This window comes from Bradyrhizobium sp. SZCCHNR1098, assembly GCF_032489375.1.
In the GTDB taxonomy this organism is placed as follows: domain Bacteria; phylum Pseudomonadota; class Alphaproteobacteria; order Rhizobiales; family Xanthobacteraceae; genus Bradyrhizobium.
Genome location: NZ_JAUEXY010000002.1, coordinates 626,390 through 857,075, shown reverse-complemented (window position 1 = coordinate 857,075; position 230,686 = coordinate 626,390). Strand labels below are relative to the sequence as shown.

Below are 230,686 nucleotides of genomic sequence, written 5' to 3'. Positions count from 1 at the left end.
CGTGCCTGGCGGCGTGCGCCATCAAGGCCGGGATGTCGAGACCACGGGGATCATGGAGGGCGCCGGTGTGATCGCTGACCGCAATCACCTTCATGCCCATCTGGTGGAAACCGAGCGCGGCATAGGAGCCGACATTGCCAAAGCCCTGCACGACCGCGGTGGACTTGGTCGGGTCGATGCCCAGCTCATCCATCACCCGCCTCGACACATGGGCGACGCCGCGGCCGGTCGCCTCGCGGCGACCCAAGGTGCCGCCGGAGAACACCGGCTTGCCGGTCACGATCTCCATCACCGTCTGCCCCTGGTACATGGAATACGTGTCCATGAACCACGCCATCACCTGCTCGTTGGTGCCCATGTCGGGCGCCATCACGTCGGTATGCGGGCCGACGAACGGGATCATCTCCTGCATGTAGCGGCGGGACAGCGATTCGAGCTCGCGCCGGGACAGCTTGGACAGATCGACGTTGACGCCACCCTTGGCGCCGCCATAAGGCAACCCGACGAGGGCGCACTTCCAGCTCATCCAGATCGCCAGCGCCGCCACCTCGCCGATGTCGACGGTGGGAGCAAAGCGCGTGCCGCCCTTGGTCGGTCCCATGGTCAGGAGGTGCTGGACCCGGTAGCCTTCATAGACCGCGATCGTGCCGTCATCCTTGTGGATCGGACACGAGACGGTGATCGCCCGCTTCGGCAAGAGAAGCCGGTCCCGCTCGTCGGCTGGGATGCCAAGATGGTCGGCGATCACGTTGAACTGATTGGTGGCCATCTCGAAGACCGGACCCGCATAGACAGTCATATTCCACTCCCGAATCTGCGTTTCTGCAGGCCGGCAACCATAGCGCGACCCGAGCGCCGGCGGCAGGGGGCCACCGGTAGCAGACGGCCGATCTCAACCACCATGGTGACGATTTGACGAAGAATTTCAGCGTTGATCCGCTTTGACCGCTTGCTAATCTGCGGCGCCGGGGCCGCGATCACCCCTTAGTGAGACAGAAATGGCAATGCAGGCCCTCTTCATCGGACAGACCTACATCGACGTGACGTTCATCACCGACCACATGCCGACGGGGGACGAGAAGCACGTGGCATCCGACTATGCCGTCTCGTTCGGCGGCAATGCGGTGACTGCGGCATTTTGCTGCGCCAAGCTCGGCATCGTGCCCGACCTGATCGCCACCGTCGCGAATGACTGGCTCGGGCGGATGTTCCAGGACATGACCGCGAAATACGGCATCTCCGTCCATCCCCGGAAGGTCAATGCCTCCTCGCTGTCCTTCATCATGCCGAAGGACGGCAAGCGCGCGATCGTGCGTTGCCGCGACGATGCGCATATCCACCCGTTCCCGCTGCTCAATCTCGGCAATTGCCGGGCGCTGCATGTCGACGGCCACCAGCCCGACGCCGCGTTGCATTATGCCAAGCTGTGCCGCGAGGCCGGCGTCCTGACCTCGCTCGACGGCGGCGGCCTGCGCGCCAACACCCATGAGCTCCTGGAATATATCGACGTCGCGATCGTGGCCGAGCGGCTGTGCGAGCAGATGGATCTCACGCCGGAGAAGATGCTCGACTACCTGAAGAGCCGCGGCTGCCGCATTGGCGGCGTCACCCAGGGCGAGAAGGGCCTGCTCTGGTATGACGAGGTCGGCGCCGTGCATACGCTGCCGGCCTATCCGATCCCGCGCGAGCGCGTGATCGACACCAACGGCGCCGGCGACGTCTTCCACGGCGCCTATGTGTATTCGTACCTCGCCAATCCGGCGAAGGGCTGGAAGGAGCATTTCGAGTTCGCGCGCGCGGCCTCGACGTTCAAGATCCAGAAGCTCGGCAACGAGGCCGGCCTGCCGACCCTCGCCGACATCGAGCTGGTCAGGCAGGAATTCGAGGCGCGCGTCTAGCGGCTGTGGGGAGCAAGCGGATGGGGCGGGTCGTCGTCGCCGGCAGCATCAACATGGATGTGGTGGCGACGGCCGAGCGCCATCCGCGCATCGGCGAGACCGTCGCCGGCCGGTCGGTGATGTACTTTCCGGGCGGCAAGGGAGCGAACCAGACCGTCGCCGCGGCCAAGCTCGGCGTGCCGACGGCGCTGATCGGCCGGCTCGGCCGCGACGCCTTCGGCGAGCAGTTGCGCGCATTTCTCACGGCTCAGGGCATCGATCTCACCGCCGTGAAGGACAGCGCGGGCGCGTCGACCGGAACGGCGATCATCACGCTCGCACAAGCCGACAACACGATCGTGGTGATCCCGGGCGCCAATGCCGAGGTCAGCGCCGACGATGTGGCCCAGGTAAGTCTGGCACCGGACGATGTGGCCATCAGCCAATTCGAAATTCCGCAGGCGACCATTACCGCGTTCTTCCAGCGTGCCAAAACGGCCGGCGCCACCACGATCCTCAACCCCGCCCCGGCGAGCGCATTCGACAGCACGCTGTTCGCACTGGTCGATGTGCTCGTGCTGAACGAAACCGAGCTCAGTTTCCTGGCCGGGATCGAACTCGGCGACGCGCCGACGCCGCAGCAGGTGAATGAGGCGGTTCGCGCGCTCGAGCCTCGCGACGATCAGACGGTCTGCGTCACGCTCGGCGCGCGCGGTGCGGTCGCGGTTTCTGGCGCCGAGGCCCGGCTGGTCGAAGGCCGCGCGGTCAAGGCCGTCGACACCACCGGCGCCGGCGACTGCTTCGTCGGCGCGCTCGCCGCGCGGCTGTCGCAGGGCGCGGCGATCGCGGATGCGATCGGCTATGCCAACATCGCCGCATCGATCTCGGTGCAGCGGATGGGTGCCGGCCCTTCGATGCCGACCGCAGAGGAGGTGCGCGCGCTGCTCTAAGCGAGAGCGCTCTTCAGGTCGAAGCTGGGATCGGCGGCTTTGGCTGCATCCAAGGTGCCGCCCGCAGCCAGCAACTTGCGGCCGAACATATGGTCGCCGGCACGGTTGACGGACTCGATGCCGACCAGCCGGCCCTCTTTGTAACAGAACGCGGAGAACGCCTTTTGCGCCGGATCCCCGCGCAGCACGACCTGATCATAGCCGGTGGTGAGCCCCGCGATCTGGAGCTTGTCATTGCCCTGGTCGCTCCAGAACCACGGCTGTCCGTCATAGGGCTTGACGTCGCCCGTCAGCCGCGCCGCGACGCAGCGGGCGTGATCGGTGGCGTTCTGCACCGACTCCAGCCGCAGCGTCCCGCCGAAGCGCTGGCTGACGAACAGGGCGCAGTCGCCGATGGCCGAGATGTGCGGATCGCTGGTGAGCAGATATTCGTCGACGACGATGCCGGAGGCGACCTGCAATCCTGCCTCAGCGGCGAGCTCGACATTCGGCAGCACGCCGACGCCGACCCCGACGAGGTCAGCGGGGATGTGCCGACCATCGCTGAGGCTGACGCCGGTGACGTTGTTGCCGTCGGCCTCGATGCTGGTGGCCTGCACGCCGAGATGGATGCGCACGCCGGCATCGGCATGCTGTTTCTGGAAGTAGTCGGAGATTTCCGCCGTCACCGCCCGCGCCATCACCCGCGCGCCGAGCTCGAGCACGTCGACCTCGAGCCCTTTGATGCGTGCGGTGGCCGCGAATTCGAGGCCGATGAAGCCGGCGCCGATCACGACGACCCGCTTGGCATCGCCCAGCAAGGTCCTGAGCGCTTCGCTGTCGTCGAGGATGCGCAAGTAACGGACCGCCGGGAGGCTGGCATTGGGAATGTCGAGCAGGCGGTTGCGCGCACCGGTCGCGAACACGAGGTGCCCATAGTCGAGCGTCCTGCCGGAGGCGAGCAACACCTTGCGCTGATCGCGCTGAACAGAGACGGCACGATCATAGACGAGATCGATGGTCTGGTCCGCGTAGAACTTCTGCGGCCGAAACATCAAGGTTTCGGGACCGCCGGTGCCCTTCAGATACGCCTTCGACAGCGGCGGGCGCTGATACGGCAGATGCGGCTCGTCGTTGATCAGGTGAATGGGATCGGCAAAGCCTGCCTGACGCAGCGAGGTCGCGAGCTGGAAACCCGCATGCCCCGCACCCACGATCACAACCGGTCCCTTCGTCACTGCGTCCTGCCCCATTCTGTCCATATCCCGTGTTTGCACGCCATGTCTGCTGCGGGTTTACCTCCCGTCATGCCAGCCGAGCCGGGTTGTCGCAGACTTCCCCGGCATTGTCACCGGCCTGCTGTGCGCTTTAAATGCGGCAACAACCATGCAAGGGAGGATTGAATGTCGGACGCAGCCGCGGACCCCGCTCGCCTGAGCATTGACGGCCCGATCGCGACCATCACGCTGGACCGACCGGCAGCGTTCAACGCCATCAACCTCGCCATCGCGCAGCGCCTGGAACAGCTCGCGGCGCAGGTCGAGGCGGACCCGACCATCCGGGTGCTCGTCCTCAAGGGCGAAGGCCGCGCCTTCTGCGCCGGCGGCGACCTGCAGACGATCGGCGCTGCCGCCGAGGCCGACACCATCACGCCTGTCGTGAGCGAGCTGCTGCACCACTACCACGCCTTCATCGCGAGCCTGCGGCGCATGCACAAGATCGTGCTCGCCAGCGTTCACGGCTCCGCCGCCGGTGCTGGGATGTCGCTGGCCTTCGCGGCCGATCTCTGCATTGCGGCCGAGGATGCGCGCTTCACGCCGGCCTATGCCAAGCTCGGCGTCTCGCCCGACGGCGGCGGCACGGTCGGTGTCATTACGACCGTCGGTGTGCGGCGCGCGCTGCAGATATTCCTGGCCGAGGACAGCTTCACGGCGGCGCAGGCATACGAATGGGGACTGGTCGCGAAAATCGTCCCGGCCTCCGAGCTCGTCGCAGCTACCGACGCGCTGGCTGCGCGGCTGGCGCAGAACATGCCAGCTGGGCTCGCGGCGACCAAGGCGCTGATCCATCGCGCACCGACCAGCGCGGTCGAGGATCAGCTCGCCGCCGAGCGCGACGCAATCATCAACTGCATGCACACGGATGAATTCCGCGCCGCCGTGAAGCGGTTCACCAGCAAAGGAAAGTAGGACTGCGCTCACCCCTTCCCTTTCCGGCGCATGAAGTCGAAATCGCAGCCGTCGTCGGCCTGCAGGATCGTCTCATGAAAGAGGTGCGCATAGCCGCGCTCCGCCCATTCCGGCGTCGGGGCTTGCTTCAGCGCAGCTCGGCGCCGGTCCAGCTCGGCGTCGTCGACCAGCAGGTCAATGCTGCGCTTGGCGACGTCGAGCCGGATCATGTCGTCGGTCCGCACCAGCGCCAGCGGCCCGCCGACGGCGGACTCCGGCGTGATGTGAAGGACGATGGTGCCAAAGGCGGTGCCGCTCATGCGCGCATCGGAGATCCGCACCATGTCCTTGGTGCCGCCGCGCGCGAGCTTCTTCGGGATCGGCAGATAGCCGGCCTCGGGCATGCCCGGGGCGCCTTTGGGCCCGGCGTTGCGCAGCACCAGGACGTCGTCCGCCGAGACGTCGAGAGCGGGATCATCGACCCGCAAGGTCATATCCTCGATCGACTCGAACACGACGGCGCGCCCGGTGTGCTGCAGCAGCTTGGGGCTCGCGGCCGAATGCTTGATGACGGCTCCGCGCGGCGCCAGGTTGCCGCGCAGCACCGCGAGCCCGCCCTCCGGCTTGATCGCGTCGTCGCGCGAGCGGATCACGTCCTGCCCCGGCACGTCCTCGGCGGCAGCCACGATGTCGCGCAGCGGTTGGCCGGTGATCGAGCGGCAATCGAGATCGATGAGATCACCGAGCTGCTTCATCAGCTTCGGCACGCCGCCGGCGTGGTGGAAATGCTCCATGTAGTGATCGCCGGATGGCTTGAGATCGACCAGCACCGGCACCTCGCGGCCGATGCGGTCGAATGCATCGAGATCGATTGTGTGCGGGGTCCGGCCAGCGATCGCGGTGAGATGCACCAGGCCATTGGTCGAGCCGCCGATTGCCTGCAGCACCACCTGCGCATTCTTGAAAGCGGACGGCGTCAGCAGCTCGCTCGGTTTCGGCCCCTTGGCCTTGGCCATCTCGGCCGCGACGCGTCCGCTGGCTTCGGCCGAACGGAAGCGCTCGGCATGCGGCGCGGGAATCGTTGCGCTCATCGGCAGCGACAATCCGAGGGCCTCGGTGATGCAGGCCATCGTCGAGGCCGTTCCCATCACCATGCAGGTGCCGACCGACGGCGCCAGCCGGCCGTTGACCGCCTCGATCTCGCTGCCGTCCATCTCGCCGGCGCGATACTTCGCCCACAGCCTGCGGCAATCGGTGCAGGCGCCGAGCACCTCGCCCTTGTGATGACCGACCACCATCGGACCAACGGGGATGACCACCGTCGGCAGGTCGGCCGATACCGCCGCCATGATCTGCGCCGGCAAGGTCTTGTCGCAGCCGCCGATGACGACAACCGCATCCATCGGCTGGGCACGGATCATCTCCTCGGTTTCCATCGCCATCAGGTTGCGCAGATACATCGAGGTCGGATGCGCGAAGCTCTCGGCGATCGAGATCGTCGGAAACACGAACGGCATCGCGCCGGACAGCATGACCCCGCGCTTCACCGCTTCTAGGATCTGCGGCACGTTGCCATGGCAGGGGTTGTAGTCGCTGTAGGTGTTGGTGATGCCGACGATGGGCCGGTCGAGCGCGTCGTCCGAATAGCCGGCGGCCTTGATGAAGGCCTTGCGCAGGAACAGCGAGAAGCCGGCATCGCCGTAGGCAGTCAGTCCCTTGCGCAGGCCATCGGTCATGGTCTTCTCTTCTTTCATTCTCAACGTCATTCCGGGGCGCGCGAAGCGCGAACCAGGAATCCAGAAGTTGTCTTGCGCTCTCACATCGAGATTCCGGGTTCGCGTCCTGCGGACGCGCCCCGGAATGACGACGCCAATTACCCCCAGTCGATGATCCGGCTGGTGTCGCCATCGAACTCGGTGGTGCAGAAAGCGCCGCCCTGGAAGTAGTCGCCGATCGGATCGGCGGGCAGCTTGGCTTGCTCCGCAAAAGCATGCTCGCGGAAATCCTCGGCGCGGCCGGTCGGGCGATAGCCGAGATCGTAGGCGCGCTGATTGTCCCACCAGGCGCGCTCGTTCAACGAGGCGCCATAGAGCACATCGAAATGAATGTCCGGATGCTCGAGGCCGATGCGGCAGAGCTGGACCAGATCCTCCGGCTTCAGCCAGATCGACAGCCGGCGCCGGTCGAGCGGCTTGTCGCCGAAATTGCCGATGCGGATGCACGTCACCTTCAGCCCGTGCTTGTCGGCATAGAGCGAGCCGAGCGCTTCGCCGAACACCTTGCTGACGCCGTAGCGGCCGTCGGGACGCGGTTGCACGTCGTTGTCGATCTTGCGATGGCGCGGATAGAAACCAACCGCGTGGTTTGACGACGCGAACACCACGCGCTTGACGCCCTTGCGGCGAGCCGCCTCGAACAGGTTGTAGCCGCCGATGATGTTGGCCTGCAGGATGTCATTCCATGGACCTTCGACCGAATAGCCGCCGAAATGGATGATGCCGTCGATGCCATCGCACAGTGCTTCGACCTGGGAGAGGTCGGCAAGATCGGCCGCCTTGAACGTCTCCTGGCTGGAGAGATCGGCAGGCGGTCGGAGATCGCTGAGCAGAAGGTCCGGATAGATCGGCGGCAGCAGCTTCCGCAAGGAAGTGCCGATTCCACCGCTCGCTCCGGTCATCAAGATACGTGGCATTTCATCCCTCGTGTTCGGCCCGCAGGTTTGCGGTCATTGCTTGCGGATGATAGCAGAGATCGTAACGGTGCAATAACAGGACCGGCCAGATGTCCGACGGAAACGCTCACGCCCAGGGCTTTCGCCCTGCCACCTTCTATCCCGATCCGGCGATCCAGGCGCTCGATCCGCGCTTCGAGAAATACTGGCTCAAATTGTCGGCCGTCGAGCGGCTGGCGACGGGCCTGCGCTGGGCCGAAGGGCCGGTGTGGTTCGGCGACGGCCGCTATCTCTTGTGCAGCGACATTCCCAACCAGCGCATCCTCAAATGGGAGGAGGAGACCGGGGCTGTCTCGGTGTTCCGCAAGCCCTCCAACTTCGCCAACGGCAACACCCGCGACCGGCAGGGCCGGCTGGTCACCTGCGAGCATGGCGGCCGCCGCGTCACCCGCACCGAATATGACGGCTCGATCACGGTGCTGATCGACAGCTTCGACGGCAAGCGGTTGAATTCGCCGAACGACGTCGTGGTCAAATCCGACGGCTCGATCTGGTTCACCGATCCGACCTTCGGACTGCTCGGCAATTACGAGGGCTACAAGGCCGAGCCCGAGATCGACGCCAACGTGTACCGGATCGACGGCACCACCGGCCGGGCGACCATCGTCGCCGAGGGCGTGCTGGGGCCGAACGGGCTGTGCTTCTCGCCCGACGAGAGCATCCTCTACGTCGTCGAATCCCGCGGCGCGCCGACCCGCAAGATCCTCGCCTACGACGTCTCCGGCGACGGTACCAAGCTTACCAACAAGCGCATCCACATCGATGCCGGCGCGGGCACGCCGGACGGCATGCGCTGCGACGTCGACGGCAATCTCTGGTGCGGCTGGGGCATGGGCACGCCCGAGCTCGACGGCGTCATGGTGTTCGCGCCCGACGGCGCGCCGATTGGCCGCATCGCTCTGCCCGAGCGCTGCGCCAATCTCTGCTTCGGCGGGCTGAAGCGCAACCGGCTGTTCATGGCCGCCAGCCAGTCGATCTACGCGCTCTACGTGAATACGCAAGGCGCGCTGGGGGGATGATCCCCACCAGCTCTGTTGTTGGCGTGAATGGTGGGCACGCTGCGCTTTGCCCACCCTACACATCCTCACGCGATCAGGCTGCGTTGTAGCCCGCGACCGCCTTGACCTCGAGATACTCCTCGAGACCGAACCGGCCCCATTCGCGGCCATTGCCGGACTGCTTGAAGCCGCCAAACGGCGCGGTGCGGTCGTTCGGGACACCTTGAAGGTTGACGTTGCCGGCGCGAATCTTGCGGCCGACCTCGCGGGCCTTCTCGATCGTCGGGGCCGTGACGTATCCGGCAAGACCATAGGGCGTGTCGTTGGCGATACGCACCGCCTCGTTCTCGTCCTTGGCCCCGATGATCACCAGCACCGGCCCGAAGATCTCCTCGCGCGAGATCGTCATCTCGGGCTTGACGTCGGCGAAGATCGTCGGCCGCACGTAGAAGCCCTTGTTGACGCCCTCCGGCAGGCCGGGACCGCCGGCGACGAGCGTGGCGCCCTCCTCGATGCCCTTGTTGATGAGGGCCTGGATCTTGTCCCACTGGCCGCGATTGACGACCGGGCCGATCGTGGTGCCTTCGCCACGCGGATCGCCGGCCTTGGTCTTGTCGGCAACGCCCTTCGCGATCGCAGCCACTTCCTTCATCCGCGCGGCGGGCACGATCATGCGCGACGGCGCGTTGCAGGACTGGCCGGAATTGTTGAACATGTGCATGACGCCGCCCGTCACCGCCTTGACCAGATCGGCCCCCTCCAGGATCACGTTCGGCGACTTGCCGCCAAGCTCCTGGCTGACGCGCTTCACGGTCGGCGCGGCGCGCTTGGCGACGTCGATGCCGGCGCGGGTCGAGCCGGTGAACGAGATCATGTCGATGTCCGGATGCTCGCTCATGGCGGCACCGACCTCCGGCCCGAGGCCGTTGATCAGGTTGAACACGCCCTTCGGCACGCCGGCCTCGTGCAGGATCTCGGCGAAGATCAGCGCCGAGGTCGGGGTGAACTCCGACGGCTTCAGGATCATGGTGCAACCCGCGGCCAGCGCCGGGGCGACCTTGCAGGCGATCTGGTTGAGCGGCCAGTTCCAGGGCGTGATCATGCCGACAACGCCGACCGGCTCGCGCACCACCACGGACGCCGGCAGCGTCTCCTCGAACTCATATTTCTTCAGCACATCGAGCGTCGACATCAGATGGCCGAGACCGGCGCCCGCCTGCAGCTTCTCCGCCATCGGCAGCGGCGCGCCCATCTCGTCGGAGATGGCAGCACCGATTTCCTTCATGCGGCCCTTGTAGACGGCGATGATCTTCTCGAACAGCGCGACGCGCTCCTCGCGCGAGGTCTGCGAGAACGTCTCGAAGGCGCGCTTGGCGGCGGCGACGGCCTTGTCGACATCGGCTTTCGAGCCCAGCGCAACCTCGTACATCGCCTCTTCAGTCGCCGGATTCACGACCGGCGTGGACTTCTTGACGACCGGATCGACCCAGGCGCCGTCGATGTAGAATTGCAGGCGATTGACCATCGGAAAACCTCTTCACGTGGAAGCATCTGGAGGGGGCGGCAGCACGCGGCCGGCATCCTGGCACGCGCGATCCGCGGGATGAACCCGCCACATGCGGGGACCGGGGTTGCGTCCCGCGGATATAGGAGCAAGGCCGCGACCGGCGCAAGCCGACGGACCTGCGTTTCGTCGCCGCTCCATTTTGCATCGCAGCAAATGCGATTGCGGCGATCATTCCGGATGGCAGAATTCCCAGTCCTGCAGATTCATTTTCAACATGTGAACTGCTTCACATCGTGGCCCGGTCGTGCCGATTACTCTCTCCTTCATAGACAGCCCAGCATCTCGAAAGGACGCTGGAAAACATTTCACAACGAATGACTTCGCCAGTTTTTATTGCGTAGCTTTTCAGCACCTAGCCCTTTTGCTCCAAGTTGCGACGCCGTCTCCTTCATCCAGGTGGGGGAGACGGCGCAGCTGTTTACAGCTCCCTCTTCCCCCCGCCCTCACACCGCCATCTTGCGATGCCGCACCGGAGCGCCGGTGAGGCTCTCGGCCGCATCGATGATCGCGTTGGCATCCATGCCGTTGTGGCGATAGAGATCGTCGATCGTGCCGGTCTGGCCGAACTTTTCGACGCCGAGCGCCTCGACACGATGGCCGCGCACCGAGCCGAGCCAGCCGAGCGTCGCCGGGTGGCCGTCGATCACGGTGACGATGCCGCAGTCGCGCGGCAGCGGCGCCAGCAACTGCTCGATATGGCTGAGATGCTGCACGCCGCGGCGATGCCGGCGCAGGCTGCGCGCCGCCGTCCATCCCGCATGCAGCCGGTCCGCCGAGGTGATCGCGAGCAGGCCGACGTCGCGCCGGGATTCGCCGATCAGGCCGGTCGCCTCGATCGCCTCTGGAGCAAGGGCGCCGGTATAGGCGACGATCACCTCCGCATTCGGCCCCGGCTTGCGCAGCCAATAGGCGCCGGCGGCGATGTCGGATTCCAGCTCCGGCGTCATGATCCGCTGCGGCTGATCGATGGTGCGCGTCGATAGCCGCAGATAGAGCGAGCCGCCCTCGCCTGCCTCGCGCTGCATGTGGGCAAAGCCCCATTTCATGATCGCGGCGAGCTCATCGACGAAGGCCGGCTCGAACGACGACAGCCCGTCCTGCGCCATGCCGATCAGCGGCGTTGCGATCGACTGATGCGCGCCGCCTTCCGGTGCCAGCGTCACGCCCGACGGCGTTGCCGCCACCATGAAGCGGGCATCCTGATAGCAGGCGTAGTTCAGCGCATCGAGGCCGCGCTCGATGAAGGGATCGTACAAGGTCACCACGGGCAGCAGCCGGGCGCCATTGATGGCGTGCGACAGGCCGAGCGCGGAGGCCATGATGAACAGGTTCATCTCGGCGATGCCGAGCTCGATGTGCTGGCCCTTCGGCGATGCCGCCCAGTTGAAGGTCGACGGGATCTTCTCGCTACGGAACAGGTCGGCCTTCTCGGCGCGCGCGAACAGGCCGCGGCGGTTGACCCAGGCGCCGAGATTGGTCGACACGGTGACGTCGGGCGACGACGTCACGATGCGCGAGGCCATCGCGGTGTCGCTGCGCGCGAGATCGTTGAGGATCAGGCCAAAGCCCTGCTGCGTCGACATCTGCGCCGCGGCGGTAAAGGTCAGCCGCTCCGGCACGTCGAACACGGCATCGTCAAGCCGGCGGCCGTCGCGATTGAACGGCACGGCGGCGAGAAACGCCTCCAGCTTTGCCGGGTCCTGCTTCAGGCCTTCGAACTTGTCCCACTCATGGCCGGGGCGGATGTTCTGCTGGGCGCGCCATTTCTCCATCTGCGCGACGGTCATCAGGCCGGCGTGATTGTCCTTGTGGCCCTGGAACGGCAGGCCAACACCCTTGATCGTGTAGGCGATGAAGCAGACCGGGCGGTCGTGATCGATGGACTCGAACGCCTCCAGCATGCTCGCCATGTCGTGGCCGCCGAGATTGGACATCAGCGCCAGCAGCTCGTCGTCGCTGCGCTTGTCGAGCAGCCGCGTGACGTCGCCCTGATCGCCGATGTCGTCCTGGATGTGCTTGCGGAAGGCGGCGCCGCCCTGGAAGCACAGCGCCGCATAGAGCGCGTTCGGGCAGTTGTCGATCCAGCGCCGCAAGGCCTCGCCGCCGGGCTCGGCGAACGCCTCGCGCATCAGCTTGCCGTATTTCACGATCACCACGTCCCAGCCGAAATTGCGGAACATGGTCTCGAACTTCTCCCACAGGCCTTCGCGCACGACGGCGTCCAGGCTCTGGCGGTTGTAGTCCACGATCCACCAGGTGTTGCGCAGGCCGTGCTTCCAGCCCTCCGCCAGCGCCTCGAAGATGTTGCCCTCGTCCATCTCGGCATCGCCGACCAGCGCGATCATGCGGCCTTCGCGGCGGTCCTTCATCCAGCCATGCGCCTTGACGTAGTCCTGCACCAGCGACGAGAACAGCGTCTGAGCGACGCCGAGGCCGACCGAGCCGGTCGAGAAATCGACGTCGTCGATGTCCTTGGTGCGCGAGGGATAGGACTGCGCGCCCTTGAAGCCGCGGAAATTCTCCAGCTTCTCGCGGGTCTGCCGGCCGAACAGATACTGGATGGCGTGAAACACCGGGCTGGCATGCGGCTTCACCGCGACGCGGTCCTCCGGGCGCAGCACCGAGAAGTACAGCGCCGACATGATGGTCGCGAGCGAGGCCGAGGAGGCCTGGTGGCCGCCGACCTTGAGGCCGTCAATATTCGGCCGGATGTGGTTGGCGTGATGAATGGTCCAGGACGACAGCCACAGCGCCTTGCGGGCCAGCGCGTTCAGCATGTCGAGACGGTCTGACGGTGCGGATGGCGTGGCCATGGCGCGGCTCCCGGGGGATTGTTTGGATTCTGCAAGCCTAATCCTGTCGACGAGACCATAATTCTCAAATTTTCGCGCATCATGGGCCATTATTGGGATATTTTTCCATCCGATCACCACTTCTAGGGATGCCATCCCAATGCCCGACCTCGACGCCATCGACCGCAAGATCCTCGCCCATCTCCAGGCCGACGGCCGCATCACCATGCAGGAGCTCGCCGACAAGGTCGGACTGTCGGTGTCGCCCTGCCACCGCCGCGTCAAGCTGCTGGAGGAGCGCGGCGTCATCACCCGCTACATCGCCACCGTCGACCAGAAGGCGCTGGGGCTGCACGTCTCCGTTTTCATCTCCATCAAGCTGGCGCGGCAGAAGGAGGAGGATCTGAAGCGGTTCGAGAAGGCGATCTCGGCCTGGCCCGAGGTGCTGGAGTGCTATCTGATGACGGGGAATCGCGACTACCTGCTGCGCGTGGTCGCGGCTGATCTCTCCTCCTATGAAGCGTTCCTGAAAACCAAGCTGACTCGTCTCGACGGCATCGCCTCGATCGAAAGTAGCTTTGCGCTGAGCCAGGTGAAGTATTCGATCGCGCTGCCGGTGTGAGGCCAGCTGCCTCAGCAATCTCAGCTGTCGTCCCGGCGAACGCCGGGACCCATACTCCGCGGCAGTTATTGTGAAGAAAGACTGGGTCGACATCGTGCGCAACAACATCTCCCTGGGGTTATGGGTCCCGGCGTTCGCCGGGACGACACTGGAATCCTGGGCGAGAGCGCTCGTCCCCCAACGCCGGCGATCTATCGCCACATGCGTTCGCAGTCCCGCGGCGGGTTGCGCCCGAGCTATGCTGATCGCTTCACCCTCCTCGACAACAGAGGGCGCAGGGAAGGCCGGGCGCTGGCCGCGCCCGTGGCCCGCCTGCGAAAAAAAAATGCAGGCGGCAGGTACCACAGGTCTGGCCGAACACGCCCGGCCCTCCCTGCGCGATGGTTTTGACGGCTGCTTCGCGTTCTCCCCGGTGCGCCGGCTTTTGGCCACCGTGCGCGACGATGCGCTTTGCGCGCTCCGCCGCGGGACACCAGCATCGGGGTGCCAGGACCGCGCGACTTGACCGTGCGTGCATCGCTGTTCGTCCGCGCGAATGATCACGCTGCAACGACACACGCCCATCGCATTCCGCTGCCGACGTCCATGACGACCGCGATACGTCCCCTCCGACGCAACGGAACGGGCGGGACTCTAATGCTGATTTTACGAAATAGACAAGCGATTTATTTTTCCGCACAGGGCTGGACAGGATTTCTCGCGCACGCCCCGATTTGCCCGACGGGCAGCTTTCGCATGCCGCATCCCACGCACACGCGCCTTCATTGCGCCTGCGATCTGTCACGGTGAAGGCCGTCATTGATCCAGATCAAACGCACTCGAAAACAAACCTCGATCCAGATCAAATGCTTGATGCTCCTCGATTTGATCCAGATCAAACGGCCGCAGGCCCACCGCAGCATGGCCCAGACACGTCCATATTGGCCGTCAAAAAGCGCCACATCTCGTCGGCAGATTCCGCGGCACAGCATGCGCTGATGACGCGAACTAACAGGCCTGGCGGACGAGCACGTCTGGCCCGGCCTCGTCACACCAGCGCGCCGTGCCAAGTAACCAGCGTCCTGGAAAGCAATGCGAAACAACAGCGCTCAACGTTCGTCCCAATACGACTACGCTTCGCACCGTCGAGAGGCCCGGCCACTCACCCACGTAGCCGTGCAGGTGGCTCCCGCCAGGTATCAGCCGGCCGCGCAGCCCGGCAGCCGCAGCACCGGCCGGGCCGAGCGGCGATTCTGGCTGACCATGCAGACCGTCATGCTGGTCGTTGGCGTGCTGCTGGTGAACCTGCTGCTGTTCTTCCCTGCGCTCGGCATCGCCCTGATGTGGAATCTGCTGATTCCGGTCGCGCCGGCGCTGGTGACGATCTCGCCCGGCCTGTGGCGCAACATCTGTCCGATGGCGACCTTTCATCTCTTGCCGAACAAGATGGGCATCTCGCAGAACATCCGGATGCCGGAATGGGGCGCGGCGACCTTAGCGGTGATCAGCGTAACCTCGCTGTTCATCGTCGTGCCGATGCGGCGCATCGGACTCAATGTTGACGGGCCGTTGACGGCGCTCATGCTGCTGTCGGCTGCGGTCATGGCGTTCGCGATGGGCTCGGTGTTCGAGATGCGCTCGGGCTGGTGCACCTCGCTGTGCCCGATCCACCCCGTCGAGCGTCTGTACGGCACCAACCCCGCTCTCACCTTCAAGAACGCCCGCTGCAATATCTGCGAGGCCTGCAGCAATCCGTGCCCGGACTCGACGCCGGAGCTGACGCCGACCGCGGGCGTGCCGACGAAGGTGCAGCAGTTCCTCGGCAACTTCCTGATCGGCAGCTTTCCCGGCTTCGTCTGGGGCTGGTTCCAGGTGCCGGATTATCCGCCGCAGCAGGTCGGGAGTGCCGAGATCATCACTGCCTATGTCTGGCCGTTCGGCGCGGCCGTCATCAGCTACATCGTGTTCAGGATCGGCGAGCACATGCTGCGCTACAAGCCGGCCACCCGCACCCGGATGCACCGCATCTTCGCCGCGACGGCGGTCAGCACCTACTATTGGTATCGCCTGCCCGGTCCGGCGTCGCTGCTGCCGGACTGGTTTCCGCTGGTCTCGCACCTCGTCACGACGCCGTTCTTCTTCTGGTTCCTGGTGCTGCGCTCGCCGAAGGTGAGCTGGCTGAAGCGGCCGGTGATGGCGTCGAACTACTGGTCGAGCCGGTTCGAGAGCACGGCCAACAAGAACCTCATCCGCGTCTCACCCGACAGGGCGTGATCCCGCGGCGTCCTTCAGCCCACATTGTCACAGCGTATTCGATCGAGGAGTGAACCATGTCGAACTTCAGGACCGTCACCGTCAAGGGCCGCCAGTTCCGCGTCCGCGCGGGTGACGTGCTGCTCGATGGCGCGCTGGCCAACGGCGTCGAGATTCCGTTCGACTGCCGCGCCGGCACCTGCGGCACCTGCATGGTTCATGTCTCCAAGGGGCAGACGGTGTGCGGCGAGACGCATACGCAGGGCATGATCTATGCGTGCCAGGCGCGCGTCGTCTCCGACCTCGACGTCGAGATGGAGGACGTGCCCGAGATCGACACCTCCAAGGCGCGCCTGGTCGGCCTGCGCGAGGTCGCGCCCGACATCATGGAGCTGATGATCGCCCCGGAGAAGAGCATCAGCTATCTGCCGGGGCAGTACTTCAAGTTCACCTTCAACGGCTATCCGGCGCGCGCCTACAGCCCCACCGCCTCGTTCGACGGCCGCATCGGCGGCCGCGTCATCCATCTCAACATCAAGCGCGTGCGTGGCGGCCGCGTCACGACCGCGCTCGGCAGCGGCATCCGTCCCGGCCATCGGCTGCGCATCCAGGGGCCGTATGGGCATGCGTTCCTGCGCCCGGGCGGCACCGGCCGTCTCGTCCTCGCCGGCAGCGGCACCGGCTTCGCGCCGATCTGGGCGATCGCCGCGATGGCGCTGCGCGAGTCCCGCAACCGGCCGATGGTGATCATCGCCGGCGCCAAGAAGCTGCCGCAGCTCTACATGACGCCGATCCTGGCGCAATTGGCGAGGCTGCCGAACGTCACGATCATCCCGACGGTCGAGGAAGGTCCGGTCAATCATCCCTCGATCCGCACCGGGCGCATCGAGCCGCACATGCCAACGCTCACGGCCTCCGACGTCGTCTATGCCTGCGGCTCGCCGCGCATGGTCAGCGCGCTCGCCGGCATGGTCGAGAAGGCCGGCGCGACCTTCTATGCCGATCCGTTCGACCCGGCTCCGCCGGAAGCGCCGTCCGGCCTGATCGGACGCATCAAGACGCTGGTGGCGCGGCGGCCGCCGGAGCCCGAGCCGAGCCGCGACAGCGGCAAGGGCCGCGAGGCTTCGCTCGATCCGTTCGAGCGGGCGCTGTCGCTGGTGCCGAAGGATCCGATCGAGGATGATCTCGGCCTGCGCCGCCCCGAGCCGCGCCGCAGCGCGGCGGCCGAGCGCGACCATGCATTGTCGGTGGTGCGAGAGCGTGCCGCGCTGGGCGATCCCACGCAGTTGCAGGAGCGCGCCCGGCGCGCCGCCGGGCAGATGGCGTCGGGGCACGTGTGAGGGGCCACATCAGCGTCTCCGCAATACCGCGACCGATTATGAAGATAGGAGTGTAGTGCGCGCCTCTCACCACGTCGTCATGGCCGGGCTTGTCCCGGGCATGACGGAGTAACTAAATAGCAGGCATTCGCGCCGCGATTACTACATTTCGCCAAATGCAACCGTCACGCCGCAAGCGGGGAGAGAGGTGAAACCTCAAATCAGCTTGCGCCGTGCCAAACTCCGCATCAAGGCGCCGACGCCGAAAGTCCAAGGCTCGCATTCGTCGCTGTTGCGCATGCGGTTGACGAGGCGGCCGAGCTGCGGCGCTGAAATGGTGACGATGTCGTCGCGCTTGTGCGTAAAACCCTGGCCCGGCGCGTCGCGGTCCTTGACGGGCGCGAACATCGTGCCGAGGAACAGCGCGAAGCCGTCGGGATATTGATGCACGGCGCCGATGGTCTGGGCGACGAGATCGGTCGGATCGCGGCTGATCTTGCTGATGGAGGAATGACCGTCGAGCACGAAGCCGTCGCTGCCGGTGACGTTGAGCGCCACGTCCATCTGCCTCACGTGATCCAGCGTGAAGGTCTTGTCGAACAGCCGCAGCAACGGGCCGATGGCACAGGAGGCGTTGTTGTCCTTGGCCTTCGACAACAGCAGCGCCGAGCGGCCCTCGAAGTCGCGCAGGTTGACGTCATTGCCGAGCATCGCGCCGACGATGCGGCCGCGGCTCGACACCGCCAGCACGACCTCCGGCTCCGGGTTGTTCCAGGTCGATTTCGGATGCAGCCCGGCATCCATGCCGGTGCCGACAGATGACAAGGTCGGCGCCTTGGTGAAGACCTCGGCATCGGGGCCGATGCCGACCTCGAGATACTGGCTCCAGGCATTCTGCTCGATCAGCACCTGCTTCAGGTGCATCGCCTGGTCGGACCCAGGCTTCAGCTTGGAGAAGTCGTCGCCGACCAGACGCACCACTTCTGTGCGGATCGCCTCGGCGGAGGCCGGATTGCCGCGCGCGCGCTCCTCGATGACGCGCTCCAGCATCGAGATCGCGAAAGTGACGCCGGCGGCCTTCAGCACCTGCAAATCGACCGGCGCCAGCAGCCACGGCTTGGCGGGATCGCGGCGGTCCGGCGGGGTGTTGGCGAGGATGTCGGCGAGAGCACCGACGCGCTCGCCTTTCATCGCGCGCAGGGCCGCCGCCGGATCGTCGTGCTCGCAGAGGGCGCTGACGGTGGGGAAAGCCGAGGTGACGTCGAACACGCCGTCGTCGCGCACGGCGACCACCGCCGGTCCATCCGCATCGGGGCGCCAGACCCGGCCGACCAGCGTCCCGCTGGTGCCGTCGTCTGGCAGGACGGTCTCGGGCATCAGGTTGATCATGGCGTCGTGCTCCCTGTTGTTCTTGTTGCTCAGCGCACCCCTAGCATCGGTGCACGCCGGCTCCAAGCCACACGACGTCGCGCGATCACCAGCTGTAGCGCACCACGCCCTTGCCGGCATAGGAGCGGCTGATGGTCGAGAACTCGCCCTCGAAGGTCGCAGCCGCCGACCAGCCGTTGCGCCAGGCCATTTCGGCCGAGGCCGTGGTCAGCGCAAGGTCGCGCGACTGCGCAGCGCCGTTGATGACGAAACTCGTGCCCGGGAGCAGCTGGAAGCCGGCGGTCATGGTGCGATCCGGGTTGAAATTGTGCGCCCAGGCGGCGCGGCTGCGCAGCGACAGCACGCCGTCGGCGAGCGCAAACGACCGATTGACGCGCGCGCCGAGCTCGGTGCGCGCATCGGTGACAGTCTTGCCGGCATAGGTCAGCGCGAAGGTGCCGGCGCCGGAGAGCACCTGCTCGGCATAGGACGGTAGCACGTAAGCCGTCGCCTGGCCGCCGAGATAGGGCGTGATCCCGCCCCACGGCGTGGCATAGCGGCGGCCGGCCTCGAGGCGGGCCGAATAGGCCGACGCATTGAAGCGGGCGCGGAGCTGGTCGACGCCGGCGACGGTCACGGTGCGGTCGGTGGTCACGTCGTGCCAGCCATAGGCGAGCGCGGCGGAGAGATAGTCCGGACCATGGCGATAGCGGGTGAAGGCGCCGGCCTGGAACAGGTCGGAGCGGCCGCTGCCGCCGCCATTGACGCCGAAGCTGGTGCCACCGCCAGACAGCGCGAAGCCGGCGAGCCAGCTCGGCGACACGATGTAATCGGCGCCAGTGGCCAAGCCGACCTCGCGGATCGTGGCGTTGTTCGATCCGAGCGCGGCGTTGCCATCGGTGAACGAGCCGCCGCCGAACGGCGCGGCCCAGGTGCTCCAGCGCTCATCGAAGCGCTGGGCCGGTGTGGCCTTCACCGGCATGCGCGCGAAGGCATCGCGCGGCGCGGCGCCCCGCCCTGCGTCGGCGAACGCCGCAGCCGGACTAGATGCGTTCGCGCTGCGACCGGCGACGAAAGGATCGGTCATCAGGCCAAGAAAGATCTTCATCGAGTCGAACATCGCCTGCTGCGGAACGGTGGCGATCTCGCCGGAGACCTGCGTCAGGCCGGCCGGGGTCAGCGCGCCGAAGGCGAGCGGAATGCCGCCGGTGCGGTTGAAATAGCCGGTCGTGGTGTCCGTGACGTTCTGCTGGTTCGTGTTGTTGGTGCCGGTCGAGCCAAGCGTCAGGTTCAGATAGACGTTGTTGGCGTCGTAGCTCAGACGAGAAGTGAAATTGGCCGGCAGGTTGGTGTTGACCAGCGCATTGAAGGTGCCACTGACGCCGCCGGTCGCATTGACGATCGTGTACTGCTTGTTGACGTAGCTGCCGGGCGCGAAACTCGCCTGCACGGTGGCGCCGCCGAGCGTCGCCGTTCCCGTCACGTTGACCCGGTCGGCATTGGCCGGGGATACCTCGACCATGTAGCTCGCAGCCGTCGTGAACACGAGGTTGCCCTGCACGGTGAGCAGCCCGATCGAATTGCCCGGCGCGAGTGCGCCGCCGTTGATGAGCGTGCTGCCGACGATGCCGTTGCCGCCGAGCGCGCCGCCGGAATTCACCACGACATTGCTGCTGGCGATCGAGCCGTTCACGGCGAGGATGCCGCCGTCGATCGTGGTCGTGCCGGTGTAGGTATTGACGCCGGACAATGTCAGCTTGCCGCTGCCGACCTTGGTCAGCGAGCCTGGGCCGATGGTGCCGCACCCGCAAGGATCGGTGTCGCCGATCACGCCGGAGACCTCGGTGGAGAGATTGTTGCCGCCGACCACCAGCGTGTTGAAGGCGCCGATGTAGTAGTTGCCGGAGCCCGCCAGCGAGCCGGCGGTGATGCGGCCGTCGCCATTGACACCCGTGCTACCGGAGAAATCGACCACGCCGGTGCCATTGGTGACGAACTGGGCGGTGCCGCCGGTCGTATTGTCGAGGAAGCGCGTGCGGCCACCATCATTGGTGATGATCGTGGCGGAGCCGGCGCTGGCGTGATCGAAGAACAGCGTCGAGCCGCCGTCATTGGTGGTGACGGTCGCGTTCGCCGCGGTGGAATGGGCGTTGAACTGGACCTGGCCGTTCATGTTGTTGGTGATGGTGGCATTGCCGGCCGACGGGGTGTCGCTGCCGAAGCCGATCCCGAACATCACGTAGGAATTGCCGCCATTGGTGATGACCGCATTGGCGGCCGTGGCGGCATTGACAAACGCCAGCATGCTGAACGTGTCGTTCGTGATCGTCGCGTTGCCGGCGCTGGTATTGGCGTTGAACAGCGTGCGGCCCTGATGGTTGGTGATCACGGCGTTGCCGGCCGTGGCCGTGTCCGTGCCGCCGGCGACACCGAACGCGGTCGTGGCGATCGACTGGTTCACGATCGTCATCGTGCCGGCGGAGCTCGCACCGAGGAAGTTGGTGATGCCGCCATCATTGGTGAGCGAGACGATGCCGGACGTGTCGGCCCTGACGATGTTGAAGATGCCGAAATTCGACACGTCGCCGACGATCCGGGCGGTGTGGGTGGCATCGCCGAGCTGCAGGGTCGCGACGCTGCCGATGAAGGTGCCGCCGGAGTAGGAATTGGTGCCGAGCAGGATGGTGGTGCTGTTGCCGAGCAATTCGGCGCGCACGCCGGCAACGGTCTCGCCGAGGTTGTTGCCGATGGTGATGGTCTGGCCGGAATTGGCGTTGTTGATGAAGCCCCAGCCGGAGCCGGCGACGCCGAAATTCACGTCGGCGCCGCCGATCGAATAGGACTGGGCGTTGCTGAGGAAGATCCAGGAATCCGGATTGATCGGCGCCGTGACCGTGATGGTCGATGCGCCGGTGGCCCCGAACAACGCCTCCTGGCCGCCCGATGCGGGCGGCGCGCCGGCCGGCGGGGTCTCCCAGTTGGTCGAGAGATTGTAGTCGGAGGTCGTCGTCGTGGCGCCGGGACCGCCCCAGGTGTAGTCGGTTTGCGCCTGCGCGGCCGTCGCCAGCCCGAGCCCGACCACGAGCACCAATCCGCCAACCCGCCAGCGGACAGCCCGGTCAGCCGTGTTGTCGCCCGACATCCCCACTCCGACGCTCCCAAGCCCTGCTCTGCACGTTCTCGTGCAGTCCAAGACCTAGCAGCTCAGACTTGGTGGTCGGGACGCGATGCGAATGCGTTTTTCCAATAATTTCAGATCATTACGCGTTTCGCACCGGTTGTGGCGATCGCGCAACGCATCCGCCCAAAAATTCACACCCCCGTATTCGCCAGGGATGCGCGAGCGAGGGCTCACGGATTCGGCGAGCTCTCGCCGGCGACCTGCAGCAGTTGCGAGCGGCGGACGCGCTCGCGATGGGCGGTGTAGAGGCCGCTGGAGACGATGAAGGCGGCGCCGACGATGGTCCAGACGTCCGGCACCTCGCCGAACACCAGGAAGCCGAGGATGCTGACCCACAAGAGCTGGGTGTAGGAGAACGGCGCCAGCACCGAGGCGTCGGCATAGCGGAACGCCAGCACGACGATCCACTGCCCCATGGTCGAGGCGACGCCGACCAGCACGCCGAAGCCGATGTCCTGCCAGGACGGCGTGGTCCAGACGAACGGCACGATTGCCGTGAGCACGCAGAGGCCGGCGATCGAGGAATAGGTCATGATCGTGATGGCGTGCTCACGCCCGCTCATCATCCGCGTCATGATCAGCGTGCAGGCCCAGGCGAAGGCCGAGACGATCGGGAACAGCGCGGCAAGATGGAACGCGCCGGTCCCGGGGCGGAGGATGATCAGCACGCCAAACAACCCGACCGCGGTCGCGATCCAGCGGCGCAGGCCGACCTTCTCGCTGAGGAACACGATCGACAACGCGGTGACGAACAGCGGCGCGACGAAGCCGGTCGCGGAAGCCTCGGCAATCGGCAGATAGCGTAAACCGGTGATGAACATCAGCGACGAGCCGAGCAGCGCAACGCCGCGCAGCAGCTGGAACTTGAGCCGCTCGGTGCGCATCGCGAACAGCGGCGAGCCCGGGATCATCGCCGGCACCATGATCGCCGCGAACACCACGAAGCGGATCCAGGTGATCTCGATCGAGGGCAGCGTCTTCGAGAGATATTTCGCTGTGACGTCCGAGGTGCCGAGGAACACGGTCGACAGCAGGATCAGCGCGATGCCGCGGAACGGCCGGTCGGCCCGCGCGGGCGCACGCTTGCGCGTGGCCTGCGGCTTCTCCTGCGCGGAGGTCGGCACGTCGTCGAGGCGCGCGGCTGCGGCCGCACTCGGTGGCGGGGTCACGGTCGAACTCGGGAGTTTTGGAACGGGGACGATTCGGTGAGTGGCGACAAAACGCCAATCGCGACGCCGCGACAACCCATCGAAGCGGGCAGCACTTATGCGTTGCCACGCGCCGGAGTAGCAAACATCCGTAATTTTCCGTGATGCTGCATTACAGCATGGGCAGCCCGCGCGGCTTCGGCCCGCGCGGAAAGGCGCGATCGATCGCAGCGATCTCGGCTGCGGTGAGCTCGATGTCGCCGGCCGCGGCATTCTGCTCGGCATGCTCGGGCCGCGACGCCTTGGGGATCGCGAGCAGCGAAGACGCCCGTGTCAGGAAGGCGAGCGCGATCTGGCGCGGCGTTGCGCCATGCTGCTCCGAGATACGCTGCAGCACCTCGCCACTGGCGCTGCGGCGGTCCGGAAAGTCGTCATGGCCGAACGGCGAATAGGCGACGACGGCGACGCCATGCTGGCCGCACCACGGGATCACCGCGTGCTCGATGGCGCGCTCCTGCAGATAATAGAGCACCTGGTTGCAGGCGATTTGGCCTTCGTCGGCGACATCGAGCAACTCGTCGAGATCGTCGACGTCGAAATTGCTGACGCCCCAGGACGCGATCTTGCCGGCGGCCTTGAGCTCCTCGAACGCCGCCACCGTTTCCGCGAGCGGATAGGAGCCCGGCCAGTGCAAGAGATAGCAGTCGAGCCGGTCGGTCTTCAGCCGCTTCAGCGAGCGCTCGCAGGCGGTGATGGTGCCCTTGCGCGAGGCGTTGTTCGGCAGCACCTTCGAGACCAGGAACACGTCGTCACGCCGGCCGGCGATGGCCTCGGCGATGACCAGCTCGGCATCGCCATACATCTCCGCGGTATCGATGTGGCTCATGCCGAGATCGAGGCCGCGCCGCAACGTGGCGATGGCGCGGCTGCGATCGGCGTGGTCGAGATACCAGGTGCCCTGCCCGATGACGGAGACGCTGGCTCCGCCGGTTCCGAATGTCTTGTGCTTCATGCGCGGGAGCATAGTGGATGAGGCGCACGACGTCGATTGGGTGCCTCCCTGCTCAAGGCATCTGACGCGCCTCCACACCCACGTCATTCCGGTTCGACGCGTCAGCGTCGAACCCGGAATCCCGAGCTCGTCTTGCGCTGTTTCATTTCCACCATGTCGAGATTCCGGGTTCGAGGCCGTTGGCCTCGCCCCGGAATGACAGTGTTCTCGGCTAGCTCGCCGCCGCGATGGGCGGGGCGTCCGTGGCCGTCTGCGCGATCAGCCGCTTCATCTCCGGAATGCACGAGCCGCAATTGGTGCCGGCCTTGAGCTGCGCACCGATGGCGGCGGGCGTGCGCGCACCTGCCGTGATCGCATCGCAGATGGTGTCGCGGCCGACGCCGAAGCAGGCGCAGACGATCGGGCCGCCGCCGACGCCGTCGGGCGCGCGGCCGGACAGCAGCACGCGGCGCTGGTCGTCGTCGAGGCGATCGGCGGCGAACATCGTCTTCACGACGTTCCAGTCGCCGGCATCATGGCCGGGGCCGACGAAGAGACAGGTTTCGATGCGATCGCCGGCGAACGACGCGGCGCGATAGACGCCGCCGCCGACATCCATGTAGTCCGTGACGTCGTCGGTGGCGCGCGCCTTGAACCAGGCCGGCCAGCGCGACAGATCGCCGTTATCGGCGAACAGATAGCCCAAGCCGCCCTGCACCGTCGCGCGTGCCCACCACAGGTTGGACGGCAGCGTGAGCTCGTTGCGCGACAGGATGAAGCCGCGGAATACGTACTCATAAGAACTGATCGCAGCCGGGGTCGCCTTGGCCTCGGGCTGGCCGGAGAACGGATCGGTGTGGGAGGCGACCAGCGCGCCGACGCGGCCATGCGAGGCGTTGGTGGCGTTCCAATGGATCGGCGCGAACAGCATGCCGCGCTGCTGGCGCTCGCTGACCACGACCTTGAGGATGCACTGGCCGTGCTCGGTCGTCACCTTGGCGAAGCCGTCATGCATCAGGCCGTATTTCAGCGCGTCGTCCGGATGCACCTCGACGAACGGCTCCGGCAGATGCGCTGATAGCCGCGGGCTCAAGCCGGTGCGCGTCATCGTGTGCCACTGGTCGCGGATGCGCCCGGTGTTCAGGCGCAGCGGGCGGGCGGCGGTGGTCTCACCGCGCAGCGCCGGCACTTCCGGCGCGACGAAGCGCGCTTTGCTGTCGTTGGTGAAGAAGGCACCGTCGGCGAAAAAGCGCGGCTCGGGCGGCTTGCCCGCGCGCGCCGGCCATTGCACCGGCGCCATCGTGTCGTATTCGTCGTCGGTGAGCGAGGCCAGCGCGCCGATGTCGAAATCGCGCGTGCCGTCGTTCTCGAACCCCGACAGCGCGGCGTGCTCGCGGAATATATCCGCGGCAGAGTTGTAGTTGAAGGCGGAGGCGAAACCAAGCCGTTTGCCGACCTCGCTCAGGATCCACCAGTCCGGCATGGCCTCGCCGGCCGGCGCCAGGAAGGCGCGCTGGCGTGAGATGCGCCGCTCAGAGTTGGTGACGGTGCCCGACTTCTCGCCCCAGGCCTGCGCCGGCAGCAGCACGTGGACGCCGGCATCGACGGTGTCGTTGGAGCGGACGTTCTCGGACACGACGAACAGCTCGAGCTTCTTGAGCGCGGCGCGGACCAGATCGGCGTCCGGCAGCGACACCGCGGGGTTGGTGCCGATCACCCACAACGCCTTGATCTCGCCGCGCGCGATCGCCTCGAACATCTGCACCGCTTTGAGACCCTCATGGGTGGCGATGTCCTTGGCCTTCCAGAAGCGGCGGACGCGGTCGATGTCGGGCGGCGTGAAGCCCATGTGGGCGGCGAGCTGGTTGGCGAGCCCGCCGACCTCGCGGCCGCCCATCGCATTGGGCTGGCCGGTCAGCGAGAACGGCCCCATGCCTGGCTTGCCGATGCGCGCCGTCGCAAGATGGCAGTTGAGGATCGCGTTGACCTTGTCGGTGCCCTGCGCCGACTGGTTGACGCCCTGCGAATACAGGGTGACGACCTCGGGAGTCTCGCGGAACAGCTTGAAGAAGGCGGCGACGTCGACCTCGGACAGGCCGGTGGCGAGCGCGGTCGCCGCGGCGCTGCCGGCGAGGCTGCGGGCGCGAGCCAGGGTCTCGTCGAAGCCGCTGGTGTGAGCGTTGATGTAGTCGTGATCGAGCGCACCGCTGTCGGCGAGATGCACCAGCAGGCCGGAGAACAGCGCCGCATCAGTGCCAGGCTTCAATCCCAGGAAAAGATCGGCTTCGCTCGACGTGTCGGTGCGACGTGGATCGATGACCACGAACCTGGCGCCGCGCGTCTGCTTGTTGGCCAGCATGCGCTGATACAGCACCGGATGGCACCAGGCGGCATTGCTGCCCACGAAGACCAGCAGATCGGCCTGATCGAGATCCTCATAGGTGCCGGGCACGGTGTCGGCGCCGAAGGCGCGGCGGTGGCCGGCGACCGACGAGGCCATGCACAGCCGCGAGTTGGTGTCGACATTGGCCGAGCCGAGAAAGCCTTTCATCAGCTTGTTGGCGACGTAATAGTCCTCGGTCAGCATCTGGCCGGAGAGATAGAACGCCACCGCATCCTCGCCGTCGCGGGCGACGATGTGCTTCAGGCGGGTCGCGACGTGATCGAGTGCATCGCTCCACGCCACCCGCTGCATGCCGCCCTTGCAGCGGATCATCGGGTACAGCAGCCGGCTCTCGAGCCCGAGCGTCTCGCCGAGCGCCGAACCCTTGGAGCAAAGCCGGCCGAGATTGGCGGGATGCATCGGATCGCCGGAGATGGCAGCGCCGCCGCGGCCGTCGGGCGTGGCGAGCACGCCACAACCGACACCACAGTAAGGACACGCAGTGCGCACCGTCAGCAGCTTCGGATCGACCGTCGTCATCGTCGTGCGTGGCCCCTTCTCACGCTGCCTGCGGCCGCGCGCCCGCGCGCCCGAACATCATCGCCGTCCGGATCGCTGCGACCGGCTCGCGGCTCCGGATCAGCTCGCGATACCACAACGCGTCCTGAGTCTCACCGATCAGCACGGCGCCGGTGAGGCGCCCCTCCGTGATGACGAGCTTCTTGTAGATGCCGCGTTTGGCATCGTTGAGCACGATCGCCTCGCTGCCCTCGGCGCCGATGAAGTCGCCCGCCGAGAACACGGATACGCCGGACACTTTCAAGTTGGTCGACACGACGCTGCCGCCATAGGCCGCCTGGCGGCCGGCCAGATGCCGCGCCAGCACCCGGGCCTGCTCGTAGGCAGGCTCGACCAGGCCATAACAGGTGCCGCGATGCTCGGCGCATTCGCCGAGCGCGAAGATGCCGGGGGCCGACGTCTGCATGGCGTCATCGACGACGATGCCGCGGTTGACGGCGAGCCCCGCCTCTTTCGCCAGCGCAACGTTCGGCCGGATTCCGGCCGCGAAGATCACGGCGTCGGTGGCGAGGCGCCGTCCATCGGCCAGCTCGACTCCTTCGACCCGCCCGTCCCCATGGATGGCCGCGGTGCTGGCATTGAGCAGAACCTCGATCCCCTTGCGCGCCACCAGCGCCTTCAGCAACGCGGCCGCCGGCGCATCGAGCTGCCGCTCCATCAGCCGGTCCATCAGATGCAACAGCGTCACCCTGGCGCCGGCACGCGCCAGGCCATAGGCCGCTTCCAGCCCGAGCAGGCCGCCGCCGACGACCACCACGCGCCCCTTCTTCGCCGCGAGCGCCAACAGCACGTCGGTATCGCGGCTGTCACGGAACGTGTGCACGCCCGGCAGATCGGCGCCGGGCACGGGAAGCCGCAGCGGCAGCGAGCCTGTGGCCAGGACCAGGCGCGAGAACGCCACGTTCTCATCGTTCTCGATCTGGAGCTCGCGGCGGCCGACATCGATGGCGGTCACGCGCGCACCGTATTTCAGCGTCACGCCGCGCTCGCGCCACCAGGTGGCTGGCTTGAGCTCGATCTCGTGGGACGCAGCCTCGCCGGCCAGCACCGACGACAGCAGCACGCGGTTGTAGGCCAGACGCGGCTCCTCGCCGATGACGGCGATCGCGTAGCGGCCGAGCGCGGTCTGCGACAGCTCCTCGGCCAGCTTTGCAGCGGCCATGCCATTGCCGACGATGACGAGCGGTTCACTCAAGACGTCTACTCCGCCGCCTGCGCCTTGCCGTAGGCTGCCGCGATCATGAAGCCGGACAGCGTGCCATAGGCCGCGGTCCAGGCCTCGGCGACCTCGGGCGTCCAGGCCTCGCCCAGTCCCTTCTCCAGGGTCCACAGCAGCGCCGAGCCGACCACCGGATAGTGCTCGGGCTTGGCACCATAATCGACGTGGCGCTTGGCCAGCGCGCTTGCTGCCGGCAGGATCGCAGGCAAGTTCGCCAATCCATTCACGACGACCGCCAGCGTCGCCATCAGCTTCTTGCGCTGCTCGGTGAGATCGTCTGGAAACATCGGCCGCACCTGCGGCGCGACCTCGAACAAGCGATCGTAGAAGATGCCCGCGGCCTGATCGGAGATCGGCGCGACCTTGGCAAAGCTGTCCTGAACCAATTCGATCTGAGACGGCGTCATGGGAAATCCTTCGATGATGGAGACGAGAACCCGTTAGTCGCCCGAGGCGGAGGGCGGTTCGATCCGTCCTCCGCGTTCGAATCGTCACGCCGCCTCGACGTAGCGATGGCGCTCATAGAGGAATTCCAGCACGCGCTGGCGGCACTTCACGTAGGTGGCGTTGGTCGCGAGCTCGAGCCGCTTGCGCGGACGCGGCAGCGCGACCTCGAGCACCTCGCCGATCCGTGCGCTCGGACCGTTGGTCATCATCACGATACGGTCGGACAGCAACACGGCCTCGTCGACATCGTGCGTGATCATCAGGATGGTGTTGCCGAGCTTCTGGTGCAGCGCCATCACGGAATCCTGCAGATGCGCCCGCGTCAGCGCGTCGAGCGCGCCGAACGGCTCGTCGAGCAGCAGGACCTTCGGCTCCATGGCGAGCGCGCGGGCAATGCCGACGCGCTGCTTCATGCCGCCGGAGATCTCGTTCGGACGCTTGTCCTTGGCATGGGCCATCTGCACGAGATTCAGATTGTGCATGGTCCAGGCATCGCGCTCGGCCCGGGTCTTGGTCTTGGCGAACACCTTGTCGACGCCGAGCCGCACGTTCTCATAGACCGTGAGCCAGGGCAGCAGGCTGTGGTTCTGGAACACCACCGCGCGGTCGGGTCCCGGCGAATTGACCTCGCGCTCCTCCAGCAGCACGCCGCCGGTGGTGGCGGTGGTGAGACCCGCCACGATGTTGAGCATCGTCGACTTGCCGCAGCCGGAGTGGCCGATGATCGAGACGTACTCGCCCTTCTCGATCGCGAGGTTGATGTCCTTCAGCACCTCGGTGGTCGCGGCGCCGCGGGTGAAGGTCTTGTCGACATGGTCGAGCTTCAGATAGGCCATGATCCGTTACCTCTCAGTTCGTCGCGGTGCCGCGGGTGACGATCTTGCCGACGACGGCGATCAGCCGGTCGAGCACGAAGCCGATGATGCCGACATAGAACAGCGCCAGGATGATCTCGCTGATATGCGAGGAATTCCACGCATCCCAGATGAAGAAGCCGATGCCGACGCCGCCGATCAGCATCTCGGCCGCGACGATCGCGAGCCACGACAGGCCGATGCCGATGCGCAGGCCGGTGAAGATGTAGGGCGCGGCCGCCGGGATCATGATCTTGGCGAAGAACTCCAGCGGATTGAGCTGCACCACCGCGGCGACGTTGCGGTAGTCCTGCGGAATGTTGCGGATGCCGACCGCGGTGTTGATGATGATCGGCCACACCGAGGTGATGAAGATCACGAAGATCGCCGACGGCTGGCCGTCGCGAAACGCCGCCAGCGACAGCGGCAGCCAGGCCAGCGGCGGGATCGTGCGCAGCACCTGGAAGATCGGATCGAGGCCGCGCATGGCCCACACCGACTGGCCGATCAGCGTGCCGACACCGACGCCGACGACGACGGCAATCGCGTAGCCGAAGGCGACGCGCCGGAGGCTGGCTTCGAGATGCCAGAACAAGCCCTTGTCGATGCCGCCATGATCGAAGAACGGATCGAAGATCAGCTCCCGGGTGTCGCTGAAGACCCGGGAGGGCGGCGGCAGCGCCGAGCCGGCCCGGCGGCAGACCAGCTCCCAAATCAGCAGGAACAGTGCCAGCACGATCAGCGGCGGCACCACGCGCACCGCGGCCTCACGTGCCATCTTTACATAGCGCTCGGCCTTCGGCGGCTGTTTGGGCGTCATCGTTACGATGGACGCCGAGGTGGACGCCGCCGCGGTCGGCACGACCTGGGGAGCACTATCGTTGCTCAACGCTGGCATGGACATCGGAAACCTTTCTCCGTGCAATGAGAGGGGCCGCGCGCTTTCCGCGCGCGGCGAGAGTCCTGATCAGGCGTCGACGCGCTTGATCGACAGCGACTTCAGGTAGGCGGCGGGATCTTCCGGATCGAACACCTTGCCGTCGAAGAAGGTCTCCTTGCCGCGCGACTTGGAGGTCGGAATTTCGGCGGCGGCGACGTTCATCTCCTTGGCGGCCTCGCGCCAGATGTCCTCGCGGTTGACCTTGGCGATCAGCGACTTGGCGTCGAAGCCGGCCTCATACTTGCCCCACCGGATGTCCTCGGTGATGAACCAGAGATCGTGGCTCTGGAATGGATAGGATGCGAAGTCGCTCCAGTACTTCATGATGTGCGGCGAGTTCTCGACCACCTTGCCGGTGCCGTAGTCGAACTTGCCGGCCGAGCGCCCGGCGACGTCCTCGACCGGGCAGTTGATCCACTGCCGCTTGGCCATGATGGTCGCGAGCTCCTGCTTGTTCTCCATCTTGTCGGCCCACTGCTGGGCTTCCATCACCGCCATCGTCAACGCCTTCGCGGCCTTCGGATATTTGTCGACAAAGGCGGCGCGCATCGCGAAGGATTTTTCGGGATGCTTGTTCCAGATCTCGCCCGTCGTGACGGCGGTGTAGCCGATGCCCTGGTTGACGAGCTGCGCATTCCACGGCTCGCCGACGCAGAAGCAGTCCATGGTGCCGACCTTCATGTTGGCCACCATCTGCGGCGGCGGCACCACGATGGTCTCGATGTCCTTGTCGGGATCGATGCCGCCGGCGGCGAGCCAATAGCGGATCCAGAGATCGTGGGTGCCGCCCGGGAAGGTCATCGCTGCCTTCACGGACTTGCCGGAGGCCTTCTTCTTCTCCAGCGCGGCCTTGAACGGCGCGGTATCGAGACCGAGCTTCAGGTCGGCGTACTCCTTGCCGACCGAGATGCACTGCGCATCGAGATTGAGGCGCGCCAGGATGTACATCGGCGTCGGCTGGTTGTTCTGCGTCACCTTGCCCGAGGAGATGAGGTAGGGCATCGGGGTCAGGATGTGCGCGCCGTCGATGCCGTTGCCCTCGGAGCCGAGCACGAGATTGTCGCGCGTCGTGCCCCATGAGGCCTGCTTCTGCACATCGACGTCAGGCATGCCGTATTTCGCAAAGAGGCCCTTGTCCTTGGCGACGAACAGCGGGCCGGCATCGCTGAGCGCGATGAAGCCGAGCTTGGCGCTGGTGACTTCCGGCCCCGCCCCTTGGGCGAAAGCTCCGCCCGGCAAGTTCAGCTTCGCGGCTGCAAGCAGCGCAGCCGTCCCTGCGCCGGCCTTGAGAAGCTGACGACGGCTGAGGCCGTTGCGGCGAGCAGGATTGGCAGTCTTCGTCATGAGTGCTGTCGTCCTTTGGCTGAAGAGCGCTCGATGGTGAATGGCCGTCCGTTGCGGGTCGCTGCACCACGCACAAAGGCGTGTTCCGAGGAGGCCTCGGAAGGGGCAGCGTCACGATTCGGATGAGGGTTGCGCGGACGGCATCGATGGCGTCGGACACGCTCTTTCAAGCTTCGTGCCAACACGCCGATTTGGATTTGTCAGGCAAATTCAACCCTTTAGTGTTGCACAACAATCCATCAGAGGCAGCGGGCCGCATCCAAAATTTGCGATTCGCACACTTTGTGTGCGGCGCACACAAAATAAGCATGGAGAGATTGTTCCGTGAGCATCAGGGCACCAAAAGAGCCCTTTTGGGCAGCCGCAGCAGAGAAACTCCAGCGCAGTCGCTTGAAATCACTGACTTTCTCGGTGGCGTCAAATTTGGCACACGCATTGCTTCTGGTTCTGCAAGTCAACGATGACTGCGGTTCGCCGGACTGTCGACGCCTATGGCGCTGATCTCCGGGACGGATGCGCGCACGCGACCGAGGTCTCCTCGGCGCGGTCGTCGTGACGCCCTTCCCGCATTCGACATCCGATCCGCCTGCCCGTGGCGATGTCCCTCGAGAGCCAGAACCTCTCGCAAGGCAGCGCGCAATCGACTCCCGAGAGCAAGCAAAGGACGTTTGAATGTCGTATCTCGCGCCTTCAGAATTCGTCACCAAGATGGTGGACGCAGGCGAGTCCAAGATCTTCATGTCGACCCGCGACACCGTCATCCGCGCCTACATGGCGGGCGCGATCCTGGCGCTCGCGGCCTGGTTTGCCGTCACCATCAACGTGAACACCGGCCAGCCGCTCATCGGCGCCCTGTTGTTTCCGGTCGGCTTCTGCATGCTCTATTTGCTGGGCTTCGATCTGCTGACCGGCGTGTTCGTGCTGTCGCCGCTGGCATTGATCGACAAACGTCCGGGTGTGACGATCGCAGGCGTGCTGCGCAACTGGGGACTTGTCTTCATCGGCAATTTCGCCGGAGCACTGACCGTAGCCTTCATGATGGCATTCGTGACCACGTTCGGCTTCACGCAGGAGCCGGACAAGGTCGGCGCTGTGATCGGCAATATCGGTGAAGGCCGGACGCTCGGCTACGCGGCGCATGGCGCGGCTGGAATGGCGACGCTGTTCATCCGCGGCATGCTGTGCAACTGGATGGTCTCCACCGGCGTGGTCGGCGCGATGATATCGACGACGGTCCCGGGCAAGGTGCTGGCGATGTGGATGCCGATCCTGGTCTTCTTCTACATGGTGTTCGAGCATTCGGTGGTGAACATGTTCCTGTTCCCGTCGGGGCTGATGCTCCATGCGAAGTTCTCGATCATGGACTATCTGATCTGGAACGAGATCCCGACCGTGCTCGGCAATCTCGTCGGCGGCCTCTCGTTCACCGGCCTGACGCTCTATGCCACCCACATCAGGACGCAGCCGAAGCGTGATGCCAAGATCGCAGCTCGCGCCGCGGCCTGATTCCGTTTCCCTCGGAGAGCCCGGCCCCGGTAAGGTCGGGCTCCCTTCATTTCGCCCGACAGCCCAAATGCCATTGCGGATCACAATCGGAGCGCATTCCGACAAAGGGCAGAAGCCGGGCAACCAGGACTTCCACGGCGCTCTGATTCCCGATGAGCCGGCGCTCAGCCTGAAGGGCATCGCGATCGCGATCGCGGACGGGATCAGCAGCAGCGAGGTCAGCCACATTGCGAGCGAGTCGGCGGTCAAGAGCTTCCTGACCGACTATTACTGCACGCCGGATGCCTGGTCGGTGAAGACCTCGGTGCGACGCGTGATCGCCGCGGCCAACTCCTGGCTCTACGCCCAGACCAGAGCCAGCCAATACGCCTATGATCGCGACAAAGGTTATGTCTGCACGCTCAGCGCGATCGTGATCAAGGCGGCCACGGCGCATCTCTTCCATATCGGCGATTGTCGCATCTATCGCCCCGCAGGCCATTCGCTCGAGCAACTCACCGACGATCATCGCGTCATCATCTCGTCGCAGCAGAGCTATCTGGGGCGTGCGCTCGGGGTCAATCCCGAGGTCGAAATCGACTATCAGGCCATTCGGATCGAGCGCGGCGACATCTTCGTGCTCGCGACGGACGGCGTTCACGAGCACGTGGGCAAGCGTTTTGTCGCCAACGTGTTGAAGGAGAATTCCCACGACCTCGATCAGGCGGCCCGCATCATCGTCGCTGAGGCACTGGCGCAGGGCAGTGCGGACAATCTCACGATCCAGATCGTGCGGATCGACGAACTCGGCGCCGGCGATGCCGCCGAGATCCCGGTCCAGGCCGAGCAGCTGCCGCCGGCGCCGCTGCTGGACGCGCGGACGATCTTCGAGGGCTACCGGATCGTGCGCGAGATCCATGCCAGCAGCCGCAGCCACATCTATCTGGCCATCGACGTCGAGACGGAGCTCGCCGTCGCCCTCAAGGTGCCTTCGATCGACCTGCGCGGCGACGGCGCCTATCTCAAACGGTTCCTGATGGAAGACTGGATCGCGCGGCGGATCGATAACCCGCATGTGCTGAAGGCCTTCCCATCGACGCGGCGCCGCGATCATCTCTACGTCGTCACCGAATTCGTCGAAGGCCAGACCTTGGCGCAATGGATGATCGACCATCCCAAAGCCGATCTCGATGCCGTCAGAGACATCATCGAGCAGATCGCCAAGGGGCTGCAGGCGCTGCATCGAAAGGAAATGCTGCACCAGGATCTGCGGCCGCAGAACATCATGATCGACCGGACCCGAACGGTGAAGATCATCGATTTCGGATCGGTGCGCGTCAGCGGCGTGGTCGAGGCCGACCCGGCTGCCGACCACGACAGCATCCTCGGCACCCAACAGTATACGGCGCCGGAATATTTTCTCGGCGAGGGCGGCTCCGAATGGTCCGATCAGTTCTCACTCGGAGTCATCGCTTACCAGATGCTGACGGGGCGATTGCCCTACGGCGCGCAGATGGCGCGCGCAAGAACCCGGGCACAGTTTCGCAAGGTCCGCTATCTGCCGGCCTCCGGCGATGACCAGGCCGTCCCCCTCTGGATCGACGGCGCACTTCGACGCGCCGTCCATCCCGTCGCCGCCAAACGTTACGAGAGCCTCTCCGAATTCGTCTTCGACCTTCGGCACCCCAATCCCGCCTATATCGGCGGCAACCGGACGCCCCTGATCGAGCGCAATCCGCTGCTGTTCTGGAAGGCAGCGACTGCGCTGCTCGCGATGGCAGTGATCATCCTGCTCGCGGCTCGCCACGGCGGCTGGTAGGCGGGCCTGCCGGCCGCCACAGCTCAGGCGGGTTCAGGCGCGATCGCGCCGAGCGGCCTCGGCGCCGCGCCGGCTCCCGGCTTCATGCGGAAATCGTAGGTCATGAAGTGCCATGGCCCGACGGCCAGCTTGCCGTCCGGCATCACCGCGTCGCTGCGCCGCTCCACCTGGGCGACGAGATCGTCCTTGACGCCAAAGACGACATCGCTGTCGAGATATTCGTCACCGCCGACGAAGACGTGGGTGATCAGCGGCTCGTAGCCCTTGGCGTCCACTAGGAAATGGACATGAGCCGGCCGCATCGGGTGGCGTTTGGTGCTCAGGATCATCTGTCCGACCGGACCGTCGGTCGGGATCGGATAGCTGCAGGGCAGGATGGTGCGGAAGAAAAAGCGACCGTCCGCGTCGGTGATGAAGCGCGCCCGCGACGACGGACCATCGCTCGCGTAGGACGGCCGCTGCGAATCGTAGAAGCCCTCGTCGTCGGCATGCCAGACATCGACCGCGGCGCCTGCCAGCGGGGCACCCGACAGATCGGTGACCCGTCCCTGGACGAACATCTTCTCGCCCTTGAGATCCGCCGAGATGTCGGTGCCGTGGGGCGTCACCTTGTGCTCGCCGACGTAGAACGGGCCGAGCACGGTCGTCTCCGTCGCCCCTGCCCGGTCGCGATGATTGATGGCGTCGACCAGCATCGACACGCCGAGCACGTCGGACAGCAGGATGAACTCCTGCCGGCTCGCGGTGCAGGTCTGTCCGGTGCGGGTGAGAAAGTCGATGGCGGCGGCCCACTCGTCGAAAGTGAGCTCCGTCCGGCGCACGTAATCGTGCAGCGATTTCACCAATTCCTGCAGCAGGAATTTCGCGCGCGGATCGGGTGTCCCTTCGAAGCTCGCGACGACGGCCTCCGTGAGCTCGGCCTCGTTGAATTGTGTCATTGCCAATTCCTCCCGGCGCAAAGGGTACACGACGCATCCCTGGCCTGCCATTGGACGCGGCGCGTTTTTCGGCTATCACCCGGAACAAACGGCATGTGCGGCCGATCCTCGCCCAGGCCGCCAGAAACCGATCATAGCGGAGACGCCCGATGCTCGCCCCGACACCCGCCTCGCCCGAAACCGTCGGCATGTCGAAAGCCGCGCTCGATCGCATCGATGCCCATCTGCGGCAGCGCTATATCGAGGCCGGCCGCTTTCCCGGGACGCAGTTGATGGTCTATCGCCGCGGCAAGATCGTGCATGCGAGCTCGCTCGGCTATGCCGACGTCGAGCGCAAGGTCCCGGTCAGGGACGACACGATCTACCGCATCTATTCGATGACCAAGCCGATCACCTCGGTCGCCTTCATGATGCTGGTCGAGGAAGGCAAGGTCGCGCTCGACGAGCCGGTCGCGAAATACATTCCGGAGTGGAAAAATCTGGGCGTGTTCGTCGCCGGCACCGCGCCGGCCTTTGTCAGCCGGCCGCCGGCGCGGCCGATGCTGATCGTCGACCTCTTGCGCCACACCTCCGGCCTCACCTACGGCTTCCAGCAGCGCTCGAACGTCGATGCCGCGTATCGCGACGCCAAGATCGGCGCGGTCGAAAAGGCAGGAACGTTGCAGTCGATGATCGACGACCTGTCGCTCATTCCGCTGGAGTTCTCGCCGGGGGAAGCCTGGAACTACTCGGTCTCCACCGACGTGGTCGGCTATCTCGTCGGCAAGATAGCCGACAAGCCGTTCGAGCAAGTGCTGAAAGAGCGCATCTTCGATCCGCTCGGCATGAGCGACACCGACTTCCACGTCCCCGCCGCGAAGGCGCACCGGCTGGCGGCGTGCTACTCGGCCGATGCCGGCGGCGCCTTGTCGTTCCACGCGGCCGATCGCAAGGGCGGCCTGACCTTGCAGGACGATCCCGCCACCAGCTCTTTCTTGAGCCCGCCCGACTTCATCTCAGGCGGCGGCGGTCTGTGCTCGACCACGGCGGACTATCTGACGTTCTGCCGCGCGCTGGTCAATGGCGGCGAGCTCGGCGGGGTCAGGCTGCTCGGCCCGAAGACGCTGAAGCTGATGACGTCGAACCATCTGCCGGGCGGCGTCGACCTGCCGGCGCTGTCGCGCTCGATGTTCTCGGAAGCAGCCTATAACGGCGTCGGCTTCGGTCTCGGCTTCTCGGTGACGATCGACCCGGCCAAGACGCTGATCCCCGGCAGCGCCGGCGAATATGCCTGGGGTGGTGCGGCCTCCACCGCGTTCTGGATCGATCCGGCCGAGGAGCTGATCACGATCTTCATGACCCAGGTGCTGCCGTCGAACGCCTACCCGATCCGCCGCGAGCTGCGCACGATGGTGTACGCGGCAATCACAGAGAGCAACGTCTAGAAGAGCGCTGTGGCGGTAAAGCCGCTCAGGGAACCGGCGATCGCCGCGCGTTGCGCTTGGCGTGCATGCCGCCGCGCTCTCCTATGCTGACAGTCATGTGAACGGTTGCAACCGCCGAGCCCTTGCGGAGGCCGCCGCTCCAGCCTGAAATGCGCTCGCTGCACAAATTCGCCTCCGCCCGACGCACCTCCGCCTGCGTCAGTCCCAACGGCGATCAGCAGCGCCAGCTCAAACGGGGCATCCGTGCCAAAACTCTCCCTGCCGATCCGGCTTGCTCTTCTGGTCGCAGGGACCACGCTGCCGCTCATCCTGTTCGCAGGCGGGATCGTCTTGCACAACTACATGCAGGACCGCAGCGACGCCCGTCAGCGCGTGCTGGAGACGGTGCGCAGCATCCGGCTGACGCTCGATGCGGAAATGCAGCGCATGACTGGCGGCGTCCAGGTGCTGGCGCTGACCGATGCCCTGACCACCGGCGATTTCGAACGCTTCCGCCCGATCGCGATGGGCTTCCTCGAGCAGTACGGCAAGAACGGCACGATCGTGGTCGCCGACCGCAACGGACGCCAGCTGTTCTCGTCGGCGACGACGGATACGGCTCACCTGCCGACGCGCAACAACCGCGAGATCACCCGCCGCGTGTTCGAGACCCGGCAGCCGCAATATTCCGACCTTTTCTACGGTGTCGTGAAGAAGAGCCTGATCGTCACCGTCGAGGTGCCCGTCTTTCGCGACGGCGAAGTCGTCTATGACATCTCGTTCAGCCCGCCGATCGAGATGTTCCAGACCATCCTGGAAAAGCAGCGGCCGAACCCGGACTGGACCTTGTCGCTGCTCGACCGCAAGGCGACCGTATTCGCACGCGTGCCAAATCCGGCGGACACGATAGGCAAGCAGGCCTCGCCCTCGGTGTTTGATCGCATGCGCAGCGAGCAGGAGGCGACGCTGTCGAGCGTATCGCTCGAGGGCGTGCCGCTGCTGTCGAGCTTCACCCATTCCACCCTCACCGGATGGACCATCGGAGCCGGTATCGCCGAGGATTCGCTTGTGGCGCCGCTGTGGCGCAACCTCGCCGTCACCAGCCTGCTCGGCGGCATCATGCTGGCAATCGGTCTGGCCTTCGCGGTGCGGATGGCGACGACGATCGCGCGCGCCGAGATGCTGCACGACCTGCTGATCGAGGAGCTCAATCACCGGGTCAAGAACACGCTGGCGATCCTGCAGGCGATCGCGGTGCAGACCTTCCGCAGCGCCAGCCGCCATGAGCGTGAGAAGTTCGAGGGCCGGCTCGGCGCGCTCGCCGAGGCGCATAATCTGCTCAGCAAGGAGAAATGGCAGGGTTCTGAGCTACAGGACGTGATCGAGCGCGTGCTCAAGCCCTACCGCCTCAACACGCCCGAGCGCATCAGGATCTCCGGCCCGAAGGTGGCGCTGTCGCCGCGGCTCGCCGTGGTGCTGTCGATGATCGTGCACGAGATCGCAACCAACGCCGCCAAGTATGGTGCGCTCTCCAACGACACCGGCACGGTCGATCTGTCCTGGGAGCTGGCGAGCGCGGCCGACGCGGCGAAGAAGCTGCCGGCACGGCTGCGGCTGGTGTGGCAGGAAACCGGCGGCCCGGTGGTCTCGGCGCCGATCCAGCGCGGCTTCGGCTCCCGCCTGATCGTGCGCAGCGCGCGCGATCAGCTCGGCGGCGAGGCCACGGTCGACTTCCTGCCGCCGGGCGTGGTCTACACCATCACCTGCAAGCTCGACGATTAAACCGCGTCAGCCGAACCTCTGCAGCGCCGGGAACGTCTCGAGCAGCCAGATGCTGAAGGTCGAGACCGCGCCGGTGAGAAAGCCGATGCCGGTGGCGATCATCAGCACGCCCATCGCGCGCTCGATGTTCACGAGATGGCCACGCATGCGGATGAACAGCGCCGAGAACTGTTCGATCATGAACGCCGCGACCAGGAACGGAATGCCGAGGCCGGCGGAATAGACGGCAAGAAGCCCGGCCCCCTTGGCGACTGTCGTCTCCGCGGCTGCGATCGAGAGGATCGCCGCCAGGATCGGCCCGATGCACGGCGTCCAGCCGAAGGCGAAGGCGAGCCCCATGACGTAGGCGCCCCACAGGCCGACCGGCTTGGGGATCGGCAGCCGCCCTTCGCGCATCAGGAACGCTATCCGGGTCAGGCCGAGGAAGTGCAGGCCCATCACGATGATGACGATGCCGGCGAGAATGGACAACTGCTCCGACCAGGCCCGGATAAGGCCGCCGATCAGCGAAGCGCTCGCCCCCAGCATCACGAACACGGTCGAGAAGCCCAGCACGAACAGTGCAGCCGAGATCATCACGGCGCGGCGCGACGCGGCCGGAGGCTCCTCGCTCTCGATGTGCTCGATCGTGGCGCCGGTGAGATAGACCAGATAAGGCGGAACCAGCGGTAGCACGCAGGGCGAAAGAAAACTGACCAGGCCAGCAATGAACGCGGCCGGAATCGATACGTTCTGGATCATGCGAGTCCCGCGATACGCCCCTCCAGGCGCAAGCCGGGGCACGACGCTTCTTGCCGCCGATGCCGGGAATACGCAACAGACGTGCCGAAGTTACGGCGGTCACCGGTGATCACCGCCTGCGGGCTTTCGCGAGGACAGAGCCCGACATCCCCGGATCGGGGGCCTCATTGGCGAAGTCCCCCGCCCCGATGGGAGCGTCCGCCTCGTTCCAACCGGCTCGTCTGCGAGCCGGTGCGCGCTCACTGTGGGATCACGACATATCACAAATGCGCTAAATGCACCTTTGTGCACACATCGAACTGTGCTATTTCACCACTCGAAGCAACGGTGGCCGGCGCTGACCCGGCTGCAGCTTCGCATCGCGCAGCTTGTCGGGATTGTCAGCTTGAACCATCTCATCGCAAAGCGATTTCAGATCGTCTTCGCTCAGACGGTTCAGCTTCATACGCAGGTCGAGGATGGCAACCGAGACCAAATGTGCCGATTCGCGATTGCCCGTTGCCGCGAGCATGGCGCGGCACTGCTCCAGGGATGCAAGCACTGCAAGCATTTGTTCGTCTGAATTGGCCACAGGCGTCGTTTCCGTTCTAGCGTGCGACGAGATCGAGCCGAGCAACTCCCGACTCGCGGATGGCTTCCAAATACGTCATGTCGTTGCTCCCCTGCGCTTTGCCCATGCGGCTCAGTCCTGGCATGACGCAGGGTGAAGACACGCCACCGCTTCCCGGCATTCGATGAGTCAGCGCCACGATCCGTTCATCAAGATAGCATGACAACGGACCATCTTCGAATACCATTTCATTGCGGTCCAGGCAAAAACCGTCGATCTTAGATTCGACTCGCGCTAAGCGTGTCCTTGTCCTACATGATGTGTCAGACCGCGCGTCTGCTGGCGGTAAGACCATGCTGCAGAGAACTGAAGGTAGCAGACTCATCGACCCTCGATCGCTCAACCAAATCATGGCACGAATGTGTCTTGCCCGTAATTTATCGGAATCACTCTAGCAGGCGGAGAGAGCTTGTATGCGCGTTGCGGCGGAACGGGGCGTTCCTCAGAAGGAACGCCAGGACCTAGCCGAGACCCCTGCGACGCTGGCGCCAGGGGAGCACGGCGACTCGTCTGCTGCGGCAGGATCGAGCATCGAACTGAGCCGAGAGAGTGGCGGCGCCAGGGGCGCAGCGGCGAGCAAGCCGACAAGAACTGTGACGGGCCGGGCCGCCCCGGCCAAGTCAACCGTGAGCAAATCGGCGCTGGCAAGTCTCACCGACTGGGATGCAGCGCGGATCTTCCTTGAGGTTGTCAGGGCCGGCAGCTTTCGCTCCGCGGCTGAGCGGCTGACGCTCTCGATCAATGCCGTACGGCGGCGCATCGATGATTTCGAGCGGCAGATCGGCGCGACGCTGTTCACGCGCGATGTCCACGGCGCTCGGCTGACCGACGAAGGCGCGCTGGTGGTCTCCGCCGTCGAGCACATGGAGGCCGCGTCATTCGAGCTGCTGCGCGCGGGCGATGGTCTCGCCGGCGCTGCGTCGGGCGAGGTCCGGGTCGCGGTGACCGAGGGGCTCGGCACGTTCTGGCTGGCGCCCCGGCTGGTCGAATTTCAGCAGAGCTTCCCCAACGTCATGGTCGACCTCTATTGCGCGATGCGCTCGGCCGATGTGTCGCGTCACGAGGCCGATGTCGCCATCCACCTCACCCGGCCGGCGGCGCTCGACGTCAAGCTGGTCCGGCTCGGCCGCATGCACCTGATGTGCTTTGCGAGCGAGAAATATCTGGAGATATTTGGCATCCCAAAGACGATTGACGATCTCGTCAAACATCGCTTGGTTCTGCAGGTGGCGGACGAAGCCGCCGCCAACGCCGCCTTCGCCACCATCTTTCCCGGTTTTGAGCAGCGGGACCTGATCGCGATGACCACCAATGTCTCGAGCGCCAATTACTGGGCGGTGGCGCACGGCGCCGGTATTGGAGTCTTCCCAACCTACGCGAGTGCCCTGGGCGGGAAGATCATACCGCTTGAGGTTGATCTCAAGTGGTCCTACGACATCTGGCTGTCTTACCATGCCACCACTGGACGCATCCCTAGGGTGCGTCACATGATCGACTGGCTGGTGGAGGCCTTTAACCCTGGCAAATACCCGTGGTTTAAGGACGAATTCATCCATCCACAGCAACTTAAAACAGTATATATGGGTGAACCCCTGACCCATCTTTTCGGGGGCTTTCCGATGGAAGGACGGTAAAATCAGTATGAACAAATCAGCGGCAAAGAAAATGAAGCAGCGCAGTGCGGGCAAGCCCGACATCGAGCTCGGCAAGCGGATTCGCCTGCGGCGTGTAGAGCAGAAGATCTCGCAGGCTGAGCTCGGCGAGAAGCTCGGCGTGAGCTTCCAGCAGGTCCAGAAGTACGAGAAGGGCGTCAACCGGGTCGGCGCTGCGCGTCTGCAGCAGATCGCCACCGCGCTCGACGTGCCCGTGACGTTCTTCTACGACGGCGACAGCAAGGCCCGTGAGGTCGAGAGCCTCCTGTTCCTGGACAGCGCCTTCAGCCTGCGGTTGCTGCGCGCCTACAGCAAGATCAAGGACCAGACGGTACAACGTCAGCTGGTATCCTTGATGGAATCGATCGCAGCGAACGAAGAATAGGCAAGGCTGTCTGATCCGTCAGACAGGTCTGCCCGTGATGGTTATGGGCCATCTTCGCTCGAGGGCGCAACTTGGGGGCGCCAGGCGATCTGCCAGCTCGGGCGAGTTCACTGCCTCGGCTCAAGGCCGAGCGATCGGCGTGGCCGACACACCGGCCCTTCTCGTCCGCCCAGCGATCGCTGCGCGGTCTGAGGCTTCGTCGCCTTTATTTTTTCGTGCTCCCCTGCCGTCATAGGAAGTGGCGGCATGCCGGCGTTTCGGTCCCGTCCGGCCGACGCTGATCGTGAAGGGCTCGCGTTCTCTCCTGGACGATCCGTGCACAGGTCGAGAGCATCGGCCCGGACGTCCCTTGCCTGCCCATCATGTCCTGAACTCACATTGACGCCGTCACCGGCGCGGTGAACGATGCCGGCCGCCTGCCCTCCTGCCGACGGACCCTTCATGCCGACCATCTCCGAGCTCCCCACCACCTTCGCTGGGGACAAGATCCTCATGACCAGAGCGGGCGATGGCGTCGGCATCATCACCTTCAACAACCCGGACAAACGCAATGCGATGTCGCTGGAGATGTGGGAGGGGCTCGGCCAGGCGCTGGTGGCGCTGCGCGACGACGAGGCGATCCGGATCGTGGTGCTGACCGGCGCCGGCGACAAGGCCTTCGTGTCCGGCGCCGACATCAGCCAGTTCGAGCAGAGCCGCCACAATGCCGCAGCCTCCGAGGCCTATGCCGAGCGAAGCGCCGCCCAGCGGGCGCTGCTCGCCGGCTACCCGAAGCCGACGATCGCCTGCATCCGCGGCTTCTGCCTCGGCGGCGGCCTGCAGATCGCGATGCTGACCGACATGCGCTTCGCCGCCGCGGACAGCCAGTTCGGCATCCCCGCCGCCAGGCTCGGCATCGCCTACGGTTACGACGGTCTCCGCAATCTGGTGTCCCTGGTCGGCCCGTCGCAGGCGCGGCTGCTGCTCTATACGGGCCAGCGGATCGATGCCGCGGAGGCGCTGCGGATCGGCCTCGTCGATCGGATGATGAGCATCGACGAGCTGCTGCCGGCCACGCTGGAGATCGCCCGCACCATTGCCGGCAATGCGCCGCTGGCGGTTAAGGCCGCCAAGATCACCATCGCCGAAGTGCTGAAGGACGAAAGCCGCCGCGACACAGCCGCGATCAAGCGGATTGGCGATGCCTGCATGGATTCGGAGGATTTCCGCGAGGGCCGCCGCGCCTTCATGGAGAAGCGCAAGCCGGCCTTCAAGGGACGCTAATTAAATCATGATGCGTTTCCAAGAAAACGCATCATGATCCTGTCTCTCATTGTTTGAGCATGATCGTTTCGGAAAACCGGTTCCCACTTTTCCGGATCATGCTCTAAAGCGCCTCCAGCACCGCCTTCGTGACGTCGATCGTGCCGGCATCGCCACCGAATTCGAACGGCTTGAGGCCGGATGCATAGACCTGGTCGACGGCCTGCTCGATCCGCTGGGCCGCCTCGGCTGCGCCCTCGATGCCATGGGTGTCCGCCAGCCAGTCCAGCATCATCGCGGCCGACAGGATCATCGCGGTCGGGTTGGCCTTGCCCTGCCCCATGATGTCGGGCGCGGTGCCGTGGCAGGGCTGGAACACCGCATGGCGGTCGCCGATGTCGGCCGAGGGCGCCATGCCCATGCCGCCGACGAGGCCGGCGGCGAGATCGGAGAGGATGTCGCCGAACATGTTCTCGGTGACCAGGACGTCGAAATCCCAGGGGCGCTTCACCAGCATCAACGCGCACGCATCGACGTAGAGATGATCTGCCTTCACATCCGGATGAAGCTGAGCGACCTCGTCGAAAATCTTGCGGAAGTAGGCGAAGGCCTTGAAGACGTTGGCCTTGTCGACGCAGGCTAATGTCCCCGAGCGGCCGCGATCCTTGCGGCGGGCGGCGAGCTTGAAGGAGAAGTTGAAGAGCCGCTCGGACGTCCTGCGGGTGATGACGAGCGTCTCGCGCGCCTCCTCATGTGTCACCACACCTTTGCCCATCGAGGCGAACAGGCCCTCGGTCGACTCGCGGATGACGACGAAGTCGATGCCGTGCTCGGCGGCGCCGACGATCGGGCTCGGCACGCCCGGAATCAGCCGCGCCGGCCGCACGCCGGCATAGAGATCGAAATGGAAGCGCAGCTCGATCTGCGGCGCGATCTCGGTGTTGTCGGGATAGCGCACCGACGGCAGACCGCAGGCGCCAAGCAGGATCGCGTCGGCCTGCTCGCACAGCCGGACCGTGGATTCGGCGATCGAGACCCCGGTCGCAAGATAATTGGTGGCGCCGGCCTGGGCCTCGGTGAAACGGAACGACAGGCCGGCCCTCGCCTCGACCTTGCGCAGCACCTCGAGCGCTGGCGCCATGACCTCCGGCCCGATGCCGTCGCCGGGAAGGACTGCGATGTGGAGTGCGTTGGTGGAGGGCATGTTTTCTTCACAATACGAGTGAGTTAGCTCGGTCATTGCGAGCGAAGCGACGCAATCCAGGGCTCAGGTTGAGACTCTGGATTGCTTCGTCGCTTCGCTCCTCGCAATGACGGAAGTGGCTGGGAGTTACGGCGTCAGCACGGCGCGGCCGACGAGTTGGCCCTTCTGCAGCTCGCGCAGGGCATCGTTGGCCTTGGCGAGCGGCATCGGCGTCACCGGGATCGGCGCGATGTTCTTGGTCCGGACCAGCTCGAGCAGCTCCTTCGTCTCGCGGAGATTGCCGACATAGCTGCCCTGGATGGTGACCGCCTTGATCGGAATGAGCGGCAGCGCCCACGGCGCACCGCCGCCAAACAGGCCGACGATGACCAGCTTGCCGCCCTTTGTCAGGCAGTCGAAGCCGAGCTGCGCGGTGGCGGCATTGCCGACCAGGTCGATGACGGCCCGGATCGGCTCGCCTGCAGCCTTGTTCAATTGCTCGAGCGCGTCTGGCGCCTTGCCGTCGACCGCCGCCAGCGCGCCGGCCGCCAACGCGGCCTCGCGCTTGCGCGCGTCGATATCGACCACGATCGCGCCCTTGCCGCCCATGGCCTTCAACAGCGACAGCGCCATCAGCCCGAGCCCGCCGGCGCCGAAGATCACGATCGGCGTGTCGAAATCCTTCTCGACCTTCTTGAGCGCGCTGTAGGTCGTCACGCCCGAGCAGGCGTAGGGCGCGGTCGTCACCGGATCGAGCCCCTTGAGATCGATCAGGTGGCGCGGATGCGGCACGGTCATGTGGTCGGCATAGCCGCCGTCGCAATAGACGCCGAGCGAGGCCGGCTTCAGGCACATGTTCTCGTCGCCCGCCAGGCACGTGGCGCATTTGCCGCAGCCGATCCAGGGATAGACCAGCACGACGTCGCCGACCTTCAGCCCGCCCTTCTCGGCTTCGGTGACCTCGGGCCCGAACGCCACGATCTCACCGGCGCTCTCATGGCCCATGGTCCGCGGCAGCGACACGCCGCGATCCTTGAGGGACAGCGGCTTACGGCCGTGGCCGAGATCATAGCCGCCTTCCCAGATGTGCAGATCGCTATGGCAGACGCCGGCCGCCTTCACCTTGATCAGCACCTGTTTGCCGAAGGGCTGCGGTGTCGGCTCGTCGACCTCGGTCAGCGGTGCATTGAAATCGGTGACCTTGAAGCTCTTCATGCTTTCACTCCCGTAGTCCGATGCGGGCGGGACCGGACGGCGCATCGACAGGACGAGCGGCGAGGCTGCGCGCGGCAACGTCGCCTTGGACCTCCTCCCGGCATGAGCGCGTCCGGCTGGTCCGGACTGTTCTTGCGATATCGCGACATTGGCTGGAAACGCGAGGAGCGGCAAGGCTGCGCGCAGCATGTGCGGTCATGGCAGCCCTGCAGCGTTCTGGCTCACGAGCTCAAGGTTTTGCAGCGTCGCTTACGCCAGCCCCCCGCAGGATTTCCACGGTGTGCTCTCCGAGGCTTGCAGCCCGCGGGCCCGCCGCAACCTTTGCCTCCGACATCCGGAACGGCAGGTTGACGACCTTGAAGGTCCCGGCGGCATCCTCCACATCGGCCAGCGCGCCGCGATGCGCGATCTGCGGATCAGCCAGCGCATCGGCCACGCTGCGGTAGGCCGAGCTGGGTACGCCGCCCGCGTTCAATGCCTCCAGGCATTGGGCGACGTTGAGCCGGCGCGACCAGGCCTCGACGCCATCCATCAGCGCGCCCCAGTTTGCCCGCCGGTCGGAATATTTTGCGAATCTGGGATCATCGATCCAGTCCGGATGTCCGATCACCGTCATCAGGTTCTGGAACGTCTTCTCGCTGGCGATGGCAATCATCACGAAGCCGTCGCGACACTCCGCCGGGCCGAAGGTCGGCCGCGACGGCTGCGCGACGGGAAATTGCGACCATTGGATCTCGTTCAAGGTCAGGCTCAGCATCGATTCCAGCATCGAGCAGTCGATGTGCTGGCCGCGGCCGGTGCGCTCGCGCTGATACAGGGCGGAGGCGATGGCGCCGAAGGCATAGGTCCCCGTCACCACGTCGGCGTGATAGATGCCGCAATAATCGGGTCGGCTGCGCCCCGGCTGGTAGGCAAGATGCGCCATGTCGTAGCCCGAGGCCGCGTGGATCACCGGCGCATAGGCCGGGAGCTCCGCCGAGGGGCCGGTCTGGCCGTAGCCGGAGATCGAGCAGTAGATCAGCCGCGGGTTCAATTTGCGCAAGGTCGCATCGTCGAGCCCGAGCCGCTGCATCACGCCGGGGCGGAAATTCTCGACCAGGATGTCGGCACCTGTGACGAGCCGACGCACCGCGTCGCCGCCGTCGCGCGATTTCAAATCGAACACGACACTCTTCTTGCCGACGTTGAGCTGGCCGAAGGCGGTGGAGCAGCCGCCGCGCATCGGAGGCCGGATGCGCATCGTTTCACCTTCGGCTGACTCGATCTTGATCACCTCCGCACCCATGTCTGCAAGCATGCGTGCACAATGCGGGCCGGCGATCGTGGTCGAAAAATCCAGGACACGCAGCCCCGCGAAGCATCCTGTCAAACGGCTCTCATCGTTTCCAACTAGACTCACGAGCGCAGCTCCCTGGTGGAGTTCTCTTTTCCGCACGCCGAAGCCGGCATGATCCACTTCCTCTTCGCCGATTCACGAAGCGTAAGCCATCGGATGCGGTGCGCGGGGAGTCTAGTTCGAACCATTCGATGTCGAAAGCGTTTGGCCTTCCGCCGCGGTGGGGCGACGCTTTTCTTCACGACTGAATTTGGACCTTTTCTTGCATAGGACGAACATGGGGCTTGATCGAGGACATCTCTTGCGGGTTCTGTTCGTTACGACCGAAATGGACGATTTCGTCCGGGTGGGCGGACTGGCTGCCGTTTCGGCGGCACTTCCCCGGGCACTACGCTCACACACCGACGTCAGGATCATGCTGCCCGGCTACCGGGACGTGATCGAGCAACTCACTCACATCGAGATCGTCGGCCAATGCGCTCCTCTGGCAGAGATGCCAGCCTGCGCGCTGGGACGGTCTTCGACCCGCGACGGCCTGCCGGTCTACGTCCTGCTCTGCGACGAGCTCTATGACCGTCCGGGCAATCCTTACGGCGACGAGAACGGGCAGGACTGGGCGGACAACGACATCCGCTTCGGCCGTCTCGCCGCCGCCGCCGCCGAGCTGGCGGCGGGCACGCTGGATGAGAACTGGGCAGCCGATCTGGTGCACGCCAACGATTGGCAGGCCGCATTGGTGCCGGCCTATCTGGCATGGCGCGGGGTCGAGGTTCCCTCGATCCTGACCATCCACAACCTCGCCTATCAGGGCCTGTTCCCGCGCGAGTCGCTGCGCCGGATCGGCGCCCCCGAATCCTCGTTCCACATCGACGGTCTGGAGTTCTACGACAAGCTGTCCTTTCTCAAGGGCGGCCTGGTCTATGCGTCGCATCTCACCACGGTCAGCTCGACCTATGCGCAGGAGATCACGACGCCCGAGCTCGGCTGCGGGCTGGAGGGCCTGCTCCGGCAGCGCTCCAATGCCCATGAGCTGACCGGCATTCTCAACGGCATCGACGAGAGCTGGGATCCCCGATACTGCCAGCAGCTGGCGCAGCCCTTCGCCGCCGGCGACTGGAAGGGCAAGAAGGCCAACGCCGACTACGTCCGCAAGCAGTTCGGCCTCGCCGTGTCGCGCGGTCCGATGTTCGGCATCGTCGCGCGCCTCGTCCATCAGAAGGGCATCGACCTGGTGCTGGAAGCCGCCGACGAGATCGTCGGCGCCGGCGGCCAGATCGTGGTCACCGGCACCGGCGAGCCCGCCATCGAGCGCGCGCTGATGGAGGCTCACCGCCGCCGGCCGGACGCGATCGGGGTCGCCATTGGCTTCAACGATGCGCAGGCGCGGCGCATCTTCGCCGGCAGCGACTTCACCCTGATGCCGTCGCGCTTCGAGCCCTGCGGCCTGAGCCAGATGTATGCCCAGCGCTTCGGCTCGCTGCCGATCGGCCACCAGACCGGCGGCCTCGCCGAGACCATCACCGATGGCGAGACCGGATTCCTGTTCGAGAAGCCGTCGGCGGAATCCTTCCTCGGCGGGGTGAAGCGCGCGTTTTCGGCGTTCACCAGCACCGAACGGCTGAACGAGATGCGGCTGTCGGCGATGGCACGCTCGTTCAGCTGGAACCTGTCGGCCGCCTGCTACAACGCGCTGTACCGGAAGATGCTGGCGTCGTAGCCCGCTCCCGTAGCCCGGATGAGCGAAGCGACATCCGGGTTCATCTCATCCTGTCGAACAGGCCCCGGATATCGCTTCGCTCATCCGGGCTACGGTCAAACAACAAAAGCCCGGACGTCGTCCGGGCTTTTGTTGTGCGCTTGAAAGGCGGGCTTCTTACGCTGCGCGGACCGCTTCCAGGAAGCTGCCGACCTCGCGCTTGAGCCGGTTGGAATCTCCGGCGAGCGACTTGGCCGATGACAGCACCTCGGCGGAGGCCGAGCCGGTCTGCGAGGCGCCGCGCTGCACGTCCGTGATGTTGGACGAGACCTGCTGGGTGCCGTGGGCGGCCTGCTGCACGTTGCGGGAGATTTCCTGCGTCGCAGCCCCCTGCTCTTCGACCGCCGCCGCAATGGCCGCGCCGATCTCGGCAAGCCGCTCGATCGTCGAGCTGATCGCCTGGATCGAATTCACCGATTCCTGCGTCGCGGCCTGCACGCCTGAGATCTGCTGCGAGATCTCCTCGGTCGCCTTCGCGGTCTGCTCGGCCAGCGCCTTGACCTCGGTCGCGACCACCGCGAAACCGCGCCCGGCGTCGCCGGCGCGCGCCGCCTCGATGGTGGCGTTGAGTGCGAGCAGATTGGTCTGTCCGGCAATGCTGTTGATGAGCTCGACGACGTCGCCGATGCGGGCTGCGGCCTGCGACAATTCTGCGACGCGCCCATTGGTCTGGCGCACCTGCTGCACGGCGTCGCCGGCCATGCGCGCCGACGCCTGGACCTGACGGCTGATCTCGGTCACCGACGAGGAGAGCTCCTCGGTGGCGGAGGCGACCGACTGAACGTTGGCGGAAGCTTCCTCCGACGCAGCCGCCACCACAGTGCTGAGCTCCTGCGAGCGGTTGGCGGTGTTTGTCAGCATATCCGCCGACGTTTCGAGGCCCGAGGCCGCCGACGACACGGTGTTGACGATGTCGGCGATCGTCGACTCGAAGTTGCGCGTCAGCGCATCCAGCCGCCGGGCCCGATCGATCTGCGCCTGCGCGTCGCGCTGCGCGGCCTCGTCCGAGGCCTTTTTGGCGATCAGCGCGTCCTTGAAGATCTTCAGGGCGCGCGCCATCGCACCGATCTCGTCCTTGCGGGACTCGTTCGGAATGTCGGCGCTCAGCTCGCCATTGGCGAGCCGCAGGGTCACGCCGGTCAGTCCGACCAGCGGGCCGACGACGCCACGGACGATGCCGATGACCACGGCGACCGACACGATTGCCACCAGCAGCAGAACGCCGAGCGCGATGAACAGCCGCAGCCGCGCCGCGCCGATGGCCTGATCGATGGCCTGATGCGCGGACTTGAGCGCAGCATCGCGCAGCACGATGACGTTGTTCAGCATCGGCGTCGTCCAGCGGCCCCACTCCTCCGCCGTGACCGGCGACGGCTGTCCGTCGCGCCCCGCCGTGACGACCTGACGGTAGCGCTGTTCGCCCGCGCCCATCAGGGTCGTGCGAACGTGCTCGAGCGCTGCGGACACTTCCGGCGTATTGCGAACGCTGCGCGCCGCAAGCTCGATCTGCTGCCACAGCAACGTCACCTGGCCGCTCTGCTCGGTCACCTCGGCAAGACGCGCCGGGGTCCAGCTGGTGTTCTGGATGAAGAAGCGCAACACGGCGGAGCGCGCGCCGTTGATCGTGCGCATCGATTGCGCCAATTGCGCAAGCTGGGCCGACGGCAACAGGTTCTCGATCTCGCCGCCGGCCCGCGACAGCTCGATCGCGGACTCGTCGATGGCGGCATTCAGAGACTCGGCCGCGCGACCGAGGCCATCCGTGGTCGTCGCCTGGATGTTCGCCGGACGCTGCGCGGCCGGAAGCGGTGCCGCGCTGCGCGCCGCGGAACGGACGCCGCGCAATGTCGTCGCTGCGGCATCGAGATTGGTGGTCGGCAGTCCCGCTACTTGCGCGGCGGTCTTGGCCTGGACCAGCGACTCGTCCGTCGTGGCGATGGCCTTGTCGAGCTTGGCGACATCATCCGCCGAGGCGGACCCGGCCGCCGCGAGCAGATTCCACTGGCCGCGCTCGAGCGGGATCTGCGCATTGACCTTCAGTGCCAGCTCGAAGGCGTCCAGAACCCGTGCCGCCTGCTCGCGCTTGCGCAAGTCGCCCCACCCGCTCCATGCGAGCGCAAAGGCGAAGGCCATCGCGAAGAAGCCGGTCAGCAGATTGCCGGCGAGAATTTTCCATTTGAGGCTGACCGCACCGGTCTCCGGCTCAACCGTCTCATTCTGCAGCACCGCGCGTTCGGACATTGGCCAATCCCAATCAAATACCGCTGCCCGGCCGGTCACGCTCGCATCGGCCGATACGCGCTTGCGCAGCGGCCCTCCGGCGACGTCTTCGCACGGTCGGCAAACAAGGATCGCGGCGACGCCGCCGCGCCATAATGATTAAGAACGAATGGCGACTAATCCCTTAAACTGAGTTGATCCGAGCGGTATCGGAATGCCGAGATGCCGCACTAATCGGATCGACTCAGCGCATCGCCCCTCTACTCCGCAGCCGCTGCGAGCGTCACCGACGAATCGTGCAACACCTCGCCGGAGAGCGGATCGTGCTCGCCCGACCAGGGCATGCGCTGCAGGATGTTGCACGGGCGGATCGTGGCTCTCGTCCTCATGAATGCCGTCGCCCGTCATCGGGCGTTCGCATTGCACGCGTGGCCTGCGCTGCTTGAGAAATGCCGTTGTCCAATCGCGATGATAGCGCCTGCCTATCGATAGCGACGCTGATCTTCGTTCAGCAGGGCGAGACCATCGCCAGCAACTGCGCCGAGCAGGCATCGCCGCCGCGCTCGCGGTCGCGGGATGTCTGGCGCGTTGGTTGACGCTACCGGGCGTTCAGGACCGGCTCGGCGCGGGCTCGGATTGAGCCGGCGGGGCCTGCTCATCGTCGTCGGCGATCGCGCGCCAAGCCGCCCCTTCGAGATCGTCGTACTGGCCGCTCTTCAGCGACCAGAGAAAGCCGACCAGACCGGCAAGGCCGAGCGCCAAAGCGAGCGGAACGAGAATGATCATCACTTCCATGACACGGCCTCCCCAGCCACCTTGCGGGCACGCAGCGCATTCAGCATGACGATGATCGATGAGCCGGACATCGCGGCTGCCGCGATCAGCGGGGTGACGACGCCGCTGATCGCAAGCGGCACCGCCAGGACGTTATAGCCGACCGCGAGCCACAGATTCTGCCGCATCAGATGCAGCGCCTTGCGTGCGTAGTCGATCGCGGCCAGCACCGGCGCCAGGGGACGACCGAGAAAGACGAGATCGGCGGTGGCCTGGCTGAGATGCGCGGCCGAAATCGGCGACATCGAAACGTGCGCGGCGGCGAGCGACGGCGCATCGTTCATGCCGTCGCCGACCATCATGACCTTGACCCCGGCCCGCTTCAGCTCCTCGATGCGCGCGATCTTGTCGGCCGGCGTCACGCCGGCGCGCCACTCGTTGATGCCGAGCGCCATGGCGGCGGCGGCCACCGCCGCCTCGCGATCGCCCGAGAGGATCTCGACCTTGATGCCGCGCCGCTGCAGGCCGGCGACGATCTTGGCGGCGTCAGGGCGCAGGCCCTGGCGCACCGAGAACAGGTACTTGCTATCGCCGCGGCTGAAGGCAACCACCGAAGCCTCGGGATCGACGCTGCTGGTCTGCGCAACCAGCGCCTCCGCGCCGCAGAAAGCCGGACGCCCCAGCCTGATTTCGACGCCGTCGACGACGGCGCGGACACCCTGCCCCGGCTCCTCGACCGCGCCCATCAGCGGCGAACGCGCATTGGCAGCCTGGGCCACCGCCGCCGCCACCGGATGATGGCTCGACAGCGCGAGCTGGCCGGCCAGTGCGAACACGTGTGCAGGAATGTCGGCGGCGTTGACGACCTCGAGCTCCGGCAGCGTCAAGGTGCCGGTCTTGTCGAAGATGACGTGATCGGCCTCGGCGAGGCGCTCGATCGCATCGCCCGCATTGAGCAGCACGCCGGACTTGAACATCGCGCCCGACGCCACGGTCTGCACCGTCGGAATCGCGAGCCCAAGGGCGCAGGGACAGGTGATGATCAGCACGGCGATGCCGGTGACGATGGCGTCGTGCCAGCTCGCCCCCATCAGCACCCAGCCGAGCACGGTGAGCGCTGCGGTCGCATGCACCACCGGCGCATACAGCCGCGAGGCGCGGTCGGCCAGCCGCATATAGCGCGAGCGGGCCTGCAGCGCGTTGTCGAGCAGGCGCGTGATCTCGGCGAGCAAGGTGCCCTCGGCGGCGGCCGAGACCCGGACGCGCAGCGTGCCGGAAATGTTGAGCGAACCCGCATAGACCGCGGTGCCCTGCTCGGCCGGCACGTAGAGCGTCTCGCCGGTGATCAGGCTCTGGTCGATCTCGGAGCGGCCCTCGACGACCACGCCGTCGACCGCGCAGCGCTCGCCGGGACGCAGCAGCACCAGATCGCCGGCGCGAACGGCGGCGACCGGCACCTCCGAAATCTCGTCGGGGCCGATGAACTTGGTCGCGGTCTCCGCCTTCAGCGCGGCCAGATTGCCGGCGACGGCGCGGGTCTTCCGCCGCATGTTCTGGTCGAGATAGCGGCCGACCAGCAGGAAGGTCAGCAGCATGATCGCGGCGTCGAAATAGGCGTGCTCGGCGTGATGAAACGTCTCGACGATCGACATGCCCAAGGCCAGGATCACGCCGATGCAGATCGGCACGTCCATGTTGACGTTACCGGTCTTCAAGGCACGCCAGGCGGAGCGGAAGAACGGCTGGCCGGCATAGGCCGCAGCCGGCAGCGCGATCACGGCCGACAACCAGTGGAAGAAGTCGCGCTGCTCGGGCAGCATGTCGCTGACATTGCCGGACCAGACCGGGATCGACAGCATCATCACGTTCATGGTCGCGAACGCCGCGACGCCGAGGCAGCGCAGCAGGAAGCGCGACTCCTCGGCCTCGGTGGCTTCCGCACTCGCCTTCTCGAACGGATAGGCCTTGTAGCCGAGCTCGGCGAGCCGATCGATGAACTTGGCCGGATCGAGCGTGCCCTGCTTCCATTCCAGCGCGACGCGGCGGTCGGTGAGATTGACGCGCGCCAGCGTCACGTCGGGCAGCGCGGAGAGGCCGCGCTCGATCTTGGCCATGCAGCCGGCGCAGCTGACGCCTTCGACCGCGAGGTCGATATGCTTCAGCCCTGCCCCGAGATCCTTGACGTAGTGAGAGAAGTCACGCGTCGCATGCATGATCGAAATCCCTTCAGTTCAGCAGCACGCGGTTCTTCGACATGAACAGGCGTCGGCCGCTGGAATCGCCTTCGAGCACGAGGTCCCACTGGCCCGGCGCGATCGCCTCCGCCGTGCCGCGATAGATGCCGATGCCGACCTCGGCGAGCGCGACCTCCTGATCCGCGCGCTTGTCGGCGGGACGCTCGAGCCGGCCCTGGAAGGTCAGGCCCGAGACGGGATTGCCGCTCGCGTCGCGCGCGTTGACCTGCAGAATGGCGGCGCCTCCGGCGCCACGCTCGATATGCGCCTCGACCTGCCAGCGCCGCGCCTCCTGGGCGCGCGCCGCCGCGATCTCCTTTTCGTAGCCGAGGCTCGCGCTGTAGGCGCTGTCGACCTCGGTGCCCGGCAAGGTCGAGATCGCCATCTTCATCATGTAGACGTTGACGCCGATCACGGTCCCGAAGAAGGCAAGGAGCATCGCGAGCACCATGCCTCCGGTCAGCTGGAAAGAAGGATTGGAACGGCTGGCCATTGACAGGCTCCTAGCTTACGGGCTGACGAAATTGTCGGTGGCGGAGGCGACGATGCCAAGACCGATATCCGTCACGTGGAACTTCACCGGGATGGACTTCGCAGGATTGCTCTCCTCGGGCGCGGTCACCAGGAGGCGCAGCTCCTCGGTCTGGTCGCGGCCGACCACGATCATCGGTCGGTCCGGCGTGACGGAGTCGGCTCCGACGACGTGAACGGTCGAATTGACGGGACCCTCGATGTCGATGGCGATGACGCGATCGAAGCCGTGCTTATTGAGGACGCGCACCGTATAGGCATTGCGGATCGAGCCGTCGGATAGCTTGATCGCAATCGGATTGCGATCGTGCAGCACGTTGACCTCGAGCAGCGACCGGGTCGCGAGCTTGTAGGCCATGGCACCGCCGACCGCGGCGATGATCGCGGCATAGACGATGGTCCGCGGGCGCACGAGCTTGTAGATCGGCGGCTTGCCTTCCTGCCGGCGATGGATGTTGATGTCGTTGTCATAGCCGATCAGCCGCGTCGGGCGGCCGATCTTGGTCATGACGGTATCGCAGGCGTCGATACAGAGGCCGCACTGGATGCAGTCCATCTGGGCGCCGTCGCGGATGTCGATGCCGGTCGGGCACACCGCCACGCATTGCTTGCAATCGATGCAGTCGCCGGCCGGCTGGCCGAGCGCGCGCAATTCGGCGGCCTTCTTGACCGACATGCGGCTCTCGCCTCGGTCGTAGCGGTAGGTGACGTTGAGCGCCCATTCATCGGTCAGTGCCGCCTGGATGCGCGGCCACGGGCACATATACACGCAGACCTGCTCGCGCATGAAGCCGGCGAGCGTATAGGTCGTCGCGGTCAGGATCGCGATCCAGACATAGGCGAGCATCGGCCCCTGGAAGGTGATGAGATCCTTCACGAGCGTCGGCGCATCGCTGAAATACAGCACCCAGGCGCCGCCGGTCCACCACGCGATCATCAGCCAGATCGAATGCTTGAGCACGAGCTCCGAGATCCGCTCCAGTTTCATCGGGTCGTTGGAGGCATCCTTCTTCATGCGCTCCCGGCGGTCGCCCTCGATCAGGCGCTCCACCGCGTAGAACAGGTCGGTCCACACTGTCTGTGGGCACAGATAGCCGCACCAGATGCGGCCGCCGATCGCGTTCATCAGGAACAGGCCGATGGCGGCGATGATCAGGAGGCCGGTGAAGTAGTACACCTCCTGCGGCCATAGCTCGATGAAGAAGAAATAGAAGCGGTGGTTCGGGAAGTCGATCAGCACCGCCTGGTCGGGCGCGCCGAAGCCGCGATTCCAGCGCACGAACGGCAGGAAATAATAGACACCGAGACAGAAGCCCATCAGGCCCCATTTGATCCGGCGGAAGGTTCCTGAGACGCTCTGTGGATAGACCTTCTTGTGCGCGGCATAGAGCGGACCGTAATCGTCCACCGGCTGCAGGTCCTGAGGCTTCAGGTCGTCCGGTCTTACCGTCTGGTTCATGGCTGGCGGGTCATGGCTGGGGGATCTTCTCGCAGTTGCGGCCGAAGGTATTCCCACCTCCGGCCGCGCAGTTGATCCAGCTCAATTGAAGGAAAGGTTCCGTTGGATTTCCGTTACTTTCCTCCGCCCAGCGAGTGGACGTAGACGGCCATCGCCTTGATCGTGGTCGGGTCGAGACGGCCCTCCCAGGCCGGCATGACACCGGCGCGACCGTTGGTGATGGTCTCGATTAGGGTCACCTCGTCGGAACCGTAGAGCCAGATCTTGTCGGTCAGGTTCGGCGCCCCGAGGTCCGGATTGCCCTTGGCGTTGTCGCCATGGCAGGCCGCGCAGTTTTCGGCGAAGACCTTGGCGCCGGCCTTGGCGTCATAACCCGGCCGGGTCGGCAGGCCCGCCAGCTCCCGAACGTAGTTGGCGACCGTGACGATCTCCGCCGGCTTCAGGACACCGTCCTTGCCGAAGGCGAGCATCTGGCCCTCACGCGTCTTCGGGTGACCCGAGCGCACGCCGTACAGCAGGGTCTGCTGGATCTGCTCCAGCGAGCCGCCCCACAGCCAGTCGTCGTCGTTCAGGTTCGGGAAGCCCTTGGCGCCGGCCGCGCCGGTCCCGTGGCAGGCGGCGCAATTGTCGCCGAACACGGTCTTGCCCTTGGCACGCGCCAGGGCCAGCATCGCCGGATCCTTCTCGATGTCGGCGAGCGAGGCGGTCGCGAGCGCCGCCATCTTGGCGCCGCGGATCTTCTCGAGATTGGCAAGCTCGACCGCCACGTCCGCACGGGACGAGTAGCCGAACAGGCCCTGAGTGTTGCTGGAGATGGTCGGCCAGGCCGGATACACGATCCAGTAGCCGATCGCCCAGACGATGGTGATGTAGAAGGTGATCACCCACCACCGCGGCAGCGGGGTGTTGAGCTCCTTGATGCCGTCCCAGGCGTGGCCGGTGGTGGGGGTGCCGGAGACACTGTCGACTTCGGTATGGTCAGCCATGATGAATTAATCCTCCCGCAACGGCATGCTCGCCGCCTCGTCGAAAGCGGCCTTGTTGCGAGGCCAGAGGGCATAGGTCACGATCGCGATGAAGATCGCGACGAAGATCGGGGTCCACAGCGTCGTCACGAGTGACGACGCGATGTTTTCGACTGCAATGATGGGCTTCATGATGTTCGCCTCTGATCTCAGCGCAGATTGGCTTTTTCGTTGTAGATCTTGAAGTCGACCAAGGTGCCGAGCATTTGCAGGTACGCAACCAGCGCATCCATCTCGGTCGGAGCACCCGCCTTGCCGTCGAAGTTGCGCACCACCGCCTTCGGATAGCGTTTGGTGAGCGCCTCGGCACCGGCACCGTCCGGATCGACCTGCGCCTTGAGGTCGGTGGCGGCGTTGGCGATCTGGTCGTCGGTGTAGGGCACACCCACCGCCCGCAGCGTCTTCAGGTGATCGGCGACGTTGTCGGCGTTCAGCTCGGTCTCCTTCAGGAAGGGATAGCCGGGCATGATCGATTGCGGGACGATGGCGCGCGGGTTGGTCAGGTGGGTGACATGCCAGTCGTCGGAGTACTTGTTGCCAACGCGGGCGAGGTCAGGACCCGTACGCTTGGAGCCCCACTGGAACGGATGGTCGTACATGCTCTCCGCGGCGAGCGAGAAGTGGCCGTAGCGTTCCACTTCGTCGCGCAGCGGACGAACCATCTGCGAATGGCAGAGATAGCAGCCCTCGCGGACGTAGATGTTGCGGCCGGCCAGCTCGAGCGGCGTATAGGGACGCACGCCGTCGACCGCCTCGATCGTGCTCTTCAGGTAGAAGAGCGGAGTGATCTCGACGAGGCCGCCGATCGCGATCACCAGCAGGATGCCGATGACCAGGATGATCGAGTTTTTCTCGAAGACTTGGTGTCGTTGCCAGAAAGACATGGTTGATACCTCACTCCGCCGGCTGAAGGGCGACGGGCGACTGAACTTCTTCCTCACCGACACGGACCGTCATCCAGAGATTGTAGGCCATGATGAGTGAGCCGATCAGGAACAGCGCGCCACCGGCGGCACGGATGATGTAGAAGGGGTGCATCGCCTCGACGGTCTCGATGAACGAGTATTCGAGGAAGCCGAGCGCCGTGTAGGACCGCCACATCAGACCCTGCAGGATGCCCGAGACCCACATCGCGGAGATGTAGAGCACGATGCCCAGCGTGGCCGTCCAGAAGTGCCAGTTCACGAGCTTGAGGCTATAGAGACCCTTGCGGTTCCAGATCCACGGCACCAGGCAGTACAGCGCGCCGAAGGAGACGAAGCCGACCCAGCCGAGCGCACCGGAGTGCACGTGACCGATGGTCCAGTCGGTGTAATGGCTGAGCGAGTTGACCACCTTGATCGACATCATCGGACCTTCGAAGGTCGACATGCCGTAGAAGGCGACCGAGACGACCAGCATGCGCAGCACGGGGTCCGTCCGCAGCTTGTCCCACGCTCCCGACAGGGTCATCAGGCCGTTGATCATGCCGCCCCAGGAGGGCATCCACAGCATGATCGAGAAGGTCATGCCCAGGGTCTGCGTCCAGTCCGGCAGCGCCGTATAATGCAGATGGTGCGGGCCGGCCCAGATGTAGAGGAAGATCAGCGCCCAGAAGTGGATGATCGACAGCCGGTAGGAATAGACCGGCCGTTCCGCCCGCTTCGGGATGAAGTAGTACATGATGGCGAGGAAGCCGGCGGTCAGGAAGAAGCCGACCGCGTTGTGGCCATACCACCACTGGAACATCGCATCCTGCACGCCACCCCAGGCGATGTAGGACTTGGAGCCGAACAGCGACACCGGAAGCGCCGGGTTGTTGCCGAGGTGCAGAACCGCGATCGTGACGATGAAGGCAAGATAGAACCAGTTCGCCACGAAGATGTGCGGCTCCTTGCGCTTGATGATCGTCGTCAGGAAGACCAGCAGGTAGACCACCCAGACGATCGTCAGCCAAAGATCCGAGTACCATTCGGGCTCGGCGTACTCCTTGCCCTCGGTGACACCGAGCAGATAGCCTGTGCCCGCGATCAGGATGAAGAAGTTGTAGCCGATCACCACGAACCAGGGCGCAAGATCGCCGGCGAGGCGCACGCGGCAGGTCCGCTGCACGACGTAGAATGACGTCGCCAGCAGCACGTTGCCGCCGAAGGCGAAGATCACCGCCGAGGTATGCAGCGGCCGCAGGCGGCCGAAGCTGGTCCACGGCAGGTCGAAGTTCAGCGCGGGCCAGGCCAGTTGCGAGGCGATGATGAGGCCGACCGTGAAGCCGGCGATGCCCCAGAACATCGACATGAACGAGGCGAACTTGATCGGACCGAGATTGTAGTTCGGCCGACCATTGATCTCCTGTGGAGGCAGCTCGCCGCGCTCGAAGTAGCGGTTGAGGATGAAGAAGACGGACGCCGCGCTGGCGGCAGCCGCGAGCGAGGCGTGGAACGCGAAGGCCGTATCCAGTGCCTTCGCCGCAGCGAAGACGCACAGGAAGGCGGTGACGGCAAAAGTGAGCGACAAGCCACTTTCGCCGATGGTCATGGATTTTGTGGATGAGGACGCGCTCATGCGGAATCTCGCTGAAAGAACACGAGCCCAGCAACCACAATCGTTCACACGTGGAATTGATCGAAATCAACTTTGCGACCGGTTCGCCGGTAAACAGGCGGAGTGTTGCACGACGACGCGGTTTCGGTCGCAGACACGGCGACGGCCGGCATGCAGCGATGCATGCCGGCCGTCATTAGACGTTCGTAGCAGGCTTCGGACTCAGCGCGCCGCGCTCAATCCTTGGCGGCAGCCGCCAGCGCTCGCACGATGTCCTCGCGGGCGACGATCCCGACCACGCGGTTGTCGGCATCGGTCACGGGAAGGCTGCGGATGCGATGCTCGACCATCAGCTGCAGCACGCGCGTCAGCTTCGTATCCGGCCTGACGTAGATGAACTCGGACGTCATCACGTCGGCGACCGTCCGGTTCATCAGGTCGCTGTAGCGCGGCAGCATCTGATTCGGCGTGAAGGCAAAGCATTTCAGCACGTCGAACTTGGTGACGATGCCGATCACCTCGTCGTTCTCGACGACGGGGTAGGTGTTGAAATCGTCGCGGTCGAACATCTCGCCGAGCTCGCGGATCGTCGTCTCCCGGCTCACGGTCGTGACGTTGCGCGTCATGTAGTTGCCGGCGGTTTCCTCGAGAAATCTGTACAAGGCGGCAATCCTGTTCTCGGATGGAGCGGGTCGAATTTCAGTGCGACAGCAGAACGCAACGCTCACTGCGCGTCATCAGATGCTCGGTAACCCCGCCGAGCACGAGCTCGCGGAACCGGGAATGGCCATAGGCGCCGGCCACCACGAGGCCTGCCGAAAGATCGGCGGCGACGGCGTCGAGCGTGGCCACAACGTTCCGTCCCTGCCCCGGCTCCGCGACGCGCGCCGATGCGACGATCTTGTGACGGCCGAGCCATGCGACCACGTCCGCAAGACGCGCTGCGCAGGCGTCATATTCCGAGGTGTTCTCCAGGATCTCGACGACCACGACGCCGCTCGCCTTGGCGAGCAGCGGCAGGGCATCGGTCAGGGCCCGGCGCGCCTCCGATGTCTCCTTCCAGGCCACCAGCACGGTCCCAAGATCGAGCGAACTGGCGTTGTCCGGCACCACGAGCAGCGGGCGCCCGGCCTGCATGACGAGATCCTTGGGATTGGCGACCGCGAACGCATCGGACATCCCGGGCGGCACGCTGCCGGTGACGAGAATGTCGGCGGCACGGGCCTGCGCCAGCACATGGCGCGCGGGAAAATCTACAGCGCCGCGCCAGCTCAACGACGCAGCCCGGTCACCAACGGCGGTGCGGAACTGCTGTTCGAGCTCGGCCAGTCGATTCCGCAGCGCGGCCTCGCCCTGCTCGATCAGATCCTGCGCCTGCTCGCCGGTCGTGAAGTAGAGCGGCGGCGCGAATTCCGCAGCCGCCACGCCGATGACACCTGCGTCAAAGCGCGCCGCAAGGTCGGCCGCGACCTGAAGGCGGGCCTCATTCGGCTGACTGAGCGCAAGGCTCACCATCACAGTCGCGAACGTCATCCCGTCTCTCCAAACATTGCTTCCATGCAGCTCTTAGAGGTGAAATCACCTGCCGTGATGAGATAGATCAAGGTGCGGCGGTGAAGCACGGGCGGCAGGACACCGTTGGAACCCGGCCCAGGATCGGAGAAAGCCTTGAATTGTCGAACCAAAGTTTAAGTCGGGCCGGGTTGCAGGGGCGCAATCTGGTATAGGATACCGCGGTGGTCGGCCTCCCGGCTGCGGCGATAACGGCGAATCGAACAACGGCGAATCGATCAAAGGCTTCGAATTGCGCGGCTTCACCCAACCCTTCCCGGATGCATCCGCCAGACCCGACGACGCTCGGACGCTGGGCTTCGGCGCGTGGGATCTCGATCTGGCCTCGGGCGAGTTCTACTGGTCGGTGACGACGCGGAAGCTGTTCGGCGTGGCGGCCGACGAGCCGGTGACCTACGGCTCCTTCCTGGCGCTGCTGGCGCCCGAGGATCGCGCGCCGGTTGAGGCGGCGATCGAGGATTCGCGCCGTCAGAGCACCGGGTTCGACATGTCGTTCAAGATGTCCGGCAGCGGCCACTGGATTCGCGTGCTTGCCGGCGTGGTCCCCGACGAGGCCGGCACACCGCACCGTCTGCGCGGCATCGCCCTCGACATCGACCAGGAGAAGCGGCTGGAGGAGACGCTGCGGCTGCGCGAGCAGCATTTCCGCTCGATCCTGGACACCGTGCCGGACGCGATGATCGTGATCGACGGCAGCGGTACGATCCAGTTCTTCAGCTCCGCGGCGGAGCGCATGTTCGGCCTCACCGAGGTGGAGGCAGTCGGCCTCGACGTCAGTGAATTGATGCCCGAGCCGGACCGCTCCCGCCATGCCGGCTACCTCACCCGCTACCACGCCAGCCGCGAGCGCCGTATCATCGGCATCGGCCGTATCGTGACCGGCCGCCGCCGCGACGGCACGACATTCCCGATGCATCTGTCGATCGGCGAGATGCAGTCCGGCGGCAAGCCCTATTTCACCGGCTTCGCCCATGATCTCACCGAGCATCAGCAGACCCAGGCGCGGCTGCGCGAATTGCAGTCGGAGCTGGTCCACGTGTCGCGCCTCAGCGCCATGGGCGAGATGGCCTCGGCGCTGGCGCATGAGCTGAACCAGCCGCTCGCCGCGATCAGCAATTACATGAAAGGCTCGCGCCGGCTGCTGGCCGGCAGCGGCGATCCGAACACGCCCAAGATCGAGAGCGCGATGGACCGCGCCGCCGAGCAGGCGATTCGCGCCGGCCAGATCATCCGCCGTCTGCGCGACTTCGTCTCGCGCGGCGAATCGGAGAAGCGGGTCGAGAGCCTGTCGAAGCTGATCGAGGAAGCCGGCGCGCTCGGCCTTTCCGGAGCCCGCGAGCAGAACGTCCAGTTGCGCTTCCAGCTCAATCCGGAGGCCGACCTCGTGCTGGCCGACCGGGTCCAGATCCAGCAGGTCCTGGTCAATCTGTTCCGCAATGCGCTCGAGGCAATGTCTCATTCCGCCCGCCGCGAGCTCAGTGCGACAAATCGCAGACTCGGCGACGACTTGATCGAGGTCTCGGTCTCCGATACCGGAACGGGATTCCACGACGACGTCATGCCCAACCTCTTCAAGACCTTCTTCACCACCAAGGACACTGGAATGGGAGTCGGCCTCTCGATCAGCCGGTCCATCATCGAGGCCCACGGGGGGCGCATGTGGGCCGAGAACAACGAGGCGGGCGGAGCGACGTTCCGCTTCACCCTGCCGGCGGCCTCGACCAGGGTTGAGCACGATGGCTGAACGGGCCAAGGTCTATGTGATCGACGACGACGAGGCGATGCGGGATTCGCTCAACTTCCTGCTCGATTCATCAGGCTTCGACGTCACGCTGTTCGAGAACGCGGAGGTCTTCCTCGGCCGACTGCCGACGCTCCCTTTCGGCTGCGTCGTCTCGGACGTGCGGATGCCCGGCATCGACGGCATCGAGCTGCTCAAGCAAATGAAGGCCGCCGGCAGCAGCTTTCCGATCCTGGTGATGACCGGCCATGGCGACGTGCCGCTCGCGGTCGAGGCGATGAAGCTCGGCGCGGTCGATTTTCTGGAGAAGCCGTTCGAGGACGAGCGATTGGTTGCCATGATCGAAACGGCCATCCAGCAGGCAGAGCCGGCCGCGAAGAACGAATCGGTCACGCAGGATGTCCTGGCACGCGTCGCCAGCCTGAGCCCCCGGGAGCGACAGGTGATGGATGGACTGATGGCCGGGCTCTCCAACAAGCTGATCGCGCGCGAGTACGACATCAGTCCGCGCACCATCGAGGTCTACAGGGCCAACGTGATGACCAAGATGGGAGCGAACAGCCTCTCCGAGCTGGTGCGCCTGGCGATGCGCGCAGGCGCGCTGAAGGATTGAGCTAGATCAAGATACCTTGACAGAATCGAGTGTTATGTTGTGCCTCGGTTCAACATCACATTCTCGCGGCACGTGCGATGTCGGCTCACACAAAACTTACGGTCTACGTAGCCGACGACGATGCTGACGTCCTCGGCTCGTTGCGCTTCCTGCTGGAGGCTGACGGCTTCGACGTGCGCACGTTTCGCAGCGGCACCGCGCTGCTCAAGGCCTCCGACCACGCGCCCGTCGACTGCTTCGTGGTCGACTACAAGATGCCGGAGATCAACGGGGTCGAGCTCGCCGAACGGTTGCGTAAGCAGGGCGCCACCGCTCCGGTGGTGCTGATCACCGGCCATTACGATGACAGGCTTGCGGCGCGCGCGGCGGCCGTCGGGATCCAGGATTTCCTGCTCAAGCCGCTGCTCGACGACAATCTGGTGAAGCGGATCCGCAAAGCGATCGCCAACGACCATTCGGGTACCGCACAGCGCGTCTCCTGACCCGGCCGGCCTACGTATATCTACGTAAGGGGCCCCCCTTAAGATATCGCGCGAAATGTCCTTAACGGGAGCCGCCGTGTACCACATCGCCATCCGCCGCAAGGAGATGGTCATGCTCAATCAGTCGATTATCAATTCGGTCGTCAGCACCAACGTTCCCCACACCGTCCCCTCTCCTGCGGCCAATCCCTTTGCCGAGATCACCGGCCACACCGGGCTGATCGCCAGCGAGTTCTCGTACAAGAAGGACGAGGAGATCTATGGCGAGGATGAGCCGGCCGAGTACGTCTACCAGGTGATCTCCGGCGCGGTTCGCAGCTACAAGCTGCTCTCCGACGGCCGCCGCCAGATCGGCGCCTTCCATCTTCCAGGGGACGTTTTCGGCCTCGAATTCGGCTCCATGCACCGTCTCGCCGCCGAAGCCATCATCGACACCACCGTGCGCCTGGTGAAACGCCGCAGCCTCGAACAGGCCGCAGGCGTCGACGTCACGGTCGCCCGCAAGCTCTGGACCATGACGGCCGGCGATCTTCGCCATGCCGAGGACCACATGCTGCTGCTGGGCCGCAAGACCGCGATGGAGCGCGTCGCCACCTTCCTGCTCGAGATGGACCGCCGCCTCGCCGTCGCTGGCATGATGGCGCTGCCGATGTGCCGCCGCGATATCGGCGACTATCTCGGCCTGACCCTGGAGACCGTATCGCGCGCGCTGTCGCAGTTGCACAGCCAGGGCGTTCTCGGCTTCTCCGGTGCCCGCCAGATCGTGCTGCGCAACCGCCAGCGCCTGCGCAGCATGGACGCCTGAGGCGTTCTGCCCGTTCACGCCCTGCGCCGGCGGTGCCCGGTCTCGGGCATCAGCAGCGCGATCAGAAGAAGACCTGTCAGCGCCGCGCCCGACAGACCCATGAAGGCGGTGGCGCTGCCGTAGCGGTCGCTGGCGAAGCCGGCGACGACGGTGGACAGCGATCCGCCGATCCCCGACGCTGTCCCGACAATTCCCTGCGCCAGATTGAAATGCCCGCTGCCGAAGGCGACGTCGGCCACCGTCAGTGGAATCATGACGGCGAAGACGGCCGCGGTGACGCCGTCGAAGATCTGCACCGCCACCAGCATGTAGGGATCGTGCACGACCGCGAACAGCGCGCCGCGCATCGCGAGCGCGGCAAACCCCAACATCAGCAGCGGCCTACGGCCCCATTGCTGCGCCACCGCGCCGACCGAGGGCGAGGTCAGCGCCACGATCGCCTGCGGCACCACGATGCAGAACGCGATCAGCATCGGCGCCCATTCGCTCGATTTCGTCGTCACCACGCCGGCCATCAGCGGCAGCATCGCCGCATTGGCGAGTTGCAGCAGGAACACGCCGAGCGCAAAGACGAGCAGCGCGCGCTGACGCAGCAGGCCGAGCAGATTCGACAGCCGCGCGACCTCCTTGTCCTCGTGATCGGCCCGGCCGTGCGCCCGCGCGACATCGATCTCGCGCTCGCGGATTCGCGACAACGCGATCAGCGTCGGAAAGGCGAGAATGAAGGTGACCAAGAACACGGCGCGGCTGGACAGCAGATAGCCGCAGGTGCCCATCACGGCCGCGGCCACGCCATTGCCGAGCGACGCGAACCGCGCATTGCGGCCGAGCCGCTCCGCCATGCCGCGCGGACCGACCAGGCCGAGGCTGATCGCCGCGATCGCAGGTCCCAGCACGCAGCTCGCCGCCGCATGCAACGTTGCGGCAGCCGCGACCACGGGAAAGATCGGCCAAGCCGCATAGGCCAGCGCGCAGCCGCCGATGGCCGCGATGGCAAGGCCGGCGATGCGGCGCTCGGATCTGGCCGCATCGATGATCGCGCCGCCCGGCATCTGCCCGATCAGCCCGACGATGCCGCCGATCGACAGCACCAGACCGATCTGCGCCTGCGTCCATTTCTGCGTCGTCAGATAGACCGCGATGAAGGGACCGAAGCCGGTCTGCACGTCGGCCAGGAAGAAGATGAACCAGTCCAGCCCGCGCAGGCTCTGCCGCGACGGCGCTGGTCTTGAAGTCTGGCCATGATCCTCCCCGGCATCCGGACGCACGCCCGCCTCTGCCGCGCCGTCAGGCTCGGGCTCCCGGTCAGGCGATCTCGACGGCCGTGCAATCGGCATGGCTCTCACATCTCAACTCATCTCAACTCATGAGGCTGACGGGACAGAACATCCCCACCGTGTTCCGCTGCACGCGCAGGCCGGACCGGCAATCTCACGCTTCAACTCAATGATCGAAATCCCAGGGTGACAGCTTGCCGGACGCGCCGAGCACGACGACGGGCTTGTCCTCCTTGTATTCGGGCGCGGCCTTCACCTGCTCCTTGGTGAGGTCGAGCGTGACCTGGTCGCTCTTCTCGGCGATGTGCTTGAAATCGAGCGCGGTCCAGTCGACCACGATCTTGCGGCTGCCGACGCCGAGGAAGCCGCCGAAATCGATCACCGCGGCGCGCACCGTGCCGGTGAGATCGACGATGACGTCGACGATGTGGCCCATGTCCTCGCCGGTCGAGCTGCGCACGTCGCGACCGAGCACGCCATGCGCATCGCGCGCGCCGAGGATCGTGACCGAAGGGGGTGGTGCCGGCTCTTTCGCGGGCGCCGCCGCATCCTTGGCGGGCGGTGTCGGCGACGGCTGCTGCGCATGCCCATGAGTCGCATGCAGACCGATCAGCAGCGGCAGCATGAGGAGGCAGCTGCGAGCAGCTCGGCGGAGGGCGTGTTTCAGCGTCATCATTGCGCCAGCACCAGCGAGACCTGGATCTGACCGCGCCGCCGCAGCACCTCCATGGAGATGTCCTCGCCATGGCGGCGAATCCGCAGGTCGATCGTCGAGTTGCCGAGCCTGAGATCGCGCAGCACCACCCAGTCCAGGAACGCCGGCAGCCGCGGATTGCGCAGGCGGATCTCGCCGCGCGCGGCGTCGAACTCGAGCCCGAGCGCCGCTTCAAGCAAGGTGAATGGGGTTGCGCTGGCCCAGGCCTGCGGCGCGCAGGCCACCGGATAGAGCGTCGGGCCGCGATGCTTCTCGCGCCGGAAGCCGCAGAACAGCTCCGGCAGCCGGCGCAGATCCATGTAGGACGCTGCTTCGAACAGGCCGCCGAACACCTGCTCGACGGCATGCTTCAGGCCATAACGCGACAGGCCGAGCGCAATCAGCGCATTGTCGTGCGGCCAGATCGATCCGTCGTGATAGGACATCGGATTGTAGCGCGGCTCGCCGCAGGCGACGGTGCGGATGCCCCAGCCCGAGAAGAAATGCGGCCGCAGCAGTTCGGCGGCAAGCTTGCGGGCGCGATCCTCGCGCACCATGCCGCTGAACAGCAGCTGCCCGGCGTTGGACGTCCGGACGCGGCAGGGCTGCTTGTGGCCGTCGAGCGCGAGCGCATAGGTGTTCAGATCCTCGCACCAGAAGGCGTCCTCGAACCGTTCCGCGAGATCAGCGGCCTCGGCCTGGAGCCGGTCCGCCATCTCGGCCTTGCCGAGCCGACGGGCGCAACGCGCCGCCAGCTGCTTGCCGGCAAAGACATAGCCCTGCACCTCCGCAAGCGCGATGTAACCTTCCGCGAGACGTCCATCGGCATGGAACACCGCGTCGTAGGAGTCCTTCCAGCCCTGGTTGGCGAGACCCTGCTCGGAGGCGCGTTGATATTCCACGAAGCCATCGCGATCGGGATCGCCGGGGCCGTCGATCCAGCGCAACGCCAGCTCGATCGCCGGCCATAGCTCCCTCAGGGTGTCGATGTCGCCGGTGCGCTCGATATAGAGGCCGGCGAGCAGCACGAACAGCGGCGTGGAATCGACGCTGCCATAATAGCAGCCGAACGGCACCTCACGCAGCGCCGCCATCTCGCCGCCGCGCATCTCGTGCAGGATCTTGCCGGGCTCGGCATCGGACAGCGGATCGGTCGTGCGCGCCTGATGCACGGCGAGCCGGCGCAGGACGCCGCGGGCAATGCGCGGATCGACCCACAGCATCTGCAGCGCGGTGATCAGCCCGTCGCGACCGAATGTCGTCGAATACCAGGGAATGCCGGCATAGGGATAACGCCCCTCCGGCGTATCCGTCATCAGGATGTTCAGATCGGCCGCTGCCTGGCACAGCACCTCGTTGAGGATGTCGTTGGAGGTCTCGATGCTGGCGGCGCCAACGGTGCATCGGCGCATCTCTCGGCGATGGGCGAGCAGGCTGCGGAAGAAGCGCCGGGGCCGCTCGCCGGCCTTGGCGTTGCACATCACGGCCACGAACAGCGAGGCCGATTCCTGCGGGGCAAGATCGAAATGATAGGTTGCGGCATTGACGGTGAGATGCGTCGGACGCGGATCGAAGCTCACGTCGGTGGTGCGCAGGACGTTGTCCAGGCCGCGATAGCGCAGGACGACCTCGGACGGGTCCACCAGGCGGCTCGCGCTGATGCCGCGCCGCGGCCGCACGGTGCCTCGCACCTCGAAAAGGTCGGCAAAATCATTGTCGAATGTCAGCTTGAGATCGAAGCTGGCCTGGCGATCGCCATGGTTCTGCAGCCCGATGCGCTGATAGGCCGTGCCATGCCACAGAAAGATCGTGCGCACGATGTGCAGCATATCCTTCGGCAGCACCAGGCGGCCCTGGCTGTAGATGTCGGGATTGGTGAGATCGACGGTCAGCGCGGAGTTGTCGTCGCGCAGGCTCGAGCCGAGCAGCAGGGGCTGAACGTCGTCCAGCGTCAATTCGAGCCGCGCGAGATAGCGCGTATCAGCGTTGAAGAGACCGTCCGGTCCGCCGGCCGAGGCGCCGATGTCGCCGTGGCCGTCGAGGACGATAAACGTATCGTCGTGCTTGAGCGAGCGCCGCGGCCGGGACGCCGGCCCCGTCATGGGAATATAGAACGGCTGCTCCGCGGGCTCGTCCGTCTGGGTGATCGACGACAGTGTGCTTGCGACTTCGGCGGACATGTTGGCCTCATGCGATGTTGAAGTGCCCAGACAACCGAGAGTGCACGTTCTCGACGCGACCCGACGCTACGATCAAGCGGCGAACTTGGCGAGCCGGTTCATCTCCTGGGTCACGAGATCCCGATACGGGCCCTCGTCCTGCATCAGCCGGTCGGGCGCGCCGTCCTCGATGATCCTGCCCGATTTCAGCACCACCACGCGGTCAAAATTCCGCAAGGTCGCGAGCCGATGCGCGATCGCGATGACGGTGCGGCCGCGCATCAGCCGACTCAACGCCTCGCGGATGGCCTCCTCGGACTCGCTGTCGAGCGCAGCCGTGGCCTCGTCGAGCAGCAGGATCGGCGCGTCCTTGAGGAACGCCCGCGCGATCGCGATGCGCTGGCGCTGCCCGCCCGACAGCTTGACGCCGCGATCCCCGACCATCGTCTGCAGTCCTTCCGGCAGTGTCTCGACGAAGTCGCAGCGCGCCGCGATCGCCGCCCGTAACACCTCGTCGTCGGTCGCACTCGGACGTCCGTAGCGAATGTTCTCCAGAATGGAGCGATGGAACAGCGAGATGTCCTGCGGAACCACCGAGATCGCCTCACGCAGGCTCTGCTGGGTGACCTTGGCGATGTCCTGACCATCGATCCTGATGTGCCCGGCTTGCGGATCATAGAACCGTTGCAGCAGCGTGAACAGGCTCGACTTGCCGCCGCCGGACTGTCCGACCAGGCCCACGCGCTGGCCCGGCTGCAGGCGCAGCGTGAAATTGTCGAACAGCTTGTCGCCGCCTGGATAGTGGAAGGTGATGTTGTCGAAGGCGATGGCCGCACCGCTCTTGACCAGCGGCTCGGCCTCGGGGTGATCGCGCAGCTCGTGCGGCTGCAGCAGGGTCGCGATCGCCTCGCTCATGCGCGCGACGTGCTGGGTGACGTCGACCAGCGCCACCGCCAGATCGCGCGTCGCGTTGAGAATGCAGAGGCCGAGCGTGCAGACCAGCACGACGTCGCCCGTCGTCGCCCCGCCCCGCTGCCACAGCGAGATCGCCCACGCCATCAGCGCGACCGTCAGCACGATCGTGACCGTCGCGTGCAGAATGCGCAGCTTCTCGAGGTAGCGAAGACTGCGCCCGCGCGCCTCGAGCTCCCGGTCGACGGTCGCATCGAATCGGTCGTGCTCGTGGCGCAGGCCGCAGAACGCGCGCACCAGCGGCATGTTCGAGATCACGTCGACCATCTCGCCGTCGACCATGGCCGCCTTGTCGGCGAAATCGTCATGCAGCGGCTTGCCGGCGGCCGCCAGACGGAACATCGCCGCCACCATCATCGCCGCGATCAGCAGCAGGCCGATGGCCATCGGGCCGCTCACGGTTCCGATCAGACAGATCGCCGCGACGGTGGCGAGGCATGGCGGCAAGACGTTCCAGACGAACATGTTCTCGACGGTGAACACGGCGTTCGACGTCGCCGTGATGCGGCTCGACAACATGCCGGGCAAACGGTCGCCGAAATAGCTCGGCGAATGCCCGGTGAGATGACGGAAGATGTCGCGCCGGAGATCTCCGGTGACACGGACGAAGGTGAAGCTCGCGATCCAGCTGGCGACGCGCCACAGAATGTTGTCGGTCGCGATCAGCGCCATCAGCAGCACGAACGCGGCCCAGACGTTGCCGCCCCCCGCAGGCCCGGCGGAGAGGCTGTCGACGAGGGATTTCACGCCATATTGCGTGCCTACCGAACAGGCAACCGCACCGATGACGGCCATCAGGATCACGAGATGGGCGGTGGGACGCTTGCGCAGATAGCGCATCACGAAGGGAAAGGGTCGGTGCGCGTAGCCTGAAAGCTGATCCATGGTCTTCCCCTTGATGAGCGAGGTCGTGGCGACACCTGATGGGGCCAGATGAACGATGAACCATTTCTCCGGTTCCGTGCGCCTTCGCAGCGCAACCCTGCCCTCCGGTGATGCCGCGGCGGGCAGCGTTGGAGAGCGGGGATGGCATCAATGAGACGGCGCGGAACACGTTGTGTCGAAGAAAGAGTGATCGCGTGAATGGAACTTCGCACATGCGACAACGTTCCCGCTGTGGCAGTGCCGGCGCCATTGGGGATTCATCCATGATCGGTCACGAACAGGAGACGACGAGATGCGCATTGCGCAAATAGCTCCATTGACGGAGGCCGTGCCTCCGAAGCTCTACGGCGGCACTGAGCGGGTCGTTCATTGGTTGACCGAAGAGCTCGTTGCCCTCGGACACGACGTCACCCTGTTCGCCAGCGGCGATTCTCAGACCTCGGCGAAGCTCTCTCCGACATGGCCGAGAGCTCTGCGCCTCGACGGATCGGTGAGGGATCCGAACGCGCTGCACATGGTGATGCTCGAAAACGTCCGGCAGCAATGCGACGACGAACAGTTCGACATTCTGCACTTCCACCTCGACTACTACCCGTTCTCCCTGTTCCACCGGCAACCCACACCTTTCCTGACCACCTTGCACGGCAGGCTCGATCTTCCGGAGCACCAGCCGGTGTTTTCGGTCTTCAAGGATGTTCCCGTCGTCTCGATCTCGGACTCACAGCGCCGGCCGGTGCCGAATGCGAACTGGGTGCGCACCGTGCTGCATGGACTGCCCGCAACGCTCCTGATGCCCAAGCCGGTGACGCCGAGCTATCTCGCCGTGCTCGGACGCATCGCCCCGGAAAAGGGTGTCGACCGTGCCATCAAGATCGCCATACGCTGCGGGATTCCGCTGAAGATCGCGGCCAAGGTCGATCGCGCTGACCAAGATTATTACGAACAGACGATCCGTCCCTTGATCCACGACAATCCGCTCGTCGAGTTCATTGGCGAGATCGGCGATCGTGAGAAGCCGGAGTTCCTGTCTGGCGCGCTCGGACTGCTGTTGCCGATCGATTGGCCGGAGCCGTTCGGCCTCGTGATGATCGAATCGATGGCCTGCGGCACGCCCGTGATCGCCTACAACCGCGGCTCGGTTCCAGAAGTGATCGACGACGGCGTGACCGGCTTCATCGTCGAGGACGAGCTCAGCGCGGTCGCGGCCGTCAATCGCCTGCCCGACCTGAGCCGCGCCCGCGTGCGCGAGCAGTTCGAGCGCCGCTTCACCGCGCGCCGCATGGCGCTCGATTATCTCGCCGCGTATCGCAGCCTGATCGACATCGCGAAGCCGCGCATCCGGCTGGTCAGCAGCGCCGAATAGCACGAGGAGGCCGGGCAAGTCGGCAGCCCGGCCTCCGCCTCAACTCAGGTCACGGCGCCTCGCTTCGGCTCGACGATCTCGAACATGCGCGGGAACTCATCCATCAGCGACATCAGCTCGGCCAGCCGCATCGGATTGCCCGCGAAGCTGATCTTTCCGGCGGCGACCGCTTCCGGAAAGCTCGTGGCCTTGGCAATGACCGCATCAAGCGTCGAACGCGCCAGCGTGAACCCCGCATCGGCGGTCGACGCCTGCACGCCGACCGCATAGGTCAGCGCACAATTCTGCAAGGTGAGCACGAAGCGCTCGCCGGTGTCGGTGAACGTCCAGTTCAGCACGATGTGCTTGCCCTCCGCCTTGGGCCCGTTCAGCCTGACCCCGAGCACGTCCCATAGCTGCTCGGTGCGCAGCGCCGCCAGCGTCTCGCGCGGCAGGCCGGGCCGGGCCGGAACCTCCGGCATACCCTGGCGCAGCTCCTGCGCGCCGAACAGATAGGCATTGCGCCAGGTCGCACTCTCGGCGGCATAGCCGAGCTGCTCCAGCGTGTCGGCCAGCAGCGCGCGCGCCTCGGCATTGTCCGGCTCGGCGAAGACGAGATGACCCACGGCCTGCGCGACGAAGCGGAATTCGCCGTTGGCAAAGTCCGCGCTCGCCCGCGCCAGCAGCGCCTCGGCCCCGCCCATATAGGAGACGTATTTCCGGCCGGCCTCGACCGGCGGCAGCGGATCGAGATTGACCGGATTGGCATCATACCAGCCGAGATATTTCTGGTAGATCGCCTTCACGTTGTGGCGGATGTGGCCGTAATAGCCGCGCGCATGCCATGCCCCTTCGAGGCTCCGGGGCAGCCTGATCTGCTCGGCGATCTCGCTTGCGGTCAGGCCATGATTCATCAGCCGCACCGTCTGGTCGTGGGCAAACTTGTAGAGGTCGCGCTGCTCGCGGATCATGCCGTCGACACGGCTCGCGCCCCATATCGGCCAATGATGCTGGCCGCACATCACCTCCGCCTTGCCGCCCCACAGTTGCAGCGCCTCGCCGAGATATTTCGACCACGCCAGCGCGTCGCGCACGTCGGCGCCGCGAAACGGCAGCAGGTTGTGGAAGTTGTGCGTGCAGTTCTCCGCGAGGTTCAGGAGCCCGTAGCGCGGCACGAAGAAATGCATCTCCGCCGGCGCCTCGCTGTTCGGCGCCATCTGGAATTCGAAGGTGAGACCGTCGATGGTCCTGGTGTCACCGGTCGCCATGATCAGGTCGGTCGGCCGCAACAGCGCAACGGCCCCCGCCGCCATGGTCTTGCCGAGCCCACAATCGACATGGCCCTTCGGACCCTTCGCGAGCAGCGGCCCGAACTGATATTGCGCCCGCCGCAGCATCGCGGGACCGGCGATGATGTTCTCGGAGACCGCATGCTCGATGAACAGGTTCGGCGCGATCAGCGGCACGCGGCCGCTGGCCAGGGCATCATCGTCGACCACGCCGCGCGCGCCGCCCCAATGATCGGTGTGGGTATGCGTGAACATCACCGCCGTGACCGGCCTGACGCCGCGGTGCTGGTAGTACAGCTCCAATGCAGCCTGCGCGCCCTCGATCGAGGTCAGCGTGTCGACCACGATCACGCCGCTGTCCCCCTCGATCAGCGTCATGTTGGCGATGTCGAGCCCACGCACCTGGTACACGCCGGGCACGACCTCGAACAGGCCGTGATGCATGTTGAGCTTCGCCTGCCGCCACAGACTGGGATTGACGGTCGGCGGCGCCTGCTCCGCATCAAGGAAGCCGTAGGGCGCGAGGCTCCAGACGGTGCGCCCCTGCGCCGTCGCCACCTTGGCCTGATCGATCGTGCCGAGAAAGCCGCGGGCGGCATCATCGAAATCGGCGGTGTCGCCGAACGGCAGCGCCTCCAGCAGAGCCTGCTGCGCCGCGCTCACGGCTGCGCTGGCCTCCTTGCACTCCTTGGTGCCATCTCCGCTGACCGGCGCGTTCATGACCGCTTCCTCCGCAACGACGTTGGCACGATGCTAGTGCGCGGGATCGCGGAGCGCAAATCTCGGTCCGCAGAACAGCCCCTCAGAGCACGTGATCGACGGCCTCGTCGATGGCGGCATAGACCGTCTCGACGTCCCCGGCGGTGACGCAGTAAGGCGGCATGACGTAGATCGTGTGGCCAAGCGGACGCAGCAGGACGTCGCGGTCGCGAAAGAAGGCTTGCAGCTTGGGGCCGACCTCGGCGAGGTAGCCAGGCTCGTCGGCGTGGAGATCGAGCGCGGTGATGGTGCCGCAGCGCCGCAGGTCGGCAAATCGCTCGTCGTAACGCAAGCGGTCGAGGCAACGCTCCTGCGCGGCCGCGACGGCGGCGATCCGGGCGCGCGTCTGCGGCTGCCGCAACAGCTCGAGATTGGCGCTCGCCGCCGCGCAGGCGATCGGATTGGCGGTGTAGGAGCTGGAGTGAAAGAACGTGCAGGCGCGGTCGGTCGAATAGTGCGCCTCGAAGATGGCGGGACTGCACAGCGTAACCGCAAGCGGCATCGCGCCTCCAGTCAGTCCTTTAGCGTAGCAGGCGATATCGGGGGCAATGTCCGCCTGCTCGCAGGCGAACAACGTGCCGGTGCGGCCCCAGCCGGTCATCACCTCGTCGGCGATGAACAGCACGCCGAACGCCTTGCAGATCCGGTGCATCTCGCGCAGCACCGCGGCCGGATACATCAGCATGCCGCCGGCGCCGAGCACCAAGGGCTCGACGATGAAGGCGGCCGGCCGGTCCTTCTCGCAAAATGTAGCGAGCGCATCCAGAGTCGCCTGTTCCCTGCCTTGCGCTGGAAACGGGACGACGGCGACGTCGAACAGCAGCGGCTCATAGGCCGCATTGAACACGCCGCGCGCGCCGACCGACATCGCGCCGATGGTGTCGCCGTGATAGGAATGCTGCATTACCACGATGCGCGTGCGCGACTCGCCGATGTTCCTGAAATAGCCGAGCGCCATCTTCAGCGCGACCTCGACGCTGGTGGCGCCGCTGTCGGAGAAGAACACGTGCGTGAGGCTCGGCGGCACCAGCGCGAGCAGCCCGGCGGCAACCTGCTCGGCCGGCTCATGGGTATGACCGGCGAAGATGACCTGATCCAGCCGCTCGGCCTGATCCTGGATCGCGCGCACGATATGCGGATGGCAATGGCCGTGCGTGACCACCCACCAGGACGCGATCGCATCGATGATCCGCCTGCCGTCGGCGGTGAAGAGATAGGCGCCCTCGCCGCGCGCGACCGGTGTCATCTCGGGCTGGAGGGCGTGCTGCGTGAAGGGATGCCAGATCGGCGAGGCTGCGTTGCGCGTCATCCTTCGAAATCCGTGCGCTGGAATTGAGTACCGAACACGTGCTGCAGTGATCGCGCCGTCAGCGGCGTGACCCAGGGCAAACGGCCGAGGCGCCTCACCTCGCCGAACCGGCAGATCGTATCTTCGTTGTCGTCGTGGCCGTCGCCGATGAAGGCGATGCCGAGCACGTCGATGCCGCGACTGCGCAGCGCCGCCAGCGACAGCAGCGAGTGATTGATCGTGCCGAGACTGGTGCGCGCGCAGAGCACGACCGGGAGCTGCCAGCGCGCGAAGACATCGAGATAGAGCGTTCCGGAATCGAGCGGCACCATGACCCCGCCGGCCCCCTCGATCACGACAGGCCGGCCGACGGCCTGCGGAGGACGGAGGCGGAGCGGATCGATACTGATGCCTGCGAGGCGCGCCGCGCGATGCGGCGAGGCCGGCTCGGCCAGCCGATAGGCTTCAGGCAACACGCGGTCGTCGGCGAGTTCGGCGAGCCGCTGGACACGGCGGGCATCCGTCTCCTCGGCAAGGCCGGCCTGGACCGGCTTCCAATAGCAGGCACCGAGCAGCGCCGTGAGGCCGGCGGCGAACACCGTCTTGCCGATCCCGGTGTCGGTCCCGGTGACCACGATGCGCAGCGTCATGGCCGCAGCCCTCCGATCTCGTCGGCGAGCGCATCGAGCAGCGCCGCGATGGCCGCCTCGTCGATATTCAAGGTCAGCGACAGCCTGAGCCGCGCCGTGCCCGGCGGCACCGTCGGCGGGCGGATGCCGCGGACGTCGAAGCCCCGCGCCTGCAGCGCGGCAGCCAGGTTCATCGCGCGCGCATTGTCGCCGACGATGCAGGGAATGATCTGCGACGGCGACCAGCTTTCACCGAAGCGCGCGGCGATCGCGCCATGGGCGAAGGCGACGAGCTGCGCCAGCCTCCGCTGCCGCTCCGGCTCTTCGCGCAGGATCGCAAGCGCTTCCGCCACCGCCACCGCCATCAGCGGCGACGGCGCCGTGCTGAAGACGAAGGGGCGGCAGCGATTGATCAGCGTGTCGCACAGCACGCGGCTTGCGGTGACCAGCGCGCCGGCGGCGCCCAACGCCTTGCCGCAGGTGTGAACGGTCACGATGCTCTCGCGTCCCTCGTAGGCTGCGGCAAGACCGCGGCCCTGCGCGCCAAGGACCCCGGTCGCATGGGCCTCGTCGATCAGCAGAAAGGCATCGTGGCGCTCGGCGATCGCGATCAAATCCGCCAGCGGCGCGAGATCGCCATCCATGCTGTAGAGGCTTTCGACGACGATCCAGGGCCGGCCCACCCCGCCGCCCCTGCGCCAGATCAGGATCGCGTCCTCGGCCGACTGGGCGTTGTTGTGGCTGAACTGGCACGTCTCGGCACGGCCGGCGCGCGCGCCTTCATGGGTGCTGGCATGAACCAGCGCATCGAGCACCAGCAGGTCGTCGCGCTGCGGCAGCGTGGTGAGCACGGCGAAGTTCGCCATGTAGCCGGAGCCGAAGAACAGCGCACTCTCGGCACCGAAGAAGCGCGCCGCTTCCGCCTCGAGCCATTCGTGCTCCTCGCAATTGCCTCGCAGCAGGCGCGAGCCGCCGGCACCGACCGGCGTGCCGGCCTCCATGGCCGCGGCGACCGCGCGCTTCATCCGCGGAGCCTGTGCGAGACCGAGATAGTCGTTGGAGGAGAAATCGAGACCGGCCCGTGGACTGAGGCGCCGCAACCGGTCATCGGCCGCGAGTCTCTGCAGACCGTCGGAATAGATCGCCAATCTGTCGGACGGCATAGACATGGCTCCGCTCTGTTTCGGTCAGCCGCAGGCGTGGACCGGCACGACAAGGCAGTTCCGTGGGCGCGGTCGCCCCGAGATCGCGATCAGGCTCGAATCAGGCCGGGGACGGCGCGTCCGCGCTCTCTCTGGCGGCGGCCGGCACGGCCGGGCGCGCCGACAGTGACGAGGTCATGCCGAGCCGCGCGAGCAGATCGGCGTCGCGCTGGGCTTGCGGATTGGCCGTGGTCAGCAGCACGTCGCCGATGAAGATGGAATTGGCGCCGGCGAGCAGGCACAGGCTCTGCAGCTCGTCGCTCATATATTGGCGGCCCGCGGACAGCCGCACCACGCTGGCCGGCATCAGGATCCGCGCGACCGCGATCAATCGCACGAGCGCAATCGGATCGGGGCGCGCGGCCGTATCGTTGACCGGCACGCCCTTGACCTCGTTCCACATGTTGATCGGCACGCTGTCGGGATGCTCAGCGAGATTGGCCAGCAGCACCAGCATGCCGAGCCGATCATCGACCTCCTCGCCCATGCCGATGATGCCGCCGCAGCACACCTTGATGCCGGCCTGGCGCACATGCGCGAGCGTGTCGATGCGGTCCTGCAGCGTGCGCGTGGTGATGATGCGGTCGTAGAACTCGGGCGAGGTGTCGACATTGTGATTGTAGAAGTCGAGCCCGGCCGCTTTGAGCCGCTCCGCCTGCGGCGGGGTCAGCATGCCCAGCGTGACGCAGGTCTCCATGCCGAGACCCTTCACTGCGCTGACCATGTCGCAGACCTGATCGAGGTCACGGTCCTTCGGACTGCGCCAGGCGGCGGCCATGCAGAAGCGCTCGGCCCCGGCGACCTTCGCGCGCCGCGCGGTGGCGACCACCTCGTCGCGATCCAGCAGCTTCGTCGCCTTGAGCCCGGTGTCGTAGTGCGCGCTCTGCGAGCAGTAGCCGCAATCCTCCGGGCAGCCGCCGGTCTTGATGCTGAGCAGGCTCGCCGTCTCGACGCGGGTGGGATCGAACTGCCGGCGATGCGCCGACTGCGCCAGGAACATCAGGTCCGGAAATGGCAGGCGGTAGAGCGCCTCGGCCTCGTCTCTGGTCCAGTCATGACGGATGGCATTGCCAACCGCCATTCGATCAGGGCCCGCGCTGCTTCGATCCACCATGCTCGCTCCACGCCAAATTATAGATTATCATAGATATTATCTATGATTTCTCTGTATTTGAGCACCGTATCGGACGAGAGCTTCCGCTGCATTGGTTTTTTCGATAGATAATCTATGACTATGCCGGACGAAAATCTCACCACCGCTCAGCGGATCGCCGAAGCCATCACCGATCGCATCGTCAGCGGTGCGCTGCCGCCCGACGCGCCGTTGCGGCAAGACCACGTCGCGCGCGAGTTCAACTCCAGCCACGTGCCGGTGCGCGAGGCATTCCGGCAGCTCGAGGCGCTCTATCTGGTGGTCGCGGCACCGCGACGCGGCGTGCGGGTGGCGCCGCTGGATGCGAAGTCGACCAGGGAGATCGTCGAGATGCGCACAGCGCTCGAGGTGATCGCGCTGCGCAATGCCGCGCCGCGCTATACGCCGACGCATCTCGCCGCGATCGAGCTCGCGCTGATCGAAGCCGACAATGCCGAGACCATTCAGGAGTTCGAGACAGCGAACCGCGCCTTCCACCGTGCGCTGGTCGCGCCCTGCGCGATGCCGCGGCTGCTGGCGAGCCTCGACGGACTACGCCTCGCGAATTCGCGGCTGGTGCTGGCGATGGCGCGCAATGCCGGCTGGCGTCCGCGCACCAACCAGGATCACCGCCTGATCCTGCAGGCCCTGCGCGCCCGCCAGATCGGCCACGCCTGCGAGCTGTTGACGCGGCACAACCAGACGATCGAGCGGTTGGCACGGCCGGGCGTGTAGCCGGCTTCAACCCGTTCCTTGCGACCGGGCGCATACCGCCATGCGCCCGCGACGGCTGGGGCGCCCGCCTGTTCAAGTGTACATGCTGATCCGGATGCGCCCCGCGAGCCGAAGGTCCCCAAAGGTCTCCATGTCCAACCGCCACCACGCTTCGAAGCTCGCCGGCGACGGCACTGCCGACGGCCTGCCGCCCGGCAAGCGGCCCTGGGCGATCGCCGCGATCTTCACGGCACTGTCGATGGCCTCGCTCGACGTCGCCATCGCCAACATCGCGCTGCCGTCGATCTCCGCCGATCTCCACGTCTCGCCGGCGGAGGTGGTCTGGGTCGTCAACATCTATCAGATCGCGCTGGTGGCGACGCTATTGCCGCTTGGCGCGCTCGGCGAGATCGTCGGCCATCAGCGCATCTATCTCGGCGGCCTCCTGCTGTTCACGCTCGCCTCGGTCGGCTGCGCGCTGGCGTGGTCGCTGCCGACGCTGGTGGTTGCCCGCGCGCTGCAGGGCCTTGGCGCCAGCGGCATCATGAGCGTCAACACCGCGCTGGTGCGCTACGTCTATCCTGGAAAAATGCTCGGCCGCGGCCTCGGCCACAATGCGCTCGTGGTCGGGATCTCCTTCACCTTCGGCCCGACCATCGCCTCCGCCATTCTCTCGCTCGGCTCGTGGCCGTGGCTGTTCGCGATCAACCTGCCGTTCGGTCTGATTGCGATCGCGATCGGCATGAAGATGCTGCCGCGCACGCCGCGCGCTGACCACGGCTTCGATTTTCTCGGCGCGGCGCTGGCTGCGCTCTGCCTCGGCCTGTTCATCATCGGCATCGGCAGCGCCGCGCATGGCGCGACGCCGGCCATGGTGGTGGCCGAGCTGGTCGCAGCGCTCGTGCTCGGCGTCATCCTGGCCCGCCGCCAGGCCGATCATCCCGCGCCGATGCTGCCGATCGACCTGTTCCGCCGCGGGGTGTTCGCGCTGTCGGCGGCGACAGCCGTCTGCTCCTTCTCGGTCCAGGGCCTCGGCTTCGTGTCGCTGCCGTTCTACTTCGAGGACATTCTCCAACGCTCGCAGGTCGAGACCGGGTTCTTCATGACGCCCTGGCCGCTCGCCGTGACGATCATGGCGCCGATCGCCGGCCGGCTGTCGGACCGCTTTCCCGCCGGCCTGCTCGGCGGCATCGGCCTGGTGATGCTCGGATCCGGCATGGCGCTGCTGGCCATGCTGCCGGAGAACCCGAGCATCGCGAACATCGTCTGGCGCATGCTGATCTGCGGCATCGGGTTCGGCTTCTTCCAGGCGCCGAACATGAAGGCCATCATGTCGAGCGCCCCGCCCCATCGCAGCGGCGGCGCCAGCGGCATCGTCGCCACGGCCCGGTTGACCGGCCAGACCACCGGCGCGGCGCTGGCCGCCCTGTGCTTCAGCCTTGCGGGGCGCGAAGGTGCCACCCTTGCCTTGGCCCTCGGCGCAGGTTTCGCCGCGCTGGGTAGCTTGATGAGCTTCCTGCGGCTTGCCGTAGCTCCGCCGCGCGGCCCATGAGCCGAAGCAACTACAACCCCGGCTCATCACAAATCTTCCCGCGCGGCAAACGCATATTCTTGATTTGAAGGATGCAAACGTTCGCGCCACATTGCCGCCCTCTGTTCAACTGGCGAGTTGAACGAAAGGGATCTGCGATGGCAAACCTCACGATCAACGGACAATCCTATGCTCTGGACGTCGAGCCCGACACGCCGCTGCTGTGGGCGATCCGCGAGAACGCCGGACTGACCGGCACCAAATATGGCTGCGGCATCGCACAATGCGGCGCCTGCACCGTGCATCTCGACGGCACCGCCGTGCGTTCCTGCGGCGTCACCGTCTCCGAGGCCCAGGGCAAGCAGATCACGACCATCGAGGGGCTCGCCAGCGACGGCGGCCTGCACAAGGTGCAACAGGCGTGGCTGGAGAACGACGTTCCCCAATGCGGCTACTGCCAGAGCGGCATGATCATGGCCGTCGCCGCGCTGTTGAAGGACAATCCGAAGCCGAGCGACCAGGACATCAACGACGCCATCACCAACATCTGCCGCTGTGGAACCTTCGCGCAGGTGCGCGAGGCGATCCACGCCGCTGCCAACGCCTGAGGAGGACGGCATGAACCAGCATGTGACGCCGCGCCTCAGCCGCCGGTCCTTCGTCATCGGCACCGCCGCGCTCGGCGGTGGCCTCGCGCTCGGCCTCGACCTCCCGTTCGGCGGCCCGCAAATCGTGCGCGCCGCGGATGGCTCGCCCGAGGTCAATGCCTGGGTCGTGATCCGGCCCGACGACACCGTGGTGATCCGCATCGCCCGCTCGGAGATGGGCCAGGGCTCGCTCACCGGTCTCGCCCAGCTCGTCGCGGAAGAACTTGCCTGCGACTGGAGCAAGGTGACGACCGAATATCCGACGCCCGGCCAGAACGTCGCCCGCAAGCGCGTGTGGGGCGATTTCTCCACCGGCGGCAGCCGCGGCATCCGCTCTTCGCAGGACTACGTCCGCAAGGGCGGCGCCGCCGCGCGCATGATGCTGATCCAGGCGGCCGCCGACGAATGGAAGGTGCCGGTGGCCGAATGCACCGCCGCCAACAGCGTCATCACCCACAAAGCGTCGGGCCGCACGACGACCTACGGCAAGGTGGCGGAAGCCGCCGCGAAGCTGACGCCGCCCACCGACGTCAAGCTGAAGGATCCGAAGGACTGGACCCTGATCGGCAAGGGCGTGAGACGGCTCGACACCGCCGACAAGGTCACCGGCGCGATGATCTACGGCGCCGATATGAAGCTGCCGAACATGCTCAACGCCGCGATCAAGGACTGTCCGGTCACCGGCGGCAAGCTGAAGAGCTATGACGAGGCCAAGATCGCCGGCATGAAGGGCGTCAAGAAGGTGGTGGCGATCGACGGCACCGCGGTGGCCGTGGTCGCCGACACCTGGTGGCACGCGAAGACGGCGCTCGATGCGCTGCCGATTGTCTGGGACGAAGGCGAGAACGCCAAGGTCTCTTCGGCGTCGATCGCCAAATGGCTCGCGGAAGGATTGGACTCCGGGCCGGCCTTCGTCGGCAACGAGAACGGCGATGCCAAGGCCGCGCTGGCGAGCGCGGTGAAGAAGGTCGAGGCGGTCTACGACTATCCCTACCAGAACCACGCCACGATGGAGCCGATGAACGCGACCGCGCTCTACACGGCCGATCGCTGCGAGGTGTGGTGCGGCACGCAGAACGGCGAGGCGGCGTTCGCCGCGGTGCTCGAAGCCTCAGGGCTTCCGGCGGACAAGTGCGAGGTGCACAAGTTGATTCTCGGCGGCGGCTTCGGCCGGCGCGGCCAGACCGACTATGTCCGCCAAGCCGTGAAGATCGCCAAGGAGATGCCGGGCACGCCGGTCAAGCTACTGTGGTCGCGCGAGGAGGACATGACGCATGGCCGCTATCACCCGATCACGCAGTGCAAGCTGACCGGCGGCTTCGACGCCGACAACAATCTGACGGCGCTGCACATGCGCATCTCCGGCCAGTCGATCCTGTTCAGCCTGCGGCCCGACGCACTCGTCAACGGCAAGGACCCCGCGACCTTCCAGGGGCTCGCGCCATCGGGCGAAGCCACGATCGGCTACTCCGTGCCGAACCTCCTGATCGAACACGCGATGCGCAACCCGCACATCAATCCGGGCTTCTGGCGCGGCGTCAACGTGAACCAGAACGCGATCTATCTCGAATGCTTCATGGATGAGCTCGCCAATGCGGCCGGCCAGGATCCGCTGGAATTCCGCCGCAAGCTGATGGCCGATCATCCCAAGCACCTCGCGGTGCTGAACGCCGTGGCCGAGAAGATCGGCTGGGACACGCCGGCGCCGGACGGCGTTCATCGCGGGCTGGCGCAGCTCCATGGCTATGGCAGCTATGTCGCGGGCGCCGCCGAGATCTCCGTGATCGACGGCACCAAGATCAAGATCCACCGCATCGTCGCCTCGACCGATCCCGGCTACGTGGTCAATCCGGCGCAGGTGGAGCGGCAGATCGCGGGCTCGTTCGTCTACGGCCTCTCGGCGCTGTTCTACGGCGGCTGCACGGTCAAGGACGGGCGCATCGAGCAGACCAACTTCGACAGCTACAACTCGATGCGGATCAGCGAGATGCCGAAGGTGGAAGCGATCATGATCCCGAGCGGCGGCTTCTGGGGCGGCGTCGGCGAGCCGACCATCGGCGTCGCCGCGCCCGCGGTGCTGAATGCGTATTTCGCTGCCACCGGCAAGCGCATCCGCTCGGTGCCGCTGCGCGCCCAGAACATCACCTTCGCATGACCCGCGTGGCGGCAGCCGTTGGGAACAATGGCCGCCGCCGTGCTATTGCAAGATGATGACGATGTCCCGGCAGCGCACGCGCAGAGAGGTCGGCGGCCTGATCGCGGCAAGCGTTGCCGTGATCGCCGCCCCTGCCGTGCTGCGCGCACAAGCGATGGCGCGCGTCATCGTGATCGGCGGCGGCTTCGGCGGCGCCAGTTGCGCCCGCGCGCTGCGCCAGGCGGATGCAAAGCTCGACGTCACCCTGGTTGAAGCCAACAAGACCTTCACGGCGTGTCCGCTCAGCAACGAGGTCATCGCCGGCCTGCGCGATATCAGTGCCCAGCAGTTCGGCTATGACAAGATCGCAGCCGAAGGCGTGCGCGTCGTGCTGCAGGCGGCCACCGCGATTGATGCGCCCGGGCACAAGGTCACGCTCGCCGACGGCACCACGTTGGCCTATGACCGCCTCGTGCTGGCGCCCGGCATCGATCTCGATTTCACGGCCCTGCAGGGCTACGACGAAGCTGCATCAGAAGCGATGCCGCACGCCTACAAGGCCGGCGAGCAGACGCTGCTGCTGCGGAAGCAGATCGAGGCGATGCCGGATGGCGGCACCGTCGCCATCGCGGTGCCGGCCAATCCGTCGCGCTGCCCGCCGGCGCCTTACGAGCGCGCCAGCCTGATCGCGCATTACCTGAAAACGCACAAACCGAAGTCGAAGGTGCTGATCCTCGATGCCAAGGACAGCTTCTCGCAGCAGAAGCTGTTCGAGCAGGCGTGGCAGCAGCTCTATGCCGGAATGATCGAGCGTATCCCGCTATCGCAGGGCGGCCGCGTCACCGGCGTCGACGTTGCCACGCGCACCGTCGTCACCGAGTTCGGCAACTACAATCCCGATGTGACCAACATCATCCCGCCGCAGAAGGCCGGCCGCATTGCCTCGCTCGCCGGCGCGGCCGACCGCACCGGCTGGTGTCCGATCGATGCCGCGACCTTCGCCTCAAAGCTCGTCCCGGATGTCCACGTCATCGGCGACGCCTGTCTCGGCGGCGGCATCCCGAAATCGGCCGGCGCCGCGCAGGCGCAGGGCAAGGCGTGTGCGGCCGTGATCGTGCGCGATCTGACGGGACGGCCGTCGGAGCCGCCGCCGCTGACCGGCATCTGTTACAGCATCGTCGCGCCGGACTACGCGTTCTCGCTCGCAGGCGTCTACCAACCCAAGGGAGACATCTTCGCCGAGGTCGAGGGCGGGCGGACTAGCCCGGTCGACGCCCCGCGCGAGACGCGCGCGCGTGAGGCCGACGCGGCGACGGCCTGGTTCAAGGCGCTGACCCATGATGCCTTCGGCTAGCTTTGTCATCGCCGCGATCGTCGCCGCCCTGCCCGCCGCTGTCGCGGCGCAGACACTCGCGCCCACTACGATCACCGGCGACGGCATCGCCTCTTCCCTCACCGGACGGCCCGGCGACGCCGCCCGCGGCCGCGCGCTGGTGGTCGCGCGCAGCTCGACCTGCCTCCTCTGTCACTCCGGCCCGTTTGCGGAGGTACGCTTCCAGGGCGATCTCGCGCCCAGCCTTGCCGGCGCCGGCAGCCGTTCCACGCCCGCGCAGCTCCGCCTGCGGCTGGTCGATGCCTCCAGGCTCAATCCGGAAACGATCATGCCGTCCTACTACCGCGTGGATGGGCTGACGCGCGTCGGTTCCGCCTGGCGCGACAAACCGATCCTGTCGGCGGAGCAGATCGAAGACATCGTCGCCTATCTCGCGACCTTGCGCGAGTGAGCCCATATGATTGGCATGTTCGAATCGTCCCACATCTCGCGCCGCCACCTGCTGCAACTGGCGGGAACGCTGACCGCCGCCGGCGCGCTGCCGCTGATCACGGTCCGGCCTGCGCAGGCGACGCCGGCGATGCTCGCGTCGGCGATCCGCAATCTCGTCGGCGAGGCCAATGTGACGGTCGGCAAGGTCCGGCTCGACATCCCGCCGCTGGTCGAGAACGGCAACACCGTGCCGATGACCGTCAGCGTCGATCATCCGATGACGCCTAACAGCTACGTCAAGAGCATCCACGTCTTCAACGAGAAGAATCCGCAGCCCAACGTCGCCAACTTTCACCTGACAGCGAGCGCCGGCCGCGCCCAGGTGACGACCCGCATCCGGCTCGCCGATACCCAGAAGGTCGTGGCGATCGCAAGACTGTCCGACGGCTCGTTCTGGTCGGCGAGCGTCGATGTCATCGTGACGCTCGCCGCCTGCACCGAGGAGATGCCGTGATGCCTGCCGCCCTCGTCAACGTTCCCGCCAAGGCCAAGCGCGGCGCCGTCATCGAGATCAAGACGCTGATGAGCCACGTCATGGAGCCGGGCTATCGCCATACGGCCGCAGGCGAAGCCATCCCGCGCGACATCATCACCAGCTTCACCTGCCGCTTCAACGGCACCGAGATCTTTCGGGCCGATCTGTTTCCCGCCATCGCCGCCAATCCGTTCCTGTCGTTCTTCACCACCGCGCGCGAGAGCGGCCGCTTCGAGTTCGAATGGATCGGCGACAACGGCTTCGTTGCCAGCGCCTCGGCGGCGATCACGGTCGAATGATGCGGAGCGCGCTTCTCGCGGTCACAGCTTTGCTGGGCGCAGCGTTGCCCGTCGTCGCGGGTGAGATTGCGGAATCCGCGCGCCGCTCCGGCTATGACTTCATGTCGTCCGACACCAGGGCGATGCAGGACGACGACACCGCCAATCCCGCGATGCTGTCGGTGCTCGATGGTGAGACGCTGTGGACGACGAAAGCGGGCACGGCGAACAAATCCTGCAACGATTGCCATGGCGAGGTCGACGTCAGCATGAAGGGCGTCGCCGCGCGCTATCCGGCCTTCAATGCCGCCAGCGCCGCTCCGGTCGATCTCGGCCAGCGCGTCAATCTCTGCCGCAGGCAGCATCAGGAAGCTGAGCCGTTCGCCCCTGAGAGCCGCGAGCTGCTGGCTCTGACTGCGCTGATCGCCCGGCAATCGCGCGGCATGCCGATCACCGCCGGCGACGATCCGCGGCTGGAGCCGTCAGTTGCGCGCGGGCGCGAGCTGTTCATGCAGCGGCAGGGCCAGCTCAACCTCGCCTGCTCCAATTGTCACGATGACAATTGGAGCAAGCATCTTGCCGGCTCCGCGATCACGCAGGGACAGCCGACGGGCTATCCGATCTACCGGCTGGAATGGCAAGGCATGGGCTCGCTGCAGCGCCGCCTCCGCGGCTGCATGACCGGCATCCGCGCGCAAGCCTTCGACTTCGACGCGCCCGACATGATCGCGCTCGAGCTCTACCTGATGTCGCGCGCGCGTGGCATGCCGATGGACGCGCCGGCGGTGCGGCCATGAGTGCGTCGAACCAAACCACGACGCGACCAACCAAGATCGGATTGATGGGGCAACGGAGCCGCGATGCCCCCGCCTCTCCTTCACCGATCCGCATGCGCAGGGACGCATCGGACCGATCCGGATGCGTCGCTGTTCGCCCTGCCGGCGTTCCACCGTCATTCCGGGGCGATCGGCAACGCGAAGGCGCAAAGCGGCTGCGCGTTGACGATCGATCCCGGAATGACGGTGGTCGTGACGTCATCGGACTACTCCGCGGGCGCCGCCTGCATCTCCGCATGCGGAACGTAGCTCTCGGACATGCCGAGCCGGCCCAGCGCGAACAATCCGCCGGCGACCACGACATAGGCCAGCGCCACCGCGGGCGTCACGCCGAGGCCGCCGCCGATGCCGACCGCTTCACCGTGCATGAAGCCGAAATAGGTCATGACGGCACCGGCGAGCGCGAACGCCGCCGCCTTGGTGAAGTCGCGCTCGATCACGAACACGCCGATCGCGCCGAGCACGAGCCCGGCGAGAATCGAGCCGCCGCCCATCACCTCCAGCCCATGATACAGCACGCCCTGCTGCGGCAGCGCGGCGATCGCAGCGGTCTTGACCGCATCGACCTTGTCGGCGGCGAGGCCGCCCACGGTCTGCGCCGCCGTCACCGTCGAGGCCAGCATGGTGTCGATCTGCAGCTTGGCCCAGGCGGCGAGATGCGGCGTGAAGGCGAGCACGATCGCGGGCGCATGCTTGACCGGCGTGGTCTGGAACGCCTGCGCACCGATCAGCATGCCGATGTAGAGCAGGATCGGCGAGATCGCGACCACCGGCACGAGTGCCAGCAGCACCGAGATGATGCCGAGCCAGGACAGCACGATCACCATCAGCCCGGTCGCCGCGGAGTAGCCGATGCGGCCGCCCATCGCCTTCCAGCCGGGATGGCCGATATAGACCGCGTTGATGAAAGGATTGCCCATCATGCAGCCGATCAGGCTGACGATGCCGTCGGCGGTCAGCACCCGCGTGGTCGGATATTCGTCGCCCGCGGCTTCCGCGCTCTCGACGTTGTCCATGGCCTCGACGAGGTCGTAGATACCGAACGGGATCGCGGTGACCAGGATAACGCCGAGATATTCGAAGCCTGAGAACACCGTGCCGAACGCCGGCAGCGGCACCGAGAAGCCGAAGCTCGCAAAGGCGTCACTGAGGCCCTTGACGCTGAGGCCGCCGAGACCGAGGCCGAACAGGTTCGAGCCCCAGGCGATGATCATGCCGACCGCGATGGCGACGAGCCCGGCCGGCAATCCCTTCGGATATTTCACGCCGCCGAACCAGCTCACCAGAATGATGGCGAAGCACACCAGGCCGATCTGCGGCGTCATGTACATCTCGAGCGCCGGGCGCATCGAGATGAAGGTGACGGAGACGCCGGCGAGCGTGCCGAGCAGCGCGGCGCGCGGCGTGATCTTGCGGATGTAGGGCGCGACGAAGCCGCCGATCATCAGGATGAAGCTCTGAAAGAACACCCAGACCAGGCCGGCCGACCAGCCCTTCAGCGGATCGCCGGTCTTCAAGGTGATCGGCAGCATGATCACGAAGGTGACGATGAACATGTGCGGCACGCTGACCCCCGAGGGCAGCGCGCAGACGTCGCTGCGTCCGGTCTTCTGCGCGAGGCGATAAGCGAGGAAGGCGTAGTACAAGGTCGACAGGCACATCATCAGGCCGAGCGCCGGCAGGATGCGGCCGAACACCAGGCTGTCGGGCATCTTCAGCACGAAGCGCAACAGCCCGGTGAGGACGAGCATGTTGACAAGGATGTTGGTGCCGAAACCGAAGAACGCGTTCCAGTCTCCGGGTGTCCACAGCACCGGCTTGAAATCCGCTTTGACCGCGCTTGCCGTCCCGCTTCCGCTCATCGCCTTGCTCCCCTGTTGCTGTTAGCGCCTACATCGTCGAACTCATCCGTCTCAACTCGTCTCTCGGCTCATCTCTCAGTTCATCGCCTTCAGGACCGCGGCCGAGTCCGCGACCCAGCCGAAGATGCCACCCTGGGCCTTGATCATCCTCAGGCCCATCTCATGGAATTCCGGGAAGTAGGACGCACAGCCGTCGGAGACGACGACGCAGCGATAGCCGCGGTCATTGGCCTCGCGCACGGTGGTGTTGACGCAGACCTCGGTGGTGACGCCGCACACCAGGAGGTTGGCGATGCCGTGCTGCTTCAGCACATCGCCGAGTTCGGTGGCGTAGAACGCGCCCTTGCCCGGCTTGTCGATCACCACCTCACCATCAACAGGATAGAGCGCGGGAATGATGTCGTGCCCCGGCTCGCCGCGGATCAGGATGCGCCCCATCGGGCCGGGATCACCGATGCGAAGGGATGGCGCGCCGCGCTCGACCTTGGCCGGCGGCGCATCGGACAGATCCGGCTTGTGGCCCTCGCGGGTGTGAATGACGAGCATGCCCATCTTGCGCGCCGCCCCCAGGACGTTCGCGATCGGCGTCACGGCGCGCGCGAGCTGCGAGACGTCGTTGCCCAGCGTCTCGCCAAAACCGCCCGGCTCCATGAAGTCGCGCTGCATGTCGATGATGAGCAGCGCCGTCTGGTCCCAGTCGAGCGCGATCGGCTCGGGCTCGGCGGCGATGCTCACTCCACCCGATGCAATTGAGTCCGCCATGGCGACCATTGCCTCCCCGCGAGAATGGCTCGCAAGTAACGAAGCAAGCGCTGTGCCATTGTGTACAATCGGCTCGCGCTTGCCGCGGATTTGGAAGAGACAACCGTTTCAATGGCTTGAGAAAAGGACCTGAAGCTGCTCGATTGCCGGGCAGCCGCCCTCGCCGACGCCTCAGCTTATTTCTTGGGCGGCCGCTGCACGCGGCGCATGGTCCCGATGGTCAGCCCGTCGCGAAGGTGGGGCAACCACCTAGGTCGTAAACGTATAGAGCGTTCCAACGTTCGACTGGAACACTTTCCCCGGCATTTCGCGCCGGACCATGTCGTAGAACGGCTCGCCCGTACAATGGGCCGGCATGAGGTAATCAGGGTTGATGTCCTTCAACTCCGCGATGACCTGCTTGAAGTAGGCATCGTCGAGCGGCGGCACGAGGTGGAAGCCACCAATCACCGCGTGAACCTTGTCAACTCCCGATGCGCGCTGGGCCTGCCTGATGGTGTTGATGACGCCACGATGGCTGCACGAGGTCAGAATCACCAGACCTTTTCCCTTCAGCAGGAAATTGGTCCCGATCTCGTGCTCGAAGTCGTCCACGACGAACTCGCCCGCGTTTTTCGCCGGCGAGACCTTGTCCGGGAAGCAGCCGAATCCATTGGCGATGCCGACCTTCTCGCGACTGGGACTGAGCGGCTTTTCAAAGCTGCTTTGCGCGATCTTGCCCGTCGTGAACGCATGATCGGCAACGACGGCCGGCCCGTCCGCCATCATCAGGATGAGGTTCGACTCCTTGATGGCCTGGCGATCGAGCGCCCCGAACTGACCACCATTCCCGACGGTCCGCGTGCAGAAACAGTCCTCACCGCCGACAAAGAAGGGCAGATCCTTCTTGAGCTTGCCCTTTGTCGCGGAGAGAAACCCCACCATGCCGCCGAAGTGATCGTAATGGCCATGGCTGAGGACGAGCGCGTCGAACTCCTCGGGCTGGATCTTCAGGATCTCCATGTTGGTCAGCAGCGTGACCGGATTGTATCCGAAATCGACGAGGATATTGCGGACCTCATTGTCACGCTGGGATTCAGCGTGCATCGAGAGGCCCCATTCCCCGACCAGGGTGGCGCGGGGCGGCGCATCCGGTGTTTCATTGCCCTGCATGCGCGCGATCGAGAGGTCACCGAGCTTTTGCGATATCCCGAAGCGACGGACAATGATGTCGCTGACCATGCGAACCTTCAAGCGATCGACCTGCGGCACGGCTCCGCCGAGTGCCTGAGCCCTTGCGCTCCGCCCGCTCCCGACCAGCGTGCCCACCATCGCGGACACAAAGCCCGCGCCGCCGGCGCAAAGCAGGTGGCGTCTCGACAACGACGGCGATCGAGTCATCAACCACACGGACCAAACAACATGGCGGCCTCCTCTCGGCACGACTTTCGGGTCGGGAGCTTAATCCTCTGGTCCCGGCAGCATTGACATCGGACAATGCGAGGGGCCCTGGAGGGCGATGGAGCAGCGCTTGTCGGGTTCCGTCTGGCCCAAGGCGCCGCCCGGCCCCGAACGCGATGTCCGTTCTTCAGGCCAGAGCCGATCTACCGCGGTCCAACGCCAAGCAGCGGCTTGCGCCCCAATGCGGACTACCGAGATTGAGCACGCCAAGGGCGGTTGGGGACGCCCCCCGGCGCTCATTGAGCAATGTCTGCAGGATTTGGGCACTGAAAATGGTTCTGCCTCGCGCACCGCATACCTTATAAATGATGCGTGGGAAGGCGAGGCTCGAATGACTGACTTGGAAAGCTTCATCGTCAACCAGAACCTGGTTCACTACAAAGCGCTCCTGCGAGAGGAGACGGATCCGCATAAGAGCCGCATATTGCTCCGGCTGATCGAGAATGAAATGGGGAAACTACCCGCCTCCGCGAAGCGCATCGAGATACCTAAGTCGAGATAGCCAAGATGTCCGGCTTTCAATGACCTAATTATACTTTCGTCTCCTCGGTGTGACCGCCCCTGGATCGTTCACCAGTGACACCGAACGAATTGGGCCGTCGAATGTCACATTCGACGGCCCAATTTTCGAACGCGAGGCGCCGAGCAAAGCTCAACAGCCGATTTTCGTTTGTAAGTAGTGTGAGTTGTCTGTCTGTGGGGGAACTGATGGCGCTGACGCAGAGCGAGTGGTCGCAAACGTATCCTCGCGCCGCATTGCGGGGTGTTCTGGCGGACGCTGCAAGAACGATACCCGAAGCAAAGCGGACACCTTCCTTGATGGCATGCCTCGCCGAGAAGATCTTGGCCTCGGCGGCTGACGGCCAAGAGAAGCCGGTCGATCTATGTCGCCGCGCCATCGAGAAGGTGCAGGAATCTTGTCCTGACTGCCGCGCATGCCATGGCTTGCAAGCAGCCCACAACAGCGGTCGCTCGCACGAAAAACTGTAGATTTCCGGTCGCAGCCTGTTACGTGGAGTGACAGACATATGGGCGCATCCGAGCCACCTTGGCTTAACTGCTTCAGGCATTCATCTAAATCCCCCGCAGAGAATTGGTGCGCCTTTGAGTCGCCGGTGTGTGTCGGGTGTACGAATGCCGTGTCGTCTCACCCTTCAGTGGGCGCTCACAAAGATCCTATGAAGTCCGAGGAGATCGAAGGCTGGTTTCGCGGTCTCAAGTCGTGCAAGGTTTCTGATGGCATGAGAGATTAAGGTCACCCCGCCGATGTCGGCACGTGCCCTTTCCCGACTTGTCGACCGAGGTCCAAATGCGTCTGCTTGCCTGACCTGACCGGGCCTCATTGTTGATGGATTGACCCGGGCGGCGCGGTCCGGGGGCGGCCCATCGCCTTCCAGCTTAGAGAGTGCGCATCCGACGCACATGATTGCCCTGTTGATCTCGGTCAATGGGCGGGCTCGTATTGAGATCAAGGTCGCGCAACTTCGCAGTAGGACACTCCATGATCAAGCGATTAGTTACAATGGTGACGTGTTCTGTGCTCAGTTTGATCGGAGATGGTCCAACTGGAAAGCTGGTCCTCGTCGGCGGCGTCCACAGGACGCCCGGGGGTCTCGCCCTAACCCAAATGCAGGAAGGAACCGCAACGATCGAGATGAAGGACGGAAGGGCAGTTGGCTTAGCCGGGTCCGGCAAGGCCCTCATCAAGTTCACGTCGGGCGCGTTGGCAGTCCTGTCCGGCAAGACCCCCAAGTTCGTAACGAAGTCAATTGGCTTCAACCGCTTCGACATCCTGTGGTCGGAGTAGCTCCGCCTATCGGTCGCTTGCGCCCCCCGGGTCGGGGAGAGTTGCCGCCCTTGTTCCAGCGCAGGCCATGATCCGGTCCATGCAACCCAAGCTCTAGGTCTTCGGTTGCTCGTTCCTTCGAACGACGAAATGGAGAAAGGCATGAACAGCCAGCCAGCGTTCAATCGCGGATCGTCCACCGAAATCGCCGGGCAGATCGACGCCGTTGCCTGGGCCGTGTTCTTCATATGGGTCGGCATCGCCATGCTGGTGCCGGTGCCCTGGGAATGGTTTCTCATGGGTGTTGGCATCCTCATCCTCGCGGCGGAGTATGCCCGCTGGCAGATGGACATCAGGATCGAAGGCTTCTGGGTCGCTTGCGGGGTCGTGTGCTTCGCAGGGGGGCTTTGGGCGCTTCTCAACTTGCCTTGGCCACTGGCTCCGATCCTGATCATTGGTCTCGGAGTGTGGTTGCTTGCTAAGATCATCGTGGATGCTAACCGTTGACCAGCCGCCCTCTGGCCATCCTGTGTAGCAAGCCGTCTTGGGCCCAGCGGTGCATCGGTCCGGAATTTGGGCTCCAGCCGACGTTCCGGACAGCGTCCCGCAAGGTCCATGGCCACCTTGAACTTCGGGTAGAAACATGCTGCGTATTTCCAGAAATCGCGGTTGTCTGCGCGCATCCCGCCTCACTGCGGAGGAGCGTTGCGCGCGATCGTCACGACACGCGAGGCGGGGAGCGATGGCCGCGAGAGATCGCAGTGTGTCTTCGGATGCGCGGACGAACGATCGCTTGCGGACGTGAAGTCGCAGCGTCCTGACACCCCGATGCTGGTGTCCCGCGCAATGCGCAAGCGTTGTCGCGAATGGTGGCCAACAAGCCCGGCGCACCAGGGAGACTGCGTATAAGCGTGAAGACCATCGCGCAGGGAATGCCGGCTACGGCAGCACCTGTGGTACCTGCCGCCTGCATTTTTTCAGCAGGCGGGCCATGGGTGAGGCCTTCACCCGGCATTCCCTGCGCCCTCTGCATTATCAGGAGGGACCGAACTGATCGCAGAACTCGGGCGCGACGCGCCGCGGGAACGAGACCTTATACCAATCGCTGTTTGAAGCGTATATCCGACCACCCACCGCTGTCGTCCCGGGCAAGCCGTGACGCGCGACAGCGCGGCGCGGCGCCAGACCCGGGACCCATACGCCGCGGCGGACGTGTGGCGCGAGGTGCTCACGACGCACCTGCCTCAAACTGCTCCCTGGGGTTATGTGTCCCGGCGTTCGCCGGGGCGACAGCTGTGGTCGTGGCTGCAGCTCAGCATCTCACGAATGCAATGCTAAGACGCCTGCCTTGCCGCCGGCTTGCGCTCCACCGGGTGGATGTCGATGCCGCGCAGCCGTCCCAGCCGCAGCACGTCCATCGCGATGGTACGGCCGATGCGGTCGCGGTCGAGCACGCGGATCAGGTCGTCGACGCCGTTGATCTCGACCCCGTCGAGCCTGATCACGACGTCGCCAGGCAGCAGGCCGGCGCGAGCCGCGGGCCCGTCCGGCTCGATCTGCATCAACAGCGCGCCCATCTTGTTCTCGACACCGGCGAGCAACGCATGTCGCCGCGGCACCGGCGCGGTCTGCCCGGACACGCCGATATAGGCGCGGCGGACATAGCCGTGGCGGATGATCTCCGACAGCACGAACTGCGCGGTGTTGCTCGCGACCGCAAAGCAGATGCCCTGCGCACCCTGGATGATGGCGGTGTTGATGCCGATCACCTCGGCGGCCGACGACACCAGTGCGCCGCCGGAATTGCCGGGGTTGAGCGCCGCATCGGTCTGGATGACATCCTCGATCATGCGGCCCGACACCGAGCGGATCGAGCGCCCCAGCGCCGAGACGACGCCGGCGGTGACCGTCGATTCGAACCCGAGCGGGTTGCCGATCGCGACCACGAGCTGGCCGCGGCGCAGGCTCTTGGAATTGCCGAGCGCGGCGTAGCGCAGGTCGCGCGCGTGGTTGGCGCGCAGCAGCGCCAGATCGGTGTCGGGATCGACGCCGAGCACCTGCGCGTCGGTGACGACGCCCTCGACGTCGCGCAGCCGGATGCTCTTGGAGGAGCCGACCACATGGCTGTTGGTCAGCACGAGGCCGTCGGGCGAGATCACGATGCCCGAGCCGAGCCCGCCGCGGGAGCCGGCGGTCGCCCCAGCCTTGGGGCCGGTTTCGACACGCACGACCGCAGGACCGACACGCTCGGTGACATCGATGACGGCATTGGAATAGGCGTCGAGCAGCGCGCGGTCGTCGGCCGGCGCAGCAGCAGACGCGCGCGACGGCGACAGCGCATCGCCGGCGAGATCGGAGGTAAAGTCCAACATGGCAAGATTTCCTTCGCCCGGTCAGATGGGTAGCAGCCGCCCCCCGCGCAAGGTGGCGGTCCGGCGGCGCCGTTCCGCGCCGCCCTTGGCGAGACTCACGCGCGCTGTGATAGGACTACGGCCGAGTATTTGATGAATGTGATTGCGGGAGGAAGCATGCGGCTGCGAGACCGGCTGTTGTCGTTGTGTGGGGCCATGGTGCTGGGAGCCGGCATGACCGGCGCGTCGCTGGCCGCAAGCGCCACGGTGCGCAGCGGCGACACGATCCAGCTCGGCGACACGGTGTTCCGGCTCGACGGCATCGATGCGCCGGAGGTCGACCAGCTCTGCATCGACGATCACGCCGATTCCTGGAGCTGTGGCGTCGAGGCACGCGAGCAGCTCGGCAAGCTGATCGGCGGCCGCGCGGTGCGCTGCGACGATCTCGGTCCGGACAAGCCGCTCAAGACCCGCAGGATCGGCCTCTGCACCGTCGACGGCGACAGGGTCAGCCTCAACCAGCAAATGGCGCGCGCAGGTTTCGCCGTCGGCGCCGACCCGGCCGCGAAGGCGCGGGTCAAGGACGATGTCGCCGCGGCCAAGGAGGCGCTGCGCGGACTCTGGAAGGGCTGCTTCGTCGCGCCGGCCGAGTTCCGCACCGACAAGAAGGACGGCGCCCTGCTCGGCGCCGCCTGCCGCACCGACCGTGACCGCGAGATCCGTGCCGTGCTGTTCCCGGACGCGCCGAGCGCGCCGCCGGGCTGCAGCATCAAGGGCAAGTTCGCGGTGCGCGCCCGCGTCACCGGCAACATCGGCATCTATCACCTGCAGGGCTGCCCGAGCTATCCGGCGACCACTGAGCCCGATCGCTGGTTCTGCTCCGAGGACGACGCCCGCGCCGCCGGCTTCCGCCGCGCCTTCAACTGCCGCGCGCCGAAGAAGTGAGTCACAGGTGGTGGTGCGGCGCTCAGCGGCTCACGCGCCAGATCGTGCCATTGCCGTCCTCGGAAATGAGAAGGCTGCCGTCGCGCGCCACGGTGACGCCGACCGGCCGGCCCCAGACCTCGCGGTCATTGAGGACGAAGCCGGTGACGAAATCCTCGTATTCGCCGGTGGGCACGCCGTCCTTGAGCCTGACCCGGATCACCTTGTAGCCGGTGCGCTTGGACCGGTTCCACGAGCCGTGCTCGGCCGCGAAGGCGTCGCCGCGATACTCCGGCGGGAACAGATTTCCGTCGTAGAACGTCAGACCGAGCGAGGCCGAATGCGGCTGCAGCAGCACGTCGGGCATGGTGATCTTGCCCTTGAGGTCCGGGCGCTCGCCGGCATGGCGCGGGTCAGGGTTGTCGCCGATGTAGTACCAGGGCCAGCCATAGAAGCCGCCCTCCTTCACCCGCGTGACGTAGTCCGGCACCAGATCGTCGCCGAGCCCGTCGCGTTCGTTGGTCGAGCACCACGGCGTTCCGGTCGTGGGCTGGATGGCGAGGCCGACGCAGTTGCGGATGCCGGTGGCGAACAGGCTGCGGTTGTTGCCGTCGGGATCGAACGCCAGCACGCCGGCACGGTCGGCCTCCCCGCCCCAGGCCGCGCCGAGCGGATGCGCCTTGATCCAGGCACTGATTCCGCCGGCAGGCTCTCCCAGCGCTTCGCCGACATTGCCGACGGAGCCGACCGACACCAGCATGCGCTTGTCGTCCCTGGTGAAGACAACATCGCGGGTCGAATGGCCGTAGCCGGCCGGCAGATCGGGCACGACGACCTGCAGCGGCCCATGCGCCTTCATGTCGCCGGCACGATAGGGAAAGCGCATGACGCGCTCGGTGCTCGCGACATAGACCCATTGCGGATCGGCACTCGGATAGAACGCAATGCCGAAGGGATGGCCGAGCCGGCCGGCGAAGATCTCGCTCGACGCGACCTTGCTGCCGTCCTCGCTCGGGCGCAGCACGCGGACGCGTCCTGCCCGGGTCTCGGCGACGAAGATGTCACCATTCGGCGCGGTGCGGATGATGCGCGGCCCGCTCAGCCCCTCGGCGAACAGCGCGATCTTGAAACCGTCGATGACCTTCGGCACGGCGGAGGCCGGTCGTTGCACCACTCGGGAGACGTTGGCTGCGGACGCTGTCGCACCCGGTTTGGGCAGGTCTTCGGGACGGATCAGCCTGATCGTGCCCGGTGCATCGCCCTGCCAGCTGCCGAACGCGTCCTTGCCTTTGAGCACCGCGGGCTGTGCTGTCGCCGCAGCCGTCACCAGCGCGCTCAAGGCGGCCACGATAGCCGTGCTCATCCGTCTCGTCATGCAGTCCTCACGCGTCTCGATCGGCCGTCAGCCTGCCCTGGTGCCGGCCCAGGGATCACGCGTCGCGGCGATGGGACGCGTTCACGACAGCGCCCCGAGCACGCCGCGCGTCGCCTGGTCGATCTCCTCGACATAGCGGCGGCGCGCGAAGGACTCGGTCAGGAAGCCGATCACCTTGCGGCTGTTCTCCGACTCCAGCACGGCCAGCACCTCGGCGCCGGAATCGTCGAAGATCTTCATCGCCGTCTTGACGTTCATTTCGGGCAACAGCGCGACATCGAAATATTTCGCGAGCTCGACCACCTGGATCTCGTCGGCAATGGAATCCAATTCGCCCGAGAACAAATCGGGCAAGGAGACCAGCCCGCAATAATCGTCGCTGTTGTTCACCACCACCACGGCCTGGCGCGTGCCCAGCGCGAACTCGCGCCGGCAGGCCGCGATGCTCGTCGTGGTCGGCACCTTCCCGACGTCGGAGCGCATCAGCCGCTCGACCGTGAGGTTGCGCAGCCAGCCGACATCGTTGGCGCTGCGGATGGTCTCGCCGCGCAGATGCAGGCGCCAGGTCGAGAACGAGTGGCCGAACAGGACGCGGACGCACACCGAGGTCACGATGCAGGCGGCCAGCACAACGGCGGTGACGTCGACGCTGCGGGTCATTTCCAGCACCAGGAACGACATCGTCAGCGGTCCGCCGACGATGGCGACACCGAGCGTCGCCATGCCGGTAAGCATCGCCACCAGCGGGTCGATCGCGAGCCCGAGGCCGGCCAGCGCGAGCAGGCCCGCAAACAGCTTGCCGAGCAGACTGCCGACGAACAGCGAGGCGAAGAACAGACCGCCGCGGAAGCCCGAGGCCAGCGAGATCAGGCAGGCGGCGAGCTTGAGCACGATGATGGTGGCGATCATGCCGACCGCCATCTCGCGATGCAGGTCGAGCAGCATTGCGCCGTGGCCTGCCGCCAGCACCTGCGGCGTCACGATCGCCATGGCGCCGACACAGACCCCGCCGATCACCGGGCGCAGCCACACCGGAATGCGGACGAACAGCCGCTCGACCGTCGGCGAGGCACGCATCACCACGATGCCGATGCCGGCGACGAGGAGCGCCAGCACGAACAGCGCGATGTATTGCTCGAAGCCGACCGCGCCGACCTTGGCGACCTCCAGCGAATACGGCGCGCCGGCGAGATATTGCGAGGTCAGCGCACCCGCCAGCGAGGCCGCCAGGATCGGCGCCGCGCTGCCGACGGAGTAGACGCCGACGATCAGCTCACAGGCATAGAACGCCCCCGTGATCGGCGCGCCGAAGGCGGCCGCAATGGCGGCGGCCGCACCGCAGCCGAGAATGAGGCGCATATCGTTGCGGCGGAGCGTGAGATACTGCCCGAGCAGCGAGGCGACGCCGGCCCCGATCTGGGTGTAGCCGGCCTCGAGCCCGACCGATGCGCCGGAGCCGTTGGAGACCAGGGTCTGGCCGCTCACCACGATGCTGTCACGCATCGACAGCCGTCCGCCGCGCAGCGCATTGGCCTCGACGGGGTCGACCGCGGCCGCGATCTTCCAGCGCCGCCGCAGCCATTCCATGATGCCAAGCGCAAGGCCGCCGCAGGCGGGCGCGATCAGGGCGACCACCGGGTTGACCCAGGTATGAGCGCTGAGCCGGACATCGATCGGGATGCCGTAAATGACCACATGCGCGACTTGCGCGATCAGGCTCATCACCGTCACGATCGCACCCGTCGCAACGCCGATCACCAGGGCCAGCGGTATCAGGTAGAACTCATTGCTGCGCAGCAGTGCCCGCAGCCGCGTGACCACCCGGTTCGAAGCCTTGCGATCGATGATATGCGACAGCGTCGACAGCACGGAGAGCCGTTTCTTCTAAGATGAGGCCTCGCCGTGGCAATAACCCGTCGCAACTAGCGGAACAAGCGCGAATTCCTTTCCGGTCGAAACGTGGTTGACTGGTCCGGAAAGTGGAACCGCCGCGGCTCGCGCGATCCTGCGCCTCAACTGCGCCACCGCCAAAATCACAAATTGCCGGAGTAAAGACGACGGCGCCCGCCGCGGGAATCTCCGCAACGGGCGCGCACCTCAAATCGAGGAGATGTACCGTTCAGACCCGCTCGATGATGATCGCGGGTGCCATGCCACCGGCCGCGCACATGGTGACCAGGCCGCGCTTGAGATCGCGCCGCTCGAGCTCGTCGAGCAGCGTCCCGATCAGGATGGAACCGGTGGCGCCGATCGGATGTCCCAGCGCGATCGAGCCGCCGTTCACATTGACCTTGGCGCGGTCGAGCTCGAGGTCGCGGATGTACTTCTCGGCGACGACGGCGAACGCCTCGTTGATCTCGAACAGGTCGATGTCATCAAGCTTGAGCCCGGCCTTGGCCAGCACCTTGCGCGTCGCCGGCACCGGGGCGTTCAGCATCAGGGTCGGGTCATCGCCCATATTGGCCATCGCCACGACGCGTGCCCGCGGCTTCAGGCCATGGGCCTTGGCATAGGACGGCGACGCCAGCAGGATCGCCGCCGCACCGTCGACCACGCCGGAGGAATTGCCGGCGTGATGCACGAATTCGATCTCGAGGCCGGGATAGCGCTGCAGGATCAGGTTGCGATACGTCGTGCCCTTCTCGTCCAGCGCGTAGTCGGCGATCGCCGGAAACGCCGGCTTCAGCCCGGCCAGCGCCTCGGCGGTGGTCTGCGGCCGGGGGTATTCCTCGTGGTCGAGCGCGAGGCTGCCGTCCTCGCGATGCACCGGCACCAGGCTCTTCCTGAAATGTCCGGCCGCGATCGCAGCCGCCGCGCGCTTCTGGCTCTCCAGCCCGAGCGCGTCGACGTCGGCGCGGGTGATGCCTTCCATGGTGGCAATGGCGTCGGCACAGACGCCCTGGTGCGACTGCGGATGCAGCGCGCGCAGATGCAGATTGCCGGCGTCCATCATCAGCGGCCCCTCGCCGCGCCGGCCGTCCATCGACATCATCTCGCAGCCGCCGGCGACGACGAGGTCCTCCTGCCCGGCCATGATCGAGCTTGCTGCGATGTTGACGCTGGTGATGCCGGAGCCGCAGAAGCGATCGAGCGTGACGCCCGAGGCGCGGATGTCGTAGCCGGCGTCGAGCGCCGACATGCGGCCGAGATCGCCACTCTGCGGACCGCGCTGCGACGAGCAGCCCCAGATGACGTCCTCGACGTCGCAGGTATTGATGCCGGTACGGTCGGCCAGCGCACGCAGCACCGTGGCGCCGAGATGCTGCGGGTGCAGCCCGGCGAGCGCGCCCTTGCCGGCCTTGCCAATACCGCGCGGCGTTCTGCAGGCATCGATGATGAGCGCGTCGACCATGGTGTTTCCTTTGCCCGATATTGTTGTGAGCTGACAGCCGCGCAGCGTCTCGGCGCCCGCACGCCTCTCTTTGCTGTCGCATAGCATTGCGCATGCGGTCTTCACAACGGCGCTTGAAGCTGCCGGCGCATGACCAAAACGCACGCCACGGCGTTGACGCAACTCACCTTTCCGTCGCACGAACAATTCCGCAGATCGGCGCGCTCGGGCTGCCTTCTCGCAGACTGGTTGAAGAGCAGCCCATCTCGCCCAGTCGCGCTGCAACGCAGCTCGAACGGAGGGTCTCAGCAACGTTGGCAGTTGGACTGCAGAGCATTGTCCAAACAAGCGAACTGACCGTTCACCCAATGCTTCTTGTCATGCTCCAGAGGCTGCAACATCCTCGAACCCAGGAACTGACTGGGATCACGGCGGTCGGCTGCCCCGCTGCAATGCGGACGCCACACGGCTCCGGATCGGGAGCACGCCATGATCACGACGCCACGTTGTGAGGTCGCCTGATCTCTCCATCGTGGCGTGACGATAGCAAACACGAACGATGCCGGAGCCTGGCAGGCAACGCCTGCCCGCGACCACGGCCATTCCGAGGAGGACGCTCTGATGATGAGACGAGATCTGCTGGCCACCATGGCCGGACTGGGAGCGGCGACGGTGCTCGGCGCCGTCCCTGCGCAAGTTGCTGCCCAAGAGGGCAAGATCCCCAGCATTCCCGGTCCCGATCCGGCCACCCGGACGCCGAGCTTCAAGGCGCCGCCAGGCAGCGTCGATACCCACACGCACATCTTCGGGCCGGCCTCGACCTATCCGTTCTCGCCCACCCGCCCCTACACGCCGCCCGACGCATCGCTGGAGATGTTCCGGGCGCTCCATGCCAAGATCGGTGTCGAACGCGCCGTCATCGTCAACGCCACCGTCCATGGCACGGACAATCGCGTCGTCACGGACGCCATCGCGCAGAGCAACGGCAACTACAAAGGCGTCGCCAACATCAACGCGGCGATGTCCGACGCCGACCTCACGGCGCTCGGCAAGGCCGGCATCTGCGCCTGCCGGTTCGCCTTCCTCCGCCGCCTCGGCGGCGTCGGCGACATGAACGTCTTCCGCACCCTGGTGGACCGCGTCGCGGCGATCGGCTGGCACGTCGACATTTATCTCGAGGCCGGGACGATCCAGGAATTCGTGCCGATCCTGAAGGCGCTGCCGGTCACCTATGTGATCGACCACATGGGCACGATCAGCGCCGCCAAGGGCATCGATGACGCCGAGTTCAAGGCGCTGCTCGACCTGCAGGCCAGCGACGGCAAGTGCTGGATCAAGATCACCGGTCCCGAGCGCGCCTCGGCCTCCGGACCACCGTTCCACGACGCCGTGCCGTTCGCCCGGAAACTGATCGAGAATGCGCCCGATCGCGTCATCTGGGGCACGGACTGGCCGCATCCGAACGTCAAGATCATGCCCAATGATGGTGATCTGGTCGATCTGATCCCGCTCTACGCCCCGGATCCGGCCATGCAGCGAAAGCTGCTTGTCAGCAATCCCGAACGGCTGTTCAAGTTCGAGCCCAAGAGCTGAGTCACCGCCAGCTGCAACTTCGAGCCCTTCAGCGACAGGACCGATCATGACTGCCACGACCCTCACCGCCGACAGCAAGGCAGGCGCCCGCCGCGGCTGGTGGAAGGAGCTTTGGGTCCAGGTCATGATCGCGATGGCAGCGGGCATCCTGCTCGGTGCCGTCAAGCCGGATCTCGGCGCCCAGATGCAGCCGCTCGGCGATGCCTTCATCAAGGCGATCCGGATGCTGATCGCGCCGATCATCTTCTGCACGGTGGTCAACGGCATCGCCCACATGGCCGACATGGCCAAGGTCGGCCGCGTCGCGATCAAGGCGCTGATCTATTTCGAGGCGATCACGACGCTGGCGCTGATCATCGGCTTGACCGCGGTGAACCTGTTTCAGCCCGGCGTCGGCATGAACATCGACCCGGCGACCATCAACTCCGCGACCATCGAGCCCTATGTCAAGCAGACCGCTGCGGTCGGCTTCGTGCCGTTCCTGCTCAACATCATCCCGCAGACCTTCGTTGGCGCCTTTGCCGAGGGCAATATCCTGCAGGTGCTGTTCATCTCGGTCATGTGCGGCTTTGCGCTGATCTGGCTCGGCGACCGCGCCAAGCCTGTGACCGACGTGATCGATGTCGCCGGCCAGATGATCTTCGGTGTCGTTCGGATCGTGATGTGGGCGGCCCCGCTCGGCGCATTCGGCGCCATCGCCTTCACCGTCGGCAAGTTCGGCCTGGGCTCGCTGGCCAAGCTCGGCCTGCTGCTCGGCAGCTTCTATCTCACCTGTCTGATCTTCATCGCCGCCGTGCTCGGCCCCATTGCCGCCCTCACCGGCTTCAGCCTGTGGAAGCTGATCCGCTACATCAGAGACGAGGTGCTGGTCTGCATCGCGACCACGTCGTCGGAGACCGTGCTGCCGCGCATGCTGGTGAAGCTCGAAGCGGCCGGTTGCGAGCGCAGCATCGTCGGCCTCGTCATCCCCACCGGCTATTCGTTCAATCTCGACGGCACCTGCCTCTATCTTGCGACCGCAGCGGTGTTCCTGGCGCAGGCGACCAACACTCATCTCGACATCAGCCACCAGATCGGGCTGCTGCTGATTTTGCTGGTGACATCGAAGGGCGCAGCCGGTATCGCCGGCGCCGCCTTCGTCGTGCTGGCCGCAACGCTCGCCGCAACTGGGACGATTCCGGTCGCCAGTGTCGCGCTCGTGCTCGGCGTTCATCGCTTGATGTCGCAGGGGCTGACGCCGACGAATTTGATCGGCAACGCCGTGGCCACCATCGTCATTGCCCGCTGGGAAAATGCGCTCGACAAGACGCGTCTCCAGCAGGTGCTCGATGGCGAAGCCGGCAGCGAACTGACCGAATCAGTCTGATATCAGCGAGGCGACCGATGGACTGCGCAGCTACCATCCTGAGGCAGGCCGTCATTGTCGCTTTCGTCGCGTGCGCGACGCTCGCTCCGGTTCGAAGCTATTCCGCTGATGTCGACGTGGCACGCACTCTCGCGCCGACCGGACATCTGCGCGCGGGACTCTATCCGGGCACGCCGACATCGATCCTGCCCGACGGGACCGAGAATCCCCGCGGCGTCGGCTACACCATCGGCAAGGAAATGGCGCGCCAGCTCCATGTCGACTACGAGCCGGTCGTGTTCGCCAAGAACGCCGAGGTGCTCGAGGCCGTCAAGACCGGCGCGGTCGACGTCGCCTTCACCAATGCTTCGCCGGCGCGCGCAAAGGAGATGGATTTCGGTCCTGTCTATCTCGAGATCGAGCTTGGGTATCTCGTGCCCGACGGCTCCCCGCTTTCCGACGCCGGCGATGTCGACGCGAGCGGCCGCAAGATCGGCGTCACGACCGGCAGCACGTCGGATGCGACGCTCGGGCGCGAGCTGAAGAACGCGACGCTGGTCCGGGCGCCGACCTTGAAGGATGCGGTCGCCATGCTGACGAGCCGCCAGATCGATGCCTTCGCCACCAACAAGGCGACGCTGTTCGAGATCGCCGAGCAGGTGCCAGGATCGCGCGTGCTCGACGGGCGCTGGGGCGAGGAGCGCCACGCCATCGCGATCCCCAGGGGCCGCGACGCCGGGCTCGACTTCCTGCGCAGCTTCACGGCCGAGATCCAGTCGTCTGGCCTCGTCAGCGCCGCTGCTGAGCGCGCCGGACTGAAGGGCATTGTGTCGCCAGGGAAATCGCCCTGACGCGTCGGCGCGCAGTGCCGCCGGGGATCGCGGTGTTCTCCGCATCGGACAGCGACAGACTGCGGATCAGTGCGACACCGACGTGAGAAGCGAAGCGCATCGCCAAGGGCCTCTCACAATGACGCGCTGAAGTCCGAGATGAGCGCGTCATCCTGAGATACCGCCGCTATCTCGTTTCAGCCGGTCACCGAGAAACGTCAGTCGTGAATTGACATCATTTGCATAGACACCGATTTGCTTTCGCCGCATTGACGCCGATCAAACGGCGCATGACCTAAAATTAATAGTTATCTCCTTTCGTATGAGTGGTGCGCTCGGCTAATGAAAGCGCAACGGCGGCGGACTGATCTCGCAGCGTCGTCCAGCAAGAAACGATCTGAAACTACGGAGTGAGCGCCTGCGGACAACAGTCACGCCGCGTCGTTCGTGTGTGTGACGATCACTCGACGATCACTTGGCGAATACTTGGAGACGATCATGAACAAGCAGCTTCTGCTCAAACTTCACCGCTGGATCAGCCTCGTCTTCGCGCTGCCGCTGCTTGTCATCATCGTGACCGGACTGATCCTCTCCTTCGAGCCGATGGCGCAGGTCGCTGCCGTCAAGCCGCAGAGCGTCGATCCGGCGCGCGTGATCGCGCTGATCAAGCAGCATGATCCCGACGGCAAGGCACGCGGCCTGTCGATCGATGCGTCCACACAGCACCTCACCTTGCAGGGTACGCCGGGCGCCGAGGTCGACATCACGACCGGCGCCGCGGTCGAGAAGCCCGCGATGGCGAGCGTCTTCCTGTGGGCGCGCAGGACCCACGAGCATCTGATCGGCATCCCTGGCCTCACCCTGATCTCGACCATCGCAATGGTCACCATCATGATCATCGGCATCCTGATGGGACTGCCGCGACTGCGCAACACGCTGTCCGGCTGGCACAAGGGCGCGGCCTGGTTCACGCTGCCTCTGATTCTGCTCAGCCCGCTCACCGGACTCTGTCTCGAGCTCGGCCTGACCTTCGCAGGCAGCGCTCCGCCCACCGCAGCCAAGCGCATCTCGCTGACCGAGGCCGTCAGCATCGTCTCCAGGGACCACGACCTTTCGGCGGTCAACTCGATCGGCAATCGCGGCGGGCGGATGATGGCGAGGATCATCGAGGACGATGAGCTCAGGGCCTATGCCGTGACGTCCGACGGGCTCTCCGCGTTGCCGCGCAACTGGCCGCGCCTGCTGCACGAAGGCAACTGGTCGCTGATCGGCAGCGCGGCCAACGTGCTGATCTCGATCGCGCTGTTCGCACTGCTGATCACAGGCGTGCTGATCTGGGCGCAGCGCCGGCTGCGGCGCCCGAATCGCGCGCGCACCGTGCCGGCAAAGCCGGTGGTCGCATCCTCGATGGCCGTCCTGACGAGCGGCGACCGTCCCACGGAGCCGGCTCGACGCCGCGAGCCGGCCTCCAACTCCGTCTCGCGCGCTGCTTCGCCAAAGGCCGACCCGCGCCGCGCGAGCTCGGCGGCAGACCTTTTCGATCATTGTGACAAGAACGACGTCGCTGCCCGACCGCTGCGGAAATGGAAGCGGCGCGTTGTCTACTCTCACCTCAAAAATTTGATGCGCCCGTCCGGTGCAAGCGAGCACCGGCGCCGCGCAGGACGAAGCTGTGCGCATCACCGCCCTGTCATCAACGTGACTTGACTACGTCTGTGCTGCCCCGCATGGTCCGGATAGAAAACGAAACGGTTTAGTTTTATGTCCGATCATGTCCGAATGTTTCCCGCGCGTTTGAGGGGGGTCCCGACAGGCCGCGCGATGTCCGTCCCGCTCGGCCTTTTTGGCTGCAGCGTGCTGCTCGCATCCTGCGCCGTCGGCCCGGACTTCATGTCCCCCGAGGCGCCGGTCGCGACCGGTTACGTCGCCGAGCGACGCCTCGCCGCGACCGCCAGCGCCTCGACGCCGGGCGGCAATGTGCAGAGCTTCGCACCCGGAGGCGATCTGCCCGGCACCTGGTGGGCGCTGTTTCATTCCCGGCAGATCAACGCCTTCGTCGAGGAAGCGATTCGCAACCACCCGGACATCGAAGCCGCGCAATTGGCGCTGCGTGCTGCGCGCGAGAACGCGCTGTCGCAACAGGGCGCGCTGTTTCCGCAGCTGAGCGCGAGCGGATCCGCCGAACGCACCCAGGGCTCCACCACACAGAACGGGCAATGGCCCGGCCAGACCTCGCTCTACACGCTCTATGGCACGTCGGTAAGCGTCAGCTACGCGCTCGATCTGTGGGGCGGCACGCGACGCCAGGTCGAGGCGCTGCAGGCGCAGGCCGACTACCAGGCGTTCAAGCTGGAGGCGACGCATCTCGCGCTGACCGCCAATGTCGTCACCGCCGCGATCAGCGACGCCTCACTGCGCGATCAGATCGCAGCGACCGAGGAGATCATCAAGGCCGAGACCGACCAGCTTGGCCGGATCCAACACCAGTTTGATGTCGGCGCCATCTCCAAATCCGACGTGCTGGCGCAGGAGGCGACGCTGGCGCAGGCCAAGGCGACCTTGGCGCCGCTGCAGAAGCAACTCGCGCAGCAACGCAATCAACTGATGGCCTATCTCGGCCGGCTGCCGAGCCAGGACCGCGGCGAGCATGTGACCCTCGCGGAGCTGCGGCTGCCGCGCAAGCTGCCGGTGTCACTGCCCTCCTCGCTCGTCCGGCAGCGTCCGGACGTCCGGCAGGCCGAGGCTACGTTGCACCAGGCCACAGCGACGGTCGGCGTTGGCGTCGCCAATCTGCTGCCGCAGGTGACGCTGTCGGGCAGCTACGGCGCAAGCGGACCGGGCCGGCTGTTCTCGCCGACGACCATCGTGTGGGATGCGGCCTCGAGCGTCAGCCAGAAGCTGATCGACGGCGGCACGCTGTATCACACCAAGGAGGCTGACGTCGCCACCTTCGAGCAGGACTTGTCGCTCTACAAGAGCACGGTCATCACCGCGTTCCAGAACGTTGCGGATTCGCTGCGCGCCATCCAGTACGACGCCGAGGCGCTGAAGGCCCAGGCCGCCGCCGAGAAAGCCACGGCCGACAGTCTCGCCATGGCGGTCGAGCAGTTCAAGAGCGGCGCGGTGCCCTACGCCAACGTCATCAACGCGCAGCAATCCTATCTGAACGCCCGCGTCTCCCGCATCAAGTCGCAGGCCACGCGCTTCAGCGACACCGCGGCGCTGTTCCAGGCGCTCGGCGGCGGCTGGTGGAATCGCCAGGACGAGACCCCGGCGGCGCTGCCCCGCGCCAATCCCGGCTACTTCGCCGGTCCCAATCGTACGACCCAGGAAGCAATGTAATGAAGAAACGCATGACGATCATGCTGGCCGCCATGGCGGTGCTGTTCGGCGGCCTCTACGGCTTTCAGACATTCAAGGGCATCATGATCGCCAAGGCGATCGGCGCCATGGCCAACCCGCCGCAGACGATCTCGACGGTCGTTGCGGCGACCGCACCATGGCGCTCCAACCTCACCGCGGTCGGCTCGCTGCGCGCCGTCAACGGCGCCGATCTGGCGCTGCAGGCCGCAGGCATCGTGCAGGGCATCCAGTTCAATTCGGGCGACACCGTCGAAGCCGGCCAGCAATTGCTGCAGCTGGTCGCGACCGACGACGTCGCCAAGCTGCAGTCGCTGCAGGCGACTGCCGAGAACTATGCCATCGTCGTCAAGCGCGACGAGGAGCAGATCAAGTTCAACGCGGTCAGCCAGGCCACGCTCGACAGCGACCGCGCCAATCTGAAGAACGCGCAGGCTCTCGTGACGCAGCAGAAGGCGATCGTCGAGCAGAAGACCCTGAAGGCGCCCTTCGCCGGCCGGCTCGGCATCCGCGCCGTCGATCTCGGGCAGTATCTCGGCGCCGGCACCACCATTGTCACCCTGCAGAGCCTCGATCCCATCTTCGTCGACTTCTATCTGCCGCAGCAGTCGCTCGCCGACATCCGGATCGGCCAGGACGTCGCCATCACGGTGGATGCCTTCCCATCCGAGCGCTTCACCGGCCAGATCTCGGCGATCAACGCCAAGGTCGATTCCACCAGCCGCAACGTCCAGGTCCGCGCCACCCTGCACAACGAGGCCGCCCGGCTGTTGCCTGGCATGTTCGCCAAGGTCGAGATCGCGACCGGCAGCCCGGAGCAGCTCGTCACGCTGCCGCTGACGGCAATCGTCAGCAACCCCTACGGCGATCTCGTCTACGTCGTCGACGATCTCAAGGACGGCCAGGGCAAGGCGCGGCAGATGTTCGTCAAGAGCAAGCCGGCCAAGGGCGACCGGATCGCGATCACCGACGGCGTCAAGCCGGGCGAGGCGGTCGTGATCGCGGGACAGATCAAGCTGCGCAACGGCAGCCCGGTGAGAGTCGACAACTCACACGTACCGGTCGCGGAAGCCGCGCCGGATGTCGTCGACCAATAGTCCGGCCAGCCCGCGCTCATCAGAGTCATCACCATGCGTTTCACAGACATCTTCATCCGCCGGCCGGTGCTGGCGCTCGTGGTCAGCGCCCTCATCCTGGTGCTCGGCCTGCGCTCGATGACGACGCTTGCCATCCTGCAATATCCGCGCACGCAGAACGCCATCGTCACGGTGAGCACGGCCTATGCCGGCGCCGATAGCGACATCATCGCCGGCTTCATCACGACGCCGCTGGAGAACGCGATCGCCCAGGCCAACGGCATCGACTACATGACGTCGACCAGCGTCACCGGCAGCAGCACCATCACCGTGAACCTGCGGCTCAACTACGATTCCGGCAAGGCGATGACCGAGATCAACGCCAAGGTGAACTCGGTGCTCAACCAGCTACCGACCGGCACGCAGCAGCCGACCCTGACCTTGAAGGTCGGCCAGACCATCGATTCGATGTATATCGGCTTCGCCAGCGACGTGCTGGCGCCGAACCAGATCACCGACTACCTCACCCGCGTGGTGCAGCCGAAGCTGCAGGCGGTCTCCGGCGTGCAGACCGCCGAATTGCTCGGCGCCAAGAAATTCGCCCTGCGCGCCTGGCTCGACCCCGACAAGCTCGCGGCTTATGGCCTGACCGCGACCGACGTGTCGACGGCACTGTCGGGCAACGACTACATCTCCGGGCTCGGCACCACCAAGGGCCGCCTCGTGCAGGTCGACCTCGCCGCCGCGACAAATCTGCATTCGCTGGAGCAATACCGCAATCTCGTCGTCAAGCAGGTCAATGGCGCCATCATCCGCCTGCGCGATGTCGCCAATGTCACGCTCGGCAATGACGACTACGACAGCGCGACGCGCTTCAACGGCAAGACCGCGGTCTACATCGGCATCCAGGTGGCGCCAACGGCGAACCTGCTCGACGTCATCAACGGCGTGAAGGCCGTTTATCCGGAGCTGCAGCGACAGCTGCCGAACGGCATCACCAGCGAGATCCTGTACGACTCCACCGATTTCGTGAACTCGTCCATCGACGAGGTGATCCATACGCTGGTGGAGGCGATCGGGATCGTGATTGTCGTCGTCTTCATGTTCCTGGGATCGTGGCGCTCGGTGCTGATCCCGGTGATCGCCATCCCGCTGTCACTGATCGGCACCTTCGGCCTGATGCTGCTGATGGGCTTCTCCATCAACCTGCTGACCTTGCTGGCCCTGGTGCTGGCGATCGGCCTCGTCGTCGACGACGCCATCATCGTGGTGGAGAGCGTGCACCGCCTGATCGACGAGGGCGTACCGCCGGTCGAAGCCGCGATCCAGTCGGCGCGGGCGCTGGCGAGCCCGATCATCGCGATGACCGTGGTCCTGATCGCGGTCTACGTGCCCGTCGGCTTCCAGGGCGGCCTGACCGGGGCCCTGTTCACAGAGTTCGCCGTCACGCTCGCCGGCGCCGTCACCGTCTCGGCGGTGATCGCGCTGACGCTGTCGCCGATGAACTGCGCCTGGCTGCTGCGCCGGACCGAGCGCGACGCCACCACGTTCGAGGCGCGTTTGGTGAGGACGATCGACCATGTGCTGGAACGGCTCGCCCACTTCTATCGCCGCTGGCTCGAAAGCGTGTTCGCGACCAAGCCGGTGGTGGTGGTGTTCGCGCTGCTGCTGCTCGCGATGATTCCCTGGCTCTATGTCAGTTCCACCAGCGAGCTTGCGCCGGACGAGGACCAGGGCATCGTGCTGTCGCTGACGAATTCGGCGCCCTCGGCCACGCTCGAGCAGCGCCAGTTCTACGGCCAGCAGCTGTATGGCTTGATCGCCCAGCGCCCGGAGACGCGCACCGTGTTCCAGATCGACACCTCGACACAGGTGATCGGCGGCTGGGTTCTCAAGCCCTGGGATCAGCGCAAGGCGACGACCAAGACCCTGCAGCCGGAATTCCAGCAGCTCCTGAACGGCATCGCCGGCGCCCGCTCGGTGGCGTTCCAGCCCTCGCCGCTGCCGGGCAGCAACGGCCTGCCGGTCCAGTTCGTGATCGGCACCACCGGCGCGTTCGGCGAGCTCAACGACGTGTCGCGCGATTTCATGGCCAAGGCGCTGGCGAGCGGCCGATTCATCTTCCTCGACAGCGATCTGAAGATCGACAAGCCGCAGACCACCGTGGTGTTCGATCGCGACAAGGCCGCCGATCTCGGCCTCAAGATGAGCGATCTCGGCGGCGCGCTCGCGACCATGCTGGGTGGCAATTATCTCGACTATTTCAGCCTGGAGGGCCGCTCCTACAAGGTGATCCCGCAGGTCCGGCAGAACGACCGCCTCACCGACAGTCAGTTGCTCGACTATTCGATCCGCACCAGCGGCAATGCCATGGTGCCGCTGTCGACCGTGGCCCGGCTCGAGCGCAAGACGATCCCTGAGTCGCTCAATCACTTCCAGCAGATCAATGCGGCAACCATCTCCGGCGTGGCGATGCCGGGTATCGCGATGGGCGACGCGCTCGCCACCTTGAAGGAGATCGCGAAGTCGCTGCCATCGGGTTACTCGATCGACTATGGCGGCGCGTCGCGACAGCTCGAGCAGGAATCCGGCGGCTTCGTCACCACCTTCGTGTTCGCGCTGATCATCATCTTCCTGGCGCTCGCCGCCTTGTTCAACAGCTTCGTCGATCCGATCATCATCCTGGTGTCGGTGCCGATGTCGCTGGCGGGCGCGCTGATCTTCATCAGCCTCGGCATCGGCGGCGCCAGCATCAACATCTACACCCAGGTCGGCTTAGTCACCCTGATGGGCCTCGTCAGCAAGCACGGCATCCTGATGGTGGAGGTCGCGAACGAGCTGCGCGAACAAGGTAAGGATCGCACCGAGGCGATCATCGCGGCGGCCACCGTCCGCCTGCGTCCGATCCTGATGACCACGGCGGCGATGGTGCTCGGCGTGATCCCGCTGATCACCGCGAGCGGCGCCGGCGCGGTGTCGCGCTTCAACATGGGGCTGGTGATCGCCACCGGGCTCGCCATCGGCACCCTGTTCACGCTGTTCGTGGTCCCCGTCGCCTATGCGCTGATCGCTCATCGCGGCACGACGACCGAACCGGCGGCAACGGCTCACACGGCGGAAGCGACAACGTAAGACGCGCGGTAAAAATACTTTTTAACTCATGCACTTAAATCAAAGGTCGAGGCAACCGAAGCGATCGATGTTGACAAACGTAAGATGATAACGATATATCGTTTATACGAAACGGAGATCATATCGTATGAGACATCATCATTGGAAATTCGGGCGTCGTGGCTGGGACGATGATCGCGAGGAGCGCGGCTGGGGCCATCGCGGCGGGCATGGCTTCGGCGAGGCCTGCGAGGACGTCCGCCTCGGCGGCCGCGGTCCCGGCTTCGGCCCGCGAGGACCCGGCCTGTTCGAGCGCGGCCGCCGCGGCGGCCGCGAGGAGTTCGGACGGGGCGGCGGCGGTCGCTTCTTCGGCCCCGGCGACCTGCGCAGCCTGCTGCTGTGGCTGATCGGCGAGAAGCCGCGCCATGGCTACGAGCTGATCAAGGCGGTCGAGCAGCTGGTCGGCGGCTCCTACTCGCCGAGCCCCGGCTCGGTCTATCCCATCCTCAACCTGCTCGAGGACATGGGCCAGATCGAAGCCACATCGGCCGAGGGCGGCAAGAAGCTGTTCGCGATCACCGACGCCGGACGCCAGGCGCTGAAGGACGACGAGGCGGCGATCGAGGGCCTGCTGAGCCGGTTGCGCATCATGGCCCGCACCATGGGCGGCATGCGCCCGCCGGAGCAGGTGCTGCAGACGGTGCAGACCCTGAAGATGGCGCTCAAGATGCACCGCCCCGGCTGGAGCGACGAGGAGGCCAAGCGCGTCAGCGGCATCCTGACCCGCGCCATCGCCGAGATCCAGGGCGACGACGACAACGCGGCGAGCTGACATCAACATCCGCCACGGGCGGAGGCGTAGCGGCCGGCATTGAGACCGTGCTCGCCGCCGCACAGAAGCTGACAGTCACGTTCCTCGATAGCATCCGCGGTATGGGTCCCGGCGTTCGCCGGGACGACACCGGTGATGTGGCGCGGTCGTACCAAACACACTGCTGTCGTCCCGGCCTTGAGCCGGGACCCATACCGCGTGATGGTCGTTGGCGGAATAGCTCTCGGTCATCACCTTCCGCACCAAAAATCCCGCTGGAGCCGCTACACCGGCTCCAGCACCATCAGCCCGGTCGCCGTGTTGGAGATCGGGATGTGATAGTTGGAATGCTCCTTGCGGACCTTCTCCGGCAGGGTGCCGCGCGCGACCATCCAGTTCAGCAATTCGACACCCTGGGTGCCCGACAGCTCGACCAGCTCGGTGGTCGAATACTTCGTCGCCCAGGCGGGATCGTCGACCATGCTGGCCATGAACTTCTCGTCGAAATCCTTGTTGATGAAGCCGGCGCGCTCGCCGTCGAGCTGATGCGACAGGCCGCCGGTGCCCATGACGACGACGCGTTCGTCCTTCGGCCAGGATTGAATCGCCCGCGCCAGCGCCTGGCCGAGCCTGTAGCAGCGCGCGGCCGACGGCAGCGGCGCCTGCACCGTGTTGACGACCACGGGCACCACCCGCACCGGCCATTTCTGATCGGGCCAGCACAGCGCCATCGGCAGCGTGAAGGCGTGATCGACCACCATCTCCTGGCAGGTGGTGAGGTCGAAATCCTCCTTCACCAGATGCTCGATCAAATGCCAGGACAATTCGCTGTCACCCTTGAACGGCGCGGTCTGCGGAATGCCCCAGCCTTCGTCGGCATTGCTATAGCTGTCGGCCGCGCCGACGGCGAAGGTCGGCATCTTGTCGAGAAAGAAGTTGAGGCCGTGGTCGTTATAGACGAGCACGACCACATCGGGTTTGGCCTTGGCGAGCCATTCGCGCACATGCGGGAAACCGTCGAAGAACGGCTTCCAATACGGGTCCTGCTGCAACCCCTTGGCAATCGCGCCGCCGATGGCCGGAACGTGGGACGTGGTGATGCAACCTACGATCTTCGCCATGATCACCCCCTTGCCGCCAGAAGCTTGGCCTTGAACTGCTCTTTCGTCAGCCCGGTCTGCTGCGCGCCGATGTCCTGCATGTCCAGACCGAAGATGCCGGCGAACTTGGCGAGGTAATAGGCATTGCCGCCGGCCTCGATCAGCTCGAGCACATTGCGATTCCTGATCGCCGCGCGCTGCTGCGCGTTGAGGCCATATTTGGCACAATAGCCGTCCTCGTCGGCGACGAACGCCTTGCGGTTGGCGGCATCGTTGAACGAGTAGCACATCTTGTTGAGCGCGTAGCCTTTGCGGGCCTGCTCGCCGTCGAAGATGGTGGTGCCGGGCACGGGCTGCCGGGCTGACGTGGTGGACATCTGAGCCTCCCCTGGTCGTGTTTCGAACGGCCGCGCTTGATCTGGATCAAACGCGGCGCCGTTCGTGCCCGCCAGTATCGCCGACAGACACCGTCAATAAAGGCCGCGCGACCGATCCGATCCATGAGCCAATTCGATCATTTGGACCTCGACGGCCATCTGCTGCAGCTCCTGCTCGCCGTCATCGAGGAGGGCTCGGTCACCCGCGCTGCGCAGCGGCTCGGCGTCACGCAGTCGGCCGTCAGCCATTTGCTCGACAAGCTGCGCGCGATCACCGGAGATCCGCTGTTCGTGAAGTCCGGCCGCGGCATCGTGCCGACCGCGCATGCGCAGCTCCTGGCGCTGCGCGCCCGCGCGCTGCTCGACGATCTCCGGAGCTTCTCGCACACCGCTGCGTTCGAGCCGGCGAAAATCTCCGCGCAAGTGACGATCGCGGCCAATGATCTGCAGCGCGACCTGCTGCTGCCGTCCCTGCTCCGCTACGCCCGCGCGCAGGCGCCGGGCCTCAGCCTGCGCGTCATCCCCTCCGGCGCACCGACGCCGGAGATGCTGCGCGAAGAGCACTGTCAGCTCATCATCACGCCGCGCCCGCCCGAGGGCAGCGACATCCTGCAGAAGCGGCTGTTCGAGGACAGCTATCGCGTGTTCTACGATGCGGGCCAACGCGAGCCGCCGCAGAGCCTCGAGGACTATCTCGCCAGCGACCACGTCACGGTGCTGTACGAGCCGCGGCGCCGGCTCGACATCGACGAGGTCATGGCCGAGCGCGGCATCGTCCGGCGGTTCGCGGCGCAGGTGCCGGGCTTCGGCGGCATCGGCCCGTTCCTGCGCGGCAGCCGCATGATCGCGACGCTGCCGAGCCTCCTGCGCGCCTACATGCTGCGCGGCCTGGCGGTGGCGCCGGTGCCGGTCCCCTGCCCGGCGATGCCGATGTACATGGTCTGGCACCTGCGACACCACGAGGATCCGATGCACCGCTGGCTGCGCCAGCAGCTCGAGATCGTGGTCGCGCCGAGCTTGGCCGCGGCCGCCGAGCACATGCCGGTGATGGCGTGACTCATCCCGAGGGGTGAGCGGCCCTCACGCCGGCGCGTGGCACACCGCCTCGATGTTGTTGCCGTCGGCGTCGCGCACGAACGCGCCGTAATAGTTCTCGTGATAATGCGGCCGCAGTCCAGGCGCGCCGTTGTCCCGTCCGCCTGCCGCGATGGCCGCCTGATAGAACGCATCGACTGTGGCGCGATCCTTGGCGTGGAATGCGACATGCGTCGAGGTCGCGGCCGTCCCGCCGGTGCCGATCCAGAAATCCGGACGACCGTCGCCGAAGCCGGCGTGATCACCGTGGCCGCCAGTCTGCTCGTTGGTGATCTCCATCATCAGGACGTAGCCCAACGGCGCCAGGGCCGCCGCATAGAAAGCCCTGGCGCGGACAAAGTCGGAGACAGGGAAACCGACGTGATCGAGCATGACGATCCTTTCCATGGTGATCGGCGAATGCTAGCGCCGTGGGCCTACGGGCGCAACATCATGCACGCGGCGCGCGATCACATCGCGAGGATGCGCCGCGCCGTCTGTTGCCCGCTGGCCAGCGCCGCCTCGACCGTTCCCATGTCGCGTCCGCGATACAGTGCTTCGCCGGAGATCAGGACACGACCGTCATCCCAGCGCGAAAGCGTATCCTGCGCCTCGCGGGATCCTAGCGTCGCATAGGAATAGGCCCCGCGCGCGAACGGATCCTTCGCCCAATCCGTGACATGCGACGCGAGGAGCTGCTGCCTCAGCGAGTCCACCGGCTGCGAGAAAATACTCGCAAGCGCCGAGAGACCCGACTCAATCAAGGCGACATCGTCGAGCGCGACGAAAGCGCCGGCCGGCGGCCCGGCGAGCCAGCCGGTCAGCACCGCATCATCGTTCGGATGCTGCGTCCACCACACCGGCACGTCGGCATCGGACAGCACGAACAGCATGTCGGAAAGATTCTCGGTCCGAGCCTCTCGCCACCAGCGGCGCTCGAAGCGCAGCAGCAGCTTGATGACGTTGCCGAAGCCGATGGCTTCGGCTGCGGCCAGTTGCGAGCGCATCGCCGGCGGCAGCGCGATGGTCCGCAGCAGCGGCAGCGGCACGGTCAGGATGACGAGATCGCCGCGCTGCGCACGGCCGTCAGCCAAGCGCACGACGACACCATCATCGGAGCTCTCCACCGCGCGGACCACCGCCTCGAACTGCATCGCCACGCCATGCGCCCGGCACTCCGCCAAGAGATGATCGAGCAGCGCCGCGTAGCCGCCGACGATGCGTGCCTGAGCACCGCGGTCGCCGCCCATCCACTCGTCGCGCAGCGCGAACACGCTGGCACGACCAGGATCGGCGGCATCATAGCCCTGCACCATCCCGAGCACCGACTTGCGCAGGGCGGCAAACTCCGCGCCGCCGAAATGACGCTCGAGCAGCGCCGTGACGGTCATATCCTGATCGAGCTGCCGCGCCACGCGGTGCAGTTGGCGCATCTGCCGATCGGCAGGATCCTCGCGCGAGAACGCGCCGTCCATCACGTACCAGCGCGCGCCATCGACCGGCGTCGAGGTGAGCCCCGCCTCGGCCATCAGCGCGTGGGTGACCGGCGCCTCGCCATGGATGAATTCCGCGCCGGCATCCGCGCGATATCCAAACCTGCTCGCGGGCAGCGGATGGATGCGCCCCCCGCAGCGGTCGCGCGCTTCCAGCAGCGTCACTTGCTTGCCGGCGCGGGCCAGCTCACGCGCCGCCATCAGGCCCGCGGCACCGCCCCCGACGACGATGACGTGCATTCGCCGCTCAGCCATGACTTGCCTGGGCCGGCAAGGGCGAGCCGTTGGTGATCTTGTAGCGCAGCCACAGCGCACCGCCCTCCAGCGCCGTGCTGCTTTCGAGCGTCATCGCCGTGATCGGCGCGCGCTCGCCGGACTCGGCTTCGGTCGAATCGAACACGCTGGGTGCCCCCTTGGCGCCGTCCACGGCCGGACATAGAACGAGGTTGAACTCGTCGACCAGACCCGCGCGCAGAAACGCGCCGTTGGCGCCGCCGCCGCCCTCGAGCAGCAGGCGCTTCACGCCGAGCTCCTGCGCGACGATCTCCAGCACGCGTGAGAGATCGAGTTTCGACTGGCCGGCGAAGACGTAGGAGACACCCTCGCCGCGCAGTCCCGCGAGATGCGCATCCGACACCGCCTCGGTCAGCACGACGACGATCGGATCGCCGCCGATGTCGGCGCGGCCCCAGCAGATCTTGCCATGGGGATCGAGCACGATGCCGTAGGCCTTGGCGCCGCGTCGTGCGATCCAATGGGTGCGCGGGATTCGCTCGGTGGTCTCGGCCGGATAGGCCGAGCCCTTGGCGAATTCTTGGCCGGTGACGCGGCCGATCAGCCAGGCATCGCCCCCGAGCTGGTCATGCACCTGCTCGAACAGATCGCCTGATCCCTTCGGACGCCAGCGGCTCGGCAATGTCCGGCCGTCGACGCTCGACGCCATCAGGCAGATGACTTCCGGTTTCATGTATCCTCCTTGTCGCCGCTGAACGGGGTCACCGAATATCGCCTCGGCGGCGTTGTCAACGAAACGGCGTGCGTTTCGTTCGATCGCGGCCGCAACGCTCGCCTGCGCCGTCGCTGTAACCGCACGAGTTCCTGCGCCAGTTTTGGGATTGAAACGGAGCCGATCATGGACGCTGCGCCGCGCAGACGAGACGCCATCGGTTTGCGCAGGGCACGGCGCGGTGCCCTGCAGGCTGGCCGACAGCATCGCCAACCAGGGCGGCCACGCCGCGCCGTGGCGCACCGTGTGGATTCGCGCCGCCTTCCTGGCCTCGCTGAGCGGGGCAGTCGCGCTCGACCTCAAGCGGCTGTTCTTCCTGCTCATCATCATCCCCGTGATCGTGCTGTTCCTCATCGTGTTCGGCGTGATCGGCGGCTGTGTCGTTCGCAGGACGTGCTCGCCGCTGGCCGAAGGCTTGGGTCTCGGCCTGATCCTGGCGTGGTCGCTCGGGGTGTCATTTCCGATGTTCCCGCCGGGCTAGCGCGCGTTTCCGACGTGTGCGAACGAACGTGCTGTACTACGATCATGAACGCGGACATGAAGCACGCGCTTCGGGCGCGCCGTCGCCCCTTTCCGACCCGACATGCGTCGCCTACGATCCGATGGAGCCAGCATGGCAAAACACCGCATCTACACGACGAGCTTCGCGAGCGTGTACCGATTGTACGTCGCGAAGGCCGAGAAGAAGGGACGCACCAAGGCAGAGGTCGATCAGGTGATCTGCTGGCTGACGGGCTATGGCCAAAACGAGCTTGAGTCCCGGTTGGAACGTCAGACGGACTTCGAGACCTTCTTCGCGCAGGCGCCTGCGATGAATCCCGCGCGGACCTTGATCAAGGGCGTGATCTGCGGCGTCCGCGTGGAGGATGTCGAGGAACCGACGATGCGGGAGATCCGCTACCTGGACAAGCTGGTCGATGAGCTGGCGCGGGGAAAGGCAATGGACAAGATCCTGCGCAAGGCATGATCGCAACCCGCGACGCGATCTTCCTCAGTCCTGCTCCTGCCCTGGCGCCTGCCGCAGCATGAAATGGCCGAAGGCGGTGGCGATCGGCTTCGTCGCATCGTCCTGCCAGGCGCGGGCCTCGAAGGCGACGACGCGGCGGCCCTGCTTGACGATCGACGCTGATGCGATGGTGTCGAGCGCACGGCCCGACCTCAGATAGTTGATGGTGAGGCCGACCGGCTTCGGCGGCGCCGTGGCGCCGAGCTCGCGCATCACGGTGACGATCGCCGCGGTTTCGAGAAACGCACCGGTCATGCCGCCATGGATCGCAGGCAGCACGGGATTGCCGATGATCCGGTGCGAGAACGGCATCACCAGCGTGTCGTTCTCGGCGAAGCGGATGCCGAGGCAGCGCGCGAACGGACTGGTGGGAAACGGCCCCATCGGATCGTCCGGGGCGTCGAGCGGCGGTGGCGCGCCGTCGAAGGCCGCCCGGTCGGTCAGCATGTTGGTGCGGTTGGCGCCAATCATGAAGCAGGCGGTCGCGGTGGCGACCGGTGCGGTCTCCTCCTCCTGATAGGCGGTGGCGCGCACGAACGCGATCGAGCGGGTGACGCGGAAGCATACCGCATGGGCCTTGATGTCGAGACCGGGGGTCGCCGGCTTCTGATAGTCGATGCGCAGATCGAGCGTGGCGATCGCCCGGCTGCCGTCGAGCGCGAGTTGCACCGCCATGCCACAGCTCTCGTCGAGCATCGCGGTGACGACGCCGCCATGGATGACGCCGGTCTCGCTGTCGCCGACGAACACCGGACGATAGGGCAAGGTCGACCAGGCCTCGCCGGGCGCGAACCGGTCCATCCTGAGCCCGCTGATATGGCCATAGACCGAGCGGCGCTGCCTGATGGCCTCGGCGAGCTCGTCGAATGCCGGCGGTGTGGCGATGGGCGGAATGTTGGACATGCGCGATTTAGATCACGATCCCGAGGACGCACGAAGCCTTTTCCGACGGATCCGAATTGTGTGCCGGCGATCCAGGCCGGATCATCGCCGTCCCTGCATCCGCACGATTGAGCGCAGCCGATCGTGCTCACGACTCAAGGCTGCGAGCCTGCATTCCCGCAAAACTACGTGGATGAAATGTTCCGCCGGCGCGGCGCGCTTAGAACATTGGCAACCTTAATATGATCATAATTGCCGCCATCAAATCCCGGAGACCTGTCGATGCGCAGACCCACCAAGACGCCGGACGCCCCGCCGAGCAGCGGCACGGCCTCTCTACGAATTGTCCTGAGCCTGGCGCTCGCAGCCAGCGCCGGTGCGATGTGGTGGAGCAGCGGCGGCGCCAACAGCTTCTCCTTCGGGACCGGAGCGCCTTCGCTCGAGACCCGCGTCGCCGCCCTGACATCGGAGCTGACGCAGCTCAAGGCCGAGACCGCCCAGTTGCGCGACCGCCAGAGCGACACCTCCGGCGAGCTTCTGCAATTGCGCGCCAGCCTCACCACGGCCGAAACGGGCCTGGCCGCCTTGCGCACCACCGCCGACGAGAACGAGGCGCGCCGCCGCGATACGGCCGACAAGATCGAGTCCGATCTCGCGCTGCTGAAGCGCCAGACGATCCGCCTCCGCGGCGCCCAGGAAGATGCGGCGACCGAGCTGAGCGGGCTGCGCACCGCGGCCGCGAACAGCGACGTCACCATCGAGCAGCTCCGGACCTCCACCGGCGAGATGCGTCAGCAGTTGGCGCGCATCGAGACCGCTCGCGAGGCGACCAGCTCGATCTCTCGCAGGCCTCACCGTGTCAGGCGCGTGGCGCGCGCGACCGAGGCACAGCACGAGCCGCAGCCTTTCCTGATGCAGTGGCCCGGCGTCATCCCCGCGGGCCGCAACTGAGTTGAAGTGCCATCCGGCCTGACCCGCGAATCGCGGTCAGGCATCAGGCCGGCTGGTCACCACCAGCCCGGCTGCACCGGCCGGTAATAGGTCGGAGGCGGCCCACGACGGCGCGGCGCCGCGACGGGCTGGCCATCCCAGCCGCGCTGGAAGAAGCTGCCGAAGCCATCGTCATATTCGTCGCCGCTGGCAACGTCGACATTGGTCGTCGGCCGGCGCGTGATGAAGCCGCCCTGCGGCTGGTTGCTCAGCACTGCGACGAACTCGGTCCGATAATTGGTCTCGCTCGACAGCGGCTCGTCCGAGACGATGATCGAGGAGCGCGGCACGGCCGTCGGCGCGATCCGGGCGAGCACGTCCTTCGGAATGGTGATGCGGTCGAGCGCGTCCTTGGCGGTGTCGCCGTCGTCGATGGTCACCGCCGTCCAGCGCAGCCCCGCGCCGTTCTGTGCCACTGCGGTGAACACATGCGTCCCAATCGGCCGGTCGGGATCACGGATGGTCACCGGCGCCTCGATCGAGGTGTCGAACACCTCGCCGCCGCCATCGGGGGCCGGCTTGTGCGTGTTGCGCCTGACATAGAGCATCTGCGTGGAACGGCTGATATAGACCGAGACCGGCTCGGTCGCGAGCCTGGCGTCCGTCGCAGCCTTGCTCGTATCGGCCTTCCTGGCCGCAGCCGCCTTGGCGGCATCCTTGGTCGAGGTCGCCGCAGCGAGCTTCGCGGTCGCGTCCGACTTGGCGGCCTCGAGCTGCGCCGCCGCGTCGGTCGCCTTGGCGGCGACCTTCTGATTCGCATCCTCGGCCAGCGTCCTCGCCTGATCGGTCTTGGCGGCGGCCAGCTTCCTGCCGGCGAATTTGAGCTCGGCCTCGGCGCGCGCCTTGGCCTGCTCCAGCTTGCGCAAGGACGCCTTCAGAGCCTTGGCCTCGCGCTCGGCCGCGGTAGCCGCCGCCTTGGCCTCGTCGGCGAGCCTGGCGGCGTCCTCGGCTTCGCGGCCGAGCGTCGCGGCGCGCGAGGGCACCGCGGCGAGCGCCTCTGCGGTCGGCACGAACAAGGCGGGATGGGAGAACTCGACCGGCGCCGGGTCACCGGGCGCGATGATCACCCGCATGCCGATCCAGGTCCGGTCGAACAGCTTCTCGGCAAAGCCATAGGGCATGCGGACGCAGCCATGCGAGGCGGCATAGCCGGGCAGCGGCCCGCCATGCAGCGCCACCCCGTTCCAGGTGATGCGCTGCATGTTCGGCATCCAGGCGTCGTCATAGAGCGTCGAGCGGTGGTCCTTGTCCTTTTCCAGCACGGCGAACACGCCGGCCGGCGTCTCGCGGCCCGAGACGCCGGTCGACACCGGCGCCCGCCAGATCCAGCCGTCGGCGTCGTAGAACGTCACCTTCTGGGCCTTGATCGATACGATCGCCATGATCGGATCGCCATGCGCGCGCGGCGCCGTCGCTTCGGTCGCCGGCGCGGGGCGCGCCTGCCGCGCGCTGGCCGCGGAGCTGGGCATCGCCAGTGCCGCCAAGGCCGCAAGGGTCATCAAGACCGGTCCGCGACGCCGCATCGCTGCAAGGTTCTGAGCCGCCGTGGATCGTGTCACCATGCCTTGTCCCGATTCGTCATTGCTGTTCCGCCCGCGCCGGCGCGATCGGCGCAGGACGATCTATACGCTCGATCAAGTCTTGGGGTGAAGTGAGGCGAAGAAGCGTCCCCGAGTCACGAGGCCCTCGCCGCAATTGCGTCAGGCTCAGGCAACAAATTAGACTCAAAGCACGCCGGTCTGCCTCTCATCGCTGGAACCCAACGACCCTCATCCAATCACCCGCCGGTTGCCCATCGCTTAACACCGAGCAGGCCGACGGGGTCCGTCGCAGAGGTCCCCTAGCAATTCGCCGACCACAAGGCGCTCGCGTTCCTGAAGCCCGATGCACGAGCGCCGAGCGTCACGGGAGATCGACCTCAAACCTGCTTCTCGAAGAACAGATCCGGATACGGATCGTCGTTGAAGCGGTCGATCTCGGTCCAGCCGGTGCGGCGATAGAGCTGGACGGCCTCGGTCAGCGCGCTGTTGCTGTCGAGGCGGAGCGTCGTGATCGAGAGCTTTCGCGCGGCGTCCTCGGCCGCATCCATCAGCCGCCGGCCGAGGCCAAGCCCGCGCGCCGCGGGCGCGACCCACAGCCGCTTGATCTCGGCGACATCGCCGCCGCTGCCCTTCAGCCCGACGCAGCCGAGCGGCAGGCCGTCGGACAGCGCGACGAAGAAGGCCCCGCGCGGGGCCGCCATGTCGGAGGCATCGGGATCGCGCGACAGCGAAACGTCGAATCCGCGTTCGAACCGTCTCGACAGCTCGGCGTAGTACTCGCCGAGGCAATAGCGCGATTGCTCGCCGCGCGGATCAGCCTCGTCGATGGCGATGCGGCTGCGTCCGAGCGCGGCCGCGACCAGGTCCATCGCCGCCAAGAGCGCCTCGGGCTGGGCGTGACGCGCCAGCATCGATTCGGCCTGGGCGTTGGAGAGCGTCTCATAGGCCTCGAATTCGCGCCGGCCGGCGGCCGTGAGCCTGGCGATGCGGCGGCGTGCGTCGTCGGGATGCGGCCTGGTCGTCACCAGCCCCTCCTCCTCCAGGCTGCGCAGCAGCCGGCTCATCAGCCCGGAATCGAGCGCGAGATAGTCGCGCAGATCGGCGACGTCGCTGCGGCCATGGCCGATCGCATTGAGCACGCGGGCCGCCCCGAGCGGCCGCCGGCGCCCGAGAAACGAGGTGTCGAGCGCGCCAACCTCCGAGGTGACGGCGCGGTTGAAGCGGCGGACGCGAGAGATGGGGTCGAGCATGATGTCTGACTTTAGTCAGATATATCCCCCTGTCAATCGTCCGGGCCCGTGTTGCCCGCACTGTCATCGTCCGCCACCGGGTCTCGCCTTCGGCGAGCCCAATGACAGGCTCCGGCGGATGATCCAGCACGCAGCGGCGTCTCGATTGCCCACGACCGTCTCTGGAATACTGGATCGTCCGCCGTCGCGGACGATGACAGTGTTGTGGAGACGATCAGCAGCGTCTTCGTGGAGCGAGACAACGCAAACGCAGGCCGTCTTTGGTGCCCGCTCCACACGACAAAAGCATCCCAAACAAAAAGGGCGGCCCAGCCGCCGGCCGAAGCCGGTTGCCGGACCGCCAGGTTTTCCCCGGGAGGAACTCAGTTCAGAAGCTTGGCGACGTTGTCCTTGGTGACGAGGTCGAGGCCGGTGTAGATCACGTCCGGCACCTTCTCGCCCTTCTTGATCGCGAGCAGCGTGTCCATCGCCTTCTCGCCCATCTCGAACGGGCGCTGGCCGGTCAGCGCGTTGGAATAGCCGTCACGCAGCAATTCGAGCTGCATCTTGAGCGTGTCGGCGACAACCAGCGTCAGCTTGCCGGCGTCGATGTCCTTGCGGTTCTTGTTGACGAAGGCCTTGTAGCCCTCGGGCGCGAACATCGGCCAGCCGCCGATCGGCACGATGGCGCCGAGATCCGGCGTCGCGGTGCGCAGATCGGCCATCTGCTGCACGGCGAGCGCGGGATCGTCGTTGCAGAAGGTCGGCGAGCCCGCCACCTCCGTCCACTTCGAGCCCTTCAGCGCCTCACGCACGCCATCGACGCGCTCGGCGAGGTTCTTGGCGCCGGGGCCGCCGGAGACGACGGCATATTTGCCGCCGTCGGGTCGGAGCTGCAGCAACTGCTTGCCGAGCGCCAGCCCGAAATCCTTGTTGTTGGTGCCGATATAAGCGATGCGCTTGGAGCCCGGCGCATCGGCATCGAAGGTGATCACCGGAATGCCGGCGGCGGTCGCCGCCTCGATCGACTTCGTCATCGCGGCGACGTCGGCCACCGAGATCGCCAGGCCGTCGACCTTCTGCGTGACGAAGTCCTGGATGATCTGCGCCTGGGTGGCCGGCTCGTGCTCGACCGGACCCTTGTAGATGCACTCGACGTTGCCGAGCTCCTTGGCGCGCTTCAGGCAGCCGTCGCGCGCGACGTCGAAGAACGGATTGTTCATCGCCTTCGGCACGATGGCGAAGCGGTATTTGGTCTCGGCCTGCGCCGGGGCCAGCATGATCGCGAGCGATGCGACCGCATAGAGCAGCTTCTTCATGGGTTTCCCTCCTCCATGTCTATCCCTGATGATTGTCTGCTCCGGGTGAGGATAGACGCGCTTGTCATCCCGGCCAGTATTCGTCACAGCAGGCGTGCGCGGATACGATCCACCAGCACGGCGGCGATGATGATCACGCCGACCAGAGTCTGCTGCCAGTAGGAGTTGACCTGCGCCAGCACCAGCCCGTTCCTGATCACCTCGAGCAGCACGCAGCCGACGATGGCACCGAGCGGGCCGCCGAGACCGCCGGCGAGGTTGGCGCCGCCGATCACGGCCGCCGCGATCACGTTGAGCTCGTAGGACGTCGCCATGTTGGCGGGCGCGGAGCCGAGCCAGCCGGAGATGATGATGCCCTGCAGGCCGGCGGCGAGCGCGCCGATCACATAGACCTCGATCTTCACGCGGGGCACCGAGACGCCGGTCAGCTCCGCCGCCTTCTCGTTGCCACCGATCGCGAACACGTGGCGGCCGAACGCGGTGTGGTGCAGCACCAGCGCCATCACCAGCGCCAACGCAATCAGATAGATGAAGGGCGCCGGCACGCCGTAGACATCGCCCTGCGTCAACGCATAGAAATAATCGGCGTCGGGGCCGCCGGGGAAGCTGCCCTTGCCGTTCGAGATCACGTAGCTGAGACCGCGCACGATCGACAGCATGCCGAGCGTGGTCACGAACGGCGACAGCCCGAGCAAGGCGATGCAGACGCCGTTGATCAGGCCGACGACGAGCGAGACCGCAAGGCCTGCCAGCACCGAGACGATCAGGATCAGGCCGGGCACGTTGGCGACCACGGTCTTGCCGTCCGCGGCGACATGCACGAACAGCGATGACAGCGGCATCCCCGGTGTCGACAGCGTCGTCATCACCATCGAGGTGATCATCGCCGCGAAGCACATCATCGAGCCGACCGACAGGTCGATGCCGCCGGTGATGATCACGAAGGTGATGCCGAGCGTCGCAATGGCGATGAAGGAGAAGTTCTTGGCGACGTTCTGCAGATTGCCCTCGGTCAGGAAATAGGGACTGGCGAAGCTCATCACGATGATGAGGGCGATGAGCGCCAGCGTGACATAAGCGGTCTGCGAGGCGAACACGCCACGGTGCCACCATCTGATGGCGCCGACATTGGTGAAGGTGACTTCGGTGCCGGCGGAGCGGGTCTCGGATGGAACGGACATCACGCCGCCTCCTTGGCGCCGGTGATCAGCGCAGTCACTTCCTCGGGGCTGGTCTCGCCGACCGGCTTGTCGGCCTTCTTCTCGCCGCGACGCATCACCACGACGCGATCGCACACCGCGAAGATGTCGGGCATACGGTGCGAGATCAGGATGACGGCGATGCCCTGCTCCTTCAGCCGATGGATCAGGCTCAGCACCTGCTCGACCTGGCGCACCGAGATCGCCGCGGTCGGCTCGTCCATCATCACGAGCTTGGCATTGGACAGCCGCGTGCGCGCGATCGCCACCGCCTGGCGCTGGCCGCCCGACATGTCCTTGACCAGATCATGCGGGCGTGTCTCCGAGCGCAGCTCGCGGAACAGCTCGAGCGCGCGCGCCTCCATGCCCTTGTGGTCGAGCAGCACCAGCGGGCCGAAATTGCGCTTCAGCTCGCGACCGAGAAACACGTTGGCGGCGGCGGTGAGATTGTTGGCGAGCGCCAGGTCCTGGTAGACGACCTCGATGCCGACGCTGCGCGAATCCATCGGACGATGGAAATGCACCTCGCGGCCGCCGAAACGGATGGTGCCCTGGCTCGGCGGAAAATTGCCGGCGATGATGCGCACCAGGGTGGACTTGCCGGCGCCGTTGTCGCCCATCAGGCCGACGACCTCGCCGGCGTCGATCGAAAGATCGACGCCGTGCAGCGCGCGGATCGCGCCGAACTGCTTGCCGAGGCCCTTCAGCTCCAAGACTGGCTCCAAGACTGGCTGCGCGGCGGTGCTCATCACGGCTCGCTCAGCCTCATTCGTCATCGTGCGCAGGCTGCTGTCATCAGACATAGCGATTTACCACGCTTTCGAGATATTCCTGCCGGCCGGAGCGCGGCTGCGGATCGAGGCCGGTGTTGACGGCGCGGTCGGCGAGTTCGGCGAGCGAGCGGCGGCCAGCGAGGATCGCCTGTCCCTCCTCGCCGTCCCAGCCGGCGTAGCGCTGCGCGAGCGGCGCCGTCAGGGCACCGTCCTCGAGCATCTGATCGGCGGCGATCAGTGCACGCGCGCAAGCGTCCATCGAGCCGACATGGGCGTGCAGCAGATCATCCGGATCAATCGACTGCCGGCGGATCTTGGCATCGAAGTTCAGCCCGCCCGTGGTGAAGCCGCCGCCCTTGAGCATGTCGTGGAACACCAGCGCCAGCTCCGGCACGTTCATCGCGAACTGGTCGGTGTCCCAGCCGAGCAGATCGTCGCCGCGGTTGATGTCAAGCGAGCCGAACACGCCGAGCGCCTGCGCCAGCGCGATCTCGTGCTGGAACGAGTGGCCGGCGAGGATGGCGTGGTTCTGCTCGATGTTGAGCTTGACGTCGTCGAGCAGATCGTAGCGCCGCAGGAAGCCGTAGCAGGTGGCGACGTCAAAGTCGTACTGATGCTTGGTCGGCTCCTTCGGCTTCGGCTCGATCAGCAGCGGCCCCTTGAAGCCGATCTTGTGCTTGTGCTCGACCACCAGCGAGACGAACCGGCCGAACTGGTCGAGCTCGCGCTTCATGTCGGTGTTGAGCAGCGTCTCGTAGCCCTCGCGGCCGCCCCACAGCACGTAGTTGGCGCCGCCGAGACGATGCGTCACCTCGAGTGCGGCACGCACCTGTCCCGCCGCGTAGGTGAACACGTCCGGGTCCGGATTGGTCGCGGCGCCCGCCATGTAGCGGCGATGTGAGAACAGGTTGGCGGTGCCCCACAGCAGCCGCACCTTGGCAGACGCCATCTTCTGCTCGAACAGGTCGGCGATGGCGTTGAGATTGGCGACCGACTCCTTCAGCGTCGCGCCTTCCGGCGCGGCGTCGACGTCGTGGAAGGTGAAGAACGGCACGTCGAGCAGCCGGAACAATTCGAACGCGACGTCGGCCTTGGCGCGCGCCATTGCCAGCGCATCATCGCCATGCTGCCAAGGCCGCAGGAAGGTCTCGCCGCCGAACGGATCGCTGCCCGGCCAGCAGAACGAATGCCAGTAGCAGACCGCAAAGCGCAGATGATCCTCCATCCGCTTGCCCCTGATCAGGCGGTCCTTGTCGTACCAGCGGAACGACAGCGGGCTGCGCGACTCGGGCCCGCCATAGCTGACGGTTGCGCCGGTCTGGAAGAAGGGAGCCTGGACGTTCACGAGGGTTTACTCCTTGAGAGCGGGATAGAGCTTGCGCCATTGCGCGTAGGCGGCGTCGTATGCCGCGCGCTGCGTGGCGCGGGGTTCGAAACTCTGCAGCCGCTGTGGCCTGCGGCAGACATCGGCCGGTGCTTCGCCGGTCGCGGCGAGACGGCCGAGCCGCGCGGCGCCGATGGCGGCGCCGACCTCGCCCTCCTCGACCCGGTGTACGGTGACGCCGAGCACGTCGGCCATGATCTGCGCCCACAACAAGGAGCGCGAGCCGCCGCCGACCAGATCGAGCTCTCTGATCGGCTGCGCGCTACGCGCGAGCGCGGCGAACATGTCGCGTGAGGCAAAGGCCACGCCCTCAAGCACTGCCTGCACGAGATCGTCGCGGCCGGCGGCGCTGCGCAGGCCGACGAAGGCGCCGGCGGCATGGGCATCGTTGTGCGGGGTGCGCTCGCCGTCGAGGTAAGGCAGGAACTGCACCGGGCTCGGACGTTCGACGCTGATACCGAGCGGCGCCAGCAGCGCGGCTTCCGGCGTCTCGAGAATGCGCGCCAGCCACGCCAGCGAGGCCGCGGCCGACAGCATCACGCCCATCTGATGCCACAGCCCGCCGAGCGCATGGCAGAACGCATGCACGGCCGCTTCCGGCGCCGGCGCGAAGCGGTCGGTCACCCGGAACAGCACGCCTGATGTGCCGAGCGACAGGAAGGCATCGCGAGGCCGGATGGCGCCGAGTCCGATTGCGCTCGCCGCGTTGTCGCCGGCGCCCCCTGCGATCACGACATCGGCGCCCATGCCCCAGCGCCGCGCCAGCTCGGGCGACAACACGGCACTGCGCTCATTGCCCTCGACCAGGCGCGGCATGTGATCGAGACTGAGCCCGGTCGCCGCCAGCAGTTTCTCCGACCAGCGCCGCGCTCCGACGTCGAGCCACAGGGTGCCGGCCGCATCCGACATGTCCTCGACCATCTCGCCGGACAGCCGATAGCGCACATAGGCCTTCGGCAGCAGCACCGTCGCGACCTCTGCAAAGATCTTCGGCTCGTGCTTCGCCACCCAGACGAGCTTCGGCGCGGTGAAGCCGGGCATCGCGAGATTGCCGGCGATCGTGTGCAATTCGGGGCAGCGGCGTTCGAGCTCGGCGCATTCGGCTTGCGAGCGGCCGTCATTCCACAGGATCGCGGGACGCAGCGACCGGCCGTCGCGACCAAGCAAGGTCGCGCCGTGCATCTGGCCGGACAAGCCGATGCCGCGCACCGCTGACGTCTCACGCGGACGCTCACGCGCGAGATCATCCACCGCGCCGATGACGGCCTCGACCCAATGATCCGGATTCTGCTCGGACCACAGCGGCTGCGGATGCGACAGCGACAGCGGACGCGAGGCGTTCGCGATCAGCGCGCCCGTCTCGTCCTCCAGCACGGCCTTCACGCCGGATGTGCCGACATCCAGTCCGAGAAACACGACTCCACTCCTCCCACACGGACCGCCAGGCGCCTCGGCGATCTGCGTCGCCTCGAAACCAGCGCCTCGGTCGTTTCTCATTCCGTGTTCGGGCCGACCGCATCACCGCGGCCATCCGCTCACGGCAGATTGTCCCGCATCACGATGTCGATGCGGATCGTCTCCTGTTCGCTCAGGATCGGCTCGCCGCGCGCCAGCGCCAGGAGCACGCGCACGGCAGAGCGCGCCTCGTGTCCCGGGTTCTGCGAAATCGCCGCATCCATCACGCCGTTCAACAGCAGCTTGCGCGTCAGCGCCGTCACATCATGGCCGACGAACACGATGTCATCGACCCTCCCCGACTCGGTCAGCGCCTTGGCGACGCCGGCCGTGCCAGCGCCGACATTGTAGAGCCCGACGATGTCGCGATACTCGGTCAGCAGCTCGCGCATGAGGTGCTCCGAGCGATCGTCCACATCATGCCCCTCAGCAACCGGCAAAACCTCAAGTTGCCGAAACTCCGCCGCCAGAACCTGGCCGAAGCCGAAGATGCGCTCGGCATGATCGCGCAGGCCTTGCGAGCCGGCCATGATCGCGACCCGCCCCGCCCTGCCGCCGGCGAAGCGTCCGACCAGCGCACCCGCGGTGCGGCCAGCGGCGATGTTGTCGATGCCGACATAATGATGCCGCCGCGACGACGGCACGTCGGAGACCAGAGTCACGACCTTGGCGCCGGACTCGACGAGATCATTGATCGCGGCGCGCACGCTCGGATGGTCGAGCGCCACCACCGCCGCACCGTCTACGCGACCGACCAGATCTTCGAGCTTGCCGGCCAGCACAGCCGGATCGAACACGTCCGTCGTGACGACATCGACCGAGAGCCGGCGCGCGGCCATCCAGCTCGCCAGCTCGCCGAGATGCGCCTGAATCTGCTGCATGAAGGGATTGGCACCGGACGGCATCACGAAGGCAAAACGCCGCGAGCGGGCACGGGCGAGTTCGGAGGCCGCCGCATGCGGCTGGAACGCACTGCGCGCCATCGCATCCTTGACGCGTCGCACCGTGTCCGGGCGCACGCCCGGCCGGTTGTGCAGCACGCGGTCGACGGTGGCGAGGCTCACGCCCGCCTGCCGCGCAATATCCCGCAATGTCAGCGGCGCGTTCATGATCCTCCCCTTTGGGTTGAGGACCATAGCGCGGTTTTTGAGGTGCGCAACTCATTTTTCAGGGCGCGCGGGGAGGCCGACAGACTTTAGCAGTTGGCGCGCTAATCCAACAGCGCGCCCCGATCATCTGTCCGCCGATCTCGAGCTGAGCGAAGTTGCACCAGCGAAACACGGCGTCATCCTCCAAGCGGCCCGCGGAGCGGTGACGGGGCTGACGGTCGCGTGTTCGATCAACATGCTGCATCCTGCTCATGGGGCTCGCGGGCAGCCGACGTTCCTGCGCGCATTGAACGCGATCTGCCCGGCCTCCTTCGAAAATTTTCTGCTTTTCAGAAAGTTTCTCTTTCGCCTTATCGGAAGATGTGCTTATCTCCGGCCATCCCGCCTCAACGAGAGGGGCGTTGCGCGCGATCGTCACGACACGCGAGGCGGGGATGCGGTGGCCGCGAGAGTTCGAGAGCAGGCTCGCGAGAGCATGCGGACGAGCGATCTCTTGCGGACGTGAAGTCGCAGCGTCCTGACACCCCGATGCTGGTGTTACGTTCGCGACGGCGCTCGAGGCGCCGCGCGGATCATGGTGGCCAGAAAGCCCGGCGCACCAGGGAGACTGCGTATAAGCGTGAGACTGCCGCGCAGGGAATGCCGGAGTGTTCGGCTGCACCTGTGGTACCTGCCGCCTGCACTTTCTTACGCAGGCGGGCCATGGGTGAGGCCGTCACCCGGCATTCCCTGCGCCCTCTCGATTATGGGAGGGGCGAGTTGATCGCAGACCTCGGGCATCATGTGCCGCGAGACCGCGTTGCCACGTCCTGCCTGCGCTGTTTGAGACGTGAATCCGATCTATCCCAACCGTCGTCCCGGGCAAGCCGTGAGGCGCGAAGCGCGTCACGGCGCCGACCCGGGACCCATACCCCGCGGCAGTCATGATGGGCACAAAGCCAATCGCCAGCCTGCCTCAAACCGCTCCCTGGGGTACGGGTCCCGGCGTTCGCCGGGACGACAGCGAGGCGACTGATGCTTGGTGCCATCAAGCAGCGCAGGCGAAACGCGTCGCGTTGACCTCGCTCAGAACGGCAGTCCGACATAGTTCTCCGCCAGCGACCGCTGCGCGGCCTCCGACGAGAACAGATAAGCGAGCTCGGTGTCCTGCAGTCTGTCGTCGTAGGACAACCGGTCGGGGAAACGATGCAAGAGCGTCGTCATCCACCAGGAGAAGCGCTGCGCCTTCCAGATCCGCGCCAGCGCCCGCTGCGAATAGCCGTCGATGCCACGGTCGTCGCCCTTTTTGTAGTGATCGAGCAGCGCATGATAGAGATAGTAGATGTCGGACGCAGCCGAGTTCAGCCCGCGCGCGCCGGTCGGCGGCACGATGTGGGCGGCGTCGCCGGCGAGGAACAGCCGGCCGTAGCGCATCGGCTCGGCGACGAAGCTGCGCAGCGGCGCGATGCTCTTCTCGATCGAGGGCCCCGTGATCAGCTTGGCCGCGATCTCCGCCGGCAGCCGGCGCTTCAGCTCCTCCCAGAACGCATCGTCGCTCCAGTCCTCGACCTTGTCGGTGAGCGGCACCTGGACATAGTAGCGGCTCAGCACCTGCGAGCGCAGCGAGCACAGCGCGAAGCCCCGCTCGTGCTTGGCATAGATCAATTCCGGCGACACGGGCTTGGTGCGCGACAGCACGCCGAGCCAGCCGAACGGATACACCCGCTCGTATTCCGTCAGCTTGTCGTGCGGGATCGATTTGCGGCTGACGCCGTGGAAGCCGTCGGCGCCGATGATGTAGTCGCAGTCGATGCGGACGACCTCTTCGTCCTGACGGTAGGTGACGTAAGGCTTGTCGGAGGCGATGTCGTGCGGCGTCACGTCGGTCGCGTTGTGCACGACCTTGCCGCCGAGCTTGTCGCGGGCCTCGTAGAGATCGCGCGTCAGCTCGGTCTGGCCGTAGACCATCACCGAGTTGCCGCCGGAATATTTGTGCAGGTCGACGCGGTCGAGCTTGCCGTCATGGGCGATGTAGAAGCCGTGATGAATCTCGCCCTCGCGGTCCATGCGCTCGCCGCACTGCGCCTCGCGCATCAGCTCGGCAAAGCCGTGCTCGAGCACGCCAGCGCGGATGCGCGACAGCACGTAGTCGCGGCTGGATTTCTCCAGGATGATCGTATCGATGCCCTGCAGGTGCAGGAGCTGCGACAGCATCAGGCCCGACGGGCCTCCGCCGATGATGCAGACTTGGACTTTCATGGGCGCGTTCTCCCGGATTCGCAGACGCAGGCTTGTTGGGTATGCTTTTCAATCGCTGATTTTAGCAAGGAATGTGCTGGGATCACTTGGATGGACGCGGCATTCTCTTGCACTTTTCCGACACCATGCCGCGATGCAAAACGAATGCGAAGGTGGTATCGGGCGGCGCCGATCACCCTTACGGCGGCGCCGCGCCGTCCCCCACCCCCATCGCACGGCGATAGTCGCGCGGGCTCGCCCCGGTGTGCCGCTTGAAGAAGCGGCAGAAATAGGCCGGGTCCTTGAAACCGAGCTCGAACGCCAGCTTCGACACCGGCGCTGCAATATAGGTGAGCCGCCGGCACGCCTCGCGCGCCAGCCGCGCATGCACGATGTCGAGCGCGGACTGGCCGGTCTCAGCCCGCGTCAACCGATTGAGCCGCTCCGGCGTCATGCCGAGCTCGTCGGCGTAGCGCGCCACCGACCAGTGATCGCGGTGATGCGCCTCGACCAGCACGATGAAGCGGGTGAACAGCGCCGCATGCCCGCTGCCGCGCCGCGCGCCTTGCGACTGCCGCGCGCTCTGCTGCGCCAGCCGCCACACGATCGAGCGACCGAGCCAATGCGGCACCGGTGAGGCCGCGGAATCGGCCGCGGCGAACTCGTCGGCGAGGTCGACGAACAGCGCGGCGATGCGCCGCGTCGCGACCGCCTGCGCATCGAGATGCAGGATCTGCGCGGTTGCGAACAGGTCGCGCAGCGCCTCGCCGGTCGCCGGCACATCGCCCTCCACCACCGCCCGCGGATTGAACGTCAGCACATAGCCGTCGGTGTCGCGCGAGAAGCGGAAGGCATGGACCACGCCGGGCGGAATGATCACGGCGACCGGGCCGGTACAGCGCTCGCGGCTTTCGTCCAAGGCGATCTCGGCTGGACCGGCAGCGACCCAGAGGATCTGGTGCAGGCCCTGGTGCGTATGCGCCTCGATCTCCCAGCGATAGAGCTTGCTGCGCACCTGGATCGGCTCGACATGCAGCATGTCCGGCTGCGCGGCCGACGCTTCGCCGTACAGCGCGAACGCGGGGATCGACGGCTTGGTGCGAAAGCGGGGCATGAGCGAGAGCTAACCCTGAATGTCGGAAAAGTACAAGTCTTGGCCGGCTTTCGTGTCTCACGCCGCGGCCACGGCTCGGCTAGATCAGTGAAAAGAACAACAACGACCACACTCAATGGAGAGGAGGCCCAACATGTTCGCGTTCGACCCGTATTCGCCTGCGGTCGATGCCGACCCGTTCCCGTTCTACAAGACGCTGCGCGACGAGCACCCCTGCTTCTGGAGCCCGCAGGCCCAGGTGTGGATCCTGTCGCGCTATGCCGATGTGGCGGCGGCCGGAACGAACTGGCAGACCTATTCGTCGGCCAAGGGCAACCTGATGACCGAGCTGCCGAACCGTGCCGGCGCGACGCTCGGCACCACCGACCCGCCGCGCCACGACCGGCTGCGCGGCCTCGTCCAGCATGCCTTCATGAAGCGCAATCTGGAGAGCCTGTCAGGCCCGATCCGCGACATCGCGCGCGACTGCGCCGAGGCGCTGCGCGGCCAGGACCGGTTCGACTTCATCGAGGCGTTCTCCTCGAAATTCACCGTGCGCGTGCTGTTCGCCGCGCTCGGCCTGCCGCTCGGCGACGAGCAGACTGTGCGCGACAAGGCGGTGCTGATGGTGCAGAGCGATCCGGTGAGCCGCGCCAAGGGACCGCAGCACATCGCAGCCTACAACTGGATGCAGGACTATGCGGCCGGCATCATCGCGGAGCGCCGCGCGCGGCCGCAGAACGACCTGATCTCGCATTTCAGCATGGCCGAGATCGACGGCGACAAGCTCGACGAGCGCGAGGTGCTGCTGACGACGACAACGCTGATCATGGCCGGCATCGAGTCGCTCGGTGGTTTCATGACGATGCTGGCTTACAATCTCGCCGATCACGCGGAGGCGCGCCGGGCCGTCGTCGCCAATCCCGACCTGATGGCGGACGCCGTGGAAGAGTCGCTGCGCTTCAACACCTCGGCTCAACGCTTCCGTCGCTGCCTGCAGAAGGACGTCACCTTGCACGGCCAGACCATGCGCGAGGGCGATTTCGTCTGCCTCGCCTACGGCTCCGCCAATCGCGACGAGCGGCAGTTTCCCAATCCGGATGTCTACAACATCGCGCGGAAACCGCGCGGCCATCTCGGTTTCGGCGGCGGCGTGCACGCCTGTCTGGGCTCGGCGATCGCGCGCATGGCGATCAGGATCGCGTTCGACGAGCTGCACAAGGTCGTGCCGGACTATCGCCGCACCCAGGAGCAATTGCCCTGGATGCCGTCCTCGACCTTCCGCAGCCCGATGTATCTCGAGCTGACGGTGCATTAGTCAGTCGCAAGGACGGGATGGCAGGCTCGAGCTCGCGCCTCGCTGACGGTACGCCCCCTCGCCCCGCTTACGCCGGACGAGGGGCACCAACGGGTCTACAAGAGCTCAAACCAGCGCGCCGAGATCCGCTGCGCTGAAGCCCTTCAGGCCCGCCTTGTCGCCGGCCTTGATCTTGGCGACCCATTCGGCATCGCTGATCAGCGCGCGGCCGACCGCAATGAGGTCGAACTCCTCCTTGGCCATGCGCTCCAGCAGCGCGTCGAGATCGGCCGTCGTTGACGGCTTGCCGGCAAACGCCGAGAAGAATTCATCCGACAGGCCGACCGAGCCGACGCTGATGGTCGCAGCCCCCGTGATCTTCTTGGCCCAGCCGGCAAAGTTCAGGCCCTTCTCGCCGTCCACGTCCGGGAATTCCGGCTCCCAGAAACGGCGCTGCGAACAGTGCAGGATGTCGACGCCGGCCGCGACCAGCGGCTGCAGCCAGTCGGCCATCAGCGCCGGCGTCTCGGCGAGGCGCGCCGCATAGTCCTGCTGCTTCCATTGGCTAACGCGCAGGATGATCGGGAAATCGGGACCCACCGCCTTGCGGATCGCGGCGACGACCTCGCCAGCGAAGCGCGAGCGCTCCTTGATGGTGGCGCCACCATAGCGGTCCTCGCGCTGGTTGGTGCCGGACCAGAAGAACTCATCGATCAGATAGCCGTGCGCACCGTGGATCTCGACGGTGTCGAAGCCGACCCGCTTGGCATCGGCCGCGGCTTGCGCGAATGCGGCGACGGTGTCGGCAATGTCGTTCTCGCTCATCACGTTGCCGCGCGGCTTGCCCGGCGCAACCAGCCCGGACGGGCTCTCGACCGGCGCATCGGGCTCCCAGCGGCTCATGCCCCTGGTCGAGCCGGTGTGCCAGATCTGTGGCGCGATGCGGCCGCCGGCGGCGTGCACGGCCGTGGCGATGCTCTGCCAGCCGGCCAGCGCGGCATCGCCGTGGAAGAAGGGAATATTGGGCTCGTTGCGCGAGGCCGGGCGGTTGACGACCGTGCCCTCGGTGAGGATCAGCCCCACGCCACCTTCGGCGCGGCGGCGGTAATAAGCGGCGTTGGCCTCGCCGGGAATGCCGTTCGGCGCCGCATTGCGGGTCATCGGCGCCATGACGATGCGGTTCTTCAGCTCCAGCGTCTTCAGGCGGAAGGGACGAAACAGCACGCTGGTATCGAGATCGGACATTCAGGGGGCTCCATTGCGTTCGGAACCGCTCCAGTATACTTCGTAAACCTGAAGTCAATCAGGCACCCAAAGTCGCTCAGGTATATCCGAGGAAACCGCTGTCGTGACCGCCACGTCGACATCAGAGACCGCCCCGCTCCGCTGCAAGCCGCAGCACTTCTCGTCGGAATGCCCGAGCCGGGTGCTGATCGACCAGATCGCCGACAAATGGTCGATGATGGTGCTGGCGGTGCTCGACTCCGGACCGCTGCGCTTCAACGCGATCAAGAAGCAGCTCGAGGGCGTCACCCAGAAGGCGCTGACGCAGTGCCTGCGCCGGCTGGAGCGCAACGGCCTCGTCGCCCGCGAGGTGATCGCGGACTCGCCGGTCGCGGTCCAATACGAGATCACGCCGCTCGGCCGTACCCTGCAGCCACCGTTCCGCGCGCTCTACGCCTGGACCATCGCCAAGATGCCGGAGGTCGAGCAGGCGCGTCAGGCGTTCGACGGGCGCCGGGGCCGCTGATCCCAGGCGGCCACGGGCCGCTATTGAAATGCGACTTCGGCGAAGCTGCGCAGCTTGCGCGAATGCAGCCGCTCCGACTCCTGGTGTTTCACGAGCTCCAGCGCCTTCAGCCCGATCTGGAGATGCTGGCCGACGCGCTGCCGATAGAAGTCGCCCGCCATGCCGGCGAGCTTGATCTCGCCATGCAGCGGCTTGTCGGACACGCAGAGCAACGTGCCGTAAGGCACGCGGAAGCGATAGCCATTGGCCGCGATCGTTGCCGACTCCATGTCGAGCGCGATGGCGCGCGATTGCGACAGCCGCCGGATCACCGCCGGACCGCTGATCTCCCAGTTGCGATTGTCGACGCTGGCGACGGTGCCGGTGCGCATCAGCCGCTTCAGCTCGAAACCGGAAAAGCCGGTGACCGCCTCGACGGCCTCTTCCAGTGCGACCTGCACCTCCGCAAGCGCCGGGATCGGCACCCAGGGTGGCAGCTCCTGGTCCAGCACATGATCCTCTCGGACATAGCCGTGCGCCAGCACATAGTCGCCGAGCCGCTGCGTGTTGCGAAGACCCGCACAATGGCCGACCATCAGCCACGCATGCGGCCGCAGCACCGCGATGTGGTCGGTGACGTTGCGTGCGTTCGAGGGCCCGGTGCCGATGTTGATCAGCGTAATGCCCTGGTGCCCGGGCTCGACCAGGTGAAAGGCCGGCATCTGCGGCGTGCGCGACGGCGCCGCGCCCGTGGTGCCGCCGCCGAGCCGCGCATTGCGCGTGATGACGTTGCCCGGCTCGACGAACGCCTCGGCGGCGCCCTGCCCCGCCGCGAGCTGCTGACGGCCCCAATCCGCGAAGGCATCGACGTAAAACTGGTAGTTCGTGAAGATCACGAAGTTCTGGAAGTGGTCGGGATCGGTCCCGGTGTAGTGATAGAGACGGCGCAGCGAGTAGTCGACGCGCGCGGCGCGAAACAGCGACAGCGGCTCCGGCATGCCCGGCGTCAGCTCGAGCGTGCCGTCGGCGATGGCGTCGTCCATGGTCGACAGATCCGGCACGTCGAACACGTCGCGCAAAGAGCGCGTCACCAGCGGGCTCTCGTGATGCGGCAGCGCCGTCTCGATGTTGATGTCGCGCCGATAGGCGAAATGGACCGGGATCGGCTCAGCCGACTCGCCGATCTCGACCGGTACGCCGTGGTTTTCGATCAGCAGGCGGATCTGCTGGGTCAGGTACGAGCGGAACAGGTCCGGCCGCGTGACGCTGGTCTCGTGCACGCCAGGACCCGCAACGAAGCCGTAGGCGAGACGCGAGTCGAGCCGGGCGTGACTTGCGGTGGTCAGCCGCACGAAGGGATAGGTGGCGCGGATCCGTGTCGCCGGCACGACGCCATTGGCATAGGCCTCGAAATGGCCGCGCAGGAAAGCGGTATTGCGCTCGTAGATCTCCTCGAGCCGGGCCACCGCAGCGGCCGCGTCGGTGAAGGTTTCTGTTGCCACGGGTGGCGGAGATTGGACAGTCAATGGCGATCCTTTGGGTCCGGCGGACGGTCGTCGAGGCAGACTTGCGCAATCATAGAAATCACCCCTGGCTTTGCCCAGGGGGCGGGTCACGCGATGACGCCCATGAACTGGACATTGAGCCACGATGCGCTGCATTGCGACAAGGATTTGTGGTCGAATGTTTCAATTGCCTGTGCGCGTCATTGCTCATAAGACGGTTTCACATTGGCCGAGACAGGCCGAGGTCTGAAGGGTGGGAGATCATAGCGCAACCATGTTGCACGCGAATGGATTCGGATTGGCCGGCGTCATCGGCATGCCCGTTACTCACTCCCGCTCCCCCACGATCCACAATTTCTGGCTCAACGCGCACGGCCTGCGCGGCGCCTATGTGCCGCTCGCGGTTCAGCCGGAGCGGCTGAAGGATGCGCTCGCAGGACTGGTGGCACTCGGCTTTCGCGGCTGCAACGTCACCATGCCGCACAAGCAGACGGCGATGCCGCTGCTCGATCGGGTGAACGAAACCGCACGCCGCATCGGCGCCGTCAACACCATTGTCGTCGAATCCGACGGCACGCTGAGCGGCTTCAACAATGACGGCAACGGCTTTGTCCAGAGCCTGCGCGACGCCAGGCCGGACTGGCGCGCCGACGAAGGCCCTATTCTTCTGCTCGGCGCCGGCGGTGCAGCGCGCGCGGTCGTTGTGGCGCTGCTTGAGAATGGCGCCCGCGACATCCGCATCAGCAACCGCACCGCCGAGAAGGCGCAGGCCATTGCGGCCGAGTTCGGGTCGGCGATCAGCACGGTGGCGTGGGACGACCGCTCGGCGGCGGTGGCCGACGTCGCGGTGCTGATCAACAGCACCGATCGCGGCATGATCGGTAAGCCGGCGCTGGAGATCGATCTGGGGCGGCTCTCAGCCAAGACGCTCGTGGCAGACCTGATCTACACGCCGCTGGAGACGCCCTTCCTCGCGGACGCGCGCGGGCGCGGCTGCACGACGGTGAACGGGCTCGGCCTGCTGCTCAACCAGGCCCGCCTCGCCTTCCAGGCCTGGTTCGGGGTGCTGCCCGACGTCACGCCCGAACTGATCAAGGCAATTCAGGCGACGTTCTGAACGTCGGTCAGAGAGGGCTCGACCATGGCACTTCCGGCAGGCCCCAGGATCGATTGCCACATCCACGCCATCGATCCCGCGCGCTTCCCCTACGCGCCGGATACGCCTTACCGTCCAACCGGTCAGGAGATCGCCACCGCTGCGCATCTGATCCGCGTACTCGATGTCTTCGACGTGCGCCATGCGCTGATCGTCGCGACGAATTCGGGTTATGGCTCGGACAGCCGCATCCTGCTCGATACGCTCGGACTCGGAAACGGGCGGTTCAAGGGCGTCGCTGTCGTCGAGAAGGACGTCGAGATCAAGGAGCTGCAGCGGCTCAAGGCCGCCGGCGTCGTCGGCATCGCCTTCAACGTGCCGTTTCATGGCACCGACTATTACCGTGACGCCGCGCCGCTGCTGGACAAGCTGACCGACCTCGATCTGTTTCTGCAGGTCCAGGTCGAGCAGGATCAACTGCTCGACTTGCTGCCGCTCATTGAAAGGTCAAAAGTCCGTCTCGTGTTCGATCACTGCGGCCGGCCTGCCGTCGAACACGGGCTGAAGCGCGCCGCCTTCCAGGCGCTGCTCGCACTCGGCCGCGAGCGTGATGCCTATGTGAAGCTATCCGGCTACTACAAGTTCGCGCGGCAGCCCTATCCCTACGCCGATACGTGGCCGTTCATCGCCGCGCTCGTCGATGCCTTCACGCTCGATCGTTGCGTCTGGGGCTCGGACTGGCCTTTCTTGCGTGCGCCCGAACGGCTCGACTACGGGCCGCTGCTGGCCGGCATCACCGAGATCTTTCCAGATCCCAACGACCAGCATCGGCTGCTATGGCGAACGCCATCGCGGCTGCTGGGCTTTGCAGAGATACCGATGAGTTCGTCACCATAAGCAAAAAACAAGGGGGAGGATATCGTGAGACATCTGGGACGACTGAGCGGCGTTGCGCTGGCCGCTTCGCTGTGGGGCTTCCATGCGCATGCCGAGAACACTGTCTACATTCCGGACGTCGTCGAGCTGTCGGGCCCAGGCGCGGTGTCGGGGACGAACTGGCGCGATGGCGTCGCGCTTGCGGTCGACGAAATCAATGCCGCTGGCGGCATTCTCGGCCGCAAGATCACGACCGAGCATCTCGACACCCAGAGCAATCCCGGCGTCTCCCGCGCCCAGGTTCAGAAGGTGCTCGACCGCGAGCCTTACGTCGTGCTCGGCCCGATCTACTCCGGCTCGGTCAAGGTCAACATGGCGCTGACGCAGCAGGCGGAGGTACCGCAGATCGTCGGCGCCGAGGCCGCCGACATCACCACGCAAGGCAATCCCTGGATCTTCCGCACCGCCTTCGGCCAACAGTTCAGCATGCCGAAGATCGCCAATTATCTGCACGACCAGTCGAAGGTGAAATCGGTCGCGGTGGTCTGGGTGAATAACGATTTCGGCAAAGGCGGCCGCGACAGCTTTGTCAAGGAGATGAAGACCCGCGGCATCGACGTCGTGTCCGACATTTCGACCGAGCAGGGCCAGGTCGATTTCGGCTCGGACGTGATCAAGCTGAAGAACGTCAAGGCCGACGCGATCTTCGTCTACACCAACGAGGAAGAAAGCGCGCGTTTCCTGATCGAGGCCAAACGTCAGGGATTGTCGGTGCCGCTGTTCGGAGAGACGACGCTGCTCAGTCAGAAGGTCGTGGAGCTCGCAGGCCCCGCCGCCAACGGCGTGCGCGGCCATGTCGGCCTGAGCGCGGATGCGCCGGTCCCAGCCATCCAGGCCTTTGCGAAGAAGTTCAACGAGCGCTACCGCTACTGGCCCGACCATAACGGCATCAAGGGCTATACCGCGGTCTATCTCGTCAAATACGTCACCGAGATGATCGGCAAGTTCGACGGCCACGCCTTCGGCGCCACCATGAAGGGATTGACGCTGACGCCGGACAAGGCACCGGGCATGCTGATGGAGGCAAGCTGGGACCAGAACGGCGACATCGACCGTGAGAGCTTCCTGGCCGAGATCGTCGACGGCAAGCAGAAGATTGTCGCGACGCTGCCGAAGCTGAAGCCGTCCAAGGCGCCATAAGCGGCCGCGGGGCCGCGCCTGGGAAGTCCCCTCCCCGCGCCTACCACGCGAGGAGGGATAGTGTCAGCCCTTGGCGAGCTGCTCGTCGAGATCGTGCAGCACCTGGTAGCAGGGCAGCACCTGGGCCACGGAGGCGTTGGGCTCGCGGCCCTCGCGGATCGCGGCGAAGAACTCGCGGTCCTGCAGCTCGATGCCGTTCATGGAGACATCGACCTTGGAGACGTCGATCTTCTCTTCCTTGCCGTTCACCAGATCGTCGTAGCGGGCGATGTAGGTGCCGGTGTCGCCGATGTAGCGGAAGAAAGTTCCGAGCGGGCCGTCATTATTGAACGACAGCGACAAGGTGCAGATCGCGCCATTGGCGGCCTTGAGCTGGATCGACATGTCCATGGCAATGCCGAGGTTGGGATGAATCGGTCCCTGCACAGCATTGGCCTTCACGATCGGCGAGCCCGCCTGATAGGCGAACAGGTCGACCGTGTGCGCGGCGTGGTGCCACAAGAGGTGATCGGTCCAGCTGCGCGGCTGGCCCAGCGCGTTCATGTTGGTGCGGCGGAAGAAGTAGGTCTGCACATCCATCTGCTGGATGTGGAATTCGCCGGCCTTGATCTTCTTGTGCACGAACTGGTGGCTGGGATTGAAGCGGCGGGTGTGGCCGCACATCGCGACCAGCCCAGTCTCCTTCTGCAGCTCGACGACCTGCTGCGCATCCTTGAGCGAGTCGGCGAGCGGGATCTCGACCTGAACATGCTTGCCGGCCTTGAGGCAGTCGATCGCCTGCGCCGCATGCATCTGGGTCGGCGTGCAGAGAATGACGGCGTCAACCTCCGGCAGCTTCAGGCTGTCGGCGAGTTCGGTCGAGACGTGCTTGATGCCGTATTTGTCGGCGACTTCCTTGGTCTGGTCGAAGCGGCGCCCGACCAGCGACACCACCTCGACACCGTCGATGTTCTTGATGCCGTCGAGATGCTTGATGCCGAAGGCGCCGGCGCCGGCGAGCGCGACCTTGATGGTCTTAGAACCGTCTTTGGCCATATCAGTTGTTCTCCAGGATCAGATGGCCGACGGCGGTGTTGCTGGCCGGCACATGGTAGAAGCGGTGACGCACGGTCGGCGCGTTGCCCTTCTTGGCTTCGTTGACGTCGCTCATGGCGCCGCGCGCGATCAGCCACATCACGAGCTCGATACCCTCGCTGCCGGCCTCGCGCACGTATTCGATGTGCGGCACCTTCGACAGCCCTTCCGGATCGTTGATCAGCCGGTCCAGAAAGGCGTTGTCCCACTCGCGGTTGATCAAGCCGGCGCGCGGCCCTTGCAACTGGTGGCTCATGCCGCCGGTGCCCCAGATCTGCACGTTGAGCGGCTCGTCATAGCTCTCGATCGCCTTGCGGATCGCCTTGCCCAGCATGAAGCAGCGGCGGCCCGACGGCACCGGATACTGCACGACGTTGACCGCGAACGGGATCACCGGGCACGGCCAGGCATCCACCTGGCCGAAGATCAGGCTCAGCGGCACGGTGAGGCCGTGGTCGACGTCCATCTTGTTGACGATGGTGAGGTCGAAATCGTCCTGGATCACCGACTGCGCGATGTGCGCAGCGAGCCGGGGATGGCCGATCACCTTCGGCACGGGACGCGGACCCCAGCCCTCGTCGGCCGGCTGATATTCGGCCGCAGTGCCGATCGCGAAGGTCGGGATCATCTCCAGGCTGAAGGCGGTGGCGTGGTCGTTGAAGACCAGGAACACGACGTCGGGCTTCTGCTCCTTCTCCCACTGCTTGGCGAAGTCGTAGCCGGCGAACACCGGCTTCCAATAGTCCTCGCCGGTCTTGCCAAGGTCGAGCGCGGCGCCGATTGCCGGCACGTGCGAGGTGAAGACGCTTGCGGAGATATGGGCCATTTACTTCTTCTCCCCGGTGTAGCGGTTGCCCTCGACCGAGCGGCCGCCCTTGATCATCATGTCGCGATATTGATCTTCGGTCATGCCGGTCATGCTGCCGGCCATCTGCTGAAAGCTCTTGCCGTCGGTCGCGCCGATCTTGGCGAGGAAGTAGATGTTGCCGCCGAGCGAAATGCAGCGGTTGAGGTCGCGGTCGAGCACGGCCTGCTTCTGCTCCTCGGTCATCGGCCATTCGTCGAGATAGGCGCGCTCATTGGCCTTGAAGCGGGCGCGGTTCTCCGCCTTCATCAGCGACATGCAGAACTGGTTGAGGTGATAACCCATCCGCGACATGTCCGCGTCGAAGATGGTCGTGCCGGGAACGTCGGTATAGGGTTTGTCGAGCGACATCGCTTCTCTCCTTCAGGATTCGTCCGGCCAGTAAAGCCGCATCGGATTGTCGACCAGGAGCTTGTGCTGCAGCTCCGGCGTGACAGCGATATGCGGAATGAAATCGACCAGGAGGCCGTCGTCGGGCATGTGGTCCTTCAGGTTCGGATGCGGCCAGTCGGTGCCCCACAGCACGCGATCCGGGAAGGTCTCGACGATGCGCCTGGCGAACGGCACCACGTCGCGATAAGCGTTCTGCTCGCCGTTCAGCGCCGGCGGTCCCTTGACCGAGAGACGCTCCGGGCAGCTCACCTTGGACCAGACGTTGCCGTGCTCGCGCATGAACTTCACGAACAGCTCGAACTCGGGACCATCGACCGGCTTGGTCACATCGGGACGACCCATGTGGTCGACGACGACGGTGGTCGGCAGCGAGGTGAAGAAGTCCCACAGCTCCGGCAGGTCGACGGCTTCGAAGTAGATCACGACGTGCCAGCCGAGCTTGTTGATGCGGTTGGCGATCTCGATGAGCTCATCCTTGGGCGTGAAGTCGACCAGGCGCTTGACGAAGTTGAAGCGGACGCCGCGCACGCCGGCGTCGTGCATCGCCTGCAGCTCGGCGTCGCTGACGCTGCGCTTCACCGTGGCGACGCCGCGGGCCTTGCCGTTGGAATGCACGAGCGCATCGACCATGGCGCGGTTGTCGGCGCCGTGGCAGGTCGCCTGCACCACGACGTTGCGCGCGAAGCCGAGATGGTCGCGCAGCGCATAGAGCTGCTGCTTGGAGGCGTCGCAGGGCGTATATTTGCGCTCGGGCGCATAGGGGAATTCGGCCCCGGGGCCGAACACGTGGCAATGCGCATCGACGCTGCCGGCCGGCACCTTGAAGCGCGGCTTCGACGGACCGTCGTACCAGTCGAGCCATCCCGGGGTCTTCTGGAACTCCATGAGGTTCCCTACTCCTTGGACTTGATCTTGTTGAGAATGCGATCGGCCTCGGTCCGCCAGTCCGGGCTGCGCGCGAAGTCCTTGGCTCCGCGGGTGCCGAACAGGCCGCCATCGGCGAGATCGGCGACCCAGGCCTGGCGCTCGGCCGTGCCTTCCGCTGACCACGGCGTCAGGCCGATGTCGCGCACGGTCTCGGCGACCTCCCTTACCTCCTCGGCGCGGCGGCGGCCATGCTCGATCACGCGCTGAAAGAAATAGGCGCCCTGCTTCTCCCAGTCGATGCCGGGGAACGTCTCCTGCAGCGAAGCCAGCACCGCATCCTCGACGCCATAGGCGCGCGCGGTGGTGAAGCTCTCGATCACCATCGCCTCGAGACCCTTGATCATGATGCTGCGGCACATCTTGGTCGCCGAGGCCACGCCGAGCTTGTCGCTGGCGAACTTCGCGGCGAAGCCGAGATCGTTGAGCAGCGGCGCCAGTTCGCGCGCGCCGGAGCCGCCGAGCAGCAGCGGCACCTTGATGCGATAGGGCGGCACCGACGTCATGACCGCGCCTTCGACATAGCGTCCACCGGCGCCGTCGATCAGCGCGGCGGCGCGCTGCTTGGCGCCGGGCGAGGCCGAGTTGAAGTCGAGGAACCAGGCGCCTGGCTTGATCGTGGCAGCACAGGCCTGCGCCACCGCCACGTCTTGGCTCGCGGTGACCGCGGAGACGATGAAGTCGGCCTGCGCTGCCAATTCGGCATGCGAGGCTGCGAGCGTCACGCCGATTTCAGCGGCGTGGCTGCGCATCGCGTCGCCCCTAGCGTCAGCCAACTTCACGTCGAAGGCGCAGACGCGCACGCCGTCCTTGCGCAGATCCTCGGCGAGGATCTTGCCGACCTCGCCGTAGCCGATCAGCCCGACATGCCATCGGTTAGAAGGACTTGGGTTGGACGCCACGGTCATTGCTGCTCAATCGATATATTTGAGCCCGGCCTTCGCCAGCGGCTCGCGCATCTTGTACATGTCGAGTCCGAGCACGCCGGACGCCAGCTTCTCGCGCTTGTCGGCCTCGTTGGCCTCGCGCGCGGCGGCGGCGTCCGCGGCCTGATGCGCGACTGCGGCCGGCACGACGACGATGCCGTCGACGTCGGCGACGATCACGTCGCCCGGATTGACCGCCGCACCGGCGCAGACGATCGGGATGTTCACCGAGCCGAGCGTAGCCTTGACCGTTCCCCGTGCGGAAATCGCGCGCGAGAACACCGGAAACTGCATCTCGGTGAGATCAGCGACGTCGCGGACGCCGCCGTCGATCACGAGGCCCTGGGCGCCGCGGGCGCGAAAACTGGTGGCCAGGAGATCGCCGAAGAAGCCGTCGGTGTTCTCGACCGTGCAGGCGGCGACGACAACGTCGCCGGGCTGGATTTGCTCGGCGGCGACATGCAGCATCCAGTTGTCGCCGGGCTGCAGCAGCACGGTCACGGCCGTGCCGCACATCTTCGCGGTCGGATAGATCGGACGCATATAGCACTGCATCAGGCCGACCCGGCCCATCGCCTCGTGGATGGTGGCGACGCCGAATTTCGACAGCTTCTCCACCGCGGCCTTGTCGGCGCGGGTGATGCTCTTCTTGACGATGCCGAGATTGTTCATGGGGGTGCTCATCTCGCTGGTCCTAAATCACTTGCCTTGGGCCTTCAACGCGGCGTCGAGCCGCGGGAACACGCGCCGGGCGTTGCCTTCGTAGATCTGGTGGCGCTGCTCGGGCGTCAGCTTGGCGGCCTCGATGTAGCGCTTGGTGTCGTCGTAATAGAAGCCGGTCTCCGGATCGATGCCGCGGACGGCGCCGATCATCTCCGACGCGAACAGGATGTTGTCGATCGGAATCACGCCGGTCAGCAGGTCGATGCCCGGCTGATGATAGACGCAGGTGTCGAAGAAGATGTTGTTGAGGAGATGATCCTTCAACAGCGGCTTCTTCAGCTCCTGGGCGAGGCCGCGGAACCGGCCCCAGTGATACGGCACCGCGCCGCCGCCATGCGGGATCAGGAACTTCAAGGTCGGGAAATCCTTGAACAGGTCAGACGTGAGACACTGCATGAACGCCGTGGTGTCGGCGTTGAGGTAGTGCGCGCCCGTGGTGTGGAAGCAGGCGTTGCAGCTGGTCGAGACGTGGATCATCGCGGGGATGTCGAGCTCGACCATCTTCTCGTAGATCGGATACCAGTGCCGATCCGACAGCGGCGGCGAGGTCCAGTGGCCCCCGGACGGGTCCGGGTTCAAATTGATGCCGACGAAGCCGTACTCCTTGATGCATTTCTCGAGCTCGGGAATGCAGGTCTTCGGATCGACGCCCGGCGACTGCGGCAGCATGGCGACGCCGATGAAATGGTCCGGGAACAGCTTGCTGACGCGATAGCACAGCTCGTTGCAGATCGCGGCCCAGGTCGAGGACACCTGGAAGTCGCCGATGTGGTGGGCCATGAAGCTCGCGCGCGGCGAGAACACGGTGAGATCGCTGCCGCGCTCCTTCATCTTCTTGAGCTGGTTGCTCTCGATGCTCTCGCGCAGCTCGTCATCGCTGATCGAGAGCTCGGAGGCCTTCGGCATCACCGAGGGATCCTTGATGCCCGCGATTTGCCGGTTGCGCCACTCTTCGAGCGCCTTCGGGGCCGTCGTGTAATGGCCGTGCACGTCGATGATCACGTCAGTCTCTCCCTCAAGCTTCTCTGTCTTCCGGGGCGCCGCTCAATGCGCAATCACAGGGCTGCCGACACCCTTGCCGCTGGCGCGGCCGCCGGGTCCCACGGCCTGCTTTACCACAAGGGCGAGCGCCGCGATCAAGCCGGGAACTGCGATCACGGTGAAAATCTCGCTGAAGGTCAGGTGGCGCGCGGTCAGCTCGGCGACCAGGAAGGAGCCGGCAATACCGCCGAAGCGGCCGATGCCCATCATCCAGGCCACGCCGGTGGCCCGACCCTGGGTCGGATAGAACGCGGCGGCCAGCGCCGGCAGCGACGACTGGGCCGTGTTCATGACGACGCCGGCGACGAACACGATCACCACCAGCAAGCCGATGTTACCGACCGCCTGGCCGATCAGGAAGATCGTCACCGCGGTCAGGGCGTAGCCGACCGCGACGATGCGGTTGGCGTTGAAGCGGTCCATCAGCAGGCCAAAGAACACCGCGCCGACGCCGCCGAGCGGGAACAGCGCCGAGATCAGGGTCGCGGTCTGCGGGTTGAGCCCGACATCCTTGAACAGGACCGGCATCCAGTTGATCAGCGAGTAGAAGATCACGAGCCCCATGAAATAGGTGACCCACAGCATCACCGAGCCGACGCGCAGCACCGGCGACAGCACCATGCCGATGCCGGTGGCGTTGACGCGCCGGGTGGTCTCGGCATGCTCCGGCTCGAGCATCACGAACTGGGCGACGTCCGATGCCTTGGCCGAGATCTTGCGCATGACCTTGCGCACGCGCTCGACGGAGGCGCCGCGCGACAGCAAATAGTGCACGGACTCCGGCAGGATCGCGATCAGCAGCACGGTCAGCACCAGCGGCGTCACGCCGCCGAGCACCAGCACGCTGCGCCAGCCCCATTGCGGGATCATCCAGGCGGCCAGGAAGCCGCCGCAGGCCGCGCCCAGCGGGAAGCCGCAGAACATCAAATTGGTCATGGTGGCGCGCAGCCGGCCCGGACAATACTCGCTGAGCAGGGTCACGGCGTTCGGCATGGCGGCGCCGAGGCCGATGCCGGTGACGCAGCGGAGCACGGTGAGCTCGGTCAGGTTGGTCGCGAAGGCCGAGGCGAGACAGGCAACGCCGAAGATCAGCACCGAGCCGACCAGCACCAGCTTGCGGCCGAGACGGTCAGCCACGGGACCGGCGAACAGCGCGCCGGCGGCAAGCCCGAACAGCGCAGCGCTCAGCACCGGGCCGAGCGCCGATTTTTCGATGCCCCATTCCTTCAAGAGCGACGGCGCGATGAACCCTATCGCCGCGGTGTCGAAGCCGTCGAGCAGCACGATGACGAAGCCGAGCGCGAAGATCAGCCATTGGAAGGCGGAGAACTTGTGATCGTCGAGAAAGGCCTGGACGTCGACGCGGCCGGTCGTTTGCATCGTTTCTGCTTTCCTTGGGGGGCTGTTCTTGCTCGTTCGCCGAGGTCCGCAAGGAGCGCGCGTCCGTGCGCGATCAGCCCTGCGCCTGCGGCGGCTTGACGAGATATGTGACCGGGCGCGACAGGGCGCGCCAGCGCCGGGCTGCGTCTATCAGCTATTCCAAAACGGCATAAGATATCAGGTGAGCCATGCTGATTTTAGAACGGGTCTCAACGGGTCTGGGCTGCGGACTGCGCATCACGTAGACGCCCCGGGCTCCACCCGCCCCTGGGAGGGTCGGCTCACTTGAGCGCAGCGCAAGTGAGCCGGGGTGGGGTGATCTCTCCAGATGCTCCGGCGCCCGTGGCTTCACCCCACCCCCGCTCACCCGCTTCGCAGGCGACCGACCCTCCCCCTCCAGGGGAGGGTGGCACCCGCCGAGCCGAAACGGATTGCTGCAGTCAGCGCGGCAGTTTCCTGATCAGGGCCGTCGCCAGCTTCATCGTGTGCTGGGCCAGCGGGGTCGGCCGCTTGTGCGCTGATGTCACCAGGCACAGCACGCTGGTCGGCGCCGGCTCGGTCAGCGGACGGATCGCGAGCTCGCTCGCGCGCCCGGACGCGGCGACGCCGCTCGGGGTCAGCACGGCGTGGCCGTAGCCGGCGCAGACGAGGTCGATGATCGAGGGCACGCTCGACACTTCCCAGGCGATGTCGAGCTTGATCCCGGCGAGCGCGGCTTGCGTCTCCAGCAGACGCCGCATCGCATGCACCCGCTCCGGCATGATCAGCTGATAGCGCGACAGCTCGGCCATCGGCAGCGGCGCGGTGACGCGGCGCTTGCCCTTCGGCGCGTGGCTCACCAGCGCCAAGGGCTCCTGCAGCACCGGCGTAATTTCGATGCCGGCCTGGGCCTCGGGATTGTAGACCATGCCGACATCGATACGCCCCGTGGTCACCCACTCCACCACATGCGTCGACAGGCCTTCGACCACGGCGAGCCGCGCCGCCGGAAACTCCTTGCGGAAGCGGTCGATCAGCGGCAGCGTCAATTGCCGCGCGATGCTCGGCGGCAGGCCGATGGTGACGCGGCCGACCGGCGCGTCGCGGCTGGCGCCGAGATCCTCGCGCGCATGCGCCACCAATTGCAGCACGCCGACGCTATGGTCGAGCAGCCGCTTGCCGGCTTCCGTCAGCGCCACGCCGCGGCCATTGCGCGCGAACAGCTGCTGCTTCAGCTCGGATTCCAGCGCCCGCACCTGCCGCGACAGCGCCGGCTGCGCCACGTCGAGCACGCTTGCCGCCTTGCTGAACGAGCCGAGCTCGGCGACCTGCACGAAATATTCGAGCTGCTTGAGGTTCATGGCTGGAGGCCTCGAACATCATGCCTCAGTATGCACAGCCGGCTGCCCCACCCCCAACTGTCGCCCCTACGAAAGCAGGGACCCATAACCACCGGGGCCCTCTGTCGAGAAAGAAAGATGACGCAGAGCCGTTTCCAACAATCGGCCATCCGCGGTATGGGTCCCGGCGTTCGCCGGGACGACGGCGGAGGATGCCGCGGCAGCCTGGCCAATCGTCCTAAGCTTCGCCCCATCAGCCGCCTCATCTCAGTTCAGCACGTTCACCGAAAAATTCAGCGCGGACGCAAACGCGACCCAGCAGGCATAGGGCACGAACAGCAGCGCCGCGATCCGGTCCTCGCGCCATTGCATCACGATGAAGGTCACGATCAGCACGAACATGCTGGCGATGATCGCGAACGCGACCCACATCAGATGCGCGGTGAAGAACACCGGCGACCACGCGAAGTTCAGGACCAATTGGCCCCACCACACCTGCATCACCGCACCGCTGCCGACGCGCTCATACGTCCGCCAGCCGGCGATCGCGATCATGATGTAGAGCACGGTCCAGGCGATCGGAAACAGCCAGCCCGGCGGGGTGAACCAGGGCTTGTTGAGCGAGCCGTACCAGGCGCCGGGCATGTTGGAGGCGCCGATGATCCAGCCGCCTCCGACCACGAGAACCAAGAGGACGAGGAGATGCAGGATGGATCGGTTCATATTCCGCTCGGCGTGATTTTCGGGGTCCGTCGATCCGGGACAGGCAGCCATGCTGCCCTGCCGACGCGCCCGCACTGGACAAGGATGGGCCGGGCGCGTAGCCAGGACATAACACAAAGCCAGCAAATGTCAGGGGTTTCGCCTGACGGGCATCGCAGGGACCGGACCGCCGATCACGTCAGCTCCAGGTCCGACTGCCCAAGGAAACGGAGTTCGATCAGTGGCTGATTCCCCGGCCCCCTCTTCAGCCATCGCCTCGATCGCGGCCGTCGAAGCCGGCCTCGCCGCCCAGGGCTATATCGCCAGCCGCCAGATCGCCACCGCCGTCTACCTGTCGCAGGCGATCGACAAGCCGATCCTGGTCGAGGGCCCGGCCGGCGTCGGCAAGACCGAGCTCGCCAAGGCCATCGCCGCTTGGCGCGGCCTCAAGATGATCCGGCTGCAATGCTACGAGGGGCTCGACGAGGCCAAGGCGCTGTATGAGTGGAAATACGCCAAGCAGCTGCTCTACACCCAGATCCTGAAGGACAAGCTCGGCGAGGTGCTCGGCGGCGCGCAGACGCTGCACGCGGCGCTCGCCCAGCTGCATGATTTCGGCGACGTGTTCTTCTCCAAGGAATTCGTCGAACCCCGGCCGCTGTTGCAGGCCCTGCTCGAGCCTGATGGCTGCGTGCTCCTGATCGACGAGATCGACAAGTCCGACGCCGAGTTCGAGTCGCTGCTGCTGGAGATCCTGTCGGACTTCCAGGTCACGATCCCCGAGCTCGGCAGCATCGCCGCCGCCAAGCCGCCGACCGTGATCCTGACCTCCAACTCCGAGCGCAATCTCGGCGACGCCCTGAAGCGGCGCTGCCTGCATCTGCACATCGGCTTCCCGGAGCAGAAGCTGGAGGAGCGCATCGTCGAGAGCCGCATCCCCGGCATCTCGCAAACCCTGCGGCGGCAGCTCGTGGCTTTCATCCATGACATCCGCACGCTCGACCTGAAGAAGCAGCCGTCGGTCAGCGAGACCATCGACTGGGCGCGCGTGCTGGTGCTGCTGCAGGCCGCCGAGCTCGGCCATGAGGTGGTCAAGGACACGCTCAACGTGCTCTTGAAATACGAGTCCGACATCGAGGTGGCGCTGCCGCAGGTGACGACCTTCGTCGCCAAGGCGCAGCGCCAGAACATCTTCGGATAGGGCCCATGCAGGAGAACCTGCATCGCTTCTTTCGCGCCGCTCGCGGCGCCGGCGTGCATGTCTCGCCGGCCGAGAGCATCGACGCGATGCGGGCAGTGGCGCGCGTGGGCCTGTCCGATCGCACCGTGCTGCGCGACAGCCTGCTGCTGACCTTGGCCAAGAGCGAGGACGAGAAGAAGGCGCTCGGCGCCTGCTTCGACCTGTTCTTCGCCCATGTCGATCCGGCACAGGCAGAGACGAACGAGGGATCAGAGGAGGCGGCGCAGACCGAAGCCCAGCCAGCGCCGACGTTGGGGCAGCAGACCGGCAAAGCGAATACCGAGCTCGGCCCCCTTGCCCAGATGCTGCTCGCGCAGAGCACGGCCGAGATCTCGGCTGCGATCGCCAACGCCTCCAGCGCCGTCGGCCTTTCCGAGATCCGCTACTTCACCCAGCGCGGCCTGTTCTCCAGCCGCATGCTGGAGACGATGGGCATCCAGCGACTGCGCGACGATCTGGACGCACTGACCGAAAGCAATCCCGCGCTGGCCGAACGGCTGCAGGCCGGGCTCGATGGCCTGCGCGACACCGTGCGTGATGCCGTCGCGCAGGCGCTCGCACTGTACGGCCGCGAAGAAACCGAGAATTTGCGCCACGAGATCCTGCGCAACGCGCAGCTATCGCGCATTGAGCCGCGCCAGGTCGCGGCGATGCGGGCGCTGATCCGGCAGATCGCCCGCCGCCTGCGCGAGCGCTACAGCAAGCCGCGCAAGCGCCAGCGCCGCGGCCATCTCGACGTCCGCCGCACGCTTCGCCGTAACGCCGCCTGGGGCAGTGTGCCCTTCCTCACCGCGTGGAAGCGGCGGCATCGCGACCGCCCGAAGATCGTGGCGCTGTGCGACGTCTCCGGCTCGGTCGCGCGCGTCTCCGACTTCTTCCTGCTGCTGATCCACAGCCTGCACGACGTCGTCAGCGACGTCCGCTCGTTCGCGTTTTCCGGCCATCTGATCGAGGTCAGCGAGATCCTGGAGCAGAAATCCGCCGAGGAGGCGATGGCCGAGATCATGGACAAGGTCGGCTTCGGCTCGTCGGACTACGGCAGCTCGCTCGTCGATTTCGAGAAGCAGTTCATGGCCTCGGTCACGCCGCAGACCACCGTGATCGTGCTCGGCGACGCCCGCAGCAACAAGCTCGACCCACGCGCCGACATCCTGAAAGCCATCTCGGAGCGCGCCAAGCGCGTGGTCTGGCTCAACCCCGAAGGGCGCGTGACCTGGGGCTGGGGCGATTCCGAGATGCCGCGCTACCAGACCTTCTGCAACGTCGTCCGCCCGTGCGCGACCGCGCAGCAGCTGGAGCGCGCCGTCAGCGACATCGTGTCGGCGTATCAGTAGCCCCCGCTCGCACTCCGTCATTGCGAGCGCAGCGAAGCTGCGCGCCTCCCAATGACAACATGACGGAGCGGCGCGTCGGGGCCTTGGATATCTCTCCCATTCGGGCCCAAGGAAAGTCCCGCGGTATGGGTCCCGGCGTTCGCCGGGACGACAGCGGTGGTTGTCGCTCGACTGGGGCCGTCCTACACAGCTGTGCGCCCCACTCACAACTGTCGTCCCGGCGAACGCCGGGACCCATAACCACCGGCCGGAACGTGAGGCACAACTGGTTCTGACACCTGATGACACCGGTCCCGAGTCCACGGGGCGCGCCGACTAAAATCTATCAGCACAAGATGGTCAGCACGGCTGCTATCACACAGCATCGACAAACAGGCAATCGCGCAGGCACGCCTTTGCCCACGCTATTCAGCGGATCGCTGATCTACCGTCCCCCGGCCGCCCGCTTCAGCAACGCCGCGCGCTGCTGATCCGTAAAACTCACGCCGGACTTCTTCTCCACCACTTTCACCGCCCATGATCGCATCGGATCATCATCCACCCGCGCCGGCTCGCGCAGGATAGCGACGCCGATTTCCAGCATCTTGGCGTCGGCCTGATGTTCTATGCCGCCGCCACCAGCACTTGCCAACGCCAATGCACCGGCCGCAGCCCCGATGGCGGCAGCCAGCGCCGTCGTCACGAAGAATTTCCAGTCCAAATCTGCCCCCTGCTCTCACCCGCCACTGCGCTGCCACGCTCGAACAGGTTTTTGTCTGCGGCATGGCGATCCGGAGTCCGTCGTTCGGCGACATTCTCATCTGACGACCACATTTGTTCGTTCCACGAATGGCTCCGCACGAGATCCGTGACCTGCTATGTGACTGCCCGTCGCGTTACCATGTCGCAGCGTCACAGCCTTGTGTCGTCGGGCAAATCAGGACGATGGTTGCGCTCATCTTGCCTCGGCGAAGAGGGACGTACGCGTCGTCACGATACGTGGGGCAGGCTGCGATGGACGTGGTTGCATCATGCGCATCTCGCGCAGACGAGTGATGTAGCGGCGTACGGTGAAGTCGTGATGTCCTGATACCCCGATGCTGGTATCACGTGCGTGACAATGCCCAGCGCATTGCGCGCGCCATGGTGGCCAACAAGCCCGGTGCACCAGGGAGACCACGTATAAGCCGTCAGACCATCGCGCAGGGAAGGCCGGAATGTTCGGCCCACCTGTGGTTCCTGCCCCGTGCACTTTTTTCGCACGGGGGCCGCGGGTGTGGTGGACACCCGGCCTTCCCTGCGCCCTCGATTTCAGGAGGGCGAACGAGACCAGCACAGCTCGGACGCATCTGCGCCGCGAGAGGGCAATGTCGCACGCCGAGGTGTGGTCGAAACCGCTTCGCGGATTTTGCTTCAATTATCTCCGAGCCGAGACCGGTGGGAGGAACGCATGCGCACGGCGGAGCTCGGCTTCACAGCATTTTACGGAGATCTCCATGGTCTCGCGCCTCCCGCTCGAACGTCGCCCTCAGCGCGGCACCACCGCGGTCGCCTCGATCTCGACGCGCGCGGCCTTCTCGACCAACCGCACCACCTGCACCAGCGCCATCGCCGGATAGTGGCTGCCGAAGATCTCGCGATAGATCCTGCCGAGATCCTTCAGGTTGGCGAGATACTCGTCCATGTCGACGACGTACCAGGTCAGCCGCACCAGATGCTCCGGCCCGGCGTTGCCCTCGGCCAGGATGGCGGCAATGTTCTGCAGCGCCTGCCGCACCTGCGCCACGAAGCCCTCGGCCAGCGTCTCGTTCGCATCCCAGCCGATGACGCCGCCGGTCACGACGATCCGTCCGTCCGCGCTGATGCCGTTGGCATAGCCCTTCGGCATCGGCCAGCCGCTCGGCTGCAGGACGCGCAGGCCTTCGCCCTCCTCCTGCTTCACCACGGCGAGCGTGGGCGCTTTGGTCGTGCTCACGAACGTCTCTCCCTGTCTCTGCTACGCGCCCGTGCCCGACGATGGCCCAGCGGCGGCCTGTGCGATCGCGCGCAGGGCGAACCGCTTCAGCTTGCCGGTCTCGGTCTTGGGCAGCTGCGTCACGAACTCGATCGCGCGCGGATATTTGTACGGCGCGATCTCGCGTTTGACATGCTCCTGCAGCTCGGCCACCAGCTCCGGGGTGCCTTCCGCACCCGGCGCCAGCACGACATAGGCTTTCACGACCATGCCACGGGCCTCGTCGGGCGCACCGACCACGCCGCATTCGGCGACCGCGGGATGCGTCAGCAGCGCGGCCTCGACGTCGGTGCCGGCGATGTTGTAGCCGGACGACACGATCATATCGTCCGACCGCGACTGGTACCAGAAGTAGCCGTCCGCATCCATGACGTAGGTGTCGCCGGTGACGTTCCAGCCGTTCTGGACGTATTTGCGCTGACGCTCGTCGGCCAGATAGCGGCAGCCGGTGGGACCGCGCACCGCGAGCCGCCCCATGGTCCCCGGCGGCGCGTCGCGGCCTTCATCGTCGATGATCTTGGCCTCGTAGCCCGGCACCGGCTTGCCGGTGGCACCCGGACGGATCTCGTCCTCGACGGCGCTGATGAAGATGTGCAGCATCTCGGTCGAGCCGATGCCGTCCATCAGCTTGAGCCCCGTGGCCTTGAGCCAAGCGTCGAAGGTCGGCTTCGGCAAGGTCTCGCCGGCGGAGACGCATTTGCGCAGCGAGGAGATGTCGCGCCCCTCCAGCTTGCTCAGCATGGCGCGATAGGCGGTCGGCGCCGTGAAGCAGACGGTCGCCTTGTAGCGCTCGATCGCACCGAGCAGATCGTCTGGCGTCGTCTTCTCCAGCACGACATAGGAGGCGCCGATATGCATCGGAAACAGCACGCCACCGAAGCCGAAGGTGAAGGCGAGCGGCGCCGTGCCGATGAAGCGGTCGCCCTGATTGGCGCGCAGCACGTTGCGGGCGTAGCCGTCGCAGACCGCCAGCATGTCGCGGTGGAAATGCATCGTGCCCTTCGGATCCCCGGTGGTACCCGAGGTGAACGCGATCAGGCAGAGATCGTCGGAGGCGGTATCGACTGCGGTGAAGTCCGGGCTGGCGTCTGCGATCAGCGCCTCCAGCGCGTCGGGCTGGCCGTTGCCCCAGTACACGACCTGCTTCAGCGACGGCGCGACCGCGCGGGTCTTTTCCATCTCGTCGGCCAGCTTGCCGTCGCACAGCGCCAGCGCGATCTGCGCCTTCTGGATCGGATAGGACAGCTCCTTTGCGCGCAACAGCGGCATGGTGGCGACGACGATGCCGCCGGCCTTGATGACGGCCAGATAGGTGGCAACCATCATCGGGTTGTTGGCGGAGCGCAAGAGCACGCGGCCGCCGGGCACCAGGCCGAGCTTGCTGACGAGCACGTTGGCGATCTTGTTCACCAGGGCCTGCAGCTCGGAATAGGTGTAGCTGACCTCGGTGCTGATGATGCAGGGCGCATCGCCCCGCCCTTCCTCGACCCAGCGGTCGACGAAATGCGTCACACAGTTCAGCCGTGGCGGATAGTGGAATTCGGGCCGGCTGAACACGAAGTCGGGCCACAGCTCGCGCGGCGGCAGATTGTCCTGAGCGAAGGTGTCGACATGGGCGCTATGCGCCTTTGCGCTGTCCGGAAGTTGAGCTTTGGCGGCGGTGGCCATCACAGGCTCCTGTCTGAAAGGAAAGACGCCCGGTACGTTTCAGTCCTAAACATTTTAGACTTAAAACATCTGGACGCAAGAGCCGAAGATTGTGCACTGCCAGCAAATTGTTTGAGCGTTTGCCGCGCGCAGCAGCGTCGCCTGCGACGTCCTGTCAGGCTCGCGTCAATCCTGCCGGCGCTGCACGGCTTTCTGCGCCGATCCCTTGGTCTTGGCGAGCAGCCGCATCAGCTCACGCACGTCCTTCTCCGTGAGATCGCCGAAGATGTCCGCGATCCAGGTCTCGTGCTCGGCCGCCATCTTGCGGAATTCGGCGCGGCCGAGCTTGGTCAGGCGGATCACCTGAACCCGACGATCGGTCTCCGAAGTGCGGCGATCGAGATGGCCGGATTCGACCAGGCGCTCGACCAGCCCGGTCACGTTTCCATTCGAAACCATCATGCGCTTGGAGACATCGGACAGGGTCATGCCATCAGGCGCCTTGTCGAGCTGCGCCATCAGGTCGAAACGCGGCAGGGTCACGTCGAAGCGCTCGCGCAGCCGGCTGCGGATCTCGCCCTCGATCAGGGTCGTGCAGGTGAGCAGGCGCAGCCACAGCCGCAGCTCCTCGGCATGGTCCTCGGGCAGCTCGACGGCCTTGGTCTCGGAATCAAGCGTCATGACGGAATCACTTGGGCACGTTCAGCCTCGTCCAGCGAGGCTCGCGAGTTTGACCTTCAGGACCTTCCGGGAGCAAGGAAAAACGTACCGTCCCCTGTGGTAGAGGAGGAAGGACGGTAATTCCTTTAACCTTCAAGCAATTGGCGCGCTGCTTGCATGCAGCCGAAACCGCCGTTCACCGCAGGCAGCTCGCTTGCGGGTAAGGGCGTCATCGGACTAGGCTTGAGACCAAGCTGCGGTCTGACGCATCATCTGGTCAGGTGCAAAAAACATAGACCTGAATTTCCGCATCCGGGGGAGTTGTCATGAAAGTGAGTTCGAAGCTGGTCGGTCTCGGCGCTGGACTTGGCGTCGTCGCGTGCCTGCTGGCGCAGCCGACGCTGGCCGCCGACAAGATCAAGATCGGCGTCATCGTCACCCTCTCGGGGCCGGCCGCCGCGCTCGGCGGGCAGGTCCGCGACGGCTTCAATCTCGCGATCAAGGACCTCGGCGGCAAGATGGGCGGCAAGGAGGTCGAGGTGGTCGTCGCCGACGACGAGCTGAAGCCGGACGCCGCGATCACCAAGGCCAAGGGCCTGCTCGAGCGCGACAAGGTCGACTTCGTCGTCGGCCCGATCTTCTCCAACATGCTGCAGGCGATCCACCGCCCGATCACGGAGAACAAGACCTTCCTGATCAGCCCGAATGCCGGTCCGTCGAGCTACGCTGGCAAGGAGTGCAGCCCCTATTTCTATGTGACGTCGTACCAGAACGACCAGGTGCACGCGGTTCTCGGAAAGGTCGCACAGGACCGCGGCTACAAGAAGATGTATCTGCTGGTGCCGAACTATCAGGCCGGGCGCGATAGCGTCGCCGGCTTCAAGCTCGACTACAAGGGCGAGATCGTCGAAGAGTCCTACGTTCCGCTCAACACGCTCGACTTCCAGCCCGAGCTGTCCAAGATCTCCTCGCAAAAGCCGGACGCCGTGTTCACCTTCATGCCGGGCGGCATGGGCGTGAACCTCGTCAAGCAATTCAAGCAGGCGGGCCTTGCCGACAGCGTCCCGGTGCTCTCCGCCTTCACCGTCGACGAGTCCACGCTCCCTGCGCAGCAGGATGCCGCGGTCGGAATGTTCGGCGGCGCCAACTGGGCACCGAATTTCGACAATCCGCAGAGCAAGAAGTTCGTCGCCGGTTACGAGGCCGCCTACAACAGCGTGCCCGGCACCTACGCCATGCAGGCCTATGACGCCGCGCTGCTGATCGACAGCGCCGTGAAGGCGGTCGGCGGCGACCTCAGCAACAAGGATGCCGTGGCCGCGGCGCTGAAGAAGGCCGATTTCGCCTCGCTGCGCGGCAACTTCAAGTTCAACACCAACGGCTACCCGATCCAGGACTTCTATCTGACCAAGGTCGCCAAGCGCCCGGACGGCAAGTTCCAGACAGAGATCGTGCAGAAGGTGTTCGAGAACTACGCCGACCGCTACGCCAAGGACTGCGCGGCCAAGTAAAAGCAGGGAGCGAAAACCAACATGAGCCATCCGGAAATCGCGGGCATCACCCGGGCCAATGAGGGCATCCAGGGCATCTCCTGGAACATCCTCGGCCAGATCTACGTGCCGAAGAGCCGCACCGAGCACAGCTTCTCCTGGCATGCGACGTTCCCGGTCGGCACCTTCGTGCCGCCGCACATCCATCCCGACCAGGACGAGTATCTCTACATCCTCGAAGGCCGGCTCGACTTCTTCCTCGACGGCGCCGAGGAATACGCCACCGCCGGCGACACGGTGCGGCTGCCGATGGGCAAGCCGCACGGCATCTTCAACAAGTCGCAGCAGACCGCGAAGACGCTGTTCTGGGTGTCGCCGACGCGGCGGCTCTACGAGCTGTTCTGGGCGATCCACAACATGCGCGAGCAGAACCCCGACGACGTGGTGAAGCTCGCCGCCGAGCACAACATCCACTTCCTGCCCCCGCCTCCGGGGGCGTGAGGATCTGATGCTACGAGGCTTGCCGCGTGACCATCCGCGCGGCAAAGCCGGCCCGGCTGGCATAGCCGCGCACGATGCCCTCGCGGGCCTCGTAGTTCAGGATGGTGTTGATGTCCGTAAACCCCTGCGGCGCAAGCTGCTCGACGGCATCGATGACGCCCTCGGGGCCGCCGCGGCGGTTCGAGGCGACGATCTCGGCGGTCATCGGCAGCCGCTTCTGCTCATAGGCCATCAGCGCCTGGCGCGGATGCTCGGAGCGGGCCAAGGCATCGGCGAGCGCGCGGGCATCGAGAATGGCCTGCGAGGCGCCGTTGGAGCCGACCGGGTACATCGGATGCGCGGCATCGCCCAACAAGGTGACGCGGCCGCTCGACCAGTACGGCAGCGGATCGCGGTCGCAGCAGGGATATTCCCAGAACTCCGGCGTCGCCCGCACCATGGCGGCGAAGTCGACCTGGGGAATGGAGAAGCCGTTGACATGCGGCATCAGCTCGTCCGTCTTGCCGAGCCGCGACCAGTCCTCACGCCGCGGCGGCGCGGTGTTGGCATCGCCGATGCGCACCAGCACGGCCCAGTTGGTGAGGCGGGTCGCGGGGCTCGAGCCCTCGGCGATCGGGTAGATCACCGCCTTGGCGTTGAGGCCGCCGGCGATGATCATCGACCGCCCGGTCAAAAACACCGGCCAGTCGGTGGCGCCGCGCCACAGCATCAGGCCGTTCCAGCACGGCGCGCCCTCGTTGGGGAACAGCGTCTGCCGGACCTTGGAATGGATGCCGTCGGCGCCGATCAGCACGTCGCCACGGACGGTGTGGACATGAGACCCGGTGCGATCGAAGAAATAGGCGGTGACCCCGCCCTCGTCCTGGGTGAAGGCGCCGAGCCGGCAGCCGGTGTGGACCTTCTCCGGCCCGAGCCGCTCCACCACCGCCTGGTGGATCACGCTCTGCAGCCGGCCGCGGTGGATCGAGAATTGCGGCACGTCATGGCCGGCGTCGAGCCCACGCGCTTCGTGCCAGACCTCCTGGCCGCGCCGAGTCAGGTAGAACAGCTCGGAGGTGCGGATGGCGACCTGGTCGAGCCGGTCGAGCAGTCCGAGCTGGGCGAGCTCGCGGATCGCGTGCGGCAGGGTGTTGATGCCGACGCCGAGCTCGCGGATCGCATCCGCCTGCTCGAACAGCTCACAGTCGATGCCGCGCGCCCGCAGCATCAGCGCCGTGGTCAATCCACCGATACCGCCGCCAACGATGATCGCCTTCATCGCGCCCTACTCCACTCGCTCAGGACGTACCTGGCCGCAGCGTGGCACAGCGGCTTACTCCGCCGCAAGCGGCTTCGCAGCCTCGGCCTTCAGCTCCGCCCGCGTTTTCGGCTTAGCCTTAATCTTCAGCTCCTCGAAATCCAGCCGCTCCCGCACGCTGTTGCGGAAGATCTGCTCTTTGCCCGGCAGATATTGCGGCGGACAGAACATGTCGGCGCCATACCAGGCCGCGGCCTTCATGGTGAAGGCGGGGTCGACCAGATGCGGGCGGCCGAGCGCGACGAGATCGGCGCGGCCGGCGGCAAGGATGGTGTTGACCTGATCGGCCGAGGTGATGTTGCCGACGCACATGGTGGCGACGTGGGCCTCGTTGCGGACCTGATCGGAGAATGGCGTCTGGAACATGCGGCCGTAGATCGGCTTGGCCTCGCGCACCGTCTGACCGGTCGAGACGTCGACGAGATCGACGCCCGCCTCGCCGAAGGCGCGGGCGATCAGCACCGCGTCGTCACCAGCGACGCCGCCCTCGGCCCAGTCGGTGGCGGAGATGCGCACCGACATCGGCTTGTGCGCCGGCCACGCCGCGCGCATCGCGGCAAACACTTCCAGCGGGAAGCGCAGCCGGTTCTCCAGCGCGCCGCCATACGCGTCGGTCCGCTTGTTGGTCAACGGCGAGATGAAGCTCGCCAGCAGATAGCCGTGGGCGCAGTGCAGCTCGAGCATGTCGAAGCCGCAGCGCTCGCCACGCTCGGCCGCGGCGACGAAATCGGCCTTGATCGCGTCCATCGCCGCGCGGTCGAGCTCGCGTGGCACCTGGCTGTCAGGGAAGTACGGCAGCGGCGACGCCGACACGATGTCCCAGCCGCCCTGCTCCAATGGCCGGTCCATGCCGTCCCACATCAGCTTGGTCGCGCCCTTGCGTCCGGCATGGCCAAGTTGCAGCGCGAACTTGGCTTGCGAGTTGGCGTGAACGAAATCGACGATGCGCTTCCAGGCGGCCTCCTGCGCGTCGTTCCACAGACCGGCGCAGCCGGGCGTGATGCGGGCCTCGCGGCTGACGCAGGTCATCTCGGTGAACAGCAGACCGGCGCCGCCGATCGCGCGCGAGCCATAGTGCACGAGATGGAAATCGCCGGGCACACCCTCCGCCGCCGAGTACATGCACATCGGCGACAGCACCGCGCGATTTGCGATCGTCATCTCGCGCAGCTTGAGCGGCTGGAACATCGGCGCGACCGGCTTCTCGACGTCGACGTCGAAGCCCTTCGCGCGAACCTGCCGCGCGAACGCCTTGTCGACCTCGGCCACGAAATCCGGCGCGCGCAAGGTGAGATTGTCGTAGGTGATCGCCTTCGAGCGCGTCATCACGCCGAACGCGAACTGCACCGGATCGAAATCCCAGAAGCGGTCGACGTGCTCGAACCAGACCAGCGACACGTCGGCGGCATGCTGCGTCTTCTCGACCTCCTCGCGGCGGCCATGCTCATAAAGATCCAGTGCGGCCGGAATACTGGGCGCGCGCTGCATGGCGTCAGCCAACGCGATCGCGTCTTCCATCGCGAGCTTGGTGCCCGAGCCGATCGAGAAATGCGCGGTCGACTTGGCGTCGCCGAGCAGCACCATGTTGTCCTTGACCCAGCGCTTGTTGCGGATCATCGGGAAGTTGCGCCACATCGAGCGGTTGATCAGCAGCGGATGATCACCGAGGAACCAGCCGAAGATCTCCTTCATGCGGTCGGCGGATTGCCGCTCATCGAGCCCGGTCAGGCCGGCCCGCTCGAAGGTCTCTGGATCGGTCTCGAAGATCCAGGTCGAATGGCCCGTCTCGTACTGATAGGCGTGCGCGATGAACGGGCCCCACTCCGTCTCCTGGAAGATGAAGGTGAAGGCGTCGAGCGGCTTGGTCGATCCCATCCACGCGAACTTGTTGGCGCGCAGATCCACCTCGGGCTGGAAGTGATCGACGTATTTCTGGCGGAAGCGGCTGTTGATGCCGTCAGACAGGATCAGGAGATCCGCATCAGCGAATTGCGACTCGTCCTCGAGGTCGACCTCGAACTGCAGGGTCACGCCCAGCTCGCGCGCTCGCTCCTGCAGGATTCGCAGCAGCGTGCGGCGCGAGCAGCCGCAGAAACCATTGCCGCCGACCCGGTGGACCGTGCCGCGGAAATGCACGGCAATATCATCCCAGTAGGCGAATTCCTGGGTGATCCGCTGGTAGCTCGGCAGGTCATGCTTCTCGAAATTGTCGAGCGTGGCATCGGAGAACACCACGCCGAATCCGAACGTGTCGTCGGCGCGGTTGCGCTCGTAGACCGCGATGTCGGCGCTGGGCCGCTGCTTCTTGAGCAATATCGCCGCATAGAGACCGGCAGGTCCGCCGCCGATGATCGCGATCTTCATGAGCGCCTCCACTGGAGAGCCGAGCCAATGAAAATTATTTTAACCCTAAAATATCTCCTGGCAAGCCCCTTCGGTTCCCTCCGCTTGTCAATTGCCCTGGAAGACCGGCTTCGACTTGGCCGCGAAGGCCTCGAAGGCGCGGTTGAAATCCTCCGTCGTCATGCACAAGGCCTGGGCAACTGCCTCGGCTTCGATCGCCTCCTCGACCGACATCGCCCATTCCATCGCCAGCATGCGCTTGGTCATCGTGTTGGCGAAAGTCGGGCCGTTCGCGATCTCGGTTGCCAACACCACGGCCTGCGCCAGCACGTCGGCGGGTGCGACGATGCGGCTGAAGAAGCCCCAGCGCTCGCCCTCCTCCGCGCTCATGAAGCGGCCGGTGTAGAGCAGTTCGGACGCGCGGGACTGACCGATGATGCGCGGCAGGATCGCGCAGGCCCCCATGTCGCAACCGGCAAGGCCGACCTTGTTGAACAGGAACGCGACCTTGGCACCGGTTGCAGCCAGCCTGATATCGGAGGCCATCGCAACGATCGCGCCAGCGCCTGCACAGATTCCTTCGACCGCCGCGACGATCGGCTGCGGACAGGCCCGCATCGCCTTGACGAGATCGCCGGTCATCCGGGTGAAGGCGGTCAGACCCTTGGTGTCCATCTTCACCAGCGGACCGATGATCTCGAACACGTCGCCGCCGGACGAGAAATTGCCGCCTGCACCGGCCACGACGATCGCCTTGACGTCATCGTCGAACGCGCAGGCCCGGAAGAAGTCGGTCAGTTCGCGATAACTCTCGAAGGTCAGCGGGTTCTTGCGCTCGGGCCGGTTCAACGTCACGGTCGCGACGCGATCCTTGACCGCTAGCAGGAAATGGCTGGGCTTGTAGTCCGCCAACGGCACGGTGACGGGATTGGCGTGTCTCGACATGTCGGCTTCCTTCCTTCAAATCTTATCGTTGGGCGCTACGGTCTACACCTCGCCGCCGGCCACAGCGATCGCCTGTCCCGTGATCGCACCGGCACCGCTGCCGCACAGCCACAGCACGGTATCAGCAACTTCCTGCGGCATGATGAGCCGCCCCTGCGGATTATGCTTGGCAAGCTCGGCGATCGCCTGCTCCCGGCTGCGGCCGGTCTTCTTCATGATGTTGTCCACGCTGTCGGCGACGAGATCCGTATCGGTGAAGCCTGGGCAGACTGCGTTGACTGTCACGCGCGTCGCAGCCAGCTCCAGCGCCAGCGAGCGCGTCAGGCCGACGACAGCATGCTTCGCTGCGGTGTAGGCGCTGACGTAAGGATAGCCCTTGAGCCCTGCCGTGGACGCGACCGCAACGACGCGGCCATAGGACTTTGCCCTCATCGCCGGCAGCACTGCCTGCACGGCATGCACGACACCCATGAAATTGATGTCGATCATGCGACGGAACAGCGCGGCATCCGATTTCAGGAACGGGGCGGATTCCGCACTTCCGGCATTGGCAATCAGGATGTCGATCGGCTGGCGCGCAACAACGGCGGCAACGGCCGCGTTCAGCGCGGCCTGATCGGCAACATCGGCAATGGCGGCGTAATCGGCGCAGCCGGCTGCGATCGCCTCATCGAGCGTTGCGCCGTTGCGCCCGACGATCGTCACGGTTGCGCCGGCAAGCTTCAGGGCTTGCGCGATCTCGCGGCCGATGCCGCGTCCGCCGCCCGTCACCATCGCATGCGCAGCTGCAGGCAATCCCGACACGCGCGCCTCCTCATCTCTTGCAATACGATCGCGGCCTCGAAGTTATTTTAAACTTCAAATTTTTGCAACAACACGCCCGAAGCGCCTTGACACCCCGGTTGCCGCGACTAGCGTTCAAGGGCCTGGGAGCGAGCAGCGTAGCGGTATCAGGCATATCTCGGAGGTCTGCGTGCCTGCGTCGCAAATCACCACCACGAAGGACGGCCGCTTCGGCTACGAGGCATCGGGGGCGCCCGAGCGGCAGACCGTGGTGTTCCTGCACGGCATCGGCGGCGCGGCGCGCGCCTGGCGGGGTCAGCTCGACTATTTCGGCGAGCGCCGCCACGCGGTGGCTTGGGACATGCCCGGCTATGGCCAATCCGCCCGGCTCGAGACGGCCAGCATCACCACGCTCGCCGCTGCGCTTCAGGATTTCCTGAGCCAGATCGGCGCCAAGCAGCCGATCCTCGTTGGTCATTCCATCGGCGGGATGATCGTACAGGAATGGTTGACGACGCATCCGAAGGCCGCGGCAGCCGTGGTGTTGGCTCAGACCAGCCCGGCCTTCGGCAAGGCCGACGGCGACTGGCAGAAATCGTTCATCGAGGCGCGCCTCGGCCCGCTCGATCGGGGCGCGACGATGGCGTCACTGGCGCCGGGCCTGGTCAAGGAGTTGGTCGGCGACGATCCCGATCCGCACGGCCTTGAAATTGCAACCTCCTGCATGGCCGGCGTGCCCGAGGCAAGCTATCGCGCCAGCATGCTGGCCCTGCTCGGTTTCGACCGGCGACAAGCCTTGAAGGACGTCAAGGTGCCGACGCTGGTGCTCTCCGGCTCGAAGGATCGCAACGCGCCGGCGCCGTTGATGGAGAAGATGGCGAGCTTCATTCCCTCGTCTGACTACGTCGAACTTCAGGGCGCCGGTCATCTCGTCAATCTCGAACGGCCCGGCGAGTTCAACGCCGCCCTCGATACGTTCCTGACGGCACATGCAACACCAGCGACAACGGAGAGATGATGACGGTCCCGGTCCAGAAGACGGCGATGGCCTCCGGCGAAGTCCTCGATGCGCCGATGTTCGATCCGGCCGCATATCGGCTCACGGTCGAGCAGGCCGACATTATCGCACGGGCCCGGGAACTCGGGCAGAGAGTGCTGGCGGGCCGCGCCGCGACCTGGGATCGCGAGGCGAGCTTTCCGACTGAGAACTACAAGGACCTGCATCGCGCGGGCCTGCTCGGCATCTCCGTTCCCAAGGCTCTTGGCGGCCTCGGTGCGGGCTACCAGACCTACGCACTCACCGCCGCCGAGATCGGCCGCTATTGCGGCGCCACGGCGCTGACCTGGAACATGCACGTTTGCTCGACCTTATGGTCCGGACCGCTCGCCGACGATCTCGACATGGACGAGGACGTCCGCGCCGAGCACGAGCGGCGGCGCGCGATCCACTACAAGCGCATCGTCGACGACGGCGCGATCTATTCGCAGCCCTTCTCGGAGGGTGGCGCGGCGGCAGCGGGCGGCGTCGCGTTCGGTACCGAGGCCAAGCCGGTCAAGGGTGGCTGGCTGGTCAACGGCAAGAAAATCTTCGCCTCGCTTGCCGGACACGCGGACTATTATGGTGTGCTATGCACCGAGGTCAGCGAGGGCGAGAAGGCGTCCCGCCGCAACACGCTCTATCTCGCGGTGCCGGCGAAGACGGAGGGCGTCTCTGTCGTCGGCGACTGGGATCCGCTGGGCATGCGCGGCACGGTGTCACGCACGCTGCTGTTCAAGGATGTCTTTGTCGAGGACGACGCCGCCTTGATGCCGCGCGGCGTTTATTTCCAGGCGGCGATGCGCTGGCCGCACATGTTCATGACGTTGTCGCCTACCTATATGGGCCTCGCGCAGACTGCGTATGACTTCACCGTCAGATATCTGCGCGGCGAAGTGCCGGGCATGCCGCCGGTCAAGCGGCGGATGTACCCGACCAAGCAGATCGCGGTGGCGCAGATGCAGATCAAGCTGGAACAGATCAAGGGCATCTGGTTCCAGGCCGTGACCGAGGCGCGAGCCAATCCGAGCAAGGAGCAGGTGCTGCGCGCCTATGCGGCGCAGTACTCGGTGATGGAGGGCGCCAATGATCTGGCGGCGCTCGCCATCCGCACATGCGGTGGACAATCGATGCTGAAGACGCTGCCGCTGGAGCGCATCTATCGCGACAGCCGTTGCGGCTCCCTGATGCTGCCCTGGACCGCCGAATTGTGCCTCGACCGCATCGGCCGCGAGGCACTGTACGAGCCCGGCGAGACGGACGACTGAGCGTGGACCTCTGCAGCCTGATCGAGCGCAACGCGGCGTTCACGCCGGACAAGCCGGCGATCCACTTCGAAGGCAGGACGCTGAGCTATGCCGATTTCAGCGAGCGCATAGCGCGGACAGCGCGGGCGCTGAAATCCGAGTTCAGCGTCGGACGCGGCGACCGCGTCGCGATTTTGAGCCTCAACCGGCCGGACTATCTGGTCTTGCTCTATGCCTGTGCGCGACTCGGCGCGATCCTGGTGCCGCTGAACTGGCGGCTGGCGGTGGCCGAGCAGGTCTTCATTCTCTCGGATGCTGCCGCCAAGGTGCTGGTGCTGGAGCAGGCCTTTGCGCCGGTGCTGCCGGCGCTCGCCGAGAGCCATCCGGAGACCGTGCCGGTCGGCATCGACTTTGCGCCGTCGAGCGGATTGCAGATCGACGATCTGCTGGGCCGCGGTCACGGCGATGATCGCAACCCGCACATCGACCTCTCCTGCCCGCTGCTGATCGTCTACACCTCGGGCACCACGGGCCGGCCGAAGGGCGCGGTGCTGCGCCAGGAGGCGTTGCTGTGGAACGGGGTGATGAGCCAGCACATGCATGGCCTCACCTCCGACGATCACGTGCTGACGGTGCTGCCGCTGTTCCACGTCGGCGGCCTCAACATCCAGACCACGCCGGCGCTGCATCACGGCGCCACCGTTACGCTGCACGCCCGCTTCACGCCGGATTCGACACTGGCGGCGATCGTCAACGAACGGCCGACTTTGACCGTGCTGGTGCCGGCAACCATTCAGGCCGTCACCGAGCATCCCGATTGGAACGCGACGGACCTGTCCTCGCTGAGAGCTGTTGCGACCGGATCGAGCATCGTGCCGCCGGCGCTGATCGAACGCATCACCGCACGCGGCGTGCCGGTGCTGCAGGTCTACGGCTCGACCGAGACCTGTCCGATCGCGGTCTACACACGGCTCGGCGGCGACCTCTCGCGCGCAGGCTCCACCGGCCTGCCCGGGCTGTGCTGCGAAGCCAAGATCATCGACAAGGACGGCGACGAGCTTCCGGCAGGCAAGGCGGGCGAGATCGCCGTGCGCGGGCCTAATCTGTTCTTCGAATATTGGGGCAACGCCAAAGCCACGCAGCAGGCGATCCATGACGGCTGGTACCGCACCGGCGACATCGCCCAGCGCGATGCCGAGGGGTACTTCTTCGTGCTCGAGCGCAAGAACAACATGATCATCTCCGGCGGCGAAAACGTCTATCCGGCCGAGATCGAGCGCGTGCTCAGCGAGCATCCCGACGTCGTCGAATGCGGCGTGATCGGCCGGCCCGATCCGCGCTGGGACGAGGTGCCGGTAGCGTTCGTCGTCAAGCGCCAGGGCTGCGCGCTCGATGCGGACACCTTGCGCGCGCATCTGCAGGCGCAGCTCGCGCGCTTCAAGGTGCCGCGCGACATCGTGTTCATCGACGACCTGCCGCGCACTGCGCTCGGCAAGGTGCAGCACCATCTGCTGCGCCAGATCGATGACCCCAAATGATCGGCATGGAGACGCGCTCTTGAAAATTGCAGTGCTCGGCGGCGGCAACGGCTCCTTTGCAGCGGCAGGCGATTTCGCGCTCGGCGGCCACGAGGTCCGGCTGTGGCGCCGCGATGCGGACGCTGTCGCGCAGCATCAAGTGGCGGGCTCGTCGATCATCGTCAAGGACGTCAATGGCCGGCGCGAGGCCCGGCTGGCGCTGGTCACGACGGATATCGGCGAGGCCGTCTATGGCGCCGAGCTGATCCTCTGCCCGGCACCGGCCTTCGCGCAGGCAGCCATCGCGCACCAACTTGCGCCGCATCTCGTCGACGGTCAGGTCGTATTCCTGCCGCCGGCGACCTTCGGCACCATGATCTTCGCGGCGGCCGCGCGTGATGCCGGCAATGAAGCCAACGTCAGCTACGCCGAGACCGGCACCCTGCCCTGGCTGACGCGCAAGCATGGGCCGTTCGAGGTCACGATCACCATTCGGGCCAAGCGGCTCCCGGTCGGCGTGTTTCCTTCGAAGACGGCCGAGCATGCGCTGGCTGTGATCGGCCGCGCCTTCCCCGGCGTGATCGAGCCCTGTGGTGACGCGCTGTCGGGCGCGCTGATGAATGCCGGCTGCATCATCCATCCGCCGCTGATCGTGATGAATGCAGGTCCGATCGAGCATTTCGAGCGCTGGGACATCCACAAGGAGGGCACGCAACCTTCGATCCGCCGCGTCACCGATGCGCTCGATGCGGAGCGGATTGCGGTGCGCGAAGCGCTCGACTACGGCGCGCCGCATTTTCCGCTGGCGCATCACTACGCCAAGGAGGGCGAGATCTGGATGTACGGCCGCGGCTCGCACGACCGGCTCACCGATTCCGGCGATTGGCGCGAGCAGCTCGTGCTGACGCAGCACCGCTACATGCGCGAGGATCTCAGGCTCGGCCTGTCGTTCCTGATCTCGGCCGCCGAGCTGAGCGGCACGCCGACGCCGCTCGCCCGCGCCTTCCTGGCCATCGGCGGTGCGATCTGCGGCGAGGATTTCATGGCAACGGGACGCACGCTCGCCCGCCTCGGCCTTGGTGGTCTCGACCGGACCGCGCTGCAGGCGCTGCTGCGTGATGGATTTGCTCAATGAGCGGGCGCGGTCATATCGCCTGCCTCGGCGCCGGCCGCATGGGCCGCGGCATCGCCGTCGCCTTCGCCTATGCCGGCCATCCCGTGACGATGATCGACATCAAGTCGCGCACGCCGGAGGAGTTCGCCGGGCTGGAGCGCGACGCGCTCGGCGAGGTCGGCGCGACGTTCGCGACCTTGGCGCGGCTCGGGATGCTGCAAGCCGCCGATGCCGAAAAGCTGATGGGCAATATCGCCGTCGCGCCGGCCAGCGCGAGCGGCGATGTGCTGGCGCAGACGACCCTGGTGTTCGAGGGCGTGCCGGAGATCGTGGACCTCAAGCGCGAGGTGCTCGGGGCGGCGTCGCGCGCGGTCGCGCCCGACGTGATCATCGCCTCGACGACCTCGACGATCCTGGTCGATGATCTCTCCGGTGCGGTGGAGCGGCCTGAGCGCTTCCTGAATGCGCACTGGCTCAACCCGGCCTATCTGATCCCGCTGGTCGAGATCTCGCCGGGCCAGGCGACGGATCCCGATGTCACGGCGCGGCTGAAGGCGCTGCTCGAAGGCATCGGCAAGGTGCCGGTGGTCTGCGCGGCCACGCCGGGCTTCATCGTGCCGCGCATCCAGGCGCTCGCCATGAATGAGGCGGCGCGCATGGTCGGCGAAGGGGTCGCCAGCGCCGAGGAGATCGACAAGGCGATCCGCTACGGCTTCGGCTTCCGCTACGCCGTGCTCGGCCTGCTCGAATTCATCGACTGGGGCGGCGGCGACATCCTCTACTACGCCAGCCGCTACCTCGAAGGCGCGCTCCACAGCGACCGCTATCGCGCGCCCGAGGTGATCGAGCGCAACATGGCGGAGGGCCGCATCGGCCTGCGCACCGGCGCCGGATTCCTCGATTATTCCGGTATGGATGTCGCAGCCTATCGCGAGCAGCGGCTCGGCGCGCTGGTCGACATGCTGCGGCATTTCAAGCTCGCCCGGCCGCCGGTTGTGGATTGAGCACGCAGCGAGGCTGATCGTCGCGTGGCGCATAGCCGTAGGGTGGGCAAAGGCGCGCAGGCGACACTGCGCGCCTCATGCTGCGCTCCATCGCGCGCCGTGCCCACCATGTCGCTCCGCATGCCTGGATGCACGGTGGGCACGCAACCGCCCTGCGGGCGGTTGCTTTGCCCACCCTACAGCGGTGTCGCTGCCGGCCCTTTGCGGGTATCAACTGCAACTGCATCAACAAACTCCGCCGTCGTCCCGGCGAGCGCCGGGACCCATAACCCCAGGGAGGAGTTTGGGGCGCGCGTCGATCATCTCGCAAAACAATGACTGCCGCGGAGTATGGATTCCGGGTCGGCGCCGCGATGCGCTTTGCGCGTCACGGCTTGCCCAGGACGACAATGGTGGGGATCGGATACACGGGTCAAACAGCGGGCGGCATGACGTCTCGTTCTCGCGGCGCATTTGCGCCCGAGCGTTGCGATCAGTTCGTCCCTCTTCAAATGCAGAGGGCGCAGGGAATGCCGGGTGAAGGCCTCACCCGTGGCCCGCCTGCGAAAAAGAATGCAGGCGGCAGGTACCACAGGTGCAGCCGAACACTCCGGCATTCCCTGCGCGATGGGCTTCACGCTTATACGCAGTCTCCCTGGTGCGCCGGGCTTGTTGGCCACCATGGCGACAATGCGCTTTAGGCGCATTGCGCTGGACACCAGCTTCGGGGTGTCAGGACGCTGCGACTTCACGTCCGCAATCGATCGTTCGTCGGCGCCCTCGCGAGAGGACGCTGCGATCTCTCGCGGCCATCGCTCCCCGCCTCGCGTGTCGTGACGATCGCGCGCAACGCCCCTCCGCAGTGAGGCGGGATGGCGAGAGAGAACCACAATTTCCGAAAAATGGCAAGTGAATTATTTTTTTCAGAACTCGCTCGACACAATTCTGCATCGCGGACGCTTCGCCATTGTGGGGCGACCTGCCCCTCATGTGACGGTGCGCTCCCCTCCCCCTTGCGGGGAGGGGAGTAGACTGCCGCCGTGGCGCCCACTCGCGAGCGACGACCCGGAGAATTACCCGAACACGTCCTGCAGCACGCCCTCCTTGATCACGGCCACACCGTCCAGCTCGATCGTGGTACCCATCATCGGCAGGTCGAAATGGCCAGCCGTGTAGCGGCCGGCGAATTCGTTGGCGCCGGTGGAGAACAGGAAATTGCCGGGGACGGCGCGCAACTCGGTGCCGTTGGTGTCGCGCTGGTCGTACATGGTCAGCGCCTCGTAACGCGCGCCGGGGTTCATGCCCCAGCCGACATGCGACACCGCATAGGCCTCGCGGTCGCCCCAGGAGGCGAGATAGGATCGCATCATCGCGGCATCGGCGCCCTCGCCTACCAAAGCGGTGACGTAGTCGTCACGCAGGGTCATCGTCACCGGTGACGTGAGATAGCGCTTGAAGGTGAGGTTGATGTCGCCGGGCGCCATCACGATGGTGCCGTTGACCGATTTGCTCCTGGGGAAGCTGACGACGATGCCGCCCGGCCAATGCGCGAGCGTGCCGGGACGGTCGGTCCAGCCCCAGACGCCGACGGTGGAGGCGCCCTCCATGATCACGTCGAGATCGGTGCCGGCCTTCGAGGTCACGCGCATCCGCTTGGTGCCGCGCAGCATCTTGGCGGCGGCGCGCACCCGCTTCTCGAGCGCCGAGTCCGGCACCATGCGCTCGAGCGCCTCGGGATGTTCGTTGGAGATCACCAGGATGCGGGCGCCGGCTTTCAGGATCTCCGGCGTCTCCACCGCATGCATCAAGCCTTCGATGGTGCAGTCGACGACGAAGCCGGCCTGCTGCAGCGCTGAGACCACCGGCCCGAGCTTGCCGATCGCCTCCGACGCACCGGTCGAGCGCACCGGCACCGGATGGCGGTTGCGCGGGGTCGGCACCACGACATGGAACGGCCGCGCGCCCATCCGCAGCAACGCCAGCTCGGCGATGTGGACGTTCAGCGCCCGGGACTGCGTCTCCGACAGGATCGCGGCGGTGTCACCCGCCTTGACGGCACAGCGCTCGAAGATCTCGCAGAATGCGTCGATCCATTTCGCCTCGATGCGATCCGCCAGCATGGTCGTTCTCCCGATTGTCGTTGTGTTGTTATCAGACTGAGGGAAAGCCGCGCAGCAGATAAGCGCGCAGGCCTTGCAGCAGGGCGTTGAGAATGAGACCCAGCAGCGAGATCGTGATCAGCGGCACGAACATGTCGACAGCCTGGAAGGTGCGCGCGGCGGTCACCAGCACGTGACCGAGCCCGTCGGTCGAGGTGATCATCTCGGCCAGGAACACGACGATGCAAGAGATCACGAGGCCGATGCGGCAGCCGGTCAGGATCGACGGCATCGCCGCCGGCAGCACCACCTTCCACAGCACGTCGCGCGGCGGCGTGCCGGCCGCGAGCGCCGACCAGATCAGCTTCTGCTCGACGGTCGTCGCGCCGTAGTAGGTCGACAGCAGGATCGGAAACAGCGCGTCCGCCGCCACCAGCATGATCTTGGATTCGTGGCCGAAGCCGAGCAGCAGCAGGAACGCCGGATAGAGCGCGACCTTCGGCAGCGGCGCCAGCACGCGCACGATCGGCTTGACGGCGGCGTTGACAGGCGGGCTCACCGCGGCGGCAATTCCAAGGGAAACACCGAGCACCACGGCGATCGCAAAGCCGGCGAACAGCCGGAACAGCGTTGCCACGATGTCCTGCTGGAAGGTGACGCTGGTGAGCTGCTGGCCCATCCGCAAAAACACCTGCCCCGGCGGCGGCAGCAGGGTCGGCGGCGCATAGCCGAACGACACCAGCCCCTGCCACAGCAGCAGGACCAGCACGATCGGCGCGGCGCCAAGGAGGATGTCGTTGGAGGTGCGCGTCATGAGAAGCTCAGCGGCATGTCGAACTGCGGCTCGGACCAGCGCACCAGCCAGCGCCTGACGACCTCGAACGCCGCATCGAGGCAGATGCCCATGGCGCCGATGATGATGATCATCGCGAACACCGTGTCGTACTGGCCCATGTCGAGCGCGTTGAACAGGATGTTGCCGGCGCCGGATTGCCGCGCGATCATCTCGCTCGTCACCATCGTGATCAGCGCCAGCACGATTCCAGTGCGGCAGCCGGTGAGGATCTCCGGAAGCGCCGCGGGCAGGACAATGCGCAGCAGGCGCTCGCCGGCCGAGAGCCCCATCGCCGCGCCCGACCACAGCATCTTCTCCTCGACCGCCTTGGCGCCCTCGAAACTGTGGTAGATCACCGGAAGGCTGACGCCAAGGAAGATCACCAGCGTCTTGGAGATGTCTCCGACGCCGAGCCACAGCATGATGATCGGCATCAGCGCCGCCTTCGGCACCGGGTAGATCAGCATCAGCAGCGGATTGAAGAAGGCGGCGGTCGACCGGCTGCGCCCCATCAGGAGCCCGAGCGGAATCGAGAACGCAAGCGCCAGTGCGAAGCCGATCGCCATCCGCCGCAGCGAGGCCAGGATGTTGATCAGGGATTCCTTGTCGGTGAGGATCGGCGGGATCGCACGCAGCGCTTCCAGCGCGGTCGGAAAGCTGTCGTTCTTCAGTCCGAGCGAGGCGAGCTGCCACGCCAGCAGCAGACCGCAGCAAGCCAGCACCGGCGCGAGCGGCTTCGACAGGCCGTTCATGACGGCAGCTCGTTGTCACCGGAATCGTCGAACATGCGCTCGATGTCGACGATGTATTTCTGGTAGCGCGGGTCCAGCAGAAGCTCCTCGCGGCGTCGAGGGCGCGGCAGGTCGATGTCGATCACCTCGCGGATGCGGCCAGGCGAGCGCGACATCATCACGACCTTGTCGGACAGGAACACGGCTTCCTCGACCGAGTGGGTCACGAACAGCACCGTCTTGCGGTCGCGCTCCCAGATGTCGAGCAGGTCGTTCTGCAGCCGCGTACGCGTATGCGCGTCGAGCGCGCCGAACGGCTCGTCCATCAGCAGCACCTCCGGCCCGTAGGCCAGCGTGCGCGCCAGCGCGACGCGCTGCTTCATGCCGCCGGAGAGCTCCTTGGGATAGAATTTCTCGAAGCCGGTGAGTCCGACCATGGCAAGCAAAGTCCGCGCGAGCGCCTCGGCCTTCGCCGGCTTCTTGCCCTGCTGCAGCGGACCATACATGACGTTGCCGAGCACGCTCTTCCAGGGAAACAGCGCGAACTCCTGGAACACCGGGCCGCGATCGGTGCCGGGACCGGTGATCGGCTTGCCCTTCATCTTCGCCGTGCCTTTGGTGGGGCTGACGAAGCCACCGACGATGTAGAGCAAGGTCGACTTGCCGCAGCCGGAGGGCCCGAGGATGGAGACGAAGGCGCCCTCGCCGACCGAAAGCGAAATGTCCGACAGCGCGGTGTGGTCGCGGCGCGACGACGTCTTGAACACCTGCGACACGCGATCGATCTCGATGATCGGCGTGGCCGCACGACGGCCGAGCGGAGTGCCCGCGAGCTGGCCGGGTCGGATCGGGGTCACGCCCATGTCGGCTTCTCTTTCCGATGCAGCACGCTTAGAGGCTCCGTGATATCAGGCATGAAGACTGCCGCAGACGATCGTTTTAAACCACATCCACCGTCATTCCGGGGCAAGGCCGAAAGGCCTTGAACCCGGAATCTCGAGATTGCCTTGCGTCATGCTCAACAAGCTCGAGATTCCGGGTTCAATCATCGAAGCGCAGCCGCTTCGCGTCTGCGCCTCGACGATTGCCCCGGAATGACGGGGACCTGGAAAGATTAGCAAGAACTCTGCCAATCGTCCCACGCGCGCCGCTCATTGCTGCTCCTGATCGAACCAGGGCCATTCGGCCGGTCCCTCATGCGTGACGGCGCCGAGCGGCGCCTGCCCGACCAATTTCGCATACTTCGCCAGCGCTCCCGCGCGGTGCCGCGGCGGCCGCTGCGTCCAGTGCTTGCGGCGCGAAGCCAGCTCAACGTCATCAAGCAGCACATCGAGCGTGCGCGCCTTCGCATCGATGCGGATCGGATCGCCGTCTTGCACCATCGCCAGCGGACCGCCGACGAAGGCTTCCGGCGAGACATAGCCGATGCACATGCCGCGGGTGGCGCCGGAGAAGCGGCCGTCGGTGATCAGCGCGACCTTCTCGCCCATGCCCTGGCCATAGATCAGCGCGGTGACGCCGAGCATCTCGCGCATCCCCGGACCGCCGACCGGACCCTCGTTGCGGATGATCAGCACCTCGCCCGCCTGATAACTGCGCGCGCGGACCGCGGCGACGCAGGCCTCCTCGTCCTCGAACACCCGCGCACGGCCCTCGAACACCAGGTTCTTGAGGCCGGCAATCTTGATGACGGCGCCGTCGGGCGCGAGGTTGCCCTTGAGGACGGCCACGCCGCCATCCGCCATGATCGGCTTGGCCGGGCTGAACACGATCTCGCCGTCCGGCGGGTTGGCCGAGCCATATTCCTCGGCCAGCGTGCGGCCGGTGACAGTGATGCAGGAGCCGTCGATGTGGCCGCTCTCGATCAGCGCGCGGATCACCACGGCGGCGCCGCCGATGTCGTAGACGTCCTTCGCCGTGTACTTGCCGCCCGGCCTGAGATTGCCGATCAGCGGCGTGCGCGCGAACACCTCACCGACATCGTCGAGGGTGAAGCGGATGCCGGCCTCATTGGCGATCGCCGGCAGATGCAGCGCGGCGTTGGTGGAGCCGCCGGTAGCCGCGACGATGGCCGCCCCGTTCTCCAGCGCCTTCCGGGTCACGATGTCGCGCGGCAGCGGGCCGCCACGCGCGAGCATCTGCATGATCATGCGTCCGGCCTGCCGCGCGACGTGCGCGCGCTCGGCATAGACGCCGGGGATCATCGAGACGTTGGGCATCGACAGGCCCGTCGCCTCCGACAGCATGCCCATGGTGTTGGCGGTGAACTGCCCGGCGCAGGCGCCGATGGTCGGCAGGCAGGTCCGCTCGATGCCTTCGAGCGTCCGTGCATCGATCTCGCCGGTCATGTAGCTGCCGACCGCTTCATACGAGTCGAGCACCGTGAGCGTCCTGCCCCGGTACTTGCCGGGCAGCGCGCTGCCGCCATAGATGAAGATCGACGGAACGTTGCAGCGGACCATGCCCATCATGACGCCGGGCAGGGTCTTGTCGCAGCCGCCGAAGCCGATCAGCGCGTCATAGGCCAGGCCATGGACCACGGCCTCGATGGAGTCGGCAATCAGCTCGCGCGAGAACAGAGAGAACTTCATCCCCTCATGGTTCATGCTGATGCCGTCGGAGACCGAGACGGTGGCGAATTCCCGCGGCGTGCCGCCAGCTTCGGAGACGCCCGTCTTCGCCGCATCGACCTGGAAATCGTGCGTCATGTTGCAGGGCGTCTGCTCGCCCTTCTGGCTAACGACGCCGATCATCGGCTTGGCGATGTCGGCATCGTCCAGCCCCATCGCGCGCATGAAGGCCCGGTGCGGAGCGCGATCGAGCCCTTCCACCGTCACACGCGATCGCAGCTTCCTCATCGACAAGGCTCCGCGTGAAGCCGCCTACTGGATCGGCGCGACGATCGTGGGATGCTTGAACTGGGCGACGTCGAGCTTCGGCAGCATGCCGGTCTCGGCGTAGATGTCGAGCATCTTCTGGATCGCCGGGAAGTTCGGCGCGGCCACCGGATCGCGGCCAAAATCATTGTCCTTCAGCAGATAGGTGTCGATCACGGCGACCGGCGCCTTCATGACCTCCGACACCACCTTCAAGGTCTCGTCGCGATTGGCGAGCGCCTTCTTCATGCCGGCGGTGATGTCGCGGACATAGGCCTTCACCAGCTCCGGGTTCTTGTCGACGAAATCGGCGCGACAGGCCTCGAGGATGTGGACGATGTTCGGCATCGCCTCGGACAGCGAGAACAGCTTGCGGGTGCCGCCCTTGGCCTCGGCGCGCGCGGCAAAGGGTTGATTCATGTTGACGGCGTCGACGCGGCCCTGGCGCAGCGCATCCTCCGACACCGCGAAACCGACCTCGACCAGCTTGATGTCCTTGGCGGGATCGAGCCCGGCCTGCTTCAGCAGCATGTTGAACGGCCCTTGCGTGCCGCCGCCGATCACGGAAATGCCGACCGTCTTGCCCTTGAGATCGGCGATGGTCTTGATCGGGGAATCGTCCTTGACCGCCCAGTAGACCGAGAAGCCGCCCGGCTTCTCATAAACGTGCTGGGCGACGATGTAGGCCTTGAGGCCGCCGCCGACGACGCCGTTCGCCAGTGACAGCGGCGCTTGCGTGGCACAGTCGAGCGCGCCGGCGGCGAGCGCCTGCGTCATCGGTGCCGTTCCCTGGAACTGGGTCCATTCGATGTTGTAGGTCTTGCCGAGATCCGGAAATTCGGTCGGCCGCTTCATCATCCAGTATTTGGATTCTTCCGCCGGGATGGTCCAGCCGACGCGGATCGTCTGCTGTGCGAATGTCGGCCCCGCGCTCGTCACCAAAGCCATCGCCGCGAGTGCCGCCAGCATCAACCGTTTCCGCATCACGCCCCTCCGCCCTTTCAAAAAGGAACCTCGCGGAGAATGTTTCATGTCTCAAATATCTGTGCAAGCGCGGAAAACGCTCCGCCTTTGCCTGCCCCATGGGCAAGCCCGCTTTGCAGCGCGACAAGGCCGGGTCATCGTGAAACGCCCCGCGGTCCGTGTGCCGCGGCGCGGTCGACAACGCAAGGTCGCATGCTCCAAGCTGGCGAAAGTGGCCGTTCAGCCGACTGGCGTCGCCGCGTCGCACGCGCTAGGGAGAAGCCCCGAATTGACCTTTTGAGGAGTTCTTCGATGTCGATCCAGCGTTTCGAAATTGGCCCGCGCATGAGCCAGGTCGTGGTTCACGGCAATACCGTCTATCTCGCGGGAGTCGTCGCGCAGAAGACGGCCGGTGAAAGCGTCACCAAGCAGACCGAGGAGATTCTCTCGATCATCGACGGCCACCTCGCCAAGGCCGGCACCGACAAGTCGAAGCTGTTGTCCGCGACGATCTACCTCACCGACATCAAGACCTTCGGCGAAATGAACGCCGTGTGGGATGGCTGGGTCTCGGCCGGCAATACCCCGGCGCGCGCCACGGTCGAAGCCAAGCTGGCTGCGCCGCAATACACCGTCGAGATCATGGTGATCGCGGCGAAGTAGGCGCGCTGGGTCGCCGCGCACTAGTCAGTGTCGCGGCGACCAGTATTGCGATTGAGCGGACCACGCCGCTCGCGCATGAGCCCTTCCGGAAGCACCGGCTCGGTGCCGGGCAACGGCTCGGCCCGCACGTCGGCGCCCCACTGCTCCTGCTGGCGGGGCGCCGTTTTGTCCTTGACCTGGTGCGACTGCGGCAGACCGTCCTTGCTAACGGGGTCGTAGGCGCCGGAGCGCAGGTCGCGGGTGTCTCTGCCTGTCATGATCTTTCAACAAGCGGTGTCCAGCATTCGTTCCTGATCGCCGGCATGGAACAGATGCCCTCCTGCCGCCGCAGGACCAGCCACGGTCAGGACTGCGGCCGCAGCGGCGCGCCCTCGCGGATGCCGTCGACCTTCACGGCCAGCCGTTTGATCTTGTCGTAAAGCGTCTGCTTCGGAATGCTCAGCAGCGCCGCAGTCGCCGGCACGTCGCCGAGCTTGCGGCGCAACGCATCCTCGATGATCGAGCGCTCGATGTTCTCCAGCTGCCGTGGCAGCGACAGCTCCGAGGCCGCGGCGCCCGAGCGGTCGAGGACCTTGCGGTCGAGCACACCGAGCACGAAGCGGTCGGCGACGTTGCGCAGCTCGCGCACGTTGCCCGGCCATGAGTAGCCGAGCAGCAGCGACATGGTCTGCTCATTCACGATCGGCGCGTCGCGCTCGAACCGCTTGGCAGCCTCGAGGGTGAAGTGCTCGAACAGGATCGGGATATCCTCGCGGCGTTCGCGCAACGGAGGCAGCTCGATAAACGCGACGCCGAGACGATAATACAGATCGGCGCGGAACAGCTTCTGCTCGCTGAGCTCGAACAGATTGGCCTTGCTGGCCGCCACCACGCGGCAATCCACCGCCACAGGCTTGTTGGAGCCGACGCGCTCGACCGAGCGGTCCTGCAACGCCCGCAGCAGCTTCACCTGCACGCTGAGCGGCATGCTCTCGATTTCGTCGAGGAACAGCGTGCCGCCATGGGCATATTCGATCTTGCCGATCCGCTGCTTGGTCGCGCCGGTGAAGGCGCCGGCCTCGTGGCCGAACAATTCGCTCTCGACCAGCGACTCCGGCAGGCCGCCGCAATTCACCGCGACATAGTTGCCGCCGCGCCGGGCGCTGTGAGCGTGCAGGCAGCGGGCGACGACGTCCTTGCCGGTGCCGGTCTCGCCATAGATCGTCACGTCGACATTGGTCGAGGCCAGGGTCGAGACCAGGCGGCGCACCTCCTGGATCTGCGGCGAACGCCCGAGCAGGCTCGCCTCGATGCCCTGGCGGTCGGCGAGCGCCGAGCGCAGCGCGCGGACTTCGAGCGTCAGGCGGCGCTTGTCGAGCGCGCGGCGCACGACGGAGACGAGTTGCTCCGACGAGCACGGCTTCTCGATAAAGTCATAGGCGCCGTTGCGCATCGCTTCCACGGCCATCGAGATATCGCCGTGTCCGGTGACCAGGATGACCGGCAGGTCCGGATCGAGCCGGTGCAGCTCGGACAGCCACTCGGTGCCGCTCTTGCCGCGCAGCCGCACGTCGGAGACCACCACGAACGGCATGTCGGCGCGAACGGTCGTGCCTGCGGCTTCGGCGGAGGCGAACGGCGTGACCGAGAGCCCGGCCAGCTGCAGCGCCTGGACGGCGCCGATGCGGACATCCTCGTCGTCCTCGACATAGATCACGCCGACCGGTTGCTCAGGAGTCATGCGGGAACCTCTTCAATCGGCAAGCGGCAGCAGCACAATGAACTCGGCGCCGGACGGCTCGAGATTCCGCGCCCGCAGCTCGCCGCCGAACGACCGCGCGATGTGATTGGCGATCACGAGCCCAAGTCCGAGCCCCTTGCCGGCCGGCTTGGTCGTCACGAAGGGCTCGAACAGGCGCGGCAGGACATCGGCGGCGATCGCCGGGCCGCTGTTGGCGATGGTGATGCGGCACTGCCCCTCCTCACGCACGGCGCGGATGTGGATGGACTTCCGCGCGGCGCCCTCGACGGCATCGAGCGCGTTGGCGATGATGTTGCAGAGCAGTTGCTCGAGCCGGATCTGATCGGCCCTGACATGAAGCTCGGGCGCGAGATCGATGGTGACGTCGACATTGCCGTCCTTCACCCGCGCGCCGAGGATCTTGAGCGTCTCGGACAGCGCCTGCTCGACCGAGACGGCATCGAGCGGCGCGTTCGATTTGTAGGCGAACACGCGCAGCTGGCCGGTCAGCCGCGCCAGACGGCGGACCAACTCGCCGATGCGGATGAGATTGCCGCGGGCCTCGCCGATCATGCCGCGATCGACGAATTGCACGGCATTGTCGGAGGCGGTCTGCAGCGCCGCCAGCGGCTGGTTGATCTCGTGCACCATGCCGGCCGACATCTGGCCGAGCACGGCGAGCTTGCCGGCATGGACGAGTTCGTCCTGCGCGGCGCGCAATTCGGCGGTGCGCTCCTGCACCCGCATTTCCAGCCTGTCATTGGCGGCCTGCAGCGCGGCCTGGCTCGCCAGCCGCTGCCGGATCTCGCGGCGTCGCTGCGCCAGCAGGCCGAACGCCAGCAGCGCCACGATGCTGGCGAGACCCGAGAGCGTGCCGATGATCAAGGCCGTCCGCCGGATCGGCGCCTCGTCGTCGAGCAGCAGCAGCTGCCATTGTCGCCCGTTGAGCGGACGCTCGTCGACGCTGTAGACCGCGCCGCGCTCGGTCGCGACCTGGCCGCCGCGATCGGTCCTCTCCATGAAGCTCCAGCCGAGCGGCGCGAGGCTGGAGCTGCCATAGGGCTTGGACGTCGCGATCTCCTCGAGCGCGTCGACCGAGAGCGGCGTCAACGGGCGGAAACGCCATTCCTCGCGCGAGGCGAGAATGGTGACGCCGCGGGCGTCGACCAGCAGCATGTCGGCACCGCGGTTGCGCCATTCGCGCTCGAAGGCATCGAGATTGACCTTGACGACGGCGACGCCGATGGTCCGTCCCTCTTGCTTGACGGCATAGGACAGGTAATAGCCGGCGCGCGCGCTGGTGATACCGATGCCGAAGAACACGCCGCGGCCGGTCGCCAGCGCTTGGCGCATATAGGGGCGGTAGGACAGGTTGCTGCCGACCGGCGTCCCCGGCTGATCGAAGTCGGCGGCGGCGATCGCATCACCGGCGACGGTGAGGACATAGAGGTTGTCGGCGCCGGCCAGCAGATTGATCGACTTCAGATGCAGGCTGACGCTCTGCTGCAGCGCGCGATCGTCCGGCGTGCCGAGCAGCCGGAAGACATCGGGCGAGGTCTCCAGCAGCGAGGGCAGATATTCGAAGCGCGAGAGGTAGCCGTCGAGCTGCGCGGCCTCGACCGCCAGCCGCTGCTGGGCCGCGGCGTGCCGCTGATCGAGCCCGCGGGAAAAGGCAATGGCATAGCCGAGCCATGCCGCGACGCCGACCAGCGCAGCCGCCATCACTCCGCGAGCGACCCAGCCCGCGCGCCTGCCGACCACCGCGGTGACGTCGAGATGTCCCTCGATGCCGATCCGGAATGGAAGGTCCGTCATTCCCTTTTCCAGGCCCATCACGTTCCAGGCCCATCACTTCCCAGGCCCGTGTACCGGGCCGCGGCTGCCGTATCCGTAATTGTGCTGCAAGTCTAAGGTCTTGCCGGGCAATAGGCGACAACAAAATCGGCCGGGCCGACGCCAAGGCGCCCTCGTCAGTGCAGCTTGACGTGCGGCTCGGTGCGGCGGGTGATCAGGCGCGCCAGCGTGTCCAGCGACACCTTCGCGAGCCCGTGCAGCGCGTATTCGTGCATCTTGTAGAGCGACAGATACATCATCCGCGCGAACAGGCCTTCGAACACCAGATTGCCGCCGACCAGCGCGCCCATCATCGAGCCGACCGTGCTGAACTCGCCGAGTGACACCAGCGAGCCGAAATCGTGATAGCGGTAGTCCGCCAGCGGCTCGCCTCTGACGAAGCGCGGAATCTGCTTGTAGAGATGCGACGCCTGCTGATGTGCCGCCTGCGCCCGCGGCGGCACGTTGCCGCGCTCGCCCCAGGAGCAGGCCGAGCAGTCGCCGATCGCGAAGACGCGCTCGTCGCGCGTGGTCTGCAGGGTCTGCCTGACCACGAGCTGGTTGATGCGGTTGGTCTCCAGGCCCGCAATGTCCTTCAGGAAGTCGGGCGCCTTGACGCCCGCGGCCCAGACGATCAGCTCGGCCGGGATGACACGGCCGTCGACAAGGCTGACCTTGTCGGCGCCGACCTCGGCGACCTTGGCGCCAACCAGGACCTCGACGCCGAGCTTTGCGAGCAGCTTCTCGGTCTCGCGCGAGACCCGCTCGGGCAATGCCGGCAACACCCGGCCCGCGGCCTCGATCAGCGTGATCCTGATGTCCTTCTCGGCGTCGACCTGGTCGAGACCATAGGCCACCACCTCGCGCGTCGTGCGATGCAGCTCCGCGGCCAATTCGACGCCGGTCGCACCGGCGCCGATAATCGCGACCTTGAGCTGGTGCGGCGCGATCGGCGACGACTGCGAATGGACGCGGATGCAGGCGTTGATCATGCGCTCGTGGAAGCGCCTGGCGTCGCGCTGCGATTCCAGCTTGATGGCGTGGTCGACGACGCCGGGCGTGCCGAAATCGTTGTTCTGGCTGCCGATGGAAATGACGAGCACGTCATAGGGGATGGTCCGCTGCGGCGTGACCTCGCGCCCCTCGGCGTCGAGGTAGGGCGCCACCAGCACCTCGCGCTTGTCGCGATCGAGGCCGATCATGTCGCCGATGCGGTAGTGAAAGCCGTGCCAATAGGCCTGGGCGAGATAGTCGACCTCGTGCGCGGAGATGTCCATGCTGCCGGCCGCGATCTCGTGCAGCTTCGGCTTCCAGACATGGGTGCGGTTGCGCTCGACCAGCGTGACGTCGAGCTTGCCCTTGCGGCCGTATCTGTCTCCGAGCCGGGTCGCGAGCTCCAAGCCGCCGGCGCCACCGCCGACGATCACGATGCGAGGAACACCAGACTGCGCAACGGCCATCATCCAATCTCCCCGAGGGTGACCGCGGCGCGACGGAATGACTGCGATGTCACTCCGGCTGCGTCATCACTTCGGCACCGCCGCCCCAGCCAGCGCGACCATGTTCACGATACGCCGTATCGTCGCGATGGTCAGACCATGCCGGCCTTGCGGCACCAGGCAGGATGCCTCCACGGTAAACCCCTGCCCGCCGCCACCTTAGCAGATTATCCGAGATGTTGGCGGCATCGCGATTGGGCAGGGCCGCGGCCGGCGCTACCGACGCTGGAATGCGACAGCAGCGCCCACCGCGACCGCAGGCCTATCCCGTGGTGACTGCGACTTCGACATCGGCGGGATCGATATCGCGATCGAGCGCGATGCGCAGCTTGTCGCGATCGAGCTCGCCTTCCCACCACGCCACGATCACGCAGGCGACGCCGTTGCCGCACAGATTGGTCAGTGCGCGGCACTCGCTCATGAACTTGTCGATGCCGAGCACGATCGCCATGCCCGGAACGAGCTCCGGCCGCACAGCCGCAAGCGTTCCGGCCAGGGTGATGAAGCCGGCGCCGGTGATGCCCGAGGCGCCCTTCGAGGTCAGCATCGCGACCAGCAGGATCGTGATCTGCTCGCCGAAGGAGAGGTGAACGTTCATCGCCTGCGCGATGAACAGCGTCGCCAGCGTCATGTAGATGTTAGTGCCGTCGAGATTGAACGAGTAGCCGGTCGGAACCACCAGGCCGACGACCGGCTTGGAACAGCCGAGCCGCTCCAGCTTCTCCATCATCTGCGGCAGCGCGCTCTCGGATGACGAGGTGCCGAGCACGATCAGCAGCTCGTCCTTGATGTATTTGAGGAACTTGAAGATCGAGAATCCGGCGATGCGGGCGATGATGCCGAGCACGATCACGACGAAAGCGAGTGACGTGAGATAGAAGGTCGCGATCAGGCCGGCGAGGTTGCCGAGCGCCTGCGGCCCGTAGCGACCGATGGTGAAGGCCATGGCGCCGAAGGCACCGATCGGAGCGGCCTTCACCACGAGGGCGATGACGCCGAAGATCGCGTGCGCGGCGTCGTCGATGAAGGCGCGCATCGTATGGCCGCGCTCACCGAGCGTCATCAGGGCGATGCCGAACAGGATCGAGAACAGCAGCACCTGCAGGATATCGCCCTGCGCGAACGCTCCGACCACCGTGTCCGGGATGATGTGAAGCACGAAGTCGACCGACTTCATCTCGCTCGCCTGCTTGGCGTAGTTGGCGACGGCGGCGGTGCCGGCGTTGCTCTGGCCCTGGAACCCTGCCCCCGGCTGAATGAAATTGCCGACGATGAGCCCGAGCGCAAGCGCGAAGGTCGAGACGATCTCGAAATAGATCAGCGCCTTGACGGCAACGCGCCCGACCTTCTTCACCTCGGAGACGTGCGCGATTCCCGACACGACGGTGCAGAAGATGACCGGCGCGATCACCATCTTGATCAGCTTGACGAAGCCGTCGCCCAGCGCCTTGATCCATTCGTTCTTGCCGAGCTCGGGCCAGAGCCAGCCGACGATGACACCGAGCACGATCGCGAACAGGACCTGCACATAGAGGACCCGGTAGAACGGCTTCTGCGGTGGTGCCGCGGCCGCTGTGGTGGTTGCAGACATCGTATCTTCTCTCCCTGATCTTACTCGGTCTATCTCTCTGGTCTGCCTATGACCCGCTTCCGCGCCGGCTCCATTGCATGCCGGAGCAACGTCATGCGTCCGGACGCGGGCCGGGCCGGGGGGCGGACCCGCGAAGCTGCGCAGGCGGAATCGCCTGTCGCCGGGTCTCAGGTGAGGGATGGGCTGTGGGCTGGCATCCGGACGTCCCTCGCATCTGTTGTTCTGGAGCTGGCGCTCGTTTGGCGGCTCACTAAGCAGCAATCGTGCCAGCGGCGCGGCGCAGCATGGGGCGCCTGCATGTCCTTCAGTTTGCTACGATTTGTGAACCATCACGCGGCGGGCGGTCAAGGCACAGCGCGCGGTTTGTCTGGACTTCCGGAATTTTGCCATCGCAGGCACCCGAAACATCGGACGTACCGGCGACATGGTCCCACGGGCGATATCCAGCCCTGCCTGTCGGGCGCTCGACCTGGCTGGGGCGGGAGGGATCGAACCTCCGAATGGCGGGATCAAAAGCTACGGGCGTCCGCTGTAAATCAACGCCAATTCTGAATTTGGCGCAGATTCTAGCCCTATTACCCGGCGGACAGAACCTGGGATGTGGCGGTTCCGGCATCGACTGCGCCACGCTGTCCATCCGCAATGTTGGCCGAGACCAACTGCGTTCTCGCGCCCGCGTGCTGGATATTACGCGAGATATCCTGCGTGACAGCGCCCTGCTGCTCCACGGCCGATGCGATCGTCGACGAAATCTCCTGCAGCTTCTCGATCGTGATGCCGATCTCGCGGACGGCACCGACCGATTGCTGGGGGGGGGGCGGACTGGATGCTCGAGAGCTGCTGGCCGATCTCGCCGGTGGGCCGCGTCGTTCGCGACTTTGACATGGCCGGCAGCCGGAAAGAAGGACGCACGGCGGCTCCCCTTGGTCAAAGCTCGCGGACCCGGCGAGGATGCGCCTTCGTATGCCATGCCCAGGCTGACCTGATGATCGTATGCAGGTCCGATCGCAATGGGCGGAACTGGAGATCGTCGTTGGCAGCTGTGGGGTCCGCCACCAACGTGGACGGGTCACCGGGGCGACGATCCTTCATCGTTGTGGGCGGCGCAGAACCGGTTTCCCGCTCAATGGCGTGCAACACCTCTTTGACCGAATAACCCTTGCCGGTTCCGAGATTGAACGCTCGTCCGACAATTTTCCTTTCGTTTCTCATCAAGGCATGGATCGCCCTCACATGCGCATCTGCCAAATCGCTGACATGAATGTAGTCCCGGACTGCCGATCCATCGGGAGTATCGTAATCATCCCCGTAGACGGCGAACTCATCCAGGTGTCCCTGAATGACCATCAGCGCCCGCGGAATCAGATGAGTTTCGGGGTCCCGAAGTTCGCCGATGAGCCCGCAATCATCTGCCCCGCAAGCATTGAAATAGCGCAACCGAATCGCGTTGAACCCATATGAAGCCTCGAAGTCCCCGATGATCTGCTCGGCCATCCATTTCGATCTGCCGTATGGATTTACGGCATGCCCTGCTTGGGCTTCTCTGATGGGCATCAGAGGTACTTCGCCATAGACTGCGCCGGTGCTCGAAAAAACAATGCTGGAGCATCCGGCCTTGCGCATGGAGTCGAGCAGCGTCAGCGTGCCGACCACGTTGTTACGATAATAAATGTGAGGATGCGATACAGACTCACCCACCAGGCTCGATGCCGCCAAATGAATAACGGCCTGGATCTCAAACTCCCTCAGCGCTGCAACGAGGCTCCGTTCGTCCAGGATGTCCCCCGTAACAAGAGGTCCCCAGTTCACAAACGATCGATGGCCGATTGCAAGGTTGTCGTAGCAGACAGGCTCAAATCCAGCTTCCCTAACTGCCTTGCAACAATGTGACCCGATGTATCCGGCTCCGCCCGTAACAAGAATCCGCCGCCCAGCACCCATGCAAGAACTCGCTTTCTTCAGCCGCAACCTTCCCGCCTCGCAACCTCAACCAATGCGATCAAATATCGATACGACACCTTTCGATCGATACCATGGGTTATCGTTGTGGTCGACCGGCTTGCTCGAGTCCCGCTCATTCGGGTGACGGTCTCCAACGTGCTGCAGTCGTCGTAGCGATCCACTCAAGGCAACGATCCGGCCAGTTTGCGACCTCGCCGCCATGAATTCCGAGGCCAAAGCCATGGCCGCCGTGATCACAGATCATGGCCTCCACAGGCACGGCCGCCGCGCGCAGCGCCTCAAGATAGACGAAGCTATTCTCTGGCTTGGCGACGGTGTCGTCCCGAGCGTGAACGACAAATGTCGGACAGACGCCTGGCGTGACGGCCCGCTCAAACGAGTAACGTCCGGCCACGGCATCGGATGGAGACTTCCCGAGCAGGGCCTTGCGTGATCCAGCATGGGTAATGGCTCGATCCATTGAGATGACGGGGTAGACCAGGATGGCAAAGGCCGGCGATCCCGCCGACCGCGAGGCCCATGCCACCATATGCCCGCCGGCCGAGAAGCCCATGGCGCCGATCCGATCGGAGCGGATCCCCCACACCGTCGCATGGGCGCGCGTTACCGCCAGCGCTTCGTCGAGATCGGCCATCGGCAACGGCAGGGCGGTGTCCGCCCGATCCGATTGCGGCAGCCGGTATTTCAGGACAAGGCCGGCGATGCCCCGCGCCGCCAGCCAGCGCGCGACGTCATGACCTTCCTTGTCGATGGTGACGCTGGCATAGCCGCCGCCCGGACAGATGACGATCGCCGTTCCGGTCGCGATCCGCCGCTCGGGGAGGAACACCGTCAAGGTCGGCCGGCCGACGACGCGCACCGACCGGTCGGGACGACTGACGCCACGCTCTTCGATCCGATCGGCCATCGCCGATCCGCCGTTCCTGGTGCCCAGCGCCAACTCGATCGGCAGCCGCCCGTCGCCCGTCGTCGTCCACGACGATCCCATCTGCAGGACCCCGCGCAGAACATGCTCGACGCCCTCGATGGCTGGCAGCGCCAACGTCTTGGCTGAAGACGCCGCTGCATCCAAGCCCACAGCGGCACAGCGGCCACGAACCAGCCGCACGAGGCGCGCAATGCCGGGTTGGGGACTGTCCGTCACGACGGGAATGCCGAACAGGACGCCCATAACGGCGCCCCAGTTCGCACCGCGCGACGACGGCGCGTAGAGAGCCGCGGGCCGACGGCTACGCAACTGCCAAGCCAGCCGCATCAGGCCGGAGAACCGCGTGAGTCCGGCCGGCCAGAGTTCCGGCGCAAACCAAGTGGGATCGAAGCCGTCGCGCAAGGTGGCGGCTCGCGCCAGCGATGCCGCGTCGGCATCGTCGAACAGAATTGCCAATCGAAACGGTGTGGGCGCCTTCATCGCCCCGGCCGAAGCGCACGTTGTGCTGTTCATCGCGTCCGCAGACCGTCAGACCACGTCGGCGAAGCCGCGCTTCGTGCGCATGAAGAAGGCATAGCCAGCGACAGCGACAACGACGCCAGCGGCGAACATCGCGCCCAGCCTCCCCCATTCCGGCGCAAGCCCCAGCACGGCGACCTTGCGCGCATCATCGACCAGCGCGGCAATCGGATTGAGATCGAACAACCATCGGAATTCCGGGGGGACACTGCTCAGCGAATAGAAGATCGCGCTGGCAAACATGAGCACTGTCAGCAACAATGGCACCATCGCGTTGAGATCCCTGACAAACACGCCGAGACTGGACAGCAGCCAGCTAAAGCCCAATGCAAAGCAGATCAACGGCGCGACCACGAGCGGAAGCAGCGTCGCCGTCGCCGGAACCGTACCGTGCGCCAGCAGGACGCCACAGAAGAATGGGACGAAGCTGACGATCATCTGCACGAGCGCGGCCGCCACGGCCGACAGCGACAGAATCTCCAGCGGGAAAACCACCTTGGTGACGAAGTTAGGTTTCGAGACGACCAGAGCGGGCGAGCGTCCGACCGCCTCGGCGAAGAAATCGAATAGGATCAGCCCGCAGAACATCGAGAGCACGAAGTCCAGCTTGCCCGCGCCACCGCCGAGTTGCGGCTGCAGGATGAAGCCGAAGACGACCACATAGACAGTCAGCATCCCCAGCGGCCGCAACAGCGACCAGACAACGCCCAGATACGAGCCGCGGTAGCGCGCCAGAATATCGCGCAAGGTAAACTGCCGAAGCAGCGTGCCGTGCGCGACCAGTCTGCGCACGATTTCCCACGGCAACAGCAGTTGCGGCCAGGAAAAATGATCTCGCGATTGCTGCACGGCCGCCATGTTACGTCGCCCCCGCTACGAAACCATAAGTATCAACAAGTTTGACAGTAGCGCCAAACGAGTGCAAGCAAATAGCTGAATTTCGCAAGCCGACAGCGACGATTCCGCATCCTTCTCAGGCACAGCGCTCATGACGACCGGGCATCAGGATCGCTTTCCGCCTTGGGCTCTGGCGCTCTTGACCTTCGTCGGATCAGCGCTGATCGCGTTGCCCTCGTTTCCCGGACGGATGAATGCCGATGCGCTCGACCTGTATGGCCAGGCACTCGGCGACCGCTTTCACGACTGGCACGCTCCTCTCGTGGCCTGGCTGTGGAGAACGATCGGCGCCTCTCCGGCCCTGGTCGCGGGGCATACCACGCTGATCGTCTTCGCGATCGTTTATGCGGTCGTCCTCACCTTACGCGCCAATGGCCTTTCGTCGCCGGCGGCGTTGCTGGCCGCGTTCGGATTCGCGTTGTTCCCACCCGTACTCAACCACCTCGTTGCGGTCTCGAAGGACACCTGGGTGGCCGCGCTATTCGTCGCGACCTTCGCGATGTCCTCAGCGGCCGCGCCAGCCAGGCTCGTCCACACGCGCGCAGCCCTGATTGCGCTCGCACCATCGATACGCCCGGAGACCGTTCTCCTGCTGCCGCTGTTCATTTGGGGCGAGTACGTCCTGGCCGGACGAAAATTGCTCCCGGCCGCCCGCTTCGCCGGGGTCTTGCTCCTCACCGCCGCCGCGCTAGGCCTGTTCGTCGCAAAAGTCGTCAAGCCTGAAGCCCGGCATGCCGAGGGCGGGATCTTTCTGTTCGACCTCGCCGGCATTTCGATCCGGACCGATCAGCTCTTGCTGACTCCCGCGAGCTTTCCCGCCAACGATCTTGCTGTGCTGCAGCGGCACTACTGGAGCGACAGCCTGTCTCCGATCGCATGGGCGAATCCCGAAAGCGAAATGGTGCGGTTCGTCGTCGGCGACGACTTGGCAGAACTGCGTCGCCGCTGGGAGAGCGCCGTTGTGGCCTATCCGCTCGCATATCTCGACACCCGCAGCGTCATCGTGCGCGAGTACCTGCGCGGGCATTGGACGTACCATCCCGGCATCGATTCAAATCCTCGTATTCACCTCTTTTGGCCGAAGGCGAACGGAATGGTGAATGCCTATCTCGATGCCGCGCCTCAATGGCTCTCCAGCCATTGGCTGCCGATGATCGGAGCCGTCGTCCTTCTGGCGGCCATAGTGCGGCTGAAGCTGCATCGGCGTCGACCCGAGTGGATGGTCTATCTGGTCGTGGCTATCGCCTATCAGGTCATGCTGCTTCCCCTCATCGTCGTGCCGGATTATCGGTTCGGATATGCGGGCGTGATCCTGTTCTTCCTGATCCTTGGGTTGACGTCGCGCGATCTCGCGCTGATGGAACGAGCGCGGACTGTGGGCGATGACCATGGGACCAAGGCGGAGGGCGTCGCCGGCGGGTTGGCCGCGCCGGCGTCGACGTCCGCGGGATTACCGGGTCAGAAGCCAATAAACCGCGCGCTGCACCGGTGAGCCGCGACGATTGCGGCCGGCGTGCCAATAATCGTGCCGGAGCACCCATCGGAACGACTGCGGTCGCGCCAGCATCCGCAGACTGTGCGGATAGGCCAGCAGTCGTCTTGCGTATACGGCACCGAATCCTTCTCCGTGCGGAATATCGCCGACATGACGCGCCTCGGCTTCGGTCGGATACTGCAGGAAGCGCTTCAATTGCGCCGCCGCCGCGTCCTTGGACAAGGCGAGGTCCGGAAACCGGACCTTCAGCGCCAGATAGTCGTCGACGAATTGCATCGCCCCTTGTTGCATGCGCACGATACTCTCGACCCTGTAGGGCTCGAGATCGGTGGACGCCCTAACGGGAAGATAGTTGCCGTCGGCGTCGCGCTCCATACGAACGATCGTGCCCTCCGTCGCCGAAAACAACAATTCGACGACTTCGACCCCCTCCCAGATCAAGCGCCGGTAGTCGTCCGGTTCGCCCCGCCGGAAAAGATAGGCGTCGTGGGGATATTTCTCGTCGGGCAGAACGATCTCGTGCGCGAACCCATATGTGCCGAGGTAGAGTCCGGTAATCTCCGGGCAATCCCCCCTCTCGCGCAGCATATCGGTGATCGACCGCTGCATCGTACCATGCCACCCGACGTCGATCAGGCCAACGCGGCGGCCCCCCACCAGACCGGAAGCGCTCAAATAGTCCAGCAGAACCTCACGTTCCTCGCGCGCGTTCTCGCAGATCGGTCCTGCAAGCCCGAGGAACAATTGCCGCAGGCGTCCATAGTCCGCCTCCGTCTTGACCTCGTGGTCGGGGCCGCTAAATCCAGCCGCACCGAAAGCTCCCTCATGTTTGCGCCAGTCGACGCCAGCGCGCTCGATGAATTGCGCCGCTGTAAGCACCGATGTCCCGCCCGACAGAAACCGGATGACATCCTCATTGAGGTCCTTGATCGCCGCCACGTTAAGCGCACGCCTCGAACCATAAAGATAGTGCGTCTCTTTGACCGCTCCATCTGTCGCGGCGGCCAGCTTGTCATAGACCTGCTGCATCACGAGCCCTTCACGGGCCAGGAAATACAGGGCGTCCAAGCGGCGCGCCTTAGCTTGCTCAATCAACCATTCCGTGAAGCCGACAAACAGCGGACCGGCCGTTACATAGCCGAAATCCTCCCAAAAGCTCTCCTCGCGCGAGACCGGCACGGCGTTCCGCCTTGCATGAGTGATCCGGTTGGCGATCAGCCCCTGCGCGACCGACCTTGCCGCAGATGCAGGCTCCGATGTCTTCCACACCTTCGAGGCGCGATGAGAGCTCATATATGCGTCCATGCAGCGCCGGTAATGCCAGGTCGACATTCCATGCTTCCGTCCCATCTCGATATCCGCGCGGACGTTGTCGCCGATGTGGAGCCAGCGCTGACCTTCACCGGGCAGGCGCGCTCGCGCTTCGGCATGGAGCTCGCCGGTTGACTTCGTCTTCTTCGAGACCGACGAAACCAGCAGGGCTTCATGGCCGTCGTAGCCCGCATTCCGCAGCAGATCGGCGATCACGTGCTCCGGAAGGTACGAATCGGAGATGAAGGCGATTCGCTTGCCGCGATCGCGGCACCAGCGATAGGCATCATGAATGAACGGATTGCGCCGGCAGACGTCGAGCTCCGCCTCGATCTCCATTTGAGCAACGGCCTTAGACAACTCCGAATCGATAGCCAGGGACTCGGAAAGGGTGCCGTAGATTTCGTCCAACGTGACTTCCCGGGCACGATGGCTTTGCCAGGCGCGTTCGCGCGCCAACCGCTCCGCATCGCGCCGCGCCGCCGCGAACTGAATTGAATCTGCGCCGAGCCTGCGGCGCACAGCCGGCTCCATCAACAGAAAGAGATCATCGGGCTCCGCCAACGCGCGAAGAATCGACGTATCGAAGACGTCGAATGAAACGACGTCGGCGTCATCAAGTCTGGATCGGAGTTCCGCGTCCATGTCGCTTTGCATGCTCAATCGTATTTTCTTCGGCGAAAGACGCGATGAAGAAAGCCCTTGTCCTGGCGCCGTTTTCGAAGCCACGCCTCCAATAGAAACATCTGCCACGAAATATTGGCCAGGGTGCCGATCCCGGTGCGTCCGCTATTCAGTTCCTGACGAAGCCATTCGTTGCGGAGGAAGACGCTGTAGTTCTCATGCTGGTGGCTCTGATCGACGACCGAATTGCTGTATTCGACCGCGCCTGCCGGCAAACGATGGTGATAATAGGCCAGGCATTCGCACAGCACTCCGATCTCGAAGGATTGCAGGAATCGGACATTGAATTCCCAGTCACCCAGAACCGGAAGATCCTCCCGGAATGGGCCGATCTTCACCAGCGCATCTCTCCTGAACAGGAACGAGATCGGCGGGAACATGTTTTGCGCCAGCATGCGAAACAAATGCACCCCCTTTACCCAGGAATTGAAATCGTGTCGTTGCACGGTCTCGATCCGGTCCTCCCTTATGGATTCGACGACTCTCTCCGTGTGGGTGATCACGCCGGCCAGTTTCGGAAACGTCGCATTCGCCTCCATATAGGCCACAGTCTTACTGAGGAAGTCCGGTCGCCATGCGTCATCATCGTCGTGAATAACGATATAGCGGCTGGATGTCGCTTCAACGCCTTGATTTGACGCGGCTTCCATGCCGCGCGATGTATTATTGTGGATGACGTGGCAACGACCTGCATAGCGACCCGCGCGCTGGGCTATCAGTCCGTCGACCGTGGCAGGATCGCCGCCGTCGTTGACCACGACGTGAATCCAATCCTCGAAGCTCTGGCCCAACACGCTGTCCAGGGCGCGCGGCAACAGCAACGGACGGTTCCTGGTCCGCGTGATCACCGCAACAGTGTCATCCATCTGCCGATATCCCCAATCCATCCCGTCAATCTCCGTCGGAGCGACGAACGATGCCGATCGCGCGCAACCATGCAGAAGGCTGCCGTCTTTCCAGTTCGCCGACGCGCTGTTTGAATCTCTCGCTTTCCTGCCACCAGCGGTCGGTCTGCTCCCTCTGCCATTGCAAGTCGATGGCGGCGCGGTAGCGCTCGACGAGCCATTCGCCGCGGTAGAGATAGCCGCGAATCTTGTCCGGCACGCCTTCCGCGAGCCCGGCGCGGTACCAGCGTTCGCCCTTGGGAAAGAGGATGCCGAGCCCCCACCGGTTCAGGAATTCGAAGTGTGGATGGCGCTGCTTGATCTCTGCCCAGAAACGGGCGGACTCGTAGCCCGATGACGGCGCGATATCGTGCATCAGGACGATTCCGTCCGGGGCAAGCTTTGGCAACCAGGTGGTGAAATCGCTGCGAACCGCATCATAGGTGTGCAGGCCGTCGATATGCAGCAGATCGATCGAATCGTCGTCGAACGCTTCCGTCGCCTGATCAAAGCGGGCGCGATGCAGCACAAAGCGATCATCGGCGAACGAGCCAGCCATCGTCTTCGCGGCCGTCTCGTACACTTCGCCGCCGTAGTGGCCGCAGTGCTCGTCGCCTTCCCACGTATCGATGCCGACGACCCGGCTCGGCAGATCGCGATCTTTGACCGCCTGGCAGAAGGCAAAATAGGAGCAGCCGTAGTGAACGCCGAGTTCGACGATCAGACGCGGCCGCGAAAAGCCGACAAGATCATACGCGAAGTCGCGGTGCCCCTGCCAGGGGGATATCGCGAGCTGCGGGTTCAGGACATCCGACTCGTAAGCTGGTTCGCTGACGACCCAGACTGGTTGCTGCGACAAGTCGGCGGAATGCTCGGGCTCGATCATACGCCACACCGGATTGATGGAGGCGCTGCCGAACCGGGGGCTGGCCAGGCCGTGGAACCGCCAAGCGGGACAATGTCGAGCTTCGTTATCGGGTTGTTGAAGATGCCGTGGATCGCCCGACCAGGACTGATGGCGTTGAGCTTGACGACGCTATGAGCCCAGCATTGGACGACGTGCCGCAGCGGATCCGTCCCCTCGCCAATGCCGACCGTGAGGGTGTAGTCGCCCGGCTGGATTTCCGGCCAGACAAATTCGAGCCGCACCAGGTGTTCGCCGGGATCGAGTGCGACGACGCCGCGGGCGAGGCTACAACTGTTCTCGCCGCAGATCTGATTGCCGTGACGGTCGCTGAGCAGATAGCCGACGATCACGTGCGTCTTCGTTGCGGCGCACCCCAGCAACAGATCGACGCTGATCCGGTCCCCCGCCTGAACCGTACCGGCCGGAGCAAGATCAGGTTTGGTGACGGCGACCCGCCTGATCAGAACGTCCCCCGCCCCGCTCAATTGCGACGATTTGAGATCAATCCATGGCAGCCGCTCGAACCTGTTCGCGTCCATGTCCGCGCCCGGCGCGGAGCGTCTGCCCAGCGCTGCGGAGCCGGCGTCCGCCACGGAACGGTCGCGTCCGTCGGAGACGCGGTGCGACATCCTGATGTAGAAATCGACTGCATCCCTGGAGCTTCCGGCGAAGACGATTTCGCCGCGGTCGAGCACATAGGCGTATTCGGTCACGCTGCGGATCGCCTGGAGGTCGTGCGTGACGAAGACCTTGGTGACATCGGCCATCGCCTCCCTCATGTGGCGGATGCATTTCTGCTGGAAGAAGATGTCGCCGACGCTCAGCGCCTCATCAACCAGCAGCACCTCCGGCTTGAGACAGGCGGAGGTGGCGAACGCCAGACGGACGGTCATGCCGCTGGAATAGGTCTTGGTCGGTTGGTCGATGAAGTCGCCGATGTCCGCAAACGCGGCGATTTCGTCGAATTTCGCGTCGGTTTGCCGCCGGCTCATACCGCGGATGGCCGCATTCAGATAGACATTCTCACGCCCCGAAAAGTCCGGATCGAAGCCGCTGCCAAGCTCGAGCATGGCGGCAATGCTGCCGACGACGGCGATCTCGCCCTGGCTCGGCGTCAGCGTCCCAGCGAGCAGCTGCAAGAGCGTGCTCTTACCTGAACCATTGCGGCCGATGATGCCGACACTGGCGCCGCGCCGCACCTCGAGCGAGACGTCATGCAGGGCGTAGTAGTTGCGCACGGCGCCATGCGACAATCGCTCGCAGGTGTCTCGCACCGCGGCCGGCAGGAACGGCAGTTGGCCAAGCCGCCCGAGCATCGGCCCATGTAGGCGCGCCGCCGGCGACGACCAGACCGTATAGGCTTTGGAGACGTTCTCGACTTTGATGGCGAGTGATGGCATCTGCGCAGACTGCGGACGAAGGCCATGCCATCAAACATCAACGAGCAGGCCCTGGCAATTGCAACCTTGAAGATGTCCGATATCTATCAATCCGGGGCGAAGAACGGTAGAGAAGAACGACGGAATCGTTGAATACAATTCGTACCGGTATTCTTTCTTGATCTGGGACAACACATTGCCCCGCTGGGCGCCGCTTCTGCCGGCCAAGCTTCGCTTCCGGCACATGCTGGCGGCGCATCACGGCGGACGGACAACGGGCCGGTTCGTACCTGTCCCGGAGGAACCGCCGCCCGACCCGCGCCGCGCGCCACTCCGCATTCACTTCTGGACACCCAATCCGTGGCCCAGCACCGCCATCCATGTCGATCGGGTCGTACCGGAGTTGCGCCGTCAAGTCGCAGCTCTCGGTCTGCCTTGGCAGATCGATGCCGGAGGCCTCCCCACCGCGCCGGTGGATTGGCTGCTCTGCCTCAAGGCCGTCCCGCCGCATGGCCTGTGCTCACCGCATCGTACCGTCCTGCTGCAGCCCGACGACGCGGACCGGGTCTGGGCGAATCTCGACCGCTTCGCTCATGTCGTCTCGGTTTCCTCTCCGGTATTCGCATCGTTCTTAGGGACTGCCCATTCCCGCACCTGGTTCATCGAGGAGACCGAAACGGTCGATCTCATCGAAAGCGGCGGCGCCGCGCTCGACGCTGCGGCACCCTCGCAACGACCGCCACTCTTGTTGTGGCATGGTACGCGGGAAAGCCTCGATGGTCTCGTCGCCCTGAAGGACGCGCTCGCTTCGCTCGGCCGCGACACCGATGCCGAACTGGTCATCCTCACGAACCTTCCGGAGCGGAGCGAACAGTGGGGTGCTCTGCCAGTCCGCTACGCCGCCTGGTCGCCCAAAGCGCTGTGCGCGCTGGCAGCCCAGGCCCGGCTGGGCATCGTCCCGGCGCGGCCGTCAGTTCCCGATTCCTATCTCAAGTCTGCCGGCCGCATGCGTGGCCTGTTCGCCCGGGGATGTCCGGCCATCGGCGACGCCCGGTCGCCGGATGTTGTCGCCTTCAGCGAGATCTGCGGCATGCCGTCGGCGCAGACCGCGGATCAATGGCGCGACGCGATTCGGCAGATCTGGAACGATGATGTGCGGCTGGATCGCATTGCGCGTCAGGGACATGCCCAGATGCGCGCGCATTACAATACGGCTCGAACCGCGGCCCAGTGGCTTTGGTTCCTCGGCGGTGGGGCCGAAGGGCCCGACCGCCACGGCAGCCCCCATCCCGCTGCCTTGCCCCGAGACCGCACATGACCGCAACCGGCGAGAACGGCCGCTCCTCTTCTGCGGTGGTGCATCGCCGCACGACCTCGTCGCCGCTGACGATCGAGCAGGTCCACACCCGCGCGCAACTACACGATTTCATCGTCCTGCCGCGAGTGATCTACAACGGGATGCCGGGTTTCGTCGCTCCGCTCGACTACGAACGGCGGCAGATGCTTGATCCCCGGCACAACTCATTCTTCACGCATGGGCAGGCAGCCTATTGGATCGCCATGCGGAATGGTCGGCCGCAGGGACGCATCTCGGCCCAGATCGATCACGCTGCCACCGGGCCGGAAGCGGCCGACATCGGACTGTTCGGGTGTCTCGACGCGATCGACGACGGCGACGTCGTCAACGCGCTGTTCGTGGCCGCGGAGGCTTGGCTGCGTCAGCAGCGGCGCAAGGTGGCTCGGGGACCGTTCCTGCTGTCGATCAATGGCGAATCTGGCCTCCTCCTGGAAGGGCAACAGGAGCCGCCGATGACGCTGTTCCCATGGCATCCCGGCTATCTCGATGGTCGCGTTCGCGACGCCGGATACGCGCTCGTCCGAGAGTTGCTCTGCTTCGAGTACAATAGAATGGACGTCGGCACCGAGGGGCGTTTCGAACGATTCTCCTCCATGCGACGTCACGCCGGCATCACCACGCGCGACATTCATCTCGACGCCCTCGACGCCGACATGGAGCTGGCGAGGCAGATCTTCAATGATGGTTGGCAGGACAATTGGGGCTTCACCCCGACCACGCAGTCCGATGTGCGTGCACTGACGGCCCAATTCAAGCCGATGCTGTTTTCGGACGCTGGATTCTTCATCGAGGTCGATGGCGAGCCTGCAGCATTCATGCTGGCGATTCCCAACTTGTTCGATGTCGCCGCCGGGCTCGGGCCTGTCCCGAGCCTCGTCGGCTGGCTCAAGCTGTTGATCCGCATCAAACGCGCGAAGTACCGTTCCTTCAGAATTGTCCTGCTCGGCATGGCCTCGAAATACCGCAGCAGCGCTCTCCGCGCAGCGATTGCGGCCGTCATGGTCGAGGAACTCTGGAAGCGCGGATCGACGCTGGGCATCGACCGGGCGATAGCCGGGTGGGTTCTCGACAACAACCCCCTGGCGCAATCCCTGACGCGGATCGGATTGCGACAGTCCCACACCTATGGAGTCTACGAGAAGAGCATTGTAGACTGACTTGAAGTTGCCATAATCAGGCAGCGCAACCTGGCACGCAATCGGAGGCACGATTGACCCAATCGAATGTGGAAAAGGCCGCTCTTGCCGCCTCCCTGGCCGACCAGATCCTTGAAGTCATTGTCAGCGAAGGGAAGATCGACCCGGCCAAGACGACCCCCGATGCGACGCTGGAGAGTCTCGAGATCCAATCCATCGACGTCGTCATGATCCTGATGGCGATCGAGGAGAAGTTCGGCGTCTATGTGCCGATCGACGGCGGCATCGCTGACGTCAAGGACCTGAGCGGATTCGTGCAACAGATCGAAGCCCGTATTCTGGTGGAGCGCAGCTGACGTGTCGCGCCCTCGCGTCGTCGTCACTGGCATGGGCGCGGCTTGCGCGACCGGCAAGGGCATTGACGCCCTCTGGCGCGCAGCCCGCGACGGACAAAGCGCCGTGGGACCGCTCGAGTTCGAGCGGCCGGGCTCGAACCAGATCAAGCTCGCAGCGCAGATCAAATGCTTCGCCCCGGAGAGCTATGTCGAGGCCAAGGTTCTGCCGTTCTGCGACCGATACGCGCAGCTTGCCATCGTCGCTGCGGACGAAGCCCTGTCCCAGGCAGGCCTTGCGCGCGAGGAGCGCCAGGGGCCGACGACCGCCGTGATTCTCGGAACCGGCGTCGGCGGCATCACCACCATCGACGAGCAGTGCTACAGCGCCTACGCGACGAAGTCCCGTCTCAATCCGCTGGCCATTCCGCGTATCATGAGCAGCGCCGCCACCTCGCACCTGAGCATACGCTATGGCTGCACTGGCCCGACCTTCACCATCACGAGCGCCTGCGCCTCATCGGCCCAGGCGATCGGAGTAGGTACCTCGCTGGTCCGGTCCGGCGCGGTGGAGCGGGCGATCGTTGGCGGCAGCGAATCGTCGATGACCGCGCTGAATATCCGCACCTGGGAATTGCTGCGGGTGCTGACCCCGGATGCCTGTCGGCCCTTCTCCACCGGCCGCAACGGCATGGTGCTCGGCGAGGGCGCCGCCATCATGGTGATCGAAAAGCTCGAGACCGCGCGCCGACGCAACGTCGAACCGCTGGCCGAGATCGTCGGCTATGGCACGTCGAGCGATGCTTTCGACATCGTTCGTCCCGACCCCAATGGCGCTCGGTCCGCGATCGAACAGGCGATCGCCGACGCCGGGCTGACGCCCGGCGATATCGACTATGTCAACGCCCATGGCACCGGCACCGTCGCCAACGATATCGCCGAGGCCGAGGCGCTGCAGCGCGTGTTCAGCGACCGGCTGCCCCGCCTCGCAGTGTCGTCCACGAAGCCGATCCACGGCCACGCACTGGGCGCCGGCGGGGCGATCGAACTGGCGATCACCATCATGGCGATGCGCGACAACATTGCGCCGCCGACCATCAACTGGCTCGGTGCCGATGCGAAATGCGGCATCGACCCGGTCGCCAATGCGGCGCGCGCGATGCCGATCCGCGTCGCCATCTCGAACTCCTTCGCCTTCGGAGGCGTCAACGCATGCCTCGCCGTCGCGCGGGCGGATTGACCCTGAGGGATCTGATGTGAGCGGGCCGGACAGCGCGCAGGATCAGGTCAGCATCGGTCCGATTGCGGTCCGCGCTGACAGGGCGGACGTCGCTGCCTTCGTGTCCGCGCTGGGGCTGCAGCGCGGCTTCGGCCCCGTACCGTTTTCCTTTCCGATCCGCTGGCTCAGCCTTCCCGCAATCCGACCAACCGTGATCGGCAGGCTCGGGCTCACCGATGAAATCGTCGTGCAGCAATCGCAGACCTTCGCCTATCATGAAGGCCTCGGCCCCGATCGCGACTACGGCTTCGCAGTCGAAGCCCGTCGCGAGCGGACCCCAACGGACCGGACGCTCTTGCGCGGGACCGTGTGCGATTCCGAAGGGCGGGTCGTCGCAACGCTCGACACGCTGTTGCGCACGTTTCGTCCCGACGCAGCACGCGACGCCGCACTCCGCTCGCGCCCGATGCCGGACTCGAGCTTTCCGGTGATCGAGACCGGGCCGATCGACATCGCGCAGACCGAGAGCTACGCGGCGGCATCGCTCGACGACAATCCGCTCCACAGCGATCCCGCGACGGCTCGCGCCGCAGGTCTCGACGGCCTGATAATCCACGGCATGCTGGCGATGGGGCAGATCGAAGGCGCGCTCCGCGACTGGATGCCGGCACTGCGGATCAATCGCATCCATGGCAATTTCCTGTTGCCCGTTCCAGTTGGCAGCCGCCTCCTCTTCTCCGGCCGTGTTGTCAAGCGAATGCCATCGGACGTGCCGGGTAGCGGTCGCGCCGAGCAGTTGATCCTGCGCGTTATCGTCTCGACCGATGCGGGGTACGCAGCATGCGTCGCTGAAATCGCGGCGCGCCACGACGGCTGAGGATCGCACATCATGTCCGCCTTCAGTTCGATCGTCATCACCGGAGCCAGCAGCGGCATCGGCCGCGCGCTCGCGATGAACTATGCCGCGCCAGGGATCCACATGGCGCTGTCCGGTCGGGACGAGGGCCGCCTGGAAGAAACGGCAGCACAATGCCGGGCCAACGGCGCAGCCGTCACGACCGCGTCGATCGATGTCCGGGATCGCAATCGAATGGCGGGATGGATCCGCGCCGTCGACGACGCCGCCCCGATCGGGCTCGCGATCGCCGGCGCCGGGGTCACCGCTGGGCTCGGCATCGGCCGGCTGCGGGAAGATCCGGCCGTCGTGCGCAACGTGATCGCAATCAACCTGATCGGCGCCATCAACACCATCGAACCCCTGGCGGAGCGGATGTGCATGCGCGGGCGCGGGACGATCGCCGTGATCGGGTCGATCGGCGCCTTGCGCGGCCTGCCCTCCTGTCCCGCATACAGCGCCAGCAAGGCCGGCCTTCACGCCTATGCCGAGTCGCTTCGTCCCACTCTTGCCGCCCAGGGCGTCACCATCAGCACCATTGCGCCTGGATTCGTCGACACGGCACTCAATCGCGACACCGTCTGTCCGAAGCCCCTCATCATGAGCGCCGACCGTGCAGCCGCCATCATACGGCGGCGGCTGGAGCGCGGCGATGCGGTCATCGCATTCCCCCGCCTGCTGGCCTTCGGTCTGCATTTGACCCGCCTGTTGCCGCGGCGCTTGACCGACCTTGCGTTCGCCGCAGTCCATGTCGACGTGCCCGAGCGCACCGAACTCTACAACGAGTGACAGGCGCCGGCGATGGACGCGCTCTCGATGCTCCCGGTCGCCGCAGCGGCATGGTGGGCGATCTCCTGTGCTCTTCGCATCACGACCATCTCGGCCGCATTGGCGCACCCTCGCTTACGGCACAGGTTGGCTACACGACATGATCGACCGCCGGTCTCGATCGTGATCCCAATCCGCCGGCTGGAGTTCGAAGCCGAAGCGGCCTTCACGTCCGCCTTCGCGCAAGTCTATCCGCAAAGCGAGGTTCTGGTCGCCGCCGCGGAAGACCGCTCGCCGATGATCGAGATCGCCCGGCAGATCGCTGCGCAATTCCCGGCGGTCGGCGCGCGGATCCTGACCGGAAACGAGCGCATCACTCCGAACCCGAAAGTCAGTAATCTCGCGCCGGCCATCGCAGCGGCGCAACACGACCTGATCCTGATCAAGGACTCGAACATTCTCCTGAGCCCCGACCAACTCGCCGATCTGATGACGAACCTGACCGCCGGCGTCGGCCTCGTCTGCGCGATCCCGGTTGCCGTCGCCCCGACCGGATTCGCCGCCGAACTCGAGCGAGCATTCCTCAATGGGCAGGCCGCTCCGCTGACGCTGGCACTGTCCGCCGCCGGCGCAAACGTCGGCTTCGGCAAGGTCATGCTGTTCGACCGCCGAGATCTGGCACGGGCGGGCGGCATCGGGTTGATGGCTTCGGCCTTCGGCGACGATCACGCACTGTCGCAAGGGCTGGCACGCCTCGGCCTGCGAACGGTGTTCGCAGCCAAGGAGATCCGTCAGGCGATCGGCCGGCGGCCGTTCAGCGAAGTCTGGGACCGCCACCAGCGCTGGATGGTCATTCGTCGAATCCAGGCGCCGCTGGCCTTCTGCGGCGAGCCGCTGGTCAGTGGAGCTTTCACGGCCCTGTGCGGCGCCGTGGGCGCTGCAGCCTTCGGAATGCCATGGTGGCTGATCGCAGGCGCGACACTGCTCGGCTGGGTGTCGCTCGACGTTACCTTCTTCGCGGCCAAAGGCTGGGGCTGGTCCTGGATGTCCCCACTCTCTGGATTATGCCGGGAAGTCCTGCTTCCCGTGATGTGGCTGAAGGCGCTGTTCGACCGCCGCGTGACCTGGGCCGGACTGCCGTTCGACGTTCCCGCCAAGACCACCTGACTAGACCGCCTGCCTACACCGCCTGCCAAGACCGCCTGATCAGAGGCCCGATCGGACCGCCGCCTGACCGATCGCCGCCGGCGGTTCATGCCGCCGCGCAAGGCCGGCATCGATTGATCCGATCTGCCGGTTCAAGCTTGCGATCACCTCTTTGGAGAACGGCCCGACATGGAGGTAGAGTAGAAATAGCGAGACCACCTGTTTGAGCGCCCTCGGATTGCGGATTGCGCATTCGGCGATGGTCGCAAGGAATCCGCTCAGGAGGTCCGGCCGCCGCGCGGCCACGAACCAGAGCAGGCGCACGACCGTCGCCGCATCGTTCAAAACCACCCGCCAGGGCACCGAGGCATTGATGCGAGCCGGGACCAGCAGGCGGGCCACCGCCCGGATCCGGCCGAAGAAGGCCGCAGGCCGATTGACCCGTTCCAATATCGAGCGGTAGTCGCCCAACACGTCGCGCCGCGCCCGGGCGGTTCGGAAATTGAGGCCCTCGGTGCATTGATCGCCGCCATCGGCGCTGCTGACGAAGCTGAAATCGACGTCAGGGTTCAGCCGCCCCTCGCGTTCGAGTCGTCGCGAGAGCTGGGTCTGCGGCAGCGCGGTCAGCAGGCCGACCATACAGATCGGCAGCCCGGCCGTTTCGATGCAGGAGACCATCTCGTCGGCGACCCGCTCGTGTTCGTTGTCGAATCCAACCACGAAACCTGCGGTCACGAACATTCCGGCACGGTAGACCTTGTGGACGCAGTCGGCGAGATTGCGCCGCATATTCTGCTTCTTCTGGGTGGACAGCAGTGCGTCCTCGTTGGGGCTTTCGATCCCAATGAAGACCGCCCCGAAATTCGCGTCGCGCATCAAGTGCAGGAGGACGTCGTCGTCGGCGAGGTTGATCGAGGCCTGCGTGCTGAACGTGAAGGGATAGCCGTGCGCCTTTTGCCAGGCACAGAGATGCGGCAGAAACTGCTTCACCGCCTTCTTGTTGCCGATCAGATTGTCGTCGACGAAATCGACATGGCCGCGATAACCGAGCCGGTAGAGGCTCTCCAGCTCACCGAGCAACTGTTCAATGGTCTTGGCGCGCGGCACCCGTCCGTAGAGCTCGATGATGTCGCAGAACTCGCAGATGAACGGACAGCCCCGCGAAAACTGGACGGACAAAGCCAGATAATGGTCGAGCTTGAGAAGGTCGAAACGCGGGGGCGGACTCCTGGTCACATCGACGGTGAATTTCTCCGCCTCGAACAGCCCACGGCGCTCGCCCGCATTCCAAGACTCTATGAAGGCAGCCATCGTCGCCTCGACCTCACCCGGCATGCGAAAGTCCGCATGACCGTAGGCACCCGGACTGGAGGTGATGTCCGGCCCGCCGACGACGACCGGCTTGCCGCGGGATTGACCGAGTTCGATCAGGCGCAGCGTATCGGCCCGCTGCGGGATCATGCCCCCGGTCATGACCATGTCGGCCCAGGCGAGATCGGATTCGCCGACCTCCTCCGCATTGCGGTCGATAAGGCGGACCGACCATTCCTTCGGCAGCATCGCCGCGACGGTGATCAGGCCGAGCGGAGGCTCCATGCGCCGCTTGCCGGCGATCCGGCACGTCGTCGTCAGGCTCCAGAACGACGTCAGATCGAAACGAGGATAGACGAGGAGGACGTTGCATCGTGTCGCTGCCATGAACTCCCTCCAGATCCTGCCGACCGCAGCCGCTCAGTATCCCATCAGACCGCAACAGCGGGCGCAGACGGGCATGAGCCCGTCGCGACCGATGCTCGCCCGGAACTTCCTGTATGGCTCGGAATTCCATAATTCGGTGATCGTCGACGTCTTGACGTTGCCGACGACGTAGTCGTGGTAGTCGCGGCACGGCGAGACATCGCCGTTGCTGTTGATCTCGACCGCCTGGAAGATCGCCGCGCATTCGTCATAGCCGAAGTGCTCCTGGTGATCGGTGTAATATGTCGTCAGCTTGTCAGAGCCGGAGATCGGCGGGATCAACGCGACCGCAGGCGATGACCAGCCGGACGATCGTTCCATCACCGCCTGTAGCTGATCGTCCAGCGCCTCCGTGCTGCTGGGCTTCCAGTTTCCGACCCAGCCGTGGTGGCGGGTCGGATAGAAGCCGAAGCGGCGAAAGAAATCCTTCTCGTGCGCCTCCGCGTTACCCTGGTCGATCCACCATGACAGATAGAAGACAAACAGATCGACCTTGTCCCGAAAGGCATCGTAGATGTCGACCAGATGCTTGCAGTTGGCCTGCGAGATCACGGTCAGGGCGGCGATGAAGGGCAGCCCGCGGCCATGCTTCGCCCGCGCCTCGGCGACCGCATCCAGCCCGCGGCAAAGCTCGTGGAAATTGTCGCCGCCGCCGCCCGCGGCCGGTCGCAGCGCATTGTGCAGGTCAGCGCGATGGCCGTCGACCGACACCTGCAACAGGAAGAGCGGCGCCTTGGCCAGCCGTTCGGCGGAGGCAGCCACCCGCGTACCGTTGGTCGCGATGCTCACCGGCAGCCCGAGTTCGGTAGCGCCCTCGATCAGGTCGAGGATGCCGTCATAGAGCATCGGCTCGCCGCCCCAGAAGTAGACCAGCGGGCCATGACCATGGTCGACGAGGTCGTGCAGCAATTCGAGATAGCGACCGGTCGGGATCTCGCGCTCCTTCAGATGCCGGAGGCTGGAGTTGAGCAGATAGCCATTGTCGCCCCACTGGCCGCAGGTATGGCAGCGCAGATTGCAGCGGTCGGTCAGACGGAAGCTCGCTTGGCGAATCCTACCGGCCTCGCCTTCCGCACGACTGATCCGGAACTTGCTGAAAATCCGCTTGTCAGCCTCCATCTGGATCAGCTTGGTTGCGATCCATGGATGCGGAAGGACTCGTCGCGCGTAGCGCGCCGCAGTTAGTATCCCCAGGCTGCTCGTCTTTGCCATGACTTCCCGACCGTCGTCGTCCCATCAAGCCCGATCCGAAGCCGCGACGCCGTGCGGCGCCAGCATCATCTTCCAATCAAGCCAGCTTCACCAACTTCGACACCTCGGCCACGGCGTCGACCGCCGCCCGGATCTGATCCGGCGTGTGGGCAGCGGAGACGCTGAAGCGCAACACCACGTCTCCGTCGGGTGTCGCCGGCGGCACCAGCAGATTGACGTAGATGCCGCGATCGAGCAGTGCCTTCCAGAATTCATAGCCAGCGGCCAACCCAGGCATCCGGATGCTCCCCACGGGGCCGGGGTCCGCGCAAGGCCGGACGCCGATCCCGGCGAGGCCGTCATGCATGGCTCGCGCGTTGCGCCAGAGGTCGTCCCGCAATTTCGGCTCCCCTCCGATGAGGTGAAGCGCCCGCCGCGCCGCCGCCACAATCGGAGGTGGGAGCGATGCGGTGTAGAGATACGGCCTGCTCATGAAGCGCAGCGCGCGCAACGCACTCGAATCGCTCACGGCGTAGCCACCGATTCCGCCAAGGCTCTTGCTGAAGGTGCCGACGATCACATCGACATTGGCTTCGACGCCGAGATGTTCGGCGATGCCGCGGCCGTAGCGCCCATAGATGCCGAGCGAATGGGCCTCGTCGACGATGACCACCGCTCCATGGCGCCGCGCGACGGTCGTCAGCCCCTTGAGCTCGCCAAGGTCGCCTCGAACGCTGTAGAGCCCCTCGCAGATCACCAACGTCTGCGGTCCAGGGACGTTGCTGCGCGCAAATCGGCTGTCGAGATCGCTGCGGTCATTGTGAGCGAAGCTCTCCACCTGGGCGCCACTCAACCGACAGGCATCGAAGATGCTGGCGTGGCAATGGGCATCGACAAAAATCATGTCGCCCTTGCGGGCGAGCGCCGAAGTCACGCCCAGATTGGCCATGAATCCCGTGCTGAAAATCACCGCGTCGCGCCGACCATAGAGGGTCGCGATGTCCTCCTCGAGCATCACGTGGAGACGGTGATTGCCTGCAGCGACCCGCGAAGCCGTGGAGCCCGTCCCGTAGTGTCGCGCAGCCTCGACCGAGGCCTCGATGCACGCCGGATTGAAGTTGAGCCCAAGATAGCTGTTGGTACCGAACATCAACGTTCGGCGGCCTGCGACCATAGCGGTGACGGTGTCCACGACATCATCGACGACGATGCTCAGCGGGTTGGTTCGCGAATCGGCCAGCCTCTCCAGCGAGCTGCCGAGGCGATCTGCACGCGCCAATATCCCGTTTCCGCCGTTGTCCATAAGCCGATCCGTCCAAGTAATCGATGAGTCGCCCGAACTACCCGTCAAGGACACGGCGGCGCGATCGCGTTCGGCAATTGATCGTGCGGTCCATTGGCAAAAACGGCGGCGCCCCCGTCCCACAAAGCTAGTCCGGCGTGCAGCGCCGGCACGCCGGTCATTCCGAGCCGCATCGAAACGGCGGGCGTGGCGGACGGTGCGGCCATCGCCCCGCCGCGGCGCCTGAGGGCGAGGATGAGTGCCAGCGCCAACTCGGCCAGAAAGAGCCCGCCGACCGCCCATGTCGTCCGCAAGTCCACCAGCGTCTGCTCGATGGTGAGCACCATGAAGAAATGCAGCGCCCCGATCGCGGCGCAGACGAGCAAGGCACGCGGACCTCGGCGGTCGCCGAAGCTGCGCCAGACGGGAAGCAGTTCGAGGCCGAGCCAGGTGTGGAGGAGCGCGAGAAGCGGGATTCCCAGGCGGTTGAGAGCCTCATGAATCCATTCGCGCGCCGTCCCCGGGTCGGCCATGGCCTTGGAGCGGCCATCGAGGAAGTCCTGCAGGGGCACTTCGTCGATGATCGTATAGTCACGCTTGACGCCTCCGAAGCCATATTCGTTCAGTGGTACGAATATACGAGCATAGGCGACGCTCCTGACCTCCGACTGTCCGTTCCGCAAGCTCTGAACGGTCCCGTCGAGCAGCACTAAGCCGCTTTCTTCCCCCTGCCTTTCGAACACCGCGTAACGAGCTTTGAAGACCCGCTCCTCGCCGTCGGACATCTCCTGCCGGATGAAGACATCGGCAAGCTCGTTGCCCTTGATGTAGTTCCTGAAATAGAAGACCTGACGACCATGATCGAACTGATTGAAAACGCCGACCTTGAGCAACGCCGGATTTACCCCGCGCCGCAGCGAGAACAGCACGTCGTGGAGATGCCCTGAGGTTAGCGGAACGACCCAACAGGTCAGCAAATAGCCGAGCGCCACCGCGGCGAACGCGACGGCAAAACCCGGCAACCGCGCAGCGAAGGTCGAGCGACCGCTCGAATAGATCACGATCAGGATCCCATCTGCTGCAAACCTGCCGTAGGACCAGACGATCGCGATCGCAACCAACGCCGGGAGAACATGGAAGAGGATCATCGGCCCAGTGCTGGCGAGCGCGGGCCACACCAAGCTGGTATAGAGCGCCTCTTCGCCCAGATGGCTGATCAGAGAGATCAGAATCACCGGCGCGACGACAGCCGCAACGGCGACGGCCGAAGCAAGCAAAATCTGCCGTGTCAGATATCTGTCAATGACCCCAACTAGCACGCTTCGCCCCTGGCAGCAGTTCCACTCCGGGGGGACGGTCCTTCCTAGGAATCGTTCCCACCACGGCCCCCAAAGCCGTATTGCCGGCGACTGTCTCTTACCGCCGACACTAGACATACGAAAATTATACTATCTTGGCGAGCATGTCATGAAAACGCCGCCGGCCGTCCACATTTCGCGCCGCTCTTGCGGGCAGCGGCCGAATACGGTCAATGGTTCGCGGCAATGACGTCTTTGGACAATTTTCCACGTCCACAGCCATCCGACCCCGCCGTGTGGACGCCCCGACCAACCGCCGACGGAACCGACCGACGCGGTACTGTCGTCACGAAGCGTAGGCTCACTGAGCAGCAATGCAGAAGCTCATCAATCTCGCGATTTTCATCGACGATCTTGGTGTCGGCGGGACCCAGAACTGGCTGACTCTCCTGGTGCCGGCGCTGGCCGCGCGCGGTTTCGCAGTGCGCGTCTACGGCATGCGTGCAATCGCACATCCCGAAATCCTCGAACGTCTGGCGCCTTACGCCGAAGTTCAAATCATCGGCGAAGGCCGTCTGTGGGCAGGACCCGGATTGCTGCGCCTGGCGCAGGAGCTCCGGACCTGGCCGGCACAGGTCGTGCAGACGGCACTGCCGACCTCCGACATGATCGGCCGCTTGCTGGCATGGCTGACGGGGGTACCGGCGGTCTTTTCTACCATCCGTGGCCGGAACGTCGACAAACCAAGCTGGCAGAGGTGGCTCGATCGCCGCACCGCACACTTGGCCAGGGCGGTCGTCTTCAATGACCGCGAGGCGGTGCCGTTTGCGATCCGCCACGAGGGTATACGCGCAGGCCAGGTCGTCTACATTCCCAATGGCGTTTCGATCACGACGGCGCGCCGGCCACCCGGCGACGTGCGCAGGGAACTACAGACGTCCGCGGAAGCGACCGTGCTCGCGACCGTCGCCCGCCTCCATCCGTCCAAGGGACAACAATATCTGTTGCGCGCCTTCCGTCTCGTTCGCGAACGCTACCCCGGCGCGGTTCTGTGGCTCGTCGGCGACGGTGAGTGTCGAGCAGCCTTGGAGCGCGAAGCTGACGAGCTCGGGATAACGACGTTCGTCCGCTTCGCGGGCACCCGGCGCGACGTGCGCGACATCCTCGATGCCGTCGATCTCTTCGCGCTTCCCTCTTTGTGGGAAGGCATGCCCAATGCACTGATGGAGGCCATGGCCGCGAGCCGGCCGGTGGTCGCTTCCGATGTCGACGCCATCCGCGAACTGGTGATCCACGGCAAGACCGGCTGGATGGTCAGACCGGGCGACGCCGACGCTCTTGCACGTTGCATGATGGATATCCTGGCGGATCCCGCCCGGGCAGCCGACATCGGCCAGGCAGGCTTGCGGCACGTTCGCGAGCATTTCTCACTGGATGGCATGGCGGATGCCTACGCGACATTGTATCGCGACGGCCTGAAGGACGCGGCACTGCGCGTGGGAGCCCCGTTGCGATGAAGATCGTTCATATCCTCGACAATCTCGACCGCGGCGGAGCTCAAACCATGCTGCGCAGCGTGGTGGCCGGCCTCACGGCGCGCGGCCACATCCAGCACATCATTTGCCTCAACGAGATATTCAACGAAGAGGTCGTCGCTGCCATGCGCGCCGCCGGAGCCAGCGTCGAGATCATCGGGCGGCCGCGCCTGTACGGCCTGATCGGCCTTTGGCACCTCGCCGCGGAATTGCGGCGGCGCCGGCCGGATCTCGTCCACACCGAACTCCCGTGGGGCGATTTGATCGGACGTACCGCCGCCCGCGTCGCCGGCATCGCCCCGATTGTCTCGACTGTGACCGCCCGCTACGCGGACAAGCCGCAGCTGCAATTGTGGTTCGATCGCAAGACCGCGGCCTGGGCCGACCGCGTGGCCTTCCAGAGCGCCGAAATCGTTCCCTTCTCGCTCGCGCATGAAGGTGTCCGGCGCGACCAGGTTCAGGTCATTCCGAACGGGGTCGATGCGGACGACCGTGACCGTTCCGTTGCAGCATCCGCCCTGCGCCGAGACCATGGCGGCGGCGCCACCACCATCCTCGGCATGGTCGCACGGTTGCACCCACAGAAGGCCCACCCCGATCTCCTCGAGGCGTTCGCAAAGCTGGCGTGTTCGGACGTTCGCCTCTGGCTGGTCGGCGACGGACCCGATCGCGCGCAACTCATGGAGCAGGCGCGCGCGCTCGGCATCGCCGATCACGTGGTCTTCGCCGGCGACCGCGGCAACGTTCGCGACTGGATCGCCGCGATGGATATCTTCGTTCATCCGACTTATTTCGAGGGTCTGCCGCTCGCGGTCCTCGAGGCCATGGCCATGGGCAAACCGGTGATTACCTCGCCGGTCGATGGGCTTCGCAGCCTGATCACCTCCGGCGTCGACGGCTGGCTGGTGCCGCCCGGCAATCCCGACGCGCTCGCCGAGGTCATCGGCCACGTCATAGCCCATCCCGAGGAACGGGCCCGCGTTGCCGCGACGGGCGCGATCCGCGCGCTGTCGCAATACGGCTCGGATCGCGTGGTCGAAGCCTACGAAACGCTGTTCAAGTCCGTGCTCGAGGCCCGGAGCGCGGGGAGCGGCGCCAACGGCCGTCGATGAACGCGTCGATCGCAGCAAAGGCCGCATCGTTGCCGCAGAAATCTCCGTGACCGATCCGGGCGCGATAGCTCTCCAGCCGCACCTCGAATTCGTGCAGGATCCGCGACGAGAAAGTCGCCAGATCGGCACGCATGCCGTAACCGAGCCGCTCCAGATAGTGCGCGTTGAGAAACTGCTCGAAGGCGCCACGGACCGGAATCGACAACACCGGCTTGCCGAGATGCAGCGCCTCGGAGATGAGCGTATGGCCACCGCCGCAGACGACGAAGGCGCAGGACGCCAGATCATCGAGAAACGATTGCTCGTCGAATGCCTTGAAGTCGACGCGCCCCAGGCTGCAGCGCTCGCCCAGGCCGTAGACGCGGACAGGCCGGCCAAGCGTGGCGAGATGCTCGACGAAGGCCGGGAACGTCGGATAGCCCTGATAGGCGACGACGTGGTCACCCGTCGTCGGCCGGCGCGCAACGACGTCGCGCCGCAGCAGCGGCGGCAGTTGCCGAAGCCAGGGGCTCGCCGCCCGCGCGGGAACGTCGAAGAAATTGCAAACGAGGTACTGGTCGGCCGAACTGAACAGAAGCCGGACCGCCGCAGCCGTCGCTAACCGGCTCGACATCTGGCCCAGAGGGCATGCGATCCGTCCCATGGTGATGACATGCTGGTTGTCGAGCGACAGGCAGGCCACACCCATCCTGCGCGCCACCCGCGGCACGAAGAACTCGTAGTCGGTCATGGCAAAGTCCGGGACGAAGGCCTCGGCCGCCTGCTCGACCCGGCGGCGCCAATGTGCGCCATTGCTGAGTGTCGCGGCGGTACGCAGCAGCGCCGCCGGAGCATCGACCCGATGCGAGCCCACGGGCGTAACCGGATTGGGACACTCGAATACCCGGAATTGGCCCCCGAGCAGGCGCGCCGCTTCTCCATGACAGACGAATAGGAAGTCGTGCTGGGAATAATGCTGAGCCAGGGTCAAGGCGCGGATCGCGTGCCCCCGGCCGGTCCCATGCACGCCATAGAGAATGCGCGCCATGAATTCAGACCGACGCGCCCGCAGGCGGGTGAAGCGGCGGCCAGCGCCGCGAAAGACAATTCACCATCGGCCGGTTCATTCCTTGTGCCGACAGTCCGCGGGACCGTCGCCTTGCCCTTCGACTCATCTTATGGTTGTTATTGGTTGCTGAACATTCTAACGAGCAAGGATCGTGTCGAGAAGAGCGTCCAGGCGCATCAGCGAGAACAGTTTGGTTACGGGCGGCGCCGGCTTCATCGGTTCGCATCTGTGCGAGCGACTGATTTCCGACGGCCATCAGGTCGTCTGCGTCGACAATTTCTTCACCGGCACACGCCGCAATATCGAGCCCCTTCTCGACGATAGGAATTTCGAGCTGCTTCGGCACGACGTGACGTTTCCTCTCTATGTCGAGGTCGACAGCATCTACAACCTCGCCTGCCCCGCCTCGCCGGTCCATTACCAGCACGATCCCGTGCAGACGACCAAGACCAGCGTTCACGGCGCCATCAACATGCTAGGGCTGGCGAAACGGCTCAAGGCCATGATCCTTCAGGCCTCGACCTCGGAAGTCTACGGCGACCCGGAGAAGCATCCACAGACGGAGGATTATTGGGGCAACGTCAATCCGATCGGTCCGCGGTCCTGTTATGATGAAGGTAAGCGCTGCGCCGAGACGCTGTTCTTCGATTATTGGCGCCAGCACCGATTACAGATCAAGGTGGCCAGAATCTTCAATACCTACGGGCCTCGCATGCACCCCCACGACGGGCGCGTCGTCTCGAACTTCATCGTCCAGGCGCTGCTCGGCAAGCCGATCACCCTGTATGGCAACGGGTCGCAGACGCGATCGTTCTGCTATGTCGACGACATGGTCGATGCGCTCGTCCGCCTCGCCGCGACACCCGACGATGTGACCGGGCCGGTCAATCTCGGCAACCCCGCCGAGATCTCGATCCAGGAACTCGCCAGGACCATCATCGACTTGTGCAATTCGCGGTCTGCCATCGTATGCGGGAAGCGACCGGTGGATGATCCATGTCGGCGACGGCCCGACATAGCGTGCGCCGAAGCTGTCCTGTCATGGCGGCCGAGGATTGGCCTTACCGAAGGCCTGGCCAGGACCATCGCCTATTTCGACCGGCTCCTGTCCGAGGATGCTGTCCGCCGATCCCTGCTGGACGACCCGGATTGAGGTGACGGGCCTCGGTGTGGATCGGTCGACGGAATCTCGCTCGCCAGCGTCTGATGCCTGCGCGAGAAGTGGCAAGACGACCTGGGCGGAGCACAGACTCTCGCTCGGCTCCAAGTAAATTGGCTGCCAGAAACAAGCGGGCATCATGAGAGTGCAGGGCAATCTTTTCGCAGCAACCGCCTTCGGAGGGCCAGACTCCTGGCACGCCTGAGAGTTTCAGAACAACAAAATCGCGAAGAAATCTGGCTGGGGCGGGAGGGATCGAACCTCCGAATGGCGGAATCAAAATCCGCTGCCTTACCGCTTGGCTACGCCCCATCAGGCCCGGCGGATCGACGTGGCGCGCGGGCGCCATGCGATTCCGGGTCGGCGCCCGTGGTCTACAGAGCGCGCCCGCCCATTTCAACCGCGCCGCCGCAGGAATTTTGCAGGCCCCTCCGGTGATCCGCCGCCCAGGCCAATTCGTCAATGCCGGCAAGCCCTTATCCTGCTCGTTGGAAGCCGCCGCAGCGCCCGGCCGCAGCGCCACGCGAAAAAGTTGAGACCCGGCCGGTTTCATGGGATGACGGCGGCCAAACCGGCCACATCGAGCCCCGAGGACACGCCATGACCTATCGCGCCCCGCTCAACGACATGCTGCTCGCCCTCAACCACGGCGCCGGGCTGAAGGCGGCGGTCGAGGCCGGCCATTACGGCGATTTCGACCCCGACATCACCGCGGCCGTGCTCGAGGAAGCCGGCAAATTCGCGAGCGACGTGCTCGCCCCGCTCAACCACATCGGCGACAGGAACGGCGTCAAGCTCGCCGATAAGAAGGTCACCACCGCGCCCGGCTGGCCGGACGCCTACAAGCGCTGGACCGAGGCCGGCTGGAACGCGGTGTCCGGTCCCGAGGCGCATGGCGGCCAGGGCCTGCCGCTCGCCATCAACGCCGCCTGCACCGAGATCTGGAGCGCGGCCAACGTCGCCTTCGGCCTGTGCCCGCTGCTGACCTTGTCGGCCATCGAGGCGCTCGACGCCCACGGCAGCAAGGAGCTGAAGGACATCTATCTCGGCAAGCTGATCTCCGGCGAATGGACCGGAACGATGCAGCTCACCGAGCCGCAGGCCGGCTCCGACGTCGGCGCCTTGCGCACCCGCGCCGAGCGCGCCGCGGATGGCACCTACCGCATCACCGGCAGCAAGATCTTCATCACCTATGGCGACCACGACATGACCGACAACATCGTGCATTTCGTGCTCGCGCGGCTGCCGGACGCGCCGGCCGGCACCAGGGGCATCTCGCTGTTCCTGATCCCGAAATTCCTCGTCAACGCCGATGGCTCGCTCGGCGCCCGCAACGACATCTATGCCTCCGGCATCGAGCACAAGCTCGGCATGCACGCCTCGCCGACCTGCACCATGACGATGGGCGATCACGGCGGCGCCATCGGCTATCTTATTGGCGAAGAAAACGCCGGCATGCGCTGCATGTTCACGATGATGAACCAGGCGCGGCTCGGCGTCGGCCTCGAAGGTGTCGGCGTCGCCGATCGCGCCTATCAGCAGGCGCTGGCCTACGCGCAGGAGCGCAAACAGGGCCGCGCGGTGGGAGCTAAGGGCGCCGGCTCGGACGCGATCATCGCCCATCCCGACGTCAAGCGCATGCTGATGCAGATGCGCGTCCTCACCGCCGCGTCTCGCTCGATCTGCTACGCGACCGCCGTCGCACTCGACGTGTCCGTGCGCGCCAAGGATCCGGCGGTGCGCACTGAAGCCGCCGCGCGCGGCGCGCTGCTGACGCCGATCGCAAAGGCGTTCTCCACCGACATCGGCAACGAGGTCGCCTATCTCGGCGTGCAGATCCATGGCGGCATGGGCTTCATCGAGGAGACCGGCGCCGCGCAGCACTATCGCGACGCGCGCATCACCGCGATCTACGAGGGCACCAACGGCATCCAGGCGATCGACCTCGTCACCCGCAAGCTGGGTGCGAACGGCGGCGCCTCGGTGTTCAAGCTGCTCGACGAGCTCACCGAGATCGTCCGCCGCGTCGAGGCCTCGAACGATCCGGCCTTCGGCACCACTGGCGCCAAGCTGCGCGAGGCGCTCGGCGCGCTCGACCGCTCCAGCCGCTGGCTGCTGGACAAGCTCGGCACCGCGCCGAACGATGCGCTCGCCGGCGCCACGCCTTACCTGCGCCTGTTCGGCTCGGCGCTGGGCGGCTGCATGCTGGCCAACGAGGCGCTGGCCGCGCGCAGCGAGAACGAGACCGAGGGGGCGCGTCACGTCGCGCTCGCCCGGTTCTTCGCCGAGACCTTCGCGGTGCAGGCCCCGTCCCTGGAAAAGACCGTCACCGACGGCGCCGACGCCGTGCTCGCGGCGGAGGCCGTGCTGGTGGCGTGAGCGGCGAGCGTCGCGACCCAGACCAGCGAGTTCAGCCTCCCGCACCAAAGCTCGCTGCCGGGCTCCCGCCCTCCCCTGGAGGGGGAGGGCGCCTCGCGGGGCGCGCAGCGACGCGTGAGGCGGGGTGGGGTGATCTCTCCGCGGATGCTTGTGCCAACGGAGAGATAACCCCACCCCGATCCCGCGCTACGCGCGCGATCGACCCTCCCCCTCCAGGCGAGGGTGTCCCGAGTTCGCCGCTTCATTGATCCACATCTCAAACATCTATCCGAACAGCCTGTCGCGATGAGATGAGCATCTGCGTCCTCGCGACGCATTCCGCGCCCGAGCTATGCTCTCGAAACCCGCCCTCACCGAGTGGAGGGCGCAGGGAAGGCCGGGCGCTGGCCGCGCCCGTGGCCCGCCTGCAGAAAAAAAGCAGGCGGCAGTCACCACAGGTCTGGCCGAGAACACCCGGCCTTCCCCGCGCGATGGTTTTAACGGGCTATAGCGCGCTCTTCCTGGTGCACCGGGCTTTCTGGCCACCATATCGCGACAATGCGCTTCTCGCGCATTGCGCTGGATACTAGCTTCGGAGTATCGGAACCACGCGCCTTCACCGTCCGCAGGCTAACGTTCGTCCGTGCCAACAGCACTGCGCCGCCCGCGTCCACCGCATCCCGCTGCCAACGTCCGTGACGACCGCGAACCGTCCCCTACCGTGCAACGGGATGCGCGAACCATAATGCTGATTTGGGCAAGCCGCAAAGCGATTTATGTTTTTCAGAACGACTTGACAGGGGTTGGCCCGACCGAGCTGATTTGGCCGACGGGTCGGAAGCGCGCTTCCCTGCGCTCCGGCAAACCGGAAGGAACCAGGTCGATTGCCGATAAAGTTCAAGCCCTGCCCCAGTCAGCCATTCACTTCCGGGACAATGTTCATTTCCGGGACAATGATCCGACGCCGCACCACGCAGGTCGCAGTGCGAGCCGCTCTGGTGGTCGCCACGTAGCGCTCAACCGGCTTACGACGCCATCGTCTGGATGAGCGCCGTGTCGGCGAACTCTATTAGTTCGACGATCTTCCCATCCTGAATTCTGAAGAGGTCGAGTATCTCGGTTTCCCGCGTCATATTCGTCGGACAGCTTCGCACGGTGAGGCGGGAACGCACGGCCACGCGATCGTTGTCCACCAGTTCGGTCAGGATATTTCGCTGCGCGAACTCGAACGTATCGATGAGCTTGGCCAAGCCCTCCTTGACTTGGGGGTGACCACACATGCACCCCAACATTTTGGTGGCGTTCCGGTCGCCAGCCAGTGTGAACACCACGTCCGGATGACACTCTGCCATCAGGTCGTCCAACGACCCCGTGTCGCGCGCCTTGTATGCGCGCCTGACCTGCTCGAGGAGTACTTCGCGATTTTCCATCGGCACCTCCCAAAGTTCAGCACAAAGACCTTAGCTGGCCATTGATCTACTTGCAATTGAGTCAATCGAAAACTTCGCCTTCAACTGTGCTCGCTTACCTCGGAGAGATGGAGCGAGCATGGGCCAGCTAGCCGAAGGCGTAGCCCGCCGCGCTTCCTCTGATTGAAGCCGCTGCCGTTCTTGACTTCCGCCATCGATCCAGCCAGTTCTATCTGCTCAGGTGCCGGCTCGACCGTGGTCACGCAGTTCGGCTCCTCATTCGCGAAGCCTCTGCATAGTTCGTTGTTTTTCACCAAATCCATTCGGAGCAAGAATATGAAATCTGTCGTTGCGACGTTGTTTGCCGCGGCCCTGATGCTGTCGTCCGCGCCGGCGTCGGCCGTCGTTCTCGATCTCTCCACCATGAGCTGCAAGCAGTTCGTCGAAAGCGGCGACGACGGTATCAAGATGGTGCTGATCTGGCTCGACGGCTGGTACAAGGGCGACCAGGACGAGGCGATCTTCGACACCGAGATATTCGTCGAGAACGCCAAGAAGTTCGGCAAGTACTGCGCCGAGCATCCGACGGTCAGCATCGTCACCGCGGCGGAGAAGATCCTCGGCAAATAGGCAAATAGGATGGCTGCGGATCGTCAGCGCGCAGGCGAATGAACACGCTTTCCGCCCGCACGCCACCGCAGGTGACTTTGCGGCTGCTCGGCCCCTCTCTTCGTCTAGACCCCGAGCCACTCCAGCCCGCCCGGCAGTTCGTCCGCGGCAAAATCGATCTGCAGCACCCGGCGATGGCCGGGCTGGGTTGAGGGCTCCGAAGCGTGCAGGATCGGCGTCGCGTAGAGCCAGATGTCACCGACGTCGGCGCAGCACGTCGCCGTGCCACAGCGCGCGACCGTCGCGGCCACATCGCCTTCCGAAATGCGACCGAGGCGGTGCGAGCCTGGAGCGATCAGCAGCGGCGCGTTGCCGTCCGGCACGGCGTCGAGATGGACGCGCAGGGTGACCATGCGCGCGAGCACCTCATAGGGCGGCGCGACGTGTTGCAGGCCCCCCTTGATGGTCCAGGGCCCGAACCCGGTGACCTCGATGCGCTCGCGGACGACGATGGTGCGGTCCTGATGCCAGGGCACGGCCCAGTTCGACGCGGCCGTCTTGTCGAAATAGACCGCCCGCACCGGGCGAGTGGCGTCACCGAGAACCGCGGCAGCGGCGGCGCCGACCGGTCCGGCATTGGCGAGGAACGGCCTGAGCGCCGCGACGCCGTGCAGCCGGCTGCCCGCCTGCTCCGGTGCGTGGCCGGACAGCGCCTCGAAGAGAGCGCGCAGGGCGGACGCATCGAGCGCGGCCGCGATGTGCAGCGCACCCGTTTCCGCGACGAGTGAGGCTTGCTGGGGAGAGAGTGCGACGGTCATGCGTGAGGGAGACTAGAGCGCGGCGCCGGCGCTTGGCAATCACTCTCCCCGCTCTTCGCCATCAGTCCGAACTTGCGCCGGGAGAGCAAGAGAGGCGCGAAGGTGATCCGCAACGTCTCGGTGTGCCACCCTGCGACAGAAGACTATACCGCGGACGGCGCGGCTGGCCGCAAGTTTCGATGACCCCGCATGAAGACCGCAGCATCCGGACACACTCAGACGCAACTCATTGCGCCAGCTTGGCGCGGAGGCTGCGTTGAAGAAGCGTGCCGCGCCCCGTGCGGCACCTGCCCTTTCTTCATGCGAGAGTCCCATGTCGATCAGCTCCGTCACGACGCCCCTCGCGGCGCCTTCGTCGCAGACCACCTCGGCCACATCATCCACCTCGGCGACATCTGCGACGTCATCCTCGTCGGCCACGAGCTCGGCTGACAGCACGTCGGAAAGCTCCTCCGGCAGCGGCGGCTCGTCGTCGGGCAAGACCGTCGTCAGCGAGGTCTCGATCACGCTCGACGGCGTCACCACCACGACGATCACCTATTCCGACGGTTCAACCGAGGTGACCAAGACTGCCGCCAGCTCGGACGGCAGCAGCAACGGCGCGCAGACCTACAACGCGCAAGGCGCGACCAACAGCGCCGTGAGCAACGGCGTCTCGGGCAGCGCGGGCACGGCGAGCACGACCGTGACGACCTGAGGCCTCGCAGGACGCGCGACACGCCTTCGCTCAGGGCTGATGATGCCGTCTCGACCGGAGGCGTAGGTTCCGAAGCCGGAACCGTTCGATCTCTCAACACTGTCAGGGCGGCACGGGGGACAGGCCATTCCGCCCGGCGACGGTTGCAAGCGATGCTCAACCGTCACGTCCGGTGACACCGCGAAGCCACACTGCGCTGATGATGTCACGCGCGTGTCATTGTTAATTTGCGCCCTCGCTCCGAGTCACGCCTGTTAGCAGGCAGCTGCGACAATGGGGAGGATGTCGATGTTGCGGGGTGTGATCGGTGCGGGGATTCTGATCCTGGCGATGGGGTCCGAGGTACAGGCGGCCAACGAGGCCGGTCCTGAGACCCGGATGTCCTGTTCGGAGGTGCGCTACTACGTGGAGAAATACACGGCCGAGGTGGCCGAGATGTATGCGCGCAGCCGCGGCGCCACCGATGCGCAGATCAGCCGGGCGCGGCGTTGCCTGTCGACGAACCATTTCCGCAGGGCGGAGCGGGTGCACAGCTATACGGAGTAAGCGGGCGAAAGATTCGCAAGGGATGGCTCTCGTCCGGCCATGATCGCCTGTGGTTATGGATTCCGGGCTCCCGCGCGCTGCGTCGAACGGCTGCGCCGTTCGCGCGTGAATGCCAGGCAATGACGGCCGGGGAGAGAGCGGCGCTCGCAAGATGCAGAGCATATCGGCCGAAGGCGTGACGCTCGACCCCTCCTTCAGGGCACACGCGGCGCCCTGAAAATGGTCGTCATACCCCGCGCAGGCGGGGTATCCAGTACGCCGCGGCGTCTCGACTGAAGTCGACCGTTTCGGAGTACTCGATCGCCCGCCTGCGCGGGCGATGACAGTTGTTGTGACGCAATGTCTGCACTGCGCTCCACGGTGGCGTCTGCGCGCCACGGCGGCCTGCATGGCGCAAGCGCCGCGCAGGTCCCGCTCCCCACCTCACGCCTGCTCGATCGCGGCCGGCATCTTGGCGACCGACATCAAGCAGCGCGCGACCTGGTTGAGGAGCTGATCGGCAGTCTCCTCCTCGGCCAGCGACTTCGACAGCAGCGCGACGACGGCGCTGTGGCGGAGCTGGGAGGCGAGATTGCGCGCGGTCGTGTAGCCCGACATCTCGTAGTGCTCGACGCGCTGCGCGGCGCCGATCAGCGCAAGGTCGGCGGCGGCGTCCTCCTTGTCCTCGGCCTGGGTCATGATCTCCTGGCCCTCCTCGATGAGGCCCATCATGCCCTTGCAGGGCTTTGCCCACGGCGTCTTGCCGAGCAGCTCGAAGCATTCGTTGATGCGCTCGATCTGCGCTTCGGTCTCGACCAGATGCTGCTCGAACAATTCGCGCAGCTGATCGAAGCGCGCGGCCTCGGCCATCTTCGGCAGCGCCTTGGTGAGCTGCTTCTCGGCATGGAGAATGTCGCGCAGCTCGTCCATCAGCAGATCGCTCAGGCCGGATTCGTCGGCCGGCGGCGAGCTTTCGGTGACGATCGACGACGCCGCGCCGGGCTCACCGGCTTGGATCGCCGGCGACTCCGTGAAGACCCAGTCGCCGCCCTCGTTCCAGGGGCCGCGGGTATCGATCTCGCCATGATCGCCGGCCCCCGTGGAATCGTTGAAGAACTGGTCGACCAGGCCCGGCGTCGGCGCGAGGCGGCCGATGCTGAAGGCCGGCTTGCCCATGCTCTCGAGCGCCAGCGCGAACGCCTTCATGTGGGTGATCTCGCGCGTCATCAGGAACTGCAGCGCGTCCTTGGTGCCGGCATCGTCGGTGAAGTTGATCAGCCGCTCGTAGACGATCTTGGCGCGCGCCTCGGCGGCGATGTTGCTGCGCAGGTCGACGTCGAGCTCGCCGGTGATCTTCAGATAATCGGCGGTCCAGGCATTGCCTTGCGAGTTGAACAGGTTCACACCGCCACCGCCGGCAATCGCGATCAAGGGATCGGCCTCGGCGGCCTCGCGATCGAACTTCGACGGCTTCAGATGCAGACGCGCCAGGGTGCCGACGACCTCGAGATGGCTGAGCTCCTCGGTGCCGATGTCCATCAACAGGTCCTTGCGGTCGGGATCCTCGCAGTTGAGGCCCTGGATCGAGTACTGCATGGCGGCGGCGAGCTCGCCATTGGCGCCGCCGAACTGCTCAAGCAGCATGTTGCCGAAGCGCGGATCGGGCTCGTCGACACGAACCGTGAACATCAGCTTCTTGACGTGGTGATACATCGGGGGCCTCGGAGCGTTGGAGGGGACGCAGTCATGTCCGAACGGCCCGACCACATGGTTGTTCCTTACCTCTCGCCCCGGAACCCGAGCGCCGGCTGCCTGCGCCGGTCGCTTCTTATGCACACTGTCGCACTATAGGCGGGCGCAGACGACACCCCGGCAACGGACCTGTGGGACCGGCGCGCGCAAGCATCTGCGCCGGCTACCGCCATACATCCTGTTGGCAGCTCGACGACTGCCTCTTGCTAAGCTTTTCCCTGCTCGCCTAAGCTGTTCCGCTGGAGAGTGACATGTTGATGCGAACACCGGCCAGGGAGAAGCCAGGTCTCGGCGCGCGAGTCCGCCGGGTCATCGCGCGACTCCGCGACCACGCATCGTCATTCACGTCATCATCGCCCGCGAATGGGGCGACACTGCGGAAGCCGTCCTACGTTGTCGACGATGAGCCTGACGACAGCAATATGGACGTCGCGTTGGCGGCGCTGATCGATCAGATCGAACGTCCGGCGCGCACGCCGCCACCACGGTTTCCGAGTCTCGCGCGCGTCACGTCATCGCGCCAGGCGCCGCACATCCCGGTGTACGAGCGGCCACCCTATTTCGACGTCGCGCCGCGCCCCGTCGAGGTCGAGCCGCGGCGGATGGCCTATGATGAGGCCGTCGAGCGCATCGTGCCCGAGGACGAACTGTCGGAACTGCGCAAGGATCTGATGAGCGCGATCTCGGCGCGGCTCGGATCGCCGGAGGACCATCTGGCGACGATCAGGACCCTGCTGAGGTCGGTGAAGTAATGTGGGGCCGCAGCAATATCGGCAAGACGGTCGAGGAGCTGACCGATCATCTGCGGCTGGTCGATCATGTCCGCGCGCTGCAGGACGGCCAGAAGGAGATCGCCGAGGCGATCAGGGCGGTCAACAACCGCCTGACCTCGATCGAGGCCGAGTTCAGGGTGCTCAAGGCGGAGACCCAGCGCGACGCGTTGCGCGAGGTGCAGCATGCCGTGCAGGGCGTTCAGGGCTCCGTGCATGACGAGCTGACCCGCATGGCGACGCGGCTGATCGTGCTCGAGCAGGCACTGCGGCGCGAGGCTGTCCGACAGCAGGCATCGCCGGCCGCCGGCCCGCGCCCGCCGGCTGCCCCGCCCCGCCCGGACGGATCACGCTGAGGCGCGACAACTGGACCGCGGCAGACTCAGCGCAACTTTGCCGAGCGGCTTGCAATCTCGATGATGACGCTGCCGCTCTTGGCGTAACCGTCCGGCACAAAGGCTTCACCCGGTGCGAGTTCGCGCATGTCCTCCGCGTCCTTCGGCTTCGGAAAGCCCTTGGCGCAGGCCGTGCTGATCGTCTCGCGATCGGCGTAGCTGGCGGCGGCGACCACGCTGCCGGGGGTTGGCCCGGCCGCGAGCTTCGACAGGCCGAAATATTTGAGCCGCTCCGAACAGCTAACGATGTTGGTCAGGTAGGCTCCCGTCGTGTCCTCGGCCTGCAGCAGAAAATCGTAGGACATTTCGATGGACCCGCCGCTGGCACTGGCGAAGCCGACGCGCGCCACGCCGGTCTCGACCGCCCCCTGCCCCATATGCCCGGTCAGGCAGACGAGCACGTCCTGCGCTTCGTCCCTGGTGGTGGAGATGACGCATTCATTCACCTGCATGCCCGGCTGGAAGCCGCGAAATTTGTAGGCGCCGCCGACCTGCTCGAACACGACCGCGCCGCCGAAATCGGTCGCGTGCGGCTCGCAGCCGCTGCCATAGCTCACGACCAGCAGCGGATTGCTGGAGGCCAGGAAACGTCCCTGCTGCCGCTCCGGCTTCAGGGTGACGTCACAGCGGCGCCCCTGGGAGTCGGGATAGGATCTGGCGCGCTTGCAGGTGGTGCCCGCGATCGCGCCGGGCGCGCAGAACAGCGACAGCAGCGCGCGGTTGGTGGCGGCAGCCTCAGCGATCCCCGGGAAGGCGTGACAGAGCAGCAGCGACAGCAGCACTGAAAAGACCTTGGTCATCGAATTGCCTTGCAAAAGATCGCAGTTCTGCGCGGGACGATAGCGGACACCGATGCTGTTGCAAACCACTCGTAAACCACGGCGAGTATCATGGCGAGCGCTCGCCTGCGATCACGCCCGCATTCCCTCCGCGACCAATGACCGCTTCAGCCCTTGGCGCGACCAGCGGATGATGTAGGCTGCGGCGAGATGCAGGACTGGACAAATTGATCGGCGGCAACGCAGCGGCCGGCGCACACGCATGAGGGGCCCATGACCGACCATCTGATCGTGACCGACGAGGGCGAGACGCGGACGATCAAGCTCAGGCGCCCGGAGAAGAAGAACGCGATCACCCAGGCCATGTATCTCGGCATGAGCGATGCGATCGACACCGCGCAGAACAATCCGCTGGTGCGATGCATCATCATCACCGGCGGCTCTGGCGTGTTCACGGCCGGCAACGACCTCGAGGACTTCCTGCATGCGGGGTCGGCCGGCAACGACGCCGCGCGCACCTCGGCGGCGACCAAGTTCCTGTATTCGCTGGCGCATAACGTCAAGCCGATCATCGCCGCGGTCGACGGCGTCGCGATCGGCATCGGCACGACGATGCTGTTTCACTGCGACTACGTGCTGGCCTCCACCACGGCGACGTTCTCGACGCCCTTCATCCATCTCGGCCTGGTGCCCGAGGGCGCCTCGAGCCTGTTGATGCCGCAGACCATGGGCTATCAGCGGGCGTTCGCGATGCTGGTGATGGGGCGCACCATGACGGCGACGGATGCGCAGATCGCCGGCTTCGTCAACACGGTGGTGGCGCCGGGCCATACCGAGGTCGAGGCGCACAAGGTGGCGCGCGACATCTGCCGGCTGCCGGCCGAGGCGGTGGCGATCGGGCGCAAGCTGATCCGCACCGCGCCGGACGAATTGACCCGGCGCATCGACCAGGAGGCCTATCTGTTCGCCGAGCGCATGACCTCCGAGGAGGCGGTCAGCGCGTTCAAGGCGTTCCTATCGCGCAAGAAGAAGAAATGAGCGAGGCCGCGGCGGGCGCGCATGGCGCAGTTTGATGTCATCGTGATCGGCTGCGGCGCGGTCGGCAGCGCCGCCGTGCTGCATCTCGCCAAGGCCGGGAGGCGCGTGCTGGGCATCGATCGCTTCCAGCCGCCGCACCGCTTCGGCTCGACCCATGGCGAGACCCGCATCACCCGTGCGGCGATCGGCGAAGGCGTCGACTACACGCCGCTGGCGCAGCGCTCGCACGCGATCTGGCGCGCGCTGGAGCGAGAAACCAGCACGCGGCTGTTCGAACAATGCGGCTGCCTGTTCATTCCGAGCCAGCACGGCGGCGAGGTCCACGGCGTCAGCAGCGCGCAGTTCTTCAGCAACATCGAAACCGCGGCGCGGCTGCACGGCGTCGACGGCGAGACGCTTTCCGCGGAGCGGTTGCGCGCGGATTATCCGGCCTTTGCCACCGCGCCCGGCGATCGCGCCTTTCTCGATCGAGAAGGCGGCTATCTCCTGGTCGAGGACTGCGTGCGCACCGAGCTCGCGGTCGCCGCGCGCCATGGCGCCGAGTTGCTGACCGGCCGGCGCGTGACAGCGTTTCGCCGTGCCGCGGGCGCCCTCACCGTGACCATGGACGACGACACGACGGCGTCGGCCGACAAATTGATCGTCACCACCGGACCATGGATCACCGAGATGATCGCGCCGCTGCGCCGCCGCGTCCACGTCACCCGGCAAGTGCTGTACTGGTTCGAGCTCCTGTCGAATCCGCAGCATTTTGGACCGGGCACGCCGGTGTTCATCTGGGACGTCACCGGCCGCGATCGCGCGGCCTCCGACATCTATGGCTTTCCCTGGCTGGGCTCGCAGGACAATGGCGTGAAGATCGCAAATGAAGTGATGACCGGCGAGACCGATCCCGACGACGTGGCGCGCGAGGTGACCGCGGACGAAATCGCCGCGACCTATGAGACCTATGTCCGCCCCTTCGTGCCGGATCTCGGCCCGCGCTGCCTGCGCAGCGAGGTCTGCCTCTATACCAACGCGCCGGGCGGCCGCTTCGTCATCGACCACGATCCGGGCGACGCCGACGTGATCTATGCCTCGGCCTGCTCGGGCCACGGCTTCAAGCATTCGCCGGCCGTCGGCGAGGCGCTCGCGGCGATGGCCCGGGGCGAGACGCCGTGCGTCGACCTCTCCGGCTTCACACTGGACCGGCTCGCCGCCGCCGATCCAGCATAGCGGACGCCGCAACTACTTTGCGGACTGCAGCGCAGCCGTCTGCTTGGCGAGGCCTTCGTTGAACTGCGTCTCGAGCTTGTCGAGATAGGCGTTGAATTCACCCGGCTTGACGAACGGGTTGGGCGCGCCGTCGGCAATCTTCGCTCGCTTTCCGGCCATGTCGTACATCTCCGGATGCGGCGCCAGCAGGATGTCGGGATGCGCCGTCTTGGCCCAGGCGAAGGTCTTCTTGTAATCGTCGACGATGCCCGGATAGGTGGGACGGCCGACCAGCCGGTTCAGCGCCACCGTTGCGCTGCAGAAGAAGATCAGGCTGCGGGTGGCGTCGCCATCCTTCACGTCGGTCGTCCAGCTGGTGCAGCCCGGCGAATGGCCCGGCGTCTCGTGCGCCGTCAAGGTGACGCCGCCGAGCGTCACGGTGTCACCCTCGCGTACGGCGCGGTCGACCTTGACCGGCGGGAAGCCGAGATAGCGCTCCTCCTCGCGGCCCGGATAGAAGCCGCCTTCCAGCAGCGGCACGTCCTTGGCGCCCGCCACCATCTGCGCCCCGGTCTCCTGCTTGACCTGCGCCAGCCCGCCGGTGTGGTCGATATGGGCGTGGGTGTTCAGGATGTATTTGATGTCGGCGACCTTGAAGCCGAGCTTGCCGATGCTGGCCTCGATCTGCGCGGTCGATTCCGGCATCACGGTATCGATCAGGATGTGGCCCTGCGGCGTGGTGATCAGGTAGGAGGCGAGCCCGTTGGTGCCGACGTAATAGACGTTGTCGATCACCTTGAACGGCTCGGTCGGCTTATTCCACGCCGCGACCATTTGCTTCATCAGGTCCGGCAGCGATTGCGCTGCAGCGGAGCCGGCCACGAGCGACAGTGTGGCGGCGAGCAGCATCATTCTTTTCATTCCGGCCTCCCGATGTATTGTTGTTGTGAAATCATTTTATGTCATTGCGACCGCGGCGGGGCAATCGCGCTTCGTCCCGCGGCCCCTGCATCACACGTGACCCTGCCATGAGCCGTCTCTCCCGCTTCGCCCTCGCCTGCCTGCTGACCGGTGCCGCCGTTGCCAGCATCGCCGGCCCGCCGGCATCGGCCGAGGACGAGCCGGTGGCGTTGCGCATCCTCGCCATCAACGACTTCCACGGCAATCTGAAGCCGCCCGCCTCCGGCATCCGCGTCGCCGATCCCGCCGATCCAACCAAGACCACCGTCGTTCCTGCCGGCGGCGCCGAGCACATGGCGAGCCTCGTCAAGCTGCTCGCCGACGGCCAGCCCAACACGATCTTCGTCGCCGCCGGCGACCTGATCGGCGCGAGCCCGTTCCTGTCGGCGATGTTCCACGACGAGCCGACCATCGAATCGATGTCGCAGATGGGGCTCGCGCTGTCGGCTGTCGGCAACCACGAGTTCGACGAGGGCAAGGCCGAGCTGTTGCGGATGCAGAACGGCGGCTGCCATCCGACCGACGGCTGCGGCGGGCCGCAGCCATTCACCGGCGCCAAATTCCATTATCTCGCGGCGTCGACGTTCCTCGCCGGCACCGACAAGACGGTGTTTCCACCCTATGAGATCCGCACCTTCGAGGACATCCCGGTCGCCTTCATCGGGCTGACGTTGAAAGGGACCGCCGGCATCATCTCGCCGGCGAGCGCGGCCGGCCTCGACTTCCGCAACGAGGCCGAGAGCGTCAACGCGCTGATCCCGGAATTGAAGGCCAAGGGCGTGCAGGCGATCGTCGTGCTGATCCACGAGGGCGGCTGGCCCTCGGGCGGCATGAACGAATGCCCCGGACTGTCCGGACCGATCGTCGACATCGTCAAGGAGCTCGACAGCGCCGTCGACATCGTCATCTCCGGCCATACCCATCAGGCCTATGTCTGCACCATCGACAAGCGGCTCGTCACCTCGGGCGACAAGTTCGGCACGTTGGTGACGGCGATCGACGTCAAGCTCGACCGCACCACGCGCGACGTGATCAGCGCCACCGCGACGAACATCGTCGTCGACACCACCCTGCCGAAGGATCCGGCGCAGACCGCGCTGATCGACGCCTATGAGAAGCTCGCGGCGCCTTACGCCAACCGCCCCGCCGGCGTGCTCGCCGCGACACTGTCGCGGCTGCCGAACGCCTCCGGCGAGAGCGTGCTCGGCGATGTCATCGCCGATGCCCAACTCGCAGCGACAGCCGCGGCGGACAAGGGAAGCGCGGTCATCGCGATGACCAATCCCGGCGGCATCCGGACCGATCTCGTTCGCCGCGACGGCGGCGCGGTGACCTATGCCGACGTGTTCGCGAGCCAGCCGTTTCGCAACCAGCTGACGACGGTCACCCTGACCGGCGCCGAGATCAAGGCCGCGCTGGAGCAGCAATGGCTCGACCCGGCGCGGCCGCGCATCCTGCAGATTTCCAGCGGTTTCTCCTATGCCTTCGATGCGAAACAGTCCGCGGGCACGCGGATCGATGCCGCCAGCATGATGCTCGACGGCAAGGCCATCGACCTCGCCGCGTCCTACCGGGTCACCATCAACAACTACCTTGCGCTCGGCGGCGACGGCTTCACCGCGTTCAAGAGCGGCCGCGATCCGATCACGGGACCCTATGACGACGAGGCGCTGTTCGCCTATCTCAAGTCCAACAGCCCGCTGGCCCCGCCGCCGCGCGGCCGCATCGTCAACAAGGCTTCGTGACGCCTGCCGCGCCCGCCGGAAAGCCGGTCATATCGCCCGCGGGGCTCTTTCCGAGGCTGCGTTCAGCGCATAGATTGGGCACTCCCGCAACGCGCGAGTGGCAGAGCCCTGATGTCGACGCTGTATCTCTCTCATGAAGCCTGCCTCGATCACGCCACGCCGTCCGGCCACCCAGAGCGCGCCGACCGCCTGCGGGCGGTCGAGGAGGCCCTGACCGAGGAGCGCTTCGCCCTGCTCGATCGCGACGAGGCCCCGGAGGCCGATATCGAGCTGGCCCTGCTCTGCCACAACGAGCACTACGTCACCGAGCTGCGCCAGATGGCCCCGACCTCGGGCATCATCTATCTCGACGGCGACACCTCGATGTCGCCGGGCACCTGGGAAGCCGTGATGCGCGGCGTCGGCGGCGCCGTCGCGGCAACCGAATCCGTGATGTCCGGCCGCCACCGCAACGCCTTCGTGGCAGTGCGGCCGCCCGGACATCATGCCGAGACCGCCAAGCCGATGGGCTTCTGCTTCTTCGACAACGTCGCGATCGCGGCACGCTATGCCCAGCGCACCTTCGGCATCGAGCGCGCCGCCATCGTCGACTTCGACGTCCACCACGGCAACGGCACCCAGGACATCTTCTGGGCCGACAAGAGCGTGATGTACTGCTCGACCCACCAGATGCCGCTGTTCCCGGGCACCGGCGCCCGCGGCGAGCGCGGCGAGCACGACACCATCGTCAACGCGCCGCTGGCCTCCGAGGACGGCAGCCTCGAGTTCCGCTCCGCCTTCGAAAACCTGATCCTGCCGCAGCTCACCAAGTTCAGCCCCGAGCTCGTGATGATCTCGGCCGGCTTCGACGCCCATTACCGCGACCCGTTGGCGTCGCTGAACCTGCGGGCGGAGGATTTCGGCTGGGTCACCCGCAAGCTGATGGATCTCGCCGACAAATCCGCCGGCGGGCGGGTCGTTTCGGTCCTGGAAGGCGGCTATG

The 230,686-nt window shown here is 65.7% G+C and carries 196 protein-coding genes, 1 tRNA gene and 2 pseudogenes (2 of these 199 cut by a window edge); 82 read left to right on the top strand and 117 right to left on the bottom strand.

The window, feature by feature from the left end; translation table 11 throughout:
• Positions 1 to 799: the 5' portion of a Glu/Leu/Phe/Val dehydrogenase gene (locus QX135_RS08130; protein WP_315737188.1), read on the bottom strand. It extends 461 nt beyond the left edge of the window; the window shows 799 of its 1,260 coding nt (coding positions 1-799); its start codon is at positions 797 to 799; its stop codon lies off the left edge, out of view.
• Between the two features lie 205 nt (positions 800 to 1,004).
• On the opposite strand from QX135_RS08130, the gene QX135_RS08125 reads away from it, so the two are divergent.
• Positions 1,005 to 1,898 (top strand): sugar kinase, encoded by an 894-nt coding sequence (locus QX135_RS08125; RefSeq protein ID WP_315737711.1) that lies wholly within the window; start codon positions 1,005 to 1,007, stop codon positions 1,896 to 1,898.
• 20 nt (positions 1,899 to 1,918) lie between these two features.
• The gene (gene rbsK / locus QX135_RS08120; protein WP_316176688.1) at positions 1,919 to 2,827 is read left to right on the top strand and encodes a ribokinase; all 909 of its coding nucleotides are present in this window, start codon (positions 1,919 to 1,921) and stop codon (positions 2,825 to 2,827) included.
• Here rbsK and QX135_RS08115 read toward each other — a convergent pair.
• Positions 2,824 to 4,059 (bottom strand): NAD(P)/FAD-dependent oxidoreductase, encoded by a 1,236-nt coding sequence (locus QX135_RS08115; protein WP_316176689.1) that lies wholly within the window; start codon positions 4,057 to 4,059, stop codon positions 2,824 to 2,826. The genes rbsK and QX135_RS08115 overlap by 4 nt on opposite strands.
• A 150-nt stretch (positions 4,060 to 4,209) precedes the next feature.
• Between QX135_RS08115 and QX135_RS08110 the strand changes: the two genes are divergently transcribed.
• A complete protein-coding gene (locus QX135_RS08110; RefSeq protein ID WP_315772451.1) occupies positions 4,210 to 4,995 on the top strand; it encodes an enoyl-CoA hydratase/isomerase family protein in 786 nt (261 codons plus the stop codon).
• A gap of 8 nt (positions 4,996 to 5,003) precedes the next feature.
• Here QX135_RS08110 and QX135_RS08105 read toward each other — a convergent pair whose 3' ends face one another.
• Both QX135_RS08105 and QX135_RS08100 read right to left on the bottom strand, forming a co-directional pair.
• Positions 5,004 to 6,710, bottom strand: coding sequence for an IlvD/Edd family dehydratase (locus QX135_RS08105; RefSeq protein WP_315813089.1), 1,707 nt, complete (start codon positions 6,708 to 6,710; stop codon positions 5,004 to 5,006).
• Positions 6,711 to 6,847: 137 nt separating this feature from the next.
• A complete protein-coding gene (locus QX135_RS08100; RefSeq protein ID WP_315776410.1) occupies positions 6,848 to 7,666 on the bottom strand; it encodes an NAD(P)-dependent oxidoreductase in 819 nt (272 codons plus the stop codon).
• Between the two features lie 89 nt (positions 7,667 to 7,755).
• On the opposite strand from QX135_RS08100, the gene QX135_RS08095 reads away from it, so the two are divergent.
• Entirely contained in the window at positions 7,756 to 8,724 is a 969-nt protein-coding gene (locus tag QX135_RS08095) for an SMP-30/gluconolactonase/LRE family protein (protein WP_316176690.1), read from the top strand.
• A gap of 73 nt (positions 8,725 to 8,797) precedes the next feature.
• On the opposite strand, the gene QX135_RS08090 is transcribed toward QX135_RS08095, so the two are convergent.
• Positions 8,798 to 10,228: an aldehyde dehydrogenase family protein gene (locus tag QX135_RS08090; RefSeq protein ID WP_316176691.1), complete on the bottom strand. Its 1,431-nt coding sequence runs from the start codon at positions 10,226 to 10,228 to the stop codon at positions 8,798 to 8,800.
• A gap of 485 nt (positions 10,229 to 10,713) precedes the next feature.
• The gene (locus tag QX135_RS08085) at positions 10,714 to 13,083 is read right to left on the bottom strand and encodes a transketolase (protein WP_315737181.1); all 2,370 of its coding nucleotides are present in this window, start codon (positions 13,081 to 13,083) and stop codon (positions 10,714 to 10,716) included.
• A gap of 139 nt (positions 13,084 to 13,222) precedes the next feature.
• On the opposite strand from QX135_RS08085, the gene QX135_RS08080 reads away from it, so the two are divergent.
• From QX135_RS08080 to QX135_RS08070, 3 genes are all read left to right on the top strand, one after another.
• Complete coding sequence (locus tag QX135_RS08080) at positions 13,223 to 13,684, top strand: Lrp/AsnC family transcriptional regulator (RefSeq protein WP_315737180.1); 462 nt, start codon at positions 13,223 to 13,225, stop codon at positions 13,682 to 13,684.
• A 1,071-nt stretch (positions 13,685 to 14,755) separates the two neighbouring features.
• Positions 14,756 to 15,937, top strand: a complete 1,182-nt coding sequence (locus tag QX135_RS08075) for a ferredoxin (RefSeq protein WP_316162136.1) — start codon at positions 14,756 to 14,758, stop codon at positions 15,935 to 15,937.
• A 56-nt stretch (positions 15,938 to 15,993) separates the two neighbouring features.
• Positions 15,994 to 17,256 (top strand): 2Fe-2S iron-sulfur cluster-binding protein, encoded by a 1,263-nt coding sequence (locus tag QX135_RS08070; RefSeq protein ID WP_315779534.1) that lies wholly within the window; start codon positions 15,994 to 15,996, stop codon positions 17,254 to 17,256.
• A gap of 195 nt (positions 17,257 to 17,451) precedes the next feature.
• Here QX135_RS08070 and QX135_RS08065 read toward each other — a convergent pair whose 3' ends face one another.
• The 10 genes from QX135_RS08065 to QX135_RS08020 all read right to left on the bottom strand — a co-directional run bounded on the left by QX135_RS08065 (position 17,452) and on the right by QX135_RS08020 (position 31,689).
• Entirely contained in the window at positions 17,452 to 18,624 is a 1,173-nt protein-coding gene (locus tag QX135_RS08065) for a fumarylacetoacetate hydrolase family protein (RefSeq protein ID WP_316176692.1), read from the bottom strand.
• 85 nt (positions 18,625 to 18,709) lie between these two features.
• Positions 18,710 to 21,745: an autotransporter domain-containing protein gene (locus QX135_RS08060; RefSeq protein WP_316176693.1), complete on the bottom strand. Its 3,036-nt coding sequence runs from the start codon at positions 21,743 to 21,745 to the stop codon at positions 18,710 to 18,712.
• Between the two features lie 209 nt (positions 21,746 to 21,954).
• Positions 21,955 to 22,908 carry a DMT family transporter gene (locus tag QX135_RS08055; RefSeq protein ID WP_316177248.1) on the bottom strand — a complete coding sequence of 318 codons (954 nt, stop codon included), beginning with the start codon at positions 22,906 to 22,908 and terminating at the stop codon, positions 21,955 to 21,957.
• A gap of 196 nt (positions 22,909 to 23,104) precedes the next feature.
• Positions 23,105 to 23,944, bottom strand: coding sequence for an aldo/keto reductase (locus tag QX135_RS08050; protein ID WP_316176694.1), 840 nt, complete (start codon positions 23,942 to 23,944; stop codon positions 23,105 to 23,107).
• A gap of 211 nt (positions 23,945 to 24,155) precedes the next feature.
• Entirely contained in the window at positions 24,156 to 26,846 is a 2,691-nt protein-coding gene (locus tag QX135_RS08045; protein WP_316176695.1) for a molybdopterin-dependent oxidoreductase, read from the bottom strand.
• A 19-nt stretch (positions 26,847 to 26,865) separates the two neighbouring features.
• Entirely contained in the window at positions 26,866 to 28,080 is a 1,215-nt protein-coding gene (locus QX135_RS08040) for an NAD(P)/FAD-dependent oxidoreductase (protein WP_316176696.1), read from the bottom strand.
• Between the two features lie 5 nt (positions 28,081 to 28,085).
• Positions 28,086 to 28,511, bottom strand: a complete 426-nt coding sequence (locus QX135_RS08035; RefSeq protein WP_315779528.1) for a globin family protein — start codon at positions 28,509 to 28,511, stop codon at positions 28,086 to 28,088.
• Between the two features lie 84 nt (positions 28,512 to 28,595).
• On the bottom strand, positions 28,596 to 29,390 hold the full coding sequence (locus tag QX135_RS08030) for an ABC transporter ATP-binding protein (protein WP_316177250.1): 795 nt from the start codon (positions 29,388 to 29,390) through the stop codon (positions 28,596 to 28,598).
• 10 nt (positions 29,391 to 29,400) lie between these two features.
• On the bottom strand, positions 29,401 to 30,309 hold the full coding sequence (ntrB, locus tag QX135_RS08025; RefSeq protein ID WP_316176697.1) for a nitrate ABC transporter permease: 909 nt from the start codon (positions 30,307 to 30,309) through the stop codon (positions 29,401 to 29,403).
• A gap of 63 nt (positions 30,310 to 30,372) precedes the next feature.
• Positions 30,373 to 31,689 (bottom strand): CmpA/NrtA family ABC transporter substrate-binding protein, encoded by a 1,317-nt coding sequence (locus QX135_RS08020; protein WP_315812763.1) that lies wholly within the window; start codon positions 31,687 to 31,689, stop codon positions 30,373 to 30,375.
• Between the two features lie 146 nt (positions 31,690 to 31,835).
• Here QX135_RS08020 and QX135_RS08015 point away from each other — a divergent pair, with 146 nt between their 5' ends.
• The 3 genes from QX135_RS08015 (at position 31,836) to QX135_RS08005 (ending at position 34,993) form a co-directional block, all read left to right on the top strand.
• The gene (locus QX135_RS08015; RefSeq protein ID WP_316176698.1) at positions 31,836 to 32,153 is read left to right on the top strand and encodes a hypothetical protein; all 318 of its coding nucleotides are present in this window, start codon (positions 31,836 to 31,838) and stop codon (positions 32,151 to 32,153) included.
• Between the two features lie 208 nt (positions 32,154 to 32,361).
• Positions 32,362 to 33,195, top strand: coding sequence for a formate/nitrite transporter family protein (locus QX135_RS08010; protein WP_315779526.1), 834 nt, complete (start codon positions 32,362 to 32,364; stop codon positions 33,193 to 33,195).
• Positions 33,196 to 33,262: 67 nt separating this feature from the next.
• Entirely contained in the window at positions 33,263 to 34,993 is a 1,731-nt protein-coding gene (locus QX135_RS08005) for a bifunctional protein-serine/threonine kinase/phosphatase (protein WP_316176699.1), read from the top strand.
• Between the two features lie 23 nt (positions 34,994 to 35,016).
• Here QX135_RS08005 and QX135_RS08000 read toward each other — a convergent pair whose 3' ends face one another.
• Complete coding sequence (locus tag QX135_RS08000; RefSeq protein WP_316176700.1) at positions 35,017 to 35,931, bottom strand: intradiol ring-cleavage dioxygenase; 915 nt, start codon at positions 35,929 to 35,931, stop codon at positions 35,017 to 35,019.
• Between the two features lie 149 nt (positions 35,932 to 36,080).
• Between QX135_RS08000 and QX135_RS07995 the strand changes: the two genes are divergently transcribed.
• Both QX135_RS07995 and QX135_RS07990 read left to right on the top strand, forming a co-directional pair.
• The gene (locus QX135_RS07995) at positions 36,081 to 37,355 is read left to right on the top strand and encodes a serine hydrolase domain-containing protein (RefSeq protein WP_316176701.1); all 1,275 of its coding nucleotides are present in this window, start codon (positions 36,081 to 36,083) and stop codon (positions 37,353 to 37,355) included.
• Between the two features lie 243 nt (positions 37,356 to 37,598).
• Entirely contained in the window at positions 37,599 to 39,116 is a 1,518-nt protein-coding gene (locus QX135_RS07990) for a sensor histidine kinase (RefSeq protein ID WP_316176702.1), read from the top strand.
• A 6-nt stretch (positions 39,117 to 39,122) separates the two neighbouring features.
• Here the strand turns inward: QX135_RS07990 and QX135_RS07985 are convergent, their stop codons facing one another.
• Positions 39,123 to 39,857 (bottom strand): cytochrome c biogenesis CcdA family protein, encoded by a 735-nt coding sequence (locus QX135_RS07985; protein WP_315758506.1) that lies wholly within the window; start codon positions 39,855 to 39,857, stop codon positions 39,123 to 39,125.
• A 304-nt stretch (positions 39,858 to 40,161) separates the two neighbouring features.
• Positions 40,162 to 40,473, bottom strand: coding sequence for a hypothetical protein (locus QX135_RS07980; RefSeq protein WP_315758505.1), 312 nt, complete (start codon positions 40,471 to 40,473; stop codon positions 40,162 to 40,164).
• 407 nt (positions 40,474 to 40,880) lie between these two features.
• Here QX135_RS07980 and QX135_RS07975 point away from each other — a divergent pair, with 407 nt between their 5' ends.
• The 3 genes from QX135_RS07975 (at position 40,881) to QX135_RS07965 (ending at position 43,767) form a co-directional block, all read left to right on the top strand.
• A complete protein-coding gene (locus tag QX135_RS07975) occupies positions 40,881 to 42,101 on the top strand; it encodes a LysR family transcriptional regulator (RefSeq protein ID WP_316176703.1) in 1,221 nt (406 codons plus the stop codon).
• 7 nt (positions 42,102 to 42,108) lie between these two features.
• Positions 42,109 to 42,504, top strand: coding sequence for a helix-turn-helix domain-containing protein (locus QX135_RS07970; RefSeq protein WP_015668220.1), 396 nt, complete (start codon positions 42,109 to 42,111; stop codon positions 42,502 to 42,504).
• Between the two features lie 441 nt (positions 42,505 to 42,945).
• Positions 42,946 to 43,767 (top strand): enoyl-CoA hydratase, encoded by an 822-nt coding sequence (locus tag QX135_RS07965; protein ID WP_316176704.1) that lies wholly within the window; start codon positions 42,946 to 42,948, stop codon positions 43,765 to 43,767.
• Positions 43,768 to 43,870: 103 nt separating this feature from the next.
• Here QX135_RS07965 and QX135_RS07960 read toward each other — a convergent pair whose 3' ends face one another.
• From QX135_RS07960 to QX135_RS07950, 3 genes are all read right to left on the bottom strand, one after another.
• Complete coding sequence (locus QX135_RS07960; protein ID WP_316176705.1) at positions 43,871 to 44,950, bottom strand: isocitrate/isopropylmalate dehydrogenase family protein; 1,080 nt, start codon at positions 44,948 to 44,950, stop codon at positions 43,871 to 43,873.
• Between the two features lie 126 nt (positions 44,951 to 45,076).
• Positions 45,077 to 46,144: an alcohol dehydrogenase gene (locus QX135_RS07955; RefSeq protein WP_315812756.1), complete on the bottom strand. Its 1,068-nt coding sequence runs from the start codon at positions 46,142 to 46,144 to the stop codon at positions 45,077 to 45,079.
• Positions 46,145 to 46,373: 229 nt separating this feature from the next.
• The gene (locus QX135_RS07950) at positions 46,374 to 47,543 is read right to left on the bottom strand and encodes a CaiB/BaiF CoA transferase family protein (protein WP_410052011.1); all 1,170 of its coding nucleotides are present in this window, start codon (positions 47,541 to 47,543) and stop codon (positions 46,374 to 46,376) included.
• A gap of 238 nt (positions 47,544 to 47,781) precedes the next feature.
• On the opposite strand from QX135_RS07950, the gene glgA reads away from it, so the two are divergent.
• Positions 47,782 to 49,197, top strand: coding sequence for a glycogen synthase GlgA (gene glgA / locus QX135_RS07945; protein WP_316176706.1), 1,416 nt, complete (start codon positions 47,782 to 47,784; stop codon positions 49,195 to 49,197).
• 156 nt (positions 49,198 to 49,353) lie between these two features.
• Here the strand turns inward: glgA and QX135_RS07940 are convergent, their stop codons facing one another.
• From QX135_RS07940 to QX135_RS07885, 12 genes are all read right to left on the bottom strand, one after another.
• Positions 49,354 to 51,477, bottom strand: coding sequence for a HAMP domain-containing methyl-accepting chemotaxis protein (locus QX135_RS07940; protein ID WP_316176707.1), 2,124 nt, complete (start codon positions 51,475 to 51,477; stop codon positions 49,354 to 49,356).
• A gap of 239 nt (positions 51,478 to 51,716) precedes the next feature.
• Positions 51,717 to 51,845 carry a hypothetical protein gene (locus QX135_RS07935; RefSeq protein ID WP_316176708.1) on the bottom strand — a complete coding sequence of 43 codons (129 nt, stop codon included), beginning with the start codon at positions 51,843 to 51,845 and terminating at the stop codon, positions 51,717 to 51,719.
• 220 nt (positions 51,846 to 52,065) lie between these two features.
• Positions 52,066 to 52,251, bottom strand: a complete 186-nt coding sequence (gene ccoS / locus QX135_RS07930) for a cbb3-type cytochrome oxidase assembly protein CcoS (RefSeq protein WP_315737154.1) — start codon at positions 52,249 to 52,251, stop codon at positions 52,066 to 52,068.
• Positions 52,242 to 54,443 (bottom strand): cation-translocating P-type ATPase, encoded by a 2,202-nt coding sequence (locus QX135_RS07925; RefSeq protein WP_316176709.1) that lies wholly within the window; start codon positions 54,441 to 54,443, stop codon positions 52,242 to 52,244. The genes ccoS and QX135_RS07925 overlap by 10 nt, the downstream gene beginning before the upstream one ends.
• 13 nt (positions 54,444 to 54,456) lie before the next feature.
• A complete protein-coding gene (locus tag QX135_RS07920; RefSeq protein ID WP_315737152.1) occupies positions 54,457 to 54,957 on the bottom strand; it encodes a FixH family protein in 501 nt (166 codons plus the stop codon).
• A gap of 15 nt (positions 54,958 to 54,972) precedes the next feature.
• Positions 54,973 to 56,454 (bottom strand): cytochrome c oxidase accessory protein CcoG, encoded by a 1,482-nt coding sequence (ccoG, locus tag QX135_RS07915; protein ID WP_316176710.1) that lies wholly within the window; start codon positions 56,452 to 56,454, stop codon positions 54,973 to 54,975.
• A gap of 113 nt (positions 56,455 to 56,567) precedes the next feature.
• A complete protein-coding gene (ccoP, locus tag QX135_RS07910; protein ID WP_315737150.1) occupies positions 56,568 to 57,440 on the bottom strand; it encodes a cytochrome-c oxidase, cbb3-type subunit III in 873 nt (290 codons plus the stop codon).
• Between the two features lie 6 nt (positions 57,441 to 57,446).
• Positions 57,447 to 57,611, bottom strand: coding sequence for a cbb3-type cytochrome c oxidase subunit 3 (locus QX135_RS07905; protein WP_315715702.1), 165 nt, complete (start codon positions 57,609 to 57,611; stop codon positions 57,447 to 57,449).
• A 17-nt stretch (positions 57,612 to 57,628) separates the two neighbouring features.
• On the bottom strand, positions 57,629 to 58,363 hold the full coding sequence (ccoO, locus tag QX135_RS07900; protein WP_315737149.1) for a cytochrome-c oxidase, cbb3-type subunit II: 735 nt from the start codon (positions 58,361 to 58,363) through the stop codon (positions 57,629 to 57,631).
• A gap of 10 nt (positions 58,364 to 58,373) precedes the next feature.
• Complete coding sequence (ccoN, locus tag QX135_RS07895) at positions 58,374 to 60,020, bottom strand: cytochrome-c oxidase, cbb3-type subunit I (RefSeq protein WP_315737148.1); 1,647 nt, start codon at positions 60,018 to 60,020, stop codon at positions 58,374 to 58,376.
• Positions 60,021 to 60,235: 215 nt separating this feature from the next.
• On the bottom strand, positions 60,236 to 60,661 hold the full coding sequence (locus tag QX135_RS07890) for an HPP family protein (RefSeq protein ID WP_315737147.1): 426 nt from the start codon (positions 60,659 to 60,661) through the stop codon (positions 60,236 to 60,238).
• A gap of 37 nt (positions 60,662 to 60,698) precedes the next feature.
• Positions 60,699 to 61,532, bottom strand: coding sequence for a universal stress protein (locus QX135_RS07885; RefSeq protein WP_315737146.1), 834 nt, complete (start codon positions 61,530 to 61,532; stop codon positions 60,699 to 60,701).
• A 271-nt stretch (positions 61,533 to 61,803) separates the two neighbouring features.
• Between QX135_RS07885 and fixL the strand changes: the two genes are divergently transcribed.
• The 4 genes from fixL to QX135_RS07865 all read left to right on the top strand — a co-directional run bounded on the left by fixL (position 61,804) and on the right by QX135_RS07865 (position 65,212).
• Entirely contained in the window at positions 61,804 to 63,315 is a 1,512-nt protein-coding gene (gene fixL, locus QX135_RS07880) for a sensor protein FixL (protein ID WP_410052010.1), read from the top strand.
• A complete protein-coding gene (gene fixJ, locus QX135_RS07875) occupies positions 63,308 to 63,925 on the top strand; it encodes a response regulator FixJ (protein WP_315737145.1) in 618 nt (205 codons plus the stop codon). Before fixL ends, fixJ begins: the two co-directional genes overlap by 8 nt.
• A 77-nt stretch (positions 63,926 to 64,002) precedes the next feature.
• Positions 64,003 to 64,407 carry a response regulator gene (locus tag QX135_RS07870; protein WP_315737144.1) on the top strand — a complete coding sequence of 135 codons (405 nt, stop codon included), beginning with the start codon at positions 64,003 to 64,005 and terminating at the stop codon, positions 64,405 to 64,407.
• A 112-nt stretch (positions 64,408 to 64,519) separates the two neighbouring features.
• Complete coding sequence (locus tag QX135_RS07865) at positions 64,520 to 65,212, top strand: helix-turn-helix domain-containing protein (protein WP_315737706.1); 693 nt, start codon at positions 64,520 to 64,522, stop codon at positions 65,210 to 65,212.
• A gap of 14 nt (positions 65,213 to 65,226) precedes the next feature.
• Here the strand turns inward: QX135_RS07865 and QX135_RS07860 are convergent, their stop codons facing one another.
• From QX135_RS07860 to QX135_RS07845, 4 genes are all read right to left on the bottom strand, one after another.
• Entirely contained in the window at positions 65,227 to 66,549 is a 1,323-nt protein-coding gene (locus QX135_RS07860; protein WP_316176711.1) for an MFS transporter, read from the bottom strand.
• Between the two features lie 106 nt (positions 66,550 to 66,655).
• A complete protein-coding gene (locus tag QX135_RS07855; RefSeq protein WP_315737142.1) occupies positions 66,656 to 67,114 on the bottom strand; it encodes a PRC-barrel domain-containing protein in 459 nt (152 codons plus the stop codon).
• Between the two features lie 47 nt (positions 67,115 to 67,161).
• Positions 67,162 to 69,363: an amylo-alpha-1,6-glucosidase gene (locus QX135_RS07850; protein ID WP_315737141.1), complete on the bottom strand. Its 2,202-nt coding sequence runs from the start codon at positions 69,361 to 69,363 to the stop codon at positions 67,162 to 67,164.
• A 72-nt stretch (positions 69,364 to 69,435) separates the two neighbouring features.
• Positions 69,436 to 71,199 carry an ABC transporter ATP-binding protein gene (locus QX135_RS07845; protein ID WP_315779511.1) on the bottom strand — a complete coding sequence of 588 codons (1,764 nt, stop codon included), beginning with the start codon at positions 71,197 to 71,199 and terminating at the stop codon, positions 69,436 to 69,438.
• A 292-nt stretch (positions 71,200 to 71,491) separates the two neighbouring features.
• Here QX135_RS07845 and QX135_RS07840 point away from each other — a divergent pair, with 292 nt between their 5' ends.
• Positions 71,492 to 72,562, top strand: coding sequence for a glycosyltransferase family 4 protein (locus QX135_RS07840; RefSeq protein ID WP_316176712.1), 1,071 nt, complete (start codon positions 71,492 to 71,494; stop codon positions 72,560 to 72,562).
• Positions 72,563 to 72,606: 44 nt separating this feature from the next.
• Here the strand turns inward: QX135_RS07840 and QX135_RS07835 are convergent, their stop codons facing one another.
• From QX135_RS07835 to bioB, 5 genes are all read right to left on the bottom strand, one after another.
• Positions 72,607 to 74,550, bottom strand: a complete 1,944-nt coding sequence (locus QX135_RS07835; protein WP_316176713.1) for an alkyl/aryl-sulfatase — start codon at positions 74,548 to 74,550, stop codon at positions 72,607 to 72,609.
• An 82-nt stretch (positions 74,551 to 74,632) separates the two neighbouring features.
• Complete coding sequence (locus tag QX135_RS07830; RefSeq protein ID WP_315799021.1) at positions 74,633 to 75,898, bottom strand: adenosylmethionine--8-amino-7-oxononanoate transaminase; 1,266 nt, start codon at positions 75,896 to 75,898, stop codon at positions 74,633 to 74,635.
• The gene (gene bioD / locus QX135_RS07825; RefSeq protein WP_316176714.1) at positions 75,895 to 76,527 is read right to left on the bottom strand and encodes a dethiobiotin synthase; all 633 of its coding nucleotides are present in this window, start codon (positions 76,525 to 76,527) and stop codon (positions 75,895 to 75,897) included. The genes QX135_RS07830 and bioD overlap by 4 nt, the downstream gene beginning before the upstream one ends.
• Positions 76,524 to 77,669 (bottom strand): 8-amino-7-oxononanoate synthase, encoded by a 1,146-nt coding sequence (locus QX135_RS07820; protein ID WP_316177253.1) that lies wholly within the window; start codon positions 77,667 to 77,669, stop codon positions 76,524 to 76,526. Before QX135_RS07820 ends, bioD begins: the two co-directional genes overlap by 4 nt.
• 100 nt (positions 77,670 to 77,769) lie before the next feature.
• The gene (bioB, locus tag QX135_RS07815; protein ID WP_316176715.1) at positions 77,770 to 78,822 is read right to left on the bottom strand and encodes a biotin synthase BioB; all 1,053 of its coding nucleotides are present in this window, start codon (positions 78,820 to 78,822) and stop codon (positions 77,770 to 77,772) included.
• Between the two features lie 120 nt (positions 78,823 to 78,942).
• Between bioB and QX135_RS07810 the strand changes: the two genes are divergently transcribed.
• From QX135_RS07810 to soxA, 9 genes are all read left to right on the top strand, one after another.
• On the top strand, positions 78,943 to 79,575 hold the full coding sequence (locus QX135_RS07810; protein ID WP_315758544.1) for a GntR family transcriptional regulator: 633 nt from the start codon (positions 78,943 to 78,945) through the stop codon (positions 79,573 to 79,575).
• A gap of 130 nt (positions 79,576 to 79,705) precedes the next feature.
• On the top strand, positions 79,706 to 81,106 hold the full coding sequence (locus QX135_RS07805) for an MFS transporter (RefSeq protein WP_410052009.1): 1,401 nt from the start codon (positions 79,706 to 79,708) through the stop codon (positions 81,104 to 81,106).
• A 137-nt stretch (positions 81,107 to 81,243) separates the two neighbouring features.
• Positions 81,244 to 81,693 carry a (2Fe-2S)-binding protein gene (locus tag QX135_RS07800; protein WP_315812745.1) on the top strand — a complete coding sequence of 150 codons (450 nt, stop codon included), beginning with the start codon at positions 81,244 to 81,246 and terminating at the stop codon, positions 81,691 to 81,693.
• Positions 81,694 to 81,703: 10 nt separating this feature from the next.
• Entirely contained in the window at positions 81,704 to 83,887 is a 2,184-nt protein-coding gene (locus QX135_RS07795; RefSeq protein WP_316176717.1) for a xanthine dehydrogenase family protein molybdopterin-binding subunit, read from the top strand.
• A gap of 55 nt (positions 83,888 to 83,942) precedes the next feature.
• Positions 83,943 to 85,220 carry an NAD(P)/FAD-dependent oxidoreductase gene (locus QX135_RS07790; RefSeq protein ID WP_316177255.1) on the top strand — a complete coding sequence of 426 codons (1,278 nt, stop codon included), beginning with the start codon at positions 83,943 to 83,945 and terminating at the stop codon, positions 85,218 to 85,220.
• Positions 85,204 to 85,650, top strand: coding sequence for a sulfur oxidation c-type cytochrome SoxX (gene soxX, locus QX135_RS07785; RefSeq protein WP_315758472.1), 447 nt, complete (start codon positions 85,204 to 85,206; stop codon positions 85,648 to 85,650). Before QX135_RS07790 ends, soxX begins: the two co-directional genes overlap by 17 nt.
• A 15-nt stretch (positions 85,651 to 85,665) precedes the next feature.
• Positions 85,666 to 86,145, top strand: coding sequence for a SoxY-related AACIE arm protein (locus QX135_RS07780; protein WP_409997772.1), 480 nt, complete (start codon positions 85,666 to 85,668; stop codon positions 86,143 to 86,145).
• On the top strand, positions 86,145 to 86,465 hold the full coding sequence (gene soxZ / locus QX135_RS07775; protein WP_316176718.1) for a thiosulfate oxidation carrier complex protein SoxZ: 321 nt from the start codon (positions 86,145 to 86,147) through the stop codon (positions 86,463 to 86,465). The genes QX135_RS07780 and soxZ overlap by 1 nt, the downstream gene beginning before the upstream one ends.
• Positions 86,465 to 87,241, top strand: a complete 777-nt coding sequence (gene soxA / locus QX135_RS07770; protein WP_315776540.1) for a sulfur oxidation c-type cytochrome SoxA — start codon at positions 86,465 to 86,467, stop codon at positions 87,239 to 87,241. Before soxZ ends, soxA begins: the two co-directional genes overlap by 1 nt.
• A 245-nt stretch (positions 87,242 to 87,486) precedes the next feature.
• Here soxA and QX135_RS07765 read toward each other — a convergent pair whose 3' ends face one another.
• The 3 genes from QX135_RS07765 to QX135_RS07755 all read right to left on the bottom strand — a co-directional run bounded on the left by QX135_RS07765 (position 87,487) and on the right by QX135_RS07755 (position 91,266).
• Positions 87,487 to 89,142: a regulator gene (locus QX135_RS07765; RefSeq protein WP_316176719.1), complete on the bottom strand. Its 1,656-nt coding sequence runs from the start codon at positions 89,140 to 89,142 to the stop codon at positions 87,487 to 87,489.
• A gap of 75 nt (positions 89,143 to 89,217) precedes the next feature.
• On the bottom strand, positions 89,218 to 89,904 hold the full coding sequence (locus QX135_RS07760) for an isochorismatase family cysteine hydrolase (protein ID WP_316176720.1): 687 nt from the start codon (positions 89,902 to 89,904) through the stop codon (positions 89,218 to 89,220).
• Between the two features lie 249 nt (positions 89,905 to 90,153).
• Positions 90,154 to 91,266, bottom strand: coding sequence for an MBL fold metallo-hydrolase (locus tag QX135_RS07755; RefSeq protein WP_316176721.1), 1,113 nt, complete (start codon positions 91,264 to 91,266; stop codon positions 90,154 to 90,156).
• 409 nt (positions 91,267 to 91,675) lie between these two features.
• On the opposite strand from QX135_RS07755, the gene QX135_RS07750 reads away from it, so the two are divergent.
• From QX135_RS07750 to QX135_RS07740, 3 genes are all read left to right on the top strand, one after another.
• Positions 91,676 to 91,846, top strand: a complete 171-nt coding sequence (locus tag QX135_RS07750) for a hypothetical protein (protein WP_315772427.1) — start codon at positions 91,676 to 91,678, stop codon at positions 91,844 to 91,846.
• A gap of 999 nt (positions 91,847 to 92,845) precedes the next feature.
• Positions 92,846 to 93,151: a hypothetical protein gene (locus QX135_RS07745; protein ID WP_316176722.1), complete on the top strand. Its 306-nt coding sequence runs from the start codon at positions 92,846 to 92,848 to the stop codon at positions 93,149 to 93,151.
• Positions 93,152 to 93,292: 141 nt separating this feature from the next.
• On the top strand, positions 93,293 to 93,637 hold the full coding sequence (locus tag QX135_RS07740) for a hypothetical protein (protein WP_315737124.1): 345 nt from the start codon (positions 93,293 to 93,295) through the stop codon (positions 93,635 to 93,637).
• A gap of 827 nt (positions 93,638 to 94,464) precedes the next feature.
• Here the strand turns inward: QX135_RS07740 and QX135_RS07735 are convergent.
• On the bottom strand, positions 94,465 to 95,502 hold the full coding sequence (locus tag QX135_RS07735; RefSeq protein ID WP_316176723.1) for a S1C family serine protease: 1,038 nt from the start codon (positions 95,500 to 95,502) through the stop codon (positions 94,465 to 94,467).
• 156 nt (positions 95,503 to 95,658) lie between these two features.
• On the opposite strand from QX135_RS07735, the gene QX135_RS07730 reads away from it, so the two are divergent.
• Positions 95,659 to 96,426 carry a thermonuclease family protein gene (locus tag QX135_RS07730; RefSeq protein ID WP_315773089.1) on the top strand — a complete coding sequence of 256 codons (768 nt, stop codon included), beginning with the start codon at positions 95,659 to 95,661 and terminating at the stop codon, positions 96,424 to 96,426.
• Between the two features lie 22 nt (positions 96,427 to 96,448).
• On the opposite strand, the gene QX135_RS07725 is transcribed toward QX135_RS07730, so the two are convergent.
• The 3 genes from QX135_RS07725 to QX135_RS07715 all read right to left on the bottom strand — a co-directional run bounded on the left by QX135_RS07725 (position 96,449) and on the right by QX135_RS07715 (position 101,132).
• The gene (locus QX135_RS07725; protein ID WP_316234016.1) at positions 96,449 to 97,780 is read right to left on the bottom strand and encodes a sorbosone dehydrogenase family protein; all 1,332 of its coding nucleotides are present in this window, start codon (positions 97,778 to 97,780) and stop codon (positions 96,449 to 96,451) included.
• An 81-nt stretch (positions 97,781 to 97,861) separates the two neighbouring features.
• On the bottom strand, positions 97,862 to 99,649 hold the full coding sequence (locus QX135_RS07720) for a chloride channel protein (RefSeq protein ID WP_315737118.1): 1,788 nt from the start codon (positions 99,647 to 99,649) through the stop codon (positions 97,862 to 97,864).
• 250 nt (positions 99,650 to 99,899) lie between these two features.
• Positions 99,900 to 101,132 carry an acetyl-CoA C-acetyltransferase gene (locus QX135_RS07715; RefSeq protein ID WP_316176727.1) on the bottom strand — a complete coding sequence of 411 codons (1,233 nt, stop codon included), beginning with the start codon at positions 101,130 to 101,132 and terminating at the stop codon, positions 99,900 to 99,902.
• A gap of 600 nt (positions 101,133 to 101,732) precedes the next feature.
• Here QX135_RS07715 and QX135_RS07710 point away from each other — a divergent pair.
• From QX135_RS07710 to QX135_RS07675, 8 genes and pseudogenes are all read left to right on the top strand, one after another.
• On the top strand, positions 101,733 to 102,704 hold the full coding sequence (locus QX135_RS07710; RefSeq protein ID WP_315799293.1) for an amidohydrolase family protein: 972 nt from the start codon (positions 101,733 to 101,735) through the stop codon (positions 102,702 to 102,704).
• Positions 102,705 to 102,750: 46 nt separating this feature from the next.
• Positions 102,751 to 104,070, top strand: a complete 1,320-nt coding sequence (gene dctA, locus QX135_RS07705) for a C4-dicarboxylate transporter DctA (protein ID WP_316176728.1) — start codon at positions 102,751 to 102,753, stop codon at positions 104,068 to 104,070.
• Between the two features lie 116 nt (positions 104,071 to 104,186).
• Positions 104,187 to 104,900, top strand: coding sequence for an ABC transporter substrate-binding protein (locus QX135_RS07700; RefSeq protein WP_315737110.1), 714 nt, complete (start codon positions 104,187 to 104,189; stop codon positions 104,898 to 104,900).
• Positions 104,901 to 105,377: 477 nt separating this feature from the next.
• Positions 105,378 to 106,289, top strand: a pseudogene (locus QX135_RS07695) (PepSY domain-containing protein); the annotation flags it as partial.
• Positions 106,290 to 106,700: 411 nt separating this feature from the next.
• Positions 106,701 to 108,221 (top strand): efflux transporter outer membrane subunit, encoded by a 1,521-nt coding sequence (locus tag QX135_RS07690; protein ID WP_316234015.1) that lies wholly within the window; start codon positions 106,701 to 106,703, stop codon positions 108,219 to 108,221.
• Positions 108,221 to 109,336 carry an efflux RND transporter periplasmic adaptor subunit gene (locus tag QX135_RS07685; RefSeq protein WP_316176730.1) on the top strand — a complete coding sequence of 372 codons (1,116 nt, stop codon included), beginning with the start codon at positions 108,221 to 108,223 and terminating at the stop codon, positions 109,334 to 109,336. Before QX135_RS07690 ends, QX135_RS07685 begins: the two co-directional genes overlap by 1 nt.
• Positions 109,337 to 109,369: 33 nt before the next feature.
• The gene (locus QX135_RS07680) at positions 109,370 to 112,447 is read left to right on the top strand and encodes an efflux RND transporter permease subunit (protein ID WP_316234014.1); all 3,078 of its coding nucleotides are present in this window, start codon (positions 109,370 to 109,372) and stop codon (positions 112,445 to 112,447) included.
• A 127-nt stretch (positions 112,448 to 112,574) separates the two neighbouring features.
• Positions 112,575 to 113,258, top strand: coding sequence for a PadR family transcriptional regulator (locus tag QX135_RS07675; protein WP_316176731.1), 684 nt, complete (start codon positions 112,575 to 112,577; stop codon positions 113,256 to 113,258).
• Between the two features lie 263 nt (positions 113,259 to 113,521).
• On the opposite strand, the gene QX135_RS07670 is transcribed toward QX135_RS07675, so the two are convergent.
• Together QX135_RS07670 and QX135_RS07665 are read right to left on the bottom strand one after the other, a co-directional pair.
• Entirely contained in the window at positions 113,522 to 114,358 is an 837-nt protein-coding gene (locus QX135_RS07670; protein ID WP_315779471.1) for a class III extradiol dioxygenase family protein, read from the bottom strand.
• A 2-nt stretch (positions 114,359 to 114,360) separates the two neighbouring features.
• Positions 114,361 to 114,714 (bottom strand): protocatechuate 4,5-dioxygenase subunit alpha, encoded by a 354-nt coding sequence (locus QX135_RS07665; protein WP_315751972.1) that lies wholly within the window; start codon positions 114,712 to 114,714, stop codon positions 114,361 to 114,363.
• Between the two features lie 123 nt (positions 114,715 to 114,837).
• On the opposite strand from QX135_RS07665, the gene QX135_RS07660 reads away from it, so the two are divergent.
• On the top strand, positions 114,838 to 115,770 hold the full coding sequence (locus tag QX135_RS07660; protein ID WP_316176732.1) for a LysR family transcriptional regulator: 933 nt from the start codon (positions 114,838 to 114,840) through the stop codon (positions 115,768 to 115,770).
• Positions 115,771 to 115,794: 24 nt separating this feature from the next.
• On the opposite strand, the gene QX135_RS07655 is transcribed toward QX135_RS07660, so the two are convergent.
• From QX135_RS07655 to QX135_RS07645, 3 genes are all read right to left on the bottom strand, one after another.
• Positions 115,795 to 116,181: a VOC family protein gene (locus QX135_RS07655; RefSeq protein ID WP_315758443.1), complete on the bottom strand. Its 387-nt coding sequence runs from the start codon at positions 116,179 to 116,181 to the stop codon at positions 115,795 to 115,797.
• Between the two features lie 77 nt (positions 116,182 to 116,258).
• Positions 116,259 to 117,536: an NAD(P)/FAD-dependent oxidoreductase gene (locus QX135_RS07650; RefSeq protein ID WP_316176733.1), complete on the bottom strand. Its 1,278-nt coding sequence runs from the start codon at positions 117,534 to 117,536 to the stop codon at positions 116,259 to 116,261.
• Positions 117,529 to 118,248, bottom strand: coding sequence for a RibD family protein (locus QX135_RS07645; protein ID WP_315741214.1), 720 nt, complete (start codon positions 118,246 to 118,248; stop codon positions 117,529 to 117,531). Before QX135_RS07645 ends, QX135_RS07650 begins: the two co-directional genes overlap by 8 nt.
• A gap of 220 nt (positions 118,249 to 118,468) precedes the next feature.
• Here QX135_RS07645 and QX135_RS07640 point away from each other — a divergent pair, with 220 nt between their 5' ends.
• Both QX135_RS07640 and QX135_RS07635 read left to right on the top strand, forming a co-directional pair.
• Complete coding sequence (locus tag QX135_RS07640; protein WP_316176734.1) at positions 118,469 to 118,768, top strand: hypothetical protein; 300 nt, start codon at positions 118,469 to 118,471, stop codon at positions 118,766 to 118,768.
• Between the two features lie 132 nt (positions 118,769 to 118,900).
• Positions 118,901 to 119,254: a DUF2200 domain-containing protein gene (locus QX135_RS07635; protein WP_316176735.1), complete on the top strand. Its 354-nt coding sequence runs from the start codon at positions 118,901 to 118,903 to the stop codon at positions 119,252 to 119,254.
• A gap of 24 nt (positions 119,255 to 119,278) precedes the next feature.
• Here the strand turns inward: QX135_RS07635 and QX135_RS07630 are convergent, their stop codons facing one another.
• Entirely contained in the window at positions 119,279 to 120,196 is a 918-nt protein-coding gene (locus tag QX135_RS07630) for a PaaI family thioesterase (protein WP_316176736.1), read from the bottom strand.
• Between the two features lie 261 nt (positions 120,197 to 120,457).
• Here QX135_RS07630 and QX135_RS07625 point away from each other — a divergent pair, with 261 nt between their 5' ends.
• Complete coding sequence (locus tag QX135_RS07625) at positions 120,458 to 121,126, top strand: hypothetical protein (protein ID WP_316176737.1); 669 nt, start codon at positions 120,458 to 120,460, stop codon at positions 121,124 to 121,126.
• A gap of 56 nt (positions 121,127 to 121,182) precedes the next feature.
• Here QX135_RS07625 and QX135_RS07620 read toward each other — a convergent pair whose 3' ends face one another.
• From QX135_RS07620 to QX135_RS07575, 10 genes are all read right to left on the bottom strand, one after another.
• Positions 121,183 to 122,727, bottom strand: coding sequence for a L,D-transpeptidase (locus QX135_RS07620; RefSeq protein WP_316176738.1), 1,545 nt, complete (start codon positions 122,725 to 122,727; stop codon positions 121,183 to 121,185).
• Between the two features lie 356 nt (positions 122,728 to 123,083).
• Complete coding sequence (locus QX135_RS07615; protein WP_315779458.1) at positions 123,084 to 123,956, bottom strand: helix-turn-helix domain-containing GNAT family N-acetyltransferase; 873 nt, start codon at positions 123,954 to 123,956, stop codon at positions 123,084 to 123,086.
• A 362-nt stretch (positions 123,957 to 124,318) separates the two neighbouring features.
• Positions 124,319 to 125,254 carry a sugar-binding protein gene (locus QX135_RS07610; protein ID WP_315758434.1) on the bottom strand — a complete coding sequence of 312 codons (936 nt, stop codon included), beginning with the start codon at positions 125,252 to 125,254 and terminating at the stop codon, positions 124,319 to 124,321.
• An 83-nt stretch (positions 125,255 to 125,337) separates the two neighbouring features.
• A complete protein-coding gene (locus QX135_RS07605; protein WP_315779456.1) occupies positions 125,338 to 126,435 on the bottom strand; it encodes an ABC transporter permease in 1,098 nt (365 codons plus the stop codon).
• Entirely contained in the window at positions 126,435 to 127,202 is a 768-nt protein-coding gene (locus QX135_RS07600) for an ATP-binding cassette domain-containing protein (RefSeq protein WP_315779455.1), read from the bottom strand. Before QX135_RS07600 ends, QX135_RS07605 begins: the two co-directional genes overlap by 1 nt.
• Before the next feature lie 46 nt (positions 127,203 to 127,248).
• Positions 127,249 to 128,571 (bottom strand): xylose isomerase, encoded by a 1,323-nt coding sequence (gene xylA, locus QX135_RS07595; RefSeq protein ID WP_316176739.1) that lies wholly within the window; start codon positions 128,569 to 128,571, stop codon positions 127,249 to 127,251.
• Between the two features lie 6 nt (positions 128,572 to 128,577).
• Positions 128,578 to 130,026: a xylulokinase gene (gene xylB, locus QX135_RS07590; protein WP_316176740.1), complete on the bottom strand. Its 1,449-nt coding sequence runs from the start codon at positions 130,024 to 130,026 to the stop codon at positions 128,578 to 128,580.
• Positions 130,027 to 130,145: 119 nt separating this feature from the next.
• A complete protein-coding gene (locus tag QX135_RS07585) occupies positions 130,146 to 131,174 on the bottom strand; it encodes a LacI family DNA-binding transcriptional regulator (protein WP_315776341.1) in 1,029 nt (342 codons plus the stop codon).
• A gap of 1,065 nt (positions 131,175 to 132,239) precedes the next feature.
• Entirely contained in the window at positions 132,240 to 133,412 is a 1,173-nt protein-coding gene (gene pobA / locus QX135_RS07580) for a 4-hydroxybenzoate 3-monooxygenase (RefSeq protein ID WP_315741202.1), read from the bottom strand.
• Positions 133,413 to 133,590: 178 nt separating this feature from the next.
• Positions 133,591 to 134,505: a helix-turn-helix domain-containing protein gene (locus QX135_RS07575; RefSeq protein ID WP_315773074.1), complete on the bottom strand. Its 915-nt coding sequence runs from the start codon at positions 134,503 to 134,505 to the stop codon at positions 133,591 to 133,593.
• Between the two features lie 133 nt (positions 134,506 to 134,638).
• Between QX135_RS07575 and QX135_RS07570 the strand changes: the two genes are divergently transcribed.
• On the top strand, positions 134,639 to 135,802 hold the full coding sequence (locus tag QX135_RS07570; RefSeq protein ID WP_316176741.1) for a cytochrome P450: 1,164 nt from the start codon (positions 134,639 to 134,641) through the stop codon (positions 135,800 to 135,802).
• 105 nt (positions 135,803 to 135,907) lie between these two features.
• Here the strand turns inward: QX135_RS07570 and QX135_RS07565 are convergent, their stop codons facing one another.
• Positions 135,908 to 137,026, bottom strand: a complete 1,119-nt coding sequence (locus tag QX135_RS07565; RefSeq protein ID WP_316176742.1) for an NADH:flavin oxidoreductase — start codon at positions 137,024 to 137,026, stop codon at positions 135,908 to 135,910.
• 181 nt (positions 137,027 to 137,207) lie between these two features.
• Between QX135_RS07565 and QX135_RS07560 the strand changes: the two genes are divergently transcribed.
• On the top strand, positions 137,208 to 137,531 hold the full coding sequence (locus QX135_RS07560) for a helix-turn-helix domain-containing protein (RefSeq protein ID WP_315741221.1): 324 nt from the start codon (positions 137,208 to 137,210) through the stop codon (positions 137,529 to 137,531).
• 20 nt (positions 137,532 to 137,551) lie between these two features.
• Here QX135_RS07560 and QX135_RS07555 read toward each other — a convergent pair whose 3' ends face one another.
• Positions 137,552 to 139,036 carry an AMP nucleosidase gene (locus tag QX135_RS07555; protein WP_316234013.1) on the bottom strand — a complete coding sequence of 495 codons (1,485 nt, stop codon included), beginning with the start codon at positions 139,034 to 139,036 and terminating at the stop codon, positions 137,552 to 137,554.
• 253 nt (positions 139,037 to 139,289) lie between these two features.
• On the opposite strand from QX135_RS07555, the gene QX135_RS07550 reads away from it, so the two are divergent.
• Genes QX135_RS07550 through QX135_RS07540 form a run of 3 tightly spaced genes read left to right on the top strand, consistent with a single transcriptional unit; the run spans position 139,290 to position 142,187 of the window.
• Entirely contained in the window at positions 139,290 to 140,132 is an 843-nt protein-coding gene (locus tag QX135_RS07550) for a shikimate dehydrogenase (RefSeq protein ID WP_315779445.1), read from the top strand.
• 24 nt (positions 140,133 to 140,156) lie between these two features.
• Positions 140,157 to 141,008 carry an amidohydrolase family protein gene (locus QX135_RS07545; protein ID WP_315741196.1) on the top strand — a complete coding sequence of 284 codons (852 nt, stop codon included), beginning with the start codon at positions 140,157 to 140,159 and terminating at the stop codon, positions 141,006 to 141,008.
• A gap of 24 nt (positions 141,009 to 141,032) precedes the next feature.
• Positions 141,033 to 142,187: an ABC transporter substrate-binding protein gene (locus tag QX135_RS07540; protein WP_315741195.1), complete on the top strand. Its 1,155-nt coding sequence runs from the start codon at positions 141,033 to 141,035 to the stop codon at positions 142,185 to 142,187.
• Between the two features lie 63 nt (positions 142,188 to 142,250).
• On the opposite strand, the gene QX135_RS07535 is transcribed toward QX135_RS07540, so the two are convergent.
• The 10 genes from QX135_RS07535 to QX135_RS07490 all read right to left on the bottom strand — a co-directional run bounded on the left by QX135_RS07535 (position 142,251) and on the right by QX135_RS07490 (position 151,513).
• Positions 142,251 to 143,222, bottom strand: a complete 972-nt coding sequence (locus QX135_RS07535) for a Gfo/Idh/MocA family oxidoreductase (protein ID WP_315776334.1) — start codon at positions 143,220 to 143,222, stop codon at positions 142,251 to 142,253.
• A 1-nt stretch (position 143,223) separates the two neighbouring features.
• On the bottom strand, positions 143,224 to 144,087 hold the full coding sequence (locus QX135_RS07530; protein ID WP_315773073.1) for a class III extradiol dioxygenase subunit beta: 864 nt from the start codon (positions 144,085 to 144,087) through the stop codon (positions 143,224 to 143,226).
• Complete coding sequence (ligA, locus tag QX135_RS07525; protein WP_315773072.1) at positions 144,088 to 144,477, bottom strand: protocatechuate 4,5-dioxygenase subunit alpha; 390 nt, start codon at positions 144,475 to 144,477, stop codon at positions 144,088 to 144,090.
• Between the two features lie 12 nt (positions 144,478 to 144,489).
• A complete protein-coding gene (locus tag QX135_RS07520) occupies positions 144,490 to 145,404 on the bottom strand; it encodes an amidohydrolase family protein (RefSeq protein WP_315776332.1) in 915 nt (304 codons plus the stop codon).
• A gap of 8 nt (positions 145,405 to 145,412) precedes the next feature.
• Positions 145,413 to 146,351, bottom strand: a complete 939-nt coding sequence (locus tag QX135_RS07515) for an NAD(P)-dependent oxidoreductase (RefSeq protein ID WP_315776331.1) — start codon at positions 146,349 to 146,351, stop codon at positions 145,413 to 145,415.
• Between the two features lie 6 nt (positions 146,352 to 146,357).
• On the bottom strand, positions 146,358 to 147,053 hold the full coding sequence (gene ligK, locus QX135_RS07510) for a 4-carboxy-4-hydroxy-2-oxoadipate aldolase/oxaloacetate decarboxylase (protein WP_315741189.1): 696 nt from the start codon (positions 147,051 to 147,053) through the stop codon (positions 146,358 to 146,360).
• Positions 147,054 to 147,068: 15 nt separating this feature from the next.
• The gene (locus tag QX135_RS07505; RefSeq protein WP_315798912.1) at positions 147,069 to 148,094 is read right to left on the bottom strand and encodes an amidohydrolase family protein; all 1,026 of its coding nucleotides are present in this window, start codon (positions 148,092 to 148,094) and stop codon (positions 147,069 to 147,071) included.
• Between the two features lie 42 nt (positions 148,095 to 148,136).
• On the bottom strand, positions 148,137 to 149,513 hold the full coding sequence (locus tag QX135_RS07500; RefSeq protein WP_316176744.1) for an MFS transporter: 1,377 nt from the start codon (positions 149,511 to 149,513) through the stop codon (positions 148,137 to 148,139).
• Positions 149,514 to 149,953: 440 nt separating this feature from the next.
• Positions 149,954 to 150,853 (bottom strand): LysR substrate-binding domain-containing protein, encoded by a 900-nt coding sequence (locus QX135_RS07495; RefSeq protein WP_315773063.1) that lies wholly within the window; start codon positions 150,851 to 150,853, stop codon positions 149,954 to 149,956.
• Positions 150,854 to 151,099: 246 nt separating this feature from the next.
• A complete protein-coding gene (locus tag QX135_RS07490) occupies positions 151,100 to 151,513 on the bottom strand; it encodes a TspO/MBR family protein (RefSeq protein WP_315773092.1) in 414 nt (137 codons plus the stop codon).
• Between the two features lie 262 nt (positions 151,514 to 151,775).
• On the opposite strand from QX135_RS07490, the gene QX135_RS07485 reads away from it, so the two are divergent.
• Both QX135_RS07485 and QX135_RS07480 read left to right on the top strand, forming a co-directional pair.
• A complete protein-coding gene (locus tag QX135_RS07485; RefSeq protein WP_315773062.1) occupies positions 151,776 to 152,735 on the top strand; it encodes a MoxR family ATPase in 960 nt (319 codons plus the stop codon).
• Positions 152,736 to 152,740: 5 nt separating this feature from the next.
• Positions 152,741 to 154,108 carry a vWA domain-containing protein gene (locus QX135_RS07480; protein WP_315773061.1) on the top strand — a complete coding sequence of 456 codons (1,368 nt, stop codon included), beginning with the start codon at positions 152,741 to 152,743 and terminating at the stop codon, positions 154,106 to 154,108.
• Positions 154,109 to 154,532: 424 nt separating this feature from the next.
• On the opposite strand, the gene QX135_RS07475 is transcribed toward QX135_RS07480, so the two are convergent.
• From QX135_RS07475 to QX135_RS07460, 4 genes are all read right to left on the bottom strand, one after another.
• Complete coding sequence (locus tag QX135_RS07475; protein WP_315741183.1) at positions 154,533 to 154,808, bottom strand: hypothetical protein; 276 nt, start codon at positions 154,806 to 154,808, stop codon at positions 154,533 to 154,535.
• Positions 154,809 to 155,615: 807 nt separating this feature from the next.
• Positions 155,616 to 156,062: a RidA family protein gene (locus QX135_RS07470; RefSeq protein WP_315741182.1), complete on the bottom strand. Its 447-nt coding sequence runs from the start codon at positions 156,060 to 156,062 to the stop codon at positions 155,616 to 155,618.
• Positions 156,063 to 156,083: 21 nt separating this feature from the next.
• Positions 156,084 to 157,769, bottom strand: a complete 1,686-nt coding sequence (locus tag QX135_RS07465; RefSeq protein WP_316176745.1) for a benzoate-CoA ligase family protein — start codon at positions 157,767 to 157,769, stop codon at positions 156,084 to 156,086.
• A 165-nt stretch (positions 157,770 to 157,934) separates the two neighbouring features.
• Complete coding sequence (locus tag QX135_RS07460; RefSeq protein WP_315741180.1) at positions 157,935 to 158,429, bottom strand: MarR family transcriptional regulator; 495 nt, start codon at positions 158,427 to 158,429, stop codon at positions 157,935 to 157,937.
• A gap of 305 nt (positions 158,430 to 158,734) precedes the next feature.
• On the opposite strand from QX135_RS07460, the gene QX135_RS07455 reads away from it, so the two are divergent.
• Positions 158,735 to 159,919, top strand: coding sequence for an ABC transporter substrate-binding protein (locus QX135_RS07455; protein WP_315741179.1), 1,185 nt, complete (start codon positions 158,735 to 158,737; stop codon positions 159,917 to 159,919).
• Positions 159,920 to 159,940: 21 nt separating this feature from the next.
• The gene (locus tag QX135_RS07450; RefSeq protein ID WP_316176746.1) at positions 159,941 to 160,399 is read left to right on the top strand and encodes a cupin domain-containing protein; all 459 of its coding nucleotides are present in this window, start codon (positions 159,941 to 159,943) and stop codon (positions 160,397 to 160,399) included.
• 10 nt (positions 160,400 to 160,409) lie between these two features.
• On the opposite strand, the gene QX135_RS07445 is transcribed toward QX135_RS07450, so the two are convergent.
• From QX135_RS07445 to QX135_RS07430, 4 genes are all read right to left on the bottom strand, one after another.
• Positions 160,410 to 161,657, bottom strand: a complete 1,248-nt coding sequence (locus tag QX135_RS07445; RefSeq protein ID WP_315757985.1) for a flavin-dependent oxidoreductase — start codon at positions 161,655 to 161,657, stop codon at positions 160,410 to 160,412.
• Positions 161,658 to 161,711: 54 nt separating this feature from the next.
• Positions 161,712 to 164,060, bottom strand: coding sequence for a bifunctional salicylyl-CoA 5-hydroxylase/oxidoreductase (locus tag QX135_RS07440; RefSeq protein ID WP_316176747.1), 2,349 nt, complete (start codon positions 164,058 to 164,060; stop codon positions 161,712 to 161,714).
• An 87-nt stretch (positions 164,061 to 164,147) separates the two neighbouring features.
• On the bottom strand, positions 164,148 to 164,984 hold the full coding sequence (locus QX135_RS07435) for an enoyl-CoA hydratase family protein (protein WP_316176748.1): 837 nt from the start codon (positions 164,982 to 164,984) through the stop codon (positions 164,148 to 164,150).
• Between the two features lie 42 nt (positions 164,985 to 165,026).
• Positions 165,027 to 165,788, bottom strand: a complete 762-nt coding sequence (locus QX135_RS07430; protein WP_316176749.1) for an SDR family oxidoreductase — start codon at positions 165,786 to 165,788, stop codon at positions 165,027 to 165,029.
• A gap of 169 nt (positions 165,789 to 165,957) precedes the next feature.
• Between QX135_RS07430 and QX135_RS07425 the strand changes: the two genes are divergently transcribed.
• Genes QX135_RS07425 through QX135_RS07405 form a run of 5 tightly spaced genes read left to right on the top strand, consistent with a single transcriptional unit; the run spans position 165,958 to position 171,685 of the window.
• Positions 165,958 to 166,785, top strand: a complete 828-nt coding sequence (locus QX135_RS07425; RefSeq protein ID WP_316176750.1) for an alpha/beta hydrolase — start codon at positions 165,958 to 165,960, stop codon at positions 166,783 to 166,785.
• Positions 166,785 to 168,071, top strand: a complete 1,287-nt coding sequence (locus QX135_RS07420) for an acyl-CoA dehydrogenase (protein ID WP_316176751.1) — start codon at positions 166,785 to 166,787, stop codon at positions 168,069 to 168,071. Before QX135_RS07425 ends, QX135_RS07420 begins: the two co-directional genes overlap by 1 nt.
• A 2-nt stretch (positions 168,072 to 168,073) precedes the next feature.
• Positions 168,074 to 169,588 (top strand): long-chain fatty acid--CoA ligase, encoded by a 1,515-nt coding sequence (locus QX135_RS07415; RefSeq protein ID WP_316176752.1) that lies wholly within the window; start codon positions 168,074 to 168,076, stop codon positions 169,586 to 169,588.
• 19 nt (positions 169,589 to 169,607) lie between these two features.
• Positions 169,608 to 170,702, top strand: a complete 1,095-nt coding sequence (locus QX135_RS07410) for an NAD/NADP-dependent octopine/nopaline dehydrogenase family protein (protein WP_316176753.1) — start codon at positions 169,608 to 169,610, stop codon at positions 170,700 to 170,702.
• Positions 170,699 to 171,685: a 3-hydroxybutyryl-CoA dehydrogenase gene (locus QX135_RS07405; RefSeq protein ID WP_315779410.1), complete on the top strand. Its 987-nt coding sequence runs from the start codon at positions 170,699 to 170,701 to the stop codon at positions 171,683 to 171,685. Before QX135_RS07410 ends, QX135_RS07405 begins: the two co-directional genes overlap by 4 nt.
• A gap of 1,052 nt (positions 171,686 to 172,737) precedes the next feature.
• On the opposite strand, the gene QX135_RS07400 is transcribed toward QX135_RS07405, so the two are convergent.
• The 6 genes from QX135_RS07400 to QX135_RS07375 all read right to left on the bottom strand — a co-directional run bounded on the left by QX135_RS07400 (position 172,738) and on the right by QX135_RS07375 (position 179,189).
• Complete coding sequence (locus tag QX135_RS07400) at positions 172,738 to 173,784, bottom strand: peptidase M29 (RefSeq protein ID WP_316234012.1); 1,047 nt, start codon at positions 173,782 to 173,784, stop codon at positions 172,738 to 172,740.
• Positions 173,785 to 173,815: 31 nt separating this feature from the next.
• Entirely contained in the window at positions 173,816 to 174,577 is a 762-nt protein-coding gene (locus tag QX135_RS07395; RefSeq protein WP_315812699.1) for an ABC transporter permease, read from the bottom strand.
• Entirely contained in the window at positions 174,574 to 175,350 is a 777-nt protein-coding gene (locus tag QX135_RS07390) for an ABC transporter permease (protein ID WP_316234011.1), read from the bottom strand. The genes QX135_RS07395 and QX135_RS07390 overlap by 4 nt, the downstream gene beginning before the upstream one ends.
• Positions 175,347 to 176,192 carry an ABC transporter ATP-binding protein gene (locus QX135_RS07385; protein WP_315757997.1) on the bottom strand — a complete coding sequence of 282 codons (846 nt, stop codon included), beginning with the start codon at positions 176,190 to 176,192 and terminating at the stop codon, positions 175,347 to 175,349. The genes QX135_RS07390 and QX135_RS07385 overlap by 4 nt, the downstream gene beginning before the upstream one ends.
• A 288-nt stretch (positions 176,193 to 176,480) precedes the next feature.
• On the bottom strand, positions 176,481 to 178,187 hold the full coding sequence (gene ilvD, locus QX135_RS07380) for a dihydroxy-acid dehydratase (RefSeq protein WP_316234010.1): 1,707 nt from the start codon (positions 178,185 to 178,187) through the stop codon (positions 176,481 to 176,483).
• A gap of 24 nt (positions 178,188 to 178,211) precedes the next feature.
• Positions 178,212 to 179,189 carry an ABC transporter substrate-binding protein gene (locus tag QX135_RS07375; protein ID WP_315741102.1) on the bottom strand — a complete coding sequence of 326 codons (978 nt, stop codon included), beginning with the start codon at positions 179,187 to 179,189 and terminating at the stop codon, positions 178,212 to 178,214.
• A gap of 291 nt (positions 179,190 to 179,480) precedes the next feature.
• Here QX135_RS07375 and QX135_RS07370 point away from each other — a divergent pair, with 291 nt between their 5' ends.
• Positions 179,481 to 179,831: a RidA family protein gene (locus QX135_RS07370; RefSeq protein ID WP_315741101.1), complete on the top strand. Its 351-nt coding sequence runs from the start codon at positions 179,481 to 179,483 to the stop codon at positions 179,829 to 179,831.
• 20 nt (positions 179,832 to 179,851) lie between these two features.
• On the opposite strand, the gene QX135_RS07365 is transcribed toward QX135_RS07370, so the two are convergent.
• The 9 genes and pseudogenes from QX135_RS07365 to QX135_RS07325 all read right to left on the bottom strand — a co-directional run bounded on the left by QX135_RS07365 (position 179,852) and on the right by QX135_RS07325 (position 190,741).
• The gene (locus QX135_RS07365; protein ID WP_316234009.1) at positions 179,852 to 180,088 is read right to left on the bottom strand and encodes a hypothetical protein; all 237 of its coding nucleotides are present in this window, start codon (positions 180,086 to 180,088) and stop codon (positions 179,852 to 179,854) included.
• Between the two features lie 86 nt (positions 180,089 to 180,174).
• Entirely contained in the window at positions 180,175 to 181,551 is a 1,377-nt protein-coding gene (locus tag QX135_RS07360; RefSeq protein WP_315798902.1) for a sigma-54 dependent transcriptional regulator, read from the bottom strand.
• 12 nt (positions 181,552 to 181,563) lie between these two features.
• Entirely contained in the window at positions 181,564 to 183,366 is a 1,803-nt protein-coding gene (locus tag QX135_RS07355; RefSeq protein WP_316234008.1) for an ATP-binding protein, read from the bottom strand.
• Positions 183,367 to 183,521: 155 nt separating this feature from the next.
• Positions 183,522 to 184,844, bottom strand: coding sequence for an NAD(P)/FAD-dependent oxidoreductase (locus tag QX135_RS07350; protein WP_316176758.1), 1,323 nt, complete (start codon positions 184,842 to 184,844; stop codon positions 183,522 to 183,524).
• Between the two features lie 301 nt (positions 184,845 to 185,145).
• The gene (locus QX135_RS07345; RefSeq protein WP_315741096.1) at positions 185,146 to 186,474 is read right to left on the bottom strand and encodes a dicarboxylate/amino acid:cation symporter; all 1,329 of its coding nucleotides are present in this window, start codon (positions 186,472 to 186,474) and stop codon (positions 185,146 to 185,148) included.
• Between the two features lie 581 nt (positions 186,475 to 187,055).
• Positions 187,056 to 187,398 (bottom strand): annotated as a pseudogene (locus QX135_RS07340) (methyl-accepting chemotaxis protein); the annotation flags it as partial.
• A 3-nt stretch (positions 187,399 to 187,401) separates the two neighbouring features.
• Positions 187,402 to 188,415 (bottom strand): UDP-glucose 4-epimerase GalE, encoded by a 1,014-nt coding sequence (galE, locus tag QX135_RS07335; protein ID WP_316176759.1) that lies wholly within the window; start codon positions 188,413 to 188,415, stop codon positions 187,402 to 187,404.
• Between the two features lie 133 nt (positions 188,416 to 188,548).
• Positions 188,549 to 189,766, bottom strand: coding sequence for an alpha/beta hydrolase (locus QX135_RS07330; protein ID WP_316176760.1), 1,218 nt, complete (start codon positions 189,764 to 189,766; stop codon positions 188,549 to 188,551).
• 126 nt (positions 189,767 to 189,892) lie between these two features.
• Positions 189,893 to 190,741 (bottom strand): ABC transporter permease, encoded by an 849-nt coding sequence (locus QX135_RS07325; RefSeq protein WP_315798898.1) that lies wholly within the window; start codon positions 190,739 to 190,741, stop codon positions 189,893 to 189,895.
• A 130-nt stretch (positions 190,742 to 190,871) separates the two neighbouring features.
• On the opposite strand from QX135_RS07325, the gene QX135_RS07320 reads away from it, so the two are divergent.
• On the top strand, positions 190,872 to 192,272 hold the full coding sequence (locus QX135_RS07320; RefSeq protein ID WP_316176761.1) for a hypothetical protein: 1,401 nt from the start codon (positions 190,872 to 190,874) through the stop codon (positions 192,270 to 192,272).
• Here QX135_RS07320 and QX135_RS07315 read toward each other — a convergent pair.
• Genes QX135_RS07315 through QX135_RS07300 form a run of 4 tightly spaced genes read right to left on the bottom strand, consistent with a single transcriptional unit; the run spans position 192,231 to position 197,299 of the window.
• Positions 192,231 to 194,243, bottom strand: coding sequence for a hypothetical protein (locus QX135_RS07315; protein WP_316176762.1), 2,013 nt, complete (start codon positions 194,241 to 194,243; stop codon positions 192,231 to 192,233). The genes QX135_RS07320 and QX135_RS07315 overlap by 42 nt on opposite strands.
• 2 nt (positions 194,244 to 194,245) lie before the next feature.
• The gene (locus QX135_RS07310; RefSeq protein WP_316176763.1) at positions 194,246 to 195,136 is read right to left on the bottom strand and encodes a glycosyltransferase family 2 protein; all 891 of its coding nucleotides are present in this window, start codon (positions 195,134 to 195,136) and stop codon (positions 194,246 to 194,248) included.
• 25 nt (positions 195,137 to 195,161) lie between these two features.
• The gene (locus QX135_RS07305; protein WP_316176764.1) at positions 195,162 to 196,040 is read right to left on the bottom strand and encodes a class I SAM-dependent methyltransferase; all 879 of its coding nucleotides are present in this window, start codon (positions 196,038 to 196,040) and stop codon (positions 195,162 to 195,164) included.
• Positions 196,037 to 197,299, bottom strand: coding sequence for an ABC transporter ATP-binding protein (locus tag QX135_RS07300; protein ID WP_316186367.1), 1,263 nt, complete (start codon positions 197,297 to 197,299; stop codon positions 196,037 to 196,039). Before QX135_RS07300 ends, QX135_RS07305 begins: the two co-directional genes overlap by 4 nt.
• Before the next feature lie 319 nt (positions 197,300 to 197,618).
• Between QX135_RS07300 and QX135_RS07295 the strand changes: the two genes are divergently transcribed.
• The 7 genes from QX135_RS07295 (at position 197,619) to QX135_RS07265 (ending at position 204,314) form a co-directional block, all read left to right on the top strand.
• Complete coding sequence (locus QX135_RS07295; RefSeq protein ID WP_316176766.1) at positions 197,619 to 198,758, top strand: glycosyltransferase; 1,140 nt, start codon at positions 197,619 to 197,621, stop codon at positions 198,756 to 198,758.
• Positions 198,755 to 199,954 (top strand): hypothetical protein, encoded by a 1,200-nt coding sequence (locus tag QX135_RS07290; RefSeq protein WP_316234007.1) that lies wholly within the window; start codon positions 198,755 to 198,757, stop codon positions 199,952 to 199,954. The genes QX135_RS07295 and QX135_RS07290 overlap by 4 nt, the downstream gene beginning before the upstream one ends.
• Positions 199,955 to 200,022: 68 nt before the next feature.
• On the top strand, positions 200,023 to 200,289 hold the full coding sequence (locus QX135_RS07285) for an acyl carrier protein (protein ID WP_315758010.1): 267 nt from the start codon (positions 200,023 to 200,025) through the stop codon (positions 200,287 to 200,289).
• Between the two features lies 1 nt (position 200,290).
• Positions 200,291 to 201,505: a beta-ketoacyl-[acyl-carrier-protein] synthase family protein gene (locus tag QX135_RS07280; RefSeq protein ID WP_315798891.1), complete on the top strand. Its 1,215-nt coding sequence runs from the start codon at positions 200,291 to 200,293 to the stop codon at positions 201,503 to 201,505.
• Positions 201,506 to 201,695: 190 nt separating this feature from the next.
• The gene (locus tag QX135_RS07275) at positions 201,696 to 202,361 is read left to right on the top strand and encodes a MaoC family dehydratase (protein WP_316186366.1); all 666 of its coding nucleotides are present in this window, start codon (positions 201,696 to 201,698) and stop codon (positions 202,359 to 202,361) included.
• Between the two features lie 12 nt (positions 202,362 to 202,373).
• The gene (locus QX135_RS07270) at positions 202,374 to 203,168 is read left to right on the top strand and encodes an SDR family NAD(P)-dependent oxidoreductase (protein WP_316176769.1); all 795 of its coding nucleotides are present in this window, start codon (positions 202,374 to 202,376) and stop codon (positions 203,166 to 203,168) included.
• A 12-nt stretch (positions 203,169 to 203,180) separates the two neighbouring features.
• Positions 203,181 to 204,314, top strand: a complete 1,134-nt coding sequence (locus tag QX135_RS07265; protein ID WP_316186365.1) for a glycosyltransferase — start codon at positions 203,181 to 203,183, stop codon at positions 204,312 to 204,314.
• A gap of 39 nt (positions 204,315 to 204,353) precedes the next feature.
• Here QX135_RS07265 and QX135_RS07260 read toward each other — a convergent pair whose 3' ends face one another.
• The 4 genes from QX135_RS07260 to QX135_RS07245 form a co-directional block, all read right to left on the bottom strand.
• Positions 204,354 to 205,889 (bottom strand): B12-binding domain-containing radical SAM protein, encoded by a 1,536-nt coding sequence (locus QX135_RS07260; RefSeq protein ID WP_316176770.1) that lies wholly within the window; start codon positions 205,887 to 205,889, stop codon positions 204,354 to 204,356.
• Between the two features lie 135 nt (positions 205,890 to 206,024).
• A complete protein-coding gene (locus QX135_RS07255) occupies positions 206,025 to 207,242 on the bottom strand; it encodes a radical SAM protein (RefSeq protein ID WP_315776281.1) in 1,218 nt (405 codons plus the stop codon).
• Between the two features lie 76 nt (positions 207,243 to 207,318).
• The gene (locus tag QX135_RS07250; protein WP_316176771.1) at positions 207,319 to 208,524 is read right to left on the bottom strand and encodes a pyridoxal phosphate-dependent aminotransferase family protein; all 1,206 of its coding nucleotides are present in this window, start codon (positions 208,522 to 208,524) and stop codon (positions 207,319 to 207,321) included.
• Positions 208,525 to 208,568: 44 nt separating this feature from the next.
• Positions 208,569 to 209,822: an LptF/LptG family permease gene (locus QX135_RS07245; protein ID WP_315782541.1), complete on the bottom strand. Its 1,254-nt coding sequence runs from the start codon at positions 209,820 to 209,822 to the stop codon at positions 208,569 to 208,571.
• Positions 209,823 to 210,175: 353 nt separating this feature from the next.
• Here QX135_RS07245 and QX135_RS07240 point away from each other — a divergent pair, with 353 nt between their 5' ends.
• Positions 210,176 to 211,318, top strand: coding sequence for a glycosyltransferase (locus tag QX135_RS07240; RefSeq protein WP_315776278.1), 1,143 nt, complete (start codon positions 210,176 to 210,178; stop codon positions 211,316 to 211,318).
• Complete coding sequence (locus tag QX135_RS07235; protein WP_315782539.1) at positions 211,315 to 212,448, top strand: glycosyltransferase; 1,134 nt, start codon at positions 211,315 to 211,317, stop codon at positions 212,446 to 212,448. Before QX135_RS07240 ends, QX135_RS07235 begins: the two co-directional genes overlap by 4 nt.
• Here QX135_RS07235 and QX135_RS07230 read toward each other — a convergent pair.
• Positions 212,393 to 213,475, bottom strand: a complete 1,083-nt coding sequence (locus QX135_RS07230) for a glycosyltransferase family protein (protein ID WP_316176772.1) — start codon at positions 213,473 to 213,475, stop codon at positions 212,393 to 212,395. The two genes, QX135_RS07235 and QX135_RS07230, sit on opposite strands and share 56 nt — an antisense overlap.
• A 4-nt stretch (positions 213,476 to 213,479) precedes the next feature.
• Complete coding sequence (locus tag QX135_RS07225) at positions 213,480 to 213,842, bottom strand: hypothetical protein (RefSeq protein ID WP_316177301.1); 363 nt, start codon at positions 213,840 to 213,842, stop codon at positions 213,480 to 213,482.
• Here QX135_RS07225 and QX135_RS07220 point away from each other — a divergent pair.
• Positions 213,723 to 214,649, top strand: coding sequence for a UDP-glucuronic acid decarboxylase family protein (locus tag QX135_RS07220; RefSeq protein WP_316177260.1), 927 nt, complete (start codon positions 213,723 to 213,725; stop codon positions 214,647 to 214,649). The genes QX135_RS07225 and QX135_RS07220 overlap by 120 nt on opposite strands.
• 243 nt (positions 214,650 to 214,892) lie before the next feature.
• Here the strand turns inward: QX135_RS07220 and QX135_RS07215 are convergent.
• A tRNA-Gln gene (locus QX135_RS07215) sits at positions 214,893 to 214,967 on the bottom strand.
• A 288-nt stretch (positions 214,968 to 215,255) separates the two neighbouring features.
• On the opposite strand from QX135_RS07215, the gene QX135_RS07210 reads away from it, so the two are divergent.
• Positions 215,256 to 217,034: an acyl-CoA dehydrogenase gene (locus QX135_RS07210; RefSeq protein ID WP_316176773.1), complete on the top strand. Its 1,779-nt coding sequence runs from the start codon at positions 215,256 to 215,258 to the stop codon at positions 217,032 to 217,034.
• A gap of 1,004 nt (positions 217,035 to 218,038) precedes the next feature.
• On the opposite strand, the gene QX135_RS07205 is transcribed toward QX135_RS07210, so the two are convergent.
• A complete protein-coding gene (locus QX135_RS07205) occupies positions 218,039 to 218,443 on the bottom strand; it encodes a nuclear transport factor 2 family protein (protein WP_316162913.1) in 405 nt (134 codons plus the stop codon).
• Between the two features lie 315 nt (positions 218,444 to 218,758).
• Between QX135_RS07205 and QX135_RS07200 the strand changes: the two genes are divergently transcribed.
• Positions 218,759 to 219,052, top strand: coding sequence for an HdeA/HdeB family chaperone (locus QX135_RS07200; RefSeq protein WP_316176774.1), 294 nt, complete (start codon positions 218,759 to 218,761; stop codon positions 219,050 to 219,052).
• Between the two features lie 104 nt (positions 219,053 to 219,156).
• On the opposite strand, the gene QX135_RS07195 is transcribed toward QX135_RS07200, so the two are convergent.
• Positions 219,157 to 219,849 (bottom strand): phytanoyl-CoA dioxygenase family protein, encoded by a 693-nt coding sequence (locus QX135_RS07195; protein WP_316176775.1) that lies wholly within the window; start codon positions 219,847 to 219,849, stop codon positions 219,157 to 219,159.
• A 313-nt stretch (positions 219,850 to 220,162) separates the two neighbouring features.
• Here QX135_RS07195 and QX135_RS07190 point away from each other — a divergent pair, with 313 nt between their 5' ends.
• Positions 220,163 to 220,546, top strand: coding sequence for a hypothetical protein (locus QX135_RS07190; protein WP_316176776.1), 384 nt, complete (start codon positions 220,163 to 220,165; stop codon positions 220,544 to 220,546).
• 288 nt (positions 220,547 to 220,834) lie between these two features.
• Positions 220,835 to 221,092 carry a hypothetical protein gene (locus QX135_RS07185; RefSeq protein WP_315740867.1) on the top strand — a complete coding sequence of 86 codons (258 nt, stop codon included), beginning with the start codon at positions 220,835 to 220,837 and terminating at the stop codon, positions 221,090 to 221,092.
• A 423-nt stretch (positions 221,093 to 221,515) separates the two neighbouring features.
• Here the strand turns inward: QX135_RS07185 and QX135_RS07180 are convergent, their stop codons facing one another.
• Positions 221,516 to 222,784 carry a DUF892 family protein gene (locus QX135_RS07180; protein WP_316234006.1) on the bottom strand — a complete coding sequence of 423 codons (1,269 nt, stop codon included), beginning with the start codon at positions 222,782 to 222,784 and terminating at the stop codon, positions 221,516 to 221,518.
• A gap of 461 nt (positions 222,785 to 223,245) precedes the next feature.
• Here QX135_RS07180 and QX135_RS07175 point away from each other — a divergent pair, with 461 nt between their 5' ends.
• Together QX135_RS07175 and QX135_RS07170 are read left to right on the top strand one after the other, a co-directional pair.
• Complete coding sequence (locus QX135_RS07175) at positions 223,246 to 223,575, top strand: hypothetical protein (protein ID WP_315772931.1); 330 nt, start codon at positions 223,246 to 223,248, stop codon at positions 223,573 to 223,575.
• Positions 223,575 to 223,949: a hypothetical protein gene (locus QX135_RS07170; protein WP_315772929.1), complete on the top strand. Its 375-nt coding sequence runs from the start codon at positions 223,575 to 223,577 to the stop codon at positions 223,947 to 223,949. Before QX135_RS07175 ends, QX135_RS07170 begins: the two co-directional genes overlap by 1 nt.
• Positions 223,950 to 223,975: 26 nt before the next feature.
• On the opposite strand, the gene QX135_RS07165 is transcribed toward QX135_RS07170, so the two are convergent.
• Entirely contained in the window at positions 223,976 to 224,788 is an 813-nt protein-coding gene (locus tag QX135_RS07165; RefSeq protein ID WP_316176777.1) for a hypothetical protein, read from the bottom strand.
• A 252-nt stretch (positions 224,789 to 225,040) separates the two neighbouring features.
• On the opposite strand from QX135_RS07165, the gene QX135_RS07160 reads away from it, so the two are divergent.
• Together QX135_RS07160 and solA are read left to right on the top strand one after the other, a co-directional pair.
• Entirely contained in the window at positions 225,041 to 225,805 is a 765-nt protein-coding gene (locus tag QX135_RS07160; protein WP_315758028.1) for a crotonase/enoyl-CoA hydratase family protein, read from the top strand.
• Positions 225,806 to 225,826: 21 nt separating this feature from the next.
• Complete coding sequence (solA, locus tag QX135_RS07155) at positions 225,827 to 227,020, top strand: N-methyl-L-tryptophan oxidase (protein ID WP_316176778.1); 1,194 nt, start codon at positions 225,827 to 225,829, stop codon at positions 227,018 to 227,020.
• Between the two features lie 12 nt (positions 227,021 to 227,032).
• On the opposite strand, the gene bla is transcribed toward solA, so the two are convergent.
• A complete protein-coding gene (gene bla / locus QX135_RS07150; RefSeq protein ID WP_316176779.1) occupies positions 227,033 to 227,920 on the bottom strand; it encodes a subclass B3 metallo-beta-lactamase in 888 nt (295 codons plus the stop codon).
• A gap of 107 nt (positions 227,921 to 228,027) precedes the next feature.
• Between bla and QX135_RS07145 the strand changes: the two genes are divergently transcribed.
• Both QX135_RS07145 and QX135_RS07140 read left to right on the top strand, forming a co-directional pair.
• Positions 228,028 to 229,704, top strand: a complete 1,677-nt coding sequence (locus QX135_RS07145; RefSeq protein WP_316176780.1) for a bifunctional metallophosphatase/5'-nucleotidase — start codon at positions 228,028 to 228,030, stop codon at positions 229,702 to 229,704.
• A gap of 111 nt (positions 229,705 to 229,815) precedes the next feature.
• Positions 229,816 to 230,686 carry the 5' portion of a histone deacetylase family protein gene (locus QX135_RS07140; RefSeq protein ID WP_316176781.1) on the top strand. Its footprint extends 59 nt past the window's final position, so only the first 871 of its 930 coding nucleotides appear in the window; its start codon is at positions 229,816 to 229,818; its stop codon lies off the right edge, out of view.

Excerpts from the sequence above, each read along its gene's own strand:
- QX135_RS08050 (WP_316176694.1), bottom strand. The coding sequence starts at position 23,944 with ATGAAGCACAAGACATTCGGAACCGGCGGAGCCAGCGTCTCCGTCATC.
- QX135_RS08035 (WP_315779528.1), bottom strand. The coding sequence starts at position 28,511 with ATGACGCCGTCTCAGATCGAATTGGTTCAGGACAGCTTTGCCAAGGTC.
- QX135_RS08005 (WP_316176699.1), top strand. The coding sequence starts at position 33,263 with ATGCCATTGCGGATCACAATCGGAGCGCATTCCGACAAAGGGCAGAAG.
- QX135_RS07860 (WP_316176711.1), bottom strand. The coding sequence starts at position 66,549 with ATGCCGATTGCACGGCCGTCGAGATCGCCTGACCGGGAGCCCGAGCCT.
- QX135_RS08015 (WP_316176698.1), top strand. The coding sequence starts at position 31,836 with ATGGCGTCGGACACGCTCTTTCAAGCTTCGTGCCAACACGCCGATTTG.
- QX135_RS07760 (WP_316176720.1), bottom strand. The coding sequence starts at position 89,904 with ATGGCGGACTCAATTGCATCGGGTGGAGTGAGCATCGCCGCCGAGCCC.
- QX135_RS07190 (WP_316176776.1), top strand. The coding sequence starts at position 220,163 with ATGTCGATCAGCTCCGTCACGACGCCCCTCGCGGCGCCTTCGTCGCAG.
- QX135_RS07395 (WP_315812699.1), bottom strand. The coding sequence starts at position 174,577 with ATGACGCGCACCTCCAACGACATCCTCCTTGGCGCCGCGCCGATCGTG.
- QX135_RS07710 (WP_315799293.1), top strand. The coding sequence starts at position 101,733 with ATGATGAGACGAGATCTGCTGGCCACCATGGCCGGACTGGGAGCGGCG.
- QX135_RS08000 (WP_316176700.1), bottom strand. The coding sequence starts at position 35,931 with ATGACACAATTCAACGAGGCCGAGCTCACGGAGGCCGTCGTCGCGAGC.
- QX135_RS07855 (WP_315737142.1), bottom strand. The coding sequence starts at position 67,114 with ATGCTGCCGCTGCTGATCGGTCTGCATGCGACTCATGGGCATGCGCAG.
- QX135_RS08060 (WP_316176693.1), bottom strand. The coding sequence starts at position 21,745 with ATGTCGGGCGACAACACGGCTGACCGGGCTGTCCGCTGGCGGGTTGGC.
- QX135_RS07350 (WP_316176758.1), bottom strand. The coding sequence starts at position 184,844 with ATGGCCGTTGCGCAGTCTGGTGTTCCTCGCATCGTGATCGTCGGCGGT.
- QX135_RS07445 (WP_315757985.1), bottom strand. The coding sequence starts at position 161,657 with ATGAAGGCGATCATCGTTGGCGGCGGTATCGGTGGATTGACCACGGCG.
- QX135_RS07320 (WP_316176761.1), top strand. The coding sequence starts at position 190,872 with ATGACGACCGGGCATCAGGATCGCTTTCCGCCTTGGGCTCTGGCGCTC.
- QX135_RS07850 (WP_315737141.1), bottom strand. The coding sequence starts at position 69,363 with ATGTCCGCCGAAGTCGCAAGCACACTGTCGTCGATCACCCAGACGGAC.
- ntrB (WP_316176697.1), bottom strand. The coding sequence starts at position 30,309 with ATGTCCATGCCAGCGTTGAGCAACGATAGTGCTCCCCAGGTCGTGCCG.
- ligK (WP_315741189.1), bottom strand. The coding sequence starts at position 147,053 with ATGAGCACCCCCATGAACAATCTCGGCATCGTCAAGAAGAGCATCACC.
- QX135_RS08095 (WP_316176690.1), top strand. The coding sequence starts at position 7,756 with ATGTCCGACGGAAACGCTCACGCCCAGGGCTTTCGCCCTGCCACCTTC.
- QX135_RS07955 (WP_315812756.1), bottom strand. The coding sequence starts at position 46,144 with ATGAAGAGCTTCAAGGTCACCGATTTCAATGCACCGCTGACCGAGGTC.
- QX135_RS07385 (WP_315757997.1), bottom strand. The coding sequence starts at position 176,192 with ATGGGCGTGACCCCGATCCGACCCGGCCAGCTCGCGGGCACTCCGCTC.
- QX135_RS07670 (WP_315779471.1), bottom strand. The coding sequence starts at position 114,358 with ATGGCGAAGATCGTAGGTTGCATCACCACGTCCCACGTTCCGGCCATC.
- galE (WP_316176759.1), bottom strand. The coding sequence starts at position 188,415 with ATGGGTGCTGGGCGGCGGATTCTTGTTACGGGCGGAGCCGGATACATC.
- QX135_RS07920 (WP_315737152.1), bottom strand. The coding sequence starts at position 54,957 with ATGGCCAGCCGTTCCAATCCTTCTTTCCAGCTGACCGGAGGCATGGTG.
- QX135_RS07515 (WP_315776331.1), bottom strand. The coding sequence starts at position 146,351 with ATGACCGTGGCGTCCAACCCAAGTCCTTCTAACCGATGGCATGTCGGG.
- soxZ (WP_316176718.1), top strand. The coding sequence starts at position 86,145 with ATGCCTGCCGCCCTCGTCAACGTTCCCGCCAAGGCCAAGCGCGGCGCC.
- QX135_RS07740 (WP_315737124.1), top strand. The coding sequence starts at position 93,293 with ATGAACAGCCAGCCAGCGTTCAATCGCGGATCGTCCACCGAAATCGCC.
- QX135_RS07405 (WP_315779410.1), top strand. The coding sequence starts at position 170,699 with ATGAGCGGGCGCGGTCATATCGCCTGCCTCGGCGCCGGCCGCATGGGC.
- QX135_RS07600 (WP_315779455.1), bottom strand. The coding sequence starts at position 127,202 with ATGAGCACCGCCGCGCAGCCAGTCTTGGAGCCAGTCTTGGAGCTGAAG.
- QX135_RS07500 (WP_316176744.1), bottom strand. The coding sequence starts at position 149,513 with ATGCAAACGACCGGCCGCGTCGACGTCCAGGCCTTTCTCGACGATCAC.
- QX135_RS08070 (WP_315779534.1), top strand. The coding sequence starts at position 15,994 with ATGTCGAACTTCAGGACCGTCACCGTCAAGGGCCGCCAGTTCCGCGTC.
- ccoO (WP_315737149.1), bottom strand. The coding sequence starts at position 58,363 with ATGTCTTTCTGGCAACGACACCAAGTCTTCGAGAAAAACTCGATCATC.
- QX135_RS07235 (WP_315782539.1), top strand. The coding sequence starts at position 211,315 with ATGAAGATCGTTCATATCCTCGACAATCTCGACCGCGGCGGAGCTCAA.
- QX135_RS08105 (WP_315813089.1), bottom strand. The coding sequence starts at position 6,710 with ATGACCGATGGCCTGCGCAAGGGACTGACTGCCTACGGCGATGCCGGC.
- QX135_RS07780 (WP_409997772.1), top strand. The coding sequence starts at position 85,666 with ATGTTCGAATCGTCCCACATCTCGCGCCGCCACCTGCTGCAACTGGCG.
- QX135_RS07935 (WP_316176708.1), bottom strand. The coding sequence starts at position 51,845 with ATGAGGACGAGAGCCACGATCCGCCCGTGCAACATCCTGCAGCGCATG.
- bioB (WP_316176715.1), bottom strand. The coding sequence starts at position 78,822 with ATGGTGGATCGAAGCAGCGCGGGCCCTGATCGAATGGCGGTTGGCAAT.
- QX135_RS07625 (WP_316176737.1), top strand. The coding sequence starts at position 120,458 with ATGCGCAGACCCACCAAGACGCCGGACGCCCCGCCGAGCAGCGGCACG.
- QX135_RS07465 (WP_316176745.1), bottom strand. The coding sequence starts at position 157,769 with ATGGCCACCGCCGCCAAAGCTCAACTTCCGGACAGCGCAAAGGCGCAT.
- ccoN (WP_315737148.1), bottom strand. The coding sequence starts at position 60,020 with ATGAGCGCGTCCTCATCCACAAAATCCATGACCATCGGCGAAAGTGGC.
- QX135_RS07630 (WP_316176736.1), bottom strand. The coding sequence starts at position 120,196 with ATGTCCAACATTCCGCCCATCGCCACACCGCCGGCATTCGACGAGCTC.
- QX135_RS07635 (WP_316176735.1), top strand. The coding sequence starts at position 118,901 with ATGGCAAAACACCGCATCTACACGACGAGCTTCGCGAGCGTGTACCGA.
- QX135_RS07585 (WP_315776341.1), bottom strand. The coding sequence starts at position 131,174 with ATGAACGCGCCGCTGACATTGCGGGATATTGCGCGGCAGGCGGGCGTG.
- QX135_RS07750 (WP_315772427.1), top strand. The coding sequence starts at position 91,676 with ATGACTGACTTGGAAAGCTTCATCGTCAACCAGAACCTGGTTCACTAC.
- QX135_RS07985 (WP_315758506.1), bottom strand. The coding sequence starts at position 39,857 with ATGATCCAGAACGTATCGATTCCGGCCGCGTTCATTGCTGGCCTGGTC.
- QX135_RS07210 (WP_316176773.1), top strand. The coding sequence starts at position 215,256 with ATGACCTATCGCGCCCCGCTCAACGACATGCTGCTCGCCCTCAACCAC.
- QX135_RS07495 (WP_315773063.1), bottom strand. The coding sequence starts at position 150,853 with ATGAACCTCAAGCAGCTCGAATATTTCGTGCAGGTCGCCGAGCTCGGC.
- QX135_RS07170 (WP_315772929.1), top strand. The coding sequence starts at position 223,575 with ATGTGGGGCCGCAGCAATATCGGCAAGACGGTCGAGGAGCTGACCGAT.
- QX135_RS07665 (WP_315751972.1), bottom strand. The coding sequence starts at position 114,714 with ATGTCCACCACGTCAGCCCGGCAGCCCGTGCCCGGCACCACCATCTTC.
- QX135_RS07975 (WP_316176703.1), top strand. The coding sequence starts at position 40,881 with ATGCGCGTTGCGGCGGAACGGGGCGTTCCTCAGAAGGAACGCCAGGAC.
- solA (WP_316176778.1), top strand. The coding sequence starts at position 225,827 with ATGGCGCAGTTTGATGTCATCGTGATCGGCTGCGGCGCGGTCGGCAGC.
- QX135_RS07840 (WP_316176712.1), top strand. The coding sequence starts at position 71,492 with ATGCGCATTGCGCAAATAGCTCCATTGACGGAGGCCGTGCCTCCGAAG.
- QX135_RS07460 (WP_315741180.1), bottom strand. The coding sequence starts at position 158,429 with ATGACGCTTGATTCCGAGACCAAGGCCGTCGAGCTGCCCGAGGACCAT.
- dctA (WP_316176728.1), top strand. The coding sequence starts at position 102,751 with ATGACTGCCACGACCCTCACCGCCGACAGCAAGGCAGGCGCCCGCCGC.
- QX135_RS07255 (WP_315776281.1), bottom strand. The coding sequence starts at position 207,242 with ATGGCAAAGACGAGCAGCCTGGGGATACTAACTGCGGCGCGCTACGCG.
- ligA (WP_315773072.1), bottom strand. The coding sequence starts at position 144,477 with ATGTCGCTCGACAAACCCTATACCGACGTTCCCGGCACGACCATCTTC.
- bioD (WP_316176714.1), bottom strand. The coding sequence starts at position 76,527 with ATGACGCTGCGCATCGTGGTCACCGGGACCGACACCGGGATCGGCAAG.
- QX135_RS07725 (WP_316234016.1), bottom strand. The coding sequence starts at position 97,780 with ATGACGAGACGGATGAGCACGGCTATCGTGGCCGCCTTGAGCGCGCTG.
- QX135_RS07995 (WP_316176701.1), top strand. The coding sequence starts at position 36,081 with ATGCTCGCCCCGACACCCGCCTCGCCCGAAACCGTCGGCATGTCGAAA.
- QX135_RS07325 (WP_315798898.1), bottom strand. The coding sequence starts at position 190,741 with ATGGCGGCCGTGCAGCAATCGCGAGATCATTTTTCCTGGCCGCAACTG.
- QX135_RS07645 (WP_315741214.1), bottom strand. The coding sequence starts at position 118,248 with ATGAAACCGGAAGTCATCTGCCTGATGGCGTCGAGCGTCGACGGCCGG.
- QX135_RS07660 (WP_316176732.1), top strand. The coding sequence starts at position 114,838 with ATGAGCCAATTCGATCATTTGGACCTCGACGGCCATCTGCTGCAGCTC.
- QX135_RS07715 (WP_316176727.1), bottom strand. The coding sequence starts at position 101,132 with ATGGTCGACGCGCTCATCATCGATGCCTGCAGAACGCCGCGCGGTATT.
- QX135_RS07820 (WP_316177253.1), bottom strand. The coding sequence starts at position 77,669 with ATGCCGTCCGACAGATTGGCGATCTATTCCGACGGTCTGCAGAGACTC.
- QX135_RS07675 (WP_316176731.1), top strand. The coding sequence starts at position 112,575 with ATGAGACATCATCATTGGAAATTCGGGCGTCGTGGCTGGGACGATGAT.
- QX135_RS07790 (WP_316177255.1), top strand. The coding sequence starts at position 83,943 with ATGACGATGTCCCGGCAGCGCACGCGCAGAGAGGTCGGCGGCCTGATC.
- ccoG (WP_316176710.1), bottom strand. The coding sequence starts at position 56,454 with ATGAACCAGACGGTAAGACCGGACGACCTGAAGCCTCAGGACCTGCAG.
- QX135_RS07795 (WP_316176717.1), top strand. The coding sequence starts at position 81,704 with ATGAACCAGCATGTGACGCCGCGCCTCAGCCGCCGGTCCTTCGTCATC.
- QX135_RS07605 (WP_315779456.1), bottom strand. The coding sequence starts at position 126,435 with ATGTCCGTTCCATCCGAGACCCGCTCCGCCGGCACCGAAGTCACCTTC.
- QX135_RS07865 (WP_315737706.1), top strand. The coding sequence starts at position 64,520 with ATGCTCAATCAGTCGATTATCAATTCGGTCGTCAGCACCAACGTTCCC.
- QX135_RS07800 (WP_315812745.1), top strand. The coding sequence starts at position 81,244 with ATGGCAAACCTCACGATCAACGGACAATCCTATGCTCTGGACGTCGAG.
- QX135_RS07305 (WP_316176764.1), bottom strand. The coding sequence starts at position 196,040 with ATGATCGAGCCCGAGCATTCCGCCGACTTGTCGCAGCAACCAGTCTGG.
- QX135_RS07685 (WP_316176730.1), top strand. The coding sequence starts at position 108,221 with ATGAAGAAACGCATGACGATCATGCTGGCCGCCATGGCGGTGCTGTTC.
- QX135_RS07765 (WP_316176719.1), bottom strand. The coding sequence starts at position 89,142 with ATGAGCGGAAGCGGGACGGCAAGCGCGGTCAAAGCGGATTTCAAGCCG.
- QX135_RS08085 (WP_315737181.1), bottom strand. The coding sequence starts at position 13,083 with ATGGCCACGCCATCCGCACCGTCAGACCGTCTCGACATGCTGAACGCG.
- QX135_RS07290 (WP_316234007.1), top strand. The coding sequence starts at position 198,755 with ATGACCGCAACCGGCGAGAACGGCCGCTCCTCTTCTGCGGTGGTGCAT.
- QX135_RS07370 (WP_315741101.1), top strand. The coding sequence starts at position 179,481 with ATGTCGATCCAGCGTTTCGAAATTGGCCCGCGCATGAGCCAGGTCGTG.
- QX135_RS07925 (WP_316176709.1), bottom strand. The coding sequence starts at position 54,443 with ATGCATGCGACGCGTGACTTCTCTCACTACGTCAAGGATCTCGGGGCA.
- QX135_RS07965 (WP_316176704.1), top strand. The coding sequence starts at position 42,946 with ATGCCGACCATCTCCGAGCTCCCCACCACCTTCGCTGGGGACAAGATC.
- QX135_RS07390 (WP_316234011.1), bottom strand. The coding sequence starts at position 175,350 with ATGAACGGCCTGTCGAAGCCGCTCGCGCCGGTGCTGGCTTGCTGCGGT.
- ccoP (WP_315737150.1), bottom strand. The coding sequence starts at position 57,440 with ATGGCTGACCATACCGAAGTCGACAGTGTCTCCGGCACCCCCACCACC.
- QX135_RS07615 (WP_315779458.1), bottom strand. The coding sequence starts at position 123,956 with ATGCTCGACCCCATCTCTCGCGTCCGCCGCTTCAACCGCGCCGTCACC.
- QX135_RS08075 (WP_316162136.1), top strand. The coding sequence starts at position 14,756 with ATGCGAAACAACAGCGCTCAACGTTCGTCCCAATACGACTACGCTTCG.
- QX135_RS07655 (WP_315758443.1), bottom strand. The coding sequence starts at position 116,181 with ATGCTCGATCACGTCGGTTTCCCTGTCTCCGACTTTGTCCGCGCCAGG.
- QX135_RS07610 (WP_315758434.1), bottom strand. The coding sequence starts at position 125,254 with ATGAAGAAGCTGCTCTATGCGGTCGCATCGCTCGCGATCATGCTGGCC.
- rbsK (WP_316176688.1), top strand. The coding sequence starts at position 1,919 with ATGGGGCGGGTCGTCGTCGCCGGCAGCATCAACATGGATGTGGTGGCG.
- QX135_RS07830 (WP_315799021.1), bottom strand. The coding sequence starts at position 75,898 with ATGACGCGCAACGCAGCCTCGCCGATCTGGCATCCCTTCACGCAGCAC.
- QX135_RS07200 (WP_316176774.1), top strand. The coding sequence starts at position 218,759 with ATGAAATCTGTCGTTGCGACGTTGTTTGCCGCGGCCCTGATGCTGTCG.
- QX135_RS07650 (WP_316176733.1), bottom strand. The coding sequence starts at position 117,536 with ATGGCTGAGCGGCGAATGCACGTCATCGTCGTCGGGGGCGGTGCCGCG.
- QX135_RS08090 (WP_316176691.1), bottom strand. The coding sequence starts at position 10,228 with ATGGTCAATCGCCTGCAATTCTACATCGACGGCGCCTGGGTCGATCCG.
- QX135_RS08045 (WP_316176695.1), bottom strand. The coding sequence starts at position 26,846 with ATGACGACGGTCGATCCGAAGCTGCTGACGGTGCGCACTGCGTGTCCT.
- QX135_RS07885 (WP_315737146.1), bottom strand. The coding sequence starts at position 61,532 with ATGACGTTCGCGACTGTGATGGTGAGCCTTGCGCTCAGTCAGCCGAAT.
- QX135_RS07375 (WP_315741102.1), bottom strand. The coding sequence starts at position 179,189 with ATGCGGAAACGGTTGATGCTGGCGGCACTCGCGGCGATGGCTTTGGTG.
- QX135_RS07315 (WP_316176762.1), bottom strand. The coding sequence starts at position 194,243 with ATGCAAAGCGACATGGACGCGGAACTCCGATCCAGACTTGATGACGCC.
- fixJ (WP_315737145.1), top strand. The coding sequence starts at position 63,308 with ATGGCTGAACGGGCCAAGGTCTATGTGATCGACGACGACGAGGCGATG.
- QX135_RS07680 (WP_316234014.1), top strand. The coding sequence starts at position 109,370 with ATGCGTTTCACAGACATCTTCATCCGCCGGCCGGTGCTGGCGCTCGTG.
- QX135_RS07835 (WP_316176713.1), bottom strand. The coding sequence starts at position 74,550 with ATGAACGCGCCGGTCAGCGGAGATGGCACCAAGGAGTGCAAGGAGGCC.
- QX135_RS07960 (WP_316176705.1), bottom strand. The coding sequence starts at position 44,950 with ATGCCCTCCACCAACGCACTCCACATCGCAGTCCTTCCCGGCGACGGC.
- QX135_RS07545 (WP_315741196.1), top strand. The coding sequence starts at position 140,157 with ATGGCACTTCCGGCAGGCCCCAGGATCGATTGCCACATCCACGCCATC.
- QX135_RS07440 (WP_316176747.1), bottom strand. The coding sequence starts at position 164,060 with ATGAAGATCGCGATCATCGGCGGCGGACCTGCCGGTCTCTATGCGGCG.
- QX135_RS07690 (WP_316234015.1), top strand. The coding sequence starts at position 106,701 with ATGTCCGTCCCGCTCGGCCTTTTTGGCTGCAGCGTGCTGCTCGCATCC.
- QX135_RS07480 (WP_315773061.1), top strand. The coding sequence starts at position 152,741 with ATGCAGGAGAACCTGCATCGCTTCTTTCGCGCCGCTCGCGGCGCCGGC.
- QX135_RS07805 (WP_410052009.1), top strand. The coding sequence starts at position 79,706 with ATGTCCAACCGCCACCACGCTTCGAAGCTCGCCGGCGACGGCACTGCC.
- QX135_RS07260 (WP_316176770.1), bottom strand. The coding sequence starts at position 205,889 with ATGGAGCCTCCGCTCGGCCTGATCACCGTCGCGGCGATGCTGCCGAAG.
- QX135_RS07175 (WP_315772931.1), top strand. The coding sequence starts at position 223,246 with ATGGACGTCGCGTTGGCGGCGCTGATCGATCAGATCGAACGTCCGGCG.
- QX135_RS07420 (WP_316176751.1), top strand. The coding sequence starts at position 166,785 with ATGACGGTCCCGGTCCAGAAGACGGCGATGGCCTCCGGCGAAGTCCTC.
- QX135_RS07575 (WP_315773074.1), bottom strand. The coding sequence starts at position 134,505 with ATGCCCCGCTTTCGCACCAAGCCGTCGATCCCCGCGTTCGCGCTGTAC.
- QX135_RS07735 (WP_316176723.1), bottom strand. The coding sequence starts at position 95,502 with ATGTTGGACTTTACCTCCGATCTCGCCGGCGATGCGCTGTCGCCGTCG.
- QX135_RS07205 (WP_316162913.1), bottom strand. The coding sequence starts at position 218,443 with ATGGAAAATCGCGAAGTACTCCTCGAGCAGGTCAGGCGCGCATACAAG.
- QX135_RS07185 (WP_315740867.1), top strand. The coding sequence starts at position 220,835 with ATGTTGCGGGGTGTGATCGGTGCGGGGATTCTGATCCTGGCGATGGGG.
- ilvD (WP_316234010.1), bottom strand. The coding sequence starts at position 178,187 with ATGAGGAAGCTGCGATCGCGTGTGACGGTGGAAGGGCTCGATCGCGCT.
- QX135_RS07365 (WP_316234009.1), bottom strand. The coding sequence starts at position 180,088 with ATGACAGGCAGAGACACCCGCGACCTGCGCTCCGGCGCCTACGACCCC.
- QX135_RS08020 (WP_315812763.1), bottom strand. The coding sequence starts at position 31,689 with ATGACGAAGACTGCCAATCCTGCTCGCCGCAACGGCCTCAGCCGTCGT.
- QX135_RS07180 (WP_316234006.1), bottom strand. The coding sequence starts at position 222,784 with ATGTATCACCACGTCAAGAAGCTGATGTTCACGGTTCGTGTCGACGAG.
- QX135_RS07870 (WP_315737144.1), top strand. The coding sequence starts at position 64,003 with ATGTCGGCTCACACAAAACTTACGGTCTACGTAGCCGACGACGATGCT.
- QX135_RS07230 (WP_316176772.1), bottom strand. The coding sequence starts at position 213,475 with ATGGCGCGCATTCTCTATGGCGTGCATGGGACCGGCCGGGGGCACGCG.
- ccoS (WP_315737154.1), bottom strand. The coding sequence starts at position 52,251 with ATGGAAGTGATGATCATTCTCGTTCCGCTCGCTTTGGCGCTCGGCCTT.
- QX135_RS07570 (WP_316176741.1), top strand. The coding sequence starts at position 134,639 with ATGTTCGCGTTCGACCCGTATTCGCCTGCGGTCGATGCCGACCCGTTC.
- QX135_RS07810 (WP_315758544.1), top strand. The coding sequence starts at position 78,943 with ATGCCGGACGAAAATCTCACCACCGCTCAGCGGATCGCCGAAGCCATC.
- QX135_RS07730 (WP_315773089.1), top strand. The coding sequence starts at position 95,659 with ATGCGGCTGCGAGACCGGCTGTTGTCGTTGTGTGGGGCCATGGTGCTG.
- QX135_RS07940 (WP_316176707.1), bottom strand. The coding sequence starts at position 51,477 with ATGTCCGAACGCGCGGTGCTGCAGAATGAGACGGTTGAGCCGGAGACC.
- QX135_RS07265 (WP_316186365.1), top strand. The coding sequence starts at position 203,181 with ATGGACGCGCTCTCGATGCTCCCGGTCGCCGCAGCGGCATGGTGGGCG.
- QX135_RS07360 (WP_315798902.1), bottom strand. The coding sequence starts at position 181,551 with ATGACTCCTGAGCAACCGGTCGGCGTGATCTATGTCGAGGACGACGAG.
- QX135_RS07160 (WP_315758028.1), top strand. The coding sequence starts at position 225,041 with ATGACCGACCATCTGATCGTGACCGACGAGGGCGAGACGCGGACGATC.
- QX135_RS07240 (WP_315776278.1), top strand. The coding sequence starts at position 210,176 with ATGCAGAAGCTCATCAATCTCGCGATTTTCATCGACGATCTTGGTGTC.
- bla (WP_316176779.1), bottom strand. The coding sequence starts at position 227,920 with ATGAAAAGAATGATGCTGCTCGCCGCCACACTGTCGCTCGTGGCCGGC.
- QX135_RS08100 (WP_315776410.1), bottom strand. The coding sequence starts at position 7,666 with ATGCCACGTATCTTGATGACCGGAGCGAGCGGTGGAATCGGCACTTCC.
- QX135_RS07450 (WP_316176746.1), top strand. The coding sequence starts at position 159,941 with ATGAGCCATCCGGAAATCGCGGGCATCACCCGGGCCAATGAGGGCATC.
- QX135_RS07355 (WP_316234008.1), bottom strand. The coding sequence starts at position 183,366 with ATGACGGACCTTCCATTCCGGATCGGCATCGAGGGACATCTCGACGTC.
- QX135_RS07745 (WP_316176722.1), top strand. The coding sequence starts at position 92,846 with ATGATCAAGCGATTAGTTACAATGGTGACGTGTTCTGTGCTCAGTTTG.
- QX135_RS07345 (WP_315741096.1), bottom strand. The coding sequence starts at position 186,474 with ATGTCTGCAACCACCACAGCGGCCGCGGCACCACCGCAGAAGCCGTTC.
- QX135_RS07195 (WP_316176775.1), bottom strand. The coding sequence starts at position 219,849 with ATGACCGTCGCACTCTCTCCCCAGCAAGCCTCACTCGTCGCGGAAACG.
- QX135_RS08110 (WP_315772451.1), top strand. The coding sequence starts at position 4,210 with ATGTCGGACGCAGCCGCGGACCCCGCTCGCCTGAGCATTGACGGCCCG.
- QX135_RS07535 (WP_315776334.1), bottom strand. The coding sequence starts at position 143,222 with ATGGCCAAAGACGGTTCTAAGACCATCAAGGTCGCGCTCGCCGGCGCC.
- QX135_RS08065 (WP_316176692.1), bottom strand. The coding sequence starts at position 18,624 with ATGATCAACCTGATGCCCGAGACCGTCCTGCCAGACGACGGCACCAGC.
- QX135_RS07400 (WP_316234012.1), bottom strand. The coding sequence starts at position 173,784 with ATGCTGGCGGATCGCATCGAGGCGAAATGGATCGACGCATTCTGCGAG.
- QX135_RS07530 (WP_315773073.1), bottom strand. The coding sequence starts at position 144,087 with ATGGCCCATATCTCCGCAAGCGTCTTCACCTCGCACGTGCCGGCAATC.
- QX135_RS07970 (WP_015668220.1), top strand. The coding sequence starts at position 42,109 with ATGAACAAATCAGCGGCAAAGAAAATGAAGCAGCGCAGTGCGGGCAAG.
- QX135_RS07905 (WP_315715702.1), bottom strand. The coding sequence starts at position 57,611 with ATGAAGCCCATCATTGCAGTCGAAAACATCGCGTCGTCACTCGTGACG.
- QX135_RS08010 (WP_315779526.1), top strand. The coding sequence starts at position 32,362 with ATGTCGTATCTCGCGCCTTCAGAATTCGTCACCAAGATGGTGGACGCA.
- soxA (WP_315776540.1), top strand. The coding sequence starts at position 86,465 with ATGCGGAGCGCGCTTCTCGCGGTCACAGCTTTGCTGGGCGCAGCGTTG.
- QX135_RS07565 (WP_316176742.1), bottom strand. The coding sequence starts at position 137,026 with ATGTCCGATCTCGATACCAGCGTGCTGTTTCGTCCCTTCCGCCTGAAG.
- QX135_RS08125 (WP_315737711.1), top strand. The coding sequence starts at position 1,005 with ATGCAGGCCCTCTTCATCGGACAGACCTACATCGACGTGACGTTCATC.
- QX135_RS07145 (WP_316176780.1), top strand. The coding sequence starts at position 228,028 with ATGAGCCGTCTCTCCCGCTTCGCCCTCGCCTGCCTGCTGACCGGTGCC.
- QX135_RS07310 (WP_316176763.1), bottom strand. The coding sequence starts at position 195,136 with ATGGATGACACTGTTGCGGTGATCACGCGGACCAGGAACCGTCCGTTG.
- QX135_RS07520 (WP_315776332.1), bottom strand. The coding sequence starts at position 145,404 with ATGGAGTTCCAGAAGACCCCGGGATGGCTCGACTGGTACGACGGTCCG.
- QX135_RS07250 (WP_316176771.1), bottom strand. The coding sequence starts at position 208,524 with ATGGACAACGGCGGAAACGGGATATTGGCGCGTGCAGATCGCCTCGGC.
- pobA (WP_315741202.1), bottom strand. The coding sequence starts at position 133,412 with ATGAAAGTCCAAGTCTGCATCATCGGCGGAGGCCCGTCGGGCCTGATG.
- soxX (WP_315758472.1), top strand. The coding sequence starts at position 85,204 with ATGATGCCTTCGGCTAGCTTTGTCATCGCCGCGATCGTCGCCGCCCTG.
- QX135_RS07550 (WP_315779445.1), top strand. The coding sequence starts at position 139,290 with ATGTTGCACGCGAATGGATTCGGATTGGCCGGCGTCATCGGCATGCCC.
- QX135_RS07165 (WP_316176777.1), bottom strand. The coding sequence starts at position 224,788 with ATGACCAAGGTCTTTTCAGTGCTGCTGTCGCTGCTGCTCTGTCACGCC.
- QX135_RS07435 (WP_316176748.1), bottom strand. The coding sequence starts at position 164,984 with ATGTCGAGACACGCCAATCCCGTCACCGTGCCGTTGGCGGACTACAAG.
- QX135_RS08080 (WP_315737180.1), top strand. The coding sequence starts at position 13,223 with ATGCCCGACCTCGACGCCATCGACCGCAAGATCCTCGCCCATCTCCAG.
- QX135_RS07620 (WP_316176738.1), bottom strand. The coding sequence starts at position 122,727 with ATGGTGACACGATCCACGGCGGCTCAGAACCTTGCAGCGATGCGGCGT.
- QX135_RS07270 (WP_316176769.1), top strand. The coding sequence starts at position 202,374 with ATGTCCGCCTTCAGTTCGATCGTCATCACCGGAGCCAGCAGCGGCATC.
- QX135_RS07455 (WP_315741179.1), top strand. The coding sequence starts at position 158,735 with ATGAAAGTGAGTTCGAAGCTGGTCGGTCTCGGCGCTGGACTTGGCGTC.
- QX135_RS07845 (WP_315779511.1), bottom strand. The coding sequence starts at position 71,199 with ATGGATCAGCTTTCAGGCTACGCGCACCGACCCTTTCCCTTCGTGATG.
- QX135_RS08115 (WP_316176689.1), bottom strand. The coding sequence starts at position 4,059 with ATGGGGCAGGACGCAGTGACGAAGGGACCGGTTGTGATCGTGGGTGCG.